We start from the raw sequence: 229037 nt of genomic DNA on the forward strand, positions 1-229037 counted from the left end.
GTTCATGTCCCCTCCGGTGAACTCAAATTCAGTGAATCTGAATTCAGAATGCCCGCTGCTAGCGTTCCGGTCAAGGGAGGTGCCGCATGACGGCGATGAGCCGCAGGGAGAAGGCCGCCGAGACCGAGGCGGCGCTGAAGGAGGCCGCCAAGCGCGTGTTCGCGCGCCGGGGCTACCTCAACACGAAGATCACCGACATCACCGCGGAAGCCAGCCGCGCCGCGGGCTCGTTCTACAACCACTTCGCGAGCAAAGAAGAGCTGCTCGAAGCGTTGCTGCGCGACCTCGCCGCCTCGGGCGACGAGCAGGCCGCGGCCGAGGACCACCTGTCCGACTTCAGCGATCCGAAGGCCATCCGCTGGCACGTGCGCCAGTACTGGGACTTCTACCGCGACAACGCCGCCACCATGCGGGCCCTGCGCGAGGCGGCGATGGTCAACGAAAGCTTCGCCTGGACCTTCGCCGGCTTCGGCACCGCTCAGGCCGCGGACATCACCGGCCACCTGGACCACGTCACCGCGGCCGGTCTCCGGCTACCCGCGCCGGCCTCGATCAGCGTCGTGCTGATGTACCAGCTCATCGACGGGTTCGCCCAGCGGTGGCTGCTCGACCCGCCACCCCGGGGCTGGACCGCGCCCACCGACGAAGAGGCCGTCGAGGCGCTCACCCGCTTCATCTACCGCGGCTTCACCGGCCGCGATTACTGACCCAGCGGTGACCACCCCGAGCGCAGGACCCGGGTTTCCCGGCGTCGTTCAGGAGGCGAGGCGCTCGGCGGCCGCGTCGATGCGGTCGTCGGTGGCGGTCAGGGCAACGCGGACGTGCCGGCCGCCGGACGGTCCGTAGAACGTGCCCGGCGCGACCAGGATGCCGCGGTCGGCGAGCCAGCCCACGGTGGCCAGGGAGTCCTCGCCGCGGGTGGACCACAGGTACAGCCCGGCCTCGGAGTGCGAGATCTCGAATCCGTTGTCCTGCAACGCTTTGCTCAGCACGATCCGGCGGCGGAGGTATCGCTCCCGCTGGGCGGCCAGCGCCTCGTCGTCGGTCAGGGCGGCGACCATGGCCTCCTGGACCGGGCGCGCCACGATCATGCCGGCGTGCTTGCGCACCTCCAGCAGGCCCTTGACCAGCTTCGGGTCGCCGGTGACGAAGCCCGCGCGATAGCTCGCGAGGTTCGCCGACTTGGACAGCGAGTGCACGGCCAGCAGCCCGTCGAGCCGTCCACCGTGGACAGACGGGTGCAGTACCGACACGGGCTCGGCGTCCCAGCCGAGCGAGAGGTAGCACTCGTCGGACACCACGACGACGTCGCGCTCGCGGGCCCAGTCCACGACCTGGCGCAGGTGGTCCGCGCCGAGCACCCGGCCGGTGGGGTTGGACGGCGAGTTCAGCCAGATCATCGCGGGGCGCCGCGAGCCGAGCTGGGTCAGGCGGTCGGCGCGGGCCACCTCGGCGCCGGCGAGCAGCGCGCCGACCTCGTACGTCGGGTACGCCAGCTCCGGGATCACGACCAGATCACCCGGCCCGAAGCCGAGCAGCCGCGGCAGCCAGGCCACGGCCTCCTTCGAACCGATCGTCGGCAGCACGGCGTCGGGTTCGAGGCCCTCGATGCCGTACCGGCGGCCGAGGGCTTCGATGGTCGCGGCCCGCAGCGCGGGGGTGCCGTGGGTGGCCGGGTAACCGGGGAGGTCCGACACCGACGCCAGCGCGTCGCGGATCCCGGCCGGAACCGGGTCCACGGGCGTGCCGACGGAGAGGTCGACGATGCCCCCGGGGTGCTCCTGCGCCCGGGCCTTGTGGCCGGCGAGGGAGTCCCAGGGGAAGTCGGGCAGTTTCGCCGCGGTCATTCGCCCTGCGGGGCCAGCGCCTTGACGAAGGCGGGGTCGTGGCTGGTCTTGCCCACCTTGGACGCGCCGCCGGGCGAGCCGAGCTCGTTGAAGAAGTCGACGTTCGCCTTGGTGTAGTCCGACCAGTTGTCGGGGACGTCGTCCTCGTAGTAGATGGCCTCGACCGGGCAGACCGGTTCACAGGCACCGCAGTCGACACACTCGTCCGGGTGGATGTACAGCATCCGGTCGCCCTCGTAGATGCAGTCCACGGGGCATTCGTCGATACACGCCTTGTCGAGCACGTCGACGCAGGGCTCGGCGATCACGTAGGTCACTGCGCACTCCTGCTTTTCTCTGCTTAGCCAGTCGCCGCGGACATTACGCGCTTCCCGCGGCCCTGGTGGTGATTAGGCAACCCTTATCCATACCCCTGGTATGGCCGGGGTGGAGGCGTTCAGCGGTCCCGGCGCCGGGGTTTCGGCGCGGACCGGGCGTCACCGGTGATGACGAAGCCGGGCCCCTTCGGCTTCGACTCGTCTTCGGGCTCCTTCAGCGTGCGCTTGAAGCCGTCGGCGATCTCTTCGACCAGGTCCTCGTTGTGCCGGTCGTCCTTGCGCGCCAAGCTCATCGGTTCTCCTGCGGTGATCGGGCCGGAGCCATCGGAGGCGGAGTCTCAGTCACAATCTAACCGTGAACGCCCCGGAAAAGCTTGAGATCGTTTGTGCGCGGGCCTGGCCGCCGGTCGTGGAACGGCCGCTCGGGCAGTGGCGGCTGCGGTGGGCCGACGGTTTCACCGGCCGTGCCAACAGCGCGCTGGCCGTCGGCGACCCCGGGACCGGGGTGCCGGCCGCGCTGAAAGCCGTGTGTGACTTCGCCCACGATCGGGCGATCCCACCGGTCGTCCAGGTGATCGAGGACAGCGAACAGGAGCGCGCGGTGGCCGGCGCGGGCTGGGTCGAATGGAGTGCGCACGCCGCGGGCCACCAGGTCTCGGTGCTCACCGGACCGCTGCCGGACGGTCCGCTGCGGGGTGGGTCGCGGGCGCGCGTCGCGGTGCTGGATCGGCCGACGCCGGGGTGGTGGGAGCTGACCGTGGACGGGCGGGAGCCGGGTGCGGCCGCGCGGCACGTGCTGACCACCGGGGACGTGGGGTACGGGGTGGCGGTGGAGGGCGGAGTGACCGCCGGGGCGGTGCGCGGCGCCGTGGTGGACGGCTGGCTGCACGTGTCGAGGCTGGCGGTGCGGCCGGGCTTCCGCCGTCGCGGGCTGGCGTCGGCGCTGATGCACGGGCTGGCCGGGTGGGGCCGGGGCCGTGGGGCCGGGCAGTGGGTGCTGCAGGTGGCGGTGGACAACGCCGGGGCGGTCGCGCTGTATTCCGCGCTGGGCTGTACGGAGCACCACAGGTACCGGTATTGGGGTCCGGGCCCCGGGGCGTGCGAGGATCCGCAGTCGTGAAGATCGTCGTATTGGTGGGCGGGGTGGGCGGCGCCCGCTTCCTGCTCGGGGTGAAGACCGCACTGGGGCTGCCGGCGATCGGCGCCGCCGAAGGGCCGTCGCCGCACGAGGTGACCGCGCTGGTGAACACGGGTGACGACGTGTGGATGCACGGGCTGCGCATCTGCCCGGACCTCGACACCTGCATGTACACCCTCGGCGGCGGCATCGACACCGAGCGCGGCTGGGGCCACTCGGGCGAGACCTGGGTGGTCAAGGAGGAGCTGGCCGCCTACGGCGCCGAGCCGAGCTGGTTCGGGCTGGGCGACAAGGACATCGCCACGCACCTGATCCGGTCGCGGATGCTGCGGGCGGGCTACCCGCTCTCGGCGGTCACCGAGGCGTTGTGCGACCGGTGGCGGCCCGGGGTGCGGCTGCTGCCGATGTCGGACGACCGGGTGGAGACCCACGTCGTGATCGACGACCCGGACCAGCCGGACCGGCAGAAGGCCGTGCACTTCCAGGAGTGGTGGGTGCGCTACCAGGCCGGGCCGCCGGCGCACTCGATCGTCGCCGTCGGCACCGAGGAGGCCAAACCGGGCCCGGGGGTGCTGGAGGCGATCGGCGAGGCGGACCTGGTGCTGCTCGCCCCGTCGAACCCGGTGGTCTCGGTGGGCACCACGCTGGGCGTGCCGGGGGTGCGCGAGGCGCTGGTGAAGTCACCGGCCAAGGTCGTGGGCGTCTCCCCGATCATCGGCGGCCGGGCGCTGCGCGGCATGGCCGACGCGTGCCTGACCGCGATCGGCGTCGAGACCTCGGCCGAGGCGGTGGGCCGGCACTACGGTGGGCGCGAGAACGGCGGCGTGCTCGACGGCTGGCTGGTGGCCGAGGAAGACCACGGGGTGACCGTGCCGGGCGTGACCGTGCGCGCGGTGCCGCTGCTGATGTCCGATGTGGACGCGACCGCGGCGATGGCGCGCGCGGCCTTCGAGGTGGCGGGGGTTCGGAGTTGACCGGGTTCGAGTTCACCGACCACGCCTCGGCGGAGGTCGAGATCCGGCCCGTGCCGGGGCTGCCGGAGTTCCGGCCCGGCGACGACCTGACCGGCGCGATCGCCGCGGCGGCCCCGTGGCTGCGCTCGGGTGACGTCGTGGTGGTCACCTCGAAGGTCGTGTCGAAGATCGAGGGGCGGCTCGTGCGGGTGCCGAGCGACCCGGAGGCCCGGGACGCCGCGCGGCGTGAGCTGATCGAGCAGGAGTCGGTCCGGGTCGTCGCGCGGGTGGCGCGCACGCTGATCACCGAGAACCCGCTGGGCATCGTGCAGGCGGCGTCCGGCATCGACGCGTCGAACGTGCGGGGCGACGAGGTCGCGCTGCTGCCGGCCGAGCCGGACGCGTCCGCGCTGGCGCTGCGCAACGGGCTGCGCGAGCGGCTGGGCGTCGAGGTGGCGGTGGTCATCACGGACACGATGGGCCGGGCCTGGCGCGTGGGGCAGACGGACGCGGCGATCGGCTCGTCCGGGCTGCGAGTGCTGCACGCCTACGCCGGGCAGGTCGATTCGCAGGGCAACGAGCTGGCCGTCACCGAGATCGCCGTGGCCGACGAGCTGGCCGCGGCGGCGGACCTGGTGAAGGGCAAGCTCGGCCGCCTGCCGGTGGCCGTGGTGCGCGGGCTGACGCTCACCGACGACGGCTCCACCGCGCGGAACCTGATCCGGCCGGTCGAGGAGGACCTGTTCCGCCTGGGCACGAACGAGGCGCTGGCCCAGGGCCGGCGCGAGGCCGTGCCGCACCGGCGTTCGGTGCGCTCGTTCAGCGACCAGCCGGTGGATCCCGAGGTGCTGCGCGGCGCCGTCGCTTCGGCGCTGACCGCGCCCGCGCCGCACCACACGCACCCGGTGCGGTTCGTCTGGCTGCGCGACGCGGGGCTGCGCAAGAAGCTGCTGGACGCGATGCGTGAATCCTGGCGCGGCGACCTGAACGGCGACGAGTTCACCGAGGAGCAGGTCGCGAAGCGGCTTTCGCGCGGGAACATCCTGTACGACGCGCCCGAGGTGGTCATCCCGTTCCTGGTGCCCGAGGGCGCGCACACCTACCGCGACCAGCGTCGAAACGACTGCGAGCACACCATGTTCACGGTCGCCGCGGGGGCCGCGGTGCAGGGCCTGCTGGTCGCGCTGGCCGCCGAGGACCTGGGCTCGTGCTGGATCGGCTCGACGATCTTCGCGGCCGAACTGGTGCGGACCACGCTGGGACTGGACTCGCGGTGGGAGCCGTTGGGCGCCGTCGCGATCGGCCACCCGGCCGGTGGGCCCCCATCCGCCCGGGAGCCGCGCCCGGCCGGCGACGGGCTGGTCGAGCTGTGACCGGGCGGACCGGGGCGGTTCAGCCGGACGCGGTGCACACCGATGCCGTGACGGCGCTGACCGCCTGGGCGCCGTCGTCGCCCGCGCAGGAATCCCTGCGGCAGGCGTTCCTGGGTTTCCTGGCCTCGCGGGCGGACACCTGCCGCCGGTCCTGCGAAGCGGGTCACCTGACGGCGTCGGCGGTGGTCCTGGACTCGACCGGGACGCAGGTGCTGCTGACCCTGCACCCACGGGTCGGCCGGTGGCTCCAGCTGGGCGGGCACTGCGAGCCTTCGGACGCGTCGCTGGTCGGCGCCGCGCTGCGTGAGGCCACGGAGGAGTCCGGATTGACGGGCCTGCGCATCACCCCCGAGCCGGTGCACCTGGACGTCCACCCGGTCACCTGCTCCCTCGGCCGGCCGACCCGGCACTTCGACGTCCGGTACCTGGTCCACGCCCCCGCCGGGGCCGAACCCGTCCGCAGCGACGAGTCGGACGACCTGCGCTGGTGGCCGGTGGACGCCCTGCCACCCGGCTCGGAGGACCTGGGCGACCTGCTGAAGGCGGCCGCCCCGGCCGGGTAGCCGCTCTCCGGGCGGGGTCGTGATCCGGCTGCGCAAGGGTCGGCGCCGCTAGGGTGGGCCGGGTGACCGTCAGCTTCGACAGCGCTTCGCCGGTACCGCCGTACGAGCAGGTCCGCTCGTCGCTCGCCGCTCAGATCAACGACCGGACCCTGCCGGTCGGCACCAAGCTGCCCACGGTGCGCGGGCTGGCGGCCGACCTCGGCGTCGCGCCCAACACCGTCGCCCGGGCCTACCGCGAACTGGAGGAGGCGGGCCTGATCGAAACCCGGGGCCGCGCCGGCAGTTTCGTGGGCTCGACCGGGGACGAAACCCGGTCCCGGGCCCGCGAAGCAGCCCAGGCGTACGCCGAGGTGACCCGCGGTCTCGGCCTCTCCCCGGCCGAAGCCCTGGCCATCGCGAAGGCGGCGTTGGGCTGAGCCCCTAGGATGGGTCCCCGCGAATCGGACCGCCCGGGGACGTTCCGGCTCTGGATCGAGGAGGGGTCATGGGTCATCTCGTGGTCGTCGTCATCCCCGCGCTGGCGGTGATCGCCCTGGCGATCACCGTGGTGCTGCGGATCATCCGGGCGAACACCTCGACTCCGCCGCCGCCGCAGTACCCGCCACCGCACTACCCACCGCCGCAGTACCCGCCGCAGTACGGCCAGGCTCCCGGCGAGCAGCGGTTCCCACCGGCACCAGGGGGGCCGCCTCAGGCGGGACCACCCCCGTTCCCGCAATCCCCAGGGGGACAACAACATCAGCCGGACCACCGATCCCAGCCCGACCAGCGGCAGTTCCCGCCCTCCGGCCGAGGACCGCACTCCCCGCCGCCGCGCTGAGCCCGGCGCCCACCGGACGCGCGGCCTCACATGACCCGGTAGTCCCGCACCTCGATCCGCGGTCCGAACCGGGGTTTGCGGGCCCCCACGGCCTCCAGGTACCGGATGACCCGCTGCCGTTGCGGTGCGTAGGGCGCCAGCAGTTCCGCCATTTCCTCGTCGTCCAGCTTCCGGCCCAGCAGCGCGTGGCCGACCACCGTCGGGATGTTGTAGTCGCCGAAGCTGACCGCGTCCGGGTCGCCCCAGGCGCGCTGGGCGACCTCCGAGGCGGTCCAGACCCCGATTCCCGGCACCTTTCGCAGCTGGGCCCGGCCGGCCGTACCCTTCAGGGCCACCGCCTCCTCCAGGTGGGCGGCCACTCGCGCGGCGTTGACCAGTGCCGTCCGGCGCTTCTGGTCCACGCCGATGCGGTGCCAGTTCCAGTCCACGATGGACCGGACCGCGATCGGGCCCGGCGGCACGCGCAGCCGGTCCGGTCCCGGGCCGGGCGCGGGGGTGCCGAACCACCGGCACAGCTCCGACCACGAGCGCAGCGCCTCCTTGCTGGTCACCTTCTGCTCCAGCACGGCGAGCACCAGCGAATCCCACACCCGGCCCGTGGCGCCGAGCCGCAGTCCCGGGCAGCGGTGACGGGCTTCGGCGATCACGTCGTGGTGGGCGACGAAACCCGTGTCGTCATCGTCGGCGCCGAGCAGGGCGGGGACGCCGTCGAGCAGGAATTCCGCGCCCTCGCCCCAGGCCTCGGCTTCGACGTCACCGTTCGCGCGGAACAGCAGGGCCAGCGTGCCCGCTCCGGTGGGGGTGTTCGCCGCCAGCCACCAGACCCCGCGGTCGCGCTGGAAGTTCAGGGAACCGCGGCCACGGCTCAGCGGCCTGAGCACGGAGCCCGGGTCCAGGGGGAAAGGCGGCCGCCAGAGCATCGTTACGCGTCGCTCGAAAAGCGGATCCCGCCGTCCGGCAGGGTGATACCGGGCCAGACGCGGGCGCCGTCGAGCAGTTCGCAGCCCGCGCCGACCGTCGCGCCGTCCCCGACCACCACGTCGCGCAGCACGGCGCCTTCGCCGACCCGCGCACCGCGGCCCAGCACCGAACGCTCCACTGTGGCCCCTTCCGCGACCACGGCGTCGTCGAACAGCACCGAGCCGCTCACCGTCGCGTTCGGAGCCACCGAGGCCCCGGCGCCGATCGTCGAGCCGCCCGAGACGACGGCCGTGCCCGCGACCCGCGCGCCGTCCAGCACCAGCGACTCGCCGGTCGGCCCGGGCAGCGCGGAGGTCGGCGCGATGCCGCGCACCAGGTCGGCGCTGCCGCGCACGAACGCCTCGGGGGTGCCGACGTCGAGCCAGTACGAGGTGTCGACGAAACCGTGCAGGTGGGCGCCGTCCGCGAGCAGCCCGGGAAAGGTCTCGCGCTCGACCGAGACGCGCCGCCCGGCCGGAATGGTCTCGACCACCGAGCGGCGGAACACGTAGCAGCCGGCGTTGATCTGGTCGGTCGGCGGGTTCGGCGACTTCTCCAGGAAGGCCAGCACGCGGCCGTCGGCGTCGGTGGGCACCGAGCCGAACCGGCTGGGGTCGGGCACGCGCTGCAGGTGCAGGGTGACGTCGGCGCCGGAGTCCACATGGGTCTGCACCTGCCGCCGCAGGTCGGCGCCGGAGAGGATGTCGCCGTTGAAGATGATCGCGTGCTCGCCGCGGAGCCGGTCGTGGACGTTGCGGATCGCGCCCCCGGTGTCCAGCGGCTCGTCCTCGACGACGTACTCCAGCTCCAGGCCGTGGGCGGAGCCGTCGCCGAAGTACTCCTCGAACACCTCGGCGCGGTAGGAGGTGCCCAGGACCACGTGCCGGATCCCGGCGGCGCGGATCCGGGAGAACAGGTGGCTCAGGTAGGGGGTCCCGGCCGTCGGCAGCATCGGCTTCGGCGCGGACAGGGTGAGCGGCCGCAGGCGGGTGCCCTTGCCCCCGACCAGCACTACGGCGTCGACCTCGAGCTCGGACGTCACAGAAAACTCCTCTTTTATCACGCGCCGCTCAGCGACAAGCCGTGGGAAACCCTGACGGCGTGGGCTCCGAGGGCCTACCCTAGACAGGAAACAGGTGGGCCTTTCCCCAGAGGGCCCCGGGTCAGTCGGGAGGCCGAGGGGATGGACCCCCGCGATCGCGCGGACGCCTTGCTCGCACGCGCTCGTTCCCGCGGCGCCTTCGTGGTGACGCCGGACAACATGACGTCACCGATGGACGCCTCCAACACCCAGCAGATCGCCAGAGCCGTGGTCGCCGGGCTGGACCAGCAGGACCCGGACACGACGACGCAGTTGCCGGCCTCGCTGATCGAGGAGAACGACCACCCGCTGGCGGGCTACAACCCGACCACCCCGCTGGAGTTGCCGGGCGGTCCGGCCGAGCCGGTCACCACTCCGCAGCCGGTGGCCGCGAACCAGGTCACCACGCCGCTGAAGCCGCGGCCCCAGGCCAAGCCGGTCCCGAGCCCGCTGCGCGAGCCGGCCGAGGAGGAGCTGGGCGGTCTGGTGCCCACGGTCAAGCAGAACAACGGCCCGTCGAACCTGTCCCGCCGTCTCGACGGGCTGTGAGCAGCGGCAACCCCAGGTCGGTCGAGGTCGGGCGGCCCCGGTGAGCACCGGGGCCGCCCGACTTAGCCGGAGGCGGGTCAGCCCTTGCGGGTCGCCAGCTTCACGCGCAGGCTCAGCCCCAGCTTGACCGCGGCCAGCACCGGCTTCCAGCGCAGTCCCTGGTGCCGGTCGGCGAGGTAGCGGTAGGCGCTGGCGTGGTGCGCGCGAAGCATCTTCGCCGAAGCGCGCGCCGTGGAATGGCCGCCGATGTGCATCACGCTGGACGAGGGCGCGTAGACGTTCAGCCAACCGGCCTTGGCCAGGCGGTCGCCGAGGTCGACGTCCTCGAAGTACATGAAGTAGCGCGGGTCGAAGCCGCCGACGGAGTCGAACGCCTCGCGCCGGAAGAGCTGGCAGGAGCCGGACAGCCAGCCGGAGGTGCGCTCGACCGGGGTGCCGGTCTCCTGGCGGTACTGGCGGGTCCAGGGGTTGGCGGGCCAGAGCTTCGCGAACACGGCGTGCCCGATCCCGCGGCCGAACGAGGGCAGCAGCCGCGCCGACGGGTAGACGGTGCCGTCGAGGTCGTGGATGAGCGGCCCGAACGCGCCCCCGCGCGGCCACCGCCGCGCGGCCTCCAGCAGCGCGTCGAGGGAGCCGGGCTCCCACTCCAGGTCCGGGTTGACCACGACGATCCAGCCGTAGCTGTCGTCGAGCGCCGCGACGCCCCGGTTGGCGGCCGTGCCGTACCCGGCGTTCTCACCGATGCTGACCAGCTGCACGTTCTCGCGCTCCGCCGCCTGCTCCGGCGCCCCATCGGTGGACGCGTTGTCGGCGACGACGACCTTGACCTCGCGGTCGGTCGCCTTTTCGAGCGTGTCGAGGAACTTCTCGAGGGTCTCACCGGGGAAGTACGTCACGGTCACGACGGCGAGCCCGTCGCCGTAGCTGGGGTGCTCAGTCACCGCCCCATTGTCCACCGGTCACCGACGGCGACGTAGACGGATCAACCCGCCTACACAGGGTGATCGAAAGCACGCCAGAATGCTTTGGTGACTGTGCACGCCTTCGTCGACGAGTCGGCCCGCAATCGGCAGTTCTTGCTGTGCCTGACGCTGGTGGAACCTGCCCACCTGGCATCGACCCGACGCGTCCTCTCGAGCCTCCTGCTGCGCGGTGCGCGAGAGCTCCACTTCAAGAAGGAGAAAGAACCCCGTCGAAGACAGCTCATCGATCGCATGGGCAAGATGCCCGTCACCACGCGGGTCTACACGGCTTCGTGCCTGCCCAAGACCGAAGAGGCCGCTCGGCAGAGCTGCCTTGCCCAGGCGATCGAAGACCTGTTCGCGGTCAGCGCGCGGCGCCTGGTGCTCGACACCCGCAACGAGCGCGACGAACACGACCGCCGGACGCTCCAGCGCTCGTTCGGGTCGTCGCCGTCGAAGAGTGAGCTGACCTACGAACACCTCGACTCGACGCTGGAGCCGCTGCTCTGGATCTCGGACGCCGTCGCGTGGTGTTTCGGGGCCGGCGGCGACTGGGCCCGGCGCTCGGCCTGCCTCGTAGAGGAACACATCCGGCTGTAAGAGCGACTCCGCTGACAAGCGAAAAGCCTGTGAGACGACCGTCCGGACGCATCACAGGCTTTCATACTCGGCCCCACCGGGACCTCGCGCCAGGAGCTTAGCACGTTTTGTAACGAAGCCGCCCCTCACCGGCCCCGCAGGTGCCGCGTCCAAGCCCGGCCGTACGCCTCCCGGTGCCGCTCGGCGGAGGTGGCCCAGGAGAACTCCTTCGCCCGCCGTTGCGCCGCCGCCGCCAGTTCCGCGCGCCGGGAGGCGTCGCCGAGCAGTTCCGTGATCGCCGCGGCCACGTCGCCGGCCCCGACGCCGCAGTAGGCCACCGCGTCGCCGCCGACTTCGGGCAGGGAGAGGCGGCGGGTGGTCAGCACGGGGGCGCCGCAGGCCATCGCCTCCAGGACCGGGAGGCCGAAGCCCTCGCCCAGGCTCGGGTAGGCCACCAGCTCCGAACCGCCCAGGAAGCCCGCCAGGGTGGCGAACGGGAGGTAGCCCGCGCGGATCACGCGCAGGCGGTGGGGCACGCCGTCCAGGGCGCGCTCCACCTGCGTGTCCCAGCCCGGCTGCCCGGCGAGCACCAGGGCGGGCGCGTCGGGGCGGCCGGTGACGGCGCGGGCGTAGCCGCGGATCAGCGCCGGCACGTTCTTGCGCGGCTCCAGCGCCCCGAGGAACGCGATGTAGGGCGTCGGTCCGATGCCCATCGCCGAGCGGGCCGCCGCGATCTCGGCCGGGGAGGGCGGGTGGAAGCGCTCGGTGTCCACGCCGTGGTGGATGATCTCCAGCCCGGCGTGCCGCACCGGGCTCACCCGGGCCAGCTCGTCGGCCGTGGCCTGGCTCGGGACGACGCACGTGGTCGCGCGGCGCAGGGCGGTCGAGGTCCACGCGCGGAAGAAGCGGGCCTTCACCGACGAGTGCAGCACGGCGTCGGTGAAGAACGTCGCGTCGTGCAGCGTGACCACCGAGGCGGCTCCGCTGGCCAGCGGCATCGTGTAGTGCGGCGAGTGGACGACGTCCGCGGCGAGCTTGCGCACCAGCCTCGGCAGGGTCGCCTGCTCCCAGGTCAGGCGGGCCGTGCGGGTCGAGGTCGAAGGGGACGCGGGCACCACGCGCGCGTTCGGCGCGAGCCGGTCGTACAGCAGCAGGTCCCGCGGCTGGCAGACCACCGTGAGCGGGGTGCCGTCCTGGTCGAGGGCCGCGACGAGCGAGTCCACGTACCGGCCGACGCCACCCCGGTCCGCGGGCACCGCGGTCGCGTCGATCAGCACTCGGGGGTCACCGGTCACGTGAGCAGAGTACGGCGGTGACGACCGGCGCTGGTGAGGAACCGACGAACTACGCCCGGGCCCGGCGGTCACGGCTGGTCAGGGCCGACCGCAACGCCCACCGGACGCGGTCAGGACCGCCGCCGGTGCGCCGCCCACACGCCCTCGGCGGCGGCCCGCCAGGTGAACGCGCGGGCCCGCTCCCGGCCCAGCCGCGCCAGTTCCGCCGCCCGCGCCGGGGACGCCAGCACCGAGCGCAGACCGGCGGCCAGCGCCGGGGCGTCCCCGCGCGGGACCACCACGCCCGCGCCGCCCGCGACCTCGACCAGGGCCGGCACGTCGGTGTGCACCACCGGGACGCCCGCGGCCATCGCCTCCAGCAGCGGCAGCCCGAAGCCCTCGGCCAGGCTCGGCACGGCCAGTACGCGCGCCCCGCGCAGCGCCGTGACCAGCTCCGCGTCGGTCACCTTGCCCAGCACCCGCACGTCGGGCAGTCCGCGGTCGGCGGCCAGCCGCACCGGGTCGATCCCGCCCCAGCCGGGCTGGCCGGCGATCACCAGCGCCACGCCGTCGAGCTGGGCGACCGCGTCCACCAGCACGTCCACGCCCTTGCGCGGCTCGATCGTGCCGACCGCCAGCACGTACCGCTCCGGCAGGTCCAGCGGCGCCGGTCCGGGCGGCGTGGTCACCCCGTGCGCCACCACGCGCACCGGCACGGTCACCTCCACCAGGACCGCCAGCTCGTCCGCGACCGCCCGGGTCGGCACGATCAGCCCGGACGAGCGCCGCGCCGCGCGAGCGATCATCGACCGGTGCCAGCTGACGCCGCGCGCGGTGAGTGTCTCCGGGTGGGTCCAGGGCACGGTGTCGTGCACGGTCACGGTGAGGGTCCGCCCGGCGGGCGCGCGCGGCGGGGCGAACGGCGTGGGCGCGTGCACGGCGTCACCACCCGGCCACCACGGCGCGCCGAGCTGCCAGAGACCGATCAGCCCGCGGGGCGGCAGCTTCAGCACGCGCGGGCCTTCGATGCCCTCGACCCGGGCGGCGGTGACGTCGGCGTGGCGCGCGACCACGCTGGACACCGTCCACCCCGGCGGCGCGGTGCGCGCCAGCGCGGGGAGCAGTTCGGCGGTGTAGCGCCCCGTACCACCCGGGACGGGGGCGAGCAGCTGCTCGGCGAGCACTACCAGTTCGGGCACGCCGCTATTCTCACCCAGGTGACCAGCACCCAGGCCAGCACCACCGTCGTCGTGGTCACCTGGCGGGGGGCGGCCCACGTCACCGCCTGCCTCGACGCCCTCGCCGCCCAGAGCCGTCCACATCGGACGCTGGTGGTGGACAACGCCTCCGGCGACGGCACGGCCGCCCTGCTGGCCGCGCACCCGTCACGGCCGCGGGTCCTCCGGCTGCGCCGCAACACCGGTTACGCGGGGGCGATGGCGACGGCGCTGGAGCAGGTCGAGACCCCGCTGATGGCCTGGCTGAACGACGACGCCGCGCCCGACCCCGGCTGGCTCGCCGAGCTGGAGGACACCCTCGGCGAGCAGCCGCTGGCCGCGGCCGTCACCTCGCGGCTGGAGCTGGCCGACGGCACCACGCAGTCCACCGGCGTCCGCCTGACCGCCGACGGCCACGGCGCCGACCTCACCGAGCCCGCCGACGAGGTCTTCGGCTTCTGCGGTGGCGCCGCGCTGCTGCGCACCGACGCCGTGCGCGCCGTCGGGGGCGTCCCGGCCGGCTTCTTCTGCTACTACGAAGACACCGATACCGCTTGGCGGCTGCGGCTGGCGGGCTGGCACGTCGTCGCGGCCGGCCGGGCCCGCGTCCGGCACCGGCACGGCGCCAGCACCGAACCGGGCTCACGGCGGTTCCACCGCTGGAACGAGCGCAACCGGCTGCTCATGCTGCTGCGCTGTGCCCCGGCCGGGGTCGCGGTGCGGGAGCTGGCCCGGTTCGCCGCGCTCACGGCGGTGCTGCCGCTGCGCCGGACCGGCGGGCCGAGGCCGGCGAACTTCGACCCACGGCTGCGGGCTCGGGTGCTCGCCGAGGTCGCCGCGCGGCTCCCGGCGACGCTGCGGGCGCGGCGGCGCGTCACCCGGATCGCGGCACTCGGCCGAGGCGCGATCTGGGAGGCATGGGCTCGCCCTTAAGCTGGGCCGAGCCCGACACCACGGACAGGAGCTCGTCTTGACGCAGGGGGACCCACAGCCGCTCGTCTCGGTGATCGTGGTGAACTACCGCGGCGCCGAGGACACGATCACCTGCCTGCGGACGCTCGGTACCGGGCTGGACTACGAGAACGTCGAGCTGATCTGCGTCGACAACGCCTCGGGCGAGGACGACGTCGCCCGCATCCGGGCCGCGGTCCCGGCCGTGAAGCTGGTCGAGTCGCCGGTGAACACCGGGTTCGCCGGGGGGTGCAACCTCGGCGCGAAGCACGCCGAAGGCACCGTGCTCGGCTTCCTCAACAACGACGCCCGCCCGGCGCCGCGCTGGGTCTCCGCCGCCGTGGCCGAGTTGCGGGCGCAGCCGGCGGTGGCCGCGGTGGCCAGCAAGGTGCTCGACTGGGAGGGCACCGGCGCCGACTTCGTCGACGCGGGCCTGACCTGGTTCGGCATGGGCTACAAGCGGCACGCCGGGAGCCCGGTGGCCGAGGTCCCCGCGGCCGAGCACGAGCAGGCCAAGGACGTGCTGTTCGGCACCGGTTCGGCGATGTTCGTGCGCACCGCGGTGTTCGCCGAGCTGGGCGGGTTCGACGAGCGGTTCTTCATGTTCTACGAGGACGTCGACCTCGGCTGGCGGCTGAACCTGCGCGGCTGGCGGGTGCGCTACCTGCCGGAGTCGCTGGCCTTCCACCGCCACCACGGCACCATGTCGGCGGTCGACGCGCCGGAGACCGGGCGCGAGACCTTCCTGCTGGAGCGCAACGCGCTGGCCGCGCTGTACAAGAACCTCTCCGGCGAGTCGCTGGCCCGGGCGCTGCCCGCCGCGCTCGCGCTGGCCGTCCGCCGCGCGACCGCGCGCGGCGGGCTGGACCCGGACCAGCTGGACCTGGAAAAAGGGGTCGGCCCGGTCGAGACCGACGACGTCGCGGTGCCGCGGACCACGCTGGCCGGGGTGCTGGCCATCGACCGGTTCGTGGAGCTGATGCCTTCGCTGGCCGCATCGCGCGCCGTCGAGCAGGCCGCGCGGGTGCGCACCGACGCCGATCTGCTTCCCTTGCTGCGCAAGGCTTTGGAGCCCGCGTACCCGCTGCCGGACTACCTGCGCGCGCACGAGATCCTGGTCGAGGCGTTCGGCCTTGAGGCCGGGTTCGGGCACCGGCGCAAGATCCTCGTGCTGACCGGCGATTCGATCACCGAGCGGATGGCCGGGCCGGCGATCCGGGCCTGGAACATCGCCTCGACGCTGGCCGCCGAGCACGAGGTGCACCTGGTCACGACGAACCCGCTGGTCTCGCCGCCGCCCGCGGCCTTCCGGGTCAGCTCCGGCAAGCACCGCGACCTGGACGCGCCGATCGACTGGGCCGACGTGGTGATCCTGCAGGGCCACGTGCTGGAGCTGGCGCCTTCGCTGAAGAAGCGGCACGAGCACAAGATCGTGGTCGCCGACGTCTACGACCCGATGCACCTGGAGCTGCTGGAGCAGGGCAAGGGCGTGGCCGACGACCAGCGCTCGCTGGATCTCGCCGGGGTCACGAAGGTGCTGGACGCGCAGTTGCTGCGCGCGGACTTCTTCCTGTGCGCCTCGGAGCGGCAGCGGCACTTCTGGCTCGGCCACCTGGCCGCGCTGGGCCGGCTCTCCCCGCGGCTCTACGACGCGGACCCCACCACGCATTCGCTGCTCGCGGTGGTCCCGTTCGGGCTGTCGCCGCAGGCGCCGGTGCGGACCGGGCCGGGCCTGCGCGCCGCGCTCGGCCTCGGCGGGTCCGACCGCGTGGTGCTGTGGGCGGGCGGGGTGTACAGCTGGTTCGACCCGCTCACCCTGATCCGCGCGTTCGACCTGCTGCGCGAGCGCCGCGACGACGCCCGGCTGGTGTTCCTCGGCATGAAGCACCCGAACCCCGAGGTCACCGAGATGGACATCGGCGCGCGGACGGTGCGGCTGGCCGATTCGCTGGGCCTGACCGACAAGCACGTGTTCTTCAACGAGCAGTGGGTGCCCTACACCGACCGGCAGAACTGGCTGCTGGACGCGAACGCCGGCGTCACCACGCACTACGAGCACGTGGAGACCACCTTCGCCTTCCGCACGCGGGTGCTGGACTACCTGTGGGCGGGCCTGCCCATCGTCACCACCGACGGGGACTCGTTCGCCGACCTGGTGCGGGCCGAGCGGCTCGGGGTCGTGGTGCCGGCCGAGGACCCCGCCGCGCTGGCCGCGGCGCTGGAGAAATCGCTGTACGACGAGGAGTTCGCGGCCGGCTGCGTCTCGCGCATCGAGGGGGTCGCGCAGCGGTACGCGTGGCCGGAAGCGCTGAAACCGCTGGTGGAGTTCTGCCGCGATCCGCGCCCGGCCGCCGACCGGCTGCCCGGCTCCGCGGACCTGACCACCACACCGGCGGTGCGCGGGCGCGAGCTGGTGCGCCGGGACGTCGAGCTGGTGCGGGAGTACCTGACCGCGGGCGGGCCGTCGGAGCTGGCGCGGCGCGTCGGCGGGCGGGTGGTGAAGGTCGCACGCCAACGGCTGCGCCGTGGCTGAGCGCGCCCTGCGGGTGCTGCTCGACGGCACCCCCCTGCTCGGCTCCCGGACCGGCATCGGCCGCTACACCGCGGCGCTCAGCGAGGAGCTGGCGTCGATGTCCGATGTGGACCCGCGCGCGGTGGCCTTCACCTTGCGCGGCTGGCGGAAGCTGCGTCACGTGCTGCCCCACGGCGTGCAAGCGCGCGGGATGCCGGTGTCCGCGCGGCTGCTGCGCCAGTGCTGGCTGCGCTCGGAGCTGCCGCCGGTGGAGCTGTTCGCCGGCTCGGCCGACGTGGTCCACGGGACCAACTTCGTGCTGCCCGGCCGGGCCCGCGCCGCGGGCGTGCTGACCATCCACGACCTGGCGTTCCTGGACGCGCCGGGCGAGCTGGCGCCGTCCGACCGCGACCTGCCCGAGCTGGTGCGCCGCGGCGCCCGCCGCGCGAACGTGATCTGCACCCCGACCGCCGCCGTCGCCGACGCCGTGGCCGCCCGCCTGGACGTGGACCGGGCGAAGGTCGTGGTGACGCCGCTGGGCGTCAACCCGGCCTGGTTCACCGCCCGGCCCCCGGACGACGGCCGCCGCGCCAAGCTCCGCCTGCCGGACCGGTACCTGCTGTTCGCCGGGGCCGCCGGACCGCGCAAGGGCCTGGACTGGCTGGCCCGCGCCCACGCCTCGGCCCCCGATCTGCCCCCGCTGGTCTTCGCCGGCCCGGGCCCGTTCGAACGGCTGCCCCGCTCCGGCCAGACCGGTTACCTGTCCGATGTGGACCTGCGCACGGTCGTGGCCGGGGCGGCGGCGGTGGTCCTGCCCTCTCGCGACGAGGGTTTCGGGCTGCCGGTGCTGGAGGCCATGGCCTCGGACGTGCCGGTCGTGTGCACCGACATCCCCGCCCTGCGCGAGGTGGCGGGCGACTGCGCCACGCTGGTGCCCTACGACGACGTGGACGCCTTGGCCGAGGCCCTGCGCGCCGCGGTCAGCGACCCGCACGCGACCGCGACCTCCACCGCCCGCCGCGCGCACGCGGCCAACTTCACCTGGCGCAAGTGCGCGGATTCGACCGTGGCGGCCTACCGGAAGGCCGTCGAGCGTTAGGCCGAGGCCGCGAAGTACGCCTTCAAGGCGTCCTCCCAGTGGCGCAGCGGGGTCAACCCGGCCGCACGCCAAGCCGCGTCGGACAGCACCGAATAGGCCGGCCGGGGCGCCGGGAGCGGGTAGTCCGCCGTCGCGCACGGCCGGACCCGCCCCGGATCGGCCCCCAGCTCGGCGAAGATCGCCTGGGCGAACCCGCACCACGACACCTCCCCCGCCCCCGAGCAGTGCAGCACCGGAGACGCCGGTCCCCGGTCCTGCGCCAGTGACCCGGCCAGCTCGACCAATCCCGTGGCCAGATCGGCCGACCAGGTGGGCGAGCCGATCTGATCGTCCACAACGGACAGCGTGTCCCGCTCCCGCTCCAGGCGGGCCATGGTCTTGACGAAGTTCTTCCCGGAATGCCCGTACACCCAGCTCGTGCGCACCACCCACGCCCGCGCGCCGGAGCCCAGCACCGCGTCCTCGCCCGCCGCCTTCGTCCGGCCGTAGGCCGTGCGCGGACCCAGCGGGTCGGTGACTTCGTACGGGCGCGAGGAGTCGCCGGGGAACACGTAGTCCGTCGACACGTGCACCAGCGGCACGCGACGGGAGGCGCACGCCGCCGCCAGGACCCGGGGGCCGTCCGCGTTCACGGCGAACGCGCGGCTCTCGTCGGTCTCCGCGGCGTCCACCGCGGTGTAGGCCGCCGCGTTCAGCACCACCGGGAAGGCGCCCGAGGCCGCGGCCCGCGTGGCCAGCGCGCCCACCGCGGACAGCACGTCGCCCGCCGAAGTCAGGTTCAGCTCGGCCGAAGACGGCGCGAGCACCTCCACGTCCGGACCGGCCTTCGCCGCCAGGTCCCGGCCGAGCTGGCCGGAACCCCCGGGCACGAGCAGAGCGAGCCGCACCGCTCACCTCCCAACTGGATCTACAGCGCGGCGCGGGCCTTCAGCGGCTCCCACCACGCGCGGTTGTCCGCGTACCAGCGCACCGTACCGGCCAGACCGTCCTCGAAGGACACCCGCGGAGCGTAACCGAGCTCGCCGGCGATCTTGGTGATGTCCACCGAGTAGCGCCGGTCGTGGCCCTTGCGGTCGGCCACCGGCTCGACCATCTCCCAGCCCACGCCGGCCGCGTCGAGCAGCCGGCCGGTCAGCTCGCGGTTGGTCAGCTCGGTGCCGCCGCCGATGTTGTAGATCTCCCCGGCCCGGCCGCCGTCGGCGACGAGCTGGATGCCGTGGCAGTGGTCGTCCACGTGCAGCCAGTCACGGACGTTGAGCCCGTCGCCGTAGAGCGGCACCTTGCGGCCGTCGAGCAGGTTCGTGACGAACAGCGGGATCACCTTCTCCGGGAACTGGTACGGCCCGTAGTTGTTCGAGCACCGCGTGACGCAGACCGGCAGCCCGTGGGTGCGGAAGAACGCGCGCGCGATCAGGTCCGAGGACGCCTTCGACGCCGAGTACGGCGAATTCGGCTCCAGCAGGTGCTCTTCCGACCACGAACCGTCCGCGATGGACCCGTACACCTCGTCGGTGGACACGTGCACGAACTTGCCGACCCCGGCCTCCAGCGCCGCCTGCAGCAGGGTCTGGGTGCCGAGCACGTTGGTCAGCACGAAGTCGGCCGAGCCGAGGATGGAGCGGTCCACATGCGACTCCGCGGCGAAGTGCACCACCAGGTCCACCCCGCGCATCAGCTCGGCGACCAGGGCCGCGTCACCGATGTCGCCCTCGGCGAAGCGAAGCCGCCGGTCCGCGGCCACCGGGTCCAGGTTCGCCCGGTTGCCCGCGTAGGTGAGCTTGTCCAGCACAACCACCTCGGCGTCACCCAGCGTCGGGTAGGCCCCCGTCAGCACCTGCCGCACGTAGTGCGATCCGATGAAGCCGGCACCGCCGGTGACCAGTACCCGCATGTCTGCACCCTTCCTGCCCGTCTGTCCTGCCCGACCGGGCAAGGAAAGCACCAGCCTACGGATCCCGCCTTCGAGACTCGGTAGAGTCGTCCGGAGCCACGCTGGTGGCGGGGGGCTCATCCGGGGGAGGAACGCATGACCGAGTGGCCTGGGACTCCCCTGCCGTCACGCCGCGGCGGCGGGGTTCTCCTCGCGTTCCGGCGCGGCGGGAAGATCGCCCTGTCCGTGCTGTCGATCGTCGTTCTGGCGCTGACCTGGTACGGCTGGCAGTTCATCGGCGACCCGCAGACCGGGTTCACCACCACCGAGATCTTCGGCCAGGCCGATCCGCACGCCAAGCCGCTCGACGGCGCGATCGACATCCTGCTGGTCGGCCAGGACAGCCGCACCGACAACGAGGGCAACCCGCTGCCGCGCGAGGTGCTGGACCTGCTGCACGCCGGGGTCTCCGACGGCGAGCGCCAGACCGACACGATGATCCTGGTGCACATCCCGCAGAACGGGGAGCACGCCGTCGCCCTCTCCTTCCCGCGCGACTCCTACGTCGACATCACCGGCGGCTTCGGCAAGCACAAGCTCAACAGCGCCTACGTCTACGCCTACAACGACAAGTTCAAGACGCTGCGGGCCCAGGGCGACACCGACCTCAAGGACGCCGACGAGAAGGCGAAGGTGGCCGGCCGCCAGAACCTGATCGCCACGCTGGAGAAGTTCATCGGCAAGCCCGGCATGATCGACCGGTACGCCGAGGTCAACCTGGCCAGCTTCTACGAGATCACCAACGCCATCGGCGGCATCGAGGTGTGCCTCAACAGCGCCGTGAAGGAGACCAAGTCCGGCGTCGACCTGCCGGCCGGGCACCAGAGCATCGAGGGGGTGCAGGCGCTGGCGTTCGTCCGGCAGCGCTACGACCTCAAGGGCGGCGACCTCGGCCGCATCGGCCGCCAGCAGGCGTTCCTCTCCGGGCTGGCCAACAAGGTCCTGTCCCCCGCGGTGCTGGCCAACCCGGTGAAGCTCGCCGAGCTGATCAGCGCGGTGAAGAAGTCCGTGGTGCTCTCGGCCGGCTGGGACCTCAACGAGTTCGCCGACCAGATGCGCGGGCTGACCGGCGGCAACGTCGAATTCCACACCATCCCCACCCAGGGCAACGCGAAGATCGGCGACGCCGACGTGCTGCGCGTCGACCCGGCCCAGGTGCAGGCCGAGGTCAAGCGGCTGACCTCCGACGGCGACACCCCGCCGGACCAGCCCGGCTCGCCCCTGCTGCCGGGCGCGGACGCGGTCACCGTCGAGCTGTTCGACGGCAGCGGCGCCGGGGTCGCCGCCCAGGCCCGCACCCTGCTGTCGGGCCGGGGGTTCAAGCTGGCGAACGACACCAAGCTGGCCACCCGCGCCGGCAGCGTGATCCGGTACAACCCGGCCGACGAGTCCGCGCTCGTGCTGCTGCGCCAGGGCCTCGGCACCGAGGTCGAGGCCGAGCCGGACTCCGATGTGGCCGCCGGGCACGTGCGGCTGCTGCTCGGCCGGGACCTGCGCAGCAAGCTGACCCCGGGCTCCCCGGCCGGTTCCACCCCCGCCACCTCGGCCGCCCCCAAGACCCCGGTCACCCCCGCCGCTCCCCCCGCGCCGCCGATCACGGGCGGCGGAGTGCCCTGCGTCGACTAGAGTCGGGCACTGAGCGTGGCGGCCGGGTCCGGCGGGCCGGCGCGCCCCTATGGTGGCGACCGGGGAGGTGCATGGGGTGCACGAGAACGAGGACCGGCCGGAGACCGCGGGCTCGGAAAGCACCGGCGAGGCCGGGCCGACGTCGGAATCCGCCGGTACGGAGGCCGAACCGGCTTCGGAATCCGCCGATCCGGGAGCCGATTCCGGCGGTGCGCCCGAACCGGCCGGGAGTACGCCGAAGCCGCCCGTCGAGTTGCCGCAGCCGAGCCAACGGTCACCTCTGGGCACTCAGAGTGATGAAGAGCCGGTCTGGAAGCCCTCGCCTCACCCCCGTACGCCCGATCCCGCGCCGATAGCGGTCACTCGCCGCCGCCGTGCCGGACGGGTGACCTCGCGGATCGCGATCGGGCTGGTCTCGGTGCTCGCGCTGGGCGTCACCGGCTACGCCTACGTCACCAAGGACCAGGTCCAGAAGAACGTGCCCACCACCGACGCGCTGACCCCGCGCGCCGGTGAACCGCCCGCGCCGCCCGCCGACGACGGCGCCACCGACATCCTCCTGGTCGGCAGCGACGCCCGCACCGACATGCAGGGCCACCCGCTGCCCACGAGCACGCTGAAGTCGCTGCGCACCGAGGAGAAGCCGGGGATCAACACCGACACGATGATCCTGCTGCGGTTCCCGAAGGACGGCAGCAAGCCTTCGGGCGTCTCCATCCCGCGCGACAGCTGGGTCGACATCCCCGGCCGCGGCCAGTCGAAGATCAACTCGGCCTACGGCGTCGCGAAGGGTGCGTTCGCCGCCCAAGAGCGCGCGCAGGGCGAAAAGGACCAGGCGAAGATCGAGCGGGATTCCGACAGCGAGGGCCGCCGGGTGCTGGTCCAGACCGTTCAGGACCTGACCAAGGTCCGGATCGACCACTACGCCGAGGTCAACCTGCTGGGCTTCTCGCTGCTCACCGAGGCGCTCGGCGGGGTCAAGGTGTGCCTGAACCACGCGACCTCGGACAAGGACTCGGGCGCGAACTTCCGCCGCGGCGTCCAGACCGTCTCCGGTGGTGAGGCGCTGTCCTTCGTGCGCCAGCGCAAGAACCTGCCGCGCGGCGACCTGGACCGGATCGTGCGGCAGCAGGCGTTCCTGTCCTCCGCGCTGCACCAGGCGCTCTCGGCGGGCACGCTGACCAGCCCGTCGACGCTGAGCCGCCTGATGGACGCCCTGCACCGCTCGATCGTGGTCGACGACGGGCTCGACCTGCTGACCTTCGTCCAGCAGGTGAAGGGTCTCGCCTCCGGCGACCTGAACTTCACCACCATCCCGGTGGTCACGGCCAACGGCCGCAGCTCCGACGGGCAGAGCATCGTCGAAGTCGATCCGGCCGCGGTGCGGTCGTTCGTGGCCGGGCTGGCCGGCCGGGGCACCCCGTCCGGCGGCGGCGCGGGGACGGGGGCGCCCGCGTTGACCATGGACTCCGGCCTCCCGGGCGTGCCCTGCGTCGACTGACTCGCCCGGCCGGGGGTGCCCGGCGCTGGCTAGCCTGGGGTCATGAGCCTCACCGAGCTGCTGCTGCGCCCGCTCCTGGCGTCACCGGCGAAACCGCTGATCACGCACTACGACGACCGGCTGGGCAGCCGGGTCGAGCTGTCCGTGGCGACCACGGTGAACTGGGCCGCGAAAACGGCGAACTGGCTGGTCGACGAGTTCGACGTGGAGCCGGGTGACGACGTCGCGGTGCGCCTGCCCGCGCACTGGCAGACCGCCGGAGTGCTGCTCGGCGCCTGGTGGTGCGGGGCCCGCGTGGTCACCGAGCCGGCCGGGGCGCGGGTGGTGTTCACCGGCCCGGACGAGCCGGTGGACGCGCCCGCGGTGGCCGTCGTCTCGCTCGACCCGATGGGCCGCGGCCTCGGCCGCCCGCCCGGCGGCTCCGCGCTGGACTACCTCGAAGAGGCCCGGCTCTCGGGCGACCAGTTCAGCCCGCTGTCCCCCGTCCCCGGCGACACCCCGGCCCTGGACGGGTCCACAGTGGACGAGGTACTGGCCGAGGCCCGCACCCGAGCCGGGAAGCTCGGCCTGACCTCGGCCGACCGCGTCCTGTCCACACTGGACTGGTCCGGACCCGAGGGCCTGCTCGACGGACTGCTCGTGCCCCTGGCCGCGAGCGCCCACCTGGTCCAGGTGAGCAACGCGGACCCGGCGAAGCTCGACGCCCGCCGCGAGGCCGAGCGCACCACCGCCGACCTCTGAGCCGGCGCTCGACGCAACCGCGCGGCGCCCGCGGGCCGGGGTCCGGCGAAACGCTCGGCTGGGGCATCCCAGCCGAGCGATCCGGTCGATCGGGCCCCGCCGCGCGTCAGACGGTCTCGAGCTCCCGCGTCGAGATCCGCGCCTCGCGCTTGCGCCAGAACAGCACGTGGTCCAGCGAAAGCCGTCCGCCGTTGAACCCCAGCGCGAGGGCGGTCAGGCCGAGCACCAGGACCAGCTCGTAACCGCCGTTGCCGGTGAGCCCGTTCTGCGCGTGCACCGAAATCAGCGCGCCGGCCATGTCCACGGCGTAGCCCACGGCGATCAGCGGCAGCAGGAAGCCCGCGACGAAGGCGATCGAGCCGAGCACCTCCAGGACGATCACGAAGACCGCCGCGACGGTCGGCAGCGGGATGCCGATGTGGTCGAACATGGTCGCGGTGGCACTGACCCCGCTGTTCCACTTCTGCCAGCCGTGGGCGAAGAACACCACGGCGACCCCGATCCGGCCCAGCAGCAGCGTGACGTCCTTGACTCGAGCGAACATGGCGTTCTCCAGCTCCCCGTTTGGGTGAAAGTTCACGTACCGGGTCCACGGTAGGGCGCCGATCGGCGATCACCAGGCTTCAGCGAGTGATCGACAGGAAACCGACAGGCACCGCCGGCCCTGCGCGCGCGGTCCCCGGCCGTCGGATCGGGAACTCGCTGTACGCACCCGGCCGTTCGCGCTACCGTGCCCGAAACCTGGTGGAGAACGAGGAGCCCGCGATGCGCCGACAGTCCGACCGATCCCAGTTCGGCCTGTCCACCGCACCCCCCGAGGACCTCGTCACCCATGCAGAACCTGACCATCGGAATTCTCGCGCACGTCGACGCCGGTAAGACCAGCCTGACCGAGCGCCTGCTCTTCGCAGCGGGCGTGATCGGCCACCTCGGCAGCGTCGACGGCGGCGACACCCAGACCGATTCGCTGGAGCTGGAGCGCCGTCGCGGCATCACCATCTCCTCCGCGGTCGTGGCGTTCACCGCCGGCGGGCGCCGCGTCACGCTCGTCGACACCCCCGGGCACTCCGACTTCATCGCGGAGGTCGAGCGCGCGCTGCGGGTGCTCGACGGCGCCGTGCTCGTCGTCTCGGCCGTCGAAGGCGTCCAAGCGCAGACCCGGGTGCTGATGCGCACGCTGACCCGGCTCGGCCTCCCCGTGCTGGTGTTCGTGAACAAGATCGACCGGATGGGCGCGCAGGAGGGCCCGCTGCTCGACGCCCTGCGCGCGAAGCTTTCGCCGCGGTGCGTCGCGCTCAGCACCGTCTCCGGGCTGGGCACCGCGCGGGCCGAGCCCTCCCCGCTGCCGTTCGGCGAAGGGCTGGCCGACGCGTTGGCCGACGACAACCGTTTCCTCGCCGCGTACGTGGCCGGCCAAGTGTCCGAAAAGGACTACCGCGACGCGCTCGCCCGGCAGGTCGCGGCGGGCGCCGTGCACCCGGTGCTGTTCGGCTCGGCGATCACCGGTGCGGGGGTCGGCGAACTCGTCACGGCCGTGCGGGAGCTGTTCCCGGCCCGCGCCCGCGAAGGCACCGGGCCGTTGGACGCCACGGTGTTCAAGATCGAGCGGGGCCGCGCCGGCGAGAAGATCGCCTACACCCGGGTGCGCTCCGGCTCACTGGCGCCGAGGCAGCGATTTCCCTTCTACCGGAGGGAGAACGACGGCACCGTGACCGAGCTGACCGCCCGCGCCTCCGCGGTGCGGGTCTACGAGCACGGCGCGGTCCCGGTCGAGGGCTCGGCGCTGGCCGGCGACGTCGCCCGGGTGTGGGGGCTGAAGGACGTCCGCATCGGCGACCAGCTCGGCTCACCCGAGCACCTGCCCGCCCGCGGGTTCTTCGCGCCACCCAGCCTGGAGGCGGTGGTGCGCCCGGTGGACCCGGACCGGGGCGCGGCGCTCAGCGCGGCGTTGGACCGATTGTCCGAACAGGACCCGTTCATCGGCCTCCGGCGGCGGGGGGCCGAGGTTTCCGTGCGGCTCTACGGCGAGGTGCAGAAGGAGGTCGTCGGCTCGACGCTGGCCGAGGAGTTCGGCGTCCCGGCGCGGTTCGAACCGTCGCGGACGCTGTACGTCGAGCGCCTCACCGGTCCCGGCTCGGCCGTGCGGGCCCCGGCGCCGGACGAGCGGGTGTACTTCTGGGCGACGGTCGGGCTGCGGGTCGAGCCCGCCGCGCCCGGCTCCGGTGTCGGCTACGCGCTGGCCGTGGAGCTCGGGTCGCTGCCGCTGGCGTTCCACAAGGCGATCGAAGAGACCGTGCACGAAGCGCTGCGCCACGGCCCCCGCGGCTGGGAAGTGATCGACTGCCTGGTCACGCTCACGCACACGCGGTTCTACCCACCGGTCAGCACCGCGGGCGACTTTCGCGAGATGACGAAGCTCGTCCTGCGAGAGGCGCTGCGCCGGGCCGGGACCCGGGTGCACGAGCCGGTGAACGCGTTCGAGGCCGAGGTCCCCACCGCGTCGGTGAGCGCGGTGCTGCGCAAGCTGGTGGAGCTGCGCGCGGTACCGGACGAGCCCACCGTCCACGGTCCGGCCGCCACGGTGGCCGGGACCGTCCCGGCGGCTTCGGTGCCCGAGCTGGAGCAGGCGCTGCCCGCGTTGACGCAGGGCGAGGGGGTGTTCTTCAGCCAGTTCGCCGAGTACCGGCCGCGTTGAGTTCAGACGGGGCGGCGGCGGGCCGCGTCGAACTCGGCCCAGCCGCCGTGGCGCGCCAGCAGCGTGAGGACCTGCTCGGCGTGGCCGGCGAACCGGCGCAGGTCGTCGTGGAGCGTGCGGGAGCGCTCGAAGTCCAGCGGCGCGTGGTCGTCCCACCAGAGCCCGATCACGGCGCTCGCGCAAAGCACGAGGGCCTGCAGCAGCCGCACGAACTCCTCGGACGGCTCATCGGTCGCGTCGCGGTAGCTGGTCTCGATGTCGTCGCACGCGTCGAGCAGTTCGCGCAACTGGTCGACCGCGTGCGCGGGCGTGCCGTCCCAGGCCGCGCTGGGCCAGGCGCAGTCGCTCAGCTCGAGCCACAGCCGCCAACCGGCGACCAGCTCGGCGTCGTCACTCGGCTTCCAGGTGTCCGGGACCGGCCATAACATGCCTCGACTGTGACATCCACGGCTCGGGAAGCACAACCGCAACCGCCCGGGCGGGCCGAAAGTGTTCGCGTTTTTACCAGGGCGATGTGGCCCGTTCGACCGTCATCACTCACCCGGGTGAACCCCGGCTTCAGCCGACCACCGGCGGAACGTACACGCACTGCGGGGGCTCGGCGTGCGCCGGGTCCAGCGCGTTGAGCACCTCCCGCTCCGCGATCGGGTCGTAAGGGATGCCGAGGTGGTCGGTGAAGTCCTGTGAGCAGAGGTCCTGCAGCACGATGTTCTTCACGTTCGGCGCGGGCTTGAGGAACGCGTTGGTGTAGGGCGTGACCACGTCGTCGTACCGGGTCTGGATCACGGTGTAGTCGACGCCCGGCACGGTGTCGCCACCGGCGTTCAGGTCGGTCAGGAACGGCGAGCCGGTGGTCTGCTCGGTGCACGCGGCGCAGGCGAAGCCGACCAGGTCCCGCACCGGCGGGATCGCCTTGACCGCCGTGAGCAGGCCGAACAGGCTGGTGCCGTAGTTCGACGGGGAGAGGCCGATCAGCCGGTCGATCTTCGAGGCGCCGCCGAGGTACTTGATCCAGTAGCGCGGGTTCATCCCGCCCTGCGAGTGGCCCACCACGTCCAGCTTCGACGCGCCCGTGGCGGCCAGCACCCGGTCCCCGAAGGCCGCGAGCTGGGCGGTGGTGTCCGCGATCGGCCCGATCGTCTGCAGGAAGGTGCCGGGCACCCCGCCGAAGTTCCCGGCGAACACGCAGTAGCCGGCGCCGGCCAGCAACTGCGACAGGTTCGCCCAGTTCTCGTAGGCGTTGGCCGTGGTGCCGTTGGACAGCAGGACCGGGTTCGGGTGCTCCGCGCTGGGCTTGCAGTTCCAGTCGTTCGCCCCCGGTGGGGCGATGGCCGGCTGAAGCACCGAGTACACCGCCGCCGCGATGATGTTCGGCTGGACCGGGCCGGTCGGCTCCTTCACCGCCGCGTCCGCAGTGCCCGTGGCGAGGGCGAACGCCCCGGTCACGGCCAGCAGAACCACCATCCGACGCCCGAACGCGCGCACACCCATCCGCTTCACCTCTCTGTGAGCCGATGGTGACCAGTGTCACCCAGTCACTCAACGCTCGAACCGGTGAAGGGAAACGCTTCCGAGTGGGTTACTTTCCGGCCACGAGCGCGGTGTGGCCCTGCTTCAGGTGCGGAGCGTGCGAGAGGCTGAGCAAGGTACGGCCCCGTCCATGAGCGTTCAAGACCGCCCGAATCACCGGCTCTAGATCCATCTAGCCCTTGAGCAGCGCCCGGGCCATGACGACCTTCTGGATCTGGTTGGTGCCTTCGTAGATCTGGGTGATCTTCGCGTCGCGCATCATGCGCTCGACCGGGAAGTCGCGGGTGTAGCCGGCGCCGCCGAAGAGCTGGACGGCTTCGGTGGTGACCTCCATGGCCGTGTCGGAGGCGAAGGTCTTGGCCGCGGAGGCCATGAAGCCCGCGCGCTTGTCGCCGCGCTCGGAGGCCGCCGCGGAGGCGTAGACCAGGTGGCGGGCGGCTTCGATCTTCGTGCCCATTTCCGCGAGCATGAACTGCACGCCCTGGAATTCGGCGATCGACTTGCCGAACTGGCGGCGGTCCTTCACGTACGACACCGCCGCGTCCAGCGCGCCCTGGGCGATGCCGAGCGCCTGCGCGCCGATCGTGGGGCGGGTGTGGTCCAGTGTGCGCAGCGCCGTCTTCAGGCCGGTGCCCGGCTCGCCGATGATGCGGTCCGCGGGGATGGTGCAGTTCTCGAAGTAGATCTCGCGGGTCGGGGAGCCCTTGATGCCGAGCTTGCGCTCCTTCGGGCCCACCGAGAAGCCCGGGTCGTCCTTGTGCACCGCGAACGCCGAGATCCCGTTGGCCTTCTTCTCCGCCTCCGGGTCCGTCACCGCCATCACCGTGTACCAGGACGACTCGCCGGCGTTGGTGATCCAGCACTTCGTGCCGTTGAGCACCCAGTGGTCGCCGTCGAGGCGCGCGCGGGTGCGCATCGAGGCGGTGTCCGATCCGGCCTCGCGCTCGGACAGCGCGTACGAAGCCGAAGCCTCACCCGACGCGATCGCGGGCAGCACCTGCTTCTTCAGCTCCTCCGAGGCCGACAGGATGATCGGCTGCGTGCCCAGCTTGTTCACCGCCGGGATCAGCGAAGCCGACGCGTCCACGCGCGCGACCTCTTCGATCACGACGCACGCGCCCACCGCGTCCGCGCCCTGGCCGTCGTAGGCCTCGGCGATGTGCACGGCGTTGAAGCCGGACTTCACCAGCGCCTGGTAGGCCTCGATCGGGTAGCGCTCCTGCTCGTCGACCTCCGCGGCGTGGGGCGCGATCTCCTTCTCGGCCAGAGCCCGGACAGCCGCCCGCAGCTCCTCGTGCTCCTCGGCAAGCTGGTACAGGCCATCGGCCACTTCCGTCACCTCTTCTGCAGCGTTGGGGAGAGTTCCGTCGATGTTAGCGCTCGTTCACGTCGTGGGCGGTCTTCGTCCTTGTGTCCTTGACCGCAGAATTCGTAAGGTCGGGTGATGGCCATCATCACGTCGGCACCGGCGCCCGGTTTGTCCCGTTCACTCGAATACCCCGAGGTCCCGGCGGGTTCGATACTCGCCGGGGCCGCCGCCCGGTACGGCGATCGCCCGGCCTTCGTCCTGGGCGAGGACAGCATCTCCTACACCGAGGCGTATGCCGACGCCTGCCGCTTCGCCAACGCGCTGCGCGCCCACGGCATCGGCCACGGCGACGTGGTCGCCATCCACCTGCCGAACTGCCTGGCCTACCCGGTCGCCTACCACGGCACCCTGCTGGCCGGGGCCACCTTCAGCCCGACGAACCCGCTGCTCCCGGCCGACGACCTGGCCTTCCAGCTCAACGACTGCGAGGCCGCCGCGGTGGTCACGTTCGGGCCGATGTCCGGCACGCTGGCCGGCGTCGCCGACCGGATCCCGGCGCGGCTGACGATCGTCGTGTCCCCCGAGCCCGGCACCGAAACCGACGCGAAAACCGTCGAGTTCCGGGCCTTCATGGCCGACCGTCCGGACACCCGGCCGGAAGTGGCCATCGACGTGCACGAGGACCTGGCGCACCTCGCGTACACCGGCGGCACCACCGGCCGGTCCAAGGGCGTGCAGCTCACGCACCGCAACATCGTGGTCAACTCCCTCCAGTCCTCGTGCGCCGGGAGTGGTTCGGTGCCCGCCCTGGACGCGCACGGTGACGTGGTGATCGACCAGATCGGCAGCGAGGACGAGTTCACCTCCCGGCTCGGCACCGGCACCCTGATCAACCTGACCCCGTGGTTCCACGCGATGGGCGTGATCGCCGGGCTGAACTCGGCCCTGCTCACCGGCACCACGATCGTGCTGCACTCACGCTTCGACCCGGGGGCCTACGTCGCCGACGCCGAGCGCCTGCGCGTCACCTACATCGGGGGCGCGCCCACGCTGTTCGCCGCGCTGCTGGCGACGCCGTCGTTCCACACCGCCAACCTGTCCTCCGTGCGCAACATCGGCTCCGGGGCGGCGCCGATGAACTACGAGATGACCCGCGCGTTGCAGGAGCGCTTTCCCGACGTGGTGATCGTCGAGGGCTACGGCCTGACCGAGATGACGATGGTGGCGACGAGCGCGCCTTCGCACCGCTCGGGACTGCGCAAGGTGGGCACGGTCGGACAGCCGGTGGCCGACACCGAGCTGAAGATCGTCGGCCCGGACAGCGAGGAACCGCTGCCGCCCGGGCAGGAGGGCGAGGTGTGCCTGCGCGGCCCGCAGATGATGCGCGGCTACCGCAACCGCGCCGAGGACAACGCCGCCACGCTGGTCGGCGGCTGGTTGCACACCGGCGACATCGGGGTGGTCGACGAGGACGGTTACCTGTCCATTGTGGACCGCAAGAAGGACATGCTGCTGTACAAGGGCTACAACGTCTTCCCGCGCGAGCTGGAGGAGCTGCTGATCGCCCTGCCGGGCGTCCGCGCGGCCGCCGTGGTCGGCCGGCCCCGCGTGGACGTCGGCGAGCTCCCCGTCGCCTTCGTCGTCCGCCAGCCCTCGCAGACCCCCGACGCCGCGCAGCTCATCGCCTCGGTGAATGAGAAAGTGTTGCCGTACAAGCGTTTGCGCGAGCTGCACTTCGTGGACGAGATCCCCGTGTCGGCCGCGGGCAAGGTGCTGAAGCGGGAGCTGCGCGAGCAACTGCCCCCCGTTCCCCCGGCGTGAGACGAGCGCCGGTCCTCCTCACCACCGCCGGGGGCGAGGAGGACCGGCGCCGCGGGACTACTTGCCGGCCTTCTCGCGGAGGGCGGCGTCCTTGCCGAGGACCATCTGCTCCAGTTCGGCCTGGAACTGCGCGATGCGGGCCTGCAGCCCGGGGTCCGCGGCGGCCAGGACGCGGACGGCCAGCAGGCCGGCGTTGCGCGCGCCGCCGACCGACACGGTGGCCACCGGGATGCCGGCCGGCATCTGGACGATCGACAGGAGCGAGTCGAGCCCGTCGAGGTGCTTCAGCGGCACCGGCACGCCGATCACCGGCAGCACCGTGGCCGAGGCGACCATGCCCGGCAGGTGCGCCGCGCCGCCCGCGCCCGCGATGATCACGCGCAGTCCGCGCGAGGCCGCGGAGGTGGCGTAGTCCAGCATGCGCTGCGGGGTCCGGTGCGCCGAGTAGACGCCGACCTCGTACTCCACCCCGAACTCGTCGAGCGCCTTCCCGGCGGCTTCGAGCACCGGCCAGTCCGAGTCGCTGCCCATGATCAGGCCCACCAACGGCGCCATCGTGTTCCCCTCCAGTGGGTCTCGAATCAGTGGATCTCGTAGCCGTCGAGCCAGACGGCGTGGGACAGCCAGTGCGCGGACAGCCGCGCACGGTCGCGCAGGTCTTCCATCCGCTGCCCGGTGAAGTTGACGTGCCCGAGCTTGCGGCCGGGCCGCTCCTGCTTGCCGTAGAGGTGGATCTTCACCTCGGGGTAGCGCGCGAACAGGTGGTGGACGCGCTCGTCGGTGCTCATCTCGGGGGTGGCGCCGGCGCCGAGCACGTTCGCCATCACGCAGGCGGGCTCGACCAGGTCGGTGCGGCCCAGCGGGTAGTCGAGCACCCCGCGCAGGTGCTGCTCGAACTGCGAGGTGCGGGAGCCGTCCATCGTCCAGTGCCCCGAGTTGTGCGGGCGCATGGCGAGCTCGTTGACCAGCAGGCCGGTCTCGGTCTCGAACAGCTCGACGGCCAGCAGCCCGGTGACGTCGAGCGTCGCGGCGATCCGCAGCGCGAGGTCTTGCGCCTCGTGCCCGCGCGCCTCGCTCAGCCCCGGCGCCGGGGCCAGCACCTCGGTGTTGATGCCGCCGCTCTGCACGGTCTCGACCACGGGGTAGGCCGCGCCCTGCCCGAACGGCGAGCGCGCGACCAGCGCGGCCAGCTCGCGTTTCATGGCCACCTTCTGCTCGACCAGGAGCGGGGTGCCCGCGTCGAGCAGTTCGGGCACGGTCTCGCGGGCGTGCCGGGCGGTGTCGAGCATCCAGACGCCGCGCCCGTCGTACCCGCCGCGCGCGGCCTTGAGCACGACCGGCCACCCGTGCTCGCCGCCGAAGGCGATCACGTCGTCCACAGTGGACACCTCGGCGAACGCCGGACCCGGCACGCCCAGCCCGGCCATCATCTCGCGCATGACCAGCTTGTTCTGCGCGAACCCGAGCGCCGACGGCGCGGGCCGCACGACCACGCCCTCCACCGCGAGCGTCAGCAGGTGCTCCCCGGGCACGTGCTCGTGGTCGAACGTGAGCACGTCCACCCCGGCGGCGAAGGACCGCAGCGCGTCGAGGTCCGTGTGGTGCCCGAGCACCACGTCACTGGCCACCAGCGCGGCCGAGTCGCCGTCGTCCGCCGCGAGCACTCGCAGCGACTGCCCGAGCGAGATCGCCGCCTGGTGCGTCATCCGGGCGAGCTGTCCGCCGCCCACCATTCCCACGACGGGAAGACCGGTACGTTTGTCCATAACGCCGACCAGGCTACTGGGCGCCCCGGGGGCGGGCTGCGGGTACCTGGGGGTGTCGGGGCAGGTCACCCGGGCCGCGAGCCCGGGCGCGGAACTGTAGGCCCGGCCGCGAGGTCCGCCGATCCAGGACCGTCCCCGTGACCGGGCAGTCCCGCGCTGGGCATTCCCGCGCAGAGCTGAAGAACCCCCTCGGCTCGGCTGTCCGTGACCGCGCGCCGCAGGGCTGTTTCACCCGTTTACCCGGCGACCTTCGGCTGTACCCCGGGTTCCGCCGTGCGGGCTCGTAGGCGGAGTTCGCGGGCGGCGAGGGCGAGGAGGGCGACCACGGCGGCGAGGACGTAGGCGTTGCCCAGCACCGACCAGCCGGGACCCCAGGTGAACTCCGTGTCGCCGCCGTTCGGGACCAGCATCACGATCTGGGAGGCGAACAGGGCGGCCACCAGCAGCGCCCACCAGCGCCGGCCCTTGACCATCAGCAGGCCGATCAGCGGCACCGACCAGACCCAGTGGTGGGACCAGGAGACCGGGGACACCAGCAGGGCGTAGAACGCGGTCACCAGCAGCGCGGCCGCCTGCTCGCCGCGCCGGTGCCAGCGCACGACCAGCCACACCGCGGGCACCGCCAGCACCACGGCCGCCCCGACCGCCACCGCCATCGACCACGACGCCCGGTCGGAGGCCCGGTCGACCAGGCCGTTCAGCGACTGGTTGAAGATCCAGTGCACCGAGCCCACCCGGCTGGGATCGGTGACCGACTTCGTCCAGAACCGCCCCGCGTCACCCGGGATGACCGCGAACATGACCCCTTCCAGCACCACGAAGGTGGCCAGGGCCCGCAGGCCGTCCTTCCACCGGCCGGTGAAGAACAGGTGGGGGACGAAGATCAGCGGGGTCAGCTTCACCGCCGCCGCCACCCCGACCAGGACCCCGGCCCAACGGCGGCCCCGGACGCTTTCCCCGGCCGATCCCCCCGATTCGACCGGCCCGGCCGGACCCGCGGGCGCCCCGGAGCCACCGGCCCGCGCCGAATCCGCCGTGCTTCGCGCTCTCGCCCACCGGCCCGCGCCCGCGCCACGGCCGGAGAGCACCAGCACGTCGACGACCACCAAAGCCATCAGTATCAGGTTGATCTGGCCCAGGAACAGCGTCTTCCACACCGGTTCCAGCACCAGGACGAGGGCCGTGCCCGCCGGCAGCCAAACCCCGGACGGCCGCGCCACCACCGCGAGCACGACGATGAGCGAAACCACCGACGAAGCCGTGATCACGCCCCAGACCAGGCCCGGGGGCACCAGCACCAGCGGCACGAACAGCGCCGCCGCGGCCGGGGTGTAGGTGAAGGGCAGCCGGACCCAGTCCGGGAGCGTGGTGAGGTCCGACGAGGTGTACAGCGGCTCGCCCTCGAGCAGGGTCAGCCCGCCCGCCCGGTAGACCGCGCTGTCCGCGCCCACGTGCCAGCCGGCCAGCCACACCACCAGCCCCAGCGCCGCGGCGGCCAGCAGTAGAACCCCCAGCAGCCGAGGGGAAAGCGGGGAGCTCAGGGGCCGGAAACCCGGGTGCCGACGCGCCACGGCAGGCGAAGGTGGATCAGTCGCCTGGCGTGATGTCGGCATACGGCGAAGCCTCCCCCGGCGACGCCGCCCCGCGAGTCGATGCCGATCCCGCGCCCGGCTTCACTCCCGACGCCGCCTCGGACCCCGCCCCGGTCACCGCAGCCGAGGGCGATCCCGTCACCGAAACCGGCCCGGTCCCAGCCCCGCTCGCCGAAGCCGCCCCGGCCTCGGACCCCGCCCCGGTCACCGCAGCCCAGGGCGATCCCGTCTCCGGAACCGGCCCGGTCCCAGCCCCGCTCGCCGGAGCCGAAGCCGCCCCGGCCTCAGACCCCGCCCCGGCCACCGAAGCCGCACCCGGCCCCGTCCCGGCTCCCCCGGCCGGGCCGGTCACCGGTCCGGACCCGGCCGAGCGGGAACGCCGTTGCAGCCCCCACCGCAGGATCAGCGCCAGCGCCAGCACCACCGGCATCAGGATGTAGGCGTCGCCCAGCACGTTCTGCCACACCTTCCAGTGCAGCTCCACGTTGCGGCCGTTCGGCAGGATCAGCAGCACGCAGCTGATGAACACGAACGCCACCAGCCCCGTCCCGACCCAGCGCTTCCACGCCGTCGCCGGGGTGGTCTTCGGCAGCCGGGAGACCAGCAGCACGATCAGCGGCACCACCCACACCCAGTGGTGGGTCCAGGAGATCGGCGAGATGAGCAGCGTCCAGAACGCCGTCACCAGCAGCGCGGCCAGCGCCTGTCCGCGGCGGTGGAACCGGATCAGCAGCCACAACGCCGGGATGGCCAGCAGCAGGCCGATCCCCATCGCCGCCTTCGACGCCCACGGCGCGAGGTCGGTGGCCCGGTTCATCAGCGCGTTCAACGACTGGTTGCCCGCCCAGTGCACCGGGCCGATGCGACCGGTGTCCGGCAGCGTCGAGGTCCAGTAGCGGAAGGCGTCGTGCGGGTTGACCAGGAACATCAGCGCCTGCATGAGGACGAACGTGACGAGCCCGCGCACCGCGTCCTTGCGCCGGCCGGTGATGAACAGGTGGGCCAGGAACACCAGCGGGGTCAGCTTGATCGCCGCCGCCACGCCCACCAGCACCCCGCCCCACCGGCTGCCGCGGGCGCCGAGCACCAGCATGTCCAGCAGGATCATGGCCATCAGGATCAGGTTGATCTGGCCGAGGAAGATGGTGCGCCACACCGGTTCCAGCCCGAGGAAGACCAGGGAGAACACGATCGTCGACCGGGCGGGCGAGGCCCACCAGCGCGGCCCGTCGTCGGCCGGGCGGGGCAGCGCGCCGATCGCGATGCGGATGGACAGGGCCATCGCGCCCAGGGAGATGGCGGTCAGGAAACCCCAGGCGACCTGCGTCGGCACCACCGCGAGCGGCACGAACAGCAACGCGGCCGTCGGCGGGTAGGTGAACGGCAGCAGCGCCCACCACGGCTCCGGGGAGAGCGTGTTCGCGTCGTAGAGCGGCTGCCCGTGCAGCAGGGTGAGCGCGCCGGCCCGGTAGACCGCGCTGTCGACCCCGAGGACCCAGTCGTGCGTCCAGCCCCAGATGCCGAAGCCGATCGCGACCAGCGGGATCACCGAAAGGATCAGGATCGACCGTGGTCGGACGGAGAGCCGGGCGAGCGACTTGCGCAGGGCCAGGCGAGGCAGGCCAGCTCTCGCCGGAGCTTCGCCTTCGGCGGCGGAAGGTACGGTCCTGGTCACCCCATCAGGAAAGCACGACCGGCGTCGAGCTGGTCCAGAAGGGTAGGACGGGTTCGGTCCCGGCGCCGGAGTTGTCCGGCGTGCCCGATCACCACCCGGACGCGTCGATCGCCGGGAACCGGCGAGCGCCCCCGAGTGTGCCGCGGACGTCACCCCGGCCGCGCCTCACCCGCGGGCCAGCTCCGCGAGCAGGACGCAGGCCCGCTCGTGCGTCGGCGGCAGCCGCAGGGCCGAAACGCGGGGACGGCTGACCTCGGAGAGCTGGGCGTCGACCGAAAGCCGGTCGTTCAGGGCCCGCCGCAGCGCCACGCCGTGGGAGGCGAGCCGGTCGTCCCGGTCGGCCAGCACGGCGACGGTGGACGGGCCGAGCGTCGCGTAGCTCTCGCCGGCGTCGAAGACCGAGCGGACGGCGTCCGCGGCCAGGATCATGCCGGTCAGCCGCGGCCAGCCGGAGACGCTGGCGAGGTCCATGGCGACCACCAGCAGCACCTTGTCCTCCCAGCCGCCGCCGCGGTACAGCTCGGCGAGCCGGGTGCGCAGGTAGGCCGCCGAGGGCAGTCCGGTCAGCGGGTCGGTGACCTCGGTGTGCACGAGCTGGTCGGTGGCGACGTCGGCCCACGCCAGCGCGGTCACCCGCAGGATCCGGGCGGGAGTGGCGTCCACTTCCGGGGAGACGAATCCGTCGACGGCTTCGGGCTCCGCGAGCACGGCGTGGAGGGCGGCCAGGTCCGACAGGGTCTCGGCCAGCCCGGCGCCCGCGGCGGCCCGGGCGCGGCCCAGTCCGGCCAGCGCCGTCTCGGCTCCCGAGGCCCCGTGCCGGACCACGGCCGCGCACACCGCGTCGACCTCCGGCAGGGCCCAGTCGCTGGGGAAACGCCATCCCGCGGCCAGGCTGGCGGTGCGCCAGCGGGCCCGCAGCGCCCGCAGGGTGCGGTCCCGTTCGAAGCGGGCGCGGGCCTCCGGTCCGTCGGCGGCTCCGGACCGGGACCCGGTCGCCGGTACGTCCACTGGCCACCGTTCCTCTCATCCGGATTTTGTCGATCTTGCCCCGCGGCACCAGAGGGACTCTGGCACCTCGTCCGCATGACGAGATTCCGGCCCCTTTTTCCTCCGCTACTCTGAGGTGACGGGTGAACTCATTGGGCCATCGGTGGCAGTAGACCCACCACGACGTGACGAGGGTCGCCGCGTCGGTCACACTTGAACCCGCGTTAGAGAGGTAGATCGTGGCTGGTCCGGCCACGTGCGCGCAGAAGAAGGAGCCTCGTGTCCACCGTTCCCGCCGACCTGTCCGGTAAGAGTGACGCCGAGCTGATCGCCGAGGTGCGCGCCGGGAAGATCGCCTCCTACGGGACGCTGTACGAGCGCCACAGCTCGGCGGCGTACAACCTCGCCCGCCAGCTCGCACGCTCCAGCGCCGAAGCCGACGACCTCGTTTCCGAGGCCTTCTCCAAGGTCCTCGACACCCTCCGCGGCGGTAAGGGCCCGGACACCGCCTTCCGCGCGTACCTGCTCACCGCGCTGCGCCACACCGCCTACGACAAGACCCGCCGCGATCGCCGGATCGACCTGAACGAGGACATGAGCGACGCCGGCGGGGCCGTCGGCGAGGCGCTCACCGTGCCGTTCTCCGACACCGCGGTGGCCGGGCTCGAGCGCACGATGGCCGCGAAGGCGTTCGCCCGGCTGCCGGAGCGCTGGCAGGCCGTGCTCTGGCACACCGAGATCGAGCAGCAGAGCCCGGCCGAGGTCGCGCCGTTGCTCGGGCTGACCGCGAACGGGGTGTCCGCGCTCGCGTACCGCGCCCGTGAGGGCCTGCGGCAGGCCTACCTCCAGGTCCACCTGCAGGACAACGGCGCCGACCGGTGCCGCGCGGCGGCCGACCGGCTGGGCGCCTGGACCCGCGACGGACTGTCCAAACGCGAGCGCTCCCAGGTGGAGAACCACCTCGACGAGTGCGAGGCCTGCCGGGCGCTGGCCGCGGAGCTGGCCGACGTCAACGGTGGCCTGCGCGCGATCATCGCCCCGATCGTGCTGGGCGGTGCCGCGCTGGGCTACCTCGCGACGATCGGCGCGGCCAAGGCCGGAGTGGCCACCGCGGCGACCGCCGGGGCCGCAGCCGCCGCCACCGGAGCGGCCGGGGCCAAGGCCGGTGCCGCGGCCGGAGCGGCGGCCGGCGGCGCGAAGGCGGGTGCCGCGGCTTCCGCGCCCCGCCAGTTCGCCGGGGTCGCGGCCTCCGGCGCGGCCATCATCGCCTGCGTCGCCGTGGCGCTGGCCGCCGGTGGCGGAACGCAGGAAATCCCGGTGGCGGCCCAGGTCCCCCCGCCGGCCGTGCAGCCCGCGCCCGCGCCGCCGCCGAAGCCCGCCCCGCAGCCGCCCGCCCCGCCCGCTCCTCCCGCGCCGCCGCCCGCCCCGCAGCCGCCCGCGCCGGCCCAGCCCGCGCCGCCGCCGGTCAAGCCGCCGGCCCCGCCCGCGCCGCCCGCTTCTTCGCCTCCGCCCGCGCCCGCACCGCCGCAGGTGTCCGCGACCGTCCCGCCCGGCGACGTCGAGCTGGACCCGGACTCGGGCCCGGTGAACCTGCCCATCACCGTCCGCAACGACGGGGGCAGCCCGTCCGATCCGGTGGCGGTCGCGCTCAAGCTGCCGCAGGGCGTCTCGGCCGTGCCCGCTGGTGGCGGGGGCGAGGTGGGCTCGGCCGCGTTCCGCGCGGACAGCGTTCCCGCCCCGGTCGCGGTCAACTGCCCCGGCGGCACCGGCGTCGTGACCTGCAAGACCGGCACCGGTCTTCAGCCCGGCCAGAGCGCCGTGCTCACCTTCCGGCTGAAGGCCGACGAGAGCGCGACGGGCGGTGACGTCACCGGCTCGATCTCCGCGGGCACGCAGATCAAGATCGAGAGCGCGGTGAAGGTGAAGGTCACCGTGAAGGCCCCGCCGGACGCCGTGCTGCTGAAGGCGAACACCGACTGGCTCTCCCAGCTCCCCTTCGAGCGCTACCCGCGGGTCCTGGTCAACGTGCGCAACACCGGCAAGACCACGAAGCCGGTCACCGTCACCGTCGACCACCCGCTGTACCAGGCGGTGAGCTTCAACGGCTTCGATTGCGAACTGGCCGCCGGCACCTGCACCTCGCGTCGTCCGATCGCGCCGGACCAGGGCGTGGACCTCTGGGTTCTGCTCGACGGGCGGCCCGCGCACGACCAGCCGGTCACGGTGGGGGCCACCCTGGGCACGGCCACGGCCCCGCCGGTGCAGGTGTTCTTCGGTTGCTGGCCGGGCATCTGCGACGTGCCGTACCCGACCACCGAGAGCCCGGAGCCCTCGGATCCGACGACCGCTCCGACCTCCACCGGCAGCACCAGCCCCACGCCGTCTACGACACCGACGAAACCGAGGAGGCACCCGAGCCCCAGCGGCACCCCGTCCGCGACGCCCGAAGAACCGAGCACGACCACCGCGCCCAGCACGCCCTCGACCAGCACGAGCGCGCCGCCGGAGCCCGGTCCCGGCAAGTCCGGCAAACCGGGCTGGACGCTGCCGACGATCGAGCCCCGCGGCCTTTTCGACTGGCTGAGGGGGTAGCGTCGCCCCGGTGGGGATCCTGCGCGAGTTACTGGTCAAGCACCGTGAGCTGATGCGGTTCGCCGTGGTCGGTGGCATCAGCTTCCTGATCACCACCACCATCACCTACGTGCTGAAGTTCACCGTGCTCCGCACCCACCCGGTGACCGCGCTGATCGTCGGGGTCCTGGTCGCCACCATCTTCTCCTACGTCGCCAACCGCGAATGGTCCTTCCGCACCCGTGGCGGGCGCGAGCGGGCGCACGAGGCCGCGCTGTTCTTCCTCCTCAGCGGCATCGCGCTGGGTCTCAACGCGCTGCCGCAGTGGATTTCGCGATACGTGCTGGACCTGCAGGAGCCGCAGCTGAGCCTGCTGGGCCAGGAGGTCGCGGACTTCGTCAGCGGGATGATCCTCGGCACCCTGCTGGGCACGCTGTTCCGCTGGTGGGCGTTCAAGAAGTGGGTCTTCCCGACCGAGGGCGCCCGGCTGAAGCCGGTCTCCGGCGCACAGCCCGGCGATCCGGACATTACCGGCAGGAAAGCCGCCTGAGCCTTCCGGCGCCCCCGGATTCTCTAGACTGCCGGGTGTGACCGTTGTCGAAACCGTGCTGGCCCGGACGCCGGAGCCGTTGCGCGCGGTGCTGATCAAGCACCGGGAGATGCTGAAGTTCGCGCTCGTCGGCGCCACGACCTTCGTGGTCGACAACGGGGTCTGGTACCTGCTCAAGCTCAGCGTGCTGGAGTCGAAGCCGACCACCGCGAAGGCCATCGCGATCATCGTGGCCACCATCGTCTCGTACGTGCTGAACCGCGAATGGTCCTTCCGCACCCGCGGTGGCCGCGAGCGCACCCACGAGGCCACGCTGTTCTTCGTGATCAGCGGCATCGCCGTGGTGGTCAACCTGATCCCGCTGTACCTGTCGCGCTACGCGCTGCACCTCGAGGTGCCGCACGTGACCAGGCTGGTGCAGGAAGTCGCGGACTTCGCCAGCGGCTCGATCATCGGGATGCTGCTGGCCATGGTGTTCCGGTTCTGGGGCTTCAAGAAGTGGGTCTTCCCGGCCGAACTCGGCGAGCGCCGGCGCGAGCAGGTCACGCGACTGCCCCGGTGAAACCGGCCTCAGCGCGGCACCGGCTCCGCCGGCCAGCGCACCTGACCGACGTCGTCGGGCCGCGGGACCTTGAGGAACAGGCTGAACACGGCCGGCCGCCGGCTGGACAGCTCCAGCCGTCCCCCGTCGGCCTCCACCAGGGCTCGGGCCAGCGCCAGGCCGACGCCGGTGGAGCCGCCGCCGGAGAAGCCGCGTTCGAAGATGTGGGGGGCGAGTTCGTCCGGGACGCCGGAGCCGGTGTCGCCGACCTCGATCACCACCGTGCCGTCGGCGTCGCCGCGGCGGGCGGTGACCGAGACCGTACCGGCGCCGTGGCGCACCGCGTTGTCCAGCAGCACGCCGACGACCTCGCGCAGCCGCCCGGGCGTGGCGCGCGCCATCAACCCGTCGGCGGTCTTCAGCCGCAGGTTGCGGCCTTCGACGCGCAGTAGCTGCCGCCACTCCTCGGCCACCTTGGGCAGCATCGCGGGCAGGTCCACGGGCTCGGCGTCCACCTCGCGGGCCGCGCGAGCGGCGGCGAGCAGCTCGTCGAGCGCGCCGGCCAGCCGGTCGGCCTGCTCCTGCGCCGCGCGCGACTCCTCGACGACGTCGGGGTCCTCGTGCACGGTCAGCGGCTCCAGGCGCAGTTGCAGGGCCGTGAGCCGGCTGCGCAGCTGGTGCGAGACGTCGCCGACGAGCTGGCGTTCCCGTTGCACGAGCTGCGCCAGCGCCGAGCCCGACGTGTCCAGCGCCTCCGCGACCATGTCCAGCTCGGCCACGCTGTAGCGGCTCGGGTCCGGCCGGAAGTCCCCGCCGCCGAGCCGCGACGCGCGGTCCGCGACGTGGCGAAGCGGCTTCGCCAGCCTTCGCGCGGTCACCGTGGCCACCACCGCGCCGGTGCCCACCGACAGCACGACCAGCAGCACCACGAGCAGCGTCACCTGCGTCTGCTTGGTCCGGACCGGACCGCTCGGCATGGCCAGGACGACCGCGCCGTGGCGCGCCGTCGGCACGGACTCGACCACCGGGTCCGGGCCCGGGTCGACGCCGAAGTGCTTCTCGATCAGCCCGTCGCCGCGCACCGTGAGCATCCCGCCCTGCGGCACGCCGACGCGCAACTGCTCGATGTCCAGGGGCTGGCCGTTCGCCACCACCGTGTCCACGGTCGCGGCGATGTTGCGCGCCCGTTCGGCCAGGCTCTCGCGGTTCAGGTTCTCCACCAGCCGCCAGGCGGTGACGCCCAGCGGGATGCCCAGCACCGCCGCCGTGACCAGGACGGCGAGCAGGATCGCCAGCAGGATCCGGCGGCGCATGCTCATGGCGCGGACTATTCCACGTTGAAGCGGAAGCCGACGCCACGCACGGTCGCGATCCGCCGCTCGGCGTCGGAGTGCGTGGACTTGGCCGGGCGGCCCGCCGCCTCGTCCGCGGCGATCGCGAGCTTCCGGCGCAGCCACGACATGTGCATGTCGAGCGTCTTGGAGGTCTTGGACTCCAGGTCGTTCCACACCTCGGCCAGGATCTCGTCCCGGCTGACCACCTGCCCGGCCCGGGTCATCAGCACCCGCAGCAGCTCGAACTCCTTGTTCGCCAGCTGCACCTCGTGCTGGTCGACGGTGACCAGCCGGGCGCCGAGGTCCATCCGGACCCCGCCGGCCTCCAGCACCTCCGGGGCCCGGCGGCGCAGCAGCGCGCGGATCCGGGCCAGCAGCTCGGCCAGCCGGAAGGGCTTGGCCACGTAGTCGTCGGCCCCGGCGTCGAGGCCGACCACGAAGTCGACCTCGTCGGTGCGCGCGGTGAGCATCAGCACGGGCAGCTCGGTGCCGCTCGCCCGCAGCCGGCGGCAGACCTCCAGCCCGTCCATGCCGGGCAGGCCGAGGTCGAGCACGAGCAGGTCGACCCGGTGGGCCGCGGTCGCGTCCAGCACCGAGGGACCGTCGGTGACGACCTCGATCTCGTACCCCTCCCGGTGCAAGGCGCGGGACAGGGGTTCGGCGATGGCCGGATCGTCTTCGGCCAGTAGGACCATGCTCACCTCGCCAACCTTACGGTGAACCGACGTGAAACCATCGTGATCGTGCCTGGCTACGAAGACGATCTGACGCTTGCCACCCGGCTGGCTGATGCCGCCGACGCGATCACCACGTCGCGCTTCCGCGCGCTCGACCTGTCGGTCTCGCGCAAACCCGACCGCACGCCGGTCACCGACGCCGACACCGCGGTCGAGGACGCGGTCCGCGCGATCCTCGCCACCGAGCGCCCCGGGGACGCCGTGGCGGGCGAGGAGCGCGGCGGCACGGCGGGCCCGCGGGGCCGCGCCTGGGTGGTCGACCCCATCGACGGGACCAAGAACTTCCTGCGCGGCGTGCCGGTCTGGGCCACGCTGATCGCTTTGGCCGAGGACGGTGCGCCGGTGGTCGGGATGATTTCCGCGCCGCTGCTGGGCCGACGCTGGTGGGCTTCCCGCGGCGACGGCGCGTTCCTGCGCGACACGGCCGGAACGCGTCCGCTCTCGGTGTCCTCGGTGTCGTCGCTGTCGGACGCGTACCTGTCCACCACGGACCTCAACTCCTGGACCGAGCACCACTCGCGCGAGAAGTACCTGGCGCTCACCGAAGCGTGCTGGGAGAGCCGCGCGTTCGGCGACTTCTGGCAGCACTGCCTGGTGGCGGAGGGCGCGCTGGACCTGGCCGCGGAGTGCGTCGTGAACCCGTGGGACGTCGCGGCGGCGCAGGTGCTCGTGACCGAGGCCGGCGGACGGTTCAGCGACCTGTCCGGCGCGGCCACCCACGAGGGCGGCTCCGCGCTGTCCAGCAACGGGCTGCTGCACGACGAGGCGCTGGCCGTCCTGCGGCGCTGAGCCTCAGCCGGCTCCGGGCAGGACCCCGACCGCCCCGCGCGCCACCTGCGACCACGCCAGGCGGCCGAAGAGGTAGTGGCAGGCGACCTGCTCGGAGCTGAAGCGGGCCCAGTCGTACCGGTTGCCCTGCTCGCGCCAGAAGACCTCCCAGCCGTGGTCCTCGACCGGCATCAGGCACCACGCGTTGTCGGTCTCGGCCCCCACCGAAACCACCTCAGCGGGCACGCCCAGCACGTCGAGCCACCGGTGGATGGACTGCGCGTTCATCGGTCCTCCCCCGTGACCTCGGCCAGGAACCCCAGTGTGACCAGTTCGTCGGCGGCCAGCACCGCACGGTACCGGACCCCGCCGGGTCCCTCCGCCGACGTCGAGCGCCACATCGGCACCGGCTTGACCACGCGGTAACGCCGGTAGCCGCCGTCCACGGCGGACGGTGGCAGCGAGCGCTGCGCGAACGGCGTGCCTTCGGCGGCGAAGAACCGGCCGTGCTCCCCGCCGAAGCGGTCGAGCCGGGTGTCCGCGGGCAGGACCACGGGTTCCGGTCGATCCGGACCGTCGGCGCAGGAGCGACCGGACGGGCCGGGATCGGGTTCCGGACCCTCGAACAGTTCCGCAGGCGGTGCGGCGGCGGGCGGGGTGGGCGCACGCCGAAGCCCCCGAGTCACGTAGTGCAGCGCGTCGCTGTCGTCGAGAAGCCCCGATTCCGGATGATCGAACGGCGCGCGGCCCACCTCGTCCCCGGTGGGCACGGGTAGCTGCTCGGCCGGCCGGGAAGCGGCGACCGGCAGGTGGCCGAGCGGGAACATGTGCACCAGGAACAGCGCGAGGACGCTTTCCCGCTCGGTCCGCAGCGATCCCATCGGCGGCTTCGGCGGCGCCGGCGGTTGCCGGGGCGGCGGGTACTGCGGCCCGGCAGCAGGCCGATGCGGGCGCGACGAAGGGTGCGGCGGGGAAGAGTGCGGTGGGTAGGGCGGCTGGTACGCCGACTGCGGCGCGGACGGCCTTGGCTGGCGGGGCGCCGCTACCCCGTGAGACCGCACCCCGGAGCTCCCGGCGTAACCACCCGGCGGAGCAGGCCGCGGGCCGGACGGCCGGACGGGCGGGAGGCGGGTGCCCGAAGGCGGGGTCGGGACGTCGTCGAAACCACCGCTGTCCCGCCGGCCGCCGTACTGGGCCGGCAGGCGGATCGGCCCGGTGGAGACGTCGGTGTCGGCCGGTTCGGCCTGCTCGGTCACGGGCACCCTCCGTCGGTTCCACCGGCTCGGGGTAAGGACGTTCCCCCGCACCGCCCGGTTGCCGCCGCGCCGGTGCCCGATCGGGCGAATTCGCGCGCGGAGGCCGTTCCACCTTATCGGCCGACGGCGTCCCGGCGGCCGATGGGACCGCCGGGCTCGCCGGGCGGTTCACCCGGGCCGGGTCAGCCCGCCAGCGCGTTCACCACGCGTGACGGCGAAGGCCGGCCCAGCCGTTCCGCCATCCAGACGCTCGCGCCGACCAGCTCGGCCAGGTCGACGCCGTGCTCGATGCCCAGGCCCTCCAGCAGCCAGACCAGGTCTTCGGTGGCCAGGTTGCCGGTGGCCGACTCGGCGTACGGGCAGCCGCCGAGGCCACCGGCAGAAGAGTCCACAGTAGACACACCCGAGCGGAGCGCGGCCTCGGTGTTGGCCAGTGCCTGGCCGTAGGTGTCGTGGAAGTGCACGGCCAGCGCGTCCACCCCGACCCCGGCCGCCCCGAACTCGGCCAGCAGGTTCGTGACCTGGCCCGTCGTCGCGACGCCGATGGTGTCGCCGAGCGAGAGCTGCGAGCAGCCGAAGTCCAGCAGCCGCCGTCCGGCGCGGACGACCTGCGCCGCGGGCACCACGCCCTCCCACGGGTCGCCGAAGCACATCGACAGGTAGCCCCGCACCTCCAGGCCCTCGGCCCGCGCCCGGGCCACCACCGGCTCGAACCCGGCGAACTGCTCGTCCAGCGTCGAGTTCAGGTTCCGGCGGGCGAAGGTCTCGGTGGCGCTGGCGAAGATCGCGATGTGGTCCACGCCCGCGTCCAGCGCGCGGTCGAGGCCCCGCTCGTTCGGCACCAGCACCGGGTAGCGGACGCCCGCGCGCCGGTCCAGCCCGGCCAGGAGCCGCTCGGCGTCCGCGAGCTGCGGCACCCACTTCGGGTGCACGAAGCTGGTCGCCTCCAGCGTGGTCAGGCCCGCGCCCGCCAGCCGGTCCAGGAACTCCAGCTTCACCTCGACCGGGACGATCGCGTCCTCGTTCTGCAGGCCGTCCCGCGCGCCGACCTCCCAGATCTCGACGCGCGACGGCAGGCCGCCGACCGGCACCCGCTCCGGCAGCCCGACCTCTCGTGCGCCCACGTCAGCGCCTCCGTCCGCGCGGCGGGCGCCCCTGCGGGGGCTGCGGGGGCAGCGGCTCGGTCTGCTGCGGGCCGGGCGCCCCGGTGTAGTCGTCGTACGGGTTGTCGTTGACCTCGCGGTAGATCACCGTGTGCACGCGCTCCACCCGCGGGATGTCGTCGAAGCGCAGCGGCTCGTGCGAAGCCGACTCGATGATCAGCGTGCCGCAGCCGAACACCCGGTCCAGCAGGCCGTGCTCGAACTGCACGCTGTTGATGCGCGACATCGGGATGTCGATGCCGGTGCGCTTGAGCACGCCCTCGCGCGCGATCAGCCGGTCGGTGGTGACGATGAAGTGCGTGGTCCGCCAGCGCACCAGCGGCGCCAGGAACAGCCACACGACCAGCACGACCCCGACCACCCCGATCGCGATCGCGGCCACCTTGTCCCACGGGGCGGGTGCGCCCGGCGCCAGGGTGAGCAGCCACACCGCCGCGGCGACGGTGATCACGAACGCCAGGAACGGGAAGATCAGCATCTTGAAGTGCGGGTGGCTGTGCACCACGACTTCCTCGTTCTGGCTGAGCAAATCGTCCGGATAGGCCACGGCGGACGCTCCCCTGGTGTGTGCTGGTGCTGGCTGACCAACCGTACCGGCGCGAGGCGCGTACGGATGCCCGGCCACCAGGATTTCGGCTCAAGCCGGGCGGACGTGCACCACGTCGCCGGCGAAGACGGTCAGCCGCCGCCCGTCCTCGACGTCCACCTGAAGCTGCCCGGCCGGGTCGATGTCGGCGGCGCGGCCGGTCACCGTGGCCCCGTCGGGCAGTTCCACCCGGACGGTCTGGCCCAGCGTGGCGCAGTGCGCGCGGTAGTCGGCGAGCAACCCGGCCCCGGTGAGGTCGCCGCCCGCGCCGCGCCAGCGCCGTTCCAGCTCGTCGAACCGGGTGAGCAGGGCGAGCGCGACTTCGGTGCGGCCGGGGTCCTTCGCGCCCTGCTCGGCCAGCGAGGTCGCGGGCAGCCCACCCGGCCCGGCCGGCACGTCCTCGCCGAGCGGCCGCACGTTCAGCCCGATGCCGAGCACCACAGACGACACAGACGACTCAGGGCCCGCGACCGCCTCGGCCAGGATGCCCGCGCACTTGGCCCGGTCCGGCCCCGCGAGCACGTCGTTCGGCCACTTCAGCACCGCGTCCACGCCCAGCTCGGACGCCACGGCGCGGACCGCGAGCCCGGCCACCACCGACAGTGAGCCCAGGGCCGGGAACGACACCCCGGAGGGACGCAGCGCCACGCTCAGGTACAGCCCGGCACCCCGGGGCGAACTCCACGAACGGGCCCGGCGGCCGACCCCGGCGGTCTGCGCCTCGGCGATCAGCACGGTGCGGTCCGCAGCCCCGGCGGCCAGGGCTTCCCGCAGGTCGGCGTTGGTGGAGCCGGTGACCTCGACGACCTCCACCCCGGCGTAGCGGCCGGCCAGTCCCTCGCGCAGCCGCGCCGCGTCCATTCCAGGCATGTGCCCACAATATGAGAGTCCCCCTAACGTGCAAGCCACTCGGTCGTTACGCAGAGGTGCGCTCTTCTAGATTGGACGCCGTGACCTCGTCGCCCGAACCCGATGCCGTGCCCGCCACCGGCCAGCCCTCCTGGGCCCGTGGCGCGCTGTACCGCGGCCTGGTCGCCCTGCCGCTCGTCGCCGGACTGGTCACCGCGGGCTGGCTCATCGCCGACCGCGACCAGCCGACCCAACCGACCCCACCGGCCCCGGTCGCCGCGGCCGAAACCGCGAAGACGGCGGCGTCCGGCCCGTCGGTGCTGGAGGTCAGCGCGCCGGTGCAGGCGCAGGCCCCCGGGCAGGGCGCGTCCGGTGGTGGCGGCCGGTCCCCGCTGCAGCAGTGGGCCGAGGGCCTCAGCGGCCCGCTCGACATCCCCACGCCGGCGCTGATCGGCTACGCGAACGGCGAGCTGACCCTGCGGACCGAGGACCCCGGCTGCCACCTCTCCTGGGTGACGCTCGCGGGCATCGGCGAGGCCGGCTCGGACCACGGGCGCCGGGGCGCCGACCCGCTGGGTCTTTCCCCGGCACAGTGGTCGAAGTACGGCGCGAAGATCGCCGGGGTCGCCCACCCCACCCTCACCGACCCGGACTCGGCGGCGGTCGCCGCGGGCCGCGCGCTGTGCGCGGGCGGCACCGACCTCACCGGCGGCAGCGGCTGGTGGAAGTCAGTGGCCGCGTACAAGGGCGGCAAGGACGCCGAGCTGTTCCGCCAGCAGGTGCTCGGCAACGCGCAGCTGTACGCCACGCTCTCGCTCGACCCGGCGAAGGCGAACACCCCGGCCGTCCACGCCACCCGCTTCGCCCTCGGCCAGCTCGGCCTCCCCTACGTCTGGGGCGGCAACGGCCCCGACGCGGGCGCGGCCGGCTTCGACTGCTCCGGCCTGACCAAGGCTTCCTACGACAGCGCGGGCGTCGGCCTGCCGCGCACGGCGGACAGCCAGTTCCGCGCCATCCCCCGGGTCCCCGCCGCGCAGGAACCGCAACTGGGCGACCTGGTATTCTACGGCAACCCGGCCACGAACATCCACCACGTCGGGCTGTACCTGGGCAACGGCCTGATGATCAACGCCCCGACCGAGGGCCAGGCCATCCAGATCCACACCTTCCACACCCCGGGCGACGACTACGCGGGGGCGGGACGTCCGTCCTGACCGGCCTCGAAGCCGCAGCGCAGCGGCGGGCGTCCGCGCTGAGCGAGCCGGGCCAAGGCCAGGAAGCTGGTGAGGCTGGTGGCGCACCGAGATGGTGGAGGATTGATACAGCTGGGCGACGTCCGGTCGGGAGAATGCGCCTTCCGCCTGGAAGAGGAAGCCGCATGACGGCAACCCACCCGCTAGCTGAAGACAAAGATGACTTTTTGCACGATCCCGCGCTGCGGGCCGCCTGCGACGCGGTTCGCGGGGAGTACGAGACCCTGGAGCCCCTCGACCGCATCGTGCCGCTCGTCGAGGACTACGCGGAGGCCGGGACGGCTCGCTGGAACCGGCCCGGCCCCCGGTGTGGCTCAGCGGAAGGCCGCGATGTTGCGGGCCGTCCAGTCGGCGAAGGAGGACGGGGCGCGGCCGAGCACCCGCTGGATATCCGGGCTGATGCGCAGCTCCGCCGGGCTCGGCGCGCCGATGATGTCCAGGGTGTCGTCCGCGAGCTCCGGCGGGCCGTGCTGGACCATCACCGCCTTGGCCTCGGCCCGGGTCAGCTCCTGGAACTCGACCGGCGAGCCCAGTTCGGCGGCGATGACCTCGGCCTGCCGGCGCGGGGTGATCACCTCCGGCCCGGTCAGCTCGTACACCTCGCCGGTGGTGCGCTCGTCCAGCAGGCAGGCCGCGGCCATCGCGGCGATGTCGGCCGGATCGACCACGGGCACGCCGATGTCGCCGAAGGGCGCCGCGACCATTCTCCGCGTGCGCACCGATTCAGCCCAGCCCAGGGCATTGGAGGCGAACCCGCCGGGCCGCAGGATCGACCAGTCCATTGTGGATTCACGGATCGCGTCCTCGACCGCGCGCACCAGGACGCGCGTGGCGCCGTGCGGCCGGGTCGCCACCCCCTGCGAGGACAGCAGGACGATCCGGCGCACGCCGTGGGCTTCGGCCCGGCGGACGGTTTCGGCCGGACTGGCCGTAGCGGCGTGCATGTCCCCGGACAGCAGCAGGAACACCGCCTTCGCCCCGGTCAGGGCGGCGTCGAGGCCGGCGGGGTCGGACAGGTCGGCCACGACGTGCCGGCCGCCTTCCGGTGCCGCAGCCTCGTGCCGCGACACGGCGGTCACCTGTTCACCCGCCTGCGCCAAGGCTTGCGCCAACGGCCGTCCGACGTTCCCGGTCGCTCCGGTCACCACGATCATGGTCTGCTCCTTCGTCCGATGATTCACCGAACGTAGGAGCCGGGACTTACTCCCGGTAAGCACGTACCTTTGGGTAAGCCCACGACCGGGAGGAAGGTGCGCAGCGTGTCAGCTCCGGCGAACTCGAGGTATGAGGTGTTTCACACCGACTGCCCCGCCCGCACCGTGATCGACCACGTGACGAGCCGGTGGGGCGTCTGGGTGCTGATCGCCCTGCAGAACACCGACCTCCGGTTCTTCGAGCTGCGCGAGAGCATCCGCGGCATCAGCGAGAAGATGCTGGCCCAGACCCTGCGCGGGCTGGTCGAGGACGGCCTGCTCTGGCGCAAGGTCGAACCGTCGACCCCGCCCCAGGTCACCTACGGGCTGACGGAGTTCGGCCGGACCGTCGCCGAGCCGCTGACCGATCTGCTCGCGCGGATCATCTGGCAGCTGTCCCCGCGCGAGGCCGAGCCCGGCTGACGAAATCGTTCGGCCGCCGGGTGCGAACCGGGGGGCGATTCCGGCTCAGGCCCGGAGCTGCCGGTCCAGCACCTCGGCCTCGGCGCGGAGATTCCCGGCCAGGTCGCCGCGGCCCAGCCGCTCGTACTCGGCCGCGGCGCTCACCCGGTCCGACGACTCCTTCTCGACGATCGCGCGCACGTCCTCCTCGGTCAGGTGGCGGCGCTGCACCTCGGCCGCGCCCAGACCGGTGGCCGCGCCCGCGACGTGCTCGCTCGAGGCCACGCTCGACGAGCCGGGCTCGACCGGGACCGACTCGGCGTTGTCGATGGCCGCCAGAGCCGAACGGAGTGCGGTGGTGGCGGCGCGGTCACGGCTCTTCATGGCCGTGGTCAACGCCCGCCGGAGCTCGGTAGGCATACCGGGCAAGGTAATCGCGCCCAGGCGGTCGGGCGAGCGGATTTCTCACCGCGCCGGGAGGTCGGACAGGTCGAGCACGAACCGGTACCGGACATCGTTGCGCCCCAGCCGGTCCAGCGCCTCGTGGACCCGGGCCGAGGGCAGCAGCTCGATGTCCGCGGCGATGCCGTGCCCGGCGCAGAACTCCAGCATCTCGGCGGTCGCGGGACGGCCGCCGCTGCCCGCAGAGCCGAGGTTCTTGCGACCCGCCAGCAGATCCATCGTCTCCACCGTGACCGGACCGAGGTAGCCGACCTGGCTCAGCGTGCCGTCCAGCGCGACCAGGCGCAGGTACGGTCCGAGTTCGTGCGGCACGGCGATGGTGTCGATGACCACGTCGAACCGGTCGCGGGCGGCCTCGAGCTGCGCCTCGTCGGTGGACACGAGCAGCTCGTGCGCGCCGAGCCGGCGGGCGTCCTCGGCCTTGTCCGGCGTGCGGCTGATCACCGTGGTCTCCGCACCGAGGGCGACGGCGAACTTGACCGCCAGGTGCCCCAGCCCGCCGAGACCGGCCACCGCCACCCGGCGGCCGGGGCCGGCCTTCAGCGCCCGCAACGGCTCCCACACCGTGACGCCCGCGCACAGCAGCGGTGCCGCGGCCGCGGGGTCGAGCCCGGCCGGAAGCGGGTAGGCGAACCCCTCGCGGACCACGTACTCGCGGGAGTAGCCGCCGAGCGTCGTGGACCCGTCGTGCCGGTCGGTGCCGCCGTAGGTCAGCGTCGGGAACTCGTAGCAGAAGTTCTCCTGCCCGCGACGGCACATCGCGCACGCCCCGCAGGAGTCCACGATGTTGCCGACCGCGACGGCGGCACCGGCGGCGAACCGCGTGACCGCACTCCCCACCTCGGTCACGACCCCGGTGAACTCGTGGCCGGGCACCAGCGGGCCGCCGGTGTGGCTGCGCAGGGCGTGCAGGTCGGTGTGGCAGACGCCGCAGTAGTCCACGCGCACGGCGACGTCGTCCGCCCGCAGCTCGCGGCGCTCGATCGCCACCCGGCGCAGTCCGCCCTCGTCGTCCGCTTGCCAGCCCACCGTCGTCCTCATGACCCGTCCTCCCAACAAACAGACTGTTCTGTCTGTTTGAACCATAGCCGAGCCCTGATGAATCCGGCAAACGGTTATCGTGACCGCCATGGCCGACACCCCCCTGACCTCGCGCGGCGTCGCGACCCGGCAGCGCATCGTGGAGGTGGCGACGCGGGAGTTCGCCGAGCACGGGCTGGCCGGGGCGCGCGTCGAACGGATCGTGGCCGCGGCCCGCACCAACAAGGCCCAGCTCTACGGCTACTTCGGCAGCAAGGAAGCGCTGTTCGACACGATCTTCCACGGTTCGCTGGAGCGCATCGTCAACGTCGTCCCGATCGACGCCGCCGACCTCGCCGGCTGGGCCGTCCGGCTCTACGACGAGTACCTGCGCCGCCCCGACCTGATCCGGCTGGCCACCTGGGTGCGCCTGGAGCGGCGGCCCGCCGGGCACCTGGTCGAGCCGGCCGACCGCCTCGACTCGGCCAAGCTCGCGGCCATCACCGAAGCGCAGTCCGCGGGACTGGTGCGGGCCGGGGACCCGTTCGACCTGATGGCCATGGTGATCGCGATGTCCATGGCCTGGTCCCCGGTCAGCAACGTCTACGCCGCCACCGGCCAGGAGCCGCCGGAGGCGCACGAGTCCCGCCGCGCCCTGCTCCGCGAGTGCGTCCGGCGGGTGGTCACGCCCGGCTGACGCGGGCCCGGACCGCCGCGGCCTGGCGGCGGTGGGCGGTGGCGTCCCGGCCGAGGACTTCGGCCAGCTCGGCCAGGTGATCCGCGACCGGGCCGAAGGTGACCAGCCCGCTGCCCGCGCCCGCGAGTTCGCCGGCCGCGGGCAGCAGGAGGTCGTAGAGCCGTTCCGCGGCCGCCCGGTCCCCCGCCTCGATCGCGGCGGCCGCGTGCAGGCAGGTGCGTGCCTCGAACAACAGGTCGCGGGGCGAGTCCGGGATCTCGCCCGCCGGACGGCACCACGGCGCGTACCCGCCGAAGTCACTGTCCACTTCGGACGATTTGCCGAGGCCGAGCAACGCCAGCGCGAGGATTCCGTCGTCCACACCGGACATACCGGTGCCGGAAAGGCGTGCCGCGGCGGCCCGGTACGCGGCTTCGGCCGGCCGGCCCGTGACCGCCGCGCGCAACGCGCGGTACCACTGCGTGAGCACGCCGACCAGCGGGAGGTCGTAGGTCTCGCCGAGCCGGTCGGCCGCGGCGGCGTGGGTGTCGGCGGCGGCGAAATCGGCCAGCGCCGAGCGGGCCTGCACCAGGATCAGGTGCCCCAGCACCTCGAACGTCACCAGCCCGTGCCGCTCGGCCAGCGCCACCAGCTCGGTGCCGATCCCGGCCCGCTCCGGGGCCAGCCCGGCACGGTCGAACGCCTGCATCCACCGCGCGTTGAGGGCGAAGGCCAGCAGCGCCGGGTCGTTCAGCTCCCGCGCCAGCGCCTCGGCTTCGCGGGCGGCGGCACGAGCGCGCTCACCACCGGTGTTGCGCAGTTCCAGGGCGAGGGTGGCCAGTAGGTGGCACCGGGCCCGCCGGTCCGCGCCCGGCAGGACCCGCTCGACGGCGTCGGCGACGCGACGGGCCAGCTCCGGATCGTCGTTCTCGGTCCACACCCCGGGGACGTCGAACGCCGTGAGCACCCGGACGGTCAACGCCCGGTCGCCGCCCGCCAGCGTGAGCGCTTCGGCTCGGTGACGGCGGGCTTCCCCCAGCGCACCGGCGAAAGCGAGCGACCGGGCGAGTCCCATGTGGAGCTCGACGTCGCCCCGGTCGAGTTCCAGCGCGGACCGCCACAGGCGCGCGGCCTCGTGCGGCGCGAACCGCTGCTCGGCCCGCTCGGCGGCGGCGCGCGCGTAGGGCACGCCCCGAGCCGAACCGGCCCGGACGAAGTGGTGAGCCAGCGTTTCGGGGTCTTCGGGCCGCAGCCGCTCAAGGGCCTCGGCCACCTGGGCGTGCAGGCGCGCGCGGCGGGGCAGGGAGAGGTCTTCGTAGACGGCGTCACGGACCAGCGAGTGCGCGAAGCGGAACGCACGCGGCCCGCGTTCGGTCAGAAATCCGCGTTCCGCGGCGATTTCCACGGCGTCGAGGGTGCCGTCGTCGGTACCGAGCAGGTCGAGATCCACGTCGGTACCGAGCACCGCGGCCCGGCGCAGCACCGCACGCACGGCTTCGGGCAGCCGCGCGACGCGGTACCGCACGACGTCACGCACCCCCTCGGGCAGCCCGCCCTCGGCGTCGAGGACCCGGCCCAGCTCACGGACGAAGAACGGATTGCCACCGCTGCGCCGGTGGACCACCGCGGCGTTGTCCGGCCCGACCAGCCGCGCCACCGCGTCGAGGGCCAGCCCGCCGAGGTACAGCCGGACGGGCTCGGCCCGCGCGACCCGGCCGAGCAGTTCCGTCAGCTCCGGGGAGACGTCCGTGGTCCGGTAGGTCGCGATCACCAGCACCGGCCGCGCCACCGGTTCCGCCACCACGGCCGCGAGCAGGGCGAGCGTCTCCTCCCCGGCCCAGTGCAGGTCGTCCAGCACGAGCAGCAGCCGCCCGGGCCCGTCCGCGAGCCGCCGGGCCACGGCGCGGTGCCAGTGGAACCGCGCGACCGCCGGATCCTCCGCGGTCCCCGGTTCGGGCCCGGATCCGCCCAGTGCGGCCAGGATCCGGGTCCACGGCCAGGCGGCGGGCACCCCCGCGCGGTCGGGGCTGGCGCCCCAGGCCGTGGTCCAGCCGCGCGCGGCGAGCCGGTCGGTGACCACCTCGGCCAGCGCGGTCTTGCCGGCCCCGGCGTCGCCGGAGACCAGGACCAGCCCGAGCCGTCCGCGCGCCTCGACGTCCGCGGCGGCTCTGTCCAATCGGGACAGCTCCTCGGCTCGGCCGGCCAGCTCCACCGGGGGTCGCCGGGAACCGGCTGCCAGCTTCGGCGCCTGGGCCAGGATGTCCTGCTCCAGCGCGCGAAGCTGCGGCCCCGGGTCCACGCCCAGGTCCGAGGCCAGCGCCGCCCGCGCCCGCCGCAGCGCACCGAGGGCGTCCCCCTGGCGTCCGGTGCGGTAGAGAGCCAGCGCGAGCAGCCGCCAAGCCTCCTCACGCCACCGGTGAGCGTCCACATGGGACTCCAGATCGGCGGCGGCCTCGGCGGCCCGGCCCTCGTCGAGCCAGGCCGCCGCCCGCCGTTCCACGGCCACCAGGCGCAGTTCCTCCAGCCGCGCGGCTTCGGGACGGGCCCACGGCTCGTCGGCGAACTCCGCGTACGCCGGCCCCCGCCACCAGCTCAAGGCCGCTTCGAGGCCCGCACCGGACCGGACCGCGGCTTCGAACCGCCAGGCGTCGACGGCGTCCGGCGGCAGGCGCAGGGCGTAACCCGGGGCCTCGGTGACGAGCAGGCGCGCGGGCGTTCGGGGCGCGCGATCCGGCTCCAGCGCCCGGCGCAGTGTGGCCACGAAGGTCTGGAGCGCGCCCACCGCCCCCGGCCGCGGCTGCGGCCACAACGCGTCGACCAGCGCGTCCACCGGGACGACCCGCCCGCGCGCGACCAGCAGCCGGGCCAGGACCGCGCGGTGCCGGGGCCCGGGCAGCGCCAGCGGGCCCCGTCCGTTCCCGGCCACCAGCGGGCCGAGCACCCCGAACGACACGTCCATCGGTTCCGCACTGTAACCACTGAGCGCGCGCTGATCGAACGCTGATCGGCCGTCCGCAGGCTGGGGCCATGAACTTCGATCTCCAGCAGGTGCCGGTCGCCGAACACGTGTCACTGAACGTCGCCGTCGCGGGCCGCGGGACGCCCGTGGTGCTGCTCCACGGCTTCCCCCAGACCCACCTGATGTGGCGCCACGTCGCGGCCGACCTCGCCGCCGACCACACCGTGCTGTGCCCCGACCTGCGCGGTTACGGCGACAGCGACAAACCCGCCGACCCCGACGGCCAGGCCTACGCCAAGCGCACCATGGCCGCCGACATCGTCGCCCTCGCGCGGGCCTTCGGCCACGAGCGCTTCGCGCTGGCCGGGCACGACCGCGGCGCGCTCGTCGCGATCCGCGCCGGCCTCGACCACCCCGAGGTGATCAGCCACCTGGCCATCCTCGACGTGCTGCCGACGCTGGACATGTGGGACGTGCTGCGGGGCAAGGACGCCGCGGTCGCGTTCCACCTCTACCTGATGGCGCAGCCCCCGGGCCTGCCCGAGCAGCTGATCGGCGCCGCGCCGGACGCTTTCTTCGGCCACTTCCTCGACCTCTGGGCCAACGACCCGGCGGCGATCCCGGCGGACGTCCGCGCCGCGTACCTCAGGGCCTGCCGCGGGGCCGTGCCCTCGATCGTCGCCGACTACCGGGCGTCGGCGAACATCGACGTCGAGCACGACACCGCCGATCGCGAAGCCGGTCACCACCTGCGGATGCCGGTCACGGTCCTGCAGCAGGACTGGGGGGCGGCTCTGGGCTACGACGCCACCGCGCTCTGGCGGCCGTGGGCGCCCGACCTCGTGCACCGGACGGTGACCGCCGGGCACTACCTGGCCGAGGAGGCCCCGGCCGAGGTGGTCAAGGCGCTGCGGGAACTGCTGGACCGCTGACCCGCCCGGGCCCGCCCGGCCCGGCCGGCTGGAGGCGGCGGGCCCGGGCCATGGTCTCGTCGAGTGCGTCGCGGGTCTCGATCAGCTCGACGATGTGGGCGGAGAGCTTTTCCCGCTCGTGGGCCATCCGCTCCAGCGCGGTCTCGGAGTTGTCGAAGCTCGGCGTTTCGACGCAGGGCAGCAGTTCCCGGATCGTGCGGCTGGAGAGCCCGGCGGCGTAGAGCCGCTGAACGAACAAGACCCGGTCGACGGCGGCTTCGCGGTAATGGCGCTGGCCACGCGGGCTGCGCTCACTGACGAGCAGTCCCTGCTCCTCGTAGTAGCGCAGCGACCTGATGCTCACGCCGCTGCGCTGCGCGAGTTCCCCGATGCGCATGTCCGCTCGCCCCCTGTGACCTGGGTCCTATCGGCTTGTCTCTCACACCCGTGTGAGGTTTTAGCGTACTTCGTGAGCCCACCACCGGAAAGGTCCTCACGATGTTCACTCGTCACCCTCGGCCGCGCGCCCTGGCCACCTTCGCCGCAGTGTCCGCCGGTCTGGCCGTCCTCGCGGCCCCGGCCGCCGCGGCCGGCGAGCGCGGCCCTCACCCGATCGCGATCCACGGCCGCCAGGTCTTCCCCGAAAGCGTCACGGCCGACCGCCGGCACGTCTACACCGCCAGCATGAACGATGGCGCCGTCTACCGAGGACGCGTGGGGGCGGGTGCCCTCGATCCCTTCCTGCCCGCCGGACAGGACGGCCGCACCCAGGCCACCGGGATCAAGGTCACCGGCGACCGCCTGCTGATCGCCGGCGGGTTCACCGGGCGCTTCTTCGTCTACACCACCGCCGGGCGGCTCGTCGCCGAGTACACCGTGCCCGAACCGGGCGAGCAGACCCTGGTCAACGACGCGGCCATCGCGGCCGACGGCGACGTCTACCTCACCGACTCGGTGCGCTCCGTGCTCTACCGGATCCCGGCCGCCGAGGTGCACGCCCCCGCCACCGGCGCCCACCGGACCCTGGCGGTGGCCCACCCCCTGCCCGACTACGTGGACGGCACCTCCAACGCCAACGGCATCGCCGCCACCCCCGATGGCCGGTACCTGATCATCGGGTACTGGCACAGCGGCGCGCTCTACCGGCTCACCCTCGCCACCGGGGAGATCCGCAAGCTCGACGGCCCGGCCCTGACCAGCGCCGACGGTCTGGTGCTGCGCGGGCACACCCTCTACGTCGCCCGCTCGGTGGACGCCGAGATCGCCACCGTGCGCCTGTCCGCCGACTACCGCCGGGCCACCGTCGAGTCCGAGCGCGGCTACCCGGGCGCCGACACCCCCACCGGCATCACCGTGAGCGGGGACCGGCTGCTGGTGACCAACTCGCAGCTCGACACCTACCTGTACGGGGCGCCGCAGACCAGCCCCGGGTTCACGGTCGAGAGCCTGCCGCTGCGCTGATCCCCCTGGGAACTTCCCGGGCCCGGGGGTGTCAGAATTGTCAGGTTCGACGAAATCCGACCACCGGGGAGCGGTCATGGGAGACGCGGGGCCGCCGGACCGGGCCGGGCAGCTCGCCGCGGAGCTGGCCGCGCTGCGGGCGGACGCCGGGAACCCGTCGTTCCGCAAGATGGCCGAACGCTCCGGCTGCATCTCCCACACCACCCTGCACGAGGCGGTCAAGGGCGTCCGCTTCCCGTCCTGGGAGACGACCCGCGAGTTCGCGAAGGCGTGCGGCGCGGACGAGACGCACTGGCGTCAGCGGTGGGAGGAGCTGAAGGGCCTGTCCCGGCCCGAGGCGCCGGCCGTCGCCGCGCCGGTTCCGGCAGCCGGACCCGACGCCCCCGGACCGGCGGACATCCAGCTCGCGCCGAGGCCGGAGCGGCGGCCGAAACGACGGACCGCGCTGATCGTCGCCGGTGCCGTGGTCGTGGCGCTGGCCGCGGTGGCCGCGCTGCTGGTGACCGGCCGGCTCGACGGGGTGACCCCGGCCGTCGACGTCGGCGCCCGGATCGAGGGGGACAACTCGAAGTTCATCGCCGACGTGACGGTGCCCGACGGCACCCCCGTGCGCGCCGGCGTCACCGTGCTGAAGGTCTGGGAGCTGCAGAACACCGGCTCGATCCCCTGGCACGAGCGGTACCTGCGGCGGATGGACGTCCCGCCCGCGCCCGGCGCCTGCCGCACCCCGGAGCGGGTGCTGATCGGCGACACCGCGCCCGGTGACCACGTGATGGTCAGCGTGCCGGTGACCGCCTCGGACCAGCCCGGCCGCTGCTGGATCGGCTGGAAGATGGTCGACGCTTCGGGCCGGGAGTTCTTCACCACCCGCCGTCCGGTGTACGTGCTGGTCACCGTCGTTCCCTGACGGTGTCAGAATCCGTCAGACCGGTACCGGACACCGGTCCGCCCGCACCAGGATGGACGGCGGCTTCCGCGCAGCAGACGACCCTTCCTCCGTCTCGCGCCTTCACTGGGGGTCGGTCCGTGGTGGCGGCTCCGGGTGAGGCGCCACCACGGGCCGCCGGCTTCAGGCCGTCCGCCGGAACGTGCTCCGGTACGCGCTGGGTGAAACCCCGATCGCACTCTGCAGGTGCTGGCGCAGCGAGGCCGCGGTGCCGAACCCGCATTCCGCCGCGATCCGGTCGATCGGCCGGTCCGTCTCCTCCAGCAGTTGCTGCGCCCGGCTCACGCGCTGCTGGGTGAGCCACTGCAGGGCCGAAACCCCGACCTCGTCACGGAAGCGCCGGGTGAAGGTCCGGGTGCTCATCGATTCCCGCGCCGCCAGCTCCCGCAGGGTCAGCGGCCGGTGCAGGTGCTCCAGCGCCCACGCCCGCGCGGCGCCGGTCGAGGAGGGCCGCGGCGCCGCGACCGGGCGCCGGATGAACTGCGCCTGCCCGCCCTCGCGGTGCGGCGACACGCCCACGGTGCCGGTGCGGCGACACACGGTGCCGCGCGCGACCTCGTTCGCCACCGCGGCGCCGAAGTCACGCCGGATCAGGTGCAGGCAGAGATCGATGCCGGAAGCTACACCGGCCGAGGTGAACACGTCGCCGTCTTCGGTGTAGAGCACGTCCGGATCGAGCCGCACCCGCGGGTACTGCTGCCGGAACTCGTCCGCCGACCTCCAGTGCGTGGTCGCGCGCCGTCCGTCGAGCAGGCCCATCGCGGCGAGCACGAAGGCGCCGGTGCAGATGGAGGCGATGCGGGTGCCGGGCCGGATCTGCTCCATCGCGCCGCGCACCGGCGGCGTGATCCGGCTCGCGTCCGGCTCGTACTCCATCGAGGACGCCGGGACGATCACCGTGTCGGCCTCGGCCACCGCCTCCGGCCCGGTCTCGACGGGGATCCGCACGTCGGCGTCGCTGTGCAGCTCCCCGGGCTCGGGCGTGCAGGTGACCACCTCGTACAGCGGCTCGCCCTCGGCCGAGCGCGCCTGGCCGAAGAGCCGGTGGACGAGGCCCAGTTCCATCACGAGCAGGCCGGGCCGGACCAGCACGGCGACGTGGTGCCGATCCGGGTGGCGGAAAACGGACATGGCCCGATTCTTGCACAGGTTGTCCATCGGGCCATTGACTCGCGGCCGGTCCGGGATGGGCGTGCGTGAGCACTGGCGTTCGACGAAGACCACGTCCACTCGGCCCCGCCGGCCGATCGCCTTGACACGTATATTCCTCGGTGGTTATATACAGCCCTTGGCCAACCGAGGAGAACGTCGTGCCCGCCCGTGCGCACCTCGAAACCGCCGGCGACCGGCCGGTGCTCCGGCTGGCGCGCCGCCTGCGCCACCGACCCGAGCGAGTCTGGTCCGCGGTCACCGATCCGGCCGAGCTGGCGCACTGGTTCCCCGCGGTCCTGAGCGGCGAGCTGAAGCCGGGCGCCACGCTGGAGTTCGCCTTCGACGGTCCGATGGAGTCCGGCGCAGGCGAGGTGCTGGTCTTCGACCCGCCGCGGGTGTTCGAGTTCTCCTGGAACGCCGACGTGCTGCGGATCGAGCTCACCCCCGACGGCGAGGACGGCTGCCTGCTGGAGTTCACGCACACGTTCAACCGCGGCGAGCCCGCGATCGCCCGGCTCGGTGCCGGTCGCACCGCGGCGGGCTGGGACACCTGCCTCGACGCCCTCGGCGCCCGCCTCGACGGCCGGGAACCCACCCCGCCGAGCGGCTGGCACGAGCGGATGTCCGCCTACGTCGGGGAATTCGGCCTCGGCGAGGGCGAGGTCCTGGACGAGGGCACCCGGATCCGCTTCCGCCGCGACCTGGTCTGGAAGCCCCTCGCCGACGTCTGGCCGTTGCTACCGGGCCCCGGCGACGGCGAGGTGACCGGGTCGGTGGCACCGAGCCGGCTCGAACACACCTGGCGCCACCACGGGAACCCGGCCGGAAACGTGCGTTGGGAGCTGCGGCTCGATCCGCTCGACGGGGTCCGCGTGGAGTTCACCCAGACCGTGCCGGCGGAGCTTTCCGCCCTGCTGCCCGAACTGCTGGCCGCCCGGCACGAACAGCTCGACGCGCTGTTCGCGCGCACCTTCGACCTCGATCCGGAACCCTGGCCCGCCGAGCGGGCCGAAGCGGTCCGGAAGCGGTACGCCGAGCAGGTTCGGGCGTCCCGGATCACCGATGCCCTCGCCCACCAGCCCGAGCGCAACGTATCGCACCCGCGCCGGTGATCCCTTTGCCCACAGTGGACTGATCCTGACCGGCGAAGCCGGAGGCCGCCGCGCGCCTAACCCAGAACGCGGTTGTAGACCGCGAACCGGCGCCCCGCGTCGCCCGGCAGCGGCTTGCCGTCCCGAACCAGCCGCGGGTCCGGGCTCCCCGCGGTCAGTCCTCGGTCCCGACACCACTCGCCCAGACCCGGATGAGCCAGGTCGACGTCGACGCGGACCTCCCCGGACACCGCGCGGGCGACGCCGCGAATCAGCGCGCGGGCCTGCTGCTCGTCGGCCGCGACGACCGGGCCGATCACGGTGCGGCCCTCGGACCGCGTGCCCAGCGCGTACCCGGCCTCGGTGACGTGGACCTGCTCGGCCTCGAACAGCAGCCGTTCCAGCAGCGCGCGGCGGTCGAAGCCCTGAGCTGCGGCGTCCAGCTCGTACACCCGGGCCAGGTCGGGCGGCCCGATCGGGCGGGCCGCCGGGCCGCCGTCATCGGCGAGCAGTCCGACGTGGCCCTGGCAGCCGCCGTCGAGGACGAAGCCCATCGACTTATACAGCGGAAGGCCCATCTCCGTGGAGAACAGGGCCACGACCGCGTCACCGGCTTCGGCCAGCGCCTCGGCCATCAGCCGGCGGCCGAGGCCCTGGCGGGCGAAGCGCGAGGCCACCACCATCATCGAGATCGACGCGAACGGGCCGGTCCGGGCCACGGCGACGGTGGCGGCCAAGCCGCCGTCCGGCGCGTCGACGCCGAACCCCCGGCCGACGTCGAGCACCACGGACCACTTGCGCGCATCACGCGCCCAGCCGTGCTCGGCGGCCAGATCGAGGCAGGCGGACAGGTCGGCGGGCCCGATCGGGCGAACGGCGAACGGCACGCCGCCAGCTTAGGCCCGGAAGAGTCCTACGCCACACGCGTGCGGACCCCGCAGTAGCTAGGCTGCGGATCCATGAGCAGTGCGACGCAGCCGCTCGGGACCCCGCCCGAGGAAGAACCGGACATCCACACCACGGCCGGGAAGCTCGCGGACCTCTATCGCCGGTACGACGAGGCGGTCCACGCGGGCTCGGCGCGGGCGATCGAGAAACAGCACGCCAAGGGCAAGAAGACGGCGCGCGAGCGGATCGACCTGCTGCTCGACGAGGGCTCGTTCGTCGAGCTGGACGAACTGGCCCGGCACCGCTCCACCAACTTCGGGCTGGAGAAGAACCGCCCCTACGGCGACGGCGTGGTGACCGGTCACGGCACCATCGACGGCCGCGGGGTGTGCGTGTTCTCCCAGGACGTCACCGTCTTCGGCGGCGCGCTGGGCGAGGTCTACGGCGAGAAGATCGTCAAGGTGATGGACCTGGCGATCAAGACCGGCCGGCCGATCATCGGCATCAACGAGGGCGGCGGCGCGCGCATCCAGGAGGGCGTGGTCTCGCTCGGGCTCTACGGCGAGATCTTCCGCCGCAACACCCTGGCCTCCGGCGTGATCCCGCAGATCTCGCTGATCATGGGCGCGAACGCGGGCGGGCACGTCTACTCCCCGGCGCTGACCGACTTCGTCGTGATGGTCGACGAGACCTCGCAGATGTTCATCACCGGCCCGGACGTGGTCAAGACGGTGACCGGCGAGGACGTCACCTTCGAGGAGCTGGGCGGCGGGCGCACGCACAACACCAAGTCCGGCGTCGCGCACTACCTGGGCTCCGACGACGAGGACGCGATCGCCTACGTCAAGGAACTGCTCTCCTACCTGCCGCAGAACAACCTGTCCGAGGCCCCGGTGCTCGAGGCGGGCGACGCGCCGGCCGGGTTCTTCGAGAACGTCACCGACGCCGACCGCGAGCTGGACACGATCATCCCGGACTCGCCGAACACCCCCTACGACATGCACGAGGTCGTCACCCGGGTGCTCGACGACGGGGAGTTCCTCGAGGTCCACGAGCTGTTCGCGCCCAACATCCTGGTCGGCTTCGGCCGGGTCGACGGCCGCAGCGTCGGCGTGGTGGCGAACCAGCCCACGCAGTTCGCGGGCTGCCTCGACATCGCGGCCTCGGAGAAGGCGGCGCGGTTCGTGCGGACCTGCGACGCGTTCAACATCCCGGTGCTCACCTTCGTCGACGTGCCCGGCTTCCTGCCCGGCACCGACCAGGAGTGGAACGGCATCATCCGCCGCGGCGCGAAGCTGATCTACGCCTACGCGGAGGCGACCGTGCCGCTGATCACCGTGATCACGCGCAAGGCGTTCGGCGGCGCGTACGACGTGATGGGCTCGAAGCACCTCGGCGCCGACGTCAACCTGGCCTGGCCGACCGCGCAGGTCGCGGTGATGGGCGCGCAGGGCGCGGCGAACATCGTGCACCGCAAGACGCTGGCGGCCGCCGCGGCCGAGGGCAAGGACGTCGACGCGCTGCGGGCCGAGCTGATCCAGGAGTACGAGGACACGCTGCTGAACCCGTACGCCGCGGCCGAACGCGGGTACGTCGACTCGGTCATCGTGCCCGCGCACACCCGCGGTCACATCGCGAAGGCCCTCGCGCTGCTGAGCGACAAGCGCGAGAGCCTGCCGCCGAAGAAGCACGGCAACATCCCGCTGTGAGGAGCCCCCGATGACCGAGGACCGCCCGCTGCTGCGCGTCGTGCGGGGCAACCCGGACGACGCGGAGCTGGCGGCGCTGACGGCCGTGGTGGCCGCCGCGTCCGCCGCCTCCGCCCCGAACCCGCCCGCACCGGCCCACCGGACCTCGTGGTGGAACCACCACACCACCCGGCTGCGCGCACCGCTGAGCCCCGGTGACGGCGCCTGGCGCGCTTCGGCCCTCCCGCGGTGACTCCGCCGCGCTGACTCTCGTGAGGGGCTGCGCCGGTCTCGGCCGTCGCCGCCCACCGGCGCTCACTCCGGCCCGAGCTCCGCGAGCAGCCGGTCGACCAGCCCATCGGTGAACGCGCGCGGCACCGGCTCCCCGGTCACCAGCACGCGGTAGTGCACCGGCCCGACCAGCCGTTCCACCGCCTCGTCCAGATCGGTGCCGGGCGCCAGCTCCCCGCGGGCCACGGCGCGTTCGAAGGGCAGGCGGTCGCGGGCCCGCTGGTCACGCAGGTGCCCGGCGCGCAGCCGGGCGGCCAGCTCGGGCTGGTGCTGGGCCTCGCCGAGCAGCGCCCGCAGCACCGCCCCCGCGTCCGCGGTGGTGAGGAAACCGGCCACGGCGGCGAGGTGTTCCCGCAGGTCACGGCCGAGGTCCCCGTGGTCCGGCGGGGCCAGCTCCCCGGCCAGGTCGTGGCCGAGCGCGTCCAGCAGGATGTCCACCTTGGCCGGCCACCAGCGGTAGACGGTCTGCTTGGCGACGCCGGCCCGGATCGCGATCTTCTCCATGGTCAGACCGGTGAACCCGTGCTCAACCAGCAAATCGTCGACGGCGTGGAGCACGGCGCGCCGGGCCTGCTCACTGCGTCCGTGCCGGTTGCCGTGATGACGGCGCCCCAGCGCCGGGCCGTCCGGCACCGTGACCTCTCCCACGCCGCGGAAGTCTACCGGCTTCTAGACAAGACGCAACGTTGCGTCTAGCGTTTCCCGGGAAGCGGCTTTCGAAATCCGTCCGGGCGCTCGGCGCCGGCGAAGGGGGTAACTGTGTGTGTCGCCTGCGGCGTTCCGGGGCACCGGCCCGAGGTGGTGCCCGAGGCCGCGACACCGGAGCCGGCCCCGCGCAAGTTCGCGGCGCTCTACAACAAGGACTGCCGCCCGTACCTGTTCGGCACCGCACTGGCGATGATGGCCGACAACATCGAGCACGTCATCACCTATTGGGTGCTGTGGGAGAAGTTCCACTCGCCCGCGCTGGCCGGGTTCGAGGTGATCAGCCACTGGGTGCCGTTCCTGCTGTTCTCGGTGTACTTCGGCTCGCTGGCCGACCGGCACGACTGCCGCCGGATCATCCAGTCGGCGCAGTTGTTGTTCATGGCCGTCTCGGTGGCCTGGGGCGTGCTGTTCGTGACCGATTCGCTGCAGGTCTGGGAGGCCTGCGTGCTCCTGGTGCTGCACGGCTGCGCGGGGGCGATCTGGGGTCCGGGCGAGCAGCTGATGCTGCACGACTTCGTGGCCCCGGCGGAGCTGCCCAGCGCGGTGCGGCTCAACGCCACCTTCCGCAGCCTCGGCATCCTGTTCGGCCCGGTGGTCGGCTCGGCGCTGCTGCTCGGTCTGGGGCCGAAGGCCGGGATCTTCGTCAACGTCGCGTTCTACCTGCCGCTGACCATCTTCCTGTTCCGCACGAAGTTCACCGGCCACCTCCGGGACGGCGGGGTGAAGCGGGAGCGGGTGGGGCTGTTCGACTCGATCCGGGTGCTGCGCGAGGTCCGCAGCGATCCGACCATGATCGGGATGATCGTGCTGGCCGGGCTCGGCGCCTTCTTCGTGGGCGCCTCCCTCCAGACCTCGATGCCGATCTTCGCCCAGGACCTCGGCGCGGGGCACGCGGGCACGGCGTACGGCGTACTGCTCTTCGCGAACGGCGCGGGCGGGGTGATCGGCGGGATCCTGCTGGAGGCGACCGGCCGGATCAAGCCGAGCGTGCCCGCCGCCGTGGTGAGCACCGCGATCTACGGGCTGTCCAGCCTGTTCTTCGCGATGACGGCCAGCTACCCGATCGCGCTGGCCCTGCTGGTGGTCGGCGGGGTGGCCAACCTGGCGTCGATGTCCATCGGCCAGACCGTGGTGCAGCTGCTCGCGAAACCCGCCGACCGCGGCCGGGTGATCGGGGTCTACAACGTCTCCGCGAACGGGCTGCGCGCCGGCAGCGGCTTCACCGTCGGCCTGCTCGGCGCGGCGGTGGGCGTGCACTGGTCACTGGGCCTGAGCGCCGCCGCGCTGACGGTCGGCACCGGCATCGCGGGCTGGTACTCGATGCGCGGGCGGCGTTCGCGGGCCGCACTGGCGGAGGCTGTTCAGTCCGAAGAGTGACATCGCGGCCCGTCGCAGTGCCGACTGGCCGCGATCACGGCCACCTGCCGCAGAAACCCCTGTGTCGCGAAAACCACTGCGGCACAGGGGTTTCTCGCGTTCATCCTCGCCCTCGCAGGTACCCCGTGTCCCTGCGCACTTCGCCTCCCCCACCCGGCTCCGGGACCACCGCCGTCAAGGTCTTCCCGCCCCCGTCCGACGGTCGGCCACCCGGTTTTGTCGGTCCCCCCTCGTACTCTCGAACCCATCACCGACGAGCGGTCGTCACCGACCGCGACAGGGCGCTCACCAGCGCACATCACACTGGACCGCAAATATTCGAGGCCGTATAGTCCACGTGGAATAACCGGCTGGGATCAAGCAGAGGGGACGATCGAGCATGGCCGCGGCGAAACTGACCCCGCTGGGGGTCGCGGTGCTGGAGCTGCTGCACGAAAAGTCCATGCACCCGTACGAGATGGCGCAGCTCATGCGCGAGCGCTACGTCGACAACCGGGTCAAGCTCAAGGCGGGCTCGCTCTACCACACGGTGGAACGCCTGCTGCAGAACGCTTTCATCGAAATCGTCGACACCCAGCGCGACGGGCGGCGCCCGGAGCGGACGGTGTACGCGATGACCCCGGCGGGCAAGGACGCCTTCCAGCAGCGGGCGCGCGAGATGCTCGGCGACCTCGCCGCGGAGTACCCGCAGATCCTCAGCGGGCTGGCCGTGATCGACGACCTCGGGGCGGACATCGCGCTGGTGGAGCTGGAGCACCGCGTCACCCGGCTCCGCGTCGGCGTCGCCTCGGACCAGGTGATCCTCCATCGCCTCAGGGAGGACGGCACGCCGGAGATCTACTGGCTCGACGTGCGGTACGCCGCGGCCCAGCGGGTGTTCGAGCTCGAGTGGACCGAACGGCTGCTCGCCGACCTGTCCTCGGGCCGCATCCCGTTCCAGGACGAACCCGGGTCCCAGCCCACCCTCAGCCTCGTGACCAAGGAAAGCCATGAACGCAAGACAAGCTAATCCGTGGGCGGCGCTCAGCGCGCTGTGCCTCGGCTTCTTCATGATCCTGCTGGACACCACCATCGTGTCCATCGCCATTCCCGCCATGTTGCGGGAGCTCGACGCGGGGTTGAACGCGGTCGTCTGGGTGATCAGCGTCTACCTGCTCACCTACGCGGTGCCGATGCTGTTCACCAGCCGGCTCGGCGACCGCTTCGGGCCGAAGCGGGTGTTCCTCGCCGGGCTCGTGGTGTTCACCGGGGCCTCGCTGTGGTGCGCCATGTCCGGCAACGTCGAGATGCTCATCACCGCCCGCGCGGTGCAGGGCCTCGGCGCGGCGCTGATGACCCCGCAGACCCTGGCCTTCATCACGCACCTGTTCCCGCCGGCCAAGCGCGGTCCGGCCATGGGCATGTGGGGCGGCGTCGCCGGGCTGGCCACGATCGCCGGACCGCTGCTGGGCGGCGTGCTGGTGGACCACTTCGGCTGGGAGTGGATCTTCTACGTCAACGTGCCGATCGGCGTGGTCGCGATCGTGCTGGTGCTGGCGCTGGTGCCGGACTGGCAGCCGAAGCACTCGCACTCGTTCGACGTGCTCGGCATCCTGCTCTCGGCGGCCGGGCTGTTCCTGGTCGTGTTCGGCGTGCAGAACGGCCAGCAGTACGACTGGGGCACCGTGTTCGGCGGCGTCACCGTGTTCGAGATCATCGGGGCGGGGGTGGTGCTGCTGGTCGCTTTCCTGTGGTGGCAGCGGGTCAACCGCAAGGAGCCGCTGGTGCCGCTGAACGTGTTCGCGAACCGCAACTTCTCCGCGGGCACCCTGACCGCGACCACGGTCGGCTTCACCATGACCGGCATGTTCCTGCCCCTGATCATCTACATCCAGACCGTGCTCGGGCTGACCCCGACCCTGGCCGGGGTGCTGACCGCGCCGATGTCGCTGGTCTCGGGGATCCTGGCGCCGTTCGTGGGGCGCGCCTCGGACAAGGTCAACGGCAAGTACCTGGTGATGGCCGGGCTTTCCCTGCTGGCGCTGGGCATCGGCATCATCGCGCTGCAGGCCCGGCCGGACACCAGCCCGTGGGCGCTGATCCCGGCGCTGCTGGTGTGCGGCCTCGGCGTCGGCTGCATCTTCTCGCCGATGAGCAACCTGACCATGAGCGCGGTCGAGCCGCGGCTCACCGGTGCCGCCTCAGGCATCTTCAACACCGCCCGCCAGGTCGGCGGGGTGCTGGGCAGCGCGGCCATCGGCGTGCTGCTGCAGGCCCGGATCAGCGCGTCCATCACGGACGAGGCCGGCACCGCGGCGGCGCAGCTGCCCGAGCCGTACCGCGCGCCGTTCGCCGAGGGCATCGCCCGCGCCGCCGCGTCCACCGGTGAGTTCGGCTCGTCGTCGGGCCCGGCGCCGATGCCCGGAATGCCCGCGGAGCTCGCCGCCCGGGCCGGCCGACTGGCCGCGGAGGCCGTCCACAACGGACTCACCGATGCCGCCCGCACCACCCTGATCCTGCCGATCGTCGTCCTGCTCCTGGGAGTCGGATCGGCCGCGGTCATGCGCCGCGCCACCCCTCCCCGCCCCCAGGCCCCCGCGCCCACCACGGAGTCCGAAGCTCCCGCGGCGGCCTGACCCCGCCGGTGGCGGGCGCCACAACGGGCGCCCACCACCGGCGGAGCCCCACGATTCACCGACCGAGGGACGCGAGGCACTGAAGCACGCCGCGTTGGCGCCGGGCTCGACCCACCCCGGGGCAACCGGGCGCTGCGCCGAGTTGACCCGTGGCGGTCCCCGGACCCCGTTGCGGGAGCCGGGTCCGGGGACCGCCACGGTTTACCGCGGGAGAGAGGTCGAGGTCGGCGGAACGGGAACCCAGCCGGGGAGACGCCCTTCTTCGACTACGGGACTACTTGCGAGACTGCCGTGCAGCTCCGTCGGCTCGTCCAGCGCATCGATCGAATTCGTCAACCGGCCGACTGGTCAGCCGAGCCACCCCGTCAGCCGCGAGAGGGCGCGGAATCCTTGGGCGCCGGCTCCGCCGAGCCGGGCACCCCGTTCCTCGGCGTCCTCAACCGGGCCCACCACAGCGAGCGAGACCGGGTGGAGCGCATCGATTCCGTTACTCGCACAGTCATGGATCACCTCCGCGCCCTTCCCGGCTTCAGCATGGAAGCCGTCGGCGCTGTCGGCGCTGCCGCCCCGGTGCGGAGGTGTGGCATCGTGGTCCCCCGAGAGCCCTCGAAGCAATATGTTGCGAGCAACAACAAAAGTAACTCCCCCGCCGAGTGTCGTGGGTCACAATTCGGCATCAGCCAGGGTGGGCGGTAACTTTCCTCCGTGCGCCTTGTTCTCGCTTCCCAGTCCCCCGCCCGCCTCACCCTGCTGCGCAACGCCGGGATCGACCCGAGCGTGGTCGTCTCCGGGGTCGACGAGGACGCGGTGGCTGCCGCGCTCACCGATCCGTCGCCCGAGGAGCTGGTCTCGGCGCTGGCCGCGGCCAAGGCCGAGGCGGTGTTCGAGACCGTGGCCGGGACCCACGCCGATTCCGTGATCGTCGCCTGCGACTCGATGCTTTCGATCGGGGGCGAGATGGTCGGCAAGCCCGGCACGCCCGAGGTCGCACGGCGGCGGTGGGCGGACATGGCCGGGCGGTCCGGGCGGCTGCTCACCGGGCACGCGCTGATCCGCATCGACGGCGGCGAGCGGGTGAAGGAGGCCGCGGGCACCCGGACCACGATCGTGCACTTCGGCCGCCCGAGCGAGGCGGAGATCGAGGTCTACCTCGCCACCGGCGAACCGCTGCAGGTCGCGGGCTCCTTCACCCTGGACGCGCTGGGCGGCTGGTTCGTAGAAGGCATCGAGGGTGACCCGTCGAGCGTGATCGGGCTCAGCCTGCCGCTGGTGCGGCGGCTGCTCGACGAGGTCGGCGTGAGCGTGGTGGATCTCTGGCGTCCGTCCACATCCTGAGAACACTGTCACCCGTACGAGTGACGAGGGAGAGTTCATGGGGGCCCGAAGCGGGCCATAACGGAACTTTCGACCCTCGGGGGTGGCTTCGTGTCCTTCGTCCGGACCTACGCGCGACCGCGTGTCTTCGCGGCCGCGGTGCTCGGCTCACTCGTCGTCGGCGCCGCGGTCGGCGTCCTCGCGCGGACGACGGGCGCCGGCTGGCTGACCGAATTGCTCGACCAGATCGGCACGATCTTCACCACGCTGCTGCAGATCGCGGTGATCCCGCTGGTCTTCACCGCGATCGTGGTCGGCATCACCAGCCTGCGCAACCTCGGCGGCGGGCGGAAAGCCGCGCGGCTCGGCGGTAAGACCGTGCTGTGGTTCGCCATCACCTCGCTGATCGCCTCGCTGATCGGCATCTTCGCCGGGCGGCTGTTCAACCCGGGCTCGGGCGGGCTCGGGGCGGGGGTCGCCGCCACCGCGAAGAACGCCGACAAGGCCGCGAAGAGCGTGAACAGCTGGGGTTCGTGGGACGCGTTCGTGGACGGCTTCCTGCCGAAGAACTTCTTCTCCGCCTTCGCCGACGGCAACACGCTTCAGGTGCTCTTCCTCGCCGTGGTGATCGGCGCCGCGGCCTACAGCCTGGGCGATCGCGCGAAGCCGTTCGTGGATTTCACCACCAGCGTCTTCGAGGTCGTCCAGCGCTACCTCGGCTGGATCGTCCGGCTCGCCCCGCTCGGCATCCTCGGCCTGATCGGCGCGGCGGTCTCGAACTACGGCGACGCGCTGTTCCGCCCGTTGCTCTCGGCCACGCTCGCGGTGTACGCGGGTTGCCTGGTGGTCCTGTTCGTCGTCTACCCGATCCTGCTGCGCTTCGTCGCAAAGGTGAGCCCGGCGAAGTTCTTCGCGAAGGCGGGCACGGCGATCCAGTTCGCCTTCGCCTCGCAGTCCTCGTCCGCGACCCTGCCGCTGACCCGTCAGTCCACGGTGAACCTCGGGGTCGACCCGGCCTACGCGGCGTTCGCCGCCCCGCTCGCCAGTGCGACCAAAATGGACGGTTGCGCGGCCGTTTTCCCGGCCATCGGCGCGATCTTCATCGCGAACCTGTCCGGGGTGCCGCTGAGCCTCGGGCAGTACGCGGGCATCGTCCTGGTCGCGGTCCTCGGCGCCCTCGCCACGGCCGGCACCACCGGCTGGCTGACCGCGCTCACCCTGACCACCGCGTTCATCGGCCTGGACGCCAAGCAGGTCGCGCTCGGCATCGCGCTGATCTACTCGGTGAACCCGATCATGGACATGATGCGCACGGCCACCAACGTCGCGGGCCAGATCGTGGTCCCGACCGTGGTGGCGCGCAGCGAAGGCCTACTGGACGACGAGGTGCTCGACACCCCGGCCGACCGCCTCGGCCGGGCCGGCCAGGACGTGCGCGAGGACTCCGGCGAGCAGGACCGCCGGGCGGTGCCCACCCCCGCCTGACCGCCCCGGGTGGCACCGCCCGGCGGCCCACCCCCACAGCGCTGCGCACGGGCGACGTCACCCGGTGCCACCGCTCGTGCGCAGCGGTTACCCCCCTGACCGGCCCGTGAGCGGCGGGTGGCCACCCGCGCCCCGCCGCTCACGACGAGGGGCAGGCCGACAGCTCGTTGCGGCGGACCTGGACCTGGGGCCAGCCGCGCAGCTGCGAAGGCGAAGTCACCTTGCGCGTGCACCCCACGATGGTGCCGCTGAGCTGGTAGACCTCGGCCAGCACGGGCGCGGCCTGGCAGCCGCTGGTGCCCGGGGTCGCGCCGGGGCATTCGTGCCGGACCAGGATCAGGTCCGGGCGGCCGTCCTGGTCGACGTCGTCGAGCACGATGGTGCCGGCGTCGGCGAAGTAGGGCTGGCCGAAGTCGCGCCAGACGCCGCCCGATTCGATCAGCAGCTCGCCGAACGCGCCACCACTGACGTCGCCGCGGATCAGGCAGGCCGAGGTGGTGCCCGCGACGCACTGGAGCGAGTTCGACGCGAGCTTCGCGCCCATCCCGGTGATGGCCAGCTCGAACTCGGTGTCCGGCTCGGCGCCCACCCGCACCCGGCCCCCGCCGCCGGTGGCGTCGGCCACCAGCGAGACCGGGGTGCCGCTGACGGTCATGGCGGCCAGCTCACGGCACGGGCCCGCGCCGCACCCCGCGGCCGACGGCCGGTCCGGGGCCGGCGCGGCGGCCGGCGGCACGGCCGCCATCCCGTCCGGCTCGGCGTGCGAGCGCAGGACGACCACCGCCACGAGCGCCGCCGCTGTCACCACGGCCGCGAGCAGTGCGGTGAGCAGCGCCGATCGTGGCATCCGCTTCGGCGAAGTCCCCATGCCCGAGACTGTAGGCGACCTCGCGCGCAGTGGCCGTTTATGTTGTCCCGGTGACGAACCCGAACCTCCCCCCGGCGCTGTACCTCCCGACCGGTCCGGTCTCGCGCACCACCGACGGCGGGACCGGCGCCGAAGTCGAACTGCGCCACACCCCGGACGGGCGGGTGGCGCTGGTCGCCTTCACCTCGCCGGACCGCCTGGTCGAATGCTGCGGCGAGCACCAGCCGTGGATCCGGCTCGACACCGAGCACCTGCCCCGGATCCACCGGGTCAACCCCTACGAAGTGATCGTGCTGGACTCCGAGCTCCCGGTCGGGCTGCGCCACCGCGCGCGGGTATAACGGAGCCTGCCGGGGTGGTCCAGCTCTCAGCACAGCGGGTACGGCGGTCCGTAGACTCCCCGGTTAGCCAGCGCTGGAGCTGACGGGACACGGGAGGTACGGGTGACCGAGCAGGACGTCGCGAGCACGGGTGGTCCGGTGACCAGGATCCTGGTCGCCAACCGGGGCGAGATCGCGGTCCGCGTGATCAGGGCGGCCAAGGACGCGGGGCTGACCAGCGTCGCCGTGTACGCCGATCCCGACCGTGACGCCCCCCACGTGCGCCTGGCCGACGAAGCCTTCGCTCTCGGCGGCAGCACCGCCGCGGAGAGCTACCTGTCCATCGACAAGCTGCTCGACGTCGCGAAGCGCTCCGGCGCGGACTCCGTCCACCCGGGCTACGGCTTCCTCTCCGAGAACGCCGAGTTCGCCCAGGCCGTGCTCGACGCCGGTCTCACCTGGATCGGCCCGAGCCCCCAGTCCATTCGCGACCTCGGTGACAAGGTGACGGCGCGGCACATCGCGACGCGCGCCGGCGCTCCGCTCGTGCCCGGCACCAAGGAGCCGGTGAAGGACGCGAGCGAAATCGTCGCGTTCGCCGACGAGCACGGCCTGCCGGTGGCGATCAAGGCGGCGTTCGGCGGCGGCGGGCGTGGCCTCAAGGTGGCGCGCACCCGCGAGGAGATCCCCGAGCTGTTCGAGTCCGCGACCCGCGAGGCCGTGGCCGCGTTCGGGCGGGGCGAATGCTTCGTCGAGCGGTACCTGGACAAGCCGCGCCACGTCGAGGCGCAGGTGCTGGCCGACCAGCACGGCAACGCGATCGTGGTGGGCACGCGCGACTGCTCGTTGCAGCGCCGCCACCAGAAGCTGGTCGAGGAGGCGCCCGCGCCGTACCTCACCGACGAGCAGCGGGCCCGGATCCACGCCTCGGCCAAGGCGATCTGCCAGGAGGCCGGCTACTACGGCGCCGGCACGGTCGAGTACCTGGTGGCCACCGACGGCACCATCTCCTTCCTCGAGGTGAACACCCGGCTGCAGGTGGAGCACCCCGTCTCGGAGGAGACGACCGGGCTGGACCTGGTGCGCGAGATGTTCCGCATCGCCCGCGGCGAGAAGCTGCGGATCACCGAGGACCCGGTGCCGCGCGGGCACTCCATCGAGTTCCGGATCAACGGCGAGGACGCCGGGCGCGGCTTCCTGCCCGCGCCGGGCACCGTGACCCGGTTCGAAGCGCCGAGCGGCCCCGGCGTGCGCGTCGACTCCGGCGTGGAGTCCGGCAGCGTGATCGGCGGCCAGTTCGACTCGATGCTGGCCAAGCTGATCGTCACCGGTTCCGACCGCGCGAACGCGCTGGAGCGCAGCCGTCGCGCGCTGGCCGAGATGGTGGTCGAGGGCATGGCGACCGTGCTGCCGTTCGACCGCGTGATCGTGGACCACCCGGCGTTCATCGGCGACGAGCACGGCTTCGGCGTGTTCACGAACTGGATCGAGACCGAGTTCGACAACCGGATCGAGCCGTTCACCGCGCCCGAGGCGGAAGCCGAGGCCGAAGCTCCGCGGCAGAACGTGGTCGTCGAGGTGGGCGGGCGCCGGCTCGAGGTCTCGCTGCCGGGTGGCTTCGCCCTCGAAGGCGGCGCGGCCACGACGGCCAAGGCCAAGCCGCGCAAGCGCGCGGGCGGTGCGAAGGCGGCCGTGAGCGGTGACGCCGTGACGGCCCCGATGCAGGGCACGATCGTCAAGATCGCGGTCGAGGAGGGCCAGCGGGTCGAGGCGGGCGAGCTGATCGTGGTGCTCGAGGCGATGAAGATGGAGAACCCGGTCACCGCACACAAAGCGGGCACCGTCACCGGCCTTTCGGTCGAGGTCGGCGCCGCGGTGACCCAGGGAACGCAGATTCTGGAGCTCAAGGACTAGAAGTTGTGCCGGATGTCGTGGGTGGACGGCCCCGGGGCGGCCTACCATCGAGGACGTGACTGAGGTTCCGTCTCCGCAGCTGCGGATCAGCGACCAGGAGCGGGAATCCGCGCTGGCCGCGCTCGGCGAGCACCTGACCGCCGGCCGGATCGACATCGACGAGTACGGTGACCGGTCGGCCCGGATCACCGCGGCCAAGACGCGGGCCGAGCTGGGCGAGCAGTTCGCCGACCTGCCGCACCCGCACCCGGTCTACGGCGGGACGGCGGTCGCGCAGACCCCGGCGGCGGCCGTGGCCGCAGCACCGGCGGCGTCGGCGGCCGTGGCCCCGCAGCGCGGGTGGTCCGGCAGCCGGCAGCTCGCCGCCGGGATCGTGCCGCTGGCCTGGCTGGTGGCCATCGTGCTCATCTCGACCGGCGTGGTCCCGGCCTGGCCGATGATCGCGCTGCCGATCGCGTGCACCATCTTCGGCCGGGCGCTGTGGGGGCACGGCCAGGACGACCGGGACCGCGACGGCCGGGACTGGGACGACCGGGACCGCGACGACCGCCGGATGGACCACCGCGAGCACCGGCTCGACCACCGCGACCGGCGCCGCGAACTGCGCGACGAGTTCCGTCGCCAGCGCCGCTTCGACCGCTGAGGACCGGCGTGAGCGACATGCGGCTGAGCGACGACGAGCGGCAGGACGCCCTCGACGTGCTCACCGAACACGTCCGCACCGGCCGGCTCGACGTCGAAGAGTACGGCACGCGCTCGGCCAAGGTGACGGCCGCGAAACGCGTCAGCGACCTGCTGCCCCTGTTCGACGACCTGCCGTCACCGCGGCCGAGCGCGTTGCTCACCACGGCCCGGCCGGACAGCGCGCCGGTGCCGAGCGGCCCGGCCGGGTCGAGCGCGCTGAGCAGGTGGGCCCTGCGCAGCGCGGTGCCGATCGCCGTCGTGCTGGCCATAGCCGTCTTCATCCTTTCGCGCGGGCGGCTGATCCTGGTCTTCGCGCTGCCGCTGGCCGTGCTGCTGATCACGGGCTGGCGGCGGCGCTGATCCACCGATCGGCGGATGCCGCGGTCGCGCGGCGGGCCCGCACCTGCCGCGCGTGACCTCCACCGACCCGCCGCGCACGGTTACGCTCGTGGAGTGGAACCCGTGGAGATCAACGCGGGCGCGTACTACCTGCGCCAGCTACGGGCGGACCGGCACCTCGACGACCGGGCCGCGCTGATGGAGGCGTTCGCCGATCCGGCGCACCGCCGTTACGTGCTGAACTACCGGCTCCGGACGCTGGACGAGGCGACCGAGTACATCGCGCTGCGCGCCGCCCAGTGGGCGTGCGACGAGCGGTGCTCGTGGGCCGTCGCGGAGCCGACGACCGGCCGTCTGCTCGGCGAAGTCGGGCTGCGCGAGCTGGACCTGACCTTCGACACCGCCGAAGCGTCCGTGTGGACCCATCCCGCGGAGCGGGGCAAGGGCATCGCGGCGACCGCCCTCGGCTCGGCCCTGCGCTACGGCTTCGGCGGGCTCGGCCTGCAGGAAATCAGCTACCGGCACGAGGAGAGCAACGCCGTTTCCGCCTCCGTGGCGGCTAAGTGCGGCTTCACGCTGGTCGGTCCGGAGCGCGACCCTTCGCCGCACGGGGAGCCGTTGATCCGCTGGGTTCGCAAAGCCTGAGGGCCCGTGGGGGCCGGGTCCACCCGGCCCCCACGGGCGACGTCAGCTGACCGGCTCGATGATGCCCGCCCTGGCCTCGGGCGCGGCGGCGCGCAACGCGTCGGCCAGGTCGTCCGTGGCCTGCGACTGCGACTCCTTCTCCGCCAGCACCCGGGCCGAGTAGACCTCGACCTCGCGGTCGATCTCCTCGGCCGACCAGCCGAGCACCTCGCCGGCCAGTTGCGCGACCTGCTTGGCGCAGTCGACGCCGCGGTGGGCGTACTCGATGGAGATGCGCGTGCGGCGGGCCAGCACGTCTTCGAGGTGCAGCGCACCCTCGTGGCTGGCCGCGTACACGACCTCGACGCCCAGGTAGTCCGGCGCCGACTCGATCGGCTTGAGCAGCTCCGGCCGGCCTTCGGCGAGCCCCAGCACCTCGTGCACCAGCGAGCCGTAGCGGTCGAGCAGGTGCCGCACGCGGTACGGGTGCAACCCGTGCTCGGCGGCCAGGTGATCGGCCTGGTTGACCAGCGCGTGGTAACCGTCGGCGCCGATCAGCGGCACCTTGTCGGTGATCGACGACGGCGGCCGGCCCGGCAGGTCCACCACGGCGGCGTCGACGGCGTCGGCCGCCATCACCCGGTACGTGGTGTACTTGCCGCCCGCGATCGCGACCAGGCCCGGTGCCACCCGCGCGACGGCGTGCTCGCGCGAAAGCTTCGAGGTCTCCTCGCTCTCCCCGGCCAGCAGCGGCCGGAGACCGGCGTACACCCCTTCGATGTCCTCGTGCGAGAGCGGGGTGGCGAGCACCTTGTTGACGTGCTCGAGGATGTAGTCGATGTCGTGCTTGGTGGCCGCGGGGTGGGCCAGGTCGAGGTTCCAGTCGGTGTCGGTGGTGCCGACGATCCAGTGGTTGCGCCACGGGATCACGAACAGCACCGACTTCTCCGTGCGCAGGATCAGCCCCGACTCCGAGACGATCCGGTCGCGCGGCACGACGATGTGCACGCCCTTGCTGGCGCGGACGCGGAACCGGCCGCGGCCGCCGGACAGGCGCTGGAGCTCGTCGGTCCACACCCCGGTGCAGTTGATCACCGCGCCGGCGTGGATCTCCGTCTCACGCCCGTCCTCGACGTCCCGCACGCGGACGCCGGAGATCCGGTCGGCCTCGTGCAGGAAGCCGACGACCTGCGTGGAGGTGCGCACGACGGCACCGTAGTGCGCGGCCGTGCGGGCGACGGTCATGGTGTGGCGGGCGTCGTCGGACTGCGCGTCGTAGTACCGGATGCCGCCGATCAGCGACGAGCGCTTGAGCGCCGGCACCATCCGCAGCGCCCCGGCCCGGGTCAGGTGCTTCTGCCCGGGCACCGACCGGGCTCCCCCCATCGTGTCGTACATCAGCAGGCCGGCCGCGGTGTAGGGCCGCTCCCACCCGCGGTGGGTCAGCGGGTACAGGAAGCTCACCGGCTTCACCAGGTGCGGGGCCAGCTTGGTGAGCATCAGCTCACGCTCGTGCAGCGCCTCGCGGACCAGGCCGAACTCCAGCTGCTCCAGGTACCGCAGGCCACCGTGGAAGAGCTTGCTCGACCGGCTGGACGTGCCGGAGGCGAGATCGCGCGCCTCGACCAGCGCGACCCGGAGGCCGCGGGTGGCCGCGTCGAGCGCGGTCCCGGCGCCGACCACGCCGCCGCCGATCACCACCAGGTCGAACGTCTCCCGGCCGAGGCGCTCCCAGGTCTGTTCCCGGCGCAGCGGGCCCAGCCGGGCCGCGGTCTGGTCGGCTTCGTGCTGAGAACTCGTCACCAGTCACTCCTCCTCGTACTCCCGGAGTCCAGCATCGCACGGCTCGGTGACCACGCGCCCACCTCGGTGTGACACGTGTGGCGTAACCCTCCAAGATCTGGGTGACATTGGTGGCGCCGACGCCTGGAATGATCTTGTACGCCCGGGTAACGTCCCCCCGATCCGGGTCGGCAACGCTGCCGTGGCACCGCGTGATCGGCCCTGCGCAGAGTGTCCAGTGTGGAGGTAACGAGCTTGAGTGCCGGAGCGATTTTCGTCTGGGAGCTGCTGGGAACAGCGGTGCTGATCCTCTTGGGTAACGGGGTCGTGGCCAACCACGTGCTGCGCAAGAACAACGGCCACAACGGCGGGATCCTGTTCATCACCTTCGGCTGGGCCTTCGCCGTGTTCACCGGGGCCAGCATCGCCGCCCCGAGCGGCGCGCAGCTCAACCCGGCGCTCACCCTCGGGCTCGCCATCGCCGGCAAGACCGCCTGGGCCGACGTGCCGTTCTACGTCCTCGGCCAGATGGTCGGCGCCATCCTGGGCGCGGTGCTGTGCTGGCTGCTGTACAAGCTGCAGTTCGACGACCACCCCGAGCCCGCCGAAACGCTGGGCATCTTCTCCACCGCCCCGCAGATCCCGAACAAGGCGTGGAACCTGGTGACCGAGATCATCGGCACCTTCGTGCTGGTCGCCTGGGTGCTGCTCAGCCCGGTCTACGGGACCACCAAGGGCACCCCGGACTTCGGCAACTCCGCGCTCGGCTACGCGGGCGTGTCCTTTGTGGTCCTGGTGATCGGCATCTCGCTGGGCGGGCCCACGGGTTACGCCATCAACCCGGCGCGCGACCTCGGCCCGCGCATCGCCTACTCGTTCCTGCTGCCGATCAAGAACAAGCGCGACGGCAACTGGGGCTACGCGTGGATCCCCGTCCTCGGCCCGGTGATCGGCGGCGGGCTGGCCGCGCTGCTGTACCTGGCCGTGCACAACCTGACCTGACCTTCACCGCCGAGTCCTCCCGGAGCGAAAACCATGACCTCTTACGTAGCCGCGATCGACCAGGGCACCACCTCGACCCGCTGCATGATCTTCGACCACTCCGGCCGGGTGGTCGCCGCCGACCAGCGCGAGCACGAGCAGATCTTCCCCAAGGCGGGCTGGGTCGAGCACAACGCCGAGGAGATCTGGGAGAACACCCGCGCCGTGGCCGCGGGCGCGCTGGCCCGGGCCGACCTGAAGCCGGCCGACATCGCCGCCGTCGGCATCACCAACCAGCGCGAGACCGCGCTGGTCTGGGACCGCACCACCGGCAAGCCGGTGTACAACGCGATCGTCTGGCAGGACACCCGCACCGACAAGATCGTCACCGAGCTGGGCGCGCTGGGCGGCGGCCAGGAGCGGTACCGGCAGAAGGTCGGCCTGCCGCTGGCCACCTACTTCTCCGGCCCGAAGGTGAAGTGGATCCTCGACAACGTCGAGGGCGCCCGCGAGAAGGCCGAGGCCGGTGACCTGATCTTCGGCAACATGGACACCTGGGTGCTGTGGAACATGACCGGCGGGACCGACGGCGGCATCCACGTCACCGACCCGACCAACGCCTCGCGCACCCTCCTGATGGACCTCGACACCCTGAGCTGGGACTCCGAGATCGCGGCCGAGATGGGCATCCCGCTGTCGATGCTGCCGGAGATCCGGTCCTCGTCCGAGGAGTACGGCAAGGTCCGCGAGCGGGGCGCGCTCGCGGGCGTGCCGATCGCGGGCATCCTCGGCGACCAGCAGGCGGCGACGTTCGGCCAGGCCTGCCTCTCGCCCGGCGAGGCCAAGAACACCTACGGCACCGGCAACTTCGTGCTGCTCAACACCGGCACCGAGAAGGTGATGTCGGACAACGGCCTGCTCACCACGGTCTGCTACAAGATCGGCTCGAACGACACGGTGTACGCGCTGGAGGGCTCGATCGCGGTCACCGGCTCGCTGGTGCAGTGGCTGCGCGACAACCTGGGCATGCTCTCGAGCGCGGCCGAGGTCGAGAAGTACGCCCGCACCGTGGAGGACAACGGCGGCGCGTACTTCGTGCCGGCCTTCTCCGGCCTCTTCGCCCCGTACTGGCGCTCCGACGCGCGCGGCGCGATCGTCGGCCTCACCCGGTTCGTCAGCAAGGGCCACCTGGCGCGGGCGGTGCTGGAGGCCACGGCGTTCCAGTCGCGCGAGGTGATCGAGGCGATGAACGCCGACTCGGGCGTGCCGCTCAAGTCCTTGAAGGTGGACGGCGGCATGGTGGTGAACGAGCTGCTGATGCAGTTCCAGGCCGACATCCTCGGGGTGCCGGTGATCCGGCCGGTGGTCGCCGAGACGACCGCGCTGGGTGCCGCGTACGCCGCCGGGCTGGCCGTCGGATTCTGGGAGTCCGAGGACGACATCCGCACCAACTGGGCCCAGGACAAGCAGTGGGACCCTTCGATGGACGAGTCCCGGCGCGAATCCGAGTACCGCAACTGGAAGAAGGCCGTGACCAAGACCTTCGACTGGGTGGAAGACTGAGCCGTTGCTCCACCGACCGGAAACCGGGTCCCGCGCCCACCGCCGACCGGGTGGGTGCGGGACTTCTGGCTTGCGGGGATTTCGCCCGGCTTCGATCGGTCAGCGACCTTCGGGGACCAGTCCGGCGTAGACGATGATGTTGTCCACGTAGTTGTGCGCCGCGTGGTCGAACCCGCCGCCGCAGGTGATCAGGCGCAGTTCGGGGCCGGCGGTGTCGCCGTAGACCGCGTCGCTCGGGAAGACGTCCTTGGGCACTTCGTCCACCTTGGTCACCTCGAAGTGCGCGGTGCGGCCGTCCCGGCGCGCGATCGCGACCTCGTCGCCCGGCTTGACCTCCTTGAGCCGGTAGAAGATGCCCTTGTGCTTGTTGCCGTCCACGTGCCCCAGCACCACGGCCGGCCCGGTCTCCCCCGGCGTCGGGCCGAACTCGTACCAGCCGGCCTGCAACGGCGTGCTGACCGGCGGCACCTGGACGGTGTCGTCCGGGTTCAGCCCGAGCGGCACCAGCGACGAGTGCGCCCCGATGCTCGGGATGTCCAGCGAAACCGGGTCCGACTTGGGCAGCTCCGCCACCGCCGCGGTCTCCGGACCGACGGGTTGCGCCCGGCTGACGGGCGGCGGTGCCGGGGTGGTCCCCGCCCCGCATCCCCCGAGCAGCAGCGCGGCCCCCACCGCCACCGCGGCGAACGACTTCCTGGTCATGCCTCCCCCTCCAGCTTTCCGTCCGGGCGGTCACGGCCCCCGGCCGACCAGCCCGGTCACGTCCCGGTGGCGGGCCCGGAGACCTGCCACCGGGCGGCGGCGCACCCGTCAACGACGGGTCTTGTGCCGCACCAACGCGATCCCGGCGCTGCCGAGGGCCACCACACCCATGGCGGCCGCGGCCGGGTACTCGTCACCGGACGGAGCGGAAGCCGAGGCCGCCCCCGGATCCCCGGTCCCGGGCGAGGCCGTGGCCACCGCCGGGGCCAGCACCAGGAATCCCGCGCCGGCCAGGCCCGTGATCGTCGACCTCAGCACCGCTCCTGCCCCCGCAGCCGAACGCCGGCCGTCAGTCGATGACGTAGCCATCGCTGCCGCCGGTCTGCGGGGCGCCCGAGGGCACCTTCGTGACCTGCTTCTTCGCGGTGGCGGGCAGCACGGTGAACTTCGTCGTGATCCGCGCGCCGCCGCATTCGTAGGACGCGGTGTAAGCGCCCGGCTTCGCGTTCTTCTTCACCGTCGCCGTGCCCTTGGACAGCGGCGCGACCTTCGGGTTGTGCTCCGGGCCCGCGGTCAGCTTGCCGAAGTCCAGCACCGGCGAGCTCAGCTTCGCGATGTACCCGGCCTCGCAGCCCACGCGCACGGCGACCTGGGCGCCGGGGCGGCCCACCGCCGGCAGCACCCGCAGGAACGCCTTCGGGTTCCCCGGGACGTGGTCCTGGCTCGTCGGCGCGGTGACCGGCGAGCTGGTGGGCGCGCCGGTGCCGGCGGCGAACGCCGGTGCCGCGATGAGCATGCCCGCGGCCAGCACGCCCGAGAAAACGACAATACGCTTCATGATTGACCCCGATTGATGAAGTGATCCCGATATCCGACACGGAGGTCCCCGCGCCCGACGCGCAGTTCCCCCTGCCGTCCTGGGCGCTTTTTCCTCCGACCACCAAGAGACGTCCATGCTGGTACCGGGGTTGCCAGCCGGATCGGAGAAAAAACGAAGGAGCCGCCGGGAACGGATTCCCGGCGGCTCCTGGTCGTTGCCCGGCGACTATTCGGCGAGGCTCCCGTCGCCCGCTTTCGCCGCACCCGCGGGCACTCGGTCCACCTGCGCCGCCGGCACGGTGAACGTGGCGCGGTAGGTGTTTCCGCCACAGTTCACCGTGAGCGGGTAGCGGCCCGCGGGCGTGTCGGTCAGCAGCAGCGCGTCGGCACTCACGTTGGCTTCCACCCCGACGTGCGGGCCGAAGTTGTAGTGCTCGAAGAACAGCACCGGCGAGCTGAACGAGGCCGAGCCGGCCCCGGCCCCGGGGCACTGGGCGAGCGCGACGTTCGCCTCCCCGCGCTGGAACTCGTTCACCATCCCGTGCTGGGCGGCGGTGTCGAGGTTCAGCTGGACGGTCACGGCCGGACCGGGCCGGGCCGGGGCCTGACCGTCGGCCGCGGCCGTCGCCGGACCGGCCACCGCGGCCACGGTGGCCGCCCCGATCGCACCGATCGCCGCCACCGCAACGAAAACCGCCCTCTTGCGCACCCTCGGCCCCTTGTCCCACATCGCCGTCAGCCTGTCACCGAGCAAGACGCGGGAACGGGCCCGGGGTTGCCCACGCCGGGGAATCAGTCCAGATCGTCGTGACGCATGAGCTGACGGCCCGCTTCGGTGATCGAACCGGACAGCGAGGGGTACACCGAAAAGGTCAGGGCCAGGTGGTCCACGGTCAGCTGGTTCTGCACCGCGAGCGCGATCGGCAGGATCAGCTCGCTCGCCGACGGGGCCACCACGACCCCGCCGACCACCACCCCGGTGGCGGGGCGGCAGAAGAGCTTCACGAAACCGCGGCGCAGGCCCTCCATCTTGGCGCGCGCGTTGGTGGCCAGCGGCAGCATGATCGTGCGCGCCGGCACCTCACCGGAGTCGATCGCGTGCTGGCTGATCCCCACGGTCGCGATCTCCGGGTGGGTGAACACGTTCGCGGCCACGGTCTTGAGCTTGATCGGCGCCACGCCCTCGCCCAGCGCGTGCCACATCGCGATCCGGCCCTGCATGCTGGCCACCGACGCCAGCATCAGCAGCCCGGTGCAGTCGCCCGCGGAGTAGACGCCGGGCACGCTCGTGCGCGAGACGCGGTCCACGGTGATGAACCCGCCGGGGCCGGGCTCGATGCCGACCTTTTCGAGGCCGATGCCGGTGGTGTTGGGGATCGAGCCGACGGTCATCAGCGCGTGGCTGGCCTCGATCACCCGGCCGTCGGCGAGGTGGACGGCGACGCCCTTCTCGGTGCGCTCCACCCGCTCCGCGCGAGCGTGCTTCGCGACCGTGGTGCCGCGCTGGGAGAAGACCTCCTCCAGCACCGCGGCGGCGTCGGCGTCCTCGTGCGGCAGCACGCGGTCGCGGCTGGAGACCACGGTGACCTTGACCCCCATCTCGGTGTAGGCCGAGGCGAACTCCGCGCCGGTCACCCCCGAGCCGATCACGGCGAGGTGCTCGGGCAGCTCGGTGAGGTCGTAGAGCTGGCGCCAGTCGAGGATGCGCTCGCCGTCGGGCACCGCGCCGGGCAGCACTCGCGGGGTGGCGCCGGTGGCGATCAGCACGACGTCGGCGTTCAGCGGCTCGGTGATGCCGTCCGGGTGCGTGACGGCGACCTTGTGCGTGGCCAGGCCCGGCTCGTCGTCGCAGAAGCGCGCTTCGCCGATGATCACGCGGACGCCCTCGCGCTGCACCCGCGCGCGGATGTCCGCGGACTGCGCCAGCGCGAGCCCCTTCACCCGGCCGTGCACGGTCGGCAGGTCGATGCCGGTGTCCGCCAGGTCGGTGTTGATGCCCAGCTCACCGAGGTCGTGCATCTTGGCCAGCGCCCCGGAGGAGGCGATGAACGTCTTCGACGGCACGCAGTCGTAGAGGACGCAAGCGCCACCCAGACCATCGCGTTCGACGATGGTCACGTCGGCGCCGTGTTGCGCGGCGACCAGTGCGGCTTCGTAACCGGCCGGGCCCCCGCCCATGATCACGATCCTGGTCACCTGGAGTCCTCCTAGCTGGACGGGTCTGCGGTGCTCTCACCGTACGCGGAGGGGTGCCGGCGACACCCAGGTGGCCGGACACGGCACGTGCTTCCGCACGTGCGCCGGGTGGGTCGCTAGGCTGTCGTCCGTGCCGTTGTACGCCGCTTACGGATCCAACATGGAGCCCGCCCAGATGCTGGAGCGGGCCCCGCACTCGCCGATGTCCACCACCGGGTGGCTGGAGGGCTGGCGACTGACCTTCGGCGGTGAGGACCTGGGCTGGGAAGGCGCCCTGGCCACCATCGTCGAGGACGCCGCCTCCCGCGTGTTCGTGGTGATCTACGACGTCACCCCGCTCGACGAGGAGCGCCTCGACCGGTGGGAGGGCGGTGAGCTGGGGATGCACACCAAGCTCCGCCTCCGCGTGCAGACGATGGACGGCTCGGTGCTGCCCTGGCTGTACGTCCTGGACGCCTACGAAGGCGGTCTGCCCTCGGCCCGCTACCTGGGGGTGCTGGCCGACGCCGCCGAGGCCGCCGGCGCCCCGGCCGACTATGTGGATGACCTGCGGACCCGTCCGTGCTCCGGCATCACCGGCTGACCCCGGACTTCGCTCCAGCCTGTGGATAACTCGGCCGTTCCGGCCGTTGACCAGGACATCATGAACGGCGTTCACCATTGCCGGGTTTGGCGCCGGGCTTAGTTCACGCCTTGATCTTGCCAACGAGGTCGTGGCGGCCCGGCTCGATCTTGGCGGGATCGGTGCCGGGATCGGCGGAAACCCTTGGCGGGTAAGGGAAATCTGCACTTTTGGCAGGGCCTTCGAAGCGCCGGATGCGGTGGGGAATCACCCGCGGTGAAATGCGGTGTCCACGGTCGTGATCATGCATCACGGGACCGGGTGAAATAGCTGTCCACAGCGGTGGGGACAGCGGTGGAAATCACTCTCCGAGGTTGTCCACAGGCGGATCTCACCTGTGGACAACTCTGAGCCGTGCAGGTCGCGGACAGTGTTGAGGGGTGGGGTGAACTGGTTCAGGCCGGGGCGGCGGGATGGCTCAGCGCCACTGGGCGGAGAGGGCACGGACCAGCCCAGTTCACTGCTGGCAAACCACCAGCTCAGGACCGCTCACTCGTTGCCCGCAAGCCCACCGGATCGAGGCATCCCCGTCTCGCCGCCAGTGAGCCCGCCGGTCCAAAGCACCCCCGTCTCGCAGCTTGCAAGCCAACACAGCTCAGCAGCCACGAGCCGACCAGCACTGGCCGCCTCCCCAGTTCACCGCCGCGAGCCGATCAGCAGGCCACTCAGCCCACCGCCACCAGCCCAGGCCGACTCGGCTCGGCAGCCGCGAGCCCGCCAGCCCAGGCCAACGACCACGAGCCCACCGACCCAGCCCGACCACGAACCCGCTAGCCCAGGCCGACCCAGCCCAACGACTACGAACCCACCGGCCCAGGCCGACCCGGCTCGGCGACCGCGAGCCAACCGGCCCAGGCCGACCCGGCTCGGCGACCGCGAGCCGACCGGCCCAGGCCGACCCGGCTCGGCAGCCGCGAGCCGACCGGTTCAGGCCAGGGACGCGAGCGCCGTGTGCACCAGGGTCCGGACTCCCACCAGCAGTGCCCGCTCGTCGAGGACGAACGTCGGGCGGTGGATGTCCGACTGGGCGGCCGGGGGGCCGGGCCACACGCCGAGGCGGGCGAAGGCGCCCTGGACGTGCTCCAGGTACCAGCCGAAGTCTTCGCCGCCCGAGGACTGCTCCGTGCCGGCCAGGCCCTGCTCGCCGACCGCGGCCTCGACGCCGGCGCGGATCAGGGTGGTCGAGTCCTGGTCGGCGACCACCGGGGGGACGCCGCGGCGGTAGTCCAGGGAGAAGCCGACTCCGGTGGGGGCCAGCAGCGACTCCACCGAGGCCGCCACCAGCGGCTCCAGCTGCTTCCAGACCTCGTGGTCGGCCGTGCGCAGGGTTCCGCGCAGCACTCCGTCCTGCGGCACCGCGTTGGCGGCCTGGCCGGCGTGCACCGCGCCCCACACCAGCACGGTGCCCGACCGCGGGTCGACCCGGCGCGAGAGCACCGAGGGCAGCGAGGTGATCACCGTGCCCAGCGCGTACACCAGGTCGGCGGTCAGGTGCGGCCGCGAGGTGTGGCCGCCGGGCGAGGTCAGGCGCAGCTCGATCAGGTCGGCCGCCGAGGTCAGCGCACCGACCCGGGTGCCGACCTTCCCGACCTCCAGGCGCGGGTCGCAGTGCAGGCCGTAGATCCGCTCGACGCCCTCCAGCGCGCCCGCCGCGATCATGTCCAGCGCGCCGCCGGGCATGACCTCCTCGGCGGCCTGGAAGATCAGCCGCACGCGGCCGGGCAGCTCCGGGGCGCCGGCCAGCGCCCGGGCCGCACCCAGCAGGATCGCGGTGTGCGCGTCGTGGCCGCACATGTGCGCGACGCCTTCGACGGTCGAGGTGAACGGGAGCCCGGTGTCCTCGGTCAGCGGCAACGAGTCCATGTCCGCACGCAGGGCCACGCAGCGCTCGCCCCGGCCGATGTCGCACACCACGCCGGTGCCGCCGGGCAGCACCCACGGCTGGAGACCGGCCGAGCGCAGCAGCGAGACGACCAGCTCGGTGGTCGCGAACTCGTGCCGCGACAGCTCCGGGTGCGAGTGGATGTGCCGGCGCCAGGCGAACACGTCGGTCGCGTTGGCCCGCAGCCACTCGTCCAGCCAGAACGGGCCGCGGCCCGCACCGAAATCCTCCACGGCTGTCATGCTGACCCCGGCGTCGGCGATCAGCGCGGTGGGCACCTCGTTCGGGTTGGCGATACGACCCCGGGGGTCACCTGGAACGTCCGGTCGTGAATCAAGCACAGTCACGCCGCGCCTCCTCCGCAACACGGGTGGCCGCTGAGGTCACGCAGTGTGCCGGTCGTTGCTGTCTACGCATCGATGACGATCGTGCACCATGCAGGTGGCAAGAGTCGCGCCGGTGCCGGGCAGCCTAGGCGGCCGGTACCGGATCTGCGGTGAACGGCATGGTGAATTCGGCCAGGGCGAACGGAAAGCGCTCAGCGGTTCGCGGGCCGGACCTCAGCCCTTCCGCTGCTTCTTGGAGCGGGCCCGGCGGCCGAAGAAGACGATGGCCAGCAGCACCACCGCGACCCCACCCGCGATCAGCTTGTTCTTGGTCTTCGCGGAGTTCGCGGCGTCGGTCTGCGCCGGGTCGATCACCGGCCCCGGCTGGACCTGCCGCGGCGCGATGAGCAGTGCCGACGCGTGCGCGGTGACCTCGGCCGGCACCGTCACGCCCCCGGCGGGCACGACCACCACCGCCTGCGCCGGCGGCGCACCCGCCAGCAGCACGCCCAGCAGCCCCACCAGCAGCAGACCCCGCACCTTCGCCATGACTTCCCTTCTACGGCACTGACGGGCATTCTGCCCGTCGAACGGCCGGTCCGTCAGCCGCCACGCGGTGGAGACGCCCCACCCGCCGACCGCTGGGCGCCGCCGGACGATCGTTCGGCGTCCGGCGGGGCGTGGTCACTCCGCCACCGGGGTGGAGAACGCCTCCAGGATCCGTCCGGCGGCCAGGGTGGCGGTCAGCTCCCCGGCCCGGACCCCGCGCTCAACCTCGCCGACCAGCGCCCGCACGCCGGGGTGCGAGGTCAGCCGGTCGAGCAGTTGCTCCCGGACCATCGACCAGGTCCAGTCGACCTGCTGCCGGCGGCGCCGGTCGGCCAGCTCGCCGGACTCGGCCAGCAGGTCGCGGTGCCGGCCGATCTCGCCCCACACCCGGTCGAGGCCGGACCCCTCCAGCGCGCTGCAGGTCAGCACCGGGGGCGTCCACGACGCGTCGCGGCCGTAGATCATCCGCAGGGCGCCCGAAAGCTCCCTCGCCGCCCGTTTCGCGTCGTTCTCGTGCGGACCGTCCGCCTTGTTGACCGCGATCACGTCGGCCAGTTCCAGCACGCCCTTCTTGATGCCCTGCAACTGGTCGCCGGTGCGGGCCAGGGTGAGGAACAGGAAGCAGTCGACCATGTTGGCCACGGCCACTTCGGACTGTCCGACCCCGACCGTCTCCACCAGCACCACGTCGAAGCCCGCGGCCTCCATCAGCACGATCGTCTCGCGGGTGGCCCGCGCGACCCCGCCGAGCGTGCCGGAGGTCGGCGAGGGCCGGATGAACGCCCGGCCGTCGACCGCGAGCCGGGCCATGCGGGTCTTGTCGCCGAGGATCGAACCGCCGGTGCGGGTCGAGGAGGGGTCCACCGCCAGCACCGCGACCTGGTGCCCGGCCGCGGTCAGGTCCGTGCCCAGCTGGTCGATGAAAGTCGACTTACCGACTCCGGGCACGCCGGTGATGCCGACCCGCTGCGCGCCGCCAGCGTATGGCAGCAGCTCGACCAGCAGCTCCTGCGCCTGCGCCCGGTGGTCGGCGCGCTGGGACTCGACCAGCGTGATCGCCTTGGACAGCGTCCCGCGATCACCGGCGAGCACGCCCTTCGCGTACGCGGCGACGTCGATCTTGCGCGGCAAGGCTCAGGACTCCTGCTGGGCCAGCTGCTCGAGCAGGCCGATCGCGGCGTCCGCGATCACCGTGCCCGGCCCGAAGATCGCCGCGGCGCCCGCGGCGCGCAGCTGTTCGTAGTCCTGCGGCGGGATCACGCCGCCGACCACGACCATGATGTCCTCGCGGCCCAGCCCGGACAGCTCGTGGCGCAGCGCGGGCACCAGTGACAGGTGCCCGGCGGCCAGCGAGGACACGCCGATCACGTGCACGTCGGCCTCCGAAGCCTGCCGCGCGACCTCCTCCGGGGTGGAGAACAGCGGGCCGACGTCGACGTCGAAGCCGATGTCGGCGAACCCGGTGGCGATCACCTTCTGGCCGCGGTCGTGACCGTCCTGGCCCATCTTCGCGACCAGGATGCGCGGGCGCCGCCCCTCTGCTTCGGCGAACTTCGCGACCAGGTCACGGGCCTTCTCGACGTTGTCCGACTTCCCCACCTCCTCCCGGTACACGCCGGAGATCGTGCGGATCTGCCCGGAGTGGCGGCCCCAGACCTGCTCCAGCGAATCGGAGATCTCGCCGACCGTGGCCTTGGCCCGGGCCGCGTCGATGGCCAGCGCGAACAGGTTGCCGCCGTTGCGCGAGCCCTCGGTCAACCGCCGCAACGCGTCTTCGGTGGCCTGCGGGTCACGCTCCTCGCGCAGCCGTCGCAGCTTCTCCAGCTGCTGGGTGCGCACGCCCGCGTTGTCGATCTTCAGGACCTCGATGGCGTCGTCTCCGCCGTCGGCCTCGGAGACCTGGTACTTGTTCACCCCGATGACCGGCTGGCGGCCGGAGTCGATCCGCGCCTGGGTGCGCGCGGCCGCCTCCTCGATGCGCAGCTTCGGGATGCCCTCGTCGATCGCGCGCGCCATGCCGCCGGCCCCCTCGACCTCGGTGATGTGCCCCCACGCCTTGCGCGCCAGGTCGAAGGTCAGCTTCTCGACGAACGCGCTGCCGCCCCACGGGTCGATCACCCGCGTGGTCCCGGATTCCTGCTGTAGCAACAACTGGGTGTTGCGGGCGATGCGGGCGGAGAAGTCGGTGGGCAGGGCCAGCGCCTCGTCGAGGGCGTTGGTGTGCAGCGACTGCGTGTGCCCCTGGGTCGCGGCCATCGCCTCCACGCAGGTGCGGGTGACGTTGTTGTAGACGTCCTGCGCGGTCAGCGACCAGCCCGAGGTCTGCGAATGCGTGCGCAGGGACAGCGACTTCGGCGATTTCGGGTCGAACTGCTTCACCAGCTTCGCCCACAGCAGCCGGGCCGCGCGCAGCTTCGCGACCTCCATGAAGAAGTTCATCCCGATCGCCCAGAAGAACGACAGCCGCGGCGCGAACTTGTCCACGTCCAGCCCGGCCGCCACGCCCGCGCGGAGGTACTCGACGCCGTCCGCGAGCGTGTACGCCAGCTCCAGGTCGGCGGTCGCCCCGGCCTCCTGCATGTGGTAGCCGGAGATCGAGATGGAGTTGTACTTCGGCATGTGCTGAGAGGTGTAGGCGAAGATGTCGGAGATGACCCGCATCGAAGGCTGCGGCGGGTAGATGTAGGTGTTGCGGACCATGAACTCCTTGAGGATGTCGTTCTGGATCGTCCCCGCGAGCTGCTCGGGGGCCACCCCCTGCTCCTCGGCCGCGACCACGTAGAGCGCGAGCACCGGCAGCACGGCGCCGTTCATGGTCATCGACACCGACATCTTGTCCAGCGGGATGCCGTCGAAGAGCTGGCGCATGTCGTAGATCGAGTCGATGGCCACACCCGCCATGCCGACGTCGCCCGAGACGCGCGGGTGGTCGGAGTCGTAACCGCGGTGGGTGGCCAGGTCGAAGGCGACCGAAAGGCCCTTCTGCCCGGCCGCGAGGTTGCGGCGGTAGAAGGCGTTGGACTCCTCGGCGGTGGAGAACCCGGCGTACTGGCGGATGGTCCACGGCTGGTTCACGTACATCGTCGGGTACGGCCCGCGCAGGTAGGGCGCGATACCGGGGTAGGTGCCGAGGAAGTCCACATCGGACAGGTCTTCGGCCGTGTACACCGGCTTCACCCCGATGCCCTCGGGCGTCTCCCAGGCCAGCGCGTCCGGCCCCTTGCCGGTGGCGTCCTGCACGGCCTGCGCCCACGCGGCGCGGCCGGCCGGCCCTGACGACACTGACGGCGCTGACGACTCGGACGATTCCGACGGGCCGAGCGGCACGTCGGCGAAATTTGGGATGCTCATGCCGTCACTCCCAGCTGTGCGTGGATGCCGGTCAGCACTTCGAGTGCGTCACAACCGGCGAAGACGTTGCCGCTGATGCCTTCGTAGGACGCCTTGCCGGCGAGCAGCACGGTCTCGGCCCCCAGCGCGGCGGCGACCGAAGCCGCTTGTTCCTCGTACGCGGCGTCGGTGCCGCAAAGGCAGGCGACGCGGGCGCCGCTTTCACGGAACGCGGCGGGCAGGTCGCCGGTCGCGCCCGGGTTGACCGCTTCGAGGCCGCCGGCCTGGAACAGGTTCGCGGCGAACCCGGCGCGGGTGGTGTGCGCGGCGACCGGGCCGAGCGTGGCCAGGAAGACCTTCGGCCGTTCGCCGTGCTTTGCCAGGTAGGAGTCGGAGGCGTCGCGCAGCTTTTCGAACCCCTCGGCGTACCGGTGGCGCGGCAGGCCACCGTCCTGAGTGGACACCGGCAGCGGCTCGCGCCGCACCGGCTTCTCGGCCAGGTTCGGGAATTCGCTGACCCCGGTGATCGGGTCGCGGCGGGTGTCCAGCCGCCGGGTGCGCTGGGCCCAGGTCTGGGCCAGCCGCCCGGCCAGCGCGCCGGAGGCCAGCTCGGCCTCGACGCCGCCCGCGGCCTCGATCGCGGTGAACTCGGCCCACGCCGCTTCGGCCAGCTCGGCGGTCAGCTTCTCCACGTACCAGGACCCGCCCGCCGGGTCGATCACCCCGCCGAGCCGCGACTCCTCCAGCAGCACGGCGCTGGTGTTGCGGGCGATCCGCGAGGAGAACGCGTCCGGCCGGCCGATCGCGGAGTCGAAGGGCAGCACGGTGACGGCGTCCGCGCCCCCGACGCCCGCGCCGAAGCAGGCGACGGTGGTGCGCAGCATGTTCACCCACGGGTCGCGCTGGGTCAGCATCGCGGGCGAGGTCACGGCGTGCTGGTGCATGCCGCGCACGGCCGGATCGGCCCCGCAGACCTCGAGCACGCGGTCCCACAGCCGCCGCGCGGCGCGGAACTTGGCGATGGTGAGGAACTGGTCCGCGGTGGCGGCGAGCCGGAACTCCAACTGGCCCGCGGCGGCGTCGACCTCCAGACCCGCTTCGGTGAGCGCCCGCAGGTAGGCGACGCCGACGGCGATGGTCGCGCCCAGCTCCTGTGCGTCGGATCCGCCCGCTTCGTGGAACGGCAGGCCGTCCGCGACGAGCGTACGCAGCTTCGGGTACTTCGCGGCGACGCGCGCGGCGAGCTCGGCCGCCGGGGCGACGGGCTGGGCCTCGCCGGTCCGCGCCGTCACGCCGATCGGGTCCGCGCCCAGCGTGCCGACCGCTTCGCTGGCCGGGATCTCCCGCTCCGCGAACACCTCCAGCAGCGCCTGCGCGGCGGCTTCGTACTCGGGACCGGCGTCCAGGACCACGGGGGCGAGGTCGACGTACACCTCGTTCAACGCGTCGGCCAGCGCGGTCACCGGCAGGGCCGCGCCCCCGAGCAGCAGCCACACCGAGGAGGCGCCGCCTTCGAGGTCGGCGAGCACGGCGGTGTTGACGGCCTTCGCCCCGGGGCCGGCGTGGCGGACCCGGACGTCCCAGCCGGAGCTGATCACGCCTTCGGGCTTCGAACCGCGGACGAACGGCGGCAGACCGGGGTAACCGAGCTCGCCGACCGCGTCTTCCCGGGTGTAGAGCGGCTGGATCTCGATCCCGTCGTAGGTGCGGCTGACGAGCTTGCTCTCCGGGGCGCCGTCGAAGTCCTCCGGCAGCCGCCCGCTCTTGCGCAGGACGCCGGCCACCAGCTCCTGCCACCGGGCCCGCTCGGCGGCCGGGAAGCCGGCGGCGAGTTCGAGCCCGGGTTCGGGAATCGGCACCGACTCCGGACCAGCCACGTTCGTCATACCCAGTGATGGTAGAGGCCCGCCAGGCCCGGCACCTGTGACTCTAGTCGCCCGGCGGGGCATCCAGGGGGGACCCCGGATTCCACCCGAAGGGCTGGACACCCCCACTGAGTCGAAGACTGTCGGTGCCTTACGACACAATCAGGGGGTGTCGTCCTCGAGTGAATCCCCTTCCCCCGAGACCTCGCGAGTGGTCGCCGGCCGGTACCGCCTGAGGTCCGTGCTCGGGGCCGGCTCCATGGGCACCGTCTGGTCGGCCTACGACGAGTTCCTGCACCGGCCGGTGGCCGTCAAGGAGATGAAGCTGCCGCCGGGGGTGCCCGCCTCGCAGGCCGACGAGCTGCGTGAGCGGACCCTGCGCGAGGCGCGGGCCATCGCGGTGCTCTCCCACCCGAACGTGGTCATCCTGCACGACGTGGCCCGCGACGACAACGAGCCGTTCGTGGTGATGGAGCTGCTGCCCTCCCGCAGCCTGGCGCACATCCTGCGGGACCACGGACCGCTGAGCGTGGAGCAGGCCGCCGCCGTCGGCATCGCGGTCGCGGCGGCGCTGGAGGCGGCGCACGCGGCGGGCATCACGCACCGTGACGTGAAGCCGGGCAACGTGCTGGTGGCCGGCGACGGGCGGATCAAGCTGACCGACTTCGGCATCGCGCGCAACGTCTCCGAGGCGACCATGACCCGCACCGGGATCATGCTCGGCTCCCCCGCCTACATCGCGCCCGAGGTCGCCTCCGGCGGCGCGGTCACCCCCAACGCCGACCTCTGGGGCCTCGGCGCCACGCTGTTCGCCGCCGCACAGGGTGCTCCGCCCTACGACGCGGACGGCGACCCGCTGGAGACGGTCGGCAAGGTGGTCAACGGCAAGGTGCCCAAGCCGAACCCCGGCCCGCTGGCCGCGGTGATCAGCGCGCTGATGAAGAAGGAGCCGGAGAAGCGGATCTCGCTGCGCGAGGTGCGCCACCGGCTGTACCCGCTGCAGGGCAAGACGGCGCTGGACCTGTTCGAGCCGGAGCTGTTCCGCACCCCGGACGGCAAGAAGACCTCGGCCCACCTCGACGCCACCGACACCCAGGTGATCAAGACGGTCGCGCCCGAGGGCGAGCCGGCCGAGCCGAAGGCCGCGGCGAGCGCCCGGCTGGCCGCCGATCCCGGGCCACTGCCGTTCCTGCGCGGGTCTTCCGGGGGCGGGGTTTCCGGAGCTGGGGTCTTCGGGACTGGGTCTTCCGGGGCTGGCGGTGCTGGGGCTTCTGGGGGCGGGGTTTTCGGTACTGGGGCTGGCGGTGCTGGGGCTTTTGGCGCTGGGGCTTCTGGGGCTGGGGCTGGCGGTGCTGGGGCTTTCGGCGCCGGGGCTTCCGGGGGCGGGGCCTCCGGCGCGGGCTCGTTCGACCCCGGGCTGGCCGCGCTCGGAGCGGCCGGAGCCGGGATGGCCGGGGCCGGTTCGGCCGGGGCCTACCCGCCGGGTGCCGGCGCGCGACCGGCGGCCGGGACCACCCGGGCCCCGGCCCGGCGCGGGACCAAGGCGTCCGTGGCGCTGGCGCTGGTCGCGGTGGTGCTGTTCGCGGTCGCCGGGGGCGGCGGGTTCGCGCTGGCCCGGCTGGTCAGCGGGCAGCAGCTCCTGCCCCCGGCCGGCAGTCCGGCCGGCGGCGGCAACCCGCCGACGGTGACACCGCCGCCCTCTCCGCCGAAGCTGGTCCCGCAGAAGGGTGACGCGAGCGACACCGCGAACGCGACACCGGACAGCCTGTACACGGTGTCGGTGCCGGATGGCTGGAAGCGGTTCGCCGCGGGGCGGACCAGCCAGCAGCTCGGGCCGTCGATGGTGGTCCAGTACGTCTCGCCGGACGGCCGCCAGTCGCTGCGGCTGGAGCGCTACCCCGGCTTCTACAAGAGCCATTCGACCGACGACTACCTCACCAACCTGCAGACCACCTACAGCCCGGACACCTACACCGTCGCGCAGCCCCCCACCCCCACCGACGACGGGGTGGAGCTGACCTACCGCAACGTCGAGCACGCCCCGGCCAAGGCGAAGGACCAGACCGGGGCCATCACCCGCGCGACCTTCACGTCACTGCGGCAGGTCGACGCGAACCTGTGGGTGCTGTCGCTGACCGTGCCCTCGGAGCAGGAGGACACGGCGGCGGCCACGTTCCACCAGATCCTGCCCACCCTGTCGTTCACCGGCTCCTGAAATCCGGCGGGGCCGGTCGCGCGGGAAGCGGCGGCCCGAGCTGGCGGACCGGGTCAGCCTCGGTGCCGGGCGGAGGAAGAGGCGGTCGCCCTCCGGGCCGATCGTGGTCCCGGCTGGTGCTGACCGTCCTGCCGATGTTCAGCCGGATCGCCGACCGCCGGTCCGCGCGGCCCGGCTCCTCGATGACCCGCCCACCGGGCAGCACGACGCGCACAGTGTCGGCGGGCCGGGCCGGTCGCGTTCGCGGCGCTGACCCTGTTGCTCGTCCCTGATCCCGAGCCGCTGGATGTGCTCCGAGGCGCTGGCCCACGGCGTCCCGTGGCCGGGGCTGGTGCCGATCAGCTTCCGGTTGCCCGTCGGGCCGGTGGTGTTCCGGGCCGTCCGGAGTGCCCGGATACGCTCGGCGGCATGAGTAACCACGAGGAGGCGGCCGCCGCCGTCATCGCCGAGCGCACCGGCGTCGAGAAGCACGACATCGCCGTGGTGCTGGGCTCGGGCTGGCGCCCGGCCGCGGACGTGCTCGGCGAGGCCGAGGCGGAGATCTCGTTCGGCGAGCTGCCCGGTTTCACCACCCCGGGCGCGGTCGGGCACGGCGGCACGGTGCGCTCGCTCGACGTCGGCGGCAAGCGGGCGCTGGTCCTGCTCGGCCGCACGCACTTCTACGAGGGCAAGGGCATCGACCCGGTGGTGCACAACGTGCGCACGGCCGCCGCCGCCGGTGCCCGCACGGTGCTGCTGACCAACGCGGCCGGAGGTCTGCGCGAGGGCTTCCACGTCGGTCAGCCGGTGCTGATCTCCGACCACCTCAACCTCACCGCGCGGTCCCCGATCGCCGGTGCGAACTTCGTCGACCTGACCGACCTGTACTCCGCCCGCCTGCGCGGTCTGGCCCAGGAGATCGACAGCTCGCTGGAGGAGGGCGTCTACGCCGGCCTGGTCGGCCCGCACTTCGAGACCCCGGCGGAGATCCGGATGCTGCGCACCCTGGGCGCGGACCTGGTCGGCATGTCCACCGTCCTGGAGGCCATCGCGGCCCGCGCGGCCGGGCTCGAGGTGTTCGGCCTGTCCCTGGTGACCAACCTGGCCGCCGGTATGACGGGCGAGCCGCTGAACCACGAAGAGGTGCTGGAGGCGGGCCGCAACGCGGCCACCCGGATGGGGTCGCTGCTGCGGGAACTGGTGGCTCGCGCCTGAACCGCTCGCCGGCGGGCGATCCCGGCGCCGGCCGTCGTCGCCCCTCGGCGAGCCCTGCTCATGCGTACTCCCCCAACCGCGCCGCCACCTCCGCCGGCGAAGGCATTCCCGCGACCTCGGCGGCCAGCCCGCGGGCCGCGTCGGCCACGGTGGGATCGGCCAGCAGGGCCGCGGCCGAAGACCGCACCGACTCGGCCGTCGCCTCGTCGCCCACCAGCCTCGACCCCACGCCGGCCGCGAGGACGGCGGCAGCGTTCGTGAACTGGTCCGCCCCCTGCGGGAGGACCAACTGGGGCACCCCCGCGCCGAACGCGCCCAGCGTCGTGCCGCTGCCGCCGTGGTGCACGACCAGGTCGACGTGCGGCAGCAGGGCCGATTGGGGGACCCAGGACTCCAGGCGGACGTTCGGGGGCACCTGGCCCAGCGCCGCCACCTCCAGCGACGGCCCGGTCGCCACCAGCACCTGCGCGTCCAGCCCGGACAGTCCGGTGATCGCCGCGGTGAGCAGGTCCGCGTGGCTCATCGGGCTGGTGCCCAGCGTCAGGTAGATCAGGGGACGGGTGCGGTCGCGGCCGGGCAGTCCGGGCGGCAGTTCGCTCGTGTCGCTCCAGCCGACCGGGCGCAGCGGCACGCGGCGGGCCCGCGCCAGGAAATCGGGCGCCTGCACCGAAGGCGGGCAGATGTCGACGACCGGGTTGCCCCAGGACGGGCGGTCGTCGGTGAACCCCAGTTCCGCCGCGTGCTCCCGCTGCACCCGCTCGATCTCGATCATCGGGCCCTCCCGCGAAACCCGGCCGAATCCGTGGCCCAACGCCGGAACACCAGCGGCCATCGCCGCGAACGCCGCGCCGACGTTGCTGAACTCGTAGACGACGAGGTCCGGCCGACTCCGCGAGAAGAGCGCGCGGAGGTCCGCCGAGAACCGGTCGGGCAGCATCCGGCCGAAGACCTGGCCGATGATTTCGTCCAGGTCCTCCGGCGGCGCTTCGCGGGCCGTCGCCGGGTCGCCGGGAAACAGCGTGGCGAACGCTTCCCCGATCAGCACCCCCGCCGCCGCGGGTTCGAGGCCCGCCTTCGCCAGGGCCGGGTGGAAGTCCTCGGGGGTCGCGAAAACGACGTGGTGCCCGGCTTCGCGCGCGGCCACCGCGAGCGGCATCAAGGGGTAGAGGTGGCCGTAGGCCCCGAGGGCGCTGAAGAGCAGTCGCATCGTCCCGACGATAGCGGCGCCGTAGGCTGGCTCGGTGCCGAACAACCTCACCACCGAACTGCGCGACGCCACCTACCGGTGGATCGCCGACGACCCCGACCGCTCCTCCGGCGAAGAGTTGCAGCGGATCCTCGCCCGCGCGCTGGGCCAGGAGCCCGGCGCGGCCGAAGAGCTGGCGGACCGGATGGCCGGACCGCTGGAGTTCGGCACCGCGGGCCTGCGCGGTCCGGTGCGCGCGGGGCCGAACGGCATGAACGTCGCCGTGGTCACGCGGACCACGGCCGGGGTGGCCGACTGGCTGACCGCCCACGGCCACGCGGGCGGCGTGGTGGTGGTCGGCCGCGACGCGCGGCACGGCTCGGAGGCCTTCGCCACCGCCGCCGCCGAAGTGCTCACCGCCGCCGGTTTCACGGTGAAGGTGCTGCCCGAACCCCTGCCGACGCCACTGCTCGCGTATTCGGTGAAGCACTACGGCGCGGTGGCCGGAATCCAGATCACCGCTTCGCACAACCCGCCCGCCGACAACGGGTACAAGCTCTACGACGGCACCGGCGGCCAGATCGTGCCGCCGTCCGACGGGGAGATCGAGCGCGCCATCCAGGCCGCGCCCGCCGCGGTGAGCGTGCCGCGCGCGCCCGGGGCCGAGGTGGTCGACCCCCGCCCCGAGTACCTGGCCGAGGTCGCCGCCCTGCCGCACGGCGCGGCCCGTGAGATCCGGATCGCCGCCACCGCGCTGCACGGCGTCGGCGCGGAGACCGTCCGCGCCGCGCTGGCCCGGGCCGGGTTCACCGACGTGCACCTGGTCGCCGCCCAGTCCGAGCCCGACGCGGACTTCCCCACGGTCTCCTTCCCGAACCCGGAGGAGCCCGGCGCCACCGACCTGCTGCTGGCGCTGGCGTCCGAAGTGGACGCCGACCTCGCGGTGGCGCTCGACCCGGACGCCGACCGCTGCGCCCTCGGCGTGCCCGGCCGCGACGGCGGCTGGCGCATGCTCCGCGGCGACGAGACCGGCGTGCTGCTCGGCGCCCACGTTCTGTCCACAACGGACAGCCCCGATCCGCTGGTAGCCACCACCATCGTCTCCTCCTCGCTGCTCGGGGAGCTGGCGAAGGCGGCCGGCGCCCGGTACGCCGAGACGCTGACCGGCTTCAAGTGGCTGGTCCGCGCGGGCGAGGGGCTGGTCTTCGCCTACGAGGAGGCGCTCGGCCTCTGCGTGAACCCCGGCTTCGTGCGGGACAAGGACGGCATCGCCGCGGCGGTGGTCGCCGCCGGGCTGGCCGCCTCGCTCAAGGCCGAGGGCCGCAGCCCGCTGGACGTGCTCGACGAGCTCGCCTCCCGGCACGGGGTGCACCTCACCGACCAGGTCTCCCTGCGGGTCACCGATCTCGCCGTCCGCGGCCGGCTGATGGCCGGGCTGCGGGACCGGCCGCCGGCCGAGCTGGGTGGCGTCCCGGTGACGTCGGAGGACCTGCTCCCGGACGCCGACGTGCTCCGCCTGACCGGCGCGGGCCTGCGGGTGGTGATCCGCCCTTCGGGCACCGAGCCGAAGCTGAAGGCCTACCTGCAGTCGGTGCAGCCGGTGTCCGGCTCCCTGGACGCGGCACGGGAAACCGCGGCCGCCCGGCTCACCGCGGTGCGGGCGGACATCAGCGAGCTGCTGAGCTGACCGGCGCCGAGGCGCCGTAGGTGGATCTCCCCCACCAGCTCTCCCCGACCAGCCGAGCCGGATGCCCGCGCGGGGACGGGCGCCCGAGTGGCAGGCTCGGACCATGGCAACGCTGTTGATCGTGCACCACACGCCGTCGCCGTCGATGCAGGCGATGTTCGAGGCCGTGCTGGCCGGTGCGAAGCACCCGGACCTCGAGGGGGTGGACGTCGTCCGCCGTCCCGCGCTCGGCGCGACCGCCGCCGAGGTGCTCGCCGCTGACGGTTACCTGCTCGGCACCCCCGCGAACCTCGGCAGCATGAGCGGGGCGCTGAAGCACTTCTTCGACACCGTCTACTACCCCTGCCTCGACGCCACGCGCGGGCGGCCGTTCGGGGCGTACGTACACGGCAACAACGACACCGCGGGCACCGTCCGCCAGCTCGACGCCATCACCACCGGGCTGGGCTGGGCCCGGGTGGCGGAGCCGGTGCTGGTCACCGGGGAACCGGGCCGGGCGGAGCTGGCCGCGCTCACCGAGCTGGGCGGCACACTGGCCGCGACCTTGATGAGCTGAGCCGGGGGAGAACGACCCCGTGACGATAAGGGGCCTGTCACCGGAAGCCCTGGGGGTCGACCTCCGGCAACAGGCCAGATCAAGGGTTCGCAACGAAGCGATCAACCTTGACCTACCCAGCGTACTACAGAGAGGGCGATCATGACGAGCCCGCCGACGAGACAGGATCCCGCTCCGGGTTCCGGACACCCCCAGAGTGCGGACCTCCGGAGCGGGATGTGGTCACTGTAAACCACTGCATACAACCACTGTCAACAGGTGCGTACAGTAGGCACCGGATTACCCTGACGGAGGACACCGAGGCCACCGAGGCAGAAGGGGGTGGGCATGCCCTCGCAGCGCACCTTCGCGGAGAAGCTGAGCAGCCTGATCGACGCCGCCCGCGCCGACGGCCGCGCACCGCACAGCTACCGGGAGATGTCGGCGGCGATCGAGCGGGCCGGCGGGCCGGCCATGTCGCCCGCGTACCTGCAGCAGCTGGCCACGGGCAAACGGGTCAACCCGAAGATCCACTACGTCGAGGCGCTGGCGAAGCTGTTCGCCGTGCCGGTGACCCACTTCTTCGAAGACGGGGCCGATCGGGGAACCGGGACCGGGGCCGCCGACGTCGAAGCGAAGTTGATGGCCATGCGCGCGCAGGAGTTGTCGCCGCAGGGCCGCCGCCAGGTGATGGCCCTGCTGGACCTGGTGGAGCGGTACGAGCAGGCGGATCGGGAAGGCCCGAAGAGCACGTGAAAGAACGCGAACTGCGCAAACGCTGCCGCCGGCTGCTCAACGACCTCGACATCAGCCCGCCGCTGGACGTGGTGCAGCTGTGCGAGCGGCTGGGCGCGAGCCGGGGGCGGCCGATCCGGCTGATGGCCTACCCGCTGGAGGTGCCGGGCCCGTTCGGCTGCTGGATCGCGACCGGTTCCGCGGACTACATCTTCTTCCAGCAGGAGACCACCAAGGCCCACCAGGACCACATCATCCTGCACGAGCTGGGCCACCTGCTGGCCGAGCACGAGCCCGGGGGCGACGCCGAGCCCGCCGATTTCCTGCGCGGCCCGGCCACCGGCCTCGACGACGACGCCGTGCACCGCGCGCTGCGCCGCACCTCCTACGACGAGGCCCACGAATGGGAGGCCGAGACGGTCGCCACGATCGTGCTGGAGTGGGCCTCGGTGCTGGACTACACGACCCCGCGCCGCGCGGCCGACCACGACCTGCGCCGGATCCAGGGCACCCTCGGCGACCACCAGGGCTGGCTGTGAACCCGTTGACCCTGCTGGGCGTCGTGCTCTTCACCAGCACGCTCGGCTGGCGGGTCTACCAGCTCGTGCGCTCGCCGCGGCTGCCGAACTGGGCGGTCACGGTCACCATCGCGGGCTTCGCCGCCGCGTTCCTGTTCCAGCAGAAGGCGATCTCGGACTGGATCGACGCGCTGACCGCCCCCGGCGGCGCGCGGCTGACGAACAACGTGCTGCTGGCCTGCGCCGCCTGCGGGCTGCTGGTCTTCTTCCACGGCTCCGCGCTCGGCGCGGGCCAGGCCCGGCGGGTGCTGCTGGAGCTGGTGCCGCTGGCGGCCGCCGTGACGCTGATGTCCGTGGCGACGGTCGTGACCCCGGCCCCGTTGCGCGGTGCCGCCCTCAGCCCGGACACCGTGCACGTCGCCGGCACGGCGATGTTCTACCTCGGCGCCGGGCTGTACCTGATCTACGCGATCGCGGCCAGCGGCTGGTGGATCACCCGGTACCAGCGCACGGCCGACCGGCACCTGCGCACCGGGCTGCGGCTGGCCGCCGCGGGCCTGGCCGGGGCGGCGATCGGCAGCGCGTTCCGCGCGCTGTACATCGTGGTGGCCTGGGCGTTCGGGCCGGTGGTGCCCGCGCTGCTGTGGCTGGGCGTGCCGTTCGTGATCGTCGGCAGCCTGCTGTTCCTGGCCGGGATCACCTACCCCGGGGTGCGCGCGCGGGTCTCGGAGCTGAACCGCCGCCGTCGCCGTCGCCAGGACCTCGACCGGCTCGCTCCACTGTGGACACTGCTGGCCCAGGCCTACCCGAGCGTCGTGTTGCGCACGCCGCCGGGCGGGCTGCGCGAGCGGTTCGCCGTGCACCGCCGCTACTACCGGCGGGTGATCGAGATCCGGGACGGCCTGGTCCAGCTCAGCCCCTACCTCGAAACCGATTTCGCCGCGCTCACGGCCGAAGACCCGGCCGCGGCGGCGAACGCGCTGCGGCGGGCCCTCGAGCGCCACCGCGCGGGCGAGGAGACCGACGGCCGCGCCAAGCTCGTGCTGCCCGGCGGCGCGAACGACCTGGAGTCCGACGTCCGGCCGCTGCTCGCGCTGTCGGCGGCCGTCTCCGGAAAGGGAGCCTGAACCCGTGGACACCCTGATCACCGCGGACCGGGTGCTGCCCCGGCCGGGCACCCCGCTGGAGCACGGCGCGGTGCTGGTCCGCGACGGCGCGATCGTCGCGGTGGGCCGCCGGGACGAGGTGGCGCCGCTGGCACTCGACCCGGTGGCGCGCGACTTCCCCGGCGCGACCGTGCTCGCCGGGCTGTTCAACGCCCACGTGCACCTGTCGTTCGACGCCACCCCCGAGATGCTGCCGAACTTCCTGGCCGCGGACGGGGCGGCGCTGGCCGAGGGCGCGCGCGACCGGCTGGCGCAGCTCCTGCGCAGCGGGGTCACGACCGTCCGCGACCTCGGCGGCCGCACCGTTTCCCAGCCCGGCACCGGCCCGCGGCTGCTGGCCTCCGGGCCGCCGCTGACCGTCCCGGAGGGCCACTGCCACTTCTTCGGCGGCGCGGTCTCCGGGCCCGGTGAGATCCGCGCGCTGGTCGACGCGAACGCCGCGGCCGGCGCCGACGTGATCAAGGTGATGGCCAGCGGCGGCCAGATCACCGAGGGCGGCGCGGACATGTGGGAGTCGCAGTTCGACGCGGCCGCGCTGCGGGTCGTCGTCGAGCAGGCGGCCCGCCACGGCCTTCCGGTGGCCGCGCACGCCCACGGCGCGGACGCGGTCTCGGACTGCGTGGACGCGGGCGTCTCGACCATCGAGCACTGCACCTTCATGACCGGGCCGGGCCAGACCGAGCTGCGCCCCGACGTCGCCCGGCGGATGGCCGCGGGCGGCATCTCCGCCTGCTCCACCAGCAGCCGGAACTGGCGGAAGATGGCCGAGCGGATGGGCGAGGAGGTGGCCCGGCGGGTCTACGGCCGCCTGCCGTGGCTGGAGGAGCACGGCGTCCGCCTGATCGCGGGCACCGACGCGGGCCTGCCCGGCTCGGTCTTCGACGACCCGGTCGGCGCGCTGGAGCTCTACGAGTGGCTCGGCTTCTCCCGCCGCCGGATCCTGGAGATCGCGACCGAGGACAGCGCGGCGGGCCTGGGCCTCTCCGGCGTCACCGGGCGGCTGGAGGCCGGGCTGGCCGCGGACCTCCTGGTCGTCGACGGCGATCCGCTCTCCGGTCTCGACGCGCTGCGGCACCCGCTGCTGGTCATGACCCGGGGCCGACTGGCCGGCTGAACCCCGTCACCTCCACTTTCGATACGTCGATGTATTGAGTACATTGGCGTATCGAGAGGGGTGAGCCATGACCACCCGAGCACCCCGGCGCCGGACCGAGACGAGGCGCCGCCTGCTGGACGCCGCCCTCGAGGTGTTCGCCGAGGAGGGCTTCGGACGCTCCACTGTGGAGCAGGTCTGCGAGCGCGCCGGCTACACGCGCGGCGCGTTCTACTCGAACTTCGCCTCACTCGACGAGCTGTTCCTGGCCATGTGGGAGCAGCGGTCCGCGGCGATGATCGACGCGCTGCGGGCGGCGTTCGAGGAGGCGGGCACGGACGAGGTCGCCGACGTGCGCGCCGCGGTCGAGCTGCTGCTGCCGGCCATCCCGGTGGACGAAGCGTGGTACCGCGTCAGCGCCGAGTTCACCGCGCACGCCCTGCGCAACCCGAGCCTGAAACGGATGGTGACCGACCGCGAGGACACGATCGTCGAGGCGCTGATGCCCTGTCTCGAAGGTCTGCTCAGCCGGGCCGGGCGCACCGTGCCCGACCGGGCGGCGCTGGGCCAGGCCCTGATCGCGGTCCACGACGGCACCACCGGGCAGTGCCTGCTGGAACCGGACGACCCCGTGGTGTGGCGCCGCCGCACCGAACTCGCCGTGCACGTCGTCACGGCCTACACCAGGAGTGTGCAATGACCTTCGAACCGGACGTCATCGTCGTCGGGGCGGGCCTCGCCGGGCTCGTCGCCACCCACGAGCTGGTCCAGGCGGGCCGCCGGGTGCTCGTGCTGGACCAGGAGAACCGGGCCAACCTCGGCGGCCAGGCCTTCTGGTCGCTGGGCGGGCTGATGTTCGTCGACAGCCCCGAGCAGCGCCGGCTGGGCGTGAAGGACTCCTACGAGCTCGCGTTGCGCGACTGGCTCGACTCCGCGGGCTTCGACCGCGAAGACGAGGACCACTGGGCGCGCAAGTGGGCCGAGGCGTACGTGCGGTTCGCCGCCACCGAGAAGCGCCAGTACCTGCGTGAGCTGGGCCTGCGCGTGACGCCGATGGTCGGCTGGGCCGAGCGCGGCGGCGGCGCGGCCGGCGGGCACGGCAACTCCGTGCCGCGCTTCCACCTCACCTGGGGCACCGGTCCCGAGGTGGTGCGGGTGTTCGCCGAGCCGGTGCTCGACGGCGAGCGGCGCGGGCTGGTGCAGTTCGCGTTCCGGCACCAGGTGGACGAGCTGGTGGTCGAAGACGGGGCAGCGGTCGGCGTCCGGGGCACGGTGCTGGTGCCCTCGGAGGAAGAGCGCGGCCGGAAGTCCTCCCGCGAGAAGGCGGGCGAGTTCGAGCTGCGGGCGAAGGCGGTGCTGGTCAGCTCGGGCGGTATCGGCCACAACCACGAGCTGATCCGGCGCAACTGGCCGGTCGAGCGGCTGGGCCCGGTGCCGGCCACGATGATCCCCGGCGTGCCGGCCCACGTGGACGGCCGGATGATCGCGATCACCGAGAGCGCGGGCGCCAACGTGGTCAACCGCGACCGGATGTGGCACTACACCGAGGGCCTGCACAACTGGGACCCGATCTGGCCGGACCACGCGATCCGGATCATCCCCGGACCGTCCTCGCTGTGGTTCGACGCGGCCGGCCGCCGCCTGCCTTCGCCGAACTTCCCCGGCTTCGACACCAACCGCTCGCTCAAGGCCATCCTCTCCACCGGCCACGACTACTCGTGGTTCGTGCTGACGCAGACGATCCTGGAGAAGGAGTTCATGCTTTCGGGCTCGGAGCAGAACCCCGACATCACCGGCAAGGACCTGAAGCAGACGCTGGCCTCCCGCGCGGCCAAGGGCGCGTCGGGCCCGGTCGACGCGTTCAAGCGGCACGGCGTGGACTTCGTCGTCGCGCACGACGTCGCCTCGCTGGTCGAGGGCATGAACAAGCTCTCGCGCGGACCGCGGATCGACGCCGCGGAGCTGGAGGGCCAGATCGTCGCCCGTGACCTGGAGGTCGGCAACCCGTACTCGAAGGACCTGCAGCTCATGGCGGTCGCGAACGCGCGCCGGTTCATCGGCGACCGCGTGGCCCGGGTGACCAAACCGCACCGGATCCTCGACCCCGCGCACGGGCCGTTGATCGCGGTCCGGCTGAACATCCTGACCCGCAAGACCCTCGGCGGCGTCCAGACCACTTTGGACTCCCAGGTGCTGCGGGCCGGCGGCTCGCCGTTCCCCGGCCTGTACGCCGCGGGCGAGGTCGCGGGCTTCGGCGGCGGTGGCGTCCACGGGTACAACGCGCTGGAGGGCACCTTCCTCGGCGGCTGCATCTTCTCCGGCCGCGCCGCGGGCCGGGCGATGGCCCGGGCCGTGGGGTGACGGGGCCGCTGCACGTTCGCGAGGACGGGCCGCCGAAGGCTCCGGTGGTGCTGCTGGTGCACGGGTTCAGCGGCTCGTCCCGCTCGTTCGACCGGCTCGTGCCGCTGCTGTCCGGCCGGTACCGCGTGGTGCGGGTCGACCTGCGCGGGCACGGTTCGACCGGGGGGCACACCGGTCTCGACGCGCTCTCGCAGGCCGCAGCGGTGGCGGAAGTGGTGGCGGGGCTCGGCGCTGCGGCGATCACGGCCGTCGGGCACTCCTTCGGCGCCGACGTGGTGCTGGCGCTGGCCGCGCGGACCAGCCGGGTCGAGCGGGTGGTGGTGATCGGGCAGGCGCCGGACTACAGCTACGCGACGTTCCCGCCGGGCCACCACCTGCTCCCGCGGTTCGGCGGCCCGCTGCGGCGGCTCGCGTCGAGCCCCGGGCTGCGGCGGCTCGGGCCGGTCGCGGACTTCGCCGCGACCAGCCCGGCCATGGCCCGCACCGTGCTCCTCGACCGCCGCCACGTGCTGGCCGACCGGCCGCTGGACGGGCAGTTGCGTGAGCTGGGCCGGCCGGGGCTGGTGATCCTGGGCGCGCGCGACCGGTTCTACGACTGCGCGAAAACCGCGGCGCGGTACGCCGCGGTGGGGGCTCGGGTGGAGATCGTGGCGGGGGCCGGACACTCCGTGGCCGGCACCCACCCGAGGGAGGTTTCGTTGCTGCTGAAGGAATTCCTCGCGGGGGGCGACCCCGGTTAGCACCGGCATCGCCCCGCACGCGGCCTCAGGGGGCGAGCAGGGCCGAGACCGCCGAAGGCGCCTCGGCCAGCGCGACCTGCCGCTGCTCCCGCGTGGCCAGGCTCCGGACGGTGACGGTGCCCGCCGCCCAGTCCTCCTGGCCGACGATCACCACGGCCGCCGCCCCGGCCTTGTCCGCCCGGGTCAGCTCCTTGCCCAGTTTGCGCAGCTCCAGCGGAGTGGAGGTGCGCAACCCCGCGCGGCGCAGCGAGGTAGCGACCTCACGCGCCGCGTCCGCCAGCTCCTCGGACACCGGGATGACCACGACGTCGACCTCGCTGCGCGGGGACGGCGTGAGGTCGTGGGTGGCCAGGAAGTCCATCAGCGTCACGTCGCCCATGCCGAAGCCGATGCCGGGGATCTGCTCCTTGGTGAACATGGACGCGAGGTCGCCGTACCGGCCGCCGCCGAACAGCGCGCGGCGGTTCTGCGGCGAGGTGTCGAAGACCTCGAACACGGTGGAGGTGTAGTAGGCCAGCCCGCGCACGATCATCGGCTCGAACCGCACCAGGCCCGCGGCGCTGCCGGAGAGCACCCGCACCAGGTTCGAGTTCGCCTTGACCTCGGCCGGCAGCTCGTCGAGCAGCGCCGGACCCGCGGCCAGGGTCTCGGTCAGCTTCTCGAACTGCTTGTCCGCGAGCCCGAGCTCCGAAGCGCTCGCGGCCAGTTCGTCGGCCGGGGTCTTCTCCCAGCGGTCGACCAGCGCGAACACCTGCGGCAACTGCTCGGCACCGACCCCGACCACGTCGGTGAGCGCCGAGGAGAGCAGGTTCCGGTCGTTCACGCGCACCGCGAACGTCTCCGGCGAAGCGCCGAGCGCGCCCATCAGGTCGTGGATCAGTTCGAACATCTCGATCTCGCAGCTCGCGCTGTCCGAGCCGAAGATGTCCGCGTTGATCTGCCAGTGCTCCCGCACCCGGCCCCGCTGCGGACGCTCGTACCGGTGGCAGTTCGGGTGGCTGTACCAGCGCACGGGGAACGAGAGCGACTTCGCGTGGCCCGCGATCATCCGCGCCACCGACGGCGTCATCTCGGGCCGCAGCGCCAGCCGCTCCCCGCCCCGCGTGGTCAGCGTGTAGAGCTGCTGGTCGGCGATCTCCTGGCCGGACTTGCGCTCGTAGACCTCGGCCTGCTCCAGGATCGGGCCGTCGTAGCGGAGGAAGCCGTAGCTTTCGAGCACCTCGTAGAGATGGCCGAACACCTGCGTGCGGACGGACATTTCGGCGGGGAGGAAGTCTCGGGTCCCCTTGACAGGCGCGGTCGACAGGTATTCAGGCACGTCACCCAGCTTAACGACCGGCCGCGAGCGCTTTGTTCAGGGGAACGCGACCCTACCGGGCGGCACAGGTGAACCGGAGGGTGAAACTCGCCCCCGCCCCCGGCGCTCCCACCGCCGCGATGGTGCCGCCGTGGCCGGTGACCACCTCGTGCACCAAGGCCAGGCCCAGGCCGAACCGGCGGCCCTCGCCGCCGGTGCCGTGGGCGAAGCGTTCGAAGAGGCGCTCCGCGTCGCGTTGGGCGAAGCCCGCTCCGGTGTCCTGGACGCGGAGTTCCACGTGGCGGGCGTCCGGGTTGGCCAGGGTCACCTCGATCGAACCGCCGGGCGGGGTGTGGCCGATGGCGTTGTCCAGCAGGGCCGAAAGCACCCGGCGCAACGCCGTGGGCACGCCCGCGACCACGTCGGCCAGGTCCGGGGAGCGGTGCACGTGGATGCCCACCCGGCCCTCGCCCGCGCGGACGGACTCCGCGGCCACCGCCTGCTCGGCCAGCAGGCCCAGCTCGACCGGCTCCAGCGCCGGGCGCCCGCCGCCCGCCTGCGCCGACAGCAGCAGGTCGTCGACCACTTCGCCCAGTTCGCGCGTGCCCTGGACCAGGGTGTTCAGCTCCGCGGCCAGCACCGGCGAGGCCGAGCCGCGGCGGGCCATGAGCTGAGTGCGGGTGTGCAGCCTGGTCAACGGGGCGCGCAGTTCGTGCGACGCGTCCGCGACGAACGTCCGCTGCCGCCGCAGGGCCTCGCCCAGCGGGCGGATCGCGCGGCCGGCCAGCAGGTAACCGCTGAGCACGGCCGCCAGCAGCACCATCAGCCCGGCCACGGCCAGGCCCATCACCAGCTGCTCGCGGTCCTGGATCAGGTAGTACTCGTCCATGAACGCCTGCGAAACCTGCCCGCCGCGGTTCACCGTGCGCATGGTGAACGTCGCGCGGCCGAGGGAGACGTCCTGCGTGACCACGTCGCCGTCGTGCGGCACCGGGGCGGGCGGCGGCACGGCGAAGGGCAGCGGCCCGGACGGCGCGTGGCCGGCGGGCGTGACCAGGTAGACGCAGCCCGGCGGGGTCACCGACAGTCCGCGCGAGAGCGTGGTGTTCAGCGTGCGGTCGACCTCTTCGTGCTGCCCGCGCACCAGCACCCAGTACGAGATCCCGCCCGCCGCCAGCACCACCAGCGTGATCACCACGGCGATCTGGCCCGCGATCCGCCGCCGCGTGCGCCGCAGCACGCGGGTGTCGGGATCGGCCACCGCCGTCACATGGCCCCGATCTGGTAGCCGAGGCCGTGCACGGTCCGCACCACGTCCCGGCCCAGTTTGCGCCGCAGGTAGTAGACGTAGGTGTCTACAATGGACTCACCGGTCGAGTCGGTGAACACGGTGGTGCGCAGGGCGGCGCGCGGGTGGATCGACTTCGGCCGCTGCGCCAGCGTGCGCAGCAGCTCGAACTCGCGCCCGGACAGCGTCACGCGCTCGCCCCGGGCCAGCACCACCTCGTGGCGCAGCAGGTCCAGCGCCGCCGTGCCGAGCGGGATCGACTCGGCGCCGTCGAGGTCGCGGCGGCAGAGCGCCCGCAGCCGCGCCAGCAGTTCGTCGGTCTCGAACGGCTTCACCAGGTAATCGTCGGCGCCCGCGTCCAAGCCGTGCACGCGATCGGCCAGCTCGCCCAGCGCCGAGAGCACCAGCACGCGCGCCGTGACCGCCTTGCGCCGCAGCCCGGCGAGCACGCCCAGCCCGTCCATCACCGGCAGCCGCCGGTCGAGGACGATCACGTCGTAGCTCCCGGTGAGCCCGAGGTGCAGACCACGCTGGCCGTCGTGCGCCTGGTCGGCCTCGTAGCCTTCCTCGCGCAGCAGCCCGGCGAGCATCCCGGCCAGTTCGCGGTCGTCCTCGACCAGGAGCACCCGCGCCGGCGCCGGGAATTCCGCCTCATCGTGCACGTACCCATACTGGCAGTGATTCGCCCAGATTGAACCCTCAACTTTCGTCGGGAATCGGTCACGACCGGACCGGTGGCGAGGCGAGGAGGAACTCCGGCAGCTCCCGGCCCGCGTACCGGCGGGCGTCGCGGCGGTCCAGCCAGCTCAGCACCGGGGCGGTCATCATGGTGGTGACCAGCGCGACCAGCACCAGCACCGTGAACAGCGAAGGCGAAACGATCCCGGCCTGAAGCCCGACGTTCAGCGCGATCAGCTGCATCAGCCCGCGCGCGTTCACCAGCACGCCGACGCGCAGCGCGATCGGCTGCGGCTCCCCCGCCAGCCGCGCGGCCCCCCAGGAGGCGCCGAGCTTCCCGATCACCGCGACCACGACGACCACCACCGCGTAGGCCAGCAGGCCCGGGTCCGCCAGCAGCGCGAACCGGGTGTTCAGCCCGGAGTAGGTGAAGAACAGCGGCAGGAACACGATCCGCCCGATCGGCATGAACTTGGCCAGCACCGCGTCGGACGCCTCGCCGCGGGGGAAGGCGATGCCGAGGACGAACGCGCCGAACACCGCGTACAGCCCGATCACGTCGGTGAACCAGGCCGCGGCGAACAGCAGCACGGCGGTGACGAGCAGGCGCTGGTCGGCGCTCACCCGCGGGCCGGTCATCGTCCTGGCCAGCACCCGGCGCACCACCAGCCACACCAGCAGCGCGAACAGGATCCCGCCGCCCACCGCCGTCACCACCGGCCCGGCCGAGCCCGCGTGCAGGCCGAGCACCACGGCCAGCAGCACCCACGCGAGCACGTCGTCGAGCGCGCCGCAGGCCAGGGCCAGCGAACCGAACCGGGTGCGGCCGAGACCGCGCTCGGTGATGATCCGGGCCAGCATCGGGAACGCCGTGATGGCGATGGCCACCCCGACGAAAGCGGCCGAGACCGCCGGTGACACCCCGGGTTCGAGGATGCCGACCCAGCTCGCGCCCAGCACGCTCACCCCGATGCCCAGCCCGAGCGGGACCACCGTGCCGGCCGCGGAGACCGCGACCACCGACTTCACCGAGCCCTTGACCGCGCCGACCCGGAATTCGCAACCCGCGCCGAACATGTAGATCACGAGCCCGATCTGACCGCCCAGGTACAGCAGCATCCGCACGGTGTCGGGGAACAGCGCGGCCTGCACACCGGGCAGCACCAGCCCGAGCAGGGACGGGCCGAGCAGCACGCCGGAGACCATCTCCCCGACCACGGGCGGCTGCCCGATCTTCACCGCCAGCGCGCCGACCAGCCGGCACACCGCGAGGATCACGACCACCGCGAGGAAGAACGCGGGCGCCGCCTCGGACGGGGTCATCACTCGCCTCCGGGCCGGGTCTCGAAGTACTTCACGCAGAGGCGTTGGCGCCGGGCGTCGAGCACCATGTAGGTGCCGAACCCGAGCTGGGCCAGGCTGCGCCAGACGTCCTCCCAGCGGTCGAACAGCGCGAGCCGGGCCAGCGCGGCGGCCGACGGGCCCGGCGAGCCGCGCGGGGTCAGGATCACCGGGCCGCGGTTGGGGATCGAGCGGGTGTGCGCGGCGCTGGAGGCCAGGGAGAACCGGCGCAGCACCTCCCGCGTGACCACGCGCATCGTCAGCGGGGCGAGGCCGCGGGCCGGGCAGGCGCGGTTCTGCGCGACGCCGAACGGCAGGAAGTTGGCGTCCTTCTTCGCCGGCACCGGCGCGACCGCGGTGCGAACGGGGAACCCGCCGGCCGGTGGGTTCCAGCGCTCGGGGTCGAACTCGTCCGGCCGATCGAAGCCGGCGTGGTGGAAGTCCGGGTAGCTGAACAGCAGCACGGTGCCGGCGGTGATCTTCGCAGGCCCCAGCTCGATGTCGCCGGTGGTGATCCGGTGGGCGATGCCGAACAGCGGGTAGGTCCGCAGCCCCTCGTCGATCACCCGGTCCAGGTACTCGTCGTCCTCCGGATCGGCGACGAGCCGTTCCTGCACCCGCGGGTGCTGCGCGATGACCATCAGCAGGTGCGCCATGGCTTCGGACATCTGCACCACGGCGGTGTTGAAGAAGGTGCCCTGGAGGTAGAAGACCTGCTCCTCGGGGGTGAGCCGGGCAGGCATGGTGTGCGGCACGTCGGCCAGGCGGTGGCGCAGGTACGCGGTCAGCCGCGCGCGGCGTCGCATGTTCCGCGGCCGCACGCACTTCAGCGCCGAAACCACGTCGTCCGCGTGCCCGACGATCAGGTCCCGGGCCCGCGGCGGGCACGGCTCGCCGAACACCAGCTCGTAGTACAGCTCAGCCCAGACCGGCATCATCTCGTCACGCAGCCGGATCGTCCGGCCCGCGCCGGCCTCCAGCCCGTCCAGCACGTGGGCGGCGCAGCGCCGGGTCAGCTCCTCCGACTCCGCCTTGGTCTTGACCAGGATGGCCCGGGTGGTCCTGGCCACCTCGTCGTACCGCGGCCCGGCTTCCAGGTGCTCCTGGTGCACCTGCGGACCGGGGGCGAGCCAGTACCAGAACAGGTCCGAAAGCGCGGCGCCCCGGCTCCGCCCGCCGGCCGCGGGATCGGCGTACACCCGCCGGAAGTCCTCGACGCCGACGCGCTCGCCCGGAATCGGCAGCCCCTCCTCGCCGTTGACCAGCGCGAAGATCTTCATCCGCAGCGCCACCACCCGCCCGGGCAGCCAGCGGGGCAGCGTCACGAGCAGTCCGGCGAGCAGCACCCGCACCAGGAACCGGGTCATCGGACGAGGTCCGCGGTCAGCTCGGCCGGGGACTTCGCCCCGCACAGCGCGAGCGCGTGGTCCACCTCTTCGCGCAGCCGGTCCAGCACTTCCGCGACTCCTTCCCGCCCGGCCGCGGCGAGGCCCCACAGCACCGGCCGTCCGATTCCGACGGCGTCGGCGCCGAGCGCCAGCGCCTTGACCACGTCCGTGCCCCGCCGCACCCCGCCGTCGAGCACCAGCGGGAGCACGCCGCCGACGGCCTCGGCCAGCGCGGGCAGGGCATCCAGGGCCGCCACCGCGGTGTCCAGCTGGCGGCCGCCGTGGTTCGAGACCACCAGCCCGTCGACCCCGGCGCCGACGGCCAGCCGCGCGTCCTCGGGATGCAGGACTCCCTTGAGCAGCAACGGAAGCTTGGTCCGCTCGCGCAGCCGGCCGAGGTGCTCCCAGGACAGCTCGGCCGACATCTCGATGTCGCGCACCCGCCCCTCGCCGTCCCGCAGGTTCTCCACGATCAGCCCCGGCGGCAGATCGTGGAACTCGTTGCGGTGGTCCCGCTCGCGCCGCCCGTACACCGGCGAATCGACCGTCACCACCAGCGCCCGCACTCCCGCGCGCTCGGCCCGGCGGACCACGTGCTCGGTGAACTCCGGGTCCGGCTGCAGGTACAGCTGGAACCACAGCGCCGGATCGGGCGCGACGGCCCGGGCCGCGTCCGCGATGTCCTCGACCGCGGTGGTCGAGGCCATGCTCACCACCATCACCGTGCCGGCCGCGGCGGTCGCTCCGGCCGTGGCGCGTTCGCCGTCCGGGTGGGCCAGCCGGTGGAACGCCGTGGGCGCCACCAGCACGGGCATCGACAGCGGTGAGCCGGCGATCTCGACCGCCAGATCCCGTTTTCCGCCGCCCCGCAGCACTCGCGGCACGAGGCAACGCCTGCGGAACGCCTCTTCGTTGGCCTGCAGGGTCACCTCGTCGCCCGCCGCACCCGCGAAGAAGTCGTAGTGCGCCGGTTCGAGCCGCTCGCGCGCCGCGGTCTCCAGCTCCGCGATCGTGCGCACGCTCAGGCCAGCTGCTCGGCGAGGAACGCGGTGAGCGCGTCCACGTGGACCTCGCGGTCCCACTCGTTTTCCAGGTTCTCCGTGACGTGGTGGGTGGCCACCAGCTCGCCGCGCCGGTAGTGCCGGACGATCGGGTGCAGGTAGTGGCCCTCGCCGCTGTCGTTGGCGACGTCCTGGCTGGCGCGCTTGACCGTGAAGTCGAACGGGTCGACCTTGTCGTGGTCCGGCCCGTAGTCGAGGGTGATCGCGAACGCGTCCTCGACGTCCGGCGCGCGCTCGGCGAACCGCGCCACCGGCACCTCCTCGTAGTACCGGGCCTGCCCGCGCTCGACCGTCAGCACGTCGGCCAGGAAGCCGAACTGCTGGTACAGCGCGGAAGTCCGGTTGATCCGGGTGATCACGGCGTCCACCAGATCGGCGGTTCCGGCCTTCAGCACGGTGTGCGGCCACTCGACGCCGTGGTACCGCTCGTCGAGCACCTTGGACAGCGCCCGGACGCCGTAGCGGAAGCCGTGGATGAACGCGCTGGTCGCCTTCTTGAAGTCGCGGACCTGGGTGATCGTGCCGGCGAAGTACAGCCCGGGCACGTTCACCGACTCCCACGAGGAGGTCTGCGCCGGGAACCGGTCGTCGATCGTCAGCCGGGGGCGGCAGTCCTCGTCGAAGATCGAGGAGTCGAAGCGGAAACCGGTGCAGGCGATCACCCGGTCGTACCGCAGCTCCTTGATCACCTCGTCGGCTCGGAAGAAGGCGAACTTCACGCGGTAGCCGTCTTCGTCCTTGGTGATCTCGCGGACGTCGCCGTCGAGGATCGCGTGCTGCAGCTTGAGCTGGTACATGTCCAGCACCCCGGCGTTGTACGCGCGCAGGTGCCCGACGAAGTGCGTGCGCCAGGCCAGCTTCACCGGCCGCGGACCCGCCACGTGCAGGACCGCGGCGTGCGCGTTCAGGCTGTCGGCGGTCTCGAACGCCGAATTCCCCTTGCCCAGCACCAGGACCCGCTGGTTGGTGAACGGCGCCGGATCGGGGTCGAAGTCGGCGTACTGGTCGATTAGCTCCATGCCCGGCACGTCCGGGATGTACGGTTTGGTCACGCCGGTGGCCATCACCAGCCGCCGGGCGGTGAAGACGCTGCCGTCCCCGGCCGTGGCCACGAAATGGCCGTCGGCGCGGCTGATCCGGGTCACCCGGGTGTCGTAGCGGATGGCGATCTCGTGCTTCGCGGCGTAGTCGGCGGCGTAGCGCAGCAGGACCTCGGCCGACGGGAACATCTCCGCGCTGTAGTCGGTGAACAGCAGCGGATCGGGATCGTCCGCGGCCAGCATCGAGTTCCAGTCCATCCGGAGGTTCAGCTCCGGGTCGCTCCAGCCGGTGTGCTTCTTGTTGACCGAGATCAGCGTGCGGTGCCGCGGGAACGTGCGGAAGAAGGTCGCGGGCGCCGAACCCGCTTCGAGCACCAGGTAGCTGCGCCCCGCCCGGTCGAGCTGCTGGCCGAGCTGCAGGCCCGCGGGCCCCGCGCCGACCACCAGGTAGTCCAGAACGTCCTCCGCCACTGAAGCCTCCCGCGTCCGATCTCCGTCACCCGATCGGGTTCAGCCTGGACCGGAGATCTCAGAAAAGGCTCAGAGGGCCCGCGCCCGTCCCGGTGGCCGGGACGGACGCAGACCCTCGGCAGCGGTTCAGCGGGAGAGCCCCCGCATGACGGCCTCGGGGTAACGGGGGCCCGCCACCGCGTCGGCCGGGAACGCGGCCTCGATCGCGGCGATGTCCTCAGTGGACAGATCCAGCGCCACCGCCGCGACGTTCTCCTCCAGGTACTTCCGCCGCTTCGTACCCGGGATCGGCACCACGTCGTCACCCTGGGCCTGCACCCAAGCCAGCGCGAGCTGCCCCGCCGTCACGCCCCTCTCCGCCGCCAACGCGCGCAACGCCTCCACGATGACCAGGTTCTTCTCCAGGTTGCCCTCGGCGAAGCGCGGCTGGTTCGCCGTGCGGAAATCGCCCTCGGGGAAGTCCTCCTTCGAGGTGAACCGGCCGGTCAGGAGTCCGCGCCCGAGCGGCGAATACGGCACCAGGCCGATGCCCAGCTCCCGGCACACCGGGACCACGGCCGCCTCGATGTCCCGGGACCACAGCGACCACTCCGTCTGCACGGCGGTGATCGGGTGCACGGCGTGCGCGCGCCGGATGGTCTCCTCGCCCGCCTCCGACAGCCCGAGGTGGCGGACCTTGCCCTCCTCCACCAGCTCCGCCATCGCGCCCACGGTGTCCTCGATCGGCACCTCGGGATCGACCCGGTGCTGGTAGTACAGGTCGATGTGGTCGATGTCCAGCCGCCGCAACGATTTCTCCACCGAGGCCCGCACGTGCTCGGCGTCGCCGCGCACACCCCGCGCGTCCGGGTCCTCCGGGTCGCGCACGACGCCGAACTTGGTGGCCAGCACCACCCGCTCACGCCGGTCGGCGATGGCCCGGCCGACCAGCTCCTCGTTGTGGCCGATCCCGTACATGTCCGAGGTGTCGAGCAGGGTGACGCCCAGCTCCAGCGCGCGGTGGATGGTGGCCGTCGACTCGGTGTCGTCGCCCTCGCCGTAGAATTCGCTCATGCCCAGGCAGCCGAGGCCCTGGGCGCCGACCTCCAGCCCGCCGAGCCGGCGGGTGGGCAGCGTCGATCCCGTCATGTCCTTCTTTCCTGTGCTACCGAAAACCGTGCTGTCGAAAACCGTTACTTCCCGGCGATGCGCGCGAGCTGCTCGGGATAACGCGCCCCGGCGATGGCGCTCTGCGGCGAAACCCGCTCGATCGCGGCGATGTCCTCAGTGGACAGCTCCAGCGCCACCGCCGCGACGTTCTCCTCCAGGTACTTCCGCCGCTTCGTACCCGGGATCGGCACCACGTCGTCACCCTGGGCCTGCACCCAAGCCAGCGCGAGCTGCCCCGCCGTCACGTCCTTCTCCGCCGCCAGCGCGCGCAACGCCTCCACGATGGCCAGGTTCTGGTCGAAGTTCCCCTCGGCGAACCGCGGCATGGTGCGGCGCATGTCGTCCTCGGGCAGCTCCTCGAGCGAGGTGACCTGGCCGGTCAGGAAACCGCGGCCGAGCGGGGAGAACGGCACCAGCCCGATGCCCAGCTCACGGCAGGTGCCGAGGATCTCGTCCTCGATCCCGCGGGTCCACAGCGACCACTCGCTCTGCAGCGCGGTCACCGGGTGCACGGCGTGGGCGCGCCGGATGGTCGCGGCGCCGGCCTCGGAGATCCCCGCGTACCGGATCTTCCCGGCCCGCACGAGCTCCGCGAGCGCGCCCCAGGTCTCTTCGATCGGCACGTCGGGATCGACCCGGTGCTGGTAGTAGAGGTCGATGTGGTCCACCCCGAGCCGCCGCAGGGATTCGTCGCAGCTCTGCTCCACGTACGCCGCGTCGCCGCGGGCGCCCATCCCGCCCTCGGTCCGGACGATGCCGAACTTCGTCGCCAGCACCACCTGGTCGCGGCGGCCGGCGATCGCGCGGCCGACCAGTTCCTCGTTGACCCCGTCGCCGTACACGTTGGCGGTGTCGAGCAGGGTGACGCCCAGCTCCAGCGCCCGGTGGATGGTGGCGACCGACTCTTCGTCGCTGTCACGCACGCCGTAGGCCTGGCTCATGCCCATGCAGCCCAGGCCCTGGGCGCCGACTTCCAGCTCGCCGAGCTTCCTCTGGCCGATCACGCGGACATCTCCTCCACGGCCGACCGCAGGCCCAGCGCCTTGCGGTCGATCTGGTCGTAGTGACTGATCTTGTAGTCCAGGATGTCCAGGCAGCCCTGGAGCTCGGTGATCCGGTCGGCCACCGACTGGCGCTGCTCGACCAGGATCGACTTGCGCCGCCCGGCGCTGGCCACGCCGTGGCGGCGCAGCGAGGCGTATTCGCGCATGCTCTTGATCGGCATGCCGGTGAGCCGGAGCTTGGTCAGGAACCCCAGCCAGTTCAGGTCTTCGTCGGAGTACGCGCGGCGCCCCGCGCCGTCGCGGGCCGGCGGGTCGACGAGCTTGATCCGCTCGTAGTACCGGAGGGTGTCGATCGACAGGCCGCTACGTCGTGCGGCTTCCGCTATCGAGTAGCTCATGTCCTCGACACTACGACCTGGAGTGCACTCCAGGTCAAATCCGTGACCAGGCCACTTCAGCCGGTGAGGGCGGCCGAGATCCGGGACAGCTCGTCGACCACGTCGGCCAGCGGCGCCCGGTCCGCGGCGGCGCACCAGTCCTGGAGCAGACCGTTGACCGCGCCGATGTAGGCGCTCGCGGCCAGCCGGTAGTCGCGGCTGGGGATCTCGCCGGCCGCGACGCCCGTGCCGAGCAGTCCCCGGATCAGCCCGGCCCAGCGTGAGCGCGTGGCCATCCGGTGCGCCTCGACCGCCGCGTTCACCCCGATGATCTCCACGTACGCGACCCGCGCGCGACGGAGGTCGGCCGCGGTGCTCAGCGCGTACGCGGTCAGCGCGACCCGGACCCGGGTCGCTAGGGGCTGGCCCTCGACCCCGGCCAGCGCGTCGCCCACCGCGGCCGTCGCCTCGGCGTTGACCTCGTCGTACACCGCGATCAGCAGGGCCTCGCGGTCGGCGAACTCCTCGTAGTACTGGCGGGTGGACAGGTTCGCCGCCCGGCAGACCCGTCCGACGGTCGCCGTCGCGTAGCCCTCGGTCCCGAACAGCTCCAGCCCCGCGGCCATCAGCCGCTCCCGCCGCTCGGCACGGCGTTCGGTGGCGGTGCGGCCGGCGTAACGACCGCGGGGTCCGGGCTGGGTCACGGCGCCAGCCTAGTGGTGGATCGATTCACCGGAGAGTGAGCCTTGTCCTGGCGTGTCCAAGGGGCTACCTTCCGTGGTCAAGTCTGAAACACGAGTTATTCAGATAATGGCTTTTGGAGGCCGACGATGTCCTCGAAGCATTTCCGACGTGGTTTCCCCGCGCTCCTCGCGGCCTTTTCCCTGGCCGCGCTCGCCGTTCCGGCCGACGCGGCGGCCCGGTACCCGGTGACGCCGAACCTGGCCAGCGGGATCGTCCAGTCCCTGAACGACCCGTCCGCGCCGCCGCCCGGGGTCAACGTGGCCTCGTGCGAGCCCAGCGCCGCGCACCCCCGCCCGGTCGTGCTGATCACCGGCACCTTCGGGAACATGACCGACGACTGGGCCGGCCTCGGCCCGACCCTCGCGAACGCCGGCTACTGCGTTTACAGCACGCCGATCGGGGGTGCTCCGAAATCGGTGATCCAGACCGTCGGACGGGTGCCGGAATCGGCGAAGCAGATCAGTGCCTTCGTCGACCGGGTCCGGGCGGAAACCGGGGCGGCGAAGGTGGACCTCGTCGGTCACTCGCAGGGCGGGCTGATCGGCGAGTACTACCTGAAGCTGCTCGGCGGGGCGGCGAAGGTGCACAGCTTCGTCGGGCTCTCGCCGACCACCCACGGCACCACCCTGCTCGGGCTGGCCTACCTGGCCAAGGCCTTCCCGGGCGGCGAGGCTCTGGTCGGCGCCGCGTGCCCGGCCTGCGCCGACCAGATCACCGGCTCACCGGTGGTGCGCGCGGTCGGCGCCGGCCCGATCGCCCAGTCCGATGTGGACTACACGGTGATCGAGACGCACAACGAGTTCGTGGTCACCCCGGCCGGGCCGGCCGCGTTCATCGACGAGCCCGGCGTGCACAACCTGTGGCTGCAGGACACCTGCCCGGCCGATTTCGCCGATCACGCGGGGCTGAGCTATTCGAAGACGGTGTACGGACTGGTCGGCAACGCGCTCGACCCCGGGCACGCGACGCCCGTGCGCTGCTGAGGGACGGCATCCGTAACAGCGTCGCGTTACCGTGGGGTGCATGCCCCGCCCCCGCACGCACGACGCAGCGCTCCGGCTGAAGCTGCTCGACCGGGCCGGCGAGCTGATCTCGGCCGACGGCCCCCGGGCGCTCTCCCTGCGCAAGCTGGCGGCCGGCGCGGGTACGTCCACCACCGCCGTCTACTCGCTCTTCGGCAGCAAGCCCGACCTGGTGAACGCCCTGTTCGTGGAGGGCTTCCGCCGGTTCGGTGAGCGGCTGGCGGCGGTGGAGCGCTCCGGCGACGCCGTGGAGGACCTGGTCCGCCTCGGCGTCGGCCACCGCGCCGGCGCGCAGGCCGACCCGCACCTGTACGCGATCATGTTCACCCGGTCCGTCCCCGGTTTCGAGCCCGGCCCGGAGGCGGACGAGTTCGCCCGCGCCGCCCGGCGGCCCCTGGCGGAGGTGGCCGCCGGGGGTGTGGCCTCCGGGCAGTTCGCGGCCGTCGCACCGGAGGTGATCACGGTCGGCGCCTGGGGCCTCGCGCACGGACTGGTCTCGCTGGAGCTGGCCGGGAACCTGCCGGAGGAGTTCACCGCGGGCGGCGCGTACGAGCAGGTGTTGCGCGCCGCCGCGTCGGGCTGGCTCGCTCCGGCGGGCTCGGGCCGGTGACCAGCCCGACCGGCGAGCCTGCCCGCGAGCCGGTGCCGCGGCCGGTGCGGGCGAGTGTGGTGAGACCGGCCTAGACCGCGCCGTACTGCCGGTCGCCCGCGTCGCCCAGTCCGGGGACGATGAAACCGGAGTCGTTGAGCCGCTCGTCGATGCTCGCGGTGACCACGCGGACCGGCAGGCCGGTCCGCTCCAGGTGGGCGAGGCCCTCGGGGGCGGCCAGCGCGCAGATCGCCGTGACGTCGGTGGCGCCGCGGCCGGTCAGCAGGCGGATGGTGTACTCCATCGAGCCGCCGGTGGCCAGCATCGGGTCGAGGACCAGCACGGGCCGGTCGGCCAGCGACTCCGGCAGCGATTCCAGGTACGGCGTCGGCTTCAGGGTCTCCTCGTCGCGCGCCAGGCCGACGAAGCCCATCTGCGCGTCGGGGATCAGCTTGTGCGCCTGATCGGCCATGCCGAGCCCCGCGCGCAGCACCGGGACCAGCAACGGCGGGCTCGCCAGCCGGTACGCCTCGGTGCGCGCGACCGGCGTGTGGATGCGCTCCGTGCGCACCGGCGCGTTGCGCGTGGCTTCGTACACGAGCATCACGGTCAGCTCGTGCAGCGCGGCCCGGAACGCGGCGCTGTCCGTGCGCGCGTCGCGCATCGTGGAGAGGCGGGCCTTGGCCAGCGGGTGGTCGACGACGTGCACATCCATGCCGCACAACTTAGCTGGCCACCCCGGCTCGCGACTGGCTGTGACCCCTTCCGGCCGGCCCCCGCCCCTCACGAGCCGGACGTGGCGAACCAGCGCACCCAGCGCCGTTGCCAGGCCGTCTCCACCGCGCGGTGGTCGTGGTGCTCCCGCACCCACGCCACGGCTTCGCCCGGGGCCAGCCCGGCCGCGGTGGCCAGGCAGGCCAGCACCGTGCCGGTCCGCCCGACGCCGCCGTGACAGGCCACTTCCACGGCCTCCCCCGCCAGGGCCCGGGAGTGCAACCCCAGAATCCGGCTCCGCGCCCGGGACCAGTCCAGGGGTAACAGGAAATCGGGCCAGCGGATCCAGTCGTGGTCCCAATCGAGCGCGGGGTCGTGCCGGCGACGCAGGCGGTCGGAGCCGAGGTAGAGGCCGTATTCCGGGTCCGGGCCCCCGGGTTTCGGCCGGCCGAGGCCACGCCCGCGCAGTTCGGCGCCGTCCGGCAGCACGAGGGTCCCCACCAGCGCGGATGCCATCGGGTCATTCTGGCCCCCTGTCCGCCGTTCGACGGACACCGGGGGCGCGCGCCGGGGGCTAGGCTCCGCCGGGTGAGTCAAGACCCAGCCCTTCCCGGACCCGACCAGCTGCGGGCGTCCGACGCCGACCGCGAGCAGATCGCGCAGGTGCTGCACCACGCGCTGGCCGAAGGCCGCATCACGATCACCGAGCTCGAAGAACGGCTGACCACCGTGTACGCGGCGAAGACGGTGGGCGAGCTGAAACCGGTGACCGCCGATCTGCCGGTCGGCGCCACGCCGTCCACCGCGCTCGAGCCCGCCATGACCCGGGCGCTGGGCCTGCCGGACAGCCGCGTCGGCGGTCACCCGGGGTCGACGCTGTCGGTGGCCGTGATGGCCGGCGCCCAGCGCAAGGGCAGCTGGGTGCTCCCGGCCCAGCACACCAGCGTCGCGTTCTGGGGCGGCGCCGAGATCGACCTGCGCGCGGCCCGGTTCGCGGAGAAGCACTCGACCATCACCGCCGTGGCGATCATGGGCGGCGTCGAGATCACCGTGCCCGACGACATCCACGTCGAGGTCACCGGCATCGGCGTGATGGGCGGATTCACGCTGGAGGACCAGTCCGGCGCCCGGCCCGCGCCGCCGACCGCGCCGACCGTGACCGTCAACGGCCTCGCCTTCTGGGGCGGCGTGGTCGTCCACCGCAAGCCGGCCGAACGCGAGGACCCGCAGCTCGAACGCTGAGCCGGGAGCCACCGGAGCGGCGCCCGGGCCGCACCTTCCGCCCCGCGGCTTCCTGTTCGTCCCGCTCCCCGCCCGGGCCCACCTACACTCACCCGTATGACAGCTACCACCAGCTCGTCAGCGACGCCGGCCACCCCGGCGCCGCTGGCGGACGTGACCCGCGACGAGGCGAGCCTGCGGCGGTTCCTCCACGGGCTGCCCGGCGTCGACCAGGTCGGGGTCGAGCAGCGCGCGGCGGCCCTGGCCACCCGCTCGATCAAGAAGGACGCCAAGCGCTGGGCGATCGACACCGCCATCTCGATGGTCGACCTGACCACGCTCGAGGGCGCCGACACCCGCGGCAAGGTCCGCGGGCTCGCGGCCAAGGCCGTGCGGCCGGACCCGGAGCGGCAGGACTGCCCGCGGGTGGCCGCGGTGTGCGTGTACCCGGACCTGGTCGAGGCCGCCGTCGAGGCGCTCGGCTCCAGCGGGGTGCACGTGGCCAGCGTCGCCACCGGCTTCCCGGCCGGGCGCACCAGCCGCGAGGTGAAGCTGGCCGACACGCGGCTGGCCGTGGCGGCGGGCGCGCACGAGGTCGACATGGTGATCGACCGCGGTGCCTTCCTCGAAGGCCGCTACATGAGCGTGTTCGAGGAGATCCGCGCGATCAAGGCGGCCTGCGGCGAGGCCCACCTCAAGGTGATCCTCGAGACCGGCGAGCTGGCCACTTACGACAACGTCCGCCGCGCGGGCTGGCTGGCCCTGCTGGCCGGGGGCGATTTCATCAAGACCTCCACCGGCAAGGTCGCCCCGGCCGCGACGCTGCCCGTCACCCACGTGATGCTGCAGGCGGTGCACGACTGGCACGTCCAGACCGGCGAGCTGCGCGGGGTCAAGCCCGCGGGCGGCATCCGGACCACCAAGGACGCGATCAAGTACCTGGTGGCGGTGCACGAGGTGGCCGGCGAGGCCTGGCTGACCCCGGACCTGTTCCGCTTCGGCGCCTCCAGCCTGCTCAACGACCTGCTGCTCCAGCGGCGCACCCAGGTGGACGGCCACTACAGCGGCCCCGACTACGTCACGGTGGACTGAACATGGGCATCTTCGAATACGCCCCCGCGCCCGAATCGCGCGCGCTGGCCAACCTCAAGGACCGCTACCGGCCGTTCATCGGCGGGGAGTTCGTGGACGGCTCCGGTGAGCCGCTCAAGACGATCAACCCGGCCACCGAGGAGGTTCTGGCCGAGGTCGGCACCGCGTCGGTGTCCGATGTGGACACCGCGGTGCGGGCCGCGCGCACGGCCTACACCTCGGTCTGGTCGAAGCTGCCGGGCCGGGAGCGGGCCAAGTACCTGTTCCGCATCGCCCGGCTGATCCAGGAGCGCTCGCGCGAGCTGGCGGTGCTGGAGTCGCTGGACAACGGCAAGCCGATCAAGGAGTCGCGCGACTCCGACGTGCCGACCGCCGCCGCGCACTTCTTCTACCACGCGGGCTGGGCCGACAAGCTCGACCACGCCGGTTTCGGTCCGGACCCGAAGGCCCTCGGCGTGGCCGGCCAGGTCATCCCGTGGAACTTCCCGCTGCTGATGCTGGCCTGGAAGATCGCCCCGGCGCTGGCCACCGGCAACACCGTGGTGCTCAAGCCGGCCGAGACCACGCCGCTGACCGCGCTGGTGTTCGCCGAGATCTGCCAGCAGGCGGAGCTGCCGCCGGGCGTGGTCAACATCCTGCCCGGCGCCGGCGACATCGGGGCGGCCATCGTGGAGCACGCCGACATCGACAAGATCGCCTTCACCGGCTCGACCGAGGTCGGCAAGCTGATCCAGCGCACGGTGGCCGGCACCCGCAAGAAGCTGACCCTGGAGCTGGGCGGCAAGGCGGCGAACGTGGTGTTCGACGACGCGCCGCTGGACCAGGCGGTGGAGGGGATCGTCAACGGGATCTTCTTCAACCAGGGCCACGTCTGCTGCGCGGGCTCGCGGCTGCTGGTGCAGGAGTCGGTGGCCGAGGAGGTGCTGGAGAAGCTGCGCTACCGGGTCTCCACGCTGCGCCTGGGCGACCCGCTGGACAAGAACACCGACATCGGCGCGATCAACTCGGCCGAGCAGCTGGCGAAGATCCGCGGGCTGGTGGAATCGGGCGACGACGAGGGCGCTTCGCGGTGGACCAGCCCGTGCCCGGTGCCGGAGCGCGGTTTTTTCTTCGCCCCCACCGTGTTCTCCGAGGTGCACCAGTCGATGCGGATCGCCCGCGAAGAGATCTTCGGGCCCGTGCTTTCGGTGCTGACCTTTCGCACTCCGGAGGAGGCCGTGGCGAAGGCCAACAACACCCCGTACGGGCTGTCGGCCGGGATCTGGACCGAGAAGGGCTCGCGCATCCTGTGGATGGCGAACCAGTTGCGGGCCGGAGTCGTCTGGGCCAACACCTTCAACCGCTTCGATCCCGCCGCACCGTTCGGCGGTTACCAGGAGTCCGGTTTCGGCCGCGAGGGCGGGCGTGCCGGGCTGGAGGCCTACCTCAGTGTCTGATTCCTCGGTGTCCGATTCCTCAGTGTCCGATTCGAACCAGTCGCGAATCTCCGTCGCGAAGACGTACAAGCTCTACATCGGCGGAAAATTCCCGCGTTCGGAGTCCGGCCGGGTGTACCCGGTCACCGATCCGAAGGGCGCCTTCCTGGCCAACGCGGCGCACGCGTCGCGCAAGGACGCCCGCGACGCCGTGGTGGCCGCGCGCAAGGCGTTCGGCGGCTGGTCCGGCGCCACCGCCTACAACCGCGGCCAGGTGCTCTACCGCATCGCCGAGGTGCTGGAGGGACGGCGCGGCCAGTTCACCGCCGAGGTGGCGGCGTCGGAGGGCCTGCCCGACCGCCAGGCCGAGTCCCTTGTGGACACCGCCATCGACCGCTGGGTCTGGTACGCGGGCTGGACCGACAAGATCGCGGCCGTGCTCGGCTCGGCCAACCCGGTCTCGGGCCCGTACTTCTCGTTCACCGTCCCGGAGCCGACCGGCGTGGTGGGCGTGCTGGCGCCGCAGGAGTCGTCGCTGCTGGGCCTGGTCAGCGTGCTCGCGCCGGTGCTGGCCACGGGTTCCACCGCCGTGGTGGTCTCCAGCGCCGGGCGGCCGCTGCCCGCGATCACCCTGTCCGAGGTGCTGGCCACCTCGGACCTGCCCGGCGGCGTCGCGAACATCCTCACCGGCCACGCCGCCGAACTGGGCCCCTGGCTGGCCTCCCACGGCGACGTGAACGCCCTCGACCCGACCGGCGCCTCCCCGGCGGACCGCGTGGAACTGGCCCGGGAGGCCGCGGGCACGGTGAAGCGGGTCCTGACCGTCCCCGATCCGGAACCGGACTGGACGGCCAGGCCCGACCTGTCGCGGCTGCGCCGGTACTTGGAGGCGAAGACCGTCTGGCACCCACTGGGCGTCTGAGGCGCGAACGGCCCCGGCCACCCGCCGGGGCCGTTCGCCCTTCTCCCGAACCGTACGAAACGGTCACATCGGCCGCCGCCTTCTGTTACGGTGCTGACACCGGATGTGACGGGGAGGTCGCCGATGGATGCTGATCATCGCTGGGGTTTCGAAGAGGCCGAGGACTGGGAGTACGAGTCCACCCGGCCCGGCGGTACCGCGGCGGACCCCGCCGACACCCTGTCCGGCACGGACCCGGACCGGATCGTCGAAGTCGTGGTGACCCCGGGCGCCGAGGTCCGATCGGTTCGCCTCGAAGCCGATTGGCGCAGCTCGGTCGATCCGCGGGCCCTCCAGTCCAGCGTGCTCGCCGCCGCCAATGCCGCGACCATGCGCGCCTTGGACAACAGCGTCGCGAATTCGGCCCCAGCGCCACCGCCGGCACCGGTCGCCGGTACGCCCGACCAGTCACCACTGACCGCCGCGGACGTCCAGCGTCTCGTCGACAGCGTTTCCGCGGAGCTCGCCCGGTTCACCGAACGGCTCTCCGCGGTGGCCGACCGGCCGGCCGAACGGGAGAGCTCGGGTGGACACGTGAGCGGATCGGCCCTGCGCGGGCAGATCCAGGAACTGACGATCGACCCCTTGTGGGCCGGAAGCGCCAGACCAGCCGAGATAGAGAGCGAAGTGGCGCAGGTGCTACGGGCGTTGCACAGCGCCAGCACGCCGAGTCCCGACGTGGTCGCCGGCCCGCAGGGTGACGCCATCTCGGAAGTCCTGCGACTGGTCAGCGACCCCCAGGCCCTCGTACGCCGGCTCGGTCTGCCTTCCCGGAACGGAGCGTGACTCGACGATGGTGGACCTGAAGACGGCCGTCGGCGCCCTGCGTTCCGATGCCGGGGTCTGGAAGCAAGCCGCGGAATCGCTCAGCGCCCCGCACCAGGCGATCGGCGCGCTGGGACTGACCCCCGCGGACGTGTCGATGTACGGGGTCGACCGGGGTATCGACAAGATCTACGCGAACGCGCAGAACACCGTACTGGACCTCCTGCGCCAAGCCGCTGACAATTTTCACAGCCTCGCCGACGCCCTGAACAACGCGGCCACGATGTACGAGGAGAACGAGGCCGACTTCCAGCAGCGGATCAAAGATGTCGGCGGTCACTGAGAAGGATCCATCATGAGCGATTCAACGATTCGGCAGGCGCAGGACAAGTGCCACGACATAAACCGGAGCATCAAAGATTTCTTCGAGAAGATCAACGATGTGCTCGGCTGGGTTCCCGATTTCCTCTCCGGAATGGTTTCGTCCATCCAGGATGCCATCGATGCCCTCAACGAGAAGCTCGCGGAATTCTGGGACCGTGTGAACCAGCTCTTCGGTCAGACCGGCAGCCCCGATCGGCTCCACCAGGTGGCCGCCGACTGGGCCGGGCGAGTCGGCAACGCGGTCGGTGACATCGCGGGACCGATCTCACCGGACAAGCTCCAAACCACTCTCGACTGGCAGGGACGCGGGGCCGAGGCCTACCGGGCGACCGTGCCGGCCCAGGTCGATGGCCTCAACTCGGTCAAGGACCTCGCCCACCAGCTCCGTTCGTCGCTCGACAACCTCGGCAACGGAATCCACTCGTTCTGGCTGACGGTCGTCCTCGCCCTCGTGGGGTTCGGAATCGCCGCCGTCGCCGCCATCGCCGCCGCGTGCACGGTCGTCGGTATCCCGGCCGCCATCGCCGCGCTCCTCGGCGGGGTCGGGATCGCGTTGGCCCTGATCGCGACCGCGGTCACCGCGGTGACCTCGCTCACCGACACCATCGCCAACGAGCAGAACACCATCAGCCAGAAGATCCGTGACCTCGGCTCGGACTGGGCCAAATCGAACGTCGCCGCCATGCAGCACAAGTCCGATTGGCACGTGATGCGGTGATGCACCCGTACCCGGCCGTGCCACCACCGCGCTGGAACACCGATCCCGATGTCGCGGCCAGGACCGCGGGCACCCTGGGCGCCGTCTCGATCGCGTTGGGGCTGGGCGCCTGCCTGGCCGCGGGCGCGTTCGGTATCGCCGCACCCCACGGCGTCACCGTGTTCTTCGCCTTCAGCCTGGTCTTCATCGGCTGCAGCGGCCTGGCCCTGCTCATCTCCGGAACGGGCGCACTCGGTGCCCGCTCCCACATCCGGGCCCGCCGGCCGTGGACCCCGCAGGCCGCGAAGGTCCGGACCCTCGTGCTCGGCATGTGGCTGTGCACCGTCGTCGGCGACGCGCTGGGGTGCCTGATCATCGCCGCGGTCCTCGGCGCTTCCGAATACTCCACACCGTTGCCGGTGGCCATCGCCGTCGGCACCATCGTCGTCGCGCTGGCGACCACCACGTGCGGAGGACTGGTCTCGTTCAAGCTCAGGCGCCGGCTGCCCAGAGCGTGACGACGGACCGGGGTCACCATCCGATCGCGGCTGAGCGGGCGTCGCGGATCCGGCGGTCGGCGGCCCCCGTCGGGGCCGGTCAGATCATCCTCAGCCCGCCGGCCGTGGCCGCCCTGGCCTCCTGGATCCCGCGGCTGCCCCTCGTCACCACGGCCGTGGGCCGCCAAAGCGCGGCGGCCATCGCCTGATCAGTTGATGTCGTGGCGGCCCAGGGCACGACCCGGCAGCGGGGTGCCCGGGTTGGCCCGGAGGCCGTCGATCATGATCGCGATGCAGCGGGCGGTGGACATCTGCGCGATCTCCGGGCGGCGTGATTCCATCTGGCGCAGCAGCAGGGCGAACAGCATCGCCACGTCGCCCGCGCCGACGTCCGGGCGCAGGTCGCCCTCCTGCTGGGCGGCGCGGACCAGGGTGTCGACCTCGATCAGCAGCTCGTCGCGCAGCCGGGCGATCACCGGGTCGTCCTTGAGGATCTCCAGCGCCTTCTTCGACAGGATCGACAGCTGGATGGTGAGGTGCAGCTCCACCGACTGGTAGAGCAGCCGGACCAGCGCCTTCCACGCCGTCGGCTCCTCGGCCATGGCCTCGCGGGCGTCCCCGATCACCCGGGCGAAGTTGTCGACCGCGACCGCGCGGATCAGCGCGTCCCGGTCGGGGAACCGCCGGTAGAGCGTGCCGACCCCGACTCCCGCGGCGCGGGCGATCTCCTCCATCGGCACCTCGGGGCCGTACTCCCCGAAGATCAGCCGCGCCGCCGCGATGATCTGGTCACGGTTGCGCCGCGCGTCCGCCCTCAAGGGGATCTGGGGGTCTGCGCTCATGGGCCCGTCCTTCCGCCTAGCCCGTTCCGATGCCTACGAGCAGCCTATGAGCACGGATTCTCGCACGGTCAGCCCTCCACCCACCGCGACCGTGACTCGTCACCCCTTTGCTAGTGGACGAGCATATTCCGCTTCGGTACCGTGGGCGGAGAACCGGAATGTAGTCCTCCGCATACGTTCCGTACCGGTTCTTATCCCCCAAAAAGGACACGAACATGACCGAAGTTGCCGAACCCGAACTCGCCAGCTTCCCGATGACGCGCACGAACCCGTTCGCCCCACCACCGGCCTACGCACGATTCGAGAAGGCCCGGGCGGAGTTCGTCAAGCTGGAATCCGGCCAGCGGGCCTGGGTGCTGACCAAGCACGAAGACGTGCGCGCGATGCTGAACGACCCGCGGTTCAGCTCCAACCGGTTCAACCCCGGGTTCCCGCGCGTCGAGAAGAACCCCCCGCCGCCGCCGAAGGAGGGGCAGCGCCGGCTCGAGCCCTCCCTGATCAACATGGACCCGCCGGTGCACGGCCCGGCCCGCCGCGCGGTCGTGGGCGAGTTCACCGTCAAGCGGATGCGGGACCTGCGGCCGCGCATCCAGCAGATCGTGGACCAGAGCATCGACGAGATGCTGGCCGGGGACCGGCCCGCCGACCTGGTCTCGGCCCTGGCGCTGCCGGTGCCTTCACTGGTGATCTGCGAACAGCTCGGCGTGCCCTACGACGACCACGACTTCTTCCAGGCCCACTCCAGCCGGCTCCTGCGCCTCGACGTGCCGCAGGAGGAGCGGGCGGAGACCGTCGAGGCCCTGCGCGACTACCTCGCCGACCTGGTCGGGAAGAAGGAGCAGTCCCCCACCGACGACCTGCTCGGCCGCCAGATCCGCAAGGGCCGCGAAGCCGGCACCTACGTTCGCGACGACCTGGTCGCGCTGGCTTTCCTGCTGCTGCTGGCCGGGCACGAGACCACGGCGAACATGATCTCGCTCGGCACGGTCGCCCTGCTGGGGCACCCCGAGCAGCTCGCGCTGATCAAGGCCGACCCCGGCCGGACGCTGGACGCGGTGGAAGAGCTGCTGCGCTACTTCACCATCGCCGAGTTCGCCACCACCCGCGTCGCGGTCGAGGACGTCGAGATCGGCGGCGTCACCATCAAGAGCGGCCAGGGCGTGCTGGGCCTGAGCTACGCCGCGAACTTCGACCGCGACGAGTTCCCCGAGCCGGGCCGGCTCGACCTCGCCCGCGGTGGCCGCCACCACGTGGCCTTCGGCTTCGGCGCGCACCAGTGCCTCGGCCAGAACCTGGCCCGGATGGAACTGCAGATCGTGTTCGACACGCTGTTCCGCCGCATCCCCACGCTCGCGCTGGCCGCCGCGGTCGAAGACCTCCCGTTCAAGCACGACTCCGTCATCTTCGGTATCCACCGCCTGCCCGTGACCTGGTGAGGAGCACTCCGTGACCACGTTGGAACAACTCCCGGTCTTCCGGGAGTCCCCGTTCGACCTGCCCGAGCCCTACACGGCCGTGCAGGAGCAGACGCCGATCCACCGCGTGCGGATCCCGAACGGGATGCGGGCCTGGGCGGTCTCCCGGCACGAGGACGTGCGGGCCGTGCTCAACGACCCGCGCTTCTCCGCCGACCGGTTCCACCCCGATTTCCCGATCATGGCCGAGGGCGGCAACCAGTTCCGGCAGTCCCTGTCCGAGCGCAACATGCTCTCGATGGACGCGCCGCAGCACGGCCCGGAGCGCAAGGCGGTGCTCGGCGAGTTCACCGTCAAGCGGGTGAGCTCGCTGCGGCCGCGGATCCAGGAGATCGTCGACGAGCTGATCGACGCGATGCTGGCCGGGCCGAAGCCCGCGGACCTGGTCGAGCACCTCTCCCTGCCCGTGCCCTCGCTGGTGATCTGCGAAATGCTCGGGGTCCCCTACTCCGACCACGAGTTCTTCCAGGAGAACTCCCGGCACCTGATCAATCGCACGACCGGCGAGCCGCTGCGGCGCCAGTCGTTCGCGAACCTGGTCGACTACCTCAGCGGACTGATCGCGGAGAAGGAGCAGAAGCCGGCCGACGACCTGATCAGCCGGCAGATCGCCAAGCGCCGCGCCGAGGGCTCCTACGACCGCAGGGCGCTGGCCAGCCTGTCCTTCCTGCTGCTGGTGGCCGGGCACGAGACCACGGCCAACATGATCTCGCTCGGCACCATGGCCCTGCTGGAGAACCCGGCCCAGCTCGAAGCGATCAAGGCCGACCCGGCCAAGACGCCCGTGGCCATCGAGGAACTGCTGCGGTACTTCTCCATCGTCGAGAACACCACGCGGCTGGCCAAGGAGGACATCGAGATCGGCGGGGTCACCGTCAAGGCCGGCGAGGGGGTCGTCGTGATGGCGCACGCCGCGAACTGGGACCCCGGGGCGTTCGCCGAATCCGGCCGGTTCGACATCGACCGCGGCGCGCGCCACCACGTCGCCTTCGGCTTCGGCCCGCACCAGTGCCTCGGCCAGAACCTGGCCCGCACCGAGCTGCAGATGGTGTTCGACACCCTGTTCCGCCGCGTGCCCACGCTGGCGCTGGCGTCTTCGGTGGACGAGCTGCCGTTCAAGAACGACGCCCTGATCTACGGCCTGTACCAACTGCCGGTCACCTGGTGAAGGAGCAACGATGACCACGCTCGAAGAACTGGAGTTCCCGCTCACGCGCACGAGCCCGTTCGCGCCGCCCGAGGCGTACACGCAGATCCGCGAGGAGCAGCCGATCACCCGCGTGCGGGTACCCGACGACAAGCACGTCTGGCTGGTCACCCGGCACGAGGACGTCCGCGCGGTGCTCAACGACCGGCGCTTCTCCTCCGACCGGTTCAGCGACAACTTCCCCAGCCTGGTCAAGGGCGGCAACCCCTTCCGCCGCAACCAGGCCGAGAAGACCATCATCTCCATGGACGCGCCGCAGCACGGTCCGGCGCGCAAGGCGGTGCTCGGCGAGTTCACCGTCAAGCGGGTGAACTCCCTGCGGCCGCGGATCCAGGAGATCGTCGACGAGCTGATCGACGGGATCCTCGCCTCCCCCGGACCGGTCGACCTGGTGGACAAGCTGTCGCTGCCGGTGCCCTCGCTGGTGATCTGCGAGCTGCTCGGCGTGCCCTACGCCGACCACGACCTGTTCCAGCGGGACACGGCGAAACTGCTCAAGCGGGAGCTCGACCTCGCCGAACGCGACGCGGCGTCCGACCGGATCCGCGCGTACCTGCGCGAGCTGGTGGTCGGCAAGGAGGCCGCGCCGACCGAGGACCTGCTGGGCCGGCAGATCGTCAAGCTGCGGGCGGAGGGCACCTACAACCGCGACGCGCTGGTCGGGATGGCCTTCCTGCTGCTGCTGGCCGGGCACGAGACCACGGCCAACATGATCTCGCTCAGCACCGTGGCCCTGCTGCAGCACCCCGGCCAGCTCGAGGTGATCAAGGCCGACCCGGCCAAGACGCTCCCCGCGATCGAGGAGCTGCTGCGCTACTTCACCATCGTCGACCTGGCCACCTCGCGCTTCGCGACCGAGGACGTCGAGATCGACGGCGTCACCATCCGGGCGGGTGAAGGCGTGCTCGCGGTCGGGCACTCCGCGAACTGGGACCCGAGGGTCTTCGATGACCCGTCCGAGCTCGACATCGAACGCGGCGCGCGCCACCACGTCGCCTTCGGTTTCGGCCCGCACCAGTGCCTCGGCCAGAACCTGGCCCGGGCCGAGCTGCAGATCGTCTTCGACACCCTGTTCCGCCGGATCCCCGGGCTGAAGCTCGCCACCGGGGTCGACGAGCTGCCGTTCAAGCGGGACGCGTCGATCTACGGGCTGTACCGGCTGCCGGTGACCTGGTAGAGATCAGGGTGCTCCCACCACGAGCCAGGAAGAGGAAGTCATGAAGATCATCGCGGACACCGGCAAGTGTGTCGGTGCCGGCCAGTGCGTGCTCACCGAGCCCGCCCTGTTCGACCAGAGCGAAGAGGACGGCACGGTCATCGTGCTGAACGAGGTACCGGAGGGCGAACTGGTGGACAAGGCCCGTGAGGCCGTCAACGTCTGCCCCAGCCAGGCCCTCTCCCTGCAGGAGTAGGACCGCTGAAAACCCGCGAAGCCCACCTCGGTGTTCCGAGGTGGGCTTCGCGTGGACACTGGAACGCCTCAGCTCAAGCGCAGCGACGTACCCGGGTGGAATGCGTGGGTCTCGCCCTCGCCGCGCAGGGCCACCCGCACGTTGTCGCCGATGCGGGGCGGGGTGCGGCCGTCGACGCGGACCACGAACCGGTCGTCGCCGACCTTGCCGTGCAGGTAGGCGTCGGCGCCCAGCTCCTCGACCAGCTCGACCACCAGCTGGAAGCCCTCTTCGGCCGCGCCGACCAGGCGCAGCGACTCCGGCCGGACGCCGAAGACCACCTCCGACAGGTGGTCGGCGCGGGCGGCGGTCAGGTCGGCCGTCGGCAGCGGCACCACCAGGTCGCCGACGCGCACCCCGCCCTCGGCCAGCGGCAGGGTCGCCAGGTTCATCGCCGGCGAGCCGATGAACCCCGCGACGAAGGCGTTGGTCGGGTTCTCGTACAGCTCGCGCGGCGCGGCGCACTGCTGCAGCACGCCGTCCTTGAGCACGGCCACCCGGTCGCCCATCGTCATGGCCTCGACCTGGTCGTGGGTCACGTAGATGGTGGTGGTGCCCAGGCGCTGCTGGAGCTTCGCGATGTTGGCGCGCGTCTCCACCCGCAGCTTCGCGTCCAAGTTGGACAGTGGCTCGTCCATCAGGAACACGCTGGGCTCACGCACGATCGCCCGGCCCATGGCCACCCGCTGGCGCTGGCCGCCCGAAAGCGCCTTCGGCTTGCGCTCCAGGTACTTGGTCAGGTCCAGCATCGCGGCGGCCTCGGCCACCTTGGCGTCGATGTCCGATTTGGACACCCCCCGCAGCTTGAGCGCGAAGCCCATGTTGTCGGCCACGGTCATGTGCGGGTACAGCGCGTAGGACTGGAACACCATGGCGATGTCCCGGTCCTTCGGCGCCACGTCGGTGACGTCGCGGTCGCCGATCCGGATGGCGCCCTCGTCCACGTCCTCGAGCCCGGCCAGCATCCGCAGCGCGGTGGACTTGCCCGAGCCGGACGGGCCCACCAGCACCAGGAACTCGCCGTCGGGGACGTCGAGGCTCAGCTGGTCGACGGCGCGCACGCCCGGGTTACCGGGATAGACCCGCGACGCCTGGTCATAGATCACTTCAGCGGACACAGCGTCTCTCCCTTACTTCACGGCGCCCATGGAAAGACCGCGCACCAGGTGGTTCTGCGCGATCCAGCCGACGATCATCACCGGCAGCGAGGCCAGCAGGGCGGCGGCGGACAGCTGGGCCCAGTACAGGCCCTCGCTGGTGATGAAGCCGACCAGGAACACCGGCACGGTGCCGGCCCGGGCGGCGGTGAGGTTGACCGCGTAGAAGAACTCCGTCCAGGAGAAGATCACGCAGATCAGCGCGGTCGCGGCCACCCCGGGCGCGACCACCGGCATGATGATCTTGCGCAGCAGGGTCGGCAGGTTCGCCCCGTCGATCCGCGCCGCCTCGATCATCTCGCCCGGCACCTCCATGAAGAACGAGCGCATCATCCAGATCGCCAGCGGCAGGTTCATCGCGGTGTACAGGATGATCAGCGCCCACACCGTGTCCAGCAGGTTGGTGTTCTGCGAGATCACGTACAGCGGGATGATCGCCGCGACGATCGGCAGCATCTTCGTGGAGAGGAAGAAGCTCAGCGCGTTCTTGGTGCCCTTGACCGGCGCCAGCGACAGCGCGTACGCCGCCGGGATGCCCAGCAGCAGCACCAGCAGCGTCGAGATGACCGTGACGAAGGCCGAGTTGCCGAGGTAGGGCAGGAAGTCGCCGCCCAGCACCCCGGCGATCTGGTCGAAGGTGGGCTTGAAGAACAGCTTCGGCGGATCGCTGTAGGCGTCGGACTCCTGCTTGAACGCGGTGAGGATCATCCACAGCAGCGGGAAGACGAACAGGATGGCCAGCACCCAGGTGACGACGGTCAGCGAGCCCGCGCCGAAGCGGCGCTTCGGCTTGCGCGCCGGTGGTTTCGAGCCGGTGCCGACGGGTGCGGTGGCGGTTGCGGTGGTCACTTCGTCCCTCCGTCCACGGAGAACGCGCGGAACATCAGCCGCAGGGCGAAGGTCGCGACGATCATGGTCAGGATGACCACGACCACGCCCATCGCCGAGGACTGGCCGATGTCGAAGCCCTCGAACGCGCGCTGGTAGATGTAGAACGGCAGGTTGGTGCTGGCCGTGCCCGGCCCGCCCTGCGTCATCAGGAAGATCGCGTCGAAGCTGTTCACGATGTAGATCGCGCCGAGCAGCGTGGCCAGCTGCAGGAACCGCGAAAGGTGCGGCAGCGTGATCGAGAAGAAGGTGCGCCAGCGGCTCGCCCCGTCCACCGAGGCGGCCTCCAGCACCTCCTTCGACTGGCTCTGGAGACCGGCCAGGGTCAGCAGCATCATGAACGGCGTCCACTGCCAGACGATCTGCGCCATCACCGCGGCCAGCGGGAACTGCGAAAGCCAGTCGACGTCGGTGTGGAACACGAAGTGCAGCAGCCCGAACGTCGGGTCGAACATCGTGGTCTTCCACAGCAGCGCGCCGGCCGCCGGGAGGATCAGGAACGGCGTGATCAGCAGCGTCCGCACGAAACCGCGGCCGGCGAACTTGCGGTCCAGCAGGATCGCCAGGCCGAGCCCGAGCAGCAGCGACACCAGCACGCAGACCACGGTCAGCACCACGGTGTTGAGCAGCGCGCCGAGGAACGTGGTGTCGGTGAAGACGTCGAGGTAGTTGCGGAAGCCGACGAAGTGCCGCGAGCCCGGCCGCACCAGGTTCCAGGACTGGAACGAGTAGTACAGCGTGAGCAGGAACGGGATCTGCGTGACCGCGATGACGAAGACCAGCGCCGGCAGCAGCGGCAGGCGCCGCTTCCCGGACTGGCCCTTCTCCTTCTTGGCCGGGGCGGATGCGGTAGCCGGCGCGGTGCCGGCGGGGACGGAGACGGTAGTCACCCGGCCACCTCCTGGTAGGACTTGCCCACGGTCTCGGCGTACTTCTGCGACTGGGTGAGGGCGTCCGCCACCGAGGTCTGCCCGGCCACGGCCGCCGAGAGCTGCTGGCTGACCCGGGTGCCGAGGTCCTGGAACTCCGGGATGCCGACGAACTGGATGCCCGGGTAGGGCACGGGCTCGACCATGGTCTTCTGCTGGTTCGCGTTCGCGATGCCGTCCAGTGTCGGCTGCGCGTAGGCCTTGGCCGCTTCCTTGTACTGCGGGATCTGGTAGGTCGACTTGCGGGTGCCCGGCGGCACGCGGTTCCAGCCGTAGGTGGCGCCGACCTTCTTCGCGTACTCCTTGTCGGTCATCCAGGCCATGAACTTCCAGGCGTCATCCTTGTCCTTGGCCACCTTCGGGATGGCCAGCGACCAGGTGTAGAGCCAGCCGCTGGCCTGCGTCTTCTCGACCGGGGCCGGGGCGTAGCCGTTCTTGCCGACCACGAGGCTGGTGGACGGGTCCTCGGTGGTGCCGGTCATCGACGTGGCGTCGTACCACATCGCGGCGTTGCCCTGGGCGTAGCGCGTGCCGCATTCGGTGAACCCGGCGCTGGAGGCGCCGACCTCGCCGTGCCGGCGCAGCAGGTCGACGTAGAAGTTCGCCGCCTGGGTGAACTCCGGGCTGGTCAGCTTGGCGTTCCAGTTCCGGTCGAACCACTGCGCGCCGAAGGTGTTGGCCACCGTGGTGAACGGCGCGAGGCTCTCACCCCAGCCGGGCTTGCCGCGCAGGCAGATGCCGGAGACGCCGGTCTGCTTGTTGTCGAGCTTCGCGGCGAAATCGGCGATCTGCTCCCACGTCGGGTGCGCGGGCATGCTCAGTCCGGCCTGCTGGAAGAGGTCCTTGCGGTAGACCACGAAGGAGGACTCCCCGTAGAACGGCACGGCGTACATCTGGTTCCGGTAGGACAGCGACTCCCGGATGCTCGGGATGAAGTCGTCCTCGTCGTAGCCCGGGGTGGCCTTCATGTGCGGTTCGAGGTTCTCGAGCCAGCCGTTGGCCGCCCACTGCGGGGCCTCGTAGTTGCTGATCATCACGACGTCGAACTCACCGCCCTGGGTGGCGGTGGAAGCGGTGATCTTCGCGCGGGCCTCGTTCTCCGGCAGGGAGACGAACTTGAGGTTCACGCCGGGGTTGTTCTTCTCGAACTCGCCCTTGAGCGAGATGGCGTCCTTCATCTGCGCGTTGGACACGATCGCCACGACCAGCGTCCGGCCGCCGTTGCCGAGCGAGCCGGCTCCGGCGCATCCCGTCACGAACAGCGCTGTAACGGCCAGGAGGCACAGGAGTTTACGCACGGCTGCCTCCGGGAAGGACCTGGATCTTCAGGCCGGAGCCGCTGCGCATCTTGGCCAGCGCGTCCGGGTACTGCTCAAGCGGCAGCGTGTCGGTGATCAGGGCCTCGGTGTCGACGTAGCCCTTGGCCACCAGGTCGAGGGCGGTGGCGTAGCTGTTGAGCACGGCCATCGAGCCGACGATGGTGATCTCGTCGTTGTAGATGCGGAACGGGGAGAGCGCCACGCGCGCCTCGGCCGGCGCGACACCGAACACCAGCAGCCGGCCGCCGCGCCGCAGCGCGTCGAAGGCGGACTCGATGGCGGGAGCGGCACCGGTGCAGTCGACCGCGGCGTCGTACAGCTCGCCGTCGAGCGCCGACACGTCCTCGGCCACCGCGGTGGCCCCGAGGCCGGTGGCGCGCGGCAGGCGGTCGGCGTTGCGGTCGACCACCGTCACTTCGGCGCCCGCGCGCTGCAGGAGCTGCTGCATGATCAGGCCCATCGTGCCGGCGCCGACCACCAGGAACCGTTCGCCGGCCTCGACGCCGATGCGGCGCACGCCGTGCACGGCGCAGGAGACCGGCTCCACGATGGCGCCCTGTTCCCAGGTCATCGAGCCGGGCATCCGGTGGCAGGTGTCGGCGGGCACGGCCACGTACTCGGCGAACGCCCCGGCCACGGTGTCACCGGTGGCGTTCCAGTTGGCGCAGAGGTTCCCGTGCCCGGAGCGGCACGGCGTGCAGTACCCGCAGTAGAGCGACGGGTCGACGGCCACGCGGTCGCCGACCTTCCACTCGGCCGGCACGTCCGCGCCGAGCTCGACGATCTCCCCGGCGAACTCGTGCCCGGGGACGATGGGGTACGGGGTCGGCGGGAAGTGCCCGTCGGCGATGTGCAGGTCGGTGCCGCAGATTCCGCAGGCCCCCACCTTCACGACGACCTGGCGTTCTCCGGGCTTCGGATCGGGAACGTCCCCAACCCGGATCTCGCCGGGCCGGTCCACGATCGCGGCGCGCATGCCTCATCCCCTTCCTGTTCGCTCATTCGAGCGGATGTGATCCATGGCTCAGCTGATATGTGTGAGCATTAGAGGGGTTTCCGGCAGGTTGCGTCAACCTTTCGTAGTAATTTCCAGGCTATAGTGCTCACATGAGCAGGAAGAAAGGGCAACCGCGCCTGACCGAGACGCTGGAGCTGGCCACCATGGCCCGGCGCTTCTACGTGCAGGGCCGGTCGAAGCTGGAGATCGCCGACGAGTTCGGCGTCAGCCGGTTCAAGGTCGCGCGCATGCTGGACGCGGCCCGGGACGGCGGGCTGGTGCGGGTCGAGTTCCGCTTGCCGGCGCCGGTCGACGTGGAGCTGTCGGACGAGCTGCGGCTGGCCTACGGGCTGGACCGGGTGCTGGTGCTCGAACGAGCTCCGCAGCCGGAGCCGAAGGAGCTGGTCCGCAAGAAGGTCGGCGCGCTCGCCGCCCACCTGCTCGAAGAGATCGTCAGCCCGCAGGACGTGGTGGGGCTGTCCTGGGCCCGGTCGGTCAACGCCATGACCGAGGCCATCCGGACCCTGCCGCGCTGCCCGATCGTGCAGCTGTGCGGGGTGCAGGCCGGGATGGACATGCGCGGCCGCTCGGTCGAGACGGTGAGCCGCGTGACCGCGGTCTCCGGCGGCGACGCGTACCCGATCTTCGGCCCGCTGGTGCTGCCCGACCGCCGGACCGCCGAGACGCTGCGCCGCCAGCCGGGCATCGCGGAGACGTTCGGCCAGTTCAAGAACCTGACCAAGGCCGTGGTCAGCATCGGTGCCTGGCAACCGGGCGAGTCCACCGTCTACGACGCGCTGGACGAGGCCGAGCGGGCCGCCATCAGTGCCCGCGGTGCCACCGCCGAGGTCGCCGCCCGCCTCTTCGACGCCGACGGCAACGCCGTGTCGACTGGCCTGGCCCACCACGTGCTGGCCATCAGCACCGAAGACCTGCGCGCCGTCCCGGAGCTGATCGCCATCGGCTACAGCGAGCCGAAGGCCGCGGCCGTGGACGCGGTGCTGCGCTCGGGCCTGGTGTCCACCCTGGTGACCGACGCGGCCGCGGCGGGACCACTGCTGGAACTGGTGGCCCGGAAGCCGTTGCCGGAAACCCCGTAGGTGCGGGCCCGCTCGGTTCGCCCGCGACGCCGGGCGTCCCTCGTGGTCCGCGACCAGCAGGTGCCCGCTCGGCGGACTCTCGGTCGACGTCTTTCCCGCGCCGGTCCGGGACAGCCGTGTCCGGAGCGGGTCACCGGCCACTCCGCCGTCCGCCCCGGGTGGAGGGGCGGCCCGCCTAGAGCTGGTTGACCTCCACCACCCGGACCACCGCGGCCCCGGCCTCGTCCGAGGCGTGCAGGTCCACCTCCGCGCTGATCCCCCAGTCGTGGTCGCCGGCCGGATCGTCGAAGATCTGCCGGACCCGCCACCGGTCCGGCTCCGCCTCGATGATCAGCAACGCCGGCCCGCGCGCGTCCGGGCCGATGCCCAGGGTCTCGTGCTCGTCGAAGTAGTCCTCGATCGCGTCTTCCCAGGCGTCGGCGTCCCAGCCCGCGTCCGCGTCCAGCTCGCCGAGGGCGTAGAAGTTGCGGCGGGCGGCCAGTTCCACGCGGCGGAACAGCTCGTTGCGCACCAGCACCCGGAACGCGCGCTCGTTGCGCGTCACCGCGGGCGGCTCGGACGGCGGGCGCTGCGAAACGGGGCCGTTCTCCCCCGGGTGGCGCAACGCCTCCCACTCGTCCAGCAGGCTGGAGTCGACCTGGCGGACCAGCTCGCCCAGCCATTCGATCAGGTCCTGCAGCGCCTCGGTCTTCGCCTCGTCCGGGACGGTGTGGCGCAGCGCGTCGTAGGTGTCGGCCAGGTAGCGCAGCACCAGGCCCTCGGACCGGGCGAGCTGGTAGAACCCCACGTACTCGACGAAGTTCATCGCCCGCTCGTACATGTCCCGGACCACGGACTTCGGTGAGAGCTCGTAGTCCGCCACCCATGGATGGCCCTCGCGGTAGGCCTGGTAGGCGGCGGAAAGCAGTTCCTCCAGCGGTTTCGGGTAGGTGACGCTCTCCAGCAGCTCCATCCGCTCGTCGTACTCGATGCCGTCGGCCTTCATCGCCTGCACGGCCTCGCCGCGGGCCTTGAACTGCTGCTGCGAAAGCACCGGCCGCGGGTTGTCCACAGTGGATTCCACAACGGACACGACGTCCAGCGCGTAGGAGGGCGACTCCAGGTCGAGCAGTTCCACCGCCGCGAGCGCGAACGGCGAGAGCGGCTGGTTCAGCGCGAAGTCGAACTGGAGGTCCACGGTGAGCCGCACGATCCGGCCGTCCTGGTCCGGCGCGGGCAGCCGCTCGACGACGCCCGCGGCCAGCAGCGCGCGGTAGATCGCGATCGCGCGCAGGATCAGCTTGCGCTGCGCCGGGCGGTCCGAGTGGTTGTCCTCCAGCAGGTGGCGCATGTGGTCGAACGCGTTGCCGGGCCGCGAGATCACGTTCAGCAGCATCGAGTGGCTGACCCGGAAGCTCGAGGTCAGCGGCTCGGGCTCGGCCGCGATCAGCCGGTCGAACGTGCTCTCGGTCCAGTTGACGAAGCCCTCGGGGGCCTTCTTCCGCACGATCTTCTTGCGCTTCTTCGGGTCGTCGCCCGCCTTCTCCAGCGCTTTCGCGTTGTCCACGACGTGGTCGGGCGCCTGCACCACCACGTACCCGTCGGTGTCGTACCCGGCGCGGCCCGCGCGGCCGGCGATCTGGTGGAACTCGCGGGCCTTGAGGTGGCGCTGCCGGACGCCGTCGTACTTGGTCAGCGCCGAGAACACCACCGTGCGGATCGGCACGTTGATGCCGACGCCCAGGGTGTCCGTACCGCAGATCACCTTGAGCAGCCCGGACTGCGCCAGCGTCTCGACCAGCCGCCGGTACTTCGGCAGCATGCCCGCGTGGTGCACGCCGATGCCGTGGCGGACCAGCCTCGAGAGCGTCTTGCCGAAGCCCGCGGAGAACCGGAAGTCGCCGATCAGCTCGGCGATGGCGTCCTTCTCGGCCTTGGTGGTCACGTTGATGCTCATCAGCGTCTGCGCGCGCTCGATCGCCGCGGCCTGCGAGAAGTGCACCACGTAGACCGGCGCCTGCCCGCCGTGCAGCAGCTCGGACATCGTCTCGTGCACCGGGGTCAGCGCGTAGCGGAAGGTCAGCGGCACCGGCCGCTCGGCCGAGGTGACCACGGCCGTGGTCCGGCCGGTGCGGCGGGTGAGGTCCTCCTGGAAGAACGACACATCGCCCAGGGTCGCCGACATCAGCACGAACTGGGCCCGGGGTAGCTCGATCAGCGGGACCTGCCAGGCCCAGCCGCGGTCCGGCTCGGAGTAGAAGTGGAACTCGTCGGCCACGACCTGGCCCACGGGGGCGTCGGCACCGAGCCGCAGCGCGGTGTTCGCCAGGATTTCCGCCGTGCAGCAGATGATCGGGGCGTCGGCGTTGACCGAGGAGTCGCCGGTCATCATGCCGACCTGGTCGGCGCCGAAGATCTCGATCAGCTGGAAGAACTTCTCCGACACCAGCGCCTTGATCGGCGCCGTGTAGTAGCTGCGGCGGCCGTGGGCCAGGGCGGCGAAGTGGGCGCCGACGGCCACCAGGCTCTTGCCGGAGCCGGTGGGCGTCGAGAGGATCACGTTCGCGCCGGAGACGACCTCGATCAGCGCCTCCTCCTGCGCCGGGTACAGCTGGATGCCCCGCTCGGCCGTCCAGGTGGAGAAGGCTTCGAACAGGGTGTCGGGATCGGGATCCGCAGGCAGGAGGTCTGTGAGTGTCATCGCGGGACCCATCGTGCCATCCCTTGGTCGCTTCTTCGCGAGGGGCGATCGCGGCTGCTTGCCCAAACCCGTAGGCTTCGCGGTACCGCGCACCGACCGGGGGATGCTTTCGGGCGAGCGCGTACACGGGCGGCACAGCCGAAGGGTTCGCAGAATGGCACAGGACATCATCCCGATCGAGCTCGGACTGCCACAGGGCGACGTGGTCACCCTGTGGGCGCCGCGGTGGCGGGAGGACGGCGAGGAGTGGGAAGCGTTCCTCGGCGACGAGGACGACCTGTACGCCTTCCCCGACGCCGCCCACCTGGCCGCCTTCGTGCGCACGTCCGAGCAGCACGACCTGCTGGACCACCCGGCCTGGGACGCGGTGCCGGCGCTGAACGTGCCCGAGCTGATCCCGGACGAGGACCACTCCTACGACCTGGTCGGCGTGCCCGAGCTGGTGGCCGAGGAGCCGGACTCGTGGACCATCGCCGAGCTGGCCGAGATCGTCGGCATCGTCCGCTCGCTCGCCGACGTGTGCGAGCTGGAGGAGGTGCACGAGGTCCTCGACGCGTACGAGGGCTTCTCGCTGCTGGAGCAGGGCCGGCTGCCGTTCACCGGGCGTGAGGGCGAAGCGCTCTGGAACGACCTGTCGAAGGCCGTGTCCGAGAAGTGGGACACCGTGCTCGACGCGATCGACAACCTGGTCACGACCCCCGACGTCGACGCCGCGGTGCTGGAGCAGACGGCCGAGGAGCTGGCCGCGTTCCACGAGGAGTCGGCCGAGGCCGAGGCGGCCCAGCCCGAGGACCTCGAGGCCGTGGACGCGCCTGACGTGGATGACACCGAAGACACCGAAGACACCGACGACGACGAGCCGGTCGGCTTCTGGGGCGAGGTCGGGATCGACCCGATCAAGATCATCACCCCCGGCGCGGAGTACTACACGCTGCGCTGCTACCTCGACGACAAGCCGCTGTTCCTGGGCAGCGACGGCGAGATCGACGTGTTCACCTCCGAGAAGGCGCTGCTCAAGGCCATCGAGGACGGCAAGGACCTGGCCGACACCGACATCGCCGGCGTGTCCACCTGGGACGAGGTGCTGGCCAAGGCCACCGCGGGCGAGCTGGAGGTCGAGGTCGACGCCGAGAACACCTACGTGCTGGGCGGCCTCGACGCCGACATCGCCGAAGGCCCCGAGTCGATCGACGCGACCCAGCTGGAACTGGCGATCGAGCTGATCACCGACGCCGCCGACTGGGCGGGCGACGACACCGTCGAAGAGGCGCTGGCCGCGAACGAGAGCCTCGGCTGGCTGGTCTCCTTCGTGCTGCGCCCGGACCCGACGCGACTCGAGCCGAGCGCGCCGTTCGACGCGGAGCAGAGCGCCTGGCGCAAGCTGGTGGAGTCGTTCGAGAACCGCCTCACGGTGGTCTGAACCTGATCTTCGAGCGGAGGCCGTCCCCGGTGGGGGCGGCCTCCGGTTCTCTTTCCGACGGCCCCGAGCCGGACCGCGGCTCAGCCCGCTTCGGACTCCGCGCGGACCGGGACCACGGCGATGGCCAGCGCCGGGAAGACCGCGACGACGCAGAAGGCCAGCGCGTAGCGGCTGTCGCCGATGACCAGGCCCAGCAGCGGCGGGGTGAGCGCGGCCGCGATGTTCTGCGCGGTGTTCTGCGTGCCCATCGCGCGCCCCGACCACTCGACCCCCGCGAGTTCGGCTGAAGCGGTGAAGCCGAGGCCGTTGTCGGCGACCGTGATCACCGCGGCGAGGACCAAGGCGAGGAGCACCAGCCACAGCCGGCTCACGTCGCCGACCGCCACCAGCAGCATCACCACCACGCTGGCGAAGGCGAGCTGGCGCATCGGCCGCAGCCGGCTGCCGACCCGATCCGACCAGTAGCCCGAGCCCAGCCGCCCGGCCGCGCCGAGCACCTGCGCCACGGCGAGGAACACCCCGGCTCCCGATGGGCTCCAGTGCTGCTGCGAAACCAGGTACACCGGAGCGAAGGCCGAAACCGCGAACTGCGGCACCACCAGCAGCGCGCTCGCCCCGTGCACCCGCCACAGCCAGGGCTTCCGATACGGCGAAGGCGGCTTCTCCCCCGAGGCCGCGCGCGGCGGCCTCGGGGGGTCGACCACCAGCACGGCGACCAGCAGCGCGACCAGGATCGCCAGGGCCGCCGGCAGCAGCACGGCCGCCTGGAAGCCCCAGCTCGCGGCCAGCGGCGGCAACCCGAGCGCGGCCACCCCGACGCCCAGCGGCTGCGCGGTCTGGCGGATGCCCATCGCGACCCCGCGCTCGGACTTCGCGAACCAGCCCATCACCACCCGGCCGCTCGCCGCGTTCACCGAGGCCGTGCCCGCTCCGGCAATGAGGAAGATCCCGAAGAGTAGGCCGACCGGGTGACGCCAGAGCGCCGCGTACACCAGGAGTAGTCCGGACGCACCCAGTCCGAGCGCCATGATCCGGCGCTCTCCGTAACGGTCCGCAGCCGCGCCCCAGGCGATCAGGGTCAGCAGCAGCCCGATGCTGGGCGCGGCGACGACCGTGCCGGCCTCGGCGAGCGACAACCCGTCCGCAGCGCGCATGGCGGGCACCAGGAACGGCAGTCCGTACAGGAACGAGCAGCTCGCGGTCTGCGCGGCGACCCCGAGCGCGAGGATCAGCCACCGCCGGGAACTGGGCTTTTCCCGGGCCACGCCATCGACCGCGACCTGCGCCATCTTCGTCACCGTCTCGAAATATGAGAATTTATTCCTACATGGTGAACATTAGTTGGCCATGCTAACGAACGCAACCGCCGATGCGGCGGTCACGTCCGGGGCGGTCGGGCTCAGCCCAGCGCGGCGTAACCGGGCTTGATCACGTCGTCGATCAGCGCGAGCCGGGAGTCGAAATCGAGGAACGCGGATTTCATGGCATTGATGGTGAACCAGCGCAGATCCTCGAGCCCGAACCCGAAGGCGGCGCTCAGCGCGGCGAATTCACTGGTCATGGTGCACCCGCTCATCAGCCGGTTGTCGGTGTTCACGGTGACCCGGAAGTGCAGCCGGGCGAGCAGCCCGATCGGGTGCTCGGCCAGGGACGGCACGGTGCCGGTCTGGACGTTCGAGGTCGGGCAGATCTCCAGCGGTATCCGGCGGTCCCGGACGTAGCCCGCCAACCGTCCAAGGTGGACCGTTCCGTCCGGGTCGGTCCGGATGTCCTCGACGATCCGCACTCCGTGCCCCAGCCGTTCCGCGCCGCAGTGCTGGATCGCCTCCCCGATGGACGGCAATCCGAACGCCTCGCCGGCGTGAATGGTGAAATGCGCATTGTTCCGCCGCAAATACTCGAATGCGTCCAGATTGCGGGTCGGCGGAAATCCGTCCTCCGGCCCGGCGATGTCGAATCCCGCGACCCCGTCGTCGCGGTGGCGCACCGCCAGCTCGGCGATCTCGAGCGAACGGGCGTGCTGGCGCATCGCGCAGAGCAACGTCCGGACGACGATCCGCCCGCCCCCGGCGGCCACGCGCCGTGTTCCCTCGTCGAAACCGGCCTGCACCGCCTCGACCACCGCATCGAGTGACAGGCCGCGTTCGACGAACAGCTCCGGCGCGTACCGCACCTCGGCGTAGGCCACCCCGTCGGCGGCCAGGTCCTCCACGGCCTCGGCGGCCACCCTGACCAGCGCTTCCTCGGTCTGCATGACACCGCAGGTGTGGGCGAAGGTCTCGAGGTAGGAGACCAGCGAGCCCGAGTCGGCCGCCTCGCGGAACCACCGCCCGAGCGCTTCGGGCTCGGTCACCGGGAGGCCGGTGTACCCGGTCGCCTCCGCGAGCTCGACGACGGTGGCGGGGCGCAGGCCGCCGTCCAGGTGGTCGTGCAGCAGGACCTTGGGGGCCCGGCGCAGGGTCTCCGCGCCGAGCGGGGTGGCATCCGACATGCACCCACGGTAACCCGGCTGTCATTCCCCTACATGGCCGTAACCGGGGACCACGGGACCACCCTCGGCTTTGTCGATCAAGGATCGAATCGGCCATCCGGGTAGCGCGGCCGTTATCGCACGTTCACGGGGCCCACACGCAGCGCAATTTCCTTATCGATAAGCTTCGTCCCACGTCCCTTCCATTTCCCCGCCGACGAAGGACTACAGCAGTGACCACTGACAACCAGATTGCCGCTCCGTCCTTCGATCGGATGCGCAACATGCTGGTGCGCGCGGCCGAGGTGCGTGAGAGCGAGCAGCAGCAGATCTTCGACGCGCTGGACGACATCTACGCCCGGCTCGCCCCGGTCGACTCGCTGGGCGCGGTCCGCAAGCGGCTGTCCGAGCTGCCCGACCGCACCGAGGTCGGCGTGCTCGCCGAGCGCCTCGACGAGGCCATGACCCGCCTCGAGGCCCAGGACAACGCGATCGCCGCGATCACCCACGCGGTGGAGAGCATCGTCGACAAGCTGGCGAAGCCGTTCGCGCAGCTCGACGGCCGCCTGGACGGCGTCGCGGCCCGGTTCGAGGGCGTCGCGGGCCGGATGGACGGGCTCGAGGACAAGCTCCAGAACATCCACCGCCGGATCGACGAGCTGGGCGGCCACCTCGACAAGCAGGACGCCAAGCTCGAGTCGATCCCGCAGTCGGTGCACGGCCCGGTGCGCGAGCGCATCGAGCACACCGAGGCCGCCCTGCGCGAGCGCATCGAGCACACCGACGCCGCGCTGCGCGAGCGGATCGAGACCACCGACCACGAGCTGCGCTCGCGCGTCGACGAGCTGGACCGCGCCACCCAGGAGCGGATCAGCGCCGGGACCGAAGCGGTCAAGACCGCGATCACCGAGACCGGCGAGGTGATCGACGCCTCCGACCGCCTGGAGAACCTGGGCCACCGGCTGGAGACCGTCACCCAGCGCCTCGACGAACTGGGCAACCGCCTGGACAAGGTCGAGGACGGCTTCGTCGCTCAGCTCGGCGACCTCGACGGCACGCTCAAGAGCGGCCTGTCCAAGGTCGAAGGCACGCTGGCCCAGCAGCCGGACACCGACTCAGTGGACTCGCTGGTGCGCCGCAGCAACGACGAGTCCGTCCGCCGCATCGGCGGCCAGCTCGACGAGGCCATGGCCACCTTCGCGGAACTGATGCTCGGCGGCGGACCGGCCGTGCAGCAGATCTCCCCGCCGCCGCCCGCCCCGCGCCAGCCGCGCCGCAGCTCGCGCAACGGCCGCTCCCCCAAGGCCGCGGACGTCAAGTCGAACAACGGCTCCGAGGCTGAGATCTCCGCTTCGGAGTGAGCTGAACCCCACGTGAGACGCCCCCGCCGGGAATCCGGGCGGGGGCGTCTGACGTTCGCGGGTTCGTGCGTGGCCGGCAGCTCAAGGCCGCACGGTGTCCAGCACGATCGGCCCGGCTCCCGGGATCGCCGGGGTCTCGGGGGCTACGGGCGACACCGAGTAGGCGCCGTCCAGCGCGGCCAAGGCGGCCGGGATCGCGGCCGGGGTGTCCGTGTGCAGTTCCAGCAACGGCTCCCCCGCCGAAACCCGCTCGCCCGGCTTCGCCCGGCACAACACCCCGGCGCTGGCCTGGACCGGGTCCTCCTTGCGGGCCCGGCCCGCGCCGAGGCGCCAGGCCGCCACTCCCACCGCGTACGCGTCCAGCGAGGCCAGCACGCCCGAAGAGGGGGCCTCGACCACGTGCACGTGTGAAGGCTTCGGCAGGGCCGCCGCCGGGTCGCCGCCCTGGGCCGCGATCATCCGGCACCAGGTCTCGTAGGCTTCACCGGAGGCGAGGACCGCGGCCGGGTCCACCGACGACAGGCCGGCCAGCGCGAGCATTTCGCGGGCCAGCGAGACCGTCAGCGAGACGACGTCGGCCGGGCCGCCGCCCTTGAGCACCTCGACCGCTTCGGCCACCTCGACCGCGTTGCCGACCGCGCGGCCCAGCGGCACGTTCATGTCGGTGATCAGCGCGACCGTGGCGACGCCGTGCGTCGTGCCGATGTCGACCAGCGTCCGGGCCAGCGCGCGGGCCTCGGCCACCGTCTTCATGAACGCCCCGGAGCCCGCCTTCACGTCCAGGACCAGGCCCGACGCGCCCTCGGCGATCTTCTTGCTCATGATCGAGCTGGCGATCAGCGGAATCGACTCGACCGTGCTCGTCACGTCCCGCAGCGCGTACAGCTTCTTGTCCGCCGGCGCGAGCCCTTCGGTCGCCGCACAGACGACCGCGCCGACCGAGTCGAGCTGGGCCGAGATCTCCTCCAGCGACAAGGCGGCCCGCCAGCCCGGGATCGACTCCAGCTTGTCCAGCGTGCCGCCGGTGTGGCCGAGGCCGCGGCCGGAAAGCTGCGGCACGGCCGCCCCGCACGCGGCGACCAGCGGCGCCAGCGGCAGCGTGATCTTGTCGCCCACCCCGCCGGTCGAATGCTTGTCCACGGTCGGGCGCGAGACGTCCAGGGACAGCCGCGAGCCCGATTCGATCATCGCGCCGGTCCAGCGCGAGATCTCCCCGGAGTCCATGCCACGCAGGAAGATCGCCATGGCCAGCGCGGACATCTGCTCCTCGGCCACGGCCCCGTGGGTGTAGCCGTCGACCACCCAGTCGATCTGCTCGTCGGTCAGCCGGCCGCCGTCCCGCTTGGCCCGGATGACGTCCACCGCGGTGACGGTGCTCATGCCGCCTCCGCGGGAAGGAGAACGCCGGCGGTCACGGCAGGTCGTCCGGCCCGAACGCGTCCGGCAGGACTTCCGACATCGGCCGCACCCCGCGCGGGGTGTCCACCAGACAGGTCGAACCGCCCAGCTCGAACAGGATCTGCCGGCACCGGCCGCACGGCATGAGCAGCTCGCCCTCGCCGCTGCGGCACGCGACGGCCACGAGCCGCCCGCCGCCGGAAAGCCGCAACTGGCCCGCCATCGTGCACTCCGCGCACAGGCCGAGGCCGTACGAAGCGTTCTCGACGTTGCAGCCGGTCACCCGGCGGCCATCGTCCACGATCGCCGCGACCCCGACGTGCAGCCCGGAGTACGGCGCGTACGCGTGCCCGGCCGCCGAAACCGCCTCGGCCCGCAGCTCGTCCCAGTCCACAGTAGACACAGTCATCAGTCGCCTTCACCCCGCCGGTAGGGCTGCCCGTCGGCCTTCGGCGGCCGTAGCCGCTGGGAGGCCACGGCCAGCACGATCAGCGTCACGAAGTGCGCCGTGTACGGGATCAGGTCGCTGGGCAGCGTGTCGTTCGTCCAGTAGATGGCGTAGAGGATCCCGGCGCCGACCACGCCGAGCCCGGCGGCCAGCCAGCGCCGCCGGAACAACTGCACCACCACGATCACGCCGAGCAGGATCACCGAGCCGTACAGCAGCGCGAGCACCGCTTCGCCGCCGCCGGCCAGTTGCAGGCCGTCGGCGTAACCGAACAGCGCGGCGCCACCGAGCAGGCCGCCGGGCCGCCAGTTGCCGAAGATCATCGCGGCCAGGCCGATGTAGCCGCGGCCGTTGGTCTGGTTCTCCAGGTAGTCCGCGCCGCCCTTGAGCAGCACCAGCGAAGCGCCGCCCATCCCGGCGAAACCCCCCGAGATCAGCATCGCCACGTACTTGTGCCGGTAGACGTTCACGCCCAGCGATTCGGCCGCGACCGGGTTCTCGCCGCACGAACGCAGCCGCAGGCCGAAGCGCGTGCGCCAGAGCACGTAGTAGCTGATCGGCACCAGCAGGATCGCGATCATGGTCAGCGGCGCGACACCGGTGACCAGGCCGCGGAGCACGCCCGCGACGTCGGAGAGCCCGACCCGCTGCTGGTCCTCCAGCGAGCCCAGCCAGTCCGACAGGCCCGAAGCCGAGTAGGTGTCGAACTTCGGCACCGGCGGTGACTGCCGCGGGTTGCCCGAGATCGGGGTGAAGATCAGGTTCGCCAGGTACTTCGCGACGCCGAGGCCGAGCAGGTTGATCGCGACGCCGGAGACGATGTGGTTGACGTTGAACGTCACCGTCGCCACCGCGTGCAGCAGACCGCCGAGCGCGCCGAAGCCGATCGCCGCGGCCAGGCCGGTCCACACCCCGCCGTGGTAGGCACCCCAGGCCGCGCCCCAGGTGCCGAGGATCATCATGCCTTCGAGGCCGATGTTGACCACACCCGCGCGCTCGGCCCACAGCCCGCCCAGCGCGCACAGCAGGATCGGCAGCGCCAGCCGCAGCGCCGTCGACGCCGTGTTGCTCGAGGTCAGCGCGGCCACACCGGTCGAGTACGAGGCGGTCGACATGACCACGATCGCGATGACCGCCCAGATCACCCCGCGCGCCCAGCCGGGGACCCGGGGGCGGCGGGGCCGCACCGGCGCCGGGGTGCCGGACTCCGGCTCGGGCCGAGAGAACTCCGTCGTGGCGGTCACACCGCACCGCCTTCGGCGACGGAGGAGCCCTTGCGCCCGCCGGCCAGCGCCCGGCCCACCCGCCGTTGCTCGGAGGCCAGGTCCGCGCGGCGCACGACCTCGTACGCCACGACGACCGACAGCACGATGATGCCCTGCATGATGGTCGCGATCTCCTTGGACACGTTGATCTGCTCCAGCGACACCGCCGAGGTGTCGAGGAACGCCCAGAGCAGTGCGCCGAGCGCGATCCCACCCGGGTTGTTGCGGCCGAGCAGCGCCACCGCGATGCCCGTGAAGCCGTACATCTGCGTGGACGTGATGCCGTAGCTGTAGTCGCGGCCGAGCAGTTCCGGCATGGCGACCAGTCCGGCCACCGCGCCCGAGAGGATCATCGCGATCAGCGTCATCTTCTTCGCGTTGACGCCGCCCGCGGCCGCCGCGGTGGACGACTCGCCGCTGGCCTTGAGCTCGAAGCCGAACCTCGTCCGGTTGAGCATGAACCAGTACGCGACGCCGATCACCACGGCGATGACCACGAAGCCGAACAGCGTGCCCGAGCCGAGCGGGATGCCGGGGATCCGGCCCGAGGGCGCGATCACCCGGGTGCCGATGTTGTTGCCGGTCTGCACGCCGAACTGGTCGGCGTTGATCAGGAACGCGATGATCCCGGCGACGATCGAGTTCAGCATGATCGTCGAGATGACCTCGCTGACCCCCCGGGTCACCTTCAGCACCGCCGGCACCGCCGCGTACAGCGCGCCGGACCCGATCGCCACCAGCAGGATCACGATGGTGTGGAGCACCGGCGGCAGGGCGATCGCGCCGCCGATGATGGCCGCGACCACCGCGGCGAACCGGTACTGGCCCTCGACCCCGATGTTGAACAGGTTCATCTGGAAGCCGACGGCCACCGCGAGCCCGGAGAGGTAGTAGACGGTGGCCAGGTTCACCGTGTCGACCGCGGTCGAGCCCTTGAACAGCTGGCCGACCATCGTGCCGTACGCCTGCAGCGGGTCGGCCCCGGAGATGATGAGCGCGATCGCGGAAAGCAGCAGGGCGAAGACGATCGCCAGCAGCGGCGGCAGCAGCCGCGTGCGCCACGAGCTCAGCCCGGATTTCACAGCTCTTCTTCCTTTTCTCCCGTAGCGCCGGTCATGGCGGAGCCGAGTTCCTGCGGGGTCACGGTGGCGGGGTCGGCCTCGCTCACCAGCCGGCCGCGCAGCATGACGCGGATGGTGTCGGACAGCCCGATCAGCTCGTCGAGGTCGGCGGAGACCAGCAGCACGGCGAGCCCGTCGGCGCGGGCCTGGCGGATCTGCTCCCAGATCATCGCCTGGGCGCCGACGTCGACCCCGCGCGTGGGGTGCGAGGCGATCAGCAGCACCGGATCACCGGACAGCTCGCGGCCGACGATCAGCTTCTGCTGGTTGCCGCCCGAGAGCGCGGCGGCCGGCACCTCGATGCCGGGCGTGCGCACGTCGTACTCGCGCACGATGCGCTCGGTGTCGGACCGAGCGCCGTCGATGTCGAGCAACTGACCGCTCGAGACCGGTCGGCGGGTCTGGTAGCCGAGGATCCGGTTGACCCACAACGGCTGGGTGAGCAGCAGGCTGTGCCGCGTGCGGTCCTCGGCGATGTAGCCGATGCCGGCTTCGCGTCGGGCGAGCGTGCCCAGTTTGACCAGGTCCCGGACCTCGCCCCCGGCCGTCACCAGCTCGATGTGCCCGCCGCCGGCCTTGCGCATCCCCATCACCGTCTCGACCAGCTCGGTCTGGCCGTTGCCCTCGACTCCGGCGATGCCGAGCACCTCACCCGCGTGCACGGTGAAGGTGATGTCGTCGAGCACGGCGCGCTCGGAGCCCTCCGCGGCCAGCCGCAGGTCGCGGATGCGCAGGATGTCGCGGTCGGTCACGGTCGACTCGCGGGTCTCGGGGCTGGGCAGCTCCGAGCCGACCATCATCTCCGCCAGCTGGCGGCTGGTGATGGCCTTCGGGTCCGCGGTGCCGACGGTGGTGCCGCGCCGGATCACCGTGACCGTGTCGGCGATCGCGCGCACCTCGTCGAGCTTGTGGGAGATGAACAGGAAGGTGTAACCCTCGGCCTGCATCCCGCGCACGGTCTCGAACAGCGCGTCGACCTCCTGCGGCACGAGCACGGCGGTCGGCTCGTCGAGGATGATGATCTTGGCCCCGCGGTAGAGCACCTTGACGATCTCGACGCGCTGGCGGTCGGCGACGCCGAGCTCCTCCAGCAGCGTGTCGGGCTTCGCGTGCAGCCCGGTCTGCTCGGCCAGCTTCGCCAGCCGGGCGCGGGCCGCGCGGCCGATGCCGTGCCGGGCCTCGGCGCCGAGGAACACGTTCTCGCCGACGGTGAGGTTGTCGGCCAGCATGAAGTGCTGGTGCACCATGCCGATCCCGGCGCCGATGGCGTCCTGCGGGTTGCGCAGCTTGACCTCGGTGCCGTTGATCGCGATGGTGCCCTCGTCGGGCTGCTGCATCCCGTAGAGGATCTTCATCAGGGTCGACTTGCCGGCGCCGTTCTCGCCGCAGAGGGCGTGGACCTCGCCCGGGGCGACGGTGAGGTTGACGTCGGAGTTCGCGACCACCCCCGGGAAGCGCTTGGTGATCCCGGTCAGCTGGACGGCCGCCACGCCCCGGTCCGGGACGGCTTCGGCCTCTGCGGTGCTCATGGAGGAGGGCATCCAGTTCTGTCGAAACGCGCGAGGGCTCGGAAGGAAGGTTCCTTCCGAGCCCCGGCACGTCGGTGAGCTAGTTCTGTGGTTTGTCCGAAACCGTGATCTTGCCGTCGATGATCTCGGCCTTGTACCCGTCCAGCACGTCCTTGATGTCGTCGACCTTGCCCCCCGAGGTGGAGTAGCCGACACCGTCGACCTTGAGGTCGAAGCGCTTCGGCAGCACGCTCAGGTCACCCTTGGCCACGGCCTGGATGTAGTTGAAGACGGCGACGTCGACGCGCTTGACCATCGAGGTGAGGATGATGTCCTTGTCCGCGGCGACGGTCTTCTGGTTGTACTGGTCGGAGTCGACGCCGATGGCCAGCGCGTTGCCCGCCTTGGCCGCGTCGAACACGCCCTTGCCGGAGGCGCCGGCGGCGTGGTAGACCACGTCCGCGCCCTTGGCGATCTCGGCCGCGGCCTTCACGTTGCCCTTGGCCGGGTCCTGGAACCCGGAGAAGTCACCGGCCGGGGTCAGGTAGTCGTCCTCGATCTTGACCTTGTTCTCCGAAGCGGCCTTCGCCCCCTGGATGAACCCGGCCTCGAACTTCTGGATCAGCGGCGTCTTCACCCCGCCGACGAAGCCCACGTGGCACTTCTTGCTCTTGTAGACCGCGGCGACCCCGGCCAGGAACGAGCCCTGCTCCTCGGCGAAGACCAGCGGGGTCACGTTCGGCTGGCTGATCGAGTCGTCGTCGACGATCGCGAACTTGGTGCCCGGGTGCTTCGGCGCGATGGCGGCGACCGACGGGGCGTAGGCGAACCCGACCGCGATGATCGGGTTGAGGCCGTCCGAAGCCATCTGCTCGAGGCGCTGCTGCTTCGCGGACTCGGCCTCGCTGGCGCTGGCGGTGCTCTCGCTGACCTGGGTCACGCCCAGCTCGGACTTGGCCTTGTCGGTGCCGGCGGCGGCGGCGTCGTTGAACGAGGCGTCACCCCGCCCGCCGACGTCGAAGGCCAGGCCGATCTTGAGCTTGCTGGCGTCGACCTTCCCCTCGGCCGCACTGCTCGTCGCCACGGCGGGCGCGGCCGGCGGCTTCGGCGCGGACGCGCAGCTCGACGCGGAGTTCCCGTCCGAGCCCGAGGCGTTGTTGCTGCTGTTGTTCCCGGTGTCCTTCGCGCAACCGGCCAGAGTCAGCACCCCGGCCATGGTCGCGGCGGCCAGCGCGGTTCCACGCATGCGACGCAACGTGTGTCTCCCTCCCCGCTGATCCAGCGGATGATTCCGAGAACGACCCGGCCTCAGGCGCCGGGTTCGACCGCCAGACCGTACCCAACGGCCAGGAGGACGCCATAGGAAAGGCACGCTACGTAACACAAACGTTTACTCAGCGGCCCGATCCGCGACCATTCGTGTACTCACGGTGAGGGCAGCGGACACGCTCCGGAGGCCCTTCTCACCTATTCGACGAAAAAGGAAACCGGCTTAGTCCGCCCGCGGCCGATCCGGCCGGTGTCCACTGTGGCCGCCGGGGTCCGGCCGCCCCCGCTGGAACCCTGCGTTCACGTGCTCCAGACCACACGTCCGGGTGGTGCGGACCGCTCCGGGTGTCTGGTCCATCACAGAGACGAACCCGGAGGTGAGCCGGGTCCGGACGGCGGGTCTAGCATCCAGTCATCCACGCTCGATGGCCCTGATCTCGGCACCGTTGCCGGAGTTGTCCCCAGTGGACCGACCCCGGAGGCGAGTGCGGACCTCACCGGTCACCCGGGCACGACAGCTGACGTTGGAGGCCGTTCACCGATGTCCACCACGGCTAGCCCTGCCACACAGGCGGGAGCGAGCGATCGGGCGGGTGCCTCACGCCGTCAAGGGTCCTTCTACCGGGGCGACCCGGGTATGTGGTCCTGGGTGCTGCACCGCATCACCGGCGTGCTGACATTCTTCTTCCTGTTCGTCCACGTGCTCGACACCGCGCTGGTGCGCGTGTCGCCGAACACCTACGACCAGGTGATCGAGACGTACAAGACCCCGCTGGTGAACCTGCTGGAGGTCGGCCTCGTCGGGGCGGTGCTCTTCCACGCGCTGAACGGCATCCGGGTCATGCTGGTCGACTTCTGGTCGAAGGGCCCGAAGCTGCAGAAGGCGATGCTGTGGGTGATCGGCGCCGTCTGGGTCGTCGTGATGGTTCCCGGCGCGTTCTTCATGCTCAAGCGCACGGCCGAGACGCTCTTCGGGGGTAACTGACCATGGCCGATTCGCTCATCATCGAGAAGCCGCGCGCGCCGAAGCGGCCCGCGGCCCGCCGGAGCAACTTCGAGCTCTACAGCTGGCTGTTCATGCGGATCTCCGGCCTCGCGCTGATCATCCTGGTGCTCGGCCACCTGCTGATCATGAACATCCTCGACGGCGGCGTGCACCGGATCAACTGGGGCTTCGTCGCCGGTCGCTGGGCCTCGCCGTTCTGGCAGTTCTGGGACCTGGCGATGCTGTGGCTCGCGGAGATCCACGGCGGCAACGGACTGCGCACGATCATCGACGACTACGCCCGCAAGGACTCGACGCGGTTCTGGCTGAAGATCCTGCTCTACGTCTCGATGGCGCTGATCCTGGCCGTCGGCACCATGGTGATCTTCACCTTCGACCCCGAGATGCCCGCCGGCTGACGGCGCACCCACCACCGCGCACATCCGAGAACAAGCGGAGTCTTTCCCATGCAGTTCCACAAGTACGACGTGGTGATCGTCGGCGCCGGCGGCGCCGGCATGCGCGCGGCCATCGAATCCGGCCAGCGCGCCCGCACCGCGGTCCTCACCAAGCTGTACCCGACCCGGTCCCACACCGGCGCGGCCCAGGGCGGCATGTGCGCCGCGCTGGCCAACGTCGAAGAGGACAACTGGGAGTGGCACACCTTCGACACCGTCAAGGGCGGTGACTACCTGGTCGACCAGGACGCGGCCGAGATCATGGCCAAGGAGGCCATCGACGCCGTCCTCGACCTGGAGAAGATGGGCCTGCCGTTCAACCGCACGCCCGAGGGCAAGATCGACCAGCGCCGCTTCGGCGGGCACACCCGGGACCACGGCAAGGCCGCCGTCCGCCGGGCCTGCTACGCCGCGGACCGCACCGGCCACATGATCCTGCAGACGCTGTACCAGAACTGCGTCAAGTACGGCACCGAGTTCTTCAACGAGTTCTACGTGCTCGACCTGGTCACCAGCGAGGACGAGCACGGCAACCCGGTCGCCTCCGGCGTCGTGGCCTACGAGCTGGCCACCGGCGAGCTGCACGTGTTCCAGGCCAAGTCGATCGTGTTCGCCACCGGCGGCGCGGGCAAGATCTTCAAGACGACGTCGAACGCGCACACCCTCACCGGTGACGGTCTCGGCATCATCTTCCGCAAGGGCCTGCCGCTGGAGGACATGGAGTTCTTCCAGTTCCACCCGACCGGCCTGGCCGGGCTCGGCATCCTCATCTCCGAGGCCGTGCGCGGGGAAGGCGGCATCCTGCGCAACGCCGACGGCGAGCGCTTCATGGAGCGTTACGCGCCGACGATCAAGGACCTCGCGCCGCGCGACATCGTGGCCCGCTCGATGGTCCAGGAGGTGCTGCAGGGCCGCGGCTGCGGGCCGAACAAGGACTACGTGGTCCTCGACGTGACCCACCTCCCGGTCGAGGTGCTGGAGACCAAGCTCCCGGACATCACCGAGTTCTCGCGCACCTACCTGGGCGTCGACCCGGTCAAGGAGCCGGTGCCGGTGTTCCCGACCTGCCACTACGTGATGGGCGGCATCCCGACCAACATCCACGGCGAGGCCCTGCGCGACAACGACAACGTGATCCCGGGCCTGTACGCGGCCGGCGAGGTCGCCTGCGTCTCGGTGCACGGCTCGAACCGCCTGGGCACCAACTCGCTGCTGGACATCAACGTGTTCGGCCGCCGGGCGGGCATCGCCGCGGCGGAGTACGCGCTCGCCCACGAGCACGTCGAGCTGCCGGAGATCCCGGCCAAGCTGGTCGAGGACCAGCTCGAGCTGCTGCTTTCGGACCACGGTGACGAGCGCGTCGCCGACATCCGCAAGGAGATGCAGCAGACGATGGACTCGCACGCCTCGGTGTACCGCACCGAGGACACGCTCAAGCAGGCGCTGACCGACATCCAGGCGCTCAAGGAGCGCTACACCCGGATCACCGTGTCGGACAAGGGCAAGCGGTACAACACCGACCTGCTGGAGGCCGTCGAGCTCGGTTTCCTGCTGGAGCTGGCCGAGGTCCTGATCGTCGGCGCCATCGCGCGCAAGGAGTCCCGCGGCGGCCACGCCCGCGAGGACTACCCGACCCGCGACGACACGAACTTCATGCGGCACACCATGGCCTACAAGCAGGGCGAGGGGCTCTCGGCCGACATCCGGCTCGACTACAAGCCGGTGACCTTCACCCGCTACGAACCGATGGAGCGGAAGTACTGATGACGACGGCAACCCCCGAGGCCCCCTCGTCCGAGGCCGCCGAAGCGCACGCGCCGATCACGGTCACGCTGAAGATCCAGCGGTTCAACCCGGAGGTCGACTCCGAGCCGCACTGGGAGACCTACGACGTCCCGGCGCAGCGCACGGACCGGCTGCTGAACCTGCTGTTCTACGTCAAGGACTACATCGACGGCACGTTCTCCTTCCGCCGCTCCTGCGCCCACGGCGTGTGCGGCTCGGACGCGATGCAGATCAACGGCATCAACCGGCTGGCCTGCAAGGTCCTGATGAAGGACCTGCTGGAGACCGGCGGCAAGAAGACGGTCATCTCGATCGCGCCGATCAAGGGCCTGACCACCCTGAAGGACCTCTATGTCGACATGGACCCGTTCTTCGAGGCCTACCGCTCGATCAAGCCCTACCTGATCACCTACGGCAACGAGCCGTCCCGCGAGCGCATCCAGTCCCAGGCCGACCGCGACCGCTTCGACGACACCACCAAGTGCATCCTGTGCGCCTGCTGCACCTCGTCCTGCCCGGTCTACTGGAACGACGGCTCGTACTTCGGCCCGGCCGCGATCGTCAACGCGCACCGCTTCATCTTCGACTCCCGCGACGACGGCGCCGAAGAACGCCTCGACATCCTGAACGACGGCGAAGGGGTCTGGCGCTGCCGCACCACCTTCAACTGCACCGACGCCTGCCCCCGCGGCATCCAGGTGACGAAGGCGATCCAGGAAGTCAAGCGCGCCCTGCTGTTCAAGCGCATCTGAGGTCGGCCCCCGCCGGCCGGAACGAAGGCCCTCGCCCGGCTCCCGGGCGAGGGCCTTCGTCGTCACCGGACCGCGTCGAGCGCGTTCACCAGCCCGTGCCCGTAGTAGGAGTTGTCCCGGGCCGGGCCCGAGCACTCCGTGACGTCGCAGGCCACCGGGTCGGCCTGGCCCTCCAGCAGGGCGGTCAGCAGGCGGGGCGAGGCGAACGGGTGGCGCGAGGCCAGCAGAGCGGCCACGCCCGCCACGTGCGGGGAGGCCATCGAGGTGCCGCACTTGGTCCCGTACCGGCCGCCGAAGACCGTGGTCGAGAGGGTGCAGCCCTGGCCCTGGCCGGCGGGCGGGACCTGCGTGTAGTCACCGCCCGGGGCGGTGACCGAGACGGCGCCGAAGTTCGAGAACGAGGACTTCGTGCCCGCGTAGCCGACCGAAGAGACCGTGACCACGCCGTCGATCGCCTTCGGCAGGATGCCGCAGGAGGAGTCGACCGGGTGCGGGCGGATGGGGTCGGTGGTCTGCTTGGTGACGTCGAAGCCGCTGTTGCCCGCCGCCGCCACGTTCAGCACGCCGCGGTGGGTCGAGTAGACCACGGCGCGCCGGACCGCCTCGTACGCGGCCGAATCCCCCGGCTCGCGCGAGCAGTAGAACATGCCCGGGTCGATGAAGTAGCTGTTGTTCGTCACGCGGAAGCCGTGCTGCGCCGCCCAGACGAAACCGCACACGGCGGCCTCCGGGAAGATGAAACCGCCGTCGTCGACCACCTTCACCGACGCCAGCCGCACGCCCGGGGCGATGCCCGTGAAGCCGCGCGCCGTGTCCTTGCCCGCGATGGTGCCGGCGACGTGCGTGCCGTGATCGGAGTTGGTCGGCGCCCAGGACGCCGGTGTCCGGTCCGGCGCACCGGTCACGCAGCCCACCGACGCACGCGCGTCCACGGCCTTCGCCAGCGCCGGGTGCGTCGCGTCGATGCCGGAGTCCAGCACGCCGACGGTGACCGACCGCGAGCCCGGGTTCACCTTGTTCGCCTCGGGCGCGTGGATCGCGCGCATGTCCCACTGCTGAGCTGAAAGGTCTTCGTCCTCGGCCACGCTCTGCGTCGCCTCGACCTGCCGGACGGCGGAGCGCGACGAGACCTTCGCGGCCTGCGAGGCCACGTCCTTCCCGCCCGAGTAGGCCCGGTCGACCCCGATCCGCTGCGCGAAGTCCGCGTTGCGGGAACTGGCTACGGCGACGCCGATCTCCGGGTAGTACGCCACCTTGGTGCCGCACTTCGCCTTCAGCTCGGCGTTGACGAAGAACTGCGGCAAACCCGGCTGGTACAGCACCACGTAGCTGTACGGCGTGCTCGTGGTGTCACAGGCGACGGCCGGGGCGGCCGGCGCGGCCGAGGCGACGGCACCCGGCACGGCCAGGCTTCCGGCGACGACGGACGCCAGGGCCACGGGCCCGAGCAATCGACGTAAACGGGACATTCCCACCTCCATGGTCGGTGGCGAGAACGTTAGGCAGCCCGCGGGCCCACCGCCACCGACCAAAGGAGCGTCACCGGATCAGGTGTTGGTGCCCGCGCGCTCCCCGGCCGTCGCGCGGACCGCGCGCCAGCCCAGCCCGCCGATGATCGTGCCGAGCACGAAGGAGACGACGGTCAGCACGGCGTGCACGATGAAGTACGCGGTGGGCGAACCGTCCGCTGACCAGGACTGATCGCTGGCCCAGAGGTTCTTCGCGAACGTGATCCAGATGATCCAGGACCACACCCCGAAGGCCAGCAGGAACCACGCGGTACCTCGAGTGATGCGCATGTCCCGAGTATGCCGCCGGGCCCGCCGGGCTAGATTGCTCGGGTGTTCTGCGCTGCCCCCCGGTCACTCCGGCTCCTCGTCGCGACGCTCGCCGTCGGCGTCCTGCCCGCCCTCGCCCCGCCGGTGGCCGGTGCGGCCCCGGTGGCCGGTGCGAGCCCGCAGTCCGGCCGGTCCGCGCAGGCCCCGCCGTGCGCGGCCGCCGCCGCTCCGCCGGCCGCGGTGGACACGTCCGAGAAACCGGCCCCCGGCCAGTCCGTGCCGCCGCCCCTGCCGGTGCCGGCCCAGCCCGTCGGCGGCCCGCTGCTGGGTGGCTGCGCCACGATCCTGCCGCCCGGCGCGCCGCCGCTGCCCGCCGGGGACACCGCGGCGTCGTGGGTGGTGCAGAACCTCGACACCGGTGACGTCGTCGCGGCGAAGGACCCCCACGCGCGCGAGCGGCCGGCCTCGCTGATCAAGACCCTGCTGGCACTGGTGGTGGTCACCGAGCTGAAGCCGGACCAGATCGTGGTCCCCACCAAGGAGGACGCCGAGCAGGAGTGCACCTGCGTCGGCATCTCCGCGGGCGCGCCCTACACCGTCGACCAGCTGCTGCACGGGCTGCTGATGCACTCCGGCAACGACGTCGCGCACGCGTTCGCGACCGCGCTCGGCGGGGTGGACGTGGCCGTCGGGAAGATGAACCGGCTGGCCGCGCGCATCGGCGCCACGGACACCCGCGCGGCCACGCCGTCGGGCCTCGACGGTCCGGGCATGTCGACCTCGGCCTACGACCTGAGCCTGATCTTCCACTACGCGATGAAGCAGCAGGAGTTCGCGCAGGCCGTCGCCACGAAGGCGTACACCATCCCGGCGACCGGCGGAAAGCCGCCGATCCCGGTGTTCAACGACAACAAGCTGCTCGGTTCCTACCCCGGCTTCCTCGGCGGCAAGACCGGCTTCACCAACGACGCCCGGCACACCTACGTCGGCGCCGCCGAGCGCGACGGGCACCGGCTGGCCGTGGTGATGATGCGGGCCGAGCAGCGGCCCACGCTCGTCGTCGCGCAGGCGGGCCACCTGCTCGACTACAGCTTCGCGCTGGTGGACGCGCACGCGCCGCCAGTCGGGCGGATCGCCTACGAAGCCCTCGTCGCCACCGCCCCGCCGGGCGCGCCGCCGCTGAACGTCGCGCCCGCCGCGGCGGCGAAGCCGGCCCCGGCCAAACCGGACCCGTTCGGCACCACCGGCTGGATCCTGACGCTGGTCGTGGCCGTGATCATCGTGGTCGGCTTCACCCTCCGCCACCGGCTCCGCCGGCAGCGGGACGCCGCTTAGGGGCGCCGCCGGCCCAGCCAGCCCAGCAGCGCTCCGGCGCTGAAGACCCCGGCGGCGGCCCCCAGGCCGAACCCGTGCTGGACGGTCACCTGCGGCTCCAGCCGCACCGGCGGCGGGGGCGCCACCACCCGGCGCTGGTTCTCGGCCGCCGTCGCCGTCCACGCGGTGACGAACAGCAGGAACCGCGAGACCAGGTTGGCGAAGACCAGCAGCCCGATCACCGGCCCGAACAGCGCGGCCGACGGTGATTTCGTCACGCTGGCCAGGTAGTACGAACCGGCCTGCTGAAGCACCACGAACCCCACGGCGGCGAGGATCGCGCCCTTCACGGCACTGCGCAGCGCCACCTGTTCGCGGGGCAGGCGCGCGATGACCCAGAGGAAGACCAGGGTGTTCGCGATCAGGCCCAGCACGATCGTCGCGCCCTTCAGCAGGTAGAGGGCCCAGCTCTGGTCCTGCAGGCCGACCAGCTCCAGCAGCAGTTTCCCGACGCCGCTGCCCGCGGCCGTGATCGCGAACGACACGATCAGCGCGAGACCGAGCCCGAGCAGGGACAGCAGGTCCTTGAGGGTGGTGCTGACCAACGGTTGCTGCTGCTTCTCCTGGCCCCACTGGGCGGTCAGCGCGTCCCGCAGGTTCGCCATCCAGCCGACACCGGAGTACGCGGCGATCACCAGGCCGACGATCCCGATGCCGCTGCCGGACTTGATCGCCGCATCGGTGATGCTCTTGACCAGGCTCTGCAGGCCGCCGGGCACGGAGTTGTTGATCCCCTCGGTGATCCTGGCGATCACCGCCTGGTCGCCGCCGACGGCGATGCCGACGACCGCGAAGGCGACCATCAGGATCGGGATCACCGACAGCACGCTGAAGTAGGTGATCGCCGCGGCGTAGTGATTGCCGTAGTTCTCGCTGAAAGAGTCATTGGCGCGGATCACGTGATCCAGCCATGGGTACTTCCGCCGCAGCCGGGGCAGCAGCTTTTCCTTCTCGCCTGTCTCTTTCGCCACTGGATGACGCTAACCACGCGGGTGTCACCCCGCAACGCGAGCGGGTATCAGCGGGTCAGTCGAGACCGGATGGGAACGCACGGTAGGCGTCTTCCACCCGTCCGGCGGACACGGGCCCCACTTCTGCGCAAGTCCGAACTTCGAGCAGTGACGCGAGCGGGCGCTCGTCCGCAAACCGGGTCGCCAGTGCCGACTTACCGACAGCCGGCTGCGGCGCTGAGCGCGATCAGCCGCTTAGCGGACCGGCGGAAGGAAGCCGATGCGCTCGTACACCGTCGAGAGGGTGGCGGCGGCGACCTCGCGGGCGCGCTGGGCCCCGGCGGCCAGGACCTGGTCCAGCTCGGCGATGTCGTCCAGATAGGACTGAACCCGCTCCTGCACCGGGGTCACCCACTCGACCAGCACCTCGGCGAGATCCTTCTTGAGGTCGCCGTAGCCCTTGCCGTCGTAGGCCGCCTCGAGTTCGGCGATCGTGCGTTCGGTGAGGGCGGAGTAGATGGTGAGCAGGTTCGAGACGCCGGCCTTGTGCTCGGCGTCGAAGCGGACCTCACGGCCGGTGTCGGTGACGGCGGAGCGGATCTTCTTCGCCGAGCGCTTCGGGTCTTCGAGCAGCTCGACCAGTCCGTTGGCCGTGGACGCGGACTTGCTCATCTTCGCCGTCGGGTCCTGCAGGTCGTAGATCTTCGCGGTGTCCTTGACGATGTGCGGCTCCGGCACGGTGAACGTCCGGCCGAGCCGGTTGTTGAAGCGCTGCGCGAGGTTGCGCGTGAGCTCCAGGTGCTGCCGCTGGTCTTCGCCGACGGGCACCGCGTTCGCCTGGTAGAGCAGGATGTCCGCGGCCTGCAGGATCGGGTAGGTGAACAGCCCGACGCTGGCGCGGTCGGTGCCCTGCTTGGCCGACTTGTCCTTGAACTGCGTCATCCGGCCGGCCTCGCCGAAGCCGGTCTGGCACTCCAGCACCCAGCTCAGCTGGGCGTGCTCGGGCACGTGGCTCTGCACGAACAGCGCGCTCCGCCCGGGGTCGACCCCGATGGCGAGCAACTGGGCGGCCGAGCGCCGGGTGCGTTCGAGCAGGATCTTCGGGTCCTGCTCGACGGTGATCGCGTGCAGGTCGACGACGCAGTAGAAGGTCTCGTGCGTGTCCTGCAGCCGCACCCACTGGCGCAGCGCGCCGAGGTAGTTGCCGAGGTGGAACGAGTCGGCAGTCGGCTGGATCCCGGAAAGCACCCGCAGGGGCCCGGTCTGTTCGTCGGACACGGGTGGATTGTTCCAGGTGGCGCTCGGCCGGTTTCCCCCGGCCTGGGCCGCCTACCCGGCGCAGCGGCGGTTCACGGAGAGCCATCGGCGGGACCTCGAGCGGAAGGCGTTGCCCTTCACACCGGTCACCTCTGCCGGACTGGACGTTCCGGCGCGGGCCGGGCCATTCGGCCACTTCGGCACCAAGGGTCGGCTGGTACGGACCGGTGCCAGGGCCGCCGGGGCGGCGTCAGGGCCGGCGAAGCGGGGCGAGCGGCCGGGTCGGCTCCTCGCCTTCCGTCCGGGGCTGCACCACCGGAGCAGCCGCCGCCGCGGCACGGGCCTTGCGCCGCTGACGCACCACGCCGAACGTCATGCCGACGATCCCGAGGGCCACGGCGACCAAGCCGACCGGCCCGAGCATGCCGAAGTCCGTGGGCGCGGTCTCCGCCCGCGCCACCCCGTCGTCGGCGAAGGCAACGCTGCTCCCGGCGAGCAGCCATGCCGCCGGAAGGGCGAGCACCGCGACCACCCGGACCGAGCGCAGGGTGGGCCGCATCAGGAAATGACCTGGGTAACGCACCGGAGTGCCTCCCGCGAAGTGACTGTGCCTGGCGAGAACTCTCACCCGTAAGGATGAGCTGCTGCTGAAAAAACTACCGAGTGTGTCAAGACCTGCCGGTTTTGATCAACTCGGGCGCCGAGACTAGCGGCCATCCGTGGCCGTGCCGGGACCACCCCCCGGCAGGCCGGTGTTGTCCATGGTCAGCGCTCCGTGACCACTCGAACACCACCAGCCCCACGCTCCCCAGTCCCGTGCGCCCCGAACCATGCTCCCGGGCCTACGTTCCCCGGGTCTCCGGTCCCCAGGGCCTGCGTTCCCGGGCACCAGCCCAAGCCATCGCCCGGCGCCGAGCCCGGCCGCATTCAAGCGCGCCACGGTCGTGTCCCGGCCATCGGGAATCCGAACGATGTCACCCACACGGCGGCAGCGGTCTTACTCTCGGCAAATTTTTCACCAAATTCACTGGTCTCATCGCGGCTTTTTTACCGCTGCTCGCGGTCCGCCCTGTTCACTTGACCGTGATTGGTCTATACCTCTGTGGTGTAGACCACCTGAGGGGGCCCGACCAAGGGAGCTGACGATGTCTCTACGAAGGATTCTCAAGGCCGTGGGTATCGCGGCGGCCGCGTTCGCCGCCACCGCGGCGGTGGTCGTCCCCGGCTCGACGGCGGTCGCGGCGCCCGGTGGCAGCGGTGCGATTTCCTCGCCGAACGCCGGTTTCGTCGTCAGCGAGGACCAGTTCAACCAGATGTTCCCGGGGCGGAACTCGTTCTACACCTACGGAGGGCTGACGGCCGCGCTCGACGCTTACCCCGGGTTCGCCAACACCGGCAGTGACACGGTGAAGAAGCAGGAGGCGGCGGCGTTCCTGGCCAACGTCAGCCACGAGACCGGCGGCCTCGTCTACATCGTCGAGCAGAACACCTCGAACTACCCGCACTACTGCGACACGAGCCAGTCCTACGGCTGTCCGGCCGGCACCGCCGCGTACTACGGGCGCGGCCCGATCCAGCTGAGCTGGAACTTCAACTACAAGGCCGCCGGTGACGCGCTCGGGATCGACCTGCTGAACAACCCGTACCTGGTCGAGCGGGACGCGGCCGTCTCGTGGAAGACCGGGCTCTGGTACTGGAACACCCAGAGCGGCCCCGGCACCATGACCCCGCACGACGCGATGGTCAACGGGCGCGGTTTCGGGGAGACGATCCGCAGCATCAACGGCTCCATCGAGTGCAACGGCGGCAACCCGGCCCAGGTGCAGAGCCGGATCGACGCCTACCAGAAGATCACCGGCATCCTGGGCGTGGACCCGGGCGGCAACCTCAGCTGCTGACGCTCGAGCGCCGGTGGAAGGTCCCCTCCGCAGCGGCGGAGGGGACCTTTTCCTTTCGTGTCAACGAAATCACCGGGAGAACGGGTAGTCGTAGACGGCCGTGACCGGCGCGTGGTCGGACCAGCGCCGGTCGTGGCTCGCGGCGCGTTCGACGACCACGGAGCGGACCTGGCCGGCCAGGCCCGGGGTCGCGAGCTGAAGGTCGATGCGCCAGCCCGAATCGTTGTCGAAGGCCTGTCCGCGGTAGGACCACCAGGTGTACGGGCCGGGACCCTCCGGGTCGACGCGCCGCTGGACGTCCAGGTAGCCCGCCTCCTCGTAGACGCGTCCGAGCCAGGCGCGCTCCCCGGGGAGGAAGCCGGAGGATTTCTGGTTGCCGCGCCAGTTCTTGAGGTCGACGGTGTCGTAGGCGATGTTCCAGTCGCCCGTGACCACCACCTCGCGCCCGGCGGCGGCGGACTTCGCGCGCAGCTCGACGAGGTAGGGCAGGAAGGCCGCCATGAAGCGTTCCTTCTCGTCCTGCCGCTCGGTGCCGACGTCGCCACTCGGCAGGTACAGGCTCGCGACGACCACCCCGGGCAGGTGCATTTCGAGGTAGCGCCCGCTCTTCTCGAACTCGGGCTCACCGAACCCGATGCGCACCTCTTCGGGCTCGACGCGGCTGTACAGCGCGACGCCGCTACGCCCCTTCACCGAAGAGGGCGCGTGCACCGCGAACCACCCCTCCGGCGACACCACGGACGCCGGCAACTGCGAAGCCTCGGCCCGCACCTCCTGGCAGGCGACGACATCGGCCTTCGTGGTGGCAAGCCACTCGACGAAGCCCTTCTTCACGGCGGCCCGGAGGCCGTTGACATTCACGGTCGAGACGGTCAGCACGGGGCGAACGGTACCTCGCGGGTACGACACTCTTGCGCGACGTCGGCGCCGGGGGCGGGAAGACCGGCCACCTTCAGCACTTCGACCCGGCCATCGGCTTCACGAAATCGCCCGCCACCCACTTGTCGTCGGCGATCTTGCGGAAGCCGTTCTGGACCACCGGCTGGGCGTCGAACTCGGCGCCGTTGAGGTACTTGCCGACGACCTTGCCGCTGCCTTCCGGGGTTTCTCGGGCGTTGAGCACGTCGGCGGTCACGGAGACCTTGCAGCCGGTCGCGGAGCCCTGGGCGTCGGCCCGGCCCTTCTGGTTCACCACGTAGACGACCACCACCGCGGCGATCACGGCGAGGATGATCAGGGTCTTCTTGGACAAGCCCAGCATGCCGGCCGCTCCTCCGTCACGGAAAGGGTGCCGGCCCAGGGTAGACACCGGGTGGGCCCGGCGGACAGGGCTCGGCGGCCAGACCACCCGGAGGCGCCAATCGCGTCAGCCGGGGTTGACTCTGCGTGCAGAACGGCCGGGGTACCTCGGAAGACTCCTCCGAGGTACCCCGGCCGGTCCGGGGAGAAGATCAGCCCTGCGCGATCTTCTTGGCCAGGTTCTCGTCCAGCGTGCCGAGGAACTCCTCGGTGGTCTGGAACGGCTGGTCCTTGCCGATCAGCAGCGCCAGGTCCTTGGTCATCCGGCCGCCCTCGACGGTGTCGATGACCACCTGCTCCAGCTTGTTCGCGAAGCCGACCAGCTCCGAGTTCGAGTCCAGCTTGCCGCGGTGCTCCAGGCCCCGGGTCCAGGCGTAGATCGACGCGATCGGGTTGGTCGAGGTCGGCTTGCCCTGCTGGTGCTGGCGGTAGTGCCGGGTCACCGTGCCGTGCGCGGCCTCGGCCTCCACGGTCCGGCCGTCCGGCGTGCGGAGCACCGACGTCATCAGGCCGAGCGAGCCGAAGCCCTGCGCGACCGTGTCGGACTGGACGTCACCGTCGTAGTTCTTGGTGGCCCAGACGTAGCCGCCCTCCCACTTGAGCGCCGCGGCGACCATGTCGTCGATCAGCCGGTGCTCGTAGGTGAGGCCCTTGGCGTCGAAGTCCGCCTTGTACTCGGCCTCGAAGACCTCCTGGAACACGTCCTTGAACATGCCGTCGTAGGCCTTGAGGATCGTGTTCTTGGTGGAGAGGTACACCGGGTAGCCGCGGTCGAGGCCGTACTGCAGCGACGCGCGCGCGAAGTCCTCGATCGACTTGCGGTAGTTGTACATCCCCATGGCGACGCCGCCGCCCTCGGGGAAGTTCGTGACCTCGAACTCCATCGGCGCGGAGCCGTCCTCGGGCGTGTAGGTCATGGTGACCTTGCCCGGGCCGGGGACCTTGAAGTCGGTGGCCTTGTACTGGTCGCCGTGGGCGTGGCGGCCGATGATGATCGGCTTGGTCCAGCCCGGCACCAGCCGCGGCACGTTCGACATGATGATCGGCTCGCGGAAGACCACGCCGCCGAGGATGTTGCGGATGGTCCCGTTCGGGCTCCGCCACATCTTCTTCAGGCCGAACTCCTCGACGCGGGCCTCGTCCGGGGTGATCGTCGCGCACTTGACGCCGACGCCGTGCTGCTTGATGGCGTTGGCCGCGTCGACCGTGATCTGGTCGTCGGTGCGGTCCCGCTCCTCGATGCCCAGGTCGTAGTAGTCCAGGTTGACGTCCAGGTACGGGTGGATCAGCTTGTCCTTGATGAACTGCCAGATGATGCGGGTCATCTCGTCGCCGTCGAGCTCGACGACGGTGCCCTGGACCTTGATCTTGGCCATGAGCAGCGGTGCTCCTTCCGCGGATCTTCGCGATACTTCTTCGACTCGTCGTAGCGGTACGAGCGTACTGCTTGACGGAGCTGGATGGTTCCAGAAGTGGTAGGCGTCAAGTCTCCACCAGGCTCCGGTGGCCCCGGTCACCGGGTTTACCCCGCGATCAGCGGATCGCGGAACCGGGTGATCTCGGAGACCATCCCCTCGGGCACTCATGTCACCGGGAGGTCACGCCATGTCGTACTCCGAGCCGTACCCCGCCCCGGCGGTCGCCGCCGAGCCGCACAGCCGGGCCGCGCCGCGCTGGCTCAGCGGTGTCCTCGGCCTGGTGCTGACGCCCGTCGCGCTCGGGCTGCTGAGCTACGGCGGGTTCCGCGCGCAGCCGAGCCCGCTGGGCGAGGTCGTCGCGGACCGCGACGCGCCGGGCGTCGCACTGCTGGCCGGCGGTGCGATCCTGCTGCTGGTCGTGGCCGCGCTCGGCGCGTGGTCTTCGACCGGTCCGCTGGCCGGCGGGCTGGTGTGGGGCGTGCTACCCGGCGTGATCGGGCTGGCCATGCCGCGGTGGGACCTCGACCTGCTGCGGTTGCTCCCGGACGAGCTGCGCGGCGGCGCGCTCCGGTGGCTGTTCTCCGGCGGCCTGATCGCGGCCGGATTCCTGCTGGTGGGCACCGGGCTGGCCGCGACCCTGGTGCGGCGGCGCCGGTGAGCGCCGGTCGCGGTGGGAGCATTTCGCGCATGGGACTGTTCACCGTGGCCGAGGCGCGCGCCGAGCTCGCCCGGCTGCGCCCCGTGCTCGACGAGCTGGTGCGGGTGCGCGCCGACGCCGCGGAGCTGGCCGCGTCACTGCGCCCGGGTGGTTTGGACACCGAACTCGGCGGCCTGCCCGAGTGGAAGGCTGCGCAGGCCCGGCTCGACGACCTGATGACCACGGTCCAGCTCACCGGCGCGGAGCTGAAGGGCTTCGCGCCGCTGCTGGTGGACTTCCCCGCGGAGCTCGACGGCGTGGACGTGCTGCTGTGCTGGCTGGAAGGCGACCGCGAGCTGTCCTGGTACCACCGCCTCGACCTCGGCTTCGCCGGACGGCGGCCGTTGAACTGACGACCCGGTCAGCGTTCGTGGTGCGCGCCGTGGCTCAGCGGTGAAAATGCACCTCACCGTGGCGACTGAGCATCGACCGCGCCCGAGTACTCCCGGACCTCGATCACCGGCCAGGTTCTTCAGCCCTCCTTGGCTGCGGCCTTCGCGGCCTTCTTGAACGCGCGAACCTCTCCCAGCGTCTTCGCGTCGACCACATCGGCGATCGAACGCCGAGAGCCGCGGTCGCCGTACGAGCCGGCGGCGGCGCGCCAGCCCTTCGGCTGCACGCCGTATTGCTTGCCCAGCAGGGCCAGGAAGATCTTGGCCTTCTGCTCGCCGTAACCGGGCAGGGCCTTGAGCCGCTCGAGCACCTCGGGACCGTCCGGCTTGGGCCGCCCGGAGGTCCAGATCGCCTCGGCGTCACCGTCGTAGTGCTCCACCACGAACTGGCACAGCGCCTGCACCCGGCGCCCCATCGAACCGCCGTACCGGTGGATCGCGGGCGGCGTGACGCACAGTTCGACGAACTGCCCGGGATCGGCCTCGGCGATCTTGCGCACGTCGAACCCGTCCATCCGGTCCGCGATCTTGCGCGGCCCGATGAACGCGACCTCCATGGCGATCTGCTGGTCCAGCAGCATCCCGACGAGCAACGCCATCGGGTCCTCGCTCAGCAAACGGTCGGCCTCGGCCTCACCGCTCAGGTGCACTTCACGCGTCATGGGCCCAGAATCCCACAAGTCGACTAGGTTGTCGTACCTGACGCTCAGAAGCCGCACATCGTTCGTACATTCAGAGAATGTTTCCATATTTCACTGGAGCAACCGCGCTCGGTGGGCTAGATTCGCGAATCCATGTCAGCGGAGATCAGGAGAGCAGCGTGCAAGAGGAAACCCTGTTCGGCGAAGACATCGACGACGAGGACGTAGACGACCAGTTGGACCCTTTGGAGATCAGCCAGGCAGAACGTCGCCTGGTGACACAACCTTACGATCTTTCACTAGCTACTCTTGTCGACGACATAGAACGCGATCGATTACTCCTTAATATCGAATATCAGAGAAAATACGTCTGGGACAGAGCGAAGGCCAGCAGGCTTATCGAAAGCTTTTTGATCAACATTCCCGTACCCGTCTGCTACTTCGCAGAGAACGAGGATGGAACCTACGAAGTCATTGACGGACTTCAACGAATAACAACTATTAAAATGTTTCTCAAAGACAAATTTCCCTTGCGTGGCGTATCCGTGTTGACCGAGCTGGAGGGGTTACATTTTTCAGAAATGTCACCCAAAGATCAGCGCCGCCTCCAGAACCGAACAGTTCGTTGCATTGTAATCACAGAGGACTCTCATCCGGACATCAAATTCGACGTATTTGAGCGTCTCAACACCGGCTCTGCCAGACTCGCGCACCAAGAGTTGAGAAACTGTATATACCGAGGAGAATTAAACACTTTCCTCAAGAGCCTTGCCGAAGAGAATTACTTCAAGAATATACTTGGTGGACTACGAAATCAGCGAATGGAGTACGCCGAGCTTGCCCTACGCTTCTTCGCACTTCGAAGCGATTTTGAATCATACAGACCACCGCTGCGGCAATTATTGAACACATATATGCGAGACCACCAAAAAGAGCAGCCGAGTACTGCAGACATTCTAATATTCAAAGAAACCTGTAAAACTGTTTCTAGGATATTCGGAGAAGAAGCATTCCGCTTACCCTCGAAGAGTTCGGGGAAACAACTGGGGGCATTCAATAAAGCGCTCTTCGACGCCATCATGCTTCCCCTTTCTTTTGCCGACCGCGCCAAAGTAATTCAAAAAGATGACGCAGTCAGGAAACTGAGAAACAATCTCATTGAAAACGAAGAATTCAGCACGGCGATCGGCAGAGCCACTGCGGACAAATCAAGAATGAAAACCAGAACTCATGCATTCTCCGATGGACTAAAGAAGATTGGAATCGAATGCGCATTACCGCAAATTCCAATCAAGTAAGCGCGGTTTCAGTGATAGAAAGTACTACAGAATCATTTAAAGAATTTATTGAGAGCATCCAAGAAGTGCGAGTTTTGCTTAATGCGGACAGGAAGCCAGCAACAACACTTCCCGAGCCTGGAAGGATGCATGACAGGCGAAGTCTTGAGAACGCTCTTTGTCGAGCATCCATGCTAATGCTTGTCGCACACTATGAAGGATTTGTAAAATCTATACTGACAGAGTTCATCGATGAGATCGCTAAAGCAAAACCGCCGTCCAGGCGACTACCGGACGCATTGCTGGAACTCTACACCAAAGAAAGAATACAAGAAATAGCAAGACTTGAAGAATCAACAGAACGAGTTACCAGAACGCGCAAACTATTTACAGGATACGCAGCTCTTTGGGACAGGGACAGGAGTATTGATCCGACCCTTTTACCTGCAAGGATACTAGCCAGACAGTTCACCAACGCAGGACCAGACTCGTTACGCCGAGTTCTTGATCTTATTGGCCAGTTCGAATCACTTGAAAAGATTCAGAGGCACGTATGCGCTAGCCCAGAGTACTTTAAAATCAACATACCAGACAAGTTAAAGGAAATTACTGAAAAAAGAAACAAAATAGCCCACGGAGATCTCGAAGAGAAGCCGACGTCACCAGAGGTATCCAAACATCTAGAATTCTTAATAAAAATCGCTTATGCGGTCGATCAACTGGTTAGAGAAAGAATAGATTACAGCTGTTCACTTCGTTAGAGCTGAGCACTGCACGAGCAAGCCGACCTGGTCGGGAGCCAGACCTGCAATGGGCCGCGTGGCTCAGCGTCCCGAGCGAGCGTGGCGTCCTGTGCTCGTAACCCACCGTCGGCAGGCCCGGGAACGAGGCCGAAACCGCCGCCACACCATTCTTCGCGGTGAAATTCGGAGACCCGCCGGGAAAGACCGCGGTGGGCGATCGCGGACAAGCCCGGCCCGCTCAGGAACAGGAACGACGGATCGGGCACGGGCGATGTCGTCCGCTGGGAAGACTCGATGGGCACAAAGAAATGCAGTCGCGAAGCCTCAAACAGCACCAAGAAGTCCAATAGTTTGAGCGTGACGAAGCTGTCCTTCACCGAGCAGTCCGGTGAAGCGTCTAAGAACGACAACGCGTCCGCTCAGCGGCCGCGGCCAGAATCCCGCGGCCCACCGGCCCGGCCAGTCGCCCACGTTACGACAGTGACTGTCACAAAGTGGTAGAGTCAGCGACTGTCACTACGCGAACCGGAGGAGAACCGCATGAGCCCGACCACCGCCACCGTCGTCCGCTTTCACGGCTACGGCGAGCCTTCGGCCGTGCTGCGCGAGGAGCGCGCCGAAATCGCCGACCCCCCGCCCGGCCGGATCCGGGTGCGGGTGACCGCGGCCGGGCTCAACCCGGCCGACTGGGAGCTCTGCCGCGGGTTCATGGCCGGGAGCCTGCCGCGCGGCATCGGCTACGACGTCGCGGGCACGGTCGACGCCGTGGGCGGCGGGGTCGAGGACGTCGAGGTCGGCGACCTGGTCTTCGGGACGGCGGACTTCGTCGGCCAGCCGAGTGCGGGCGTCGCCGAGTTCGCGATCCTCACCAGCTGGTACCCCGTGCCCGAAGGGCTGGACCCGGCCGAAGCGGCCGTGCTGCCGATGGCCGTGCAGACGGCGATCTGGACGCTCGACGCGCTGGGCCTCGAGGCCGGGAACACGCTGCTGGTCAACGGGGCCGGCGCGATGGTCGGGTTCGCCGCCGTGCAGATCGCCCTGCGCCGCGGCGCCCGGGTCATCGCCACCGCGGGGCCCGCCTTCGCCGACGAACTCGTGAAGCTGGGCGCCCAGGTCACCCCCTACGGCGAGGGCCTGGCCGAGCGGGTCCGCGACCTGGCGGGCGGACCGGTCGACCTCGTCTTCGACGCCCCGCCGCCCAAGCCCGGTTCGATCGCCGAGCTCATCACCCTCGTCGAGGAACCGAGCCGGGTCATGACGATCAGCAACCACGACGAGGCGCGGAGCCTGGGCGCGCGCGTCAACCTCGACCACATCACCGCACCGGCGTCGACCTCGACCTTCCTGCCCCGGTACGCCGCCCTCGCGGCCGAGGGCGCGTTCCGCATCCCGATCGCGCGTGCCTATCCGCTGGCCGAGTGGCGCGACGCCGTGCAGCTCAGCGTTTCCGGCCACCCCCACGGCAAGGTTGTCCTGCTCCCCTGAACGGTGGGCCGGAACCCGCGCCGGCTCAGCCGTTCACGAAAGCAGCTCAGCCGACCGGCACCTCTTCGCGGGCCGGCGGACGGGCCCGGGTCTCCCAGAACAACAGCAGCACGGCGAACGCCACGGCGGTCAGCACCGCGGCGATCTCCGGCAGCACCTGGGGCCCGGCCGAGGTCAGCACCGCGCCGCCGACCACGCCGGACAGCCCGACGCCGAGGTAGATCGCCGAAGCGTTGAGCGACAGCGCGAGACCCGCGTGACCGGGTGAAAGCTCGATCAGCCGGTGCTGCACCGGCGGGTTGAACGCCCACGTGCCCATGCCCCAGAAGAACAGCGTGAAGGCGGCACCCACCACCGTGGTGGTGGTCAGCGGAAGCAGGGCCAGCACCACGGTGATCCCGGCCACCACCACGAGCACCGGCACCCGCGCGCCCCACCGGTCGGCCACGCGACCCCCGGCGAAGTTGCCGACCGCGCCGCCGAGCCCGTAGCAGAACAGCAGGATCGTGACGGTCCCTCCGGTGACCCCGGCCGTCACGGCGAGCAACTGCGAAACCAGCGTGTAGACCATGAACGCGGCGAGGCAGGCGAGCACGGTGGTCACCAGCAGCGCGACCACGCGCCGGTCCCGCGCGACCGCGAACCGCTCGGCCAGCCGCACGGCCGGTGGCGCCGCGACCTTCGGCAGTGCGAGCCGCACAGCCAGCGCTCCGGCCAGCGAGAGCACGCCGACGAGCAGGAACGCGGCTTCGTAGCCGAGCTGCTGGGAGATCAGGCTGCCGAGGGGCACCCCGAAGATGAGCGCGACGGTCAGCCCGCCGAACACCGTCGCGACCGCGCGGCCGCGACGCTCCGGCGTCGACAGCTCCGCGGCCACCGCACTGGCTCCGGGGGTGAAGACGGCGGCACCGGCCGCGGTGACCACCCGCGCGATCATCAGCGTGACGTACCCCGGTGCGACGGCGGCGAACAGGTTGCCGAGGCCGGTCACGACCAGCGCGGCGACCAGCAGCGAACGGCGCTCCCAGCGCCCGGTGGCCGCGGCGAACAGCGGCGAGCCGATGGCGTACGCGATGGCGAAGGACGTGACGAGCTGCGCGGCGGCCGTCGCCGAGACGTGCAGCTCCGAGGTCAGCGACGGCAGCAGTCCGGCGACGATGTATCCGCTGGTGCCGACGCCGAAGGCGCCGAACGCCAGCACGGCGTTCCGTGACGCGCCCGAGGACGGGACGGTGGACATGGAGGGGCCCCCAAAGGCGAAGCGAGGGATTGGTTCGATGAACGTCGTAGTTCGATGGTCACCGTACTACGCCGAGCCGGCAATTTCGACGGGAGTCGTACTATGGACTCGTGGCCGATACCTCGCACCTGACCCCGCTGATCCACCCGGCGCGGGAGGAGATGACCGTCGAGGCCGTGCTGCGCGCGCTCGCCGACCCGGTCCGCCTGGGCATCGTCCGCCAGCTCGCCGCGGCGGGCACCGAGCTGGCCTGCGGAGTGCTCGCGGTGCCGGTGACCAAGTCCACACTCACCCACCACCTCGGCATCCTGCGCCAGGCCGGAGTCGTGGCCGGGCGCCAGGAGGGCACCACGCGGTACAACTCGTTGCGCCGCAAGGATCTCGACGCCCTCTTCCCCGGCCTGCTGGACGGGGTGCTGGCCGCCCGCCGCTAGCGCGGGCACCGGGCGTGAACAGGCTCACCCGGATACCGGGATGACAAACCGGCCCGGCGTCGGTTCAACTGGGACGAGACAGCACACCGGCGTCGGGGCCGTAGCGCTGTCTTGTTTTTTGCCCTCGTACTAAAGCGCTTCAGAACGGGTTACACCCGGGTGGAGCAATCGATTTCTCCAGGAAGGAGCGCCGTGCCCGTCGCGTTGCTCGCACTCGCCATCGGTGCCTTCGGCATCGGTACCACCGAGTTCGTGATGATGGGTGTGCTGCCCCAGACCGCCGCGGACTTCCACATCGACATCCCCACGGCCGGTTACTTCATCTCCGCCTACGCCCTGGGCGTGGTGATCGGCGCCCCGCTGCTCACCGCGCTCGCCGTCCGGCTGCCGCGCAAGACCATGCTGCTCGCCATGATGGGCCTGTTCACCCTGGGCAACGGCCTGTTCGCGCTGTCGCCGAACCAGGAGTTCGGCGTGGCGTTCCGCTTCCTCGCCGGGCTGCCGCACGGCGCGTTCTTCGGCGCCGGCGCCGTGGTCGCGTCGAACATGGCCGGACCGGGCCGGCGGGCCAAGGCCGTGTCCATGATGTTCATGGGCCTGACCCTGGCCAACGTGATCGGCGTGCCGCTGGGCACCCTGCTGGGCCAGCAGGTCGGCTGGCGCGCCACCTTCGGCGTGGTCGCCGTGATCGGGCTGGTGGCCGCGGCCGCGATCGCCAAGCTGGTGCCGCACCAGGGCCGCCCGGCCGAGACCTCGCTGCGCGGCGAGCTGGGCGCGTTCCGCCGTCCGCAGGTGTGGCTGGCGCTGGCCATCGTCACGTTCGGGCTCGGCGGGGTGTTCGCCTGCCTGTCCTACATCACGCCGATGCTCACCGACGTCGCCGGCTACTCGCCGTCGAACGTCACCCTGCTGCTCTCGCTGGCCGGGGTGGGCATGACCGTCGGCAACTACCTGGGCGGACGGCTCGCGGACCGGGCGCTGATGCCCGGCCTGTACGCCGCGCTGCTCTCGCTGGCCGCGGTGCTCGCCGTCTTCACGGTCACCGCGCAGGGCAAGGTCGGCGCCGCCATCACCATCTTCTTCGTGGGCGTGGCCGGCTTCATGATCGGCCCGATGATGCAGGCGCGGATCATGGAGAAGGCCGGCGGCACCCCGTCGCTCGTCTCCGCGGCCGTGCAGTCGGCGTTCAACATCGCCAACTCGATCGGCGCCTCCCTCGGCGGCCTGGTCATCGCGGGCGGCCTCGGCCTGGTCGCGCCGAACTGGGTCGGCGCGGGCCTGGCGGTGCTCGGCCTCTCGATCGCCGTGTTCTCCGGCACGCTCGACCGCCGGGAGTCCCGCGCGGCCGAGCAGCGGGAGCTGGCGCTGGCTTCGTGAACCGCCCTTGGGGTTCACCGACGGTGCGGACCGTCGGTGAACCCTCACGCGTCGAACGGGCCGCCGCTGATCGTCAGCGCGATGTAGAGGACCGCGGCGCCGAGCAGTCCGCAGGTGACGATGTCGACGGTCCGGCCGCGGATCGCCAGCAGGCCCACCTTTTCGGTGGGCAGCAGCGCGCGCAGCAGCCCGGCCGCGAACAACGCGAGGCCGACCAGGACCGCGCCCTCGCGCCAGTGGTACTGGACGATGCGCAGCGCACCCACCGCGACCAGCAGCAACACCCCCGCGAACGGCGCGTGGACCGTCCAGCCCCGCCCGTCCCGGCGCCGGCCGCCCGCCATCGCCATCAGCCCGCGACCGCGCGTTCCGCGGCCTCGACCACGTTGCTGACCAGCATCGCCCTGGTCATCGGGCCGACCCCGCCGGGATTCGGCGAAAGCCAGCCGGCCACCGCGGCCACATCGGGGTGGACGTCACCGGTGAGCTTGCCGTCGACGTGCGAGACGCCGACGTCCAGCACCGCCGCCCCCGGCCGCACCATGTCCGGCGTGATGATCCCGGGCACGCCCGCGGCCGCGACCACGATGTCGGCGCGGCGGACCTCGGCGGCGAGGTCGCGGGTCCCGGTGTGGCAGAGGGTCACGGTGGAGTTCTCGCTGCGGCGCGTGAGCAGCAGGCCGAGGGTGCGCCCGACGGTGATACCGCGGCCGACCACGGTGACCCGCGCTCCGTCCAGCTCGACGCCGTGGCGCTTGAGCAGTTCGATGATCCCGTACGGCGTGCAGGGCAGCGCGCCCTTCTCGCCGAGCACGAGCCGGCCCAGGCTGACCGGGGCGAGGCCGTCGGCGTCCTTGTCCGGGTCGATGCGCTCCAGCACGCGGTTCGCGTCGAGGTGCCGGGGCAGGGGCAGCTGGACGATGTAGCCGTGACAGGCCGGATCGGCGTTCAGCTCGTCGATGACGGCTTCGAGCTCGCCCTGCGAGATGTCGGCGGGCAGGTCGCGGCGGATCGAGTTCACGCCGATCTTCGAGCTGTCCGCGTGCTTCATCTTCACGTACGAGTGCGAGCCGGGGTCGTCGCCGACCAGCACCGTGCCCAGACCGGGGACCACCCCCCGCCCGGCGAGCGCGGCCACCCGCGGGCCCAGCTCCGCGAAAATGGCGTCCTTCGTGGCCTTGCCGTCCAGAATCTTCGCCGTCACGGCCCCCATTCTGGCAAAGCGGCGCCGGGCGACGTCGACTGCCCGGCCGCGGGGCGGATCACCCTCGCCCCGCGCGTCGCGACCGGGCTCGGATCGCCACTGCCCGTAGACTGCCCGTCACCCCACCACCGGCTCCGCGGCCCGGCCCGCTCGGGCGTGTGATCTTCCGCATACGGCGTCGGCCGAGGTCAGACCGCAGGTCGGTGTGCCCGTGAGTGGCAAAACCCGCATGCGGGGTGCGTTCGTGCGCGCGAACAGTCAAAATGTCAGCGTGGCACAACCGACGACGCAGTTGAACGCGACGGAGCAGGACACTCTGGTCAAGCAGATCGGACTGGCCCTGCTGCGCGCCGCGCCGCGCGACTGGCGCAAAGTCACCGCGGAGTACCGGGCGGTCGGGAGGTACCACGAGCTGACCGGCCAGATCCTCACCGAGGACGGGACCAGTCAGGAGTGGGTCGCCACCCACGACATCGCGACCCTCTTCGGGCGACTGCGCGGCGGCATGTACCGGGACGGGCGCGGCACCTGGTTCAACGCGCGCTACCAGCTCGACCACCCGTCCAGCTACAACCTCGAGTACAACCGCGACGAACCGCCGTGGAACCTCGCCCCGCCGCCCCAGGCCTACCAGGACGAGCTGCGCATGTTCCCCCGCACGGAGGAGAACGTGCCCGAGTGGCTGATCCGGCGCATGTCCGGCCTCGGCCCGGAGCAGCCCGGCCCGCACTTCCGCATCGCGCGGATCTTCGACACCATCTCACCGGCCGGCCGGCCGGTGATCAACCGGCCCGACCTGGAGGTCTCGGAGCAGGACCGCCTGCTCGACTACCTCGACCACGCCCCGCTGGTGGTCCAGGAGCGCGGCTACGACATCGACCGGCTCGCCCCGGCGCCCGAGGCCACCGTGCCGGTCGCGTTCCACAGCGACGGCCAGTGGATCTGGCCCGCGGCGGTGAACTTCTACCTCCAGCGCTACGGCGTCTCGCCCGAATCGGACCTGGTCGAGCACATCCGCTCGAACGGGTTCCAGCTACCGCCGGTGGACGAGCCGGCCCTGCAGGGGGCCGCGGCGTACCTCACCCGCGGGAACCAGCAGGCACCGCAGGGACGGCCGGGGGCACCGGCCGGGCCGGGTCAGAGCGGACCGGGCGGGCCCGGACCGGCTGGGCCCGGTGGCCCGGGTGGCCCGGGTGGCCCCGGTCAGGGTGGACCCAATCAGGGCGGGCCCAGTCAAGGTGGGCCCAGTCAAGGTGGGCCGGGTCAGGCCGGTCCTGGTGGCCCCGGATCGGGCGGTCCGCCGGGTGGGCCGGGGCCGGCCGGCCCCGGTCGGCCGAACGGGCCCGGTCAGGCTGGTCCGGGCGCACCCGGGGTCGCGGCCGCGGCACTCGGGGGTACGGCGCTCGGGGCTGCCGGAGCGGCCGCGCTGGCCGGTTCCGGCGGGCCGTCCGCGGGTTCGCCGCCGGAAGCCCCGGCGGACGTCCCGCTCGCGGTGCACCCGGAGCCGGAGCAGCGCGGCGAGCCGCCGTTCGAGCAGGTCTTCGACGACTACCAGGACGAGCCGCACCACGACGCCGCCTCGGCCTACGACGAAGAGCCCTACCACGAGGCCGAGAGCTACCAGGACGGGTTCGACAACCACTTCACCGAACCGGAGCACACCGAGCCCGAGCGGAACGGTCCGGCGCCGACCGCCGAGCGGACCGCGCTGTACGCCCCGGTCGACCCGGACGCCGCCCCGACGGGGCAGCCGCACCCGGCCGAGGAGACCGCGCTCTACGCGCCCGTGGACCCCACGCCTCAGCCCGAGGAGCAGCAGCACACGCAGCTGTACGCGCCGGTTGAACCGTCGCACCCGGCTGAAGGGTCCGCGCAGTACACGCCCGCGGAGCCGGAAGAACAGCACTCGGACCAGCACGGTCTGTACACCGGACCGCAGGACGAAGAACAGCACGACCGGTATTCAGGTCCTGAGTCCGAGGCCGCGCACAACGGGCACTACGAGGACGAGCACGCCGAGTCCTACGGCGAGGAGGCTGGTCACCACGCCGGTCCTTACGCCGGTGAAAACGGCCAGTACGTCGAGGAAGACGACCAGCACCTCGACCAGTACGCCGGCGAAGGCGGCCACCAGCGGCACGAGGAGGAGCCGGAGTTCGACTCGGGCCCGCCGACCGCGCTGATGGACGCGGACAGCTCCGTGCCGGGAGTGCCGTCGGTGCCGGGTGTGCTGCCGGTGCCCGAGACGCCGGTCCGCGGTGGCCACGCGATGCGGTCCGAGGAGCCGGACCGGACCGAGACGACGCCGGACGACGTCCCGGCCGCCCAGTCCGGGCCGTCCCCGTCCGTGCAGTCCCAGTCGATGCAGGCCCAGTCCGTGCAGGCACCATCCGCCCAGGCCCAGTCCGCGCAGGCCCCCTCCGGGCCGCCCCCGTCGCTCCAGTCCCAGCCCGGCCTGCCGCAGCAGCAGCAGGAGCCGACCGACCCGACGCCGCCTCGCCGGTCGCGCCGGGCCCGGCCGGCCGAGCCCGCGCTGGCCGGTCTTCAGGACAAGCTCGACCAGCTCGACGTGCCCGAGGAGGCGTACCGGCTCGGTGAGGCAACTGACCGCGGCTGGGCGATCGAATCGGTCGAAGAGGGCTGGCGCGTCGCCTGGTACGACGGTGACCTGGTCAACCCGGCCGTGTTCGGCGACGCCGAGGACGCGGCGGCCTTCATGCTCGGCAAGGTGCTGATGCACCCGGAGGGTCACCCGCCCGTCGGGGAAGAACCGCCGCCGGCGCCCGTTGAGGAACCGGTGGCCGAAGCCCCGAAGCCGCCGATGATGGCGACGCTTTCGCCGGCCGTCGCGACGGGCTCGTTCCCGGTGCGGCCGCGCGACGACGTGCCACCGCAGGAGCAGACCGCGTTCACCTCGGCCGCGGAGCTGCTCGGCGACGACGAGCCCCCGGCTCGCCCGCCGGTCTCGGCCCCGCAGCCCGTGGCGGCCCAGGCTCAAGCCCAGACCGCGCCGCCCGCCGCTCCTCCGCGCCGGGAGCCGCCGATGGCGGCCCCGCTGCCGCCGATGTCCCCGCCGCCGCGCCGGGACGAGCCGGTCCGCTCCGCCAACGGCGCGGGCGGGCGCGCCGGTGCCAACGGTGGCGGCAACGCCGGGCAGCAGTGGCCGATCTCGCCGCTTTCGGGCGAGCCGCCACTGACGTTGTTCCGCGGCAAGGAGCTGCGCGAGCTCCCCGCGGGGAGCGAGCTGGACCGGTTCGGCGGCCCGAACGGCAACCTGACCTACGCCGCCGGGACGCCGTTCGAGGAGCGCTCGCTGGTCCCGGAGTGGGTGAACCGGCCGTACCACGTGTACCGGGTGCAGCGTCCGCTGGAGACGCTCGCCGGGGTCGCGATCCCGTGGTTCAACCAGCCGGGCGGTGGTTCGGCGTACCTGCTGCCGGCCTCGATCGAGGAGCTGGTCGCCGAGGGTGACCTGATCGAGCTGGACCCGGGCGAACCGCCCATCGACTGACCCTCGTCACGGCGAAGGCCCCCGGTGCACGCCGGGGGCCTTCGCCGTTCGCACCGGGTTTACTTGACGATGAGCCCGTGGGCGGCGGCGAAGGACACGGCCGTCTCCACATCGATGTACGCGCCGCGGAGATCGGCCTGCACCAGCGCGTTCGCGTCGAGGATCGCGCCGCGCAGGTCGGCGCCGGGCAGCTTGGCCGCGAGCAGCCGGGCGCCGCTCAGGTCAGTGCGGCGCAGGTCCGTGCCGGTGAGGTCGGCTTCGGTCAGATTGGCTTCCCGCAGCCGCAGCCCGGACAGGTCGAGCTTGCGCAGCCGTCCGCGCGCCAGCGACGTCAGCGAGAGGTCGCACTCGGTCAGGGCGATGCCCTGGAACCGGCAGTCCATAAAGGACGACCCCAGCAGCGAGCACGAGGACCACCGGCTCTCGGCCAGCACCGTCCGGTCGAACTTGCACGACCGGAACGCCGAGGCGTCGTGCCGTGAGCCCGCCAGGTCGGTCCTGGTGAAGTCGCAGTCGTCGAACGTGCAGCCCCGGGTGCGCAGGTCCCGCAGGTCCGCCCCGGCGAAATCACAGCCGACGAACTGGCGTTTTTCCCACCACTGACCGGAAAGAACGGCTTCCTGGTAGTCCTCACCCGTCTCGATCACCCCGACAGGATGTCACAGCCGCACCGGGGGCCCGATGGGCGGAGGGCTCAGTTCCATCGTGGGCGACGAGGCTTTCGGCGCATTCGATGAACCCGGGGCGGCTCGTGCCTGAGCCCACCGCGGGCTCGATCGAGGGTTCGGGGGTTCAGCGGAAATCCCGCGACTTCGCCGTGATGCGCAGCGGCAGCGGTTCGAGCTTGAGCGCCCGGACGCTCGCCACTCCGTCCGACTTCTCGAGTACGCCGTGGACCAGCAACGCCGAGCTGGAACGGGCGACGCGGTGGAAGCGCTGCCACAACCCGAGCGTGCAGATGACGTTGACCATGCCGGTTTCGTCTTCGAGGTTGATGAAGGTGACCCCGCCGGCGGTGGCCGGGCGCTGGCGGTGCGTGACCGCGCCGCCGACGAGCACGTGGTCGCCGTCTTCCAGCTCCGGCAACCGGTCGGCGATGACCACGCCGAGAGCGTCGAGGCGATCGCGGACGAACTGCGTCGGGTAGCTGTCCGGGGAGAGGCCGGTGGCCCAGACGTCCGCGGCGGCGACGTCCAGCGCGTCCAGGCCCGGCAGCGTCGGCGCGTCGACCCCGGCCCCCGTGCCCGGCAGCTTCTCCGGCCGGTCCTGGGCCGCGGCGCCCGCCGACCACAGCGCCTGGCGGCGGTCGGGGCCGAAGCCGGCGAACGCGCCCGCCGTGGCGAGCGCCTCCAGCTGCGGCGTGGTGAGCCGCACCCGGCGGGCCAGGTCGGACATGCTCGCGTACGGCCCGTTCTCCTCGCGCTCGGCCACGATCTGCTCGGCGACCGCGGTGCCGACCGCGCGCACGGTGCCGATGCCGTTGCGCACGGCCCGCAGTTCCCCGCCGTCCGGCCGGGGCTCCAGGGTGGCGTGGGGCAGGCTGAGGTTGATGTCCGGACCGAGCACGGTGACGCCGTGCCGCCGCGCGTCGGCCACCAGCGACTGGGGTGAGTAGAAGCCCATCGGCTGCGCGCGCAGCAGCCCCGCGCAAAAGGCGTCCGGGTGGTAGTGCTTGAAGTACGCGCTGGAGAACACGATGTGCGCGAAGCTCAGCGCGTGGCTCTCCGGGAAGCCGAAGTTCGCGAACGCCTTGAGCTTCAGGAAGATCTGCTCCGCCAGCTCCGGACGGACACCCTTGGCCACGGCGCCGTCGAGGAACCGCTGCCGCAGCCGTTCCATCTTCCGCGTCGAGCGCTTGGACCCCATCGCGTGGCGCAACTGGTCGGCCTCCGCGGCGGTGAACCCCCCGACGTCCAGCGCGATCTGCATCATCTGCTCCTGGAACAGCGGCACGCCCTCGGTCTTGTACAGCGCTTTCTCCAGCAGCGGGTGGTCGTAGTCCCACTCTTCCCGGCCCTGCTTGCGGCGGATGTAGGGGTGCACCGAGCCGCCCTGGATCGGGCCGGGGCGGATGAGCGCCACCTCCACCGCGAGGTCGTAGAACTTCCGCGGCCGCAGCCGGGGCAGCGTGGCCAGCTGCGCGCGGCTCTCCACCTGGAACACGCCGATCGCGTCGGCGCGGCAGAGCATGTCGTAGACCTTCTGGTCGGTCAGGTCCAGGTCGGCCAGGTCGACCCGCACGCCCTTGTGGTCGCGGACCAGGTCGAGCATGTAGTGCAGGGCCGAGAGCATGCCCAGGCCCAGCAGGTCGAACTTGACCAGCCCGGCCGAGGCGCAGTCCTCCTTCTCCCACTGCACCACGCTGCGCCCGGGCATCCGGGCCCACTCGACCGGGCAGATCTGGCTCACCGGCTCCCGGCAGATCACCATGCCGCCGGAGTGGATGCCGAGGTGGCGGGGGAAGTCCTCGAGCGCGAACGCAAGCTGGACGACGTCCTCGGGGATGTCGTGTTCGTGGTCCTTTTCGGTGCTGCGCAACGAACCCCAGCGGTCGATCTGCTTGCCCCAGGCGTCCTGCTGGCCGGGTGAGTAGCCGAGGGCGCGGGCGGCGTCGCGGATGGCCGAGCGGGCGCGGTAGGTGATCACGTTGGCCACCTGCGCGGTGTTGAGCCGGCCGTACTTCGTGTAGACGTGCTGGATGGCCTCCTCGCGGCGGTCGGACTCGATGTCGAGGTCGATGTCCGGGTAGCCGTCCCGGTCCGGGGCCAGGAACCGTTCGAAGAGCAGCTCGTACAGGACCGGGTCGATCTTGGTGATGCCGAGGGCGTAGCAGACGGCCGAGTTCGCGGCCGATCCCCGGCCCTGGCAGAGGATGTCGGATCGCCGGCAGAACTCGACGATGTCGTGCACGATCAGGAAGTAACCGGGGAAATCCAGCTCTTCGATGATCTTCAGTTCGTGCTCGAGCTGCTGGTGCGCGCGCTCTTCGTGGGGCTTGCCGCCGAAGTGCTCCTTCGCGCCCTCCAGGGTGAGGACACGTAGGTGCTCCGCCTCGGTGCGCCCGTCGGGCAGGTCGAACGGCGGCAGCTTCGGTTCGAGGTGGTGCAGCTCGAAGGCGCACTCGCGGCCGAGCAGCGCGGACCGCTGGACGGACCCGGGGTAACGCTCGAAGATCTCGGCCATCTCCGCCCCGGAACGCAGGAACGCCATGGAGTCCGGCGGCAGCCAGGGCTCCAGCTCCTCGATGCTGCGGCGCGCGCGGATGGCCGCGAGCGCGTCGGCGAGGGCGCCGCGTTCCGGCCAGGCGTAGTGGGCCGCGGTGGTCGCGACGGTGGGCAGGTGGAAGTCGCGGGCCAGCCGGGCGAGCAGGTCGTTGTGGGTGTCGTCGAGCGGCAGTCCGAGGTCGGTCAGCTCGACGTACACGTTGTCCCGGCCGAAAAGCTCCACGAGCTCCCGCAACCGCGCGGCCGCCGCGGTGGGCCCCTGGGTGACCAACGCCGTGCGAACGGATCCCTTGCGGCACCCGGTGAGCACGGCGCACTGCCCGGCGACCTCCTCGGCCACCTCGCGCAACCGGTAGACGGGCCGCCCCTTCTCGGCGTGCTGCCCGGGTTCCGCGCGGCCGTCGTGCCCGCGCATCTGCCCGGCGGTGATGGCGCGGCACAGGCTGCGGTACCCGTCCGCCCCGCGGGCGAGCAGGAGGAGGTGCGCGCCTTCGGGATCAGCGTCCCCGTTCTGCGGCCCGGAAAGCCCAAAGCTCAACTCGGTCCCGAACACCGTCGCGACGCCCAGTTCCTTGGCCGCCTCGGCAAACCGGACGACCCCGTACATCCCGTCGTGGTCGGTCAGCGCGATCGCGTCGAGCCCGAGCCGCGACGCCTCTTCGACGAGCTCTTCGGGGTGGTTGGCCCCGTCGAGGAAGCTGAAGTTGGAGTGACAGTGCAACTCGGCGTACGGCACCCGCGCTCGGGCCACTTCGAGGTCGCTCCGCGGCGGCGCGACTCGTTCGGGACGCTGGTAGCCCTCACGGCGCCTCCCCCAGGCGGGACTGTCGCCGTGGTCTCCGGGAGGCAGGGCCCCGGACAGCGCCCGGGCGAGATCGCGCCACGGGACGGGCGGGTTGTTCCAGCCCACGGGTCAGCCCCCCCATGGAGCCCGGGGGGCGGGGATGAGGGGCCTCCGGGCGGGTGCGGGACGCTCGCGCTTGGCTGGTTCCGGGCTGCGCGGGGGGATCTTTTGGCGCGGGGCCGCGACCGGGCGGCTGATGGCGGGTCCAGTCCGTGGCGAGGGAATTGCGGGCAGGCAACCGAGAGCCGGATCGGCTTGCTGCGGACGGACGCAGCCCCGGCGAACCTGCTGCTGCGGGACCGCGGGCGGGCAGGCCGGGCCCCGCCCTGCCACCTCCGAGGGAACCGCGGGCAGACGCGGCTCGCCTGGACTTGCGGTCTGCTGCTGCGGGATCACGGGCGAGCGCGGGACGTTCGAGTGTGCCTCCTCCGGCCGGACCGCGGGCAGGCTCGGGTCGTCCGGGTTCGCTTGCTTCGGCGGGATCGCGGGCAGGTGGGCACCGTCCGGGTTCGCTTGCTTCGGCGAGACCACGGGCAGATGGGCATCATCCGAGTTCGCTTGCTTCAGCGGGATCCCGGGCCGGTGGGCACCATCCGGGTTCGCCACCTCCGGCGGAATCGCAGGCAGACTGGCGCCGTCCGCGTTCGCCACCTCCGGCGGAATCAAGGGCAGATGGGCATCGTCCGAGTTCGCTTGCTTCGGCGGGATCCCGGGCAGATGGGCACAATCCAGGTTCGCCACCTCCGGCGGAATCGCAGGCAGACTGGTGCCGTCCGGGTTCGCCACCTCCGGCGGGATCGCAGGCAGTCGTGGGTCAGTACCGCCCGGCCCCTCCCCTTGCGGCGGGGTCGCGGGCAGGCGGGTGTGGGCCGGCCAGGCCGGGTCGGGGGGTTCCGGCCGAGGTGGGAGTGCGGAGCGGAGCCAGGCCAGCACCCGGCGCACGTGGTCGTCGTTCACCTAGTCGTACACTCCCTCTACTGTCCACAGTGGATTATCGAGCCCTGCGCACAGGAGCAGGACCGCCTCGGGTGGTTCGTCCGGGGCCCCGGCGACCAGCATCTGCACCCGGGCCCGCGGCGGGCCCGGGGCGCGGCTGGCCACCCTGGTCACCGGCCAGACCCGCGACCAGTCGAGCACCTCCCGCCCCGGTTCACCGAGGATGCTGAGGCGGTTCGGGGGCGCGGTCAGCCGCCGGTGGTCGGTGAGGCCCACCGGCCGCCCTTCGGCGTCGAAGACTTCGGCGGGCAGCGGCCGGACGAGCACCGTCGCCGGTGAAGGCACCGGCAGCCGGCCAGGCCAGGTCGCGCCGAGCGCTTCCCCCCAGGCGGTGGGCCCGTTGTCGTGACCCCCGTGCGCAGCAGGCGACACCGGCGTCGGCACAGCCGGATCGCGGAGATCTTCCTCTACGACCAGACCCTCACCCGACGACGCCGAAGGGACCACTGCCAGCGCCTCCGGGCCACCGGTTTCCTCCCGCACAACCAGTCCACCATCGGACGGCACCGACAAAGCCGGCGCACCCGAGCCACGGACCTCCTCCCGCGCAACCGAACCAACGCCCGGCAAAGCCGATGAAGCGAGCGTCGGGGAATTCGGACGGCGAGTGTCTTCCCCGGCAGCCGGGGCGTCCCCCTGGCCCGCAACCGGTGAGGTCAGCGTCGGCGCATCCGGAGGCGAGACCAGGTCACGAGCGTCTCCCCACGGGACGAGGCGGACGCGGTCCGCGGGGTTGCGGCCACCGTCCAGGAGGGGGGTGACGACGCCTTCCGGACCGAGCAGGCCCTGGACCCGGACGAAGGCGCGGCCGGCCCGTTCCGTGGTCAGCTCCTCGTCCTCATCGGGACCCGCGGCCGGGTTACCGCCGCGCCAGAGACCCAGTTGCAGGGAGCGGCCTTCGACGGTCTCTTCCGGTACCAAGCTCAGCCGGGCGACTCCCGAGGTCGGGCGCCCGCTGGGGGCGGTACGCAGCCAGCCCTCGAACTGCCAGCGCACCCGATCGGAAACTCCCTGTGGGGTAAGGGGTTCCGCGCAACGCCAGACCCGTTTCAGTTGCTCGCCGGACTCGGTGGTGGCGTAGATGCCGAGCCGGGTGCAGGCCAGGCCCCGCTCGGACAGCCCGGCGTGGAACCGGGCGCCGATGCTCTTGGCCGCGAACGCCGCGACGTCGATCCGCTCCAGCACCGGGTCGAACGACTCGGTCAGGGACAGCTCCGGCGCCGGGCGGCGGCGCAACGGCGGCCGTTCCGACTGGCCGCGGGCGAGCCGGTGCGCAAGGACCCCTTCGAGCGCGAAGCGGGCCAACACGTCGCGTTCGGTGAGGGCGGCGAAGGCACCGAGGGTGCGCAGGCCGAGCCGGGTGAGCAGGCCGACGAGCTCCGTCCGGTCGCTGCCGGGCTGGTCGAGCACGCCGACCGGCAGCGGGGCGAGGAACGCGGCCGCCTCCCCGGGCTCGACGAACTCGCCGTAGCGGGCCGCGATGGTCGCGGCGAACAGCCCCTCCGCGACCCCGACCTGGCACTCCACCCCGGCCACGGCGGCGATCTGGTCCAGCAGCTTCTCGGCGAGCCGAATCTCGCCGCCGAAGTAGCTCGCCGCCCCGGCCACCGGCACCGCGATCAACCCGGGCCGCACCACTTCCAGCCCGACGACCAGCTCCTCCACCGCCCTCGCCACGGTCTCGAACAACCGCGCGTCCCGCCCGTCGTCCGCCCCGAACACGACCAGTTCGGGACATCGGGACTCCGCCTCCCGCCGCCGCATCCCCCGCCGGACCCCGTGGGCCCGCGCCACGGCCGTGCAGGCCACCACCCGGTTCGCCAGGAACACCGCGGCCGGTCTCGTCAGTGCCACCCCGCCCGCGGCCACCGCCGCGACGGCCGGCCAGTCCGGGCACCAGAGCACCAGCAGGCGGGTGGGCAGGGCGCTCATCGGGCCCGCCCACCGGAGTGTGCGTTGTGGACGGTGACCGCCGGCCGGACGGGGCCGATGCGCCGAGCCGTCGCCCGGGCACCCCGGGGTGCGGGGACGGCAGGGGGAGCAACCGCGGCGATCGCCTCGTGAGCCGATCCGGCGAAGTGGGCGATGGTCATCCCACGGCCTCCTCGGCGACCAGCAGCGGCGAGGCGGCCGGGGTTTCCTTCGCCCGGGTCCGCGGACGGGGCGCCGTCGGGTTCTGGGGCGGAGCCGGGGCGATCCGTCCGGCCGGGGTGGGCAGGGCCAGCGCGGCAGACAGCGGACGAGCCGCGGCGCCACGGCCACGGGCGTGGACCACGGCCGGACGGGACTCCAGATGCCCCGTGCCCCGGGAAAGGCCGGACCAGCGGCCCCGGGTGCAGTGCAGTTCGACGTCGGCCGCCGGCCAGGGCCCCAGCGAGATCAGGACGGCGCCGCGGTGGCGGGCGCGCGAGGAGAGGCGGCGGGCGATGGACGGCTGGACCGAGCGGGGCTCGGTGACGACCAGGTCGACGCCGTCGAGGAGGGCGGCCATCACGGCCGGGTACTCGGCGCCCGGGTTCGTGACCAGCGCCAGCCGGGAGACCGCGACGCCGTGCTCCGCCGCCGCGGCCACCCCCAGCGAAGGCACGCCGACCACCGCCGCCCACGAACCGGCGGCGGTGGCCTCGGCGAGCAGGGCCAGCAGCAGCGAGGTGGAACTGTGGACCGCCACGGTGCTCCCGCGCCGGAGCCCCGAGGCGGGCAGCAGTCCGGCCAACGCCGGGGACACCGGGAGCACCCTTCCCGTCGTCCTGGCGTGCGCGGCCTGGGCCGCCACCCGGCTCGCTGTGCTCACCCCGGGCAACGCCGCCAGCCGCGCCACCGGCGGCGCGACCACGGCCGGCCCCCCAGGACCAGCCGTCGCCGCACCGTCCGCAACCGCTACCGCACCAGGCCCAGCCCCCGGCACCGAGCCAGCCACGACTCTCCCCGAGCCAGCCAGGCCGACCGCACCCACCGCCGTCCCAGCCGAGCCGACCGCACCCACCGCCGTCCCAGCCAGGCCGACTGCTCCCACAGCCGTCCCAGCCGAGCCGACCGCTTCCACCGCCGAATCAACCGGGCCCGCCGTCCCTGCAGCAGTCCCAGCCGTCCCGGCCGCCCCCATCGCCGGACCAACCGAGCCAGCCGCAGCCGAACCGACCGAACCAGCGGCAGCCAAGCCCACCGCGGCCGAACCAGCCACAACCGCGGCAACCGCGGCCGAGTCGGCCGCAATCACACCCGCCGTCACCACATCCACCTCCCCTGCATCCTCGAAGCGGCCGCTCGAAAGCGACCGCCGGAAAGCGGCATCTCGAACACGGACACGACTCACGTCGCGCCGTGGCGGGCCATGGCACCGAAACGCCAGGACACGCACCGGCACACCGCCCGCCCCCACGCCGGAAGGACCATGGGACGGGCGGGGCGCCGGTTCAACCGCGGGGAAGGCGGCTCCAACACCCTGCATCTCCAACACTGCATCGAACACTTGTTCGACACATTCAGTACACCGCAGCTCCGGATCCCTGTCAAGCCGAAGGCCGATCATCCACCGGCCGCCGGTACGCCCGGGCAGTGTTGCCGACGTGGCGCTTTCCCATCCGGTGCGGCCCGGACCGAAAGCTACGCTGGGAAAAGCGTCCTGCCGGCCGAACTGATGAATGGGCTTGAAGTGAAACACATCGCGCTGCGCGCCTTCGTCGAAGACGATCTTCCCGTCCTCGACCGGTTCGCCACCGATCCCGACGTGGCCGGGGCGTTCCAGTGGACCGGGTTCACCGACCCGAAGGCCCGCCGCCGCCGCTTCGAAGAGGACGGCTTCCTCGGTGAGCGCTCCAGCGCCGTCGCCGTGACGGTGGACGGCGTCGTCGCCGGGATGGCCGGCTGGGAGGCGGCCGACCGGGGCGGCCCGGCGGGCGGTTGCTACGAGATCGGCCTCACGCTGCTGCCCGACCACCGCGGGCACGGCACCGGGACGGAGGCGCACCGGCTGCTCGTCGACCACCTGTTCCGCTTCACCCGCGCGCACCGGCTGGAGGCGTTCACCGACGCCGGCAACGCCGCCGAGCAGCGGGTGCTGGAGAAGACCGGGTTCCACCGCGAAGGTCTGATGTGCCAGGTGACCTGGCGCGACGGGAGCTACCGCGACGAAGTGGTCTACGGCCTCCTGCGCACCGCCTGACCACGTGGAGCGGCGGGCCCGGGGAAGTTCCCCGGGCCGGCCGCTTCACGAGAAATCAGTGCGCGAAGTGGCGCGTGCCCGTCAGGTACAGCGTGACCCCCGCGGCTTCCGCCGCCGCGATCACCTCGGCGTCGCGAATGGACCCACCGGGCTGGACGACGGCGCGCACGCCGGCCTCCAGCAGCACCTCGAGCCCGTCCGGGAACGGGAAGAACGCGTCGGACGCGCCCACCGAGCCCTTCGCCCGGTCCCCCGCCCGGGTGACCGCGAGCCGCGACGAGTCGACGCGGTTGACCTGGCCCATGCCGACGCCGACGGTGGCCCCCTCGTTCGCCAGCAGGATCGCGTTGGACTTCACCGCGCGCAGCGAGCGCCACGCGAACTCGAGGTCCGCCAGCGTCCGCTCGTCGGCCGGGGCCCCGGTCGCGAGCTGCCAGCCGGCCGGGTCGTCGCCGGGGGCGTCGATCGTGTCTACGGTCTGCACGAGCACCCCGCCGGAGATCGGCCGGAACTCGACCGGGGCCGGGTCCTCGATCGCCGGCAGTTTCAGCAGCCGCACGTTCTTCTTGCGCTGCAGGATCTCCAGCGCCTCGGGCTCGAAGCCGGGCGCCAGCACGACCTCGGTGAACACCTCGGCGATCTGCTCCGCGGCCTCGACCGTCACCGGTCGGTTCGTGGCGATCACGCCGCCGTAGGCCGAAACCGGGTCGCACGCGTGCGCCTTCCGGTGCGCCTCGGCGACGTCCAGGCCCACCGCGATGCCGCACGGGTTCGCGTGCTTGATGATCGCGACGGCGGGCTCGGCGAAGTCGAACGCGGCGCGGCGGGCGGCGTCGGTGTCGACGTAGTTGTTGTAGGACATGGCCTTGCCGTGCAGTTGCTCGGCGTGCGCCAGCCCCGGCTGCGCGCTCTTGTACAGCGCGGCCTTCTGGTGCGGGTTTTCGCCGTACCGCAGCACGTCCGCGCGCTCCCAAGTGGCGCCGGTGAAGTCCGGGAAACCGGAGTCGTCCGCGGGCGCGTACTCGGTCGCGAACCAAGAAGCGACAGCCGTGTCGTACGCCGCAGTGTGCGCGTAAGCCTGCGCCGCGAGCCGCTTGCGGTCAGTCAGCTCGAAACCGCCCTCGGCCACGCGCTCCAGCACCCAGGCGTAACGCGCCGGGTCCACGACCACCGCGACACTGCCGTGGTTCTTCGCGGCCGCGCGCACCATCGCCGGGCCGCCGATGTCGATGTTCTCCACGCAGTCCTCGGGGCTCGCGCCCGAAGCGACGGTCTGCGCGAACGGGTACAGGTTCACCACGAGCAGGTCGAACGCCGCGATGTCGAGCTTCTTGAGCTGCGCCACGTGGTCGTCGTTGTCCTGGTCGGCCAGCAGCCCGGCGTGCACGCGCGGGTGCAGCGTCTTGACCCGGCCGTCGAGCGACTCCGGGAACCCGGTGACCTGCTCGACCGGCGTGACCGGGACGCCCGCGTTCGCGATCACCTTCGCGGTGCCGCCGGTCGACACGATCTCCACGCCGGCCGCGTGCAGACCGGTCGCGAGCTCGAGCAGGCCGGCCTTGTCCGAAACGCCGATCAGCGCGCGCCGGACCGGGCGTCGTCCTCGTTCAGTGCTCAAAACCTCACCTTTCGTCCGTCCACGGTGCAGCCACCACGGCCGAGTCGCTCGATCGTTTCCACCAGCAGCCTGCGTTCGACGGCCTTGATCCGCTCGTGCAGGACGTCTTCGGTGTCGTCGGCCTCCACCCGCACCGCCTCCTGGGCGATGACCGGACCGGTGTCCACCCCCGCGTCGACGAAGTGCACGGTCGACCCGGCGACCTTGACCCCGGCCGCCAGCGCGTCGGCGACCGCGTGCATCCCCGGGAACGACGGCAGCAGCGCCGGGTGCGTGTTGATCACGCGGTTCTCGAACCGGGACAGGAACACCGGGCCGAGGATCTTCATGAAGCCCGCCGAGACCACCAGGTCGGGCTGGTAGACGGAGACGGCCTGGGTCAGTGCCTCGTCCCAGGCCGCGCGGTCCGGGTGGTCGGCGACGCGGACGGTGAACGAGGGCACGTCGGCGCGCTCGGCCCTGGCCAACGCCTCGATTCCGCCGCGGTCGGCGCCGACCGCGGCGACGCTCGCCGGGAAGCCGGAACTCGCGGCGGCGTCGAGCAGGGCCTGCAGCAACGTGCCGGAGCCGGACGCGAGCACAACGACCTTCACCGGGGTGGGCAGGTCCAATCGACTGGCCAGAACGGGCTCCTCGCACGGCGGCACGCCTCGGGCGCGCGGCGCTTGGGCAGGTCACCCCAACCCTAACGGTCGTCCTCGGGGGCCTTCTCGTCGACGGAGGCCTCGGTGGAGCCGGTCACAGCGCCGGGGGTCCCGACCTGGGGATCCGGCTCTTCCACGACCACGTCCTCCGGCTGCTGCAGGCCCAGTTCCGCCTCGGCCTCGGCGTCGAACTCGTCCTGCTCGCCAACGTCGGCTCCGGGCTCTTCCGGGGCTTCGGACTCGTCGCCCGCTTCCTCGGCGGCGTCCTCTTCGGACTCTTCGCCGTCTTCGTCCTCGAAGTCCGCCGCGCCGTCGAAGACCTCGTCGGGGCCGACGTCCACCGTGTTCGGCGGTGTGGGCGGCGCGTGGGCCCCGGCGAAGAACGCGACGAACCCGCCCGGGATCACGATCCAGCAGAACGCCACGATCGAGGCCACCCCGACGGGCACGCTGACCGGGTCGAACGGGCCGTCGCCGAGCCGTCCGCCCGCGAGCGTCCCCAGCACCACGCAGCCGAAGCCGACCACGGCGCCCGCGACGGCGACCACGCGGATGCGCGCGGCCGGGTCGTCGTCCACCCGGCGGACCGACCAGCCGACCAGCGCGCCGACCGCGGCGGGCAGCACCAGCAGCGCGGGCCACCACCCGGCGGAGTGCTCGGGGATGCCGCCGAGCAGGGGCAGGGCGGGCACGTCGCCGCCGCGATAGCCGACCAGGCTGACCTCCAGCGAGCCGACGGTGAACCCCGGGCCGGTGACGAACGACATCGCCGCCACCACGGCGTTGGGCAGGTACAGCACGGAAAGCAGCAGCAGTCCGAAGCTGCTGCCGATCGACGGTTCGAACAGGTTGTCCACAGTGGACATCGACAGCACCGTGGCGAGGGTGAACACCAGCGCGCCCGCCAGCACCAGCGCGGCGAGGCCGAGGGCACCGGCCCGGACACCGCGCGCGGCCAGCGGGTCGAGCCGCTCGGCGACGGCGCGCGGCAGGCCGCAGCGGCGCACCACCCCGGCGGTGGCGGCGAGCGCGGCCAGCGCCCCGGGCACGGCGCAGGCCGGCACCGGGTTCACCCGCACCGGGGTGTCGAGCGACGAGATCGCGATGACCAGCCCGAACAGCGCGTGCGCACCGGTGATCACGGCGACCAGCGGGACGGCCTGCCCCGGCCGCCCCAGGCCCAGCCGCTGGACCGCGCCGGACGCCGTCCGCACGACCAGCAGCGCGGCACCGGCCGTGGGCAGCAGCGGCAGCACGCCGAGCGGGTGACCGCCGAGGCCGAGCTGCACCTGGTACGCGGCGAGCCAGCCCGGACCGGCCGCGAGCAGCGCCCCCGTGGCGGAGAACCGGCCGGCGGCCAGGGTGACCAGCGCGATCAGGGCCGTGACCAGCGCGTACCCCGTGATCAGCGGACCGGCGGCGGCGGAGGACAACACGCGCACCCGGCCGGCCGGCCTCACCTCCGCGAGGGGTTCGGGGGCGTCCGACACCGGCTCGTCGCCCGGCGGGCGTCCGGAACTGGTGAGCAGCTGCATGGGTCGACCATGACATCCGCCCTGGTCCGTCCGGGTGAGGCACGCCGCCTTCCGCGGGCGTGGCGAACCCAACCCACCCGACCGGGTTGGCCGGGCCGACGAAAACACCCGCTGTGACACGGAGAGTCACAGCGGGTGTCGTGAGCGCGGACGAATCAGCCTTGCTGGCCGAAACCACCCGGCGGCGTGCCCGGGTTCGGCTGCTCGGCCGGGGGCTGCTGGAAGAACTGGCCCTGCTGCGGCGCGTACGTGGTCGCCTGCTGCCCCGGTCCCGGCGGCGGGGTCGAGACCGGCGGCTGGCCCGGGTTCGCGCCCGGCTGCCCGGAGGCCGGGGGCGTCGCGCCGGGCTGCTGGTACTGCGGCTGCGGCTGGCCGAACGGGCCGGCCGGACCGGACTGCCCGTACTGCGGCTGGTGGTACTGCGGCGCGGCCGGCTTCGGCGCCGGCGGCTTGATCACGTCGTACTCGAGCAGCAGGCCGCCGACGGAGACCAGCATCTGCGCGATGCCGAGGATCAGCACCACGACGACGATGCCGGGCGTGGCCTGCGCGCCCACCACCGCGTCCAGCGCTCCCAGCGCACCGAGCACGCTGAACAACGCGGCGAACGGCAGCACCTTCGGGGCCTTCGGCAGCACGTGCAGCGCGGCGAGCAGTCCGCCGACGAGCAGGAAGACGGTGTCCTGGCCGACACCGTCGGCGTCGTCGGCGAAGCCGAGGAAGTACTGGACGAGGCCGAGCACGGCCACCACGAGCGCGAGCAGCACCGGCAGGTTCTGCGGCAGCGCCGGTCCGCCCGCGGACGAGGAGGGCGGCGGGCCCTGCTGCGGGAACGGGCCGGACGGGGGCGGGCCTTGAAGGGGCTGCTGACCGCCACCCTGCTGGGGGTAGCCGGGCCCGCCGCTGGGGTAGGTCATCGGGAAGCTCTCCTGTCGTTGGGGACCGGCGACTGTCGAGGTGTGGGGCAACCGGTCCGGAGACGGCCGGGCCACCCGAACGCTAGCGCATTCGCGGGACACACCCCGTGTTCGCGCCGTTGGACGCGCGGAACGGCCGATCGGTTGCCACCACGGCGCGCCGGAGGCCGGGCACCGCGGTGGTGCCCGCCCTCCGGGAGGGTTTCGCCGCTGGTCAGCCGCAGCCGACCGGCGGGTCAGCCCAGGCTGTTGTACAGCTCACGGGCGAGCACAGCGGTCTCGCTCGGGGTCTTGCCGACCTTGACTCCGGCGGCCTCGAGGGCCTCCTTCTTCGCGGCCGCCGTGCCGGAGGAGCCGGAGACGATGGCGCCGGCGTGGCCCATCGTCTTGCCCTCGGGCGCGGTGAAGCCCGCGACGTAGCCGACGACCGGCTTGGTGACGTTGGCCTTGATGTAGTCGGCCGCCCGCTCCTCGGCGTCGCCGCCGATCTCGCCGATCATCACGATGACCTTCGTCTCGGGGTCGTTCTGGAACGCCTCGAGCGCGTCGATGTGCGTGGTGCCGATGATCGGGTCGCCGCCGATGCCGACGGCGGTGGAGAAGCCGATGTCCCGCAGCTCGTACATCATCTGGTAGGTCAGCGTGCCGGACTTCGACACCAGGCCGATCCCGCCGGGGCCGGAGATGTCGGCCGGGATGATGCCGGCGTTCGACTGGCCCGGGGTGATCACGCCGGGGCAGTTCGGCCCGATGATCCGGGTCTTGTTGCCCTTGGCGCCCGCGTGGGCCCAGAAGTACGCCGAGTCGTGCACCGGGATGCCCTCGGTGATGACCACGGCCAGCGGGATCTCGGCGTCGATCGCCTCGAGCACCGCGTCCTTGGCGAACTTCGGCGGCACGAAGATGACCGAGACGTCGGCGCCGGTCTCCTTGATGGCCTCTTCGACCGTGCCGAAGACCTTCAGGTCCTTGCCCTCGACGCTGACGGTCTGGCCGGCCTTGCGGGCGTTGACGCCGCCCACGATGTCCGTGCCCGACTTCAGCATCTTGGTGGCGTGCTTCATGCCCTCGGAGCCGGTGAGCCCCTGGACGATGACCTTGCTGTTCTCGTTGATGAAGATCGACATCTCACGCACCTGCCGCGGCGAGCTCGGCGGCCTTGTCGGCCGCGTTGTCCATAGTGTCCACCACGGTGACGAGCGGGTGGTTCGCGTCGGCCAGGATCTGGCGACCCTCGACGACGTTGTTGCCGTCGAGCCGGACGACGAGCGGCTTGGTGGCCTCGTCACCCAGGATCTTCAGCGCCTCGACGATGCCGTTCGCCACCGCGTCGCAGGCGGTGATGCCGCCGAAGACGTTGACGAACACGCTCTTCACGTCGGTGTCGTTGAGGATGACGTCCAGACCGGCGGCCATCACCTCGGCCGAGGCGCCGCCGCCGATGTCGAGGAAGTTGGCCGGCTTCACGCCGCCGTGCTTCTCGCCCGCGTACGCCACCACGTCCAAAGTGGACATGACCAGGCCCGCGCCGTTGCCGATGATGCCGACCTGGCCCTCGAGCTTGACGTAGTTGAGGTTCTTGGCCTTCGCCTTGGCTTCCAAGGGGTTCTCGGCCTGCTTGTCGACCAGGGCCTCGTGGCCCGGCTGACGGAAGTCCGCGTTCTCGTCCAGGGTGACCTTGCCGTCGAGGGCGATGATCTTGTCCTGGGGGTCGCGCACCAGCGGGTTGACCTCGACCAGCGTCGCGTCCTCCGCGACGAAGGTCTCCCACAGCTTGACGACGACGTCGGCGGCCTCGTCGATGACCTTCTCCGGGAACTTGCCCGCGGTGAGGATCTCGACGGCCTTCGCCTTGTCGACACCGGTGATCGCGTCGACCGGGATCCGGGCGAGCGCGTCGGGGCGCTCGACCGCGAGCTGCTCGATCTCCATGCCGCCTTCCGACGAGGCCATCGCCAGGAAGGTGCGGTTCGACCGATCCAGCAGGAAGGAGAAGTAGTACTCCTCGGCGATGTCCGAGGCGGCGGCCACCAGCACGCGGTGCGTGATGTGGCCCTTGATGTCGAGGCCGAGGATGGCTTCCGCCTTCTCCTTGGCTTCGTCCGGCGTCTGGGCCAGCTTGACGCCGCCGGCCTTGCCGCGGCCGCCGACCTTCACCTGCGCCTTGACGACGACCTGGGTGCCGATCTGCTCCGCGGCGGCCTTGGCTTCTTCGGGGTTGGTAGCCACCGAGCCCGGCAGAACCGGTACTCCGTGGGCGGCGAAGAGATCCCTCGCCTGGTATTCGTAGAGGTCCACTACTCCAGTCTCCTGACGACGACACGCCACTGTGGTGGTCCGCGAACGGACCGCGCTGTCGGACCAGTCGAGGTTAGCGACCAGCGCAGACGCAGGGCACTCCGCACCTGGTGAAGTCGGTCACCGTATGCGGTCAGACGGTGTGCCGCGGGTGTGAGACCGCACACCGACGAGCCGTTCGGCCAGCGCTTCCAGCCGGTTTCCGGGGTCCCCGGCGGTTTCGGGGGCGACCACGAAGAGGTGAACGCCGCCGAGCCCGTCCGGCGCGGCGTCGCCGAAGACGACCAGCGCGTCCGGGTCCTCCTGCTCGGCGGTGCGGCGGATGGGCTCGGCCCCGGCGAGCACTCCGGCGTGGATCACCTCGGCGCCGGCGTCACGCAGGAGCCGGCCGAGCCGTACGGCCTCAGGCGTCGCGGCGAGTTCGACGAGCAGCACGCGCGTCACGGCTGGGTGTTCACCGTTCTCGCGCCCGTCGCCGCCATGACGGCCGCGACCGCGGTGGCCACGACGGCCGCGAGGCCGAGCCAGAACCCGAGACCCGGCCGGGCCCCTCCGAACAGCGCGAGGCCGACCAGCGGGAGTTCGGCGACGTGCAGGGCCAGCACCGCCGCGGCCCCGCCGAGCGAAGCCGCGGCGGCGCCGGGCCGGGAGCGGACCGCGAGCGCGAGCACACCCAGCACCACGAGGACCGCGGTGAGCAGCCCCCAGGACGAGGTGTCGAAATCGGACCAGAGCCCGGGCGGCGAGTAGTCCGCCGCGGTGAACACGGGCGTCCCGAACGCGGCCACGGCCAGCACGGCGGCGGCTCCGACGGGGACGAGGATGTTGGCACGAGGCCCTTCGGTGCCTTCGTCGTCACGCTCGACGACACCGGTGACGGTCGCGGCGAGCGCCGTCAGGCCCGCCGCCCCGAGCGCGATCGCGGCGAACACGGAGCCGGCGCCGAGGTGGTAGCTGATGGGGCCGCCGAGCCCGCCCAGCCCAGTCGCCTCCGACGCGGTGAGGGCGGTGCTGAGCACGGCCGTCCCGGCGAGGACCACCCCGGCCCAGAGCACGGCGAGGAGCCCGCGCGCCGCCCGCGCCGTCTTCGGGAAGAGCAGGAACGGCGCGGGCACCAGCACGAGGATCCCGGCGGCGACGAGCATCAGGCGCGCCGGGCTGTCCGTGTGGAGCGGTCCCGCGAGTTGCGGGGCGAGCGCGCCGATCACCGCGGCGACGGCGGTGAGCACGGCGAGCAGCGCCGTGGCCGCGCGCCAGAGCGTGAGCCCGGGGACGCGGGCCTCACCGGCAAGATCGGTGCGTTCGGCCGTCGCCGGCTGGGGCGTGGCGAGCGGGGTGAGCAGGAGCACGAGCAGGGTCGCGGCCACGGCCATGACCGGCCCCCACGCGACGTGGAGATCCGGCACCACGAGCCCCGCCACCACCGCGGGCACCGCGACGGCGAACACCGCGGCCGCGGCCCCGCCGAGGGTCCCGCGCGCCACCCCGTCGGAAGCCGAGGAGAACCCGATCACCGCGGCGATCGGCAGCGCCCCGGCGAGCAGCAGGTACCCGGCCAGCGCGACGCCGGGGCCGTCGAAGGCCGAGCGCGCGAGCAGGTACGGATCGGTGGAGAGCACCGGTGACATCAGCAGCCCGACCGCGGTGACCACGGCGAGCAGCGGCACGACCAGCCGCCACCGGCGTGGCCCGCCGTCGCTGCCCGCGATCTCGTTCAGCTCCCTCGCCACCCGCGCGGCCCGCAGTCCGGCGGCGATCGTCAGGAGGTGTCCGAGGGCCAGCAGCCAGAACCCGGCAGCCACCCCGCTGCGGTCCAGCAGCCGATCGGGCCGGTACAGCTCGGGCCGGACGGTCAGCGACCCGTTGACGAAGAACTGGACGTCGAGCAGCAACCGTCCCGGCGCGAGCGCGGCGAGCCCGGCGACCAGCCCGGCCGCCAAACCGTGCCGGCCGGTGTAAGCGGCTGCCGCGATCACGCCCACGGGCACCAACGCGAGCAAGGCGAGCAGGGGCCAGCTGAGGTAACCGGGCCGGGCATCGGGCGAAACGGGCAGGATCGCCCCGGCGGTCAGGGCCACCGCCCCCGCGGCGGCGAGGAGAACGGCAGCGACGAGGGGCGGCGAGGGGCGGCGCTCGGTGACCTCGGGTTCGGGACGGCCGCGGAACCCCGCCCGGCCGGGCGACCGGGACGCGGCCCAGTCTGCTTCGCGGGGCGGCTGTGGACGGCGATCAGTTGCCCGGGGGGCCGTCGACGAAACGCCGGCCGGGATCAGCTCCTCAGCCGCTTTAGCGGGACGGTTGCCCTGGTCTCCGACGGCCGCAGCCGGGTCGGGACCGTCGACATAGGACGATCCCCCACCGGCCTTCTGGCGGGCAGGCCGATCGTTTACACCGGCGGCTTCAGAAGTGTCGGGGTCTTCGCGCATTTCGGGCGCTTCGGGCCGGGACGCACGCCCACGCCCGGAGTCACGCCGAGCACGCTCGCGAGCCGCAGCCTTGCGCTCAGCGAGACTGGGCCGCCCGAGATCGGGCCGCTGTGGACCACCGGGAGCCCCGGGTTTGCCCTGACCGGAATCAGGCCGGACCGCGGATGGGTCCCCGTCGAAGGGCCCTGGAGGCGAATTCATCGAACGCGACGCTAGCAAGCCGCCCCACCGAGGGCGCGCTGCCGCCGGAAAGCCACACCACCGCCTACCCGACCGGGTGCCCCCGAGATCCAAACCGCTCAGCCGGAACACCCCGTCCCTCAGCGACCGCATCCCGTCGACCCATGACCGAGGACAGCACCCCAGCGACAGCGAACCCCGACCCACCCGGCTCCTCGGCCGAAGGCGCCACGAGGCGCACAACGAATCTCAAGTGGGACAAACCAGTCAGCTACCGGCCCGACTCGGCAGCCTGAAACCGAACGGACGCGCCTCAACAGCGGACCGCAATCGTTTATTTCGAGAGCGGAGGTCCGAGCCCCCTCCTGAAGGCGTCGAGAGACCTACCCGTCGAGCTGATCACCCGAAAGACCTGTAACTGAAGTCACACCTTTCGGAGTAGTTTCCGATTAACTTTGAGTAATCCCCACAGCTAGCCGCCCGATCGGATCCGCTCGTTCGGCCGACTCGCGGGCCACACCTTGCCGTCGGCGGTGCCGCTTGGTTACTGTCCCCCGGTCCCCATTACAGTCAGGTCACAAAGGTCAGGACGCCGAGCGAACCACCCCCGAGGTTGGCTCACCGGGTTCCCCCGCCCGCAGTTCTGCTCCGACTCGACTCCCCGACGATGGAAGGCCCTGTCTTGGCTTCACACCGCTCCCCCGGCGGCCAAGCCCCTTCCCCGGCGCTGAAGGACGCACTGGACGGTGCTGTCATCCGCGTGCGGGGTTCGCACCGCATCGCTCCGCCGTCTTCCGCCCTGCGTGGGCGAGTTGTGGTCGCTGCTGTCGCGGCAGGCGCGTTCGCCGCCGCCGCCGCCGGCCAGACCCTCAAGACCGTGGCCTCGGACTCCGACACCGCCGTCACCCCGCTCGCCAACGCGCAGGAGGCGAGCGCTTCCTTCACCCTCGGCAGCGCCGGTTCCGGCGGCGCCCCGGAGCTGCTGCCCGCCGGTCACGGCATGGACGCCTCCGCCGAAGCGGCCAAGATGGCCGACAACCAGAAGGTCACCGACGCCCGCGAGAAGGCCGAGGCCGACGCCGCTCGTCAGGCCGCCGAAGAGGCTTCCCGGCCGAAGACCTGCCTGCCGGCCCACGGCACGTTCACCTCCGGCTTCGGCGCCCGCTGGGGCACCAGCCACCTCGGCATCGACATCGCCAACGCGATCGGCACGCCGATCTACGCCGCCTCCGACGGCACCGTGATCCAGGCCGGCCCGGCCAGCGGCTTCGGCCTGTGGGTCCGCGTCCAGCTCGAGGACGGCACCATCCAGGTCTACGGCCACATGGACAGCTTCTCGGTGCACGAGGGCCAGAAGGTCAAGTGCGGCGACCAGATCGCGAAGATCGGCGACCGCGGCGAGAGCACCGGCCCCCACCTGCACTTCGAGGTCTGGAAAGACGGCACCACGAAGATCGACCCGCGCCCGTGGCTCGCCGCCCGCGGCATCACCGTCTGAGCCAGACCCGCACCAGGCGCGGTCCGAACCGTCCCCGTCATCACAACGCGGACCAGATCTGTAGTCATCGTCGGAAACCCGTATAGATCCGGGAGCCGAGTCGACCCCCGCTCGGGGACCACATCGGCCCGATGCGCGGTTCGGGATCGGCCCCCACCCCTTCAGCCTCCGGTGGTCCTGGCTGGCTCGGCCGACGCAGCATCATGATCCGAGAGCCGTCACCACCTGGGAAACGGCTGTAGAGTTCGGTTTCAGCCGACAGCGCGAAACCGGGCTGAGAACGCCACAGCACCATGTGCTGATGCTTAGACGGGTTAGCACATCCATTAGCGCTCTCCGTCCGGCAGCCGACGGATGAAATAGGCGACCGCCACTTGCCAGACCGTGCACAGTCCGCTTTGCCGTCGGCCCGATCGCCGAGTGAAGCCGAACCAAGCCCACGATCGGTCGATCCAGGCCATGCCATCGCCCGGCCGCGAGCCACGTCGAGCCCCGTCCAACTCCGCCGAACTGGGCCTCGCCACGCCCCGCACCTGGCCACAAGACCGGCACGAACCGTCCGCACCCAGTTCATGCTGCCGAAGCAACGCACGCCAAGCGGCGGCCAACCTCGGCGCTTCCCCTGGGCCAAGGCCACCCCGACCTTGGCCCTCAGTCGTCCCCACGACTCCCTGCAAGTATTTCTGTACCCCACCGGCCAGGACGCCAAACAACGTCGCATCCACACCCTCGCCCTCCCTTCCCCAGGGCGCCGGCCCGAGAGTCAGCCTACCCCATGAAGTCGAACTTGTGTTCGATCGAGGCTGAGGTTAGCGGAGGGGTACGACAAGAATTCAGAGCTTCACCATCGGCACGCTGCCGATCAGCATCAGCCGGACCTTGCCCGAGGCGCCGAAGTCGATGGTCGCGGTCGAGCGGGGACCGACGCCGTCGCAGGAGACCACCGTGCCGAGCCCGTACTTGTCGTGGCTCACGCGGTCGCCGACGTCCAGCTTCAGCGCCACCGTGTCCTTCCACGCCTTGCCGAACGGCGATGTCGAAGAGGTGGAGGTCGACGAGGACGGAGACCGCCGGCCCCAGGTGGTCGCCGCCCGTGGGCCCGAAGACGAAGACCCCGAAGACGAGCCGAAGTTGCCGAAGCCCGGTGACGAGGGCTCCAGCCGCCGCCAGTCCACCAGATCCGGCGGCAGCTCGTCGAGGAAGCGCGAGGCCGGGTTCATCTGCGGCTGGCCCCACGCCGACCGCACCATGGCGCGCGAGACGTACAGCCGCTGCCGCGCCCGCGTGATCGCGACGTACGCGAGACGCCGCTCCTCCGCCAGCTCCGCGGGGTCGCCGAGCGCGCGCATGTGCGGGAAGACGCCGTCCTCCCAGCCGGTGCAGAACACCACCGGGTACTCCAGGCCCTTCGCGGTGTGCACGGTCATCAGCGTGACCACGCCCGCGCCGCCGTCGCCCTCCTCGCCCCCGTCCGCGGCCGGGATCGAATCGGCGTCCGCGACCAGCGAAACGCGCTCCAGGAAGGCCGGCAGCGAGCCGGGCGCGGGGACGCCGTCGTCCAGCACCAGCTCGGCGTTCTCGTCCTGGGTGACCTCGGCGGTGAACTCGGTGAACTCGCGCGCCACCGTGACGAGCTCGGTCAGGTTCTCCACCCGGGAGGCGTCCTGCGGGTCGTCGGACTCCTCGAGCTCCGCGCGGTAACCCGTGCGCTCCAGCACGGACTCCAGCAGGTCGTGCACCTCCGCGCCGGAGGCGGCCACCTCGCCGAGGTCGTCGAGCAGCGACACGAACCCGGTGATCGCCTTGGCCGAGCGCGGGTTCAGCAGCGCCACCTTGCCCTCCACCGCGTCCCGCAGCGCCGCGGCGAAGGAGATCCGCTCGCGCTCCGCGTGCGTGGCGACCACAGCCTCGGCCCGGTCGCCGATGCCGCGCTTCGGCACGTTCAGGATGCGGCGCAGGCTGACCGTGTCCTCCGGGTTCGCCAGCACCCGCAGGTACGCCAGCATGTCCCGGACCTCGCGGCGCTCGTAGAACCGCACACCGCCGACGACCTTGTACGGCAGGCCGAGGCGGATGAAGATCTCCTCGAACACCCGCGACTGGTTGTTGGTGCGGTAGAACACGGCGATGTCGGAGTAGTCCGCCTCGCCCTTCTCCGCCAGGGCGTCGATCTCCCCGGCGACGAACGCCGCCTCGTCGTGGTCGTTGTCCGAGACGTAGCCGACGATCTTCTCGCCGTCGCCGGAATCGGTCCACAGCCGCTTCGCCCGCCGGTTCGGGTTCCGGGCGATCACCGCGTTCGCCGCCGACAGGATCGTCTGCGTGGACCGGTAGTTCTGCTCCAGCAGGATGGTGTGCGCGTTGGGGAAGTCGCGCTCGAACTCCTCGATGTTGCGGATCGTGGCGCCGCGGAAGGCGTAGATGGACTGGTCCGCGTCGCCGACCACGCACAGCTCGGCCTGCGGGATGCCGGATTCGCTCGCCTCAGTGCCCGCGAGCACGCGCACCAGGGTGTACTGCGCGTGGTTGGTGTCCTGGTACTCGTCGACCAGCACGTGGCGGAACCGGCGCCGGTAGTACTCGGCGACGTCCGGGAACGTCTGCAGCAGCGACACCGTGCGCATGATCAGGTCGTCGAAGTCGAACGCGTTGGCCTGGTCGAGCCGGCGCTGGTACTCGCCGTACACCTCGGCCACGCGGCGTTCGAGGTCGTTCGCCGCGTTCGCCGCCGCGTCCTCGGGTCCGACCAGCTCGTTCTTCAGGTTCGAGATGTTCACCGCGAGCGTGCGGGCGGCGTACTTCTTCGGGTCGATGTCGAGGTCCCGCGCGACCAGCGTGATCAGCCGCTTGGTGTCGTCGGAGTCGTAGATGGAGAAGCTCGACGACATGTTCAGCGTCTTCGCCTCGCGGCGCAGGATCCGCACGCACATGGAGTGGAAGGTGGACACCCACATCGCGTTGGCCCGGCGGCCCACGAGCGCCGCGACGCGCTCGCGCATCTCGGCCGCGGCCTTGTTGGTGAACGTGATCGCCATGATCTCGCCGGGGTGCACCCCCCGCTGGCCGAGCAGGTACGCGATCCGGCGGGTCAGCACCCGCGTCTTGCCCGAGCCCGCGCCCGCGACGACGAGCAGCGGCCCGCCCGCGTGGCTGACCGCCTCACGCTGCGCCGGGTTGAGGTCCTCGAGCAGGTCGGCCGTTCCTTTCCGGGCGGGCACGGGCTGTTCGGCGGGGAGATCGAAGAGGGTGTCCATCGCCTGTCCACGCTACCCCTGGGGCACGACAGGTTCGCACCGGACACAGCGGTGGCTGCGCTCGTGGACGTACGCCGCGGTGCAGCCCGGCGGCCGACGCGCGCGGGCCGCGCCCGGCGGAGCATCGACCGGTATGGACACCGAGATTCCCGCCCGCCTCAGGGCTTCCGACGGCGACCGAGAGCGCGTCGCCGCGACGATCCAGGCCGCCGGCGCCGAAGGACGGCTCACCCTGGAGGAGGTCGAAGACCGCTTGGGCACGGTCTACGCGACCCGCTTCACCGACGAGCTCGGCGAGCTCACCACCGACCTGCCCCGGCCGCGACCCGAGCGACGGCCGTTCGCCCGCGAAGCGCTGCGGCGCCCGGCGCTGCGCGTCCACCTCGGCGTGGTGGCGGTGCTCGTGGTGCTGCTGATCGTGCGCTGGGCGGTGGGCGGCGCCGGCTTCTTCTGGCCGGCGATGCCGGTGTTCTGGCTCTCCGTGAGCGTCCTCGCGCACGCGCGCGCGGTGAGTTTCCGGGAACGGCGTGGCGCGGCTGTGCCATACTGAACGGGTGCAGCACTGCAGCGAGCGATTTTTTTACGGGACCCGGACTCCGGCTCCCGTGATCGCGTAGTGCCCCACCCGCCATCACCCGCAGCCCCGGAGTCCACGGACCCGGGGCTTTCGCCGTCCCAGGGGCCCACTGGGAATCCGGGCTTCAGAGAGGTCCCGATGAACGCGCAGACGCAGAACGCCGACGGACAGCCCACCGAGAACAGCACGGCGGGCGAGGACATCACTTCGCTCCGCAAGGAGATCGACTGGCTCGACGCCGAGATCCTGCGGCTGGTCAAACGCCGCGTCGAGGTGTCGAAGACGGTCGGCGCCGCCCGCATGGCCGCCGGTGGCGTGAAGATGGTCTACAACCGCGAGATGGACGTGCTGGCCCGCTACCGCGAGCTCGGCCCGGAGGGCCGGCAGCTGGCCATGGCGCTGCTCAACCTGGGGCGCGGACGGCTCGGCCGGTGAAATTTCGGGTGGTATCGGGGACTTCCCCGATTCACGCGGCCGCGGAACCGGGCAGACTGGACCCATGATTAACGTCATCGCCGTCATCATCGCCATCGCGAGCGTGCTGGCCGCACTGGGCCACTTGGGCTACTTGGCGCTGCTCAACAACGCGGCGGGTAAGCGCGCCGGCGGTGCGCCGGTCGCGCAGTACGTCCGGAGCCGCTGGGCGATCGCCGGTGGTACCACCGCGGCATCACTGCTGGCCTGGCTCTTCACGAGTGGGGGAACTTTCCTCGACATCCTCGGCATCGTTATCGCTGTGGGTAGCGGTGCGGTGGCCATGAAGTCCCTCCAGTCGACCCAGGAGAAGTACCGCAGCGGAGGGTGACCGGCGTGACCTGCGCCGATCGCACTGCGTAGCGTGAGCTGCGCCCGTTCGGCCGCGCACGACCGAGTGAAACCTGTGCAAGTTGCACTTCGCCCGAGACTTTCACCCTCCGGGTCTCTTAGTGTGGTGCGCGTGATGACCCTTGCGTCTGGGTCGGGATACGACCGTCGGACGCACGGCTGCTGCGGCACCGTGCGCCTGCTGGCGGATGCGCGTGCAGATGCTCAGGAGTTCGCAAGGGTGGAAGCAAGTGACTCCGCCGGTTCCGACCCTGCTGGTTCCGACCCTGCTGGTTCCGACTCCGCTGGTTCCAACCCTGCTGGTTCCGACCCTGCCGATCCCGGTTCTGCTCCATTCGGTTTAACCGCGGCCCGGCCGACGTCACGGCCGAGCCGGGGAGGGGTCGGACGGGCATGAGCGCAAGAGCCAGGGGCGGGCCGGGCCGATCGGACGCGGTGTCGGCCACCGAGGTCACGATGCCGGGACGGCACCGGCCACACGGTCCGGACGCCTGGACGCCCGCCGTGCCCCGCCGCAACGGCGGCAACCACCGCCACCGCCCCGGACCGGACAAGGTCGACCCGGCCGCGCTTCCCGTGGCCCGGGGTGGTCAACCGGACGTACGGACCGGATTCCCCGCTACACGCGGTGGCCAGCCGGACGCACGAGCCGGGTTCCCCGCCGCACGTGGTGGCCAGCCGGACGCGCGAGCCGGATTTCCCGCCGCACGTAGCGGACAGCCCGACGCGCTAGCCGGGTTCCCCGCCGCGCGTAGTGAACAGATCGACGCGCGAGCCAACTTCCCTGCCGCACGTGGCGGACAGCCTGATGGGCCAGCGGCGTTCGCCCCGGTGCGCAGTGAGCAGTTGCCACCACGGACCCCTTTTCCTTCCGCGCGTGGTGAAGCGACCGCGTCCCCCGCAGCGCGTGGCGAGCAGCAACCGTCGCGGACCGCTCCTTCCTCCGCGCGGAGCGAGCAAGCGGCTTTCCCTTCGGCGCACGGGACACTGCCGACCCCGATGGGACGGCCCGACTTCCTCGCCGCTCCGCTACCCCAGCCCCAGTCCCGGACCGCGCCGGCCGACGAAGCGTTCCGGCCCAAGGTCGGCGACGAGGCGTCCCGGCCGCAGCGCAGGAGCGCTTTCTCGCCGCAGCCGGACGGGCGGGGTGGCAACCTGTTCGCTTCACCGCAGCCGCAGGACCGCGAAGACGAGGCATTCCGGCCGCCGCAGCCGCAGCGGGTCATGGAGCCGGGCGCGCAGCGGGAGCGGGTTGATCTCGCGTCAGCGCCGAAGCGGTTGAAGACCGAGCCTCCACCGCGAGACCGGTGGGAGCTCGTCGCGACGGCCTCCGCTTCTCCGCAGCAGACGATCGGTCACGGACAAGCGCCCACGGCCCGGCAGGCCCAGGGCCAGTGGGCCGAGGAGGAAGATCTCCTGCCCTTTGACGACGCGACCGGTGAGACCGCCGCAACCGCCGGGAACCAGGAAGACCGGGAAACCCCGCAACGGCAGCGGGTCACCCTGCGAACGGCCGCGCGCCCCCGGCCCCGGGAAGAAGAGGACGTGCGGGTCTTCGCTGCCCCGGCCGTGGACGGGCTGGGGAAGTTCGACCTCGGCTCGGTGCCGGCGTCGGTGACACCGCCGAAGTCGTGGCGCAAGGCCGCGTGGTTCGCCACCGGTGCGTCCGGGGCGGTGGTCGTGGGCCTGCTCTTCGCCGGGACGTTCCTGGTCGGCGGCCCGGCCACGACCACCGACGCGATCGGCGGCGGCTGGCCCGGGCGGCAGAACGGCGGCAATCCGCTGCTCGTCCCCGACGCCCCCACCAACCACCGCGGCGGCACGACCGGCGAGACCCACCGCAGCTCCGCCAGCGAGACCGGCAGCCCGCAGAGCAGCAACCGGCCGTCCGCCTCGGACGACGCCCCCCGCCCGCGCTCGCAGGTCGCGGGCAACGGCATCCCCGCCAGTGACGACGTGACTGCCTCCGACCCGGCGACCGGCAGCTCCCCGTCCGGCCCGGTCACCACCGGCTCACCCTCCCCGCGCCCGCGCAAGCCCCCGGTCACGCCCGCCCTCCGCGAGACCAAGCCGCAGGTCTATTACACGACCCCGGCCGACACCAAGAAGATGGGCGACAACTCGGAGAAGTTCTTCAACACCGTGACCACCGACCCGGGTGCGGCCTCGGCCGTCACCTCCGGCGACCTGCACGCCCAGGGCCCCAGCGCCCTGCGTCAGCACTACGCCGACGTCGCGTACTTCGAAGTCAAGAAGGTGACCATCGACCCGGACCGCGACGTCACCGTGAACACGGTCGAGGTGACCCATACCGATGGCAGCAAGTCCACCGAGCAGCGCACGCTCACCTTCGGCGACAACGGGAAAATTACCGACGACGGGGCCTGATGCGGAGTGACCGCGCAGGTCAGGACCGCATTTCGTGCAAGTGCAGGCGGCCCGTTCCGATGCACGTGCAGTGCGGTGAGCGGTTGTCCAGGGTCCGGTTGGGTGACATAGGCTGCCGCTCGTCGTGTGACGACGGCATTCCAGCGACGGAGCCTGGCGGCGGCCGGGCCGCGCAGGGTTACCTGAAGACAGCGGGTCCGGTGGCCGATCACGAGTCGGCCGTCCGGACCACCGGCACGCGGCCGAACGGCCGCACCGCCGCCCCCCGGAACCCCAGAGCGAGGACTTCGTGCTTGATCGGCAGCGCACCCGGCGTGAACCGGACGCCGTACGCGTCGAGGACGTGATCCCTCCCGACCTGCTCGACGGCGTCGGCGACGAGGACCGTGACTACCTCGAGCAGGTCTTCCGCGAGCCGCAGAAGTACCTGCCGCCGCGGTCGCGGCGCCCGGTCGCGGCCCACCGCCCGGAGGAGCAGGCCGAGGAGCCCGAGAGCCGCCTGGCGCGACGCGCCAAGCTGGTGGGACTGGTCGGTGCCGGAGCGCTCGTCGCGGGCGCGGTGGTCACCGCTTCGCTGCTCAGCGGCGGTCCGCGCCCCACCACGCCGGTCACGGCCGAAGAGTCCTTCCCCGCCGGGTTCAGCGGCGCCGCCGCCCTCGGTGGCGCGGTCGTGCCGGAGCAGCACCGCCGCTCCGGCGGCACCACCCCCGGCCACCGCGAGAGCACCCCGTCCGCCTCGGGTGGCGACACCACCGGCACCGCCGGCACCACGGTCACCACCCCGGGCACCGGCGGCCTCACCCGGGAGAGCACCGGACCCAGCCCGTCCGCCCCGGCCGAGGTCGAGTCGTCGACGGGCGGCCAGTCCACGAGCACCGACCCGGCCACGGCCGGGGACAAGCTCGCGGCGGTGAAGAAGTTCTACGCCTCGATCGAGCGGAGCCCGAGCACGGCGCTGTCCCTGCTCACCCCGGTGCTGGCCGGCGGCGAAGCGGGCAGCCTGGTGCGCGCGTGGAGCGTGATGAGCGCCATCGACGTGCAGGACCTGCGGGTGCAGGACGACGGATCGGTGCTCGCGGTCGCCGTGCTGCACCAGGCCGACGGGACGCTGGTGCGGGTCACCCAGCAGTTCGACGTCACCGGGCACGACGTCATTTCCGCGGCCCGGGTACTCTCGGCCGTCGCCTTCGCGTGACCTGCGCCGATCACCCACCCGGAAGTCGGCCAGAGCGTGCCGAATGTGTGTGCACAGAGTGAACGCCTAGCCTTGTCGCTGGCCGGTCCCGGAACAACCGGCGCCCGGCCCACGACAGGTGCCTACGCTCCGGTGCGGCGACCGGCCGGTCGCCCCTCGGGGGCGGGCCGGTCCCGCCCCGGCAAGTCGGAGCCCCAAAGGGAGGTCGCGTGAGCGACGAGGGTCGTCTGGTCGCCGGCCGCTACCGAGTCATCGGCAAGATCGGCTCGGGCGCGATGGGCGCCGTCTGGCAGGCCCACGACGACGTCCTGGGCCGCACCGTGGCCATCAAGCAGCTGCTGCTGCAGCCGGGGCTCGACGAGCGCGCCGCCGAGGACGCGCGGCAGCGCACCATGCGCGAGGGCCGCATCGCCGCGCGCCTGCACCACCCGAACGCGATCTCGGTCTTCGACGTGGTCACCGACGACAACGGCCAGCCCTGCCTGATCATGGAGTACCTCAGGTCGACCAGCCTGGCCGAGGTGCTGCAGGGCGGGACCCTTCCGCCGCTGGAGGTCGCCGCCATCGGCGCGCAGATCGCGGCGGCGCTGCGCGAGGCGCACGCGGTCGGGATCGTGCACCGGGACATCAAGCCCGGCAACATCCTGCTCGCCGACAACGGCACCGTGAAGATCACCGACTTCGGCATCTCCCGCGCCAAGGACGACGTCACGGTCACCAAGACCGGGATGATCGCCGGCACCCCCGCCTACCTCGCGCCCGAGGTGGCCATCGGCGGCGATCCCGGCCCCGAGTCCGACGTCTTCTCGCTCGGCTCCACGCTGTACGCCGCCTGCGAGGGCCAGCCGCCGTTCGGGCTGTCGGAGAACACGCTGAGCCTGCTGCACGCGGTCGCGGCCGGGCAGATCAACCCGCCGCGGCAGTCGGGCCCGCTGGCCAGCGTGCTCGCCGTGCTGCTGCACCCCGACGTGCAGCACCGGCCGACGGCCGAGGAGTGCGAGGAGCTGCTGGCCGCCGTCGCGCGCGGCGAGACCCCGCTCGGCGGCGCGGCGGACGAGACCGTGATGGCCCCGATGGCGGGCACGCTGGGCGCCGCGGCGGCCGGTGTGGGCGCCACCCGGATGCTGGGTGAGGAGGAAATGCCCGTCGGGCACTCCGGCACCCTGCTCGGTGAGCCCGGACCGGCGCAGCAGTACTACGCCGAGGACGACTACCCCGCGGCCACCGGCTATCCCGAGGACGACTACGACGGGTACGGCCAGTACCAGCCGGAGCCGCCGCTCTACGGCGATCCCGGCCGCAACGGGCTGGCAGCCACCCGCGCCGTCCCGGTCGGCCCCGGCGGTCCCGGCGCTCCCGGCGGTCATGAGGGCGAGCCGTACGACGACTACGACGACGAGCCCCCGCGGGCCCGCACCGGCCCGGCCGACGAGGACCGGGAGCGCCCCGGCGCCTGGAAGAAGCCCGCGCTCATCGGCGGCATCGTGGCGGTCGGCCTGGTCGCGCTCGGCATCTGGCTGCTCAGCTCCAACAACCCGCCGGACGCCTCCCGGCAGCCGGCCCCGCCCGCCTCCTCTTCGGCGGTGGTGCCGACCACGGACGCCCCGCCCTCCACCAGTGAGGCAACCACCGGCTCGGACCAGACGTCCAACCAGCAGGCACCGTCCTCCGGGCGGCCCACCTCGCGGCGGTCGGAGCCGCGGGACACCCCGACCCGGGCCAGCGACCCGCCTCCGACCAGGGATTCGGATCCGCCGTCCCGCAAGCCGTCGAGTTCGGCCAAGCCGACGACCTCCGACAAGCCGACGGACACCCCGACCCCATCCTCCAACCCTTGATCCAGGATGAGATTTGAGTTCTGAAGGCAGCATCGTCGGCAGCCGGTACCGGCTGGACCAGCCGATCGGCCGTGGGCGCGCGGGCATCGTGTGGCTCGCGTTCGACACCCGGCTGTTCCGCACGGTCGCGATGAAGCGCATGTACCTGCCCGTGGGCCTGCCGGCCGACCGGGCGGAGCAGGCGCGCGCGATGGCGATGCAGGAGGGCAAGGACGCGGCGCGGATCGAGCACCCCTGCGCGATCACCGTGTTCGACGTGCTGCCCGACGGCCAGGACGTGTGGCTGGTGATGGAGTACATCCCCTCCCGCGGGATGTCGGTCTTCCTGGCCGAGCACGGCCGGCTCACGCCCGAGCAGGCCGCTTCGCTGGGCATCCTGCTGGGTGACGCGATGGCGGCGATCCACGCGGCCGGCATCATCCACCGGACGCTGGAGCCGGGCACCGTGCTGCTCGCCGACGACGGCGGGGTGAAGCTCACCGACATCGGCATCACCGGGGGCGGCCCGCACGCCGCCTACCGCGCGCCCGAGGTGACCCGCGGCGGAGCGCCGTCACCGGCCGCGGACGTGTTCTCCCTGGGCGCCACGCTGTACACGGCGGTCGAAGGCGTTCCGCCGTTCGGCGACGACGGGACCTCGTCCGAGCGGCCGGCGCAGAACGCGGGCGCGCTCACCGGCGCGTTGCGCAAGATGCTCCGGGCGGACCCGACGACCCGGCCGACGATGGCCGACACCGTGACCGCGCTCAGCGCCATCACCGAGGGCCGCCAGACCGCGTTCGTGCCGCCGACCGCACCCGCGATGCCGACCATGCCCGTGTCCTGGCCGCCGGCCGCGAACCCGCAGCCGGGGCCCCCGTCGGGCTCCCAGCCGAGTCTTCTCCCGCCGCTGGGCCCGCCGTCCGGACCGCAGCAGCAGCCGTTCGCCGAGCCGCCGACGCAGCAGGCGCCGTTGCGGCAGGCGCCCTACCCGCTCGCGCCCCCGCCAGCGGTGGACCAGCAGCCCACTCAGCAGATCCAGCCGATGCCGCCGCAGTCGCCTTCGGCCCGGTTCGTGCCGTCGGCCGCGCAGCAGGCGGCGTCGGCCGAGACCGCGGCCCAGAAGGCGGCGGCGCGGCGGAAGCTGATCATGACCGTGGCCGCGGTCCTGTGCGCCGTGCTGATCGGCATCGGGGTCTCGCAGCTGCTGTTCGTCTGAGCGGTCCGGCTAGCCGATCCTTCCGGCGGCCTCGCGCATGGCCGCCACGAGGGTGCGCACGGCGGGGCTGCCCGCGGCCCGTGCCGTGATGGCGGCGTAGATCCTCCGGCACGGCTCCGGGTTGCGGATCCGGCGCACGACCACCCCCGCGTGCGGCGAGCCGAGGCCGAGCTCCGGCACCAGTCCGACGCCCAGCCCGGCGGCGATGAACCCCTGCGCGGTCTGGTAGTCCTCGGATTCGACCACGATGTTCGGCGCGAAGCCCGCGGACGCGCAGGCGGAATCGAGGATGTCCCGGCACATGCCGGGCATCGAGTCGACGCCCACCCACGGCTCGTCGGCGAGGTCCGCCAGCGCCAGCACCCGCTTGCGCGCGAGCGGGTGGGCGCGCGGCAGCACCGCGCGGTACGGGTCGTCGAGCAGGTGCTGCAGTTCCACCCCCTGGGCCGGGGGGTTCGACCGGGGGAAGACGACGATGGCCACGTCGGCACGGCCGGCCTCGACCTCGGGCAGCGGGTCTTCCGGCTCCACCAGCTTGAGGTCGATCCACACGCCGGGGTGATCGCGGCGGACCGCGGCCACGGCGTGCGGCACGACCGAAGCGCCCGCGGTGGCGAAGTAGCGGATGGCCAGCTTGCCGGTGCGCCCCTCCTTCAGCTCGGTGAGCGCGGTCTCGGCCCGGGCCAGCTCCACGCTGAGCGCCTCGGCGTGCTCGCACAGCAGCGTGCCGGCCGGGGTGGGCCGGACGCCGCGGCCGACGCGCTCCAGCAGTTCGGTGCCCGCCTCCCGTTCCAGCGTCGAGAGCTGCTGGCTGATCGCCGACGGGGTGTACCCGAGGTTCCGGGCCGCGGCGGTGATCGAACCGCTGGTCACCACCGCCCGCAGCACCTGCATCCGCCGCACGTCGAGCATGGCTCGATGCTACAGCTCAGCTTAAGGGTTCGTGCAGGTAATCTCGCTTGTCCTTACGTCTCGGCGCGACGAAGCTGGTCGCCGGATCGTGAGGAGGACACCGGTGGGCGAGACGAAGACCCTGCTCCGGATCGGTGCGCTGGCGCTGATGTGGGGTTCGAGCTTCTTCTGGATCAAGCTGGGCCTGGACGCGCTGTCCCCGGTGCAGCTGGTGCTGGCGCGGCTGGTGCTCGGCGCGGTGGTGCTGCTGGCGCTGTGCCGGCTCCACCGGCACCGGATGCCATCGGACAAGCGGGCCTGGGGCCACCTGCTCGTGGCCGCCTTCTTCCACAACGCGCTGCCGTTCCTGCTCTTCGCGGTCGCCGAGACCACTGTGGACTCCGGTATCACCGGCGTGCTGAACTCGACGACCCCGTTGTGGGTGCTCGTGGTGGCGCCGCTGCTGGGCGTGCCGAACCGGATGACGGGTGCCCGCCTGGCCGGTCTCGTGGTCGGGCTCGCCGGCATCGTGCTGATCTTCGCCCCCTGGCAGGCTTCGGGCCTGCTGAGCTGGGGCGCGCTGGCCTGCCTCGCGGCCGCGGCAAGCTACGGTTTCGCGTTCGTCTACGAGGGCCGTTACCTGTCGGGCCACGGGTACTCGCCGTACGCGCTGTCCGGCGGGCAAATGCTGCTGGCCACCGGGTTCGTGCTGCTGGTCCTGCCGTTCGGCGGGCTGACGCCGGTGCACCCGAGCCCCCTGGCGGCGATCGCGATCGTGGTGCTGGGCCTCGGCTCGACCGGGATCGCGTTCGCACTGAACTACCAGCTGCTGGCCAGCGAGGGCGCCGTGGCCGCGTCCGTGGTCGGCTACCTGCTGCCGGTGGTCTCGGTGCTGCTGGGCGCGGTGTTCCTGCACGAGCACCTGAACCTGCGGGTGATCGCGGGCATGCTGGTGGTGCTCGGCGGCGTCGCGCTGACCCGGTTGAAGCGCCGGGCGGCGGTGCCGGCGGGCGACGCGGTGGCCGCGGAACGGGTCTAGACGAGACGCCGGTCTGAAGCCCAGCGGGAAAGCTCGTAGCGGTTCGAAAGCTGCGTCTTGCGCAAGACGCTCGAAACGTGCGTCTCCACCGTCTTCACCGAGATGAACAGCTCCGAAGCGATCTCCTTGTAGGCATAACCGCGCGCCAGCAGGCGGAGGACGTCGCGCTCGCGGGGGGTGAGGAGGTCGAGTTCCGGGTCGTTGATCGGGGCGGAGCCGGGGCGGTCGGCGAACGCGTCGAGCACGAAACCGGCCAGGCGCGGGGAAAACACCGCGTCGCCGTCGGCCACGCGGACGATCGCGCGCACCAGTTCCTTCGAGGAGATGGTCTTGGTGACGTAGCCGCGCGCGCCGGAGCGGATCACGGCGATCACGTCCTCGGCCGCATCGGAGACCGAGAGGGCGAGGAACACCACGTCCGGCCGCTCCGGGCGCACCTGCCGGAGCACCTCGGCGCCCCCGCCGTCGGGCATGTGGACGTCGAGCAGCACCACCTGCGGCCGGGTGCGCACGATGCCCGCGACGGCGTCCGCCACCGAGCCCGCCTCGCCCACCACCCGCACCTCGTCGGTGATGGAATCGAGCTCGGTGCGGACCCCGGCGCGGAAGAGCGCGTGGTCGTCCACCAGGAAGACCTCGACCGGCTCCCGCTGGCTCTCCGTCACGACACCACTCCCTCGCTGTGAATGCTTCTGCCCGAGCATAGCGACGTCAGGCCGGCCCCTTGCCGGTTCGGACCGGCATGGCCAGCTGGACCTCGGTGCCCTCGCCCGGGGCGGTGCGCAGCTTGCACGTGCCGCCGTGGCGCTCCATGCGGCCGCGGATCGAATCGGCGAGCCCGTGCCGGTCGGCCGGGACCACCTCCGGGTCGAAGCCCTTGCCGCGGTCGCGGACGAACACGGTCACCGCGGTCGGCTCCACCTCGGCGTACACGCTGACCTCGTCGACGCCCGCGTGCTTGGCCGCGTTGACGATCGCCTCGCGCGCGGCCTGGACCAACGCTGTCAACGGTTCGTTCAGCTCCGCCTCACCGACCACGACCTGGCCGACGGAGATCGCGAACTGGTCCTCGACCTCCCCGCAGGCGGCGGCGAGCGCCTCCGACAGCCGGCGGCCGCCCTCGTCCTGCTCCTCGGGCTTCTTCTCGCTGGGCTTGCCGTAGCCGTTGGGGCCGTACAGCCAGCCGCGCAGCTCGCGCTCCTGGCCGCGGGCCAGCCGGGCGACCTCACGCGGCCGGTCGGAGTGCTTCTGGATCAGGGCGAGCGTTTGCAGCACGGAATCGTGCAGGTGCGCGGCGATCTCGGCGCGCTCGTCGGTGCGGATGCGCGCGCGGCGCTCGTCGCCGAGGTCGCGGACCAGGCGCAGCCAGAACGGGACGGTGAGCACCGCGACGCCGACCAGCGTCGCCAGCACGGCGAGCAGGGCGAACTGGACCTGGTCGAAGTTCCCGCCCTGGAACACCACCACCCCGATGCCGGTGGCCACCAGCGCGACTCCGGCCAGGATCCGGATGATCGCCGAACCCCGGCCGCCCCCGCCGACCAGCGCGCCGGTGACGCCGTCCCGCGCACCCTCCCGCCACCGCCGGCGCTGGGATTCGTCGGCCTCCCGCCAGACCACCGCCGCCCCGAACATGGCCAGGGCCAACGGCACGGCCACCCAGCCGCGGATGGTGCCGGTGAGCGTGCTGAACGCGATGGCGAGGCCGATGCCGAGCGCGATCAGGCCGTACGCCTGCTGCCGGTCCTTCACACTGACCTTGGTGGCTTCACCCTCTTCGGCGCGCTGCTGCACGAAGACCCACAGCAGTCCGTACGCGAGCATCCCGGCGCCGTTGAGCGCGGCGAGCAGGGCGAACGCGGTGCGCACCCAGACCACCGGCACGCCGAGGTGGTCGGCGAGCCCGCCCGCGACCCCGGCGACCGCCCGGTCGGACCGGCGGCGGTACATCTTCGGCTCCGTCCCGGGGCCCCCGGCGATCGAGGGTTCGCCGGCCGGTTTCCGGGCCTCGGTCCCGAGGGAACCGGCCTCGGACTGGCTGGCCACCGGGCTGGTCGAGGACTCGTCGCGGGACGGCCCGGTCACTTCCGGTTCGGTGGTGCCGTGGTCGAGGGAGTCCTGCACCGGTCCATGGTCACACGGCGCGACGTCCGGTGGCATCGGGGAAGCCCCTGATCCACCACCCCGAGCCGCTGCGCCGCCCGGCCGCCGGACCCTGAGCCCGGGATCAGGGACCTTCCCCGATGTGGCCGAAGCGCTCGTCAAGCATGCTTTCCGGTATGAGTGGTGCGAACGAGACGAGGGCTCCGAAGACGAACCCCCTCAACGGGTTCGAGGAGACCGTCAAGGATTTCTGGGTCAGCCGGCCGCGGCGGCCGCAGACCGGGCGGAAGGTGGCCGGGGTCGGGGCGGGGCTGGGGAACCGGTACGGCGTCGATCCCGTGGTGATCCGGGTGGCCCTGGTGGCGGCGACCGTGTTCGGCGGGTTCGGGCTGGTGTTCTACCTGCTGGGCTGGCTGCTGTTCCCCGAGGAGGCCGACGACGTGTCCGGCTTCGAGTCGATGGTCGGGCGGGGCCACTCGTCGATGACCACGGCGTTCTCCGTGGTGCTGTGCGTGGCCCTGATCCCGGTGACCGGCTGGACGTTCGGCGGGGGCTGGTTCGACGGCGGGGGCCTGATCGGCTTCGTGCTGCTCTCCATCGGCCTCTACCTCCTGCACCGCAGCCGAGGGCAGTACAACCGCCCGGCGCCCGTCGTCGCTTACGCGGCGGCGAGGGCGGCGGCGCCGACCGGCACGGGGGCGTTCACGATGACCGGCCACGCCACCGCGACCGGCACGGCCGCGCCGGGCTGGGATCCGCTCGCGGCCGCGCCCGGCGGCTGGGACCTGCCCGATCCGGCGGCGCCGGTACCCCCGCCGTCGTCCGTCCCGCCGCCGCGCTCCCACCGGCCGCAGTCGAAGATCGGCGGGATGGTGTTCGGGCTGGCCGTGCTCGTGGCCATCGCGGGGGCGGCGCTGAACCTCAACGGGGTCGACTGGTTCTCGCTGCGGCACATCATCGGGCTGGTGCTCGGGGTGCTGGGCGTCGGCCTGGTGGCGGGTGCCTTCGCCGGTGGTGCCCGCAGGCTGATCGGGCTGGCCGTGCCGCTGGCGATCGCCGGGATGGTCCTGACCACGAGCCCGTTCGACGACTTCGACCTCGAAGGCGGCGTCGGCGACCTGACCGCGGCCCCGCGTTCGGCCGCCGAGCTGCAGCCGGTCTACCGGCACGCGGCGGGCAACCTGGACCTGGACCTGACCCAGGTGCCGCTCACCGGGCCGATCACCACCACGGTGTCCAACGGCGCCGGCACCACCGTCGTCACGGTTCCCGCCACCGCCGACGTCACCTTCGACTGCGAGAACACCGCGGGCGAGGTGTCCTGCCTCGGCCGCTCCGGCAGCGGCGTCGGGCAGTCCCCCATCACCGGCACCGACCTCGGCGACGACGGTCCCGGTGGGCAGAAGCTCACTCTCCACGTCTCGAACGGCGTGGGCCAGGTGGAGGTGCGCCGTGGCTGAAAACCCTCACACCCGCGACGAATCCACTCCGGCCCGGCGCGGGGTGGACGGGTTCACCCTGATCGTCGGCCTGGCCACCCTGCTGGTCTCGGCCTACGTCCTCTCCGACGGCGCCGGTGGGTTGCCGGCCTTCGACTTCCGCTGGGTCCTCGCGGGCGGCGCGGTGTTCGCCGGGGTGCTGCTGCTGGCCGCGTCACTGCGCCGGCGGCGGCCGTAGGCCGGCCGCCACTTCCGGCGGTGGTGGCCGGCGGCCCCCGTCACGGCCCGACGATCGGCCGGGCCCCCGGATCCGCGTCCGTCACTCCCATTCGATGGTGCCCGGCGGCTTGCTCGTCACGTCGAGCACCACCCGGTTCACCTCGGTCACCTCGTTGGTGATGCGGGTCGAGATCCGCTCCAGCACCTCGTACGGCAGGCGCGTCCAGTCCGCGGTCATCGCGTCCTCCGAGGAGACCGGGCGCAGCACGATGGGGTGGCCGTAGGTCCGGCCGTCGCCCTGCACGCCGACGCTGCGGACGTCGGCCAGCAGCACCACCGGGCACTGCCAGATCTCCTGGTCGAGCCCGGCGGCGGTCAGCTCCTCGCGCGCGATGGCGTCGGCCGCGCGCAGCGTCTCGAGCCGCGACGCGTCGACCGCGCCGATGATCCGGATGCCCAGTCCCGGTCCGGGGAACGGCTGGCGCTGCACGATCGTCTCCGGCAGGCCCAGCTCCAGGCCGACGCGCCGCACCTCGTCCTTGAACAGCAGGCGCAGCGGCTCGACCAGCTCGAACTGCAGGTCGTCGGGCAGTCCGCCGACGTTGTGGTGGCTCTTGATGTTCGCCGTGCCCTCGCCGCCGCCGGACTCGACGACGTCCGGGTACAGCGTGCCCTGCACGAGGAACTTGAAGTCGCCCTGCGCCTTCAGATCGCGTTCCGCCTGCTCGAACACGCGGATGAACTCGCGGCCGATGATCTTGCGCTTCTGCTCGGGGTCGGTGACCCCGGCCAGCGCGTCGAGGAACCGCTCGCGCGCGTCCACGGTGACGAGCTTGACCCCGGTGGCGTTCACGAAATCGCGCTCCACCTGCGTCCGCTCCCCGGCGCGCAGCAGGCCGTGGTCGACGAACACGCAGGTCAGCCGATCGCCGATCGCGCGCTGCACCAGCGCCGCGGCCACGGCCGAGTCCACCCCGCCCGACAGCCCGCAGATGGCCCGGCCCTCGCCGATCTGGGCGGCGATCCGCGCCACCTGCTCGTCCACAATGGACGAAGTCGTCCACTGGGGACGGATGCCCGCGATCTCGTGCAGGAACCGGCGCAGCACCTCCTGCCCGTGCGGCGAGTGGGCCACCTCCGGGTGGTACTGCACACCGGCGAACCGCCGCTCCACGTCCTCGAAGCCGGCCACCGCCGCGCCGTCGGAGGACGCGGTGACCGCGGAGCCCTCGGGCGCCTCGGTGACGCTGTCGTTGTGGCTCATCCACGCGGTCTGGTGCGCGGGCAGGCCGGCGTGCAGCACGCCGCCCTCGCCGACCATCCGCACGTCGGTGCGGCCGAACTCGCGGACGCCGGTGGGCTCCACCACCCCGCCCAGCGCCCGCGCGAGCAGCTGGTGGCCGTAACAGATGCCGAGGATCGGCACGCCCGCGTGGACCAGCTCCGGGTCCATGCCGGGCGCGCCCTCGGCGTAGACGCTGGACGGGCCGCCGGACAGGATGATCGCGGACGGGTCCTTGGCCAGCAGCTCCGGCGCGGTCGCGCTCGACGGCACGACCTCGGAGTAGACCTGGGCCTCCCGCACGCGGCGGGCGATCAGCTGCGCGTACTGCGCCCCGAAGTCCATGACGAGTACCGGACCGGTGGGACTGGGCACCTAAGACCTCCAGGCGGTGAGCGCTTTGTGCCCCCATCGTCCCAGGTGGGCCCGGTCACGCCGCCGCTGCCCCATCAACGAGGACAGCCGGTGACCGCGATGGGTTCTACCGTGTCCCCATGACTGTCGCTTGGACCACCGAACTGGCCGAACAGCTCGGCTGGCACTGGACCCACCACCTGCGCCCGCGCCTGGACGGGCTGACCGACGAGGAGTACCGGTGGCAGCCCGTCGAGGGCTGCTGGACCGTGCGCCCACGGGCGGAGCGGCCGGACGGGCCGGGCGCCGGGGAGTTCACCATCGACTTCGAGCACCCCGAGCCCGCACCTCCCCCGGTGACGACCATCGCGTGGCGGATGGCGCATCTCACCATCGGTGTGTTCGGCCTGCGGGCGGCCTCGCACTTCGGCGGCCCGCCGATGAGCTACGACTCGTTCCCGTACGCGGGCACGGCGAAGGAGGCGGTCCGGCAGCTGGACGACGCCTACGCGTCTTGGTCCACCGGTGTGCGCGGCTTGGACGACGAAGCGCTGACGCGCGCGGTCGGGCCGGCAGAAGGCCCGTACGCGGAATCACCGATGGCGATGCTGGTCCTGCACATCAACCGCGAGGCGATCCACCACGGCGCCGAGATCCTGCTGCTGCGCGACCTCTACCGCCGCCACCGCTGAACCGGTCCGGGGCGGCGGTGGCGGCCGGTCCGGTCGAAGACGGCCCACGAACGGGTTGCCGTGCCAGCGCGACACCGCCGTAGTGTTCATGCTCTGAAGGTAGGTCCGGCCGCCGCGGGGCACCCCCGGCATTCGTCACCCCGGTCCCACGGTGTGCGTGACGCGGAACGAATCAGGGCCGGATCGACTCACCACAGGGTGAGACCGAGATCCCGGAAAGGAACTGCATGCGAGCGACTCTCATCTACGGCGCCGGTGACGTCCGCGTGGAGGCGGTGCCCGACCCGAAGCTGGTCGAGCCGACCGACGCCGTGGTCCGCGTGGTCCGCTCGTGCGTCTGCGGCAGCGACCTCTGGCCGTACGCCGGCATGCCGGCGCAGGACCGGGGCCGGCCGATCGGCCACGAGTTCCTCGGCCTGGTCGAGGAGACCGGCGCGGACGTGTCGGGCGTGCGCCAGGGCGACCTGGTGGTCGCGCCGTTCATGTATTCGGACAACACCTGCGAGTTCTGCCGGGAGGGCTTGCAGACCTCGTGCCTGCACGGCGGCAACTGGGGCGCGAACGGCGTCGACGGCGGCCAGGGCGAGGCCGTGCGGGTGCCGCAGGCCGACGGCACGCTGGTCAAGCTGCCGCCCACCGAGGACGGGGACCTGCTGGCCTCGATGCTCACGCTGTCGGACGTCTTCTCCACCGGGCACCACGCGGCCGTCACGGCGGGGGTGACCGAGGGCAGGACCGTCACGGTGATCGGCGACGGGGCCGTGGGCCTGTCCGCGGTGCTGGCCGCGCACCGGCTGGGCGCCGAGCGGATCGTCCTCATGGGACGCCACGAGCCGCGCACCGCGCTGGGCCGCGAGTTCGGCGCGACGGACGTGGTCGCCGAGCGCGGCGAGGAGGGCATCGAACGGGTCCGTGAGCTGACCGGCGGCCGCGGCACGCAGTGCGTGCTGGAGTGCGTCGGCACCAAGCCGGCCTTCGAAATGGGCCTCGGCGTGGTGCGCGCGGGTGGCGCGCTGAGCCGCGTCGGCGTGCCGCAGTACGCGGAGGGCCCGATCGGCCGGCCGGTCTTCGTCGACAACATCACCATCACCGGCGGGGTCGCCCCGGCGCGGCAGTACATCCCGCAGCTGCTGCCCGACGTCCTGGAGGGCCGCTACCGGCCCGGCCGGGTCTTCGACCGCACCGTCGGCCTGTCCGAGGTGCCCGCGGGCTACCAGGCGATGGCCGACCGCGAGGCGCTGAAGGTGCTCGTCAAGCCTTGACGCCGACGTCCGGGGCGACGCGCCCGTTGCCCCGGACGGGTGGGGGTCCGCCCGGCCCGGACCCGGCCCGAATACCTTGGTGCGCATGGACATGATCACCCCGGAACCCCGTCCGTCGTGGATCGCCGGGCGGCCTGAGCCGGGCGTCGCCACGCTGACGGTGCACCACCCGTACGACGGCAGCGAGGTCGCCACCGTCGCCGTGCCCGGCCCGGAGCAGGTGGAACGGGCCGTGGCCGCGGCGGCCGGGGTGGCGAAGGAGTTCCGCCGCACCCCCGCGCACGTCCGGGCCCAAGCGCTGGAGCACGTCTCCCACGGGCTGCGGGCGCGCGCCGAGGAGCTCGCCGAGATCATCACCGCGGAGAACGGCAAGCCGCTGAAGTGGGCCGAGGCCGAGGTCAGCCGCGCGGTTTCGGTGTTCCGCATCGCCGCCGAGGAGGCCCGGCGCTTCACCGGTGACGTCCAGCGGCTCGACCGCGACCCGGCCGGCGACGCCCGCCTGGCGCTCACCCGGCGCGTTCCGCGGGGGCCGGTGCTGGGCATCGCGCCGTTCAACTTCCCGCTGAACCTGGTGGCGCACAAGGTGGCGCCGGCCCTGGCGATCGGCGCGCCGATCATCGTCAAGCCCGCGCCGCGCACCCCGCTGTCCGCGCTGGTCCTCGGCGAGCTCCTGGGTGAGACCGAACTGCCCGAAGGCGCGTTCTCCGTGCTGCCGCTGGGCAACGAGCAGACCCGGGCGCTGGTCGCCGATCCGCGGCTGCCCGTGGTGTCGTTCACCGGCTCCGGTCCGGTCGGCTGGTCGATCGCGGACGCCGCCCCGCGCAAGCACGTGGTGCTGGAGCTGGGCGGCAACGCCGCGGCCGTGGTGCTGCGCGACTGGCCGGACCCCGAGGGCGCCGCGCACCGCATCGCCACCTTCGGCAACTACCAGGCCGGCCAGTCGTGCATCGCGGTGCAGCGGGTGATCGTGGACGCCGCGATCGCCGAGGAGTTCGTTCCCGCGCTGGTGGAGGCGGTCGAGGCGCAGCAGACCGGGGACCCCTACGACCGCAACACCGACGTCGGCCCGGTGGTCGACGAGGCCGCCGCCGAGCGGATCGTCGCCTGGGTGCAGGAGGCGGTGGCCGCGGGCGCGAAGGTGCTCACCGGCGGCACCCGGGACGGCGCGACGGTGGCCCCGACCCTGCTCACCGACGTCCCGCCGGAGACCAGGGCCTGGGCCGAGGAGATCTTCGGGCCGGTCCTCGCCGTGTCGGTTGTGGACGGTGTGGACGAGGCCTTCGCCGCGGTCAACGCCTCGGCCTACGGGTTGCAGGCCGGGGTGTTCACCAGCGACGTCCAGCTCGCCTTCCACGCCTCGGCCGAGCTGGAGGTGGGCGGCGTGATCATCGGCGACGTGCCCTCCTACCGGGCCGACCAGATGCCCTACGGCGGGGTGAAGGGTTCCGGCGCCGGCCGTGAGGGCGTGCTTTCGGCGATGAACGACCTCACCGAGGAGCGGGTGACGGTCTTCACCGGGATCGAGCTCTAGGCGTGCGGTCCCCCGGGCCCCACCGCTAGGCGGACTGGGCGAACTTGAACACGCCGTCCGGGTCGTAGGTCTTGGCGACCTGGTCGAGCCGGGTGGCGTTGTCGCCGTAGTACGCGGTCTTCCAGTCCGGCAGGTCCGCGTCGATGTAGTTGACGTATCCGCCGCCCGCGCCCGCGGCGGCCAGTCCGGCCACCACGGTGGACACCGACTTGGCCACCGACGAGCGGTTCGCGGCCGTGGCCGGGGCGTACACCTGGATGCTGCCCAGCGCCTTGCGGTGCCAGAACGCGGTGTCCGTCGGCGCGAGGTTCGAGACGGTGCCGCCGAGCCCGTCGATCAGCAGGTCCATGCCCTTCTGGCCGGAAGCGAGCTCGCTCACCTTGGCGCCCGCCACCGGGTCGGTGATGATCCGCGAAGAACCGACGAACGACTGGCGGCTGGAGCTGCCGGAGAAGTAGTCCATCGCGGCGGAGTAGCCGAGGGTCTTCACCGTGCGGCTCGACGGCTTGGCCTCCAGCTTGTCCAGCAGCCCGGCCAGCGCCGACGAGCTGCCGACGAACGCGCCGCCGATCCGGCACGGCACCGGCGAACCCCCCGAAACGACGAGGTTCGACCACAGCTCGGGCGGCATGGCCGGCAGCCAGCGCTGCCAGGCGTCCAGGGTGTCGGCCGCCGCGCCGCCCGGGAAGCGCAGCGAGAAGACGGTGAGCTCCGGCGCCGGCGCGGTGCTGAAGGTGAACGAGGTGACCACGCCGAAGTTGCCGCCCCCGCCGCCGCGCAGCGCCCAGAACAGGTCGGGCTCGGTGTTCGCGTCGGCCGTGCGGAGCTTGCCGTCGGCGGTCACCACCTGCGCGGAGACGAGGTGGTCGCAGGTCAGGCCGTACTTGCGGGCCAGCACGCCGATGCCGCCGCCGAGGGCGAGCCCGGCGATGCCGACGGTCGGGCAGGACCCCGCGGGCAGGCACCGGCCGGCCTTACCGAGCGCGGCGTAGACGTCGCTGAGCCGGGCGCCCGCGCCGATCGTGACCTGTTCACCTTGGACGTCCACTTGCGACAGCGCGCCGACGTCGAGGACCAGGCCACCGTCCGGACAGGAGTAGCCGGCGTAGCTGTGCCCACCGCTGCGCGCGGCGATCGGCAGCCGCCCCGCCGCGGCTTCGAGACAGGCCTGCACGTCCTGGGCCTTACCGATCTTCGCGACGGCGGCCGGGGTCCGGTCGTCGAACAGCGGGTTGTACCCGTGCCGGGCGGCGGCGAACTTGGCGTCGCCGGAGAGCAGCAGGTCACCGCTGAGCTTGCCCCGCAACGCGTTCCAGTCCGGCGGACCGGAGGGCTTGGCGCTGGTCGAGGGCGGCGCGGACGGGACCGCGCTGCTGGTCGAGGCGGCGGGTTTGCCGCCGCTGCCCGGCGAACAGGCCGCGGCCACCGCACCGACCGCGGTCAACCCGGCGGCCCGCAGGAACGTCCTTCTCCCGACTGCGCTCATGGTGTAGAGACGCTACGCGGGGGCCGATGGTTGCGCTCGTTGGTCCGCCGCGGGCGGTTCGGCCGCGGCGGATCGGCCACGGACCCGCCGCTCAGACCAGCGATCCGAGCTCCGGCACCGACCCGCCCAGGGCCGATCCGTCGGCTCGGCCCGAGACCCAGGCCAGCAGGTCGCCCGGGCGGCCGGTGACCGTGCCGCCCGAGCCGCCCGAGCCGTCGCCCAGGGTCCAGGTGTGGGTGCCGTCGGTGGTGGACAGGCGGCAGGACGGGAGCGCACCGGGGTACATGCCGATCATGTTTTCCACGACGTCGCCGAGGTAGGGGCCCAGCAGCGCCGTGGCCCGGGCGAAGTCGTGGCCACGGTCCAGGTCGACCAGGTGGATGGTGAGCTCGGCCAGGCGCAGCGTCAGCGCGTCCGCGCCGGTGATCGGCTGGCCGAGACGGGCCCGGACCGGGGCCGTCCAGGTGCGCTCGGGCAGCGTGGACGCGAAGTCCACCAGCCGCTCGCCCGAAGAGACGACGTCGGCATGGATCGCTTCGGCGCTGCGGAGCGAGCCGGCCTCGATGTCGTCGTCACGAGCCGGGCCCGGACCGTACATCGGGTGCTCGACGCCGCTTTCGGCCCAGGTCAGCAGGTTGATGACGGCGTCGGCGTTGCGGGCCAGGTGCGTCAGCAGATGAGCGCGCGACCAGCCGGGCAACGTGCTCGGCGCGCGCAGCATCGGCTCGTCCAGCGCGCTGGTGACCAGCTTCCACTCACCCTGCAGGTCCCGGATCCGGGCCACCACCGCGGTCGCGTTCACCCGGTGATCGTAGGGCCTATCGGCGCAGCGCGGCAGGGGCGTCGGTCGGAACGGCCGGGTTCTTCGGGGCCACCGGATCCAGCCGCGCGTACCGCGTGCCCTGCGCCGGGCGCGGGTCCGCCTCACCCTTGTTGGGCCAGAGGGAGAACGCCCGCTCGGCCTGCGCCGCGATGGTCAGCGACGGGTTCACCCCCAGGTTCGCGGTGATCGCCGATCCGTCCACAACGGACAGACCCGGGTAGCCGAAGACGCGGTGGTACGGGTCGATCACGCCGGCCTCGGCGCTGTCGCCGATCGGCACGCCGCCGATGAAGTGGGCGGTGAGCGGGATGTCGAAGATCTCGCCCCAGGTGCCGCCCGCGAGGCCGCCGATGCGCTCGGCCGTGCGCTCGTTCGCCTCGTGCCCGGCCGGGATGAAGCTCGGGTTCGGCTCGCCGTGGCCCTGCTTCGACGCGTACTTGCGCCGCCCGAACAGCCCGCGCTTGGTGTAGGTGGTGATGGAGTTGTCCAGGCTCTGCATCACCAGCAGGATCACCGTCCGCTCGCTCCAGCGGTAGCCGTTGAGCAGCTGGGCCGACTGCAGCGGGTGCTTGGCGACGAAGGTGAGGGCCTGGCGCCAGCGCGGCACCGGCGAGGAGCCGTCGGTGGAGATGGTCTGCAGCAGGCTCATCGCGTTGCTGCCCCGGCCGTACCGCACGGGCTCGATGTGGGTGTTCTCGTCCGGGTGGATGGACGAGGTGATGGCGACCCCGCGGCTGAAGTTCCGGTCCTCGTCGACCTTGGTGCGCCCGGCGCCGATGATGGCCTCGGAGTTCGTGCGCGTCAGCTCCCCGAGCCGGCGGGAGAGCTTCGGCAGGGTGCCGGTGTCCTTCATGCGGTGCAACAGGTTCTGCGTGCCCCAGGTGCCCGCCGCGAACACCACCTGACCGGCCGTCACCGTGGTGCGGAAGCGCTTCGAGCGGGTCCCGGTCTTCTGCAGCGTGACCCGGTAGCCGTCACCGGCCGGGCGGACCGAGCTGACCGTGGTCAGCGGGATGACCTTCGCGCCGTCCTGCTCCGCGAGGTACAGGTAGTTCTTGACCAGCGTGTTCTTCGCCCCGACCCGGCAGCCGGTCATGCAGGAGCCGCATTCGGTGCAGCCCACGCGATCGGGCCCGACGCCGCCGAAGAACGGGTCCTTCGCGCGCTCACCGGGCCGGCCGAAGTACACGCCCACCGGCGTCGGGTGGAACGAGTCGCCCACGCCCAGGTCCTCCGCGACCTCGCGCATCACCACGTCGGACGGCGTGGTGCTCGGGTTGGTGACCACCCCGAGCATCCGGCCGGCCTGGTCGTAGTGCGGCGCCAGCTCCGACTCCCAGTCGGTGATGTGCGCCCACTGCCGATCGGCGTAGAACGGCTTGAGCGGGCGGTAGAGCGTGTTGGCGTAGACCAGCGAACCGCCACCGACGCCCGCCCCGGCCAGCACCATCACGTCGGAGAGCATGTGCACCCGCTGGATGCCGTAACAGCCCAGCGCGGGCGCCCAGAGGTAGCGCTTGAGGTCCCAGGAGGTCTTGGCGAACTCGTCGTCCGCGAACCGCCGCCCGGCCTCGACCACCGCGACGCGGTAGCCCTTCTCGGTCAGCCGCAGCGCCGCGACGCTGCCGCCGAAACCCGAGCCCACGACCACGACGTCGTAGTCGGGGCTGCCTGTCCCTGTGGTGGTGTTACTGGCAGTCACAGGTTCGAGGGTAACCCCGGGATGTCGTTCTGACCAGGGGTAAGTTACTCGCCGGTTACTTCTGTGGGCGTTCCTCCTGGTCAGCTCCGCCGGAAACCCCCACCGACCGGCTCAGTGGCGCACGGTCAGCCCGACCCGCTGGAACTCCTTCAGATCCGAGTACCCGGCCTTCGCCATCGCGCGGCGCAGGGCGCCGAACAGGTTGACCACGCCCTCGGCGTCGGAAGACGGGCCGAACAGCAGGGTCTTGAGGTCGACCGCGTAGTCCGAGTCCGGTCCGGCGACCACGCGGGAGCGCGGGAGCGACGGGTGGGCCGCGGCGGCCGTCCAGTACAGGCCCTGGCCCGGGGCGTCGCTGGCGGTGGCGAGCGGGGCGCCGAGCATCACCGCGTCCGCGCCGCAGGCGATGGCCTTCGCGATGTCGCCCGAGGTGGTCATGCCGCCGTCGGCCAGCACGTGGACGTAGCGGCCGCCGGTCTCGTCCAGGTAGTCGCGGCGGGCCGCAGCCGCGTCGACCACCGCGGTGGCCATCGGGACGCCGATGCCCAGCACCCGGTCGGTGCTGGTGACCCCCGGGGTGTAGCCGTGGCCGACGATCACGCCGGCCGCGCCGGTGCGCATCAGGTGCATGGCCGTGCGGTAGTCGCTCACCCCGCCGGCGATCACGGGCACGTCCAGCCGCCCGATGAAGTCCTTGAGGTTCAGCGGCTCGGCCTCGCGCTCCACGTGCTCGGCGGAGATGATCGTGCCCTGCACCAGCAGGATCTCGACCCCGGCGGCGAGCAGGTCGGGGGTCAGCTCGGCGGCGTGCTGCGGGCTGACCCGCGCGGCCACCGTCACCCCCGACTCGCGGACGGTCTTGATCGCCTCACTGAGCAGGTCGATCCGGATCGGCGCCGAGTGCAGGTCCTGCAGCTCACGGACGACGGCCGTCGGGTCCTCGCCGTCCTCGGCCGCGCGGACCAGGCGGAAGATGGCGTCCTCGACGTTTCCGTGCCGGGCCCAGAGTCCTTCGGCGTTCAGCACGCCCAGCCCGCCCAGCTCGCCGATCGCCACGGCCGTGCCCGGCGACACGATGGCGTCGGTCGGGTGCGTGACCAGCGGCAGGTCGAACCGGTAGGCGTCGATCTGCCAGGCCGTGGACACCACCGAGGAGGACCGGGTCCGCCGCGAGGGGACGATCTCCACGTCATCGAGGTCATACGCCCGCCGCGCGGTGCGACCCATACCGATCTCGACCAGATCCCGCACGTGAAGTCCCTTCTCCGCACCGACGACAACGGGGTCCATTGTCGCTAGTCCGCGTGGGTGACCTGCGCACGGGGTGCCCGTGGGTGACCGCGGCGGCGCGGGCACCCACGGGCCCGGCTCAGCGCGTGGTGTAGTTCGGCGCCTCGACGGTCATCGTGATGTCGTGCGGGTGGCTCTCCTTGAGCCCGGCCGCGGTGATCCGGACCAGCTGCGCCTCCTGCATCTGCGCGATGGTCCCGGCGCCCGCGTAGCCCATGCCGGCCCGCAGGCCGCCCACGAGCTGGTGCACGACGTTCGACAGCGGACCGCGGAACGGGATGCGGCCTTCGATGCCTTCGGGGACCAGCTTGTCCTCGTTGAGCACGTCGTCCTGCGCGTAGCGGTCCTTCGAGTACGACTTCGCCTGGCCGCGCGACTGCATGGCGCCCAGCGAGCCCATGCCCCGGTAGACCTTGAACTGCTTGCCGTTGATCAGGA

Annotated in this window: 209 protein-coding genes and 2 pseudogenes (2 of these 211 running past the window's edge); 100 read left to right on the forward strand and 111 right to left on the reverse strand. The window is 71.9% G+C overall.

Annotation, left to right across the window (positions count from 1 at the left end):
• Positions 1–6, reverse strand: the beginning of a protein-coding gene (locus NYF13_RS00760) for an FAD-dependent monooxygenase (RefSeq protein WP_315653532.1). The gene continues 1485 nt to the left of window position 1, outside the view; the window shows 6 of its 1491 coding nt (coding positions 1–6); its start codon is at positions 4–6; its stop codon lies beyond the left edge, outside the window.
• A gap of 80 nt (positions 7–86) precedes the next feature.
• Between NYF13_RS00760 and NYF13_RS00765 the strand changes: the two genes are divergently transcribed.
• Positions 87–707, forward strand: coding sequence for a TetR/AcrR family transcriptional regulator (locus tag NYF13_RS00765; protein WP_315653533.1), 621 nt, complete (start codon positions 87–89; stop codon positions 705–707).
• 48 nt (positions 708–755) lie between these two features.
• Here NYF13_RS00765 and dapC read toward each other — a convergent pair whose 3' ends face one another.
• The 3 genes from dapC to NYF13_RS00780 all read right to left on the reverse strand — a co-directional run bounded on the left by dapC (position 756) and on the right by NYF13_RS00780 (position 2457).
• Positions 756–1847, reverse strand: a complete 1092-nt coding sequence (gene dapC / locus NYF13_RS00770; protein ID WP_315653534.1) for a succinyldiaminopimelate transaminase — start codon at positions 1845–1847, stop codon at positions 756–758.
• Positions 1844–2164: a ferredoxin gene (fdxA, locus tag NYF13_RS00775; RefSeq protein WP_315653535.1), complete on the reverse strand. Its 321-nt coding sequence runs from the start codon at positions 2162–2164 to the stop codon at positions 1844–1846. The genes dapC and fdxA overlap by 4 nt, the downstream gene beginning before the upstream one ends.
• Before the next feature lie 119 nt (positions 2165–2283).
• The gene (locus NYF13_RS00780; RefSeq protein ID WP_315653536.1) at positions 2284–2457 is read right to left on the reverse strand and encodes a hypothetical protein; all 174 of its coding nucleotides are present in this window, start codon (positions 2455–2457) and stop codon (positions 2284–2286) included.
• Between the two features lie 62 nt (positions 2458–2519).
• Between NYF13_RS00780 and NYF13_RS00785 the strand changes: the two genes are divergently transcribed.
• The 6 genes from NYF13_RS00785 to NYF13_RS00810 all read left to right on the forward strand — a co-directional run bounded on the left by NYF13_RS00785 (position 2520) and on the right by NYF13_RS00810 (position 7011).
• Positions 2520–3284, forward strand: coding sequence for a GNAT family N-acetyltransferase (locus tag NYF13_RS00785; RefSeq protein ID WP_315653537.1), 765 nt, complete (start codon positions 2520–2522; stop codon positions 3282–3284).
• Positions 3281–4276 (forward strand): 2-phospho-L-lactate transferase, encoded by a 996-nt coding sequence (gene cofD / locus NYF13_RS00790; RefSeq protein WP_315653538.1) that lies wholly within the window; start codon positions 3281–3283, stop codon positions 4274–4276. The genes NYF13_RS00785 and cofD overlap by 4 nt, the downstream gene beginning before the upstream one ends.
• Entirely contained in the window at positions 4273–5628 is a 1356-nt protein-coding gene (locus tag NYF13_RS00795) for a coenzyme F420-0:L-glutamate ligase (RefSeq protein ID WP_315653539.1), read from the forward strand. The genes cofD and NYF13_RS00795 overlap by 4 nt, the downstream gene beginning before the upstream one ends.
• The gene (locus NYF13_RS00800) at positions 5625–6191 is read left to right on the forward strand and encodes an NUDIX hydrolase (protein WP_315653540.1); all 567 of its coding nucleotides are present in this window, start codon (positions 5625–5627) and stop codon (positions 6189–6191) included. Before NYF13_RS00795 ends, NYF13_RS00800 begins: the two co-directional genes overlap by 4 nt.
• 62 nt (positions 6192–6253) lie before the next feature.
• Positions 6254–6607, forward strand: coding sequence for a GntR family transcriptional regulator (locus NYF13_RS00805; RefSeq protein ID WP_315653541.1), 354 nt, complete (start codon positions 6254–6256; stop codon positions 6605–6607).
• 68 nt (positions 6608–6675) lie between these two features.
• Complete coding sequence (locus NYF13_RS00810; protein WP_315653542.1) at positions 6676–7011, forward strand: hypothetical protein; 336 nt, start codon at positions 6676–6678, stop codon at positions 7009–7011.
• Positions 7012–7037: 26 nt separating this feature from the next.
• Here NYF13_RS00810 and NYF13_RS00815 read toward each other — a convergent pair whose 3' ends face one another.
• Together NYF13_RS00815 and NYF13_RS00820 are read right to left on the reverse strand one after the other, a co-directional pair.
• Positions 7038–7931 carry a DNA-3-methyladenine glycosylase 2 family protein gene (locus NYF13_RS00815; protein ID WP_315653543.1) on the reverse strand — a complete coding sequence of 298 codons (894 nt, stop codon included), beginning with the start codon at positions 7929–7931 and terminating at the stop codon, positions 7038–7040.
• Positions 7932–7933: 2 nt separating this feature from the next.
• The gene (locus NYF13_RS00820; RefSeq protein WP_315653544.1) at positions 7934–9013 is read right to left on the reverse strand and encodes an NDP-sugar synthase; all 1080 of its coding nucleotides are present in this window, start codon (positions 9011–9013) and stop codon (positions 7934–7936) included.
• A 141-nt stretch (positions 9014–9154) separates the two neighbouring features.
• Between NYF13_RS00820 and NYF13_RS00825 the strand changes: the two genes are divergently transcribed.
• Positions 9155–9601 carry a hypothetical protein gene (locus tag NYF13_RS00825; RefSeq protein WP_315653545.1) on the forward strand — a complete coding sequence of 149 codons (447 nt, stop codon included), beginning with the start codon at positions 9155–9157 and terminating at the stop codon, positions 9599–9601.
• 77 nt (positions 9602–9678) lie between these two features.
• Here the strand turns inward: NYF13_RS00825 and NYF13_RS00830 are convergent, their stop codons facing one another.
• Positions 9679–10542 (reverse strand): glycosyltransferase family 2 protein, encoded by an 864-nt coding sequence (locus NYF13_RS00830; protein WP_315653546.1) that lies wholly within the window; start codon positions 10540–10542, stop codon positions 9679–9681.
• 87 nt (positions 10543–10629) lie between these two features.
• On the opposite strand from NYF13_RS00830, the gene NYF13_RS00835 reads away from it, so the two are divergent.
• Complete coding sequence (locus NYF13_RS00835; protein ID WP_315653547.1) at positions 10630–11163, forward strand: hypothetical protein; 534 nt, start codon at positions 10630–10632, stop codon at positions 11161–11163.
• 125 nt (positions 11164–11288) lie between these two features.
• On the opposite strand, the gene NYF13_RS00840 is transcribed toward NYF13_RS00835, so the two are convergent.
• A complete protein-coding gene (locus tag NYF13_RS00840) occupies positions 11289–12419 on the reverse strand; it encodes a glycosyltransferase family 1 protein (RefSeq protein WP_315657119.1) in 1131 nt (376 codons plus the stop codon).
• Between the two features lie 128 nt (positions 12420–12547).
• Positions 12548–13615 carry a glycosyltransferase family 1 protein gene (locus NYF13_RS00845; protein ID WP_315653548.1) on the reverse strand — a complete coding sequence of 356 codons (1068 nt, stop codon included), beginning with the start codon at positions 13613–13615 and terminating at the stop codon, positions 12548–12550.
• Between the two features lie 18 nt (positions 13616–13633).
• On the opposite strand from NYF13_RS00845, the gene NYF13_RS00850 reads away from it, so the two are divergent.
• The 3 genes from NYF13_RS00850 to NYF13_RS00860 are packed head-to-tail and all read left to right on the forward strand — an operon-like array spanning position 13634 to position 18195.
• Positions 13634–14566, forward strand: coding sequence for a glycosyltransferase family 2 protein (locus tag NYF13_RS00850; RefSeq protein WP_315653549.1), 933 nt, complete (start codon positions 13634–13636; stop codon positions 14564–14566).
• A 37-nt stretch (positions 14567–14603) separates the two neighbouring features.
• Positions 14604–17117: a glycosyltransferase gene (locus NYF13_RS00855; protein WP_315653550.1), complete on the forward strand. Its 2514-nt coding sequence runs from the start codon at positions 14604–14606 to the stop codon at positions 17115–17117.
• A complete protein-coding gene (locus NYF13_RS00860) occupies positions 17110–18195 on the forward strand; it encodes a glycosyltransferase family 1 protein (protein ID WP_315653551.1) in 1086 nt (361 codons plus the stop codon). Before NYF13_RS00855 ends, NYF13_RS00860 begins: the two co-directional genes overlap by 8 nt.
• Here the strand turns inward: NYF13_RS00860 and rfbD are convergent.
• Positions 18192–19082 (reverse strand): dTDP-4-dehydrorhamnose reductase, encoded by an 891-nt coding sequence (rfbD, locus tag NYF13_RS00865; protein ID WP_315653552.1) that lies wholly within the window; start codon positions 19080–19082, stop codon positions 18192–18194. The genes NYF13_RS00860 and rfbD overlap by 4 nt on opposite strands.
• 20 nt (positions 19083–19102) lie before the next feature.
• Positions 19103–20086, reverse strand: coding sequence for a dTDP-glucose 4,6-dehydratase (rfbB, locus tag NYF13_RS00870; RefSeq protein ID WP_315653553.1), 984 nt, complete (start codon positions 20084–20086; stop codon positions 19103–19105).
• A gap of 135 nt (positions 20087–20221) precedes the next feature.
• Between rfbB and NYF13_RS00875 the strand changes: the two genes are divergently transcribed.
• The 3 genes from NYF13_RS00875 (at position 20222) to NYF13_RS00885 (ending at position 23993) form a co-directional block, all read left to right on the forward strand.
• Positions 20222–21751 (forward strand): LCP family protein, encoded by a 1530-nt coding sequence (locus tag NYF13_RS00875; protein WP_315653554.1) that lies wholly within the window; start codon positions 20222–20224, stop codon positions 21749–21751.
• A 253-nt stretch (positions 21752–22004) separates the two neighbouring features.
• Positions 22005–23252, forward strand: coding sequence for an LCP family protein (locus NYF13_RS00880; RefSeq protein WP_396287205.1), 1248 nt, complete (start codon positions 22005–22007; stop codon positions 23250–23252).
• 42 nt (positions 23253–23294) lie between these two features.
• On the forward strand, positions 23295–23993 hold the full coding sequence (locus NYF13_RS00885) for a TIGR03089 family protein (RefSeq protein ID WP_315653555.1): 699 nt from the start codon (positions 23295–23297) through the stop codon (positions 23991–23993).
• Between the two features lie 106 nt (positions 23994–24099).
• On the opposite strand, the gene NYF13_RS00890 is transcribed toward NYF13_RS00885, so the two are convergent.
• The gene (locus NYF13_RS00890; RefSeq protein ID WP_315653556.1) at positions 24100–24537 is read right to left on the reverse strand and encodes a DoxX family protein; all 438 of its coding nucleotides are present in this window, start codon (positions 24535–24537) and stop codon (positions 24100–24102) included.
• Positions 24538–24825: 288 nt separating this feature from the next.
• Between NYF13_RS00890 and NYF13_RS00895 the strand changes: the two genes are divergently transcribed.
• Positions 24826–26688 carry a TetM/TetW/TetO/TetS family tetracycline resistance ribosomal protection protein gene (locus NYF13_RS00895; protein ID WP_315653557.1) on the forward strand — a complete coding sequence of 621 codons (1863 nt, stop codon included), beginning with the start codon at positions 24826–24828 and terminating at the stop codon, positions 26686–26688.
• 2 nt (positions 26689–26690) lie between these two features.
• Here NYF13_RS00895 and NYF13_RS00900 read toward each other — a convergent pair whose 3' ends face one another.
• From NYF13_RS00900 to NYF13_RS00910, 3 genes are all read right to left on the reverse strand, one after another.
• On the reverse strand, positions 26691–27116 hold the full coding sequence (locus tag NYF13_RS00900) for a hypothetical protein (protein ID WP_315653558.1): 426 nt from the start codon (positions 27114–27116) through the stop codon (positions 26691–26693).
• A gap of 130 nt (positions 27117–27246) precedes the next feature.
• A complete protein-coding gene (locus tag NYF13_RS00905; RefSeq protein WP_315653559.1) occupies positions 27247–28179 on the reverse strand; it encodes an alpha/beta fold hydrolase in 933 nt (310 codons plus the stop codon).
• Positions 28180–28390: 211 nt separating this feature from the next.
• A complete protein-coding gene (locus NYF13_RS00910; RefSeq protein WP_396286308.1) occupies positions 28391–29548 on the reverse strand; it encodes an acyl-CoA dehydrogenase family protein in 1158 nt (385 codons plus the stop codon).
• Positions 29549–29662: 114 nt separating this feature from the next.
• On the opposite strand from NYF13_RS00910, the gene NYF13_RS00915 reads away from it, so the two are divergent.
• Entirely contained in the window at positions 29663–31348 is a 1686-nt protein-coding gene (locus tag NYF13_RS00915) for an AMP-binding protein (RefSeq protein WP_315653561.1), read from the forward strand.
• Positions 31349–31405: 57 nt separating this feature from the next.
• Here NYF13_RS00915 and purE read toward each other — a convergent pair whose 3' ends face one another.
• From purE to NYF13_RS00940, 5 genes and pseudogenes are all read right to left on the reverse strand, one after another.
• Positions 31406–31903 (reverse strand): 5-(carboxyamino)imidazole ribonucleotide mutase, encoded by a 498-nt coding sequence (gene purE / locus NYF13_RS00920; RefSeq protein ID WP_315653562.1) that lies wholly within the window; start codon positions 31901–31903, stop codon positions 31406–31408.
• A gap of 26 nt (positions 31904–31929) precedes the next feature.
• Positions 31930–33114, reverse strand: a complete 1185-nt coding sequence (locus NYF13_RS00925; protein WP_315653563.1) for a 5-(carboxyamino)imidazole ribonucleotide synthase — start codon at positions 33112–33114, stop codon at positions 31930–31932.
• A 236-nt stretch (positions 33115–33350) separates the two neighbouring features.
• Positions 33351–34685, reverse strand: coding sequence for a glycosyltransferase 87 family protein (locus NYF13_RS00930; RefSeq protein ID WP_396286311.1), 1335 nt, complete (start codon positions 34683–34685; stop codon positions 33351–33353).
• A 391-nt stretch (positions 34686–35076) separates the two neighbouring features.
• Positions 35077–36381 (reverse strand): annotated as a pseudogene (locus NYF13_RS00935) (glycosyltransferase 87 family protein); the annotation flags it as partial.
• Between the two features lie 165 nt (positions 36382–36546).
• The gene (locus NYF13_RS00940) at positions 36547–37389 is read right to left on the reverse strand and encodes a GGDEF domain-containing protein (protein ID WP_315653564.1); all 843 of its coding nucleotides are present in this window, start codon (positions 37387–37389) and stop codon (positions 36547–36549) included.
• A gap of 258 nt (positions 37390–37647) precedes the next feature.
• Here NYF13_RS00940 and NYF13_RS00945 point away from each other — a divergent pair, with 258 nt between their 5' ends.
• Genes NYF13_RS00945 through NYF13_RS00955 form a run of 3 tightly spaced genes read left to right on the forward strand, consistent with a single transcriptional unit; the run spans position 37648 to position 41051 of the window.
• Positions 37648–39960 (forward strand): sigma-70 family RNA polymerase sigma factor, encoded by a 2313-nt coding sequence (locus NYF13_RS00945; RefSeq protein ID WP_315653565.1) that lies wholly within the window; start codon positions 37648–37650, stop codon positions 39958–39960.
• A gap of 19 nt (positions 39961–39979) precedes the next feature.
• Entirely contained in the window at positions 39980–40489 is a 510-nt protein-coding gene (locus NYF13_RS00950) for a GtrA family protein (RefSeq protein ID WP_315657124.1), read from the forward strand.
• Positions 40490–40526: 37 nt separating this feature from the next.
• Entirely contained in the window at positions 40527–41051 is a 525-nt protein-coding gene (locus tag NYF13_RS00955; RefSeq protein WP_315653566.1) for a GtrA family protein, read from the forward strand.
• A gap of 8 nt (positions 41052–41059) precedes the next feature.
• Here NYF13_RS00955 and NYF13_RS00960 read toward each other — a convergent pair whose 3' ends face one another.
• The gene (locus tag NYF13_RS00960) at positions 41060–42343 is read right to left on the reverse strand and encodes an ATP-binding protein (protein WP_315657125.1); all 1284 of its coding nucleotides are present in this window, start codon (positions 42341–42343) and stop codon (positions 41060–41062) included.
• A gap of 14 nt (positions 42344–42357) precedes the next feature.
• Positions 42358–43059: a response regulator transcription factor gene (locus tag NYF13_RS00965; RefSeq protein WP_315657130.1), complete on the reverse strand. Its 702-nt coding sequence runs from the start codon at positions 43057–43059 to the stop codon at positions 42358–42360.
• A 42-nt stretch (positions 43060–43101) separates the two neighbouring features.
• Here NYF13_RS00965 and hisN point away from each other — a divergent pair, with 42 nt between their 5' ends.
• A complete protein-coding gene (gene hisN, locus NYF13_RS00970) occupies positions 43102–43890 on the forward strand; it encodes a histidinol-phosphatase (RefSeq protein ID WP_315657131.1) in 789 nt (262 codons plus the stop codon).
• Between the two features lie 3 nt (positions 43891–43893).
• On the opposite strand, the gene NYF13_RS00975 is transcribed toward hisN, so the two are convergent.
• From NYF13_RS00975 to NYF13_RS00995, 5 genes are all read right to left on the reverse strand, one after another.
• Complete coding sequence (locus NYF13_RS00975) at positions 43894–44157, reverse strand: hypothetical protein (RefSeq protein WP_315653567.1); 264 nt, start codon at positions 44155–44157, stop codon at positions 43894–43896.
• Entirely contained in the window at positions 44154–44750 is a 597-nt protein-coding gene (locus NYF13_RS00980; RefSeq protein WP_315653568.1) for a TNT domain-containing protein, read from the reverse strand. The genes NYF13_RS00975 and NYF13_RS00980 overlap by 4 nt, the downstream gene beginning before the upstream one ends.
• A 557-nt stretch (positions 44751–45307) precedes the next feature.
• The gene (locus NYF13_RS00985) at positions 45308–46249 is read right to left on the reverse strand and encodes a hydroxymethylglutaryl-CoA lyase (RefSeq protein WP_315653569.1); all 942 of its coding nucleotides are present in this window, start codon (positions 46247–46249) and stop codon (positions 45308–45310) included.
• Position 46250: 1 nt separating this feature from the next.
• The gene (locus tag NYF13_RS00990; protein ID WP_315653570.1) at positions 46251–46835 is read right to left on the reverse strand and encodes a PH domain-containing protein; all 585 of its coding nucleotides are present in this window, start codon (positions 46833–46835) and stop codon (positions 46251–46253) included.
• Between the two features lie 90 nt (positions 46836–46925).
• Entirely contained in the window at positions 46926–47744 is an 819-nt protein-coding gene (locus NYF13_RS00995; RefSeq protein WP_315653571.1) for a biotin--[acetyl-CoA-carboxylase] ligase, read from the reverse strand.
• Between the two features lie 71 nt (positions 47745–47815).
• Here NYF13_RS00995 and NYF13_RS01000 point away from each other — a divergent pair, with 71 nt between their 5' ends.
• Entirely contained in the window at positions 47816–48937 is a 1122-nt protein-coding gene (locus tag NYF13_RS01000; protein ID WP_315653572.1) for a C40 family peptidase, read from the forward strand.
• A 353-nt stretch (positions 48938–49290) separates the two neighbouring features.
• On the opposite strand, the gene NYF13_RS01005 is transcribed toward NYF13_RS01000, so the two are convergent.
• Positions 49291–50130, reverse strand: coding sequence for an NAD(P)H-binding protein (locus tag NYF13_RS01005; protein ID WP_315653573.1), 840 nt, complete (start codon positions 50128–50130; stop codon positions 49291–49293).
• A 135-nt stretch (positions 50131–50265) separates the two neighbouring features.
• On the opposite strand from NYF13_RS01005, the gene NYF13_RS01010 reads away from it, so the two are divergent.
• Positions 50266–50592, forward strand: coding sequence for a helix-turn-helix domain-containing protein (locus tag NYF13_RS01010; RefSeq protein WP_315653574.1), 327 nt, complete (start codon positions 50266–50268; stop codon positions 50590–50592).
• A gap of 45 nt (positions 50593–50637) precedes the next feature.
• Here the strand turns inward: NYF13_RS01010 and NYF13_RS01015 are convergent, their stop codons facing one another.
• Both NYF13_RS01015 and NYF13_RS01020 read right to left on the reverse strand, forming a co-directional pair.
• Entirely contained in the window at positions 50638–50991 is a 354-nt protein-coding gene (locus tag NYF13_RS01015) for a GatB/YqeY domain-containing protein (RefSeq protein WP_315653575.1), read from the reverse strand.
• A gap of 45 nt (positions 50992–51036) precedes the next feature.
• Positions 51037–52074, reverse strand: coding sequence for an NAD(P)-dependent alcohol dehydrogenase (locus tag NYF13_RS01020; RefSeq protein ID WP_315653576.1), 1038 nt, complete (start codon positions 52072–52074; stop codon positions 51037–51039).
• Between the two features lie 88 nt (positions 52075–52162).
• On the opposite strand from NYF13_RS01020, the gene NYF13_RS01025 reads away from it, so the two are divergent.
• A complete protein-coding gene (locus NYF13_RS01025; RefSeq protein WP_315653577.1) occupies positions 52163–52750 on the forward strand; it encodes a TetR family transcriptional regulator in 588 nt (195 codons plus the stop codon).
• Here the strand turns inward: NYF13_RS01025 and NYF13_RS01030 are convergent.
• Positions 52737–55688: a BTAD domain-containing putative transcriptional regulator gene (locus NYF13_RS01030; protein WP_315653578.1), complete on the reverse strand. Its 2952-nt coding sequence runs from the start codon at positions 55686–55688 to the stop codon at positions 52737–52739. The genes NYF13_RS01025 and NYF13_RS01030 overlap by 14 nt on opposite strands.
• Positions 55689–55756: 68 nt before the next feature.
• Here NYF13_RS01030 and NYF13_RS01035 point away from each other — a divergent pair, with 68 nt between their 5' ends.
• Entirely contained in the window at positions 55757–56620 is an 864-nt protein-coding gene (locus tag NYF13_RS01035) for an alpha/beta fold hydrolase (protein ID WP_315653579.1), read from the forward strand.
• On the opposite strand, the gene NYF13_RS01040 is transcribed toward NYF13_RS01035, so the two are convergent.
• On the reverse strand, positions 56589–56996 hold the full coding sequence (locus tag NYF13_RS01040) for a MerR family transcriptional regulator (protein ID WP_315653580.1): 408 nt from the start codon (positions 56994–56996) through the stop codon (positions 56589–56591). The genes NYF13_RS01035 and NYF13_RS01040 overlap by 32 nt on opposite strands.
• A 101-nt stretch (positions 56997–57097) precedes the next feature.
• On the opposite strand from NYF13_RS01040, the gene NYF13_RS01045 reads away from it, so the two are divergent.
• Both NYF13_RS01045 and NYF13_RS01050 read left to right on the forward strand, forming a co-directional pair.
• A complete protein-coding gene (locus tag NYF13_RS01045; protein ID WP_315653581.1) occupies positions 57098–58060 on the forward strand; it encodes a hypothetical protein in 963 nt (320 codons plus the stop codon).
• Between the two features lie 76 nt (positions 58061–58136).
• Entirely contained in the window at positions 58137–58967 is an 831-nt protein-coding gene (locus NYF13_RS01050) for an NBR1-Ig-like domain-containing protein (protein ID WP_315653582.1), read from the forward strand.
• 162 nt (positions 58968–59129) lie between these two features.
• Here NYF13_RS01050 and NYF13_RS01055 read toward each other — a convergent pair whose 3' ends face one another.
• Positions 59130–60137 (reverse strand): helix-turn-helix domain-containing protein, encoded by a 1008-nt coding sequence (locus NYF13_RS01055; protein WP_315653583.1) that lies wholly within the window; start codon positions 60135–60137, stop codon positions 59130–59132.
• Positions 60138–60316: 179 nt separating this feature from the next.
• On the opposite strand from NYF13_RS01055, the gene NYF13_RS01060 reads away from it, so the two are divergent.
• Positions 60317–61270, forward strand: coding sequence for an SRPBCC family protein (locus NYF13_RS01060; RefSeq protein WP_315653584.1), 954 nt, complete (start codon positions 60317–60319; stop codon positions 61268–61270).
• Between the two features lie 56 nt (positions 61271–61326).
• Here NYF13_RS01060 and NYF13_RS01065 read toward each other — a convergent pair whose 3' ends face one another.
• The gene (locus NYF13_RS01065) at positions 61327–62136 is read right to left on the reverse strand and encodes a GNAT family N-acetyltransferase (RefSeq protein WP_315653585.1); all 810 of its coding nucleotides are present in this window, start codon (positions 62134–62136) and stop codon (positions 61327–61329) included.
• 72 nt (positions 62137–62208) lie between these two features.
• Here NYF13_RS01065 and NYF13_RS01070 point away from each other — a divergent pair, with 72 nt between their 5' ends.
• Positions 62209–63846 carry an acyl-CoA carboxylase subunit beta gene (locus NYF13_RS01070; RefSeq protein ID WP_315653586.1) on the forward strand — a complete coding sequence of 546 codons (1638 nt, stop codon included), beginning with the start codon at positions 62209–62211 and terminating at the stop codon, positions 63844–63846.
• A gap of 10 nt (positions 63847–63856) precedes the next feature.
• Entirely contained in the window at positions 63857–64078 is a 222-nt protein-coding gene (locus NYF13_RS01075) for an acyl-CoA carboxylase epsilon subunit (RefSeq protein WP_315653587.1), read from the forward strand.
• A 62-nt stretch (positions 64079–64140) separates the two neighbouring features.
• Here NYF13_RS01075 and NYF13_RS01080 read toward each other — a convergent pair whose 3' ends face one another.
• The gene (locus NYF13_RS01080; RefSeq protein WP_315653588.1) at positions 64141–64764 is read right to left on the reverse strand and encodes a TetR/AcrR family transcriptional regulator; all 624 of its coding nucleotides are present in this window, start codon (positions 64762–64764) and stop codon (positions 64141–64143) included.
• 153 nt (positions 64765–64917) lie between these two features.
• On the opposite strand from NYF13_RS01080, the gene NYF13_RS01085 reads away from it, so the two are divergent.
• The 5 genes from NYF13_RS01085 (at position 64918) to NYF13_RS01105 (ending at position 71615) form a co-directional block, all read left to right on the forward strand.
• A complete protein-coding gene (locus tag NYF13_RS01085; protein ID WP_315653589.1) occupies positions 64918–66201 on the forward strand; it encodes an MFS transporter in 1284 nt (427 codons plus the stop codon).
• A 379-nt stretch (positions 66202–66580) separates the two neighbouring features.
• A complete protein-coding gene (locus tag NYF13_RS01090; RefSeq protein ID WP_315653590.1) occupies positions 66581–67210 on the forward strand; it encodes a helix-turn-helix transcriptional regulator in 630 nt (209 codons plus the stop codon).
• Complete coding sequence (locus NYF13_RS01095; protein ID WP_315653591.1) at positions 67191–68816, forward strand: DHA2 family efflux MFS transporter permease subunit; 1626 nt, start codon at positions 67191–67193, stop codon at positions 68814–68816. The genes NYF13_RS01090 and NYF13_RS01095 overlap by 20 nt, the downstream gene beginning before the upstream one ends.
• A 705-nt stretch (positions 68817–69521) precedes the next feature.
• Positions 69522–70151, forward strand: coding sequence for a nucleoside triphosphate pyrophosphatase (locus NYF13_RS01100; RefSeq protein ID WP_315653592.1), 630 nt, complete (start codon positions 69522–69524; stop codon positions 70149–70151).
• Positions 70152–70241: 90 nt separating this feature from the next.
• Positions 70242–71615, forward strand: a complete 1374-nt coding sequence (locus NYF13_RS01105) for a dicarboxylate/amino acid:cation symporter (protein WP_315653593.1) — start codon at positions 70242–70244, stop codon at positions 71613–71615.
• 139 nt (positions 71616–71754) lie between these two features.
• Here NYF13_RS01105 and NYF13_RS01110 read toward each other — a convergent pair whose 3' ends face one another.
• On the reverse strand, positions 71755–72483 hold the full coding sequence (locus NYF13_RS01110) for a hypothetical protein (RefSeq protein ID WP_315653595.1): 729 nt from the start codon (positions 72481–72483) through the stop codon (positions 71755–71757).
• 50 nt (positions 72484–72533) lie between these two features.
• Here NYF13_RS01110 and NYF13_RS01115 point away from each other — a divergent pair, with 50 nt between their 5' ends.
• From NYF13_RS01115 to NYF13_RS01135, 5 genes are all read left to right on the forward strand, one after another.
• Positions 72534–72824 carry an SAV_915 family protein gene (locus NYF13_RS01115; protein ID WP_315653596.1) on the forward strand — a complete coding sequence of 97 codons (291 nt, stop codon included), beginning with the start codon at positions 72534–72536 and terminating at the stop codon, positions 72822–72824.
• A gap of 102 nt (positions 72825–72926) precedes the next feature.
• Positions 72927–74717, forward strand: coding sequence for an acetyl/propionyl/methylcrotonyl-CoA carboxylase subunit alpha (locus NYF13_RS01120; RefSeq protein ID WP_315653597.1), 1791 nt, complete (start codon positions 72927–72929; stop codon positions 74715–74717).
• Between the two features lie 55 nt (positions 74718–74772).
• Positions 74773–75360, forward strand: a complete 588-nt coding sequence (locus NYF13_RS01125) for a DUF1707 domain-containing protein (protein ID WP_315653598.1) — start codon at positions 74773–74775, stop codon at positions 75358–75360.
• Positions 75361–75377: 17 nt separating this feature from the next.
• Complete coding sequence (locus NYF13_RS01130) at positions 75378–75761, forward strand: DUF1707 domain-containing protein (protein WP_315657133.1); 384 nt, start codon at positions 75378–75380, stop codon at positions 75759–75761.
• Positions 75762–75854: 93 nt separating this feature from the next.
• Complete coding sequence (locus NYF13_RS01135) at positions 75855–76385, forward strand: GNAT family N-acetyltransferase (protein WP_315653599.1); 531 nt, start codon at positions 75855–75857, stop codon at positions 76383–76385.
• 42 nt (positions 76386–76427) lie between these two features.
• Here the strand turns inward: NYF13_RS01135 and NYF13_RS01140 are convergent, their stop codons facing one another.
• Positions 76428–78167: a glycerol-3-phosphate dehydrogenase/oxidase gene (locus NYF13_RS01140; RefSeq protein ID WP_315653600.1), complete on the reverse strand. Its 1740-nt coding sequence runs from the start codon at positions 78165–78167 to the stop codon at positions 76428–76430.
• Between the two features lie 234 nt (positions 78168–78401).
• Here NYF13_RS01140 and NYF13_RS01145 point away from each other — a divergent pair, with 234 nt between their 5' ends.
• Together NYF13_RS01145 and glpK are read left to right on the forward strand one after the other, a co-directional pair.
• Positions 78402–79148 (forward strand): MIP/aquaporin family protein, encoded by a 747-nt coding sequence (locus NYF13_RS01145; protein ID WP_315653601.1) that lies wholly within the window; start codon positions 78402–78404, stop codon positions 79146–79148.
• Between the two features lie 33 nt (positions 79149–79181).
• Positions 79182–80690 carry a glycerol kinase GlpK gene (gene glpK / locus NYF13_RS01150; RefSeq protein ID WP_315653602.1) on the forward strand — a complete coding sequence of 503 codons (1509 nt, stop codon included), beginning with the start codon at positions 79182–79184 and terminating at the stop codon, positions 80688–80690.
• A 99-nt stretch (positions 80691–80789) separates the two neighbouring features.
• Here the strand turns inward: glpK and NYF13_RS01155 are convergent, their stop codons facing one another.
• The 5 genes from NYF13_RS01155 to NYF13_RS01175 all read right to left on the reverse strand — a co-directional run bounded on the left by NYF13_RS01155 (position 80790) and on the right by NYF13_RS01175 (position 84407).
• Complete coding sequence (locus tag NYF13_RS01155; protein WP_315653603.1) at positions 80790–81392, reverse strand: class F sortase; 603 nt, start codon at positions 81390–81392, stop codon at positions 80790–80792.
• Positions 81393–81500: 108 nt separating this feature from the next.
• Positions 81501–81710, reverse strand: a complete 210-nt coding sequence (locus NYF13_RS01160; protein ID WP_315653604.1) for a hypothetical protein — start codon at positions 81708–81710, stop codon at positions 81501–81503.
• A 31-nt stretch (positions 81711–81741) separates the two neighbouring features.
• On the reverse strand, positions 81742–82230 hold the full coding sequence (locus NYF13_RS01165; RefSeq protein WP_315653605.1) for a hypothetical protein: 489 nt from the start codon (positions 82228–82230) through the stop codon (positions 81742–81744).
• Between the two features lie 207 nt (positions 82231–82437).
• The gene (locus tag NYF13_RS01170) at positions 82438–82920 is read right to left on the reverse strand and encodes a hypothetical protein (protein WP_315653606.1); all 483 of its coding nucleotides are present in this window, start codon (positions 82918–82920) and stop codon (positions 82438–82440) included.
• Positions 82921–83003: 83 nt separating this feature from the next.
• Complete coding sequence (locus NYF13_RS01175; protein WP_315653607.1) at positions 83004–84407, reverse strand: NAD(P)H-quinone dehydrogenase; 1404 nt, start codon at positions 84405–84407, stop codon at positions 83004–83006.
• Positions 84408–84537: 130 nt separating this feature from the next.
• On the opposite strand from NYF13_RS01175, the gene NYF13_RS01180 reads away from it, so the two are divergent.
• Positions 84538–84990: a gamma-glutamylcyclotransferase gene (locus tag NYF13_RS01180; RefSeq protein ID WP_315653609.1), complete on the forward strand. Its 453-nt coding sequence runs from the start codon at positions 84538–84540 to the stop codon at positions 84988–84990.
• 103 nt (positions 84991–85093) lie between these two features.
• On the opposite strand, the gene NYF13_RS01185 is transcribed toward NYF13_RS01180, so the two are convergent.
• The 6 genes from NYF13_RS01185 to NYF13_RS01210 all read right to left on the reverse strand — a co-directional run bounded on the left by NYF13_RS01185 (position 85094) and on the right by NYF13_RS01210 (position 93002).
• Positions 85094–85279, reverse strand: coding sequence for a hypothetical protein (locus NYF13_RS01185; RefSeq protein WP_315653610.1), 186 nt, complete (start codon positions 85277–85279; stop codon positions 85094–85096).
• A 677-nt stretch (positions 85280–85956) separates the two neighbouring features.
• The gene (locus NYF13_RS01190; RefSeq protein ID WP_315653611.1) at positions 85957–87258 is read right to left on the reverse strand and encodes an amidohydrolase; all 1302 of its coding nucleotides are present in this window, start codon (positions 87256–87258) and stop codon (positions 85957–85959) included.
• A 213-nt stretch (positions 87259–87471) separates the two neighbouring features.
• Positions 87472–87786 (reverse strand): hypothetical protein, encoded by a 315-nt coding sequence (locus NYF13_RS01195; protein ID WP_315653612.1) that lies wholly within the window; start codon positions 87784–87786, stop codon positions 87472–87474.
• Positions 87787–87921: 135 nt separating this feature from the next.
• Positions 87922–88917 carry a methylmalonyl Co-A mutase-associated GTPase MeaB gene (meaB, locus tag NYF13_RS01200; protein ID WP_315653614.1) on the reverse strand — a complete coding sequence of 332 codons (996 nt, stop codon included), beginning with the start codon at positions 88915–88917 and terminating at the stop codon, positions 87922–87924.
• Positions 88918–88920: 3 nt separating this feature from the next.
• Positions 88921–91137, reverse strand: a complete 2217-nt coding sequence (gene scpA / locus NYF13_RS01205) for a methylmalonyl-CoA mutase (RefSeq protein ID WP_315653615.1) — start codon at positions 91135–91137, stop codon at positions 88921–88923.
• Positions 91134–93002 (reverse strand): methylmalonyl-CoA mutase subunit beta, encoded by a 1869-nt coding sequence (locus NYF13_RS01210; protein WP_315653617.1) that lies wholly within the window; start codon positions 93000–93002, stop codon positions 91134–91136. Before NYF13_RS01210 ends, scpA begins: the two co-directional genes overlap by 4 nt.
• Positions 93003–93192: 190 nt before the next feature.
• Between NYF13_RS01210 and NYF13_RS01215 the strand changes: the two genes are divergently transcribed.
• Together NYF13_RS01215 and NYF13_RS01220 are read left to right on the forward strand one after the other, a co-directional pair.
• A complete protein-coding gene (locus tag NYF13_RS01215; RefSeq protein WP_315657135.1) occupies positions 93193–95196 on the forward strand; it encodes a serine/threonine-protein kinase in 2004 nt (667 codons plus the stop codon).
• A gap of 408 nt (positions 95197–95604) precedes the next feature.
• The gene (locus tag NYF13_RS01220) at positions 95605–96390 is read left to right on the forward strand and encodes a purine-nucleoside phosphorylase (RefSeq protein ID WP_315653619.1); all 786 of its coding nucleotides are present in this window, start codon (positions 95605–95607) and stop codon (positions 96388–96390) included.
• A gap of 58 nt (positions 96391–96448) precedes the next feature.
• Here NYF13_RS01220 and NYF13_RS01225 read toward each other — a convergent pair whose 3' ends face one another.
• On the reverse strand, positions 96449–97597 hold the full coding sequence (locus NYF13_RS01225; RefSeq protein ID WP_315653620.1) for a glycosyltransferase: 1149 nt from the start codon (positions 97595–97597) through the stop codon (positions 96449–96451).
• A gap of 34 nt (positions 97598–97631) precedes the next feature.
• On the opposite strand from NYF13_RS01225, the gene NYF13_RS01230 reads away from it, so the two are divergent.
• The 9 genes from NYF13_RS01230 to NYF13_RS01270 all read left to right on the forward strand — a co-directional run bounded on the left by NYF13_RS01230 (position 97632) and on the right by NYF13_RS01270 (position 106411).
• The gene (locus NYF13_RS01230; protein WP_315653622.1) at positions 97632–99263 is read left to right on the forward strand and encodes a phospho-sugar mutase; all 1632 of its coding nucleotides are present in this window, start codon (positions 97632–97634) and stop codon (positions 99261–99263) included.
• 103 nt (positions 99264–99366) lie between these two features.
• Complete coding sequence (locus NYF13_RS01235) at positions 99367–99819, forward strand: NAD(P)H-dependent oxidoreductase (RefSeq protein WP_315653624.1); 453 nt, start codon at positions 99367–99369, stop codon at positions 99817–99819.
• A gap of 327 nt (positions 99820–100146) precedes the next feature.
• A complete protein-coding gene (locus NYF13_RS01240; protein ID WP_315653625.1) occupies positions 100147–100554 on the forward strand; it encodes an XRE family transcriptional regulator in 408 nt (135 codons plus the stop codon).
• Complete coding sequence (locus NYF13_RS01245) at positions 100551–101072, forward strand: hypothetical protein (protein ID WP_315653626.1); 522 nt, start codon at positions 100551–100553, stop codon at positions 101070–101072. The genes NYF13_RS01240 and NYF13_RS01245 overlap by 4 nt, the downstream gene beginning before the upstream one ends.
• Positions 101069–102178, forward strand: a complete 1110-nt coding sequence (locus NYF13_RS01250; RefSeq protein WP_315653628.1) for an MAB_1171c family putative transporter — start codon at positions 101069–101071, stop codon at positions 102176–102178. The genes NYF13_RS01245 and NYF13_RS01250 overlap by 4 nt, the downstream gene beginning before the upstream one ends.
• 4 nt (positions 102179–102182) lie before the next feature.
• A complete protein-coding gene (locus NYF13_RS01255) occupies positions 102183–103331 on the forward strand; it encodes an amidohydrolase family protein (RefSeq protein ID WP_315653629.1) in 1149 nt (382 codons plus the stop codon).
• Positions 103332–103398: 67 nt separating this feature from the next.
• A complete protein-coding gene (locus NYF13_RS01260; RefSeq protein ID WP_315653630.1) occupies positions 103399–104010 on the forward strand; it encodes a TetR/AcrR family transcriptional regulator in 612 nt (203 codons plus the stop codon).
• Positions 104007–105671: an FAD-binding dehydrogenase gene (locus tag NYF13_RS01265; protein WP_315653632.1), complete on the forward strand. Its 1665-nt coding sequence runs from the start codon at positions 104007–104009 to the stop codon at positions 105669–105671. Before NYF13_RS01260 ends, NYF13_RS01265 begins: the two co-directional genes overlap by 4 nt.
• Positions 105668–106411, forward strand: a complete 744-nt coding sequence (locus NYF13_RS01270; protein ID WP_315653633.1) for an alpha/beta hydrolase — start codon at positions 105668–105670, stop codon at positions 106409–106411. The genes NYF13_RS01265 and NYF13_RS01270 overlap by 4 nt, the downstream gene beginning before the upstream one ends.
• Positions 106412–106436: 25 nt before the next feature.
• Here the strand turns inward: NYF13_RS01270 and hisS are convergent, their stop codons facing one another.
• The 11 genes from hisS to NYF13_RS01325 form a co-directional block, all read right to left on the reverse strand.
• A complete protein-coding gene (hisS, locus tag NYF13_RS01275; protein ID WP_315653635.1) occupies positions 106437–107729 on the reverse strand; it encodes a histidine--tRNA ligase in 1293 nt (430 codons plus the stop codon).
• Between the two features lie 52 nt (positions 107730–107781).
• Complete coding sequence (locus NYF13_RS01280; RefSeq protein ID WP_315653637.1) at positions 107782–108969, reverse strand: HAMP domain-containing sensor histidine kinase; 1188 nt, start codon at positions 108967–108969, stop codon at positions 107782–107784.
• Positions 108970–108974: 5 nt separating this feature from the next.
• Positions 108975–109622, reverse strand: a complete 648-nt coding sequence (locus tag NYF13_RS01285) for a response regulator transcription factor (RefSeq protein WP_315657136.1) — start codon at positions 109620–109622, stop codon at positions 108975–108977.
• 94 nt (positions 109623–109716) lie between these two features.
• Positions 109717–110997, reverse strand: a complete 1281-nt coding sequence (locus NYF13_RS01290; RefSeq protein WP_315653638.1) for a cation:proton antiporter — start codon at positions 110995–110997, stop codon at positions 109717–109719.
• Entirely contained in the window at positions 110997–112382 is a 1386-nt protein-coding gene (locus tag NYF13_RS01295) for a cytochrome P450 (protein WP_315653639.1), read from the reverse strand. The genes NYF13_RS01290 and NYF13_RS01295 overlap by 1 nt, the downstream gene beginning before the upstream one ends.
• Positions 112379–113422, reverse strand: coding sequence for an alpha-hydroxy acid oxidase (locus NYF13_RS01300; RefSeq protein WP_315653640.1), 1044 nt, complete (start codon positions 113420–113422; stop codon positions 112379–112381). The genes NYF13_RS01295 and NYF13_RS01300 overlap by 4 nt, the downstream gene beginning before the upstream one ends.
• A 2-nt stretch (positions 113423–113424) precedes the next feature.
• Positions 113425–114975 carry an NAD(P)-binding domain-containing protein gene (locus NYF13_RS01305; RefSeq protein ID WP_315653641.1) on the reverse strand — a complete coding sequence of 517 codons (1551 nt, stop codon included), beginning with the start codon at positions 114973–114975 and terminating at the stop codon, positions 113425–113427.
• A gap of 126 nt (positions 114976–115101) precedes the next feature.
• A complete protein-coding gene (locus NYF13_RS01310; RefSeq protein ID WP_315653642.1) occupies positions 115102–116103 on the reverse strand; it encodes an aldo/keto reductase in 1002 nt (333 codons plus the stop codon).
• A gap of 44 nt (positions 116104–116147) precedes the next feature.
• On the reverse strand, positions 116148–117128 hold the full coding sequence (locus NYF13_RS01315) for an aldo/keto reductase (protein ID WP_315653643.1): 981 nt from the start codon (positions 117126–117128) through the stop codon (positions 116148–116150).
• Positions 117125–117526, reverse strand: a complete 402-nt coding sequence (locus NYF13_RS01320; RefSeq protein ID WP_315653644.1) for a MerR family transcriptional regulator — start codon at positions 117524–117526, stop codon at positions 117125–117127. Before NYF13_RS01320 ends, NYF13_RS01315 begins: the two co-directional genes overlap by 4 nt.
• A 56-nt stretch (positions 117527–117582) precedes the next feature.
• Positions 117583–118209 (reverse strand): TetR/AcrR family transcriptional regulator, encoded by a 627-nt coding sequence (locus tag NYF13_RS01325; protein WP_315653645.1) that lies wholly within the window; start codon positions 118207–118209, stop codon positions 117583–117585.
• A 126-nt stretch (positions 118210–118335) separates the two neighbouring features.
• Between NYF13_RS01325 and NYF13_RS01330 the strand changes: the two genes are divergently transcribed.
• Both NYF13_RS01330 and NYF13_RS01335 read left to right on the forward strand, forming a co-directional pair.
• Positions 118336–119232, forward strand: a complete 897-nt coding sequence (locus NYF13_RS01330; RefSeq protein WP_315653646.1) for an alpha/beta fold hydrolase — start codon at positions 118336–118338, stop codon at positions 119230–119232.
• 40 nt (positions 119233–119272) lie between these two features.
• The gene (locus NYF13_RS01335) at positions 119273–119881 is read left to right on the forward strand and encodes a TetR/AcrR family transcriptional regulator (RefSeq protein WP_315653647.1); all 609 of its coding nucleotides are present in this window, start codon (positions 119273–119275) and stop codon (positions 119879–119881) included.
• Positions 119882–119951: 70 nt separating this feature from the next.
• Here NYF13_RS01335 and upp read toward each other — a convergent pair whose 3' ends face one another.
• Complete coding sequence (gene upp / locus NYF13_RS01340) at positions 119952–120575, reverse strand: uracil phosphoribosyltransferase (protein WP_315653648.1); 624 nt, start codon at positions 120573–120575, stop codon at positions 119952–119954.
• Positions 120576–120643: 68 nt separating this feature from the next.
• Positions 120644–121090, reverse strand: a complete 447-nt coding sequence (locus NYF13_RS01345) for a protein tyrosine phosphatase (RefSeq protein ID WP_315653649.1) — start codon at positions 121088–121090, stop codon at positions 120644–120646.
• A gap of 72 nt (positions 121091–121162) precedes the next feature.
• On the opposite strand from NYF13_RS01345, the gene NYF13_RS01350 reads away from it, so the two are divergent.
• From NYF13_RS01350 to NYF13_RS01385, 8 genes are all read left to right on the forward strand, one after another.
• Positions 121163–121816 (forward strand): DUF1707 domain-containing protein, encoded by a 654-nt coding sequence (locus tag NYF13_RS01350; protein ID WP_315653650.1) that lies wholly within the window; start codon positions 121163–121165, stop codon positions 121814–121816.
• A gap of 96 nt (positions 121817–121912) precedes the next feature.
• A complete protein-coding gene (gene deoC, locus NYF13_RS01355; RefSeq protein ID WP_315653651.1) occupies positions 121913–122887 on the forward strand; it encodes a deoxyribose-phosphate aldolase in 975 nt (324 codons plus the stop codon).
• 2 nt (positions 122888–122889) lie between these two features.
• Positions 122890–124323, forward strand: coding sequence for an aldehyde dehydrogenase family protein (locus NYF13_RS01360; RefSeq protein ID WP_315653652.1), 1434 nt, complete (start codon positions 122890–122892; stop codon positions 124321–124323).
• Between the two features lie 7 nt (positions 124324–124330).
• The gene (locus tag NYF13_RS01365) at positions 124331–125224 is read left to right on the forward strand and encodes an aldehyde dehydrogenase family protein (RefSeq protein WP_315653653.1); all 894 of its coding nucleotides are present in this window, start codon (positions 124331–124333) and stop codon (positions 125222–125224) included.
• A 123-nt stretch (positions 125225–125347) separates the two neighbouring features.
• A complete protein-coding gene (locus NYF13_RS01370) occupies positions 125348–126049 on the forward strand; it encodes a hypothetical protein (protein ID WP_315653654.1) in 702 nt (233 codons plus the stop codon).
• Positions 126050–126056: 7 nt separating this feature from the next.
• On the forward strand, positions 126057–126371 hold the full coding sequence (locus tag NYF13_RS01375; protein ID WP_315653655.1) for a hypothetical protein: 315 nt from the start codon (positions 126057–126059) through the stop codon (positions 126369–126371).
• 12 nt (positions 126372–126383) lie between these two features.
• Positions 126384–127130 carry a hypothetical protein gene (locus NYF13_RS01380; protein ID WP_315653656.1) on the forward strand — a complete coding sequence of 249 codons (747 nt, stop codon included), beginning with the start codon at positions 126384–126386 and terminating at the stop codon, positions 127128–127130.
• The gene (locus NYF13_RS01385) at positions 127130–127627 is read left to right on the forward strand and encodes a hypothetical protein (protein ID WP_315653657.1); all 498 of its coding nucleotides are present in this window, start codon (positions 127130–127132) and stop codon (positions 127625–127627) included. Before NYF13_RS01380 ends, NYF13_RS01385 begins: the two co-directional genes overlap by 1 nt.
• A 188-nt stretch (positions 127628–127815) precedes the next feature.
• Here the strand turns inward: NYF13_RS01385 and NYF13_RS01390 are convergent, their stop codons facing one another.
• Positions 127816–128448 (reverse strand): helix-turn-helix domain-containing protein, encoded by a 633-nt coding sequence (locus tag NYF13_RS01390; protein ID WP_315653658.1) that lies wholly within the window; start codon positions 128446–128448, stop codon positions 127816–127818.
• A gap of 215 nt (positions 128449–128663) precedes the next feature.
• On the opposite strand from NYF13_RS01390, the gene NYF13_RS01395 reads away from it, so the two are divergent.
• Genes NYF13_RS01395 through NYF13_RS01410 form a run of 4 tightly spaced genes read left to right on the forward strand, consistent with a single transcriptional unit; the run spans position 128664 to position 132542 of the window.
• Entirely contained in the window at positions 128664–129884 is a 1221-nt protein-coding gene (locus NYF13_RS01395) for a cytochrome P450 (protein WP_315653659.1), read from the forward strand.
• Positions 129885–129894: 10 nt separating this feature from the next.
• Positions 129895–131091 (forward strand): cytochrome P450, encoded by a 1197-nt coding sequence (locus NYF13_RS01400; protein WP_315653660.1) that lies wholly within the window; start codon positions 129895–129897, stop codon positions 131089–131091.
• A gap of 10 nt (positions 131092–131101) precedes the next feature.
• On the forward strand, positions 131102–132307 hold the full coding sequence (locus NYF13_RS01405) for a cytochrome P450 (protein WP_315653661.1): 1206 nt from the start codon (positions 131102–131104) through the stop codon (positions 132305–132307).
• Between the two features lie 40 nt (positions 132308–132347).
• Complete coding sequence (locus tag NYF13_RS01410) at positions 132348–132542, forward strand: 4Fe-4S domain-containing protein (protein WP_315653662.1); 195 nt, start codon at positions 132348–132350, stop codon at positions 132540–132542.
• Between the two features lie 68 nt (positions 132543–132610).
• Here NYF13_RS01410 and NYF13_RS01415 read toward each other — a convergent pair whose 3' ends face one another.
• From NYF13_RS01415 to NYF13_RS01435, 5 genes are all read right to left on the reverse strand, one after another.
• Positions 132611–133699, reverse strand: a complete 1089-nt coding sequence (locus NYF13_RS01415; protein ID WP_315653663.1) for a sn-glycerol-3-phosphate ABC transporter ATP-binding protein UgpC — start codon at positions 133697–133699, stop codon at positions 132611–132613.
• Positions 133700–133711: 12 nt separating this feature from the next.
• Positions 133712–134500 carry a carbohydrate ABC transporter permease gene (locus NYF13_RS01420; protein ID WP_315657137.1) on the reverse strand — a complete coding sequence of 263 codons (789 nt, stop codon included), beginning with the start codon at positions 134498–134500 and terminating at the stop codon, positions 133712–133714.
• 83 nt (positions 134501–134583) lie between these two features.
• A complete protein-coding gene (locus NYF13_RS01425) occupies positions 134584–135516 on the reverse strand; it encodes a carbohydrate ABC transporter permease (protein ID WP_396286340.1) in 933 nt (310 codons plus the stop codon).
• Positions 135513–136853 carry a sugar ABC transporter substrate-binding protein gene (locus NYF13_RS01430; RefSeq protein WP_315653664.1) on the reverse strand — a complete coding sequence of 447 codons (1341 nt, stop codon included), beginning with the start codon at positions 136851–136853 and terminating at the stop codon, positions 135513–135515. The genes NYF13_RS01425 and NYF13_RS01430 overlap by 4 nt, the downstream gene beginning before the upstream one ends.
• Entirely contained in the window at positions 136846–137850 is a 1005-nt protein-coding gene (locus tag NYF13_RS01435) for a zinc-dependent alcohol dehydrogenase family protein (protein WP_315653665.1), read from the reverse strand. The genes NYF13_RS01430 and NYF13_RS01435 overlap by 8 nt, the downstream gene beginning before the upstream one ends.
• A 131-nt stretch (positions 137851–137981) precedes the next feature.
• On the opposite strand from NYF13_RS01435, the gene NYF13_RS01440 reads away from it, so the two are divergent.
• Entirely contained in the window at positions 137982–138971 is a 990-nt protein-coding gene (locus NYF13_RS01440; protein ID WP_315653666.1) for a sugar-binding domain-containing protein, read from the forward strand.
• 175 nt (positions 138972–139146) lie between these two features.
• Here the strand turns inward: NYF13_RS01440 and NYF13_RS01445 are convergent, their stop codons facing one another.
• Positions 139147–141651: a DUF3516 domain-containing protein gene (locus tag NYF13_RS01445; RefSeq protein WP_315653667.1), complete on the reverse strand. Its 2505-nt coding sequence runs from the start codon at positions 141649–141651 to the stop codon at positions 139147–139149.
• Between the two features lie 154 nt (positions 141652–141805).
• Between NYF13_RS01445 and NYF13_RS01450 the strand changes: the two genes are divergently transcribed.
• On the forward strand, positions 141806–143071 hold the full coding sequence (locus tag NYF13_RS01450) for a primosomal protein (RefSeq protein WP_315653668.1): 1266 nt from the start codon (positions 141806–141808) through the stop codon (positions 143069–143071).
• An 80-nt stretch (positions 143072–143151) separates the two neighbouring features.
• On the opposite strand, the gene NYF13_RS01455 is transcribed toward NYF13_RS01450, so the two are convergent.
• The gene (locus NYF13_RS01455) at positions 143152–144360 is read right to left on the reverse strand and encodes an MFS transporter (protein WP_315657139.1); all 1209 of its coding nucleotides are present in this window, start codon (positions 144358–144360) and stop codon (positions 143152–143154) included.
• 110 nt (positions 144361–144470) lie between these two features.
• Positions 144471–145562 carry an adenosine deaminase gene (locus NYF13_RS01460; protein WP_315653669.1) on the reverse strand — a complete coding sequence of 364 codons (1092 nt, stop codon included), beginning with the start codon at positions 145560–145562 and terminating at the stop codon, positions 144471–144473.
• 212 nt (positions 145563–145774) lie between these two features.
• Between NYF13_RS01460 and NYF13_RS01465 the strand changes: the two genes are divergently transcribed.
• Positions 145775–146902, forward strand: coding sequence for a PA containing protein (locus tag NYF13_RS01465; RefSeq protein ID WP_315653670.1), 1128 nt, complete (start codon positions 145775–145777; stop codon positions 146900–146902).
• Positions 146903–146983: 81 nt separating this feature from the next.
• On the opposite strand, the gene NYF13_RS01470 is transcribed toward NYF13_RS01465, so the two are convergent.
• From NYF13_RS01470 to NYF13_RS01495, 6 genes are all read right to left on the reverse strand, one after another.
• Positions 146984–148282, reverse strand: a complete 1299-nt coding sequence (locus NYF13_RS01470; protein ID WP_315653672.1) for a thymidine phosphorylase — start codon at positions 148280–148282, stop codon at positions 146984–146986.
• Positions 148283–148313: 31 nt separating this feature from the next.
• The gene (locus tag NYF13_RS01475) at positions 148314–148709 is read right to left on the reverse strand and encodes a cytidine deaminase (RefSeq protein WP_396286345.1); all 396 of its coding nucleotides are present in this window, start codon (positions 148707–148709) and stop codon (positions 148314–148316) included.
• The gene (locus NYF13_RS01480; RefSeq protein ID WP_315653673.1) at positions 148709–149992 is read right to left on the reverse strand and encodes an ABC transporter permease; all 1284 of its coding nucleotides are present in this window, start codon (positions 149990–149992) and stop codon (positions 148709–148711) included. The genes NYF13_RS01475 and NYF13_RS01480 overlap by 1 nt, the downstream gene beginning before the upstream one ends.
• The gene (locus NYF13_RS01485; protein ID WP_315657142.1) at positions 149989–151083 is read right to left on the reverse strand and encodes an ABC transporter permease; all 1095 of its coding nucleotides are present in this window, start codon (positions 151081–151083) and stop codon (positions 149989–149991) included. Before NYF13_RS01485 ends, NYF13_RS01480 begins: the two co-directional genes overlap by 4 nt.
• Positions 151084–151091: 8 nt before the next feature.
• A complete protein-coding gene (locus NYF13_RS01490; protein ID WP_315653674.1) occupies positions 151092–152663 on the reverse strand; it encodes an ABC transporter ATP-binding protein in 1572 nt (523 codons plus the stop codon).
• Positions 152664–152742: 79 nt separating this feature from the next.
• Positions 152743–153888: a BMP family ABC transporter substrate-binding protein gene (locus NYF13_RS01495; protein ID WP_315653675.1), complete on the reverse strand. Its 1146-nt coding sequence runs from the start codon at positions 153886–153888 to the stop codon at positions 152743–152745.
• A 564-nt stretch (positions 153889–154452) separates the two neighbouring features.
• Here NYF13_RS01495 and sdhC point away from each other — a divergent pair.
• From sdhC to NYF13_RS01515, 4 genes are read left to right on the forward strand one after another with little or no spacing between them, the layout of a single operon-like run.
• Entirely contained in the window at positions 154453–154896 is a 444-nt protein-coding gene (gene sdhC, locus NYF13_RS01500; RefSeq protein WP_315653676.1) for a succinate dehydrogenase, cytochrome b556 subunit, read from the forward strand.
• Between the two features lie 2 nt (positions 154897–154898).
• Positions 154899–155315, forward strand: coding sequence for a succinate dehydrogenase hydrophobic membrane anchor subunit (locus tag NYF13_RS01505; protein WP_315653677.1), 417 nt, complete (start codon positions 154899–154901; stop codon positions 155313–155315).
• A 48-nt stretch (positions 155316–155363) separates the two neighbouring features.
• On the forward strand, positions 155364–157118 hold the full coding sequence (sdhA, locus tag NYF13_RS01510; RefSeq protein ID WP_315653678.1) for a succinate dehydrogenase flavoprotein subunit: 1755 nt from the start codon (positions 155364–155366) through the stop codon (positions 157116–157118).
• Positions 157118–157891, forward strand: a complete 774-nt coding sequence (locus tag NYF13_RS01515) for a succinate dehydrogenase iron-sulfur subunit (RefSeq protein WP_315653679.1) — start codon at positions 157118–157120, stop codon at positions 157889–157891. Before sdhA ends, NYF13_RS01515 begins: the two co-directional genes overlap by 1 nt.
• 62 nt (positions 157892–157953) lie before the next feature.
• Here NYF13_RS01515 and NYF13_RS01520 read toward each other — a convergent pair whose 3' ends face one another.
• Positions 157954–159360, reverse strand: coding sequence for a S8 family serine peptidase (locus NYF13_RS01520; protein ID WP_315653680.1), 1407 nt, complete (start codon positions 159358–159360; stop codon positions 157954–157956).
• 78 nt (positions 159361–159438) lie between these two features.
• Positions 159439–159690 carry an SCO4848 family membrane protein gene (locus NYF13_RS01525; protein WP_315653681.1) on the reverse strand — a complete coding sequence of 84 codons (252 nt, stop codon included), beginning with the start codon at positions 159688–159690 and terminating at the stop codon, positions 159439–159441.
• Positions 159691–159732: 42 nt separating this feature from the next.
• Here NYF13_RS01525 and NYF13_RS01530 point away from each other — a divergent pair, with 42 nt between their 5' ends.
• Positions 159733–161004 carry a peptidase M15 gene (locus NYF13_RS01530; RefSeq protein WP_315653682.1) on the forward strand — a complete coding sequence of 424 codons (1272 nt, stop codon included), beginning with the start codon at positions 159733–159735 and terminating at the stop codon, positions 161002–161004.
• Here NYF13_RS01530 and yhjD read toward each other — a convergent pair.
• The 3 genes from yhjD to NYF13_RS01545 form a co-directional block, all read right to left on the reverse strand.
• A complete protein-coding gene (gene yhjD, locus NYF13_RS01535; protein WP_315653683.1) occupies positions 161001–162014 on the reverse strand; it encodes an inner membrane protein YhjD in 1014 nt (337 codons plus the stop codon). The two genes, NYF13_RS01530 and yhjD, sit on opposite strands and share 4 nt — an antisense overlap.
• Before the next feature lie 234 nt (positions 162015–162248).
• Positions 162249–163271: a tryptophan--tRNA ligase gene (trpS, locus tag NYF13_RS01540; RefSeq protein WP_315653684.1), complete on the reverse strand. Its 1023-nt coding sequence runs from the start codon at positions 163269–163271 to the stop codon at positions 162249–162251.
• Positions 163272–163500: 229 nt separating this feature from the next.
• A complete protein-coding gene (locus NYF13_RS01545) occupies positions 163501–163809 on the reverse strand; it encodes a hypothetical protein (RefSeq protein WP_315653685.1) in 309 nt (102 codons plus the stop codon).
• A 586-nt stretch (positions 163810–164395) separates the two neighbouring features.
• On the opposite strand from NYF13_RS01545, the gene NYF13_RS01550 reads away from it, so the two are divergent.
• A complete protein-coding gene (locus NYF13_RS01550; RefSeq protein ID WP_315653686.1) occupies positions 164396–165148 on the forward strand; it encodes a chitinase in 753 nt (250 codons plus the stop codon).
• A gap of 69 nt (positions 165149–165217) precedes the next feature.
• Here NYF13_RS01550 and NYF13_RS01555 read toward each other — a convergent pair whose 3' ends face one another.
• From NYF13_RS01555 to NYF13_RS01565, 3 genes are all read right to left on the reverse strand, one after another.
• A complete protein-coding gene (locus NYF13_RS01555; protein ID WP_315653687.1) occupies positions 165218–166027 on the reverse strand; it encodes an exodeoxyribonuclease III in 810 nt (269 codons plus the stop codon).
• Between the two features lie 73 nt (positions 166028–166100).
• Entirely contained in the window at positions 166101–166409 is a 309-nt protein-coding gene (locus NYF13_RS01560; protein ID WP_315653688.1) for an SH3 domain-containing protein, read from the reverse strand.
• Between the two features lie 190 nt (positions 166410–166599).
• Entirely contained in the window at positions 166600–167823 is a 1224-nt protein-coding gene (locus tag NYF13_RS01565) for an NADP-dependent isocitrate dehydrogenase (RefSeq protein WP_315653689.1), read from the reverse strand.
• A gap of 229 nt (positions 167824–168052) precedes the next feature.
• On the opposite strand from NYF13_RS01565, the gene NYF13_RS01570 reads away from it, so the two are divergent.
• Positions 168053–168523, forward strand: coding sequence for a hypothetical protein (locus NYF13_RS01570; RefSeq protein WP_315653690.1), 471 nt, complete (start codon positions 168053–168055; stop codon positions 168521–168523).
• Between the two features lie 29 nt (positions 168524–168552).
• A complete protein-coding gene (locus tag NYF13_RS01575) occupies positions 168553–168915 on the forward strand; it encodes a DUF2203 domain-containing protein (RefSeq protein WP_315653691.1) in 363 nt (120 codons plus the stop codon).
• Positions 168916–169034: 119 nt separating this feature from the next.
• Here NYF13_RS01575 and NYF13_RS01580 read toward each other — a convergent pair whose 3' ends face one another.
• Positions 169035–169616 carry an HhH-GPD-type base excision DNA repair protein gene (locus tag NYF13_RS01580; protein WP_315653692.1) on the reverse strand — a complete coding sequence of 194 codons (582 nt, stop codon included), beginning with the start codon at positions 169614–169616 and terminating at the stop codon, positions 169035–169037.
• A 158-nt stretch (positions 169617–169774) separates the two neighbouring features.
• Here NYF13_RS01580 and NYF13_RS01585 point away from each other — a divergent pair, with 158 nt between their 5' ends.
• The 3 genes from NYF13_RS01585 to NYF13_RS01595 all read left to right on the forward strand — a co-directional run bounded on the left by NYF13_RS01585 (position 169775) and on the right by NYF13_RS01595 (position 173100).
• Positions 169775–170893: a DUF262 domain-containing protein gene (locus tag NYF13_RS01585; protein ID WP_315653693.1), complete on the forward strand. Its 1119-nt coding sequence runs from the start codon at positions 169775–169777 to the stop codon at positions 170891–170893.
• Positions 170863–171633, forward strand: coding sequence for an MAE_28990/MAE_18760 family HEPN-like nuclease (locus NYF13_RS01590; protein WP_315653694.1), 771 nt, complete (start codon positions 170863–170865; stop codon positions 171631–171633). Before NYF13_RS01585 ends, NYF13_RS01590 begins: the two co-directional genes overlap by 31 nt.
• Before the next feature lie 522 nt (positions 171634–172155).
• Positions 172156–173100: an NADP-dependent oxidoreductase gene (locus NYF13_RS01595; protein ID WP_315653695.1), complete on the forward strand. Its 945-nt coding sequence runs from the start codon at positions 172156–172158 to the stop codon at positions 173098–173100.
• A gap of 46 nt (positions 173101–173146) precedes the next feature.
• Here the strand turns inward: NYF13_RS01595 and NYF13_RS01600 are convergent, their stop codons facing one another.
• Positions 173147–174340, reverse strand: a complete 1194-nt coding sequence (locus tag NYF13_RS01600; protein WP_315653696.1) for an MFS transporter — start codon at positions 174338–174340, stop codon at positions 173147–173149.
• Positions 174341–174501: 161 nt separating this feature from the next.
• On the opposite strand from NYF13_RS01600, the gene NYF13_RS01605 reads away from it, so the two are divergent.
• Entirely contained in the window at positions 174502–174774 is a 273-nt protein-coding gene (locus tag NYF13_RS01605; protein ID WP_396287210.1) for an ArsR/SmtB family transcription factor, read from the forward strand.
• 192 nt (positions 174775–174966) lie between these two features.
• Positions 174967–176151: an MFS transporter gene (locus tag NYF13_RS01610; RefSeq protein ID WP_315653698.1), complete on the forward strand. Its 1185-nt coding sequence runs from the start codon at positions 174967–174969 to the stop codon at positions 176149–176151.
• Positions 176152–176195: 44 nt separating this feature from the next.
• Here NYF13_RS01610 and NYF13_RS01615 read toward each other — a convergent pair whose 3' ends face one another.
• Together NYF13_RS01615 and NYF13_RS01620 are read right to left on the reverse strand one after the other, a co-directional pair.
• Positions 176196–176501 (reverse strand): DUF3017 domain-containing protein, encoded by a 306-nt coding sequence (locus tag NYF13_RS01615; RefSeq protein ID WP_315653699.1) that lies wholly within the window; start codon positions 176499–176501, stop codon positions 176196–176198.
• Positions 176501–177355: a bifunctional methylenetetrahydrofolate dehydrogenase/methenyltetrahydrofolate cyclohydrolase gene (locus NYF13_RS01620; protein WP_315653700.1), complete on the reverse strand. Its 855-nt coding sequence runs from the start codon at positions 177353–177355 to the stop codon at positions 176501–176503. The genes NYF13_RS01615 and NYF13_RS01620 overlap by 1 nt, the downstream gene beginning before the upstream one ends.
• 229 nt (positions 177356–177584) lie before the next feature.
• Between NYF13_RS01620 and NYF13_RS01625 the strand changes: the two genes are divergently transcribed.
• Positions 177585–180866: a glycohydrolase toxin TNT-related protein gene (locus tag NYF13_RS01625; protein WP_315657143.1), complete on the forward strand. Its 3282-nt coding sequence runs from the start codon at positions 177585–177587 to the stop codon at positions 180864–180866.
• Positions 180867–180925: 59 nt separating this feature from the next.
• Here NYF13_RS01625 and NYF13_RS01630 read toward each other — a convergent pair whose 3' ends face one another.
• From NYF13_RS01630 to NYF13_RS01645, 4 genes and pseudogenes are all read right to left on the reverse strand, one after another.
• Positions 180926–181513, reverse strand: coding sequence for a pentapeptide repeat-containing protein (locus NYF13_RS01630; RefSeq protein WP_315653701.1), 588 nt, complete (start codon positions 181511–181513; stop codon positions 180926–180928).
• 145 nt (positions 181514–181658) lie between these two features.
• Positions 181659–185000 carry an error-prone DNA polymerase gene (locus NYF13_RS01635; protein ID WP_315653702.1) on the reverse strand — a complete coding sequence of 1114 codons (3342 nt, stop codon included), beginning with the start codon at positions 184998–185000 and terminating at the stop codon, positions 181659–181661.
• 1596 nt (positions 185001–186596) lie between these two features.
• A pseudogene (locus tag NYF13_RS01640) lies at positions 186597–187841 on the reverse strand (DNA polymerase Y family protein); the annotation flags it as partial.
• A 178-nt stretch (positions 187842–188019) separates the two neighbouring features.
• Positions 188020–188766, reverse strand: coding sequence for a hypothetical protein (locus tag NYF13_RS01645; RefSeq protein ID WP_315653703.1), 747 nt, complete (start codon positions 188764–188766; stop codon positions 188020–188022).
• A gap of 819 nt (positions 188767–189585) precedes the next feature.
• Here NYF13_RS01645 and NYF13_RS01650 point away from each other — a divergent pair.
• On the forward strand, positions 189586–190095 hold the full coding sequence (locus NYF13_RS01650; protein ID WP_315653704.1) for a GNAT family protein: 510 nt from the start codon (positions 189586–189588) through the stop codon (positions 190093–190095).
• A 55-nt stretch (positions 190096–190150) separates the two neighbouring features.
• Here NYF13_RS01650 and purH read toward each other — a convergent pair whose 3' ends face one another.
• The 8 genes from purH to NYF13_RS01690 all read right to left on the reverse strand — a co-directional run bounded on the left by purH (position 190151) and on the right by NYF13_RS01690 (position 199185).
• Positions 190151–191713: a bifunctional phosphoribosylaminoimidazolecarboxamide formyltransferase/IMP cyclohydrolase gene (gene purH / locus NYF13_RS01655; protein WP_315653705.1), complete on the reverse strand. Its 1563-nt coding sequence runs from the start codon at positions 191711–191713 to the stop codon at positions 190151–190153.
• On the reverse strand, positions 191710–192324 hold the full coding sequence (gene purN, locus NYF13_RS01660) for a phosphoribosylglycinamide formyltransferase (protein WP_315653706.1): 615 nt from the start codon (positions 192322–192324) through the stop codon (positions 191710–191712). The genes purH and purN overlap by 4 nt, the downstream gene beginning before the upstream one ends.
• 74 nt (positions 192325–192398) lie before the next feature.
• Entirely contained in the window at positions 192399–193892 is a 1494-nt protein-coding gene (locus NYF13_RS01665; RefSeq protein WP_315653707.1) for a DUF6350 family protein, read from the reverse strand.
• Between the two features lie 155 nt (positions 193893–194047).
• A complete protein-coding gene (locus tag NYF13_RS01670; protein WP_315653708.1) occupies positions 194048–194809 on the reverse strand; it encodes a DUF5336 domain-containing protein in 762 nt (253 codons plus the stop codon).
• 236 nt (positions 194810–195045) lie between these two features.
• Positions 195046–195936: a succinate--CoA ligase subunit alpha gene (sucD, locus tag NYF13_RS01675; protein WP_315653709.1), complete on the reverse strand. Its 891-nt coding sequence runs from the start codon at positions 195934–195936 to the stop codon at positions 195046–195048.
• Position 195937: 1 nt separating this feature from the next.
• Complete coding sequence (gene sucC / locus NYF13_RS01680; protein ID WP_315653710.1) at positions 195938–197107, reverse strand: ADP-forming succinate--CoA ligase subunit beta; 1170 nt, start codon at positions 197105–197107, stop codon at positions 195938–195940.
• A 120-nt stretch (positions 197108–197227) separates the two neighbouring features.
• Complete coding sequence (locus NYF13_RS01685; RefSeq protein WP_315653711.1) at positions 197228–197551, reverse strand: hypothetical protein; 324 nt, start codon at positions 197549–197551, stop codon at positions 197228–197230.
• Complete coding sequence (locus tag NYF13_RS01690; protein WP_315653712.1) at positions 197548–199185, reverse strand: hypothetical protein; 1638 nt, start codon at positions 199183–199185, stop codon at positions 197548–197550. The genes NYF13_RS01685 and NYF13_RS01690 overlap by 4 nt, the downstream gene beginning before the upstream one ends.
• Positions 199186–200527: 1342 nt before the next feature.
• Here NYF13_RS01690 and NYF13_RS01695 point away from each other — a divergent pair.
• Positions 200528–201211 (forward strand): M23 family metallopeptidase, encoded by a 684-nt coding sequence (locus tag NYF13_RS01695; protein ID WP_315653713.1) that lies wholly within the window; start codon positions 200528–200530, stop codon positions 201209–201211.
• An 833-nt stretch (positions 201212–202044) separates the two neighbouring features.
• Here the strand turns inward: NYF13_RS01695 and pcrA are convergent.
• Positions 202045–204465 (reverse strand): DNA helicase PcrA, encoded by a 2421-nt coding sequence (gene pcrA / locus NYF13_RS01700; RefSeq protein WP_315653714.1) that lies wholly within the window; start codon positions 204463–204465, stop codon positions 202045–202047.
• Between the two features lie 133 nt (positions 204466–204598).
• Between pcrA and NYF13_RS01705 the strand changes: the two genes are divergently transcribed.
• From NYF13_RS01705 to NYF13_RS01735, 7 genes are all read left to right on the forward strand, one after another.
• Positions 204599–205015, forward strand: a complete 417-nt coding sequence (locus tag NYF13_RS01705; RefSeq protein WP_315653715.1) for a DUF1707 domain-containing protein — start codon at positions 204599–204601, stop codon at positions 205013–205015.
• Between the two features lie 165 nt (positions 205016–205180).
• Positions 205181–205477, forward strand: a complete 297-nt coding sequence (locus NYF13_RS01710) for a chorismate mutase (protein WP_315653716.1) — start codon at positions 205181–205183, stop codon at positions 205475–205477.
• Between the two features lie 64 nt (positions 205478–205541).
• The gene (locus NYF13_RS01715; protein WP_315653717.1) at positions 205542–205847 is read left to right on the forward strand and encodes a hypothetical protein; all 306 of its coding nucleotides are present in this window, start codon (positions 205542–205544) and stop codon (positions 205845–205847) included.
• Between the two features lie 1019 nt (positions 205848–206866).
• Complete coding sequence (locus tag NYF13_RS01720) at positions 206867–208255, forward strand: hypothetical protein (RefSeq protein WP_315653718.1); 1389 nt, start codon at positions 206867–206869, stop codon at positions 208253–208255.
• Positions 208256–208544: 289 nt separating this feature from the next.
• A complete protein-coding gene (locus NYF13_RS01725; RefSeq protein ID WP_315653719.1) occupies positions 208545–209450 on the forward strand; it encodes a hypothetical protein in 906 nt (301 codons plus the stop codon).
• A gap of 209 nt (positions 209451–209659) precedes the next feature.
• Positions 209660–211288 (forward strand): protein kinase domain-containing protein, encoded by a 1629-nt coding sequence (locus tag NYF13_RS01730; RefSeq protein WP_315653720.1) that lies wholly within the window; start codon positions 209660–209662, stop codon positions 211286–211288.
• A gap of 13 nt (positions 211289–211301) precedes the next feature.
• Positions 211302–212486: a protein kinase domain-containing protein gene (locus NYF13_RS01735; RefSeq protein WP_315653721.1), complete on the forward strand. Its 1185-nt coding sequence runs from the start codon at positions 211302–211304 to the stop codon at positions 212484–212486.
• A 9-nt stretch (positions 212487–212495) separates the two neighbouring features.
• Here NYF13_RS01735 and NYF13_RS01740 read toward each other — a convergent pair whose 3' ends face one another.
• The gene (locus NYF13_RS01740) at positions 212496–213398 is read right to left on the reverse strand and encodes a LysR family transcriptional regulator (RefSeq protein WP_315653722.1); all 903 of its coding nucleotides are present in this window, start codon (positions 213396–213398) and stop codon (positions 212496–212498) included.
• A 103-nt stretch (positions 213399–213501) separates the two neighbouring features.
• Here NYF13_RS01740 and NYF13_RS01745 point away from each other — a divergent pair, with 103 nt between their 5' ends.
• Positions 213502–214416 (forward strand): DMT family transporter, encoded by a 915-nt coding sequence (locus tag NYF13_RS01745; RefSeq protein ID WP_315653723.1) that lies wholly within the window; start codon positions 213502–213504, stop codon positions 214414–214416.
• Here NYF13_RS01745 and NYF13_RS01750 read toward each other — a convergent pair.
• Positions 214413–215081, reverse strand: a complete 669-nt coding sequence (locus NYF13_RS01750) for a response regulator transcription factor (protein WP_315653724.1) — start codon at positions 215079–215081, stop codon at positions 214413–214415. The two genes, NYF13_RS01745 and NYF13_RS01750, sit on opposite strands and share 4 nt — an antisense overlap.
• A 46-nt stretch (positions 215082–215127) precedes the next feature.
• Positions 215128–216576 (reverse strand): PspC domain-containing protein, encoded by a 1449-nt coding sequence (locus NYF13_RS01755; protein ID WP_396286361.1) that lies wholly within the window; start codon positions 216574–216576, stop codon positions 215128–215130.
• Between the two features lie 119 nt (positions 216577–216695).
• On the opposite strand from NYF13_RS01755, the gene NYF13_RS01760 reads away from it, so the two are divergent.
• A complete protein-coding gene (locus tag NYF13_RS01760; protein ID WP_315653725.1) occupies positions 216696–217979 on the forward strand; it encodes a PspC domain-containing protein in 1284 nt (427 codons plus the stop codon).
• Positions 217972–218196 (forward strand): hypothetical protein, encoded by a 225-nt coding sequence (locus NYF13_RS01765; protein ID WP_315653726.1) that lies wholly within the window; start codon positions 217972–217974, stop codon positions 218194–218196. The genes NYF13_RS01760 and NYF13_RS01765 overlap by 8 nt, the downstream gene beginning before the upstream one ends.
• Before the next feature lie 81 nt (positions 218197–218277).
• Here the strand turns inward: NYF13_RS01765 and guaA are convergent, their stop codons facing one another.
• Positions 218278–219834, reverse strand: a complete 1557-nt coding sequence (guaA, locus tag NYF13_RS01770) for a glutamine-hydrolyzing GMP synthase (RefSeq protein WP_315653727.1) — start codon at positions 219832–219834, stop codon at positions 218278–218280.
• A 119-nt stretch (positions 219835–219953) separates the two neighbouring features.
• Here guaA and NYF13_RS01775 point away from each other — a divergent pair, with 119 nt between their 5' ends.
• The 3 genes from NYF13_RS01775 to NYF13_RS01785 all read left to right on the forward strand — a co-directional run bounded on the left by NYF13_RS01775 (position 219954) and on the right by NYF13_RS01785 (position 223298).
• Positions 219954–220505: a DinB family protein gene (locus NYF13_RS01775; RefSeq protein ID WP_315653728.1), complete on the forward strand. Its 552-nt coding sequence runs from the start codon at positions 219954–219956 to the stop codon at positions 220503–220505.
• 227 nt (positions 220506–220732) lie between these two features.
• Positions 220733–221767, forward strand: coding sequence for a zinc-binding dehydrogenase (locus tag NYF13_RS01780; protein ID WP_315653729.1), 1035 nt, complete (start codon positions 220733–220735; stop codon positions 221765–221767).
• An 85-nt stretch (positions 221768–221852) separates the two neighbouring features.
• The gene (locus tag NYF13_RS01785) at positions 221853–223298 is read left to right on the forward strand and encodes an aldehyde dehydrogenase family protein (protein ID WP_315653730.1); all 1446 of its coding nucleotides are present in this window, start codon (positions 221853–221855) and stop codon (positions 223296–223298) included.
• A gap of 25 nt (positions 223299–223323) precedes the next feature.
• On the opposite strand, the gene NYF13_RS01790 is transcribed toward NYF13_RS01785, so the two are convergent.
• From NYF13_RS01790 to guaB, 5 genes are all read right to left on the reverse strand, one after another.
• Complete coding sequence (locus NYF13_RS01790) at positions 223324–224784, reverse strand: FAD-binding protein (RefSeq protein WP_315653731.1); 1461 nt, start codon at positions 224782–224784, stop codon at positions 223324–223326.
• 91 nt (positions 224785–224875) lie between these two features.
• Positions 224876–225586 carry a maleylpyruvate isomerase family mycothiol-dependent enzyme gene (locus NYF13_RS01795; protein ID WP_315653732.1) on the reverse strand — a complete coding sequence of 237 codons (711 nt, stop codon included), beginning with the start codon at positions 225584–225586 and terminating at the stop codon, positions 224876–224878.
• Positions 225587–225602: 16 nt separating this feature from the next.
• Positions 225603–227309, reverse strand: coding sequence for a GMC family oxidoreductase (locus NYF13_RS01800; protein WP_315653733.1), 1707 nt, complete (start codon positions 227307–227309; stop codon positions 225603–225605).
• A gap of 111 nt (positions 227310–227420) precedes the next feature.
• Positions 227421–228560: a GuaB3 family IMP dehydrogenase-related protein gene (locus NYF13_RS01805; protein WP_315657145.1), complete on the reverse strand. Its 1140-nt coding sequence runs from the start codon at positions 228558–228560 to the stop codon at positions 227421–227423.
• Positions 228561–228678: 118 nt separating this feature from the next.
• On the reverse strand, positions 228679–229037 hold the end of the coding sequence (gene guaB, locus NYF13_RS01810; RefSeq protein ID WP_315653734.1) for an IMP dehydrogenase. It continues 1153 nt past the right edge of the window; only the last 359 of its 1512 coding nucleotides appear in the window; its start codon lies off the right edge, out of view — the gene reads right to left on this strand; it ends in the stop codon at positions 228679–228681.

The sequence above is a fragment of the Amycolatopsis sp. PS_44_ISF1 genome (assembly GCF_032335455.1).
GTDB lineage: Bacteria > Actinomycetota > Actinomycetes > Mycobacteriales > Pseudonocardiaceae > Amycolatopsis.

Bases quoted from the DNA above. Each gene is read 5' to 3' on its own strand.
- NYF13_RS00765 (WP_315653533.1), top strand. From the start codon at position 87: ATGACGGCGATGAGCCGCAGGGAGAAGGCCGCCGAGACCGAGGCGGCG.
- dapC (WP_315653534.1), bottom strand. From the start codon at position 1,847: ATGACCGCGGCGAAACTGCCCGACTTCCCCTGGGACTCCCTCGCCGGC.
- NYF13_RS00780 (WP_315653536.1), bottom strand. From the start codon at position 2,457: ATGAGCTTGGCGCGCAAGGACGACCGGCACAACGAGGACCTGGTCGAA.
- NYF13_RS00810 (WP_315653542.1), top strand. From the start codon at position 6,676: ATGGGTCATCTCGTGGTCGTCGTCATCCCCGCGCTGGCGGTGATCGCC.
- NYF13_RS00815 (WP_315653543.1), bottom strand. From the start codon at position 7,931: ATGCTCTGGCGGCCGCCTTTCCCCCTGGACCCGGGCTCCGTGCTCAGG.
- NYF13_RS00825 (WP_315653545.1), top strand. From the start codon at position 9,155: ATGGACCCCCGCGATCGCGCGGACGCCTTGCTCGCACGCGCTCGTTCC.
- rfbB (WP_315653553.1), bottom strand. From the start codon at position 20,086: ATGCGGGTACTGGTCACCGGCGGTGCCGGCTTCATCGGATCGCACTAC.
- NYF13_RS00875 (WP_315653554.1), top strand. From the start codon at position 20,222: ATGACCGAGTGGCCTGGGACTCCCCTGCCGTCACGCCGCGGCGGCGGG.
- NYF13_RS00885 (WP_315653555.1), top strand. From the start codon at position 23,295: ATGAGCCTCACCGAGCTGCTGCTGCGCCCGCTCCTGGCGTCACCGGCG.
- NYF13_RS00890 (WP_315653556.1), bottom strand. From the start codon at position 24,537: ATGTTCGCTCGAGTCAAGGACGTCACGCTGCTGCTGGGCCGGATCGGG.
- NYF13_RS00895 (WP_315653557.1), top strand. From the start codon at position 24,826: ATGCAGAACCTGACCATCGGAATTCTCGCGCACGTCGACGCCGGTAAG.
- NYF13_RS00900 (WP_315653558.1), bottom strand. From the start codon at position 27,116: ATGTTATGGCCGGTCCCGGACACCTGGAAGCCGAGTGACGACGCCGAG.
- NYF13_RS00905 (WP_315653559.1), bottom strand. From the start codon at position 28,179: ATGGGTGTGCGCGCGTTCGGGCGTCGGATGGTGGTTCTGCTGGCCGTG.
- NYF13_RS00915 (WP_315653561.1), top strand. From the start codon at position 29,663: ATGGCCATCATCACGTCGGCACCGGCGCCCGGTTTGTCCCGTTCACTC.
- purE (WP_315653562.1), bottom strand. From the start codon at position 31,903: ATGGCGCCGTTGGTGGGCCTGATCATGGGCAGCGACTCGGACTGGCCG.
- NYF13_RS00925 (WP_315653563.1), bottom strand. From the start codon at position 33,114: ATGGACAAACGTACCGGTCTTCCCGTCGTGGGAATGGTGGGCGGCGGA.
- NYF13_RS00960 (WP_315657125.1), bottom strand. From the start codon at position 42,343: ATGCGCCGCCGGATCCTGCTGGCGATCCTGCTCGCCGTCCTGGTCACG.
- NYF13_RS00965 (WP_315657130.1), bottom strand. From the start codon at position 43,059: ATGGTCCTACTGGCCGAAGACGATCCGGCCATCGCCGAACCCCTGTCC.
- NYF13_RS00975 (WP_315653567.1), bottom strand. From the start codon at position 44,157: ATGAACGCGCAGTCCATCCACCGGTGGCTCGACGTGCTGGGCGTGCCC.
- NYF13_RS00980 (WP_315653568.1), bottom strand. From the start codon at position 44,750: ATGGGATCGCTGCGGACCGAGCGGGAAAGCGTCCTCGCGCTGTTCCTG.
- NYF13_RS00995 (WP_315653571.1), bottom strand. From the start codon at position 47,744: ATGCCTGGAATGGACGCGGCGCGGCTGCGCGAGGGACTGGCCGGCCGC.
- NYF13_RS01005 (WP_315653573.1), bottom strand. From the start codon at position 50,130: ATGATCGTGGTGACCGGAGCGACCGGGAACGTCGGACGGCCGTTGGCG.
- NYF13_RS01015 (WP_315653575.1), bottom strand. From the start codon at position 50,991: ATGCCTACCGAGCTCCGGCGGGCGTTGACCACGGCCATGAAGAGCCGT.
- NYF13_RS01020 (WP_315653576.1), bottom strand. From the start codon at position 52,074: ATGAGGACGACGGTGGGCTGGCAAGCGGACGACGAGGGCGGACTGCGC.
- NYF13_RS01025 (WP_315653577.1), top strand. From the start codon at position 52,163: ATGGCCGACACCCCCCTGACCTCGCGCGGCGTCGCGACCCGGCAGCGC.
- NYF13_RS01030 (WP_315653578.1), bottom strand. From the start codon at position 55,688: ATGGACGTGTCGTTCGGGGTGCTCGGCCCGCTGGTGGCCGGGAACGGA.
- NYF13_RS01035 (WP_315653579.1), top strand. From the start codon at position 55,757: ATGAACTTCGATCTCCAGCAGGTGCCGGTCGCCGAACACGTGTCACTG.
- NYF13_RS01040 (WP_315653580.1), bottom strand. From the start codon at position 56,996: ATGCGCATCGGGGAACTCGCGCAGCGCAGCGGCGTGAGCATCAGGTCG.
- NYF13_RS01045 (WP_315653581.1), top strand. From the start codon at position 57,098: ATGTTCACTCGTCACCCTCGGCCGCGCGCCCTGGCCACCTTCGCCGCA.
- NYF13_RS01050 (WP_315653582.1), top strand. From the start codon at position 58,137: ATGGGAGACGCGGGGCCGCCGGACCGGGCCGGGCAGCTCGCCGCGGAG.
- NYF13_RS01055 (WP_315653583.1), bottom strand. From the start codon at position 60,137: ATGTCCGTTTTCCGCCACCCGGATCGGCACCACGTCGCCGTGCTGGTC.
- NYF13_RS01070 (WP_315653586.1), top strand. From the start codon at position 62,209: ATGAGCAGTGCGACGCAGCCGCTCGGGACCCCGCCCGAGGAAGAACCG.
- NYF13_RS01075 (WP_315653587.1), top strand. From the start codon at position 63,857: ATGACCGAGGACCGCCCGCTGCTGCGCGTCGTGCGGGGCAACCCGGAC.
- NYF13_RS01090 (WP_315653590.1), top strand. From the start codon at position 66,581: ATGGCCGCGGCGAAACTGACCCCGCTGGGGGTCGCGGTGCTGGAGCTG.
- NYF13_RS01095 (WP_315653591.1), top strand. From the start codon at position 67,191: ATGAACGCAAGACAAGCTAATCCGTGGGCGGCGCTCAGCGCGCTGTGC.
- NYF13_RS01110 (WP_315653595.1), bottom strand. From the start codon at position 72,483: ATGGGGACTTCGCCGAAGCGGATGCCACGATCGGCGCTGCTCACCGCA.
- NYF13_RS01130 (WP_315657133.1), top strand. From the start codon at position 75,378: ATGCGGCTGAGCGACGACGAGCGGCAGGACGCCCTCGACGTGCTCACC.
- glpK (WP_315653602.1), top strand. From the start codon at position 79,182: ATGACCTCTTACGTAGCCGCGATCGACCAGGGCACCACCTCGACCCGC.
- NYF13_RS01155 (WP_315653603.1), bottom strand. From the start codon at position 81,392: ATGACCAGGAAGTCGTTCGCCGCGGTGGCGGTGGGGGCCGCGCTGCTG.
- NYF13_RS01165 (WP_315653605.1), bottom strand. From the start codon at position 82,230: ATGAAGCGTATTGTCGTTTTCTCGGGCGTGCTGGCCGCGGGCATGCTC.
- NYF13_RS01185 (WP_315653610.1), bottom strand. From the start codon at position 85,279: ATGCATGATCACGACCGTGGACACCGCATTTCACCGCGGGTGATTCCC.
- NYF13_RS01195 (WP_315653612.1), bottom strand. From the start codon at position 87,786: ATGGCGAAGGTGCGGGGTCTGCTGCTGGTGGGGCTGCTGGGCGTGCTG.
- scpA (WP_315653615.1), bottom strand. From the start codon at position 91,137: ATGAGCATCCCAAATTTCGCCGACGTGCCGCTCGGCCCGTCGGAATCG.
- NYF13_RS01210 (WP_315653617.1), bottom strand. From the start codon at position 93,002: ATGACGAACGTGGCTGGTCCGGAGTCGGTGCCGATTCCCGAACCCGGG.
- NYF13_RS01220 (WP_315653619.1), top strand. From the start codon at position 95,605: ATGAGTAACCACGAGGAGGCGGCCGCCGCCGTCATCGCCGAGCGCACC.
- NYF13_RS01225 (WP_315653620.1), bottom strand. From the start codon at position 97,597: ATGCGACTGCTCTTCAGCGCCCTCGGGGCCTACGGCCACCTCTACCCC.
- NYF13_RS01235 (WP_315653624.1), top strand. From the start codon at position 99,367: ATGGCAACGCTGTTGATCGTGCACCACACGCCGTCGCCGTCGATGCAG.
- NYF13_RS01240 (WP_315653625.1), top strand. From the start codon at position 100,147: ATGCCCTCGCAGCGCACCTTCGCGGAGAAGCTGAGCAGCCTGATCGAC.
- NYF13_RS01260 (WP_315653630.1), top strand. From the start codon at position 103,399: ATGACCACCCGAGCACCCCGGCGCCGGACCGAGACGAGGCGCCGCCTG.
- NYF13_RS01265 (WP_315653632.1), top strand. From the start codon at position 104,007: ATGACCTTCGAACCGGACGTCATCGTCGTCGGGGCGGGCCTCGCCGGG.
- NYF13_RS01290 (WP_315653638.1), bottom strand. From the start codon at position 110,997: ATGACCCCGTCCGAGGCGGCGCCCGCGTTCTTCCTCGCGGTGGTCGTG.
- NYF13_RS01295 (WP_315653639.1), bottom strand. From the start codon at position 112,382: ATGACCCGGTTCCTGGTGCGGGTGCTGCTCGCCGGACTGCTCGTGACG.
- NYF13_RS01310 (WP_315653642.1), bottom strand. From the start codon at position 116,103: ATGACGGGATCGACGCTGCCCACCCGCCGGCTCGGCGGGCTGGAGGTC.
- NYF13_RS01320 (WP_315653644.1), bottom strand. From the start codon at position 117,526: ATGAGCTACTCGATAGCGGAAGCCGCACGACGTAGCGGCCTGTCGATC.
- NYF13_RS01330 (WP_315653646.1), top strand. From the start codon at position 118,336: ATGTCCTCGAAGCATTTCCGACGTGGTTTCCCCGCGCTCCTCGCGGCC.
- NYF13_RS01335 (WP_315653647.1), top strand. From the start codon at position 119,273: ATGCCCCGCCCCCGCACGCACGACGCAGCGCTCCGGCTGAAGCTGCTC.
- upp (WP_315653648.1), bottom strand. From the start codon at position 120,575: ATGGATGTGCACGTCGTCGACCACCCGCTGGCCAAGGCCCGCCTCTCC.
- NYF13_RS01345 (WP_315653649.1), bottom strand. From the start codon at position 121,090: ATGGCATCCGCGCTGGTGGGGACCCTCGTGCTGCCGGACGGCGCCGAA.
- deoC (WP_315653651.1), top strand. From the start codon at position 121,913: ATGACAGCTACCACCAGCTCGTCAGCGACGCCGGCCACCCCGGCGCCG.
- NYF13_RS01360 (WP_315653652.1), top strand. From the start codon at position 122,890: ATGGGCATCTTCGAATACGCCCCCGCGCCCGAATCGCGCGCGCTGGCC.
- NYF13_RS01370 (WP_315653654.1), top strand. From the start codon at position 125,348: ATGGATGCTGATCATCGCTGGGGTTTCGAAGAGGCCGAGGACTGGGAG.
- NYF13_RS01375 (WP_315653655.1), top strand. From the start codon at position 126,057: ATGGTGGACCTGAAGACGGCCGTCGGCGCCCTGCGTTCCGATGCCGGG.
- NYF13_RS01380 (WP_315653656.1), top strand. From the start codon at position 126,384: ATGAGCGATTCAACGATTCGGCAGGCGCAGGACAAGTGCCACGACATA.
- NYF13_RS01385 (WP_315653657.1), top strand. From the start codon at position 127,130: ATGCACCCGTACCCGGCCGTGCCACCACCGCGCTGGAACACCGATCCC.
- NYF13_RS01390 (WP_315653658.1), bottom strand. From the start codon at position 128,448: ATGAGCGCAGACCCCCAGATCCCCTTGAGGGCGGACGCGCGGCGCAAC.
- NYF13_RS01395 (WP_315653659.1), top strand. From the start codon at position 128,664: ATGACCGAAGTTGCCGAACCCGAACTCGCCAGCTTCCCGATGACGCGC.
- NYF13_RS01405 (WP_315653661.1), top strand. From the start codon at position 131,102: ATGACCACGCTCGAAGAACTGGAGTTCCCGCTCACGCGCACGAGCCCG.
- NYF13_RS01410 (WP_315653662.1), top strand. From the start codon at position 132,348: ATGAAGATCATCGCGGACACCGGCAAGTGTGTCGGTGCCGGCCAGTGC.
- NYF13_RS01435 (WP_315653665.1), bottom strand. From the start codon at position 137,850: ATGCGCGCCGCGATCGTGGACCGGCCCGGCGAGATCCGGGTTGGGGAC.
- NYF13_RS01440 (WP_315653666.1), top strand. From the start codon at position 137,982: ATGAGCAGGAAGAAAGGGCAACCGCGCCTGACCGAGACGCTGGAGCTG.
- NYF13_RS01445 (WP_315653667.1), bottom strand. From the start codon at position 141,651: ATGACACTCACAGACCTCCTGCCTGCGGATCCCGATCCCGACACCCTG.
- NYF13_RS01450 (WP_315653668.1), top strand. From the start codon at position 141,806: ATGGCACAGGACATCATCCCGATCGAGCTCGGACTGCCACAGGGCGAC.
- NYF13_RS01455 (WP_315657139.1), bottom strand. From the start codon at position 144,360: ATGGCGCAGGTCGCGGTCGATGGCGTGGCCCGGGAAAAGCCCAGTTCC.
- NYF13_RS01460 (WP_315653669.1), bottom strand. From the start codon at position 145,562: ATGTCGGATGCCACCCCGCTCGGCGCGGAGACCCTGCGCCGGGCCCCC.
- NYF13_RS01470 (WP_315653672.1), bottom strand. From the start codon at position 148,282: ATGAGCACCGTCACCGCGGTGGACGTCATCCGGGCCAAGCGGGACGGC.
- NYF13_RS01475 (WP_396286345.1), bottom strand. From the start codon at position 148,709: ATGACTGTGTCTACTGTGGACTGGGACGAGCTGCGGGCCGAGGCGGTT.
- NYF13_RS01490 (WP_315653674.1), bottom strand. From the start codon at position 152,663: ATGAGCACCGCAGAGGCCGAAGCCGTCCCGGACCGGGGCGTGGCGGCC.
- NYF13_RS01495 (WP_315653675.1), bottom strand. From the start codon at position 153,888: ATGCGTGGAACCGCGCTGGCCGCCGCGACCATGGCCGGGGTGCTGACT.
- sdhC (WP_315653676.1), top strand. From the start codon at position 154,453: ATGTCCACCACGGCTAGCCCTGCCACACAGGCGGGAGCGAGCGATCGG.
- NYF13_RS01505 (WP_315653677.1), top strand. From the start codon at position 154,899: ATGGCCGATTCGCTCATCATCGAGAAGCCGCGCGCGCCGAAGCGGCCC.
- sdhA (WP_315653678.1), top strand. From the start codon at position 155,364: ATGCAGTTCCACAAGTACGACGTGGTGATCGTCGGCGCCGGCGGCGCC.
- NYF13_RS01515 (WP_315653679.1), top strand. From the start codon at position 157,118: ATGACGACGGCAACCCCCGAGGCCCCCTCGTCCGAGGCCGCCGAAGCG.
- NYF13_RS01520 (WP_315653680.1), bottom strand. From the start codon at position 159,360: ATGTCCCGTTTACGTCGATTGCTCGGGCCCGTGGCCCTGGCGTCCGTC.
- NYF13_RS01525 (WP_315653681.1), bottom strand. From the start codon at position 159,690: ATGCGCATCACTCGAGGTACCGCGTGGTTCCTGCTGGCCTTCGGGGTG.
- NYF13_RS01545 (WP_315653685.1), bottom strand. From the start codon at position 163,809: ATGCGGCCCACCCTGCGCTCGGTCCGGGTGGTCGCGGTGCTCGCCCTT.
- NYF13_RS01550 (WP_315653686.1), top strand. From the start codon at position 164,396: ATGTCTCTACGAAGGATTCTCAAGGCCGTGGGTATCGCGGCGGCCGCG.
- NYF13_RS01560 (WP_315653688.1), bottom strand. From the start codon at position 166,409: ATGCTGGGCTTGTCCAAGAAGACCCTGATCATCCTCGCCGTGATCGCC.
- NYF13_RS01565 (WP_315653689.1), bottom strand. From the start codon at position 167,823: ATGGCCAAGATCAAGGTCCAGGGCACCGTCGTCGAGCTCGACGGCGAC.
- NYF13_RS01570 (WP_315653690.1), top strand. From the start codon at position 168,053: ATGTCGTACTCCGAGCCGTACCCCGCCCCGGCGGTCGCCGCCGAGCCG.
- NYF13_RS01575 (WP_315653691.1), top strand. From the start codon at position 168,553: ATGGGACTGTTCACCGTGGCCGAGGCGCGCGCCGAGCTCGCCCGGCTG.
- NYF13_RS01580 (WP_315653692.1), bottom strand. From the start codon at position 169,616: ATGACGCGTGAAGTGCACCTGAGCGGTGAGGCCGAGGCCGACCGTTTG.
- NYF13_RS01590 (WP_315653694.1), top strand. From the start codon at position 170,863: ATGCGCATTACCGCAAATTCCAATCAAGTAAGCGCGGTTTCAGTGATA.
- NYF13_RS01595 (WP_315653695.1), top strand. From the start codon at position 172,156: ATGAGCCCGACCACCGCCACCGTCGTCCGCTTTCACGGCTACGGCGAG.
- NYF13_RS01600 (WP_315653696.1), bottom strand. From the start codon at position 174,340: ATGTCCACCGTCCCGTCCTCGGGCGCGTCACGGAACGCCGTGCTGGCG.
- NYF13_RS01605 (WP_396287210.1), top strand. From the start codon at position 174,502: ATGACCGTCGAGGCCGTGCTGCGCGCGCTCGCCGACCCGGTCCGCCTG.
- NYF13_RS01615 (WP_315653699.1), bottom strand. From the start codon at position 176,501: ATGGCGATGGCGGGCGGCCGGCGCCGGGACGGGCGGGGCTGGACGGTC.
- NYF13_RS01625 (WP_315657143.1), top strand. From the start codon at position 177,585: ATGCGGGGTGCGTTCGTGCGCGCGAACAGTCAAAATGTCAGCGTGGCA.
- NYF13_RS01665 (WP_315653707.1), bottom strand. From the start codon at position 193,892: ATGCAGCTGCTCACCAGTTCCGGACGCCCGCCGGGCGACGAGCCGGTG.
- NYF13_RS01670 (WP_315653708.1), bottom strand. From the start codon at position 194,809: ATGACCTACCCCAGCGGCGGGCCCGGCTACCCCCAGCAGGGTGGCGGT.
- sucD (WP_315653709.1), bottom strand. From the start codon at position 195,936: ATGTCGATCTTCATCAACGAGAACAGCAAGGTCATCGTCCAGGGGCTC.
- pcrA (WP_315653714.1), bottom strand. From the start codon at position 204,465: ATGGACACCCTCTTCGATCTCCCCGCCGAACAGCCCGTGCCCGCCCGG.
- NYF13_RS01705 (WP_315653715.1), top strand. From the start codon at position 204,599: ATGGACACCGAGATTCCCGCCCGCCTCAGGGCTTCCGACGGCGACCGA.
- NYF13_RS01710 (WP_315653716.1), top strand. From the start codon at position 205,181: ATGAACGCGCAGACGCAGAACGCCGACGGACAGCCCACCGAGAACAGC.
- NYF13_RS01715 (WP_315653717.1), top strand. From the start codon at position 205,542: ATGATTAACGTCATCGCCGTCATCATCGCCATCGCGAGCGTGCTGGCC.
- NYF13_RS01720 (WP_315653718.1), top strand. From the start codon at position 206,867: ATGGGACGGCCCGACTTCCTCGCCGCTCCGCTACCCCAGCCCCAGTCC.
- NYF13_RS01740 (WP_315653722.1), bottom strand. From the start codon at position 213,398: ATGCTCGACGTGCGGCGGATGCAGGTGCTGCGGGCGGTGGTGACCAGC.
- NYF13_RS01755 (WP_396286361.1), bottom strand. From the start codon at position 216,576: ATGCCACCGGACGTCGCGCCGTGTGACCATGGACCGGTGCAGGACTCC.
- NYF13_RS01760 (WP_315653725.1), top strand. From the start codon at position 216,696: ATGAGTGGTGCGAACGAGACGAGGGCTCCGAAGACGAACCCCCTCAAC.
- NYF13_RS01775 (WP_315653728.1), top strand. From the start codon at position 219,954: ATGACTGTCGCTTGGACCACCGAACTGGCCGAACAGCTCGGCTGGCAC.
- NYF13_RS01780 (WP_315653729.1), top strand. From the start codon at position 220,733: ATGCGAGCGACTCTCATCTACGGCGCCGGTGACGTCCGCGTGGAGGCG.
- NYF13_RS01785 (WP_315653730.1), top strand. From the start codon at position 221,853: ATGGACATGATCACCCCGGAACCCCGTCCGTCGTGGATCGCCGGGCGG.
- NYF13_RS01790 (WP_315653731.1), bottom strand. From the start codon at position 224,784: ATGAGCGCAGTCGGGAGAAGGACGTTCCTGCGGGCCGCCGGGTTGACC.